Source organism: Nocardioides sp. (assembly GCF_030019515.1).
Classification (GTDB): domain Bacteria; phylum Actinomycetota; class Actinomycetes; order Propionibacteriales; family Nocardioidaceae; genus Nocardioides.
Window position 1 is genome coordinate 56,495 of sequence record NZ_JASEEQ010000004.1, and the last position, 226,439, is coordinate 282,933.

Below are 226,439 nucleotides of genomic sequence, written 5' to 3' on the forward strand. Positions count from 1 at the left end.
CGGCCCCGCCCATGCCGACCCGGAACCCGGTCACGACCTCGTCGAAGACCAGCAGAGCGCCGAACTCGTCGCACAGCTCTCGGACCCGGGCGTTGTAGTCGCGCGGTGCCGGCCGGGTCCCGGACTCGGGTCCCAGCGGCTCCACGATCACCGCGGCCGTGCCGCCTCGGGCACGGTTCTCGATCAGCTTGCGGCGCAGCTGGCCGACGTCGTGCGGGAAGCTCTCCCGGGTGCCCGCGGTGGCTCCGAACGGGATGCCCTTCGCGTTCATCCGGAAGGTCCCGGGGACGCGCAGCCCGTAGACCATGGAGTCGGACCAGCCGTGGTAGGCGCCCCCGACCTTGATCACCATGTGCTTGCCGGTCCGCACGCGCGCGGCGCGTACGGCGGCCATCACGGCCTCGGTGCCCGACCCGAGCGAGCGGTACATCTCGACGTGGGGGAGGTACCGGTTGATCGACTCGGCGAGCTTGAGCTCGTACTCGTGGAAGAGGCCCGTGACCGGTCCGGACTCGCGGATCACCTCCGACACCTTCTCGTTCACCGGGCCGTAGTTGCTGCCCAGGATCGTCGGACCGCCGGCTTGGAGGAAGTCGACGTAGACGTTGCCGTCCCGGTCGGTGAGGTGCGCGCCCTCGGCGCGGTCGATGGCGAGGGGGAAGGGGTAGTTGAACGCGAGGTTGTGCTGCACCCCGCCCGGGATCCGGGTCTTCGCCCGGTCGGTGAGCTCCTTGCTCGCCGCGCACTTGGCGTCGAACCAGGCGAGCACGTCGAGCAGGGCGTCGTGCCTGAGGCCGCGGACCGGCTGGCTCGTCAGCGCCTTGATCCGTCGCATCACGGCGTCGACGTCGGGGTAGTCGCTGATCGCGTAGCCCAGGCTCGCCGCGTCCGCTCCTGCCGCGGCGGTCGCACGGTCGGGGGGTACGGCGACCGGGGCGGTCCGGACCCGCGCGGCGACCGCGTCGGCACTGGGTGCCGGCTCCTCGACCAGGTCCCGGTCGACCGGCACGAACTGCTCGACCTGCGCGGCGATCCGCCTCTGGTCGCTCTTGAGCTTGGTGAGCGCGATCTCGCGGATCGCGGTGGGGATCGTGTACACCTTCCCGGTCTCGGTCGTGAGTGCGAGGAGGTAGGCGAGGCAGACCTTCTCCAGCAGGGCCATGTTGAAGATCGCGCGGTCCGGGTCGGTCCCGACGGCCAGGATGCCGTGGTTGGCGATGATGAACGCGTTGGCCGAGGAGCCGAGCCGCTTCTCGACGTTCTTGGCCAGGAACGAGGTCCCGGCCGGGGCGTAGTCGATGATGGCCACCTCGCGCCCGAGGAAGCGCACCTGCTCGTCGGTCAGCGCCGGGATCGGCCGCCGCAGGAAGGCCAGGGCCGAGGCGTACGGCTGGTGGGTGTGGACGACGGCGTGCACGTCGGGCCGCTCGCGGTAGACCGCGGCGTGCAGCCCGGACTCGACGGTGGGGGGGAGCCCGGACCCGGCTGCCTCCGCCACGACCTTCCCCCCGAAGTCGAGGATGCAGATGTCCTCGGGGCGCATCCGGGCGTAGTCGTAGTTGCTGGGGGTCACGGCGAACCGGTCGTGGCCGGGCACGCGCACCGAGATGTTGCCCTCGGTGGCCTTGAGGTAGCCGCGCTCCAGGAGGGTCCGGCACATGTCGACGACGTGTCGCCTCGAGGGTTCGTGCAGCACAGCGGCCTCCAGGTAGGACGAGAGTCCAGGTCGGAAAGGTGACTGAGGCCAGGATGGCCCGATCGTGGGAGCGGGGCGAGGTGTCGCCGGTAGCGATCCGGAGCCCGCGACTTGTCACGCGGTGACAAAGCAGGTGCCATCATCGGTCCATGTCGCGGCCGACCGTGCACCCCACGCCCTGGCAGGACCTGGGCGCCGACGTCGCCGCTGCGCTCGAGCTCCGGTTGACGACCATGGTCGACGAGCTGACCCGCGGCGTCACCGTGTCCGTGCCGGGCTTCGCGGGCATCGACCAGCCCCGCTTCCACCGCGACGCCCGCGAGACCGTCCGGGTGGCGCTGCGCCGCTTCGTGACGCTCGCCGGCACCGGCGAGCCGGCGCTGACCCCCGAGGTCCGCGAGGTGTACGTCGCCCTGGGCGCCGCCGAGGCTCGCGAGGACCGGGGGCCGGAGGCGCTGATCTCGGCGCTCCGGGCGGCCGCGCGGCTGCTGCTGCGCGAGGCCAGCGACGCGGTGCTCGCGGCCGGTCCGCTGAGCGTCGACCAGGTCCTGCGGATCGCGGACGCGACGAACGCGTTCGTCGACGAGCTGGTCGCCGCGTGCACCGACGGGTACGCGCAGCAGGTGCGCGAGCTCGCCGGCGAGCGCGACCGGCGCCGCCACCGCCTGGCCGAGCTGCTCCTCGAGGGCGGTGCGTCCCCGCACGTGGTGCAGCAGGCCGCGGCCGCGGTCGGGTGGGATCCGCTGGAGCGGGTCACCCCCGTCCTGCTGCCACGCGTGGAAGCCCGCGAGGCCCGGTTCCGCTACGGCTCCGAGGGCCTGGTCAGCGAGCGCGGCGACGAGGTCGTCGTGATCATCCGGCACGGCACCCGCTTCGACCGGGATCTCCTCGGCCCGCGCCTGCGCGGGCGGGGGGCGGTGATCGGGCCGACCGCGCCCTGGACCGACCTGCCCGAGGCCGTCCGCCTGACCGAGCTGACCGCACGGCTGACCGGCGGTCGCGAGGTCGAGGTCATGGTCGACGACCACCTGGTGGAGCTGGCCCTGCAGGGACATCCGAGCGCCGTGGCCCTGCTCGTGCGCAGCCGGTTGGCGGCCTTCGACGGGCTGCCGGAGGCCCAGCGTCGTCCGCTTCTGGTCACCCTGGAGTCGTGGCTCCGGCACTGGGGGGCCCGGGCGCCGGTGGCCGAGGAGCTCTTCGTCCACCCGCAGACGGTCAGCTACCGGATGCGACGGGTGCGGCAGCTCCTCGGGGTCCGGCTCGACGATCCGGCGTACCGCTTCGAGGCGCTGCTGGCCCTGGCCGACGTGCTGGGTCGTGATGTCGCCCACACGGCCGCCGCTGACCCGGGCCCCGGGGTCGACCCACAGGGCGAGACTCGGTCTCAGCACCCGGGCGGAGCCTCGTAGGCTCGGCGCATGGTCGCCACTGCAACCCATGGCCACGACATCTCCACGCTGCACCCCGAGCTGCGCCCGATGTACGAGAAGGTCGTGAGCCGTAACCCCGGCGAGCGCGAGTTCCACCAGGCCGTCTTCGAGGTGATGCAGAGCGTCGGCCCGATCGCGGAGGAGCGCTCGGACTACGCCCAGGGGTCGATCCTGCAGCGGATCTGCGAGCCGGAGCGCCAGATCATCTTCCGGGTGCCGTGGGTCGCCGACGACGGCAGGGTCGAGATCAACCGCGGCTTCCGGGTCGAGTTCAACTCCGCGCTCGGCCCGTTCAAGGGCGGCCTGCGCTTCCACCCGAGCGTCAACCTGTCGATCATCAAGTTCCTCGGCTTCGAGCAGGTCTTCAAGAACGCCCTCACCGGCATGCCCATCGGCGGCGGCAAGGGCGGCGCGGACTTCGACCCGAAGGGCCGCTCGGACGGCGAGGTGATGCGGTTCTGCCAGTCGTTCATGACCGAGCTCTACCGGCACGTCGGCGAGTACACCGACGTGCCTGCGGGCGACATCGGTGTCGGCGGCCGCGAGATCGGCTACCTGTTCGGTCAGTACAAGCGGATCACCAACCGCTACGAGTCCGGCGTCATCACCGGCAAGGGCCTCAGCTGGGGCGGGTCGCAGGTCCGCACCGAGGCGACCGGCTACGGCACGGTCTTCTTCGCCGAGCAGATGCTGCACGCTCGCGGTGACCACCTCGAGGGCAAGCGGGTCGTGGTCTCCGGCGCGGGCAACGTGGCGATCTACGCGGTCGAGAAGGCCCAGGCGCTCGGCGCGTTCGTGGTCGCGGTCTCCGACTCGGGTGGGTACGTCGTCGACGAGGCCGGCATCGACCTCGAGCTCCTCAAGGAGATCAAGGAGGTCCACCGCGGACGGCTGACGGAGTACGCCGAGCGACGTGCCGGGGCCAGCCACGTCGCGGACGGCTGCATCTGGGACGTCCCCTGCGACATCGCGCTCCCGTGCGCCACCCAGAACGAGCTCGACGAGTCGGCCGCGAAGACGCTGACCGCCAACGGGGTGACGCTGGTGGCCGAGGGCGCCAACATGCCCTGCACGCCGGCCGCCGTGCAGCTCTTCCAGTCGGCCGGGGTGCTGTTCGCCCCGGGCAAGGCGTCCAACGCCGGCGGCGTCGCGACCAGTGCGCTGGAGATGCAGCAGAACGCCTCGCGGGACTCCTGGCACTTCGACGAGACCGAGGCGCGGCTGCAGGAGATCATGACCGAGATCCACGACACCTGCCTGGCCACGAGCGACCACTACGGCGCATCGGGCAACTACGTGGTCGGCGCCAACCTCGCCGGCTACGTCAAGGTGGCCGACGCCATGGTGGCGCTCGGCGTCATCTAGCAGGCCCCGGCCCGATCCCGGGGCAGTTGGCCCGGTCGCGCCGGGGCGTGCGCGCGCGGGTACGACGGCGCCGGAGGAACTGCCCCGCGAAGGGTCCTGTGGAGAACCGCGGGCGCCGCGGCCGGCTCGGCCGCCACGCCGTCCGTCGCCAGCACCGCCTCGAGGTCCAGGCCGTACCGGGCCGGGGTGCCGGGCTCGCAGGACTCCCCGTGCAGGAGGTCGCCGTAGTCGGGGCCCGACATGCCGGTGTCGATGGCGCGCACGGTGCCGAGCCGGAGCACGCTCGGGTCGTCGGTCTCGGCGAGGAGGTGGATCTGGCGCGCGGTGTCCAGCCGGCTCAGCCGGTGGCGCCAGAGCGCCCACTCGTGACGGGAGTGCTGCTTGGCGATCGTGGTCGCCTGGCGCAGCACCGCGTCGGCCGCGTCGAAGGCGCGGGTGAGCGCGGCGTGCGCCGGTCGGCGTGCCACCAGCGGCGCCCCGAGGGGCACCCGGGCGAGCCGGGTCTCGGCCCGGGCGACCGCGGCGAGGGCATCGGTGACCTGGCGCTGCAGGTCGAGCGGGACGACGGGGCGGGGGGTGCGGAACATGGCTCTCCTTGATTTTAACAATCTTTTCGTGTTTATAACACCGCACGACACCTGTGTCGAGGCCGGTGGTGCTGGTGGCCGCGCGTGTCGAGACGGCGGTCAGCCGCGCCGAGCGCGAGCCGGTCCGGGGCCCGGGCCGTGGGCGGCTCCGGCGAGCGCCGCGAGCGCAGTGCGGTCGGTCAGGGCGGTCCATCGTCGCCCGGTCTCGATCAGCCCGGCCCGGCGCCACTTGCTCAGGGTGCGGCTGACCGACTCCGTCGTCGTCCCGGTCATCGACGCGAGGTCCTCGCGGGTCAGCGGCAGCTGCAGGAGGACGCCGTCGCCGCGCGGCTCGCCGAGCTTGTCGGCCAGCACCAGGAGCGAGGCGGCGATCCGCTGCTCGACGGTGCCCCCGGACAGCCGTCGGACGCTCTGCTGAGCCTCCTCGAGCCGGTGCGAGACCTCGTCGAGGACCGCCATGGCGACCGCCGGGTGCCGCGCCATGACGTGGCGGAGGTCCGCAGCGGAGATGCGGAGCACGCAGCTGACGGTCAACGCGAACGCGGTGTCGGGGTAGGTCGAGTGACCGAGCGCCGCCACCGAGCCGAACGTCGCCCCGGGGGTGATCACCTCGACCAGCACGTCGGAGTCGTCGAGGGCGGGCCGGAGCACCTTGACCCGGCCGGAGGCCAGCAGGAACAGGTGCTCCGCGGCGCTGCCGGCGTGGTAGATGGCCTCGCCCTCGGCGTAGCCGCGGACCTTGGCCCGCTCGTCGATCGCGACGATCTCGTCATTGCTCAGTCCGGCGAAGTACGGCGCGTGGGCCAGGACGTCCAGGCGCAGCGGACGCGGGCAGCTGTGCGGTGCCGCGCAGCTGCCGGCGAGCGGGGTGCTGCGGCGCTCACGGGCCACGACGCCCACCTCCCTCCCGGGCTATGGTCCACGCATCAGCTACAACGTGCTGGGGACGAGGGTCTGTTCCCGCACCGACATGCAGCCCGATCGTCCCGCGGATCGACCGAGGAAAGGCGCCATCGTGCAGAAGATCACCTTGCTTGCGCTCGCCCGCCACCAGCTGGAGATCGCGCTCGGTGCCCCGAGCGGGCGCAGCGCGCACACCGTGTACGGCGGCCACGAGCACGTGCTGCGCCAGACCCTGGTGGCCCTGCGTGCCGGATCGGTGCTGCAGGAGCACGAGAACCCGGGCGAGGCGACCCTCCACGTGCTGCAGGGTCGGGTGACGCTGGCCGCCGCGGAGGCCGTGTGGACCGGCCTCGCCGGCGACCTGATCATCGTCCCGGACTCCCGGCACTCGGTGGAGGCCGTCGAGGACTCCGTCGTGCTGCTGACGGTGGCCGTGCAACGCTGAGCCGTTCGGGTCGCTCGAGCGGCCCGAGCGGCCCGAGCCGCCCGAGCGGCCCGGGCAGCCGGTCACGATCACGCCGCCTGCGGGACGGGGCGGTCCGCCGACGGCACCTGCGCCGCCGGAGGAGCCGGTGCCTCGGTCCGGTATCCGCGGGCTCGCAGCAGCCGCATCGCGTTGACGATCACGATGAGGACCGAGATCTCGTGGACGAGCATCCCGATCGCCATGGTGACGCCGCCGAGGAGCACGCCCAGGAGCAGGAACGCGACCGTGACGACGGCGATGGTGATGTTCTGCCGCATGTTCGCGACTGTGCGTCGGGCCAGCGTGATCGCCTCGGGCAGCCGCATCAGGTTGTCGCCCATCAGCGCGATGTCCGCGGTCTCGACGGCGACGGCGGAGCCGGCCGCTCCCATGGCCACCCCGATGTCGGCGGTCGCCAGCGCGGGGGCGTCGTTGACGCCGTCGCCGACCATCGCGACCGTGTGTCCCTCGCGCTGCAGCTCGAGGACGGCCTCCAGCTTGTCCTCCGGCAGCAGACCGGCCCGGACCTCGTCGACGCCGGTCGCGGCGCCGACGGCCTCGGCCACGAGGCGGGCGTCACCGGTGAGCATGACGACCTTCCGGACGCCGGCCGCGTGGAGCTCGGCGACCATCCGGGCGGCGTCTCGGCGTACCTCGTCGGCCACGGCGACGACGCCGACGACTCGGTCGTCGACCGCGACGATCATCGGGGTGCGCCCGGCCTGGGCGAGCTCCTGGGCGGTCCGCGCGGCGGCCGCGGTGTCGACGATCCCGAACTGCTCGAGCAGGGCGAGGTTGCCGATCAGGATCCGGTGGCCCTCGGCGGTGGCCGTGATGCCCTTGCCCGGGAAGGGCTCGGTGTGGTCGGGCAGACCCTGCACTCCGAGGCCCTCCGCGGTGGCCGCGTCGAGGATGGTGCGCGCGAGCGGGTGCTCGGAGCCGGCCTCGCCGCGGGCCGCCCAGGTGAGCACCTGCGCCCTGTCGAGGCCGGGGTCGAGCACGATGACGTCGGTGAGCTGCGGTCGGCCGCGGGTCAGGGTGCCGGTCTTGTCGACCGCGACCGCGCTGATGCGCGCCGAGGTCTCGAGGTACTCGCCGCCCTTGATCAGGATCCCGTCCTTGGCGGCCCGCCCGATGCCGGCCACGATCGAGACCGGGATCGAGATGACCAGGGCGCCGGGGCAGCCGATGACCAGCAGGGTCAGGCCGAGCACGATGTCCCCGGTGACCAGGCCGGCCACCAGGGCCAGGACCATGATCGCGGGGGTGTACCAGGCCGAGAAGCGGTCCATGAACAGCTGCGTCTCCGCCTTCGCGTCCTGGGCCTCCTCGACGCGGTGGATGATCCGCGCCAGCGTGGTGTCGGAGCCGACCCCGGTCGCCCGGACCCGCAGGAACCCGCCGCGCGAGACCGTGCCGGCGAAGACCTGGTCGCCGGCGCTCTTCTCGACCGGGATGGACTCCCCGGTGATCGACGCCTCGTCCAGGGCGCCGGTGCCGCCGGTGACGATGCCGTCGACCGGGACCTTGGCGCCGTTCTTGACCAGCACCGTCTCGCCGGTCCCGACCTGCGCGGCCGGGACCTCGACCTGGACGCCGTCGCGCAGGACCACGGCGACGTCCGGTGCGACGGCCACCAGTGCGGCGAGCGCGGACCGGGTCTTGTTCAGGGTCGCGGCCTCCAGGGCGTGGCCGACCGCGAACAGGAAGGTGACGGCTGCCGCCTCCCAGAACTGGCCGATGGCGATCGCGCCGATGGAGGCGACGGCGACCAGCAGGTCGATGCCGACGACCTTGGCCAGGAGCGCGTTGACGGCCTTGACCAGGATCGGGGTCCCGGCGACCACGGCGGCGGCGACCATCGCCACGTCACCCGGGAGCGACGAGAGGAGCAACTGGTCCGCCAGCAGTGCCAGGACGATCAGGACGCCGGACACGGTCGGGACGGTCCACCGTCCCGACCGCAGGCCCGAGAGATGTCCGGACACGTGTTTCAGGTGGGTCGACAGGTGGGTCGACAGACGGTTCGGCATCAGAACGTCACCGGAGCCGAGGCGTAGCCGGCCTTGGCGACCGCGGCGACCAGGTCGCCGACGGCGACCGACGGGTCGTGGTCGACCTCGATGCGGGCCGAGGCGAAGTGGACCTTCACCCGCTCGACCCCGTCGATCCGGCCGACGCGCTTCTCGATCTTGGCGACGCAGGACGGGCAGGAGAAGCCCTCGGCGCGGAGGACGGTGTGGGTGACGGCGCTTGTCGTGCTCATGGTTCTCATCCCTTTCATCAGGTGTTTCGAGTGATGTCAGGGACGGTATTTCGCCTGCGCGGACGCCACCATGACGCGCGTCAATGAACCGCAGATCGGCCGCCGTCCCGGCCAGGGGGCGCTCGGCGTGGCGTCTCCGGGCGAGGGTCAGGCGCCGAAGCCGTCGAGGAACGCCGCCGCCACCAGCTCGCCGGCGTCGCCGGGATCGACCAGGCCCGCGGCAGCCGCTCGGACGGTGGTCATCAGCAGTCCCGCGAGGACCAGGCCGAGCCAGGGCGTGCTCGCCGTCGGGGAGATCTCGCCGGTCGCCTGGCCGCGCTCGAGCAGCGCCAGCAGTGGCGCCAGCGTCCGGTTGCGGGCGGCGAGGAACTCCGGGTCGGTGTCGGAGCCCTCGGTGAGCAGGATCCGGAACCGCATGCCGAGCGGCACCAGGGCGGCGCCGGCGCGCCGGAGGCCTTCGCGGGTGTCGCAGTCCGGCAGGCCCGCACCGGCCAGCGCGGCCGAGGCCCGCTCGAGCGCCTCGGCCTGGATCGCGTCCAGCAGCGCGTCGCGGCTCTCGAAGTGCCGGTACAGCGTGGCGCGGGCCAGGCCGGCCCGGTTGGCCACCTCGGCCAGGGATGCCTCCGGGGTGGTGGCCAGCACGTCCGCGGCCGCGTCGAGCAGCGCCGCTCGGTTGCGGACCGCGTCGGCGCGGAGGTGCTCGTCCGGGGCGGTCACAGCACGCAGGCTACCGACTCGGGTGGCCTGGGAGAGCGACCTACGGTCCGGTCTTCCAGGACGTCGTACGCGGCTTGCGTGGGCGCAGGCGCAGAGGCGCTGCTGTGGGCGGCACGATCACCCGGGCCGGAGGATCGTGGTCGACCTCTCCGCCTGAGCGGATGCGCACCCGCTGCCTCGCGACAGCTGCCTCGGCAGGCCGAGCACCATCCCCGGTCGGCATGGGCCCGTCGCGCAGGGGGCTGGTGCAGCGCGTGCCGTGCGACAGCCATCCTGTCGGCAGAAGGCCGGGCGGCCAAAGGTCCCGAAGCTCCGGCCCAACGCCTCAGGCACTCCAGGCGCGCTGAAGCTACCGTCCAGTACGTGACCGCACTGCTGATGACCGGGTTCCCGGGATTCCTCGGATCGGCCCTGCTCGGGCGGCTGCTCTCCCGACGCGACGGCGTCCGGGCGATCTGCGTGGTCCAGCCCCAGCACCTCTCGGAGGCGCGCACGCGGCTCGCCAGGATCGAGGCCGACCAGCCGCACGTCGCCGGGCGTGTCGAGCTCGTCGAGGGCGACATCACCGCAGCCGGTCTCGGCGTCGCGCCCGCCGCGCAGGCGGGCCTGGCCGACGTCACCGAGGTGTGGCACCTGGCCGCCGTCTACGACCTCTCGGTGCCGGAGGCGGTGGCCCGACGGGTCAACGTCGGGGGCACCGAGCGGGTCCTCGAGTTCTGTCGCACGCGCGAGCGCTTCGACCGGCTGCAGTACGTCAGCACCTGCTACGTCAGCGGCCGTCACGCCGGCCGCTTCTCCGAGGACGACCTCGACACCGGGCAGGAGTTCCGCAACCACTACGAGTCCACGAAGTTCGAGGCCGAGGCGCTGGTCCGTCGGGCGATGGCCGAGGGACTGCCGGCGACGGTCTACCGGCCCGGGATCGTCGTCGGCGACTCGCGCACCGGGGAGACCCAGAAGTACGACGGTCCGTACTACCTGGCCACGTTCCTGCGGCGGCAGCCGCGGTGGGGCGCGGTGGTGCCCGCCGTCGGTGACGCCGACAGCGTCCGGTTCTGCCTGGTGCCGCGGGACTTCGTCGTCGACGCGATGGACGCGCTGTCCGTGCTCGACCGTTCCGTGGGCTGCACCTACGCGCTCACCGACCCGCACCCGCCGACGGTCCGCGAGCTGGTGACCACGTTCGGCCGGCACCTGGGCCGCCGGATCGTGTGGCTGCCGCTGCCGCTCGGCCCGACCCGCGCCCTGGTGGCGCTGCCCGGCGTCGAGCGGCTGCTCGGCATCCCCGCCGAGTCGCTGGACTACTTCGCCTCACCGACAACGTACGACACCGCGCAGACCTCCTCCGACCTCGAGGGCACCGGGGTCCGGTGCCCGTCCTTCGACTCCTACGCGGGCCGGCTCCTCGACTACATGGTCGAGCACCCGGAGATCGACGCCGCGGCGATGGTCTGAGGGTCGAGCACCATGCCGAGGACCGAGCTCCCGCTCGTCGTGAACGTCAGCCTCGCCGGCCGCGAGCGGGACTACGACGAGACCGTCACCTTCCTGCACCACCGGTTCCGGATCCGGCGGATCGGCACGGACGGCGACCTGGCGGCCGCCGAGGAGCTCGTGCGGGCGATGGCGCCACACGCCGCGGCGATCGCGGTCAGCGGCCTGCGCGAGGCCAAGGCCAGCGGCCTGTACGACGGCGAGCTGGCCGCGATCGAGCGGGTGGTCCGGGCCACGGACGCGGTGCCGGTCACGGATGGTCATGCCCTGCTCGGCGTGCTCCAGGAGTGGGCCGTGCGGCGCGTGCAGACCGAGATGCCCGGCTACTTCGACAACGCCCGCACCGTCGTTCTCGGCGGCCAGAACCACGAGCGCACCACCCGGATCCTGCGCGAGTACACGGCGAACCTCGAGTTCGCCGACCCGCTGCTGCGCATCGACCTGCCCGCCCGGCTCGACGCCAACCCGCTGCTTGCGGTCGCGGCAGACCTCGGCAGGTCGTCGCTGGGGCTGCTGCCGGGCGTCGTGCAGGCGCAGCTCCAGGCTCCCGGACACGTGGTCAGCCACGCCCTGGCCCGGCGTGCGGCCCGGGACTGCGACGTCGTGGTCGCGACGTACGAGGAGCTCGCCGGGTTCGGGCTCGAGGACCTCGCGGGCAAGACCCTGATCAGCAGGTCCATCTCGGAGGAGCGGCTCGCCGACCTGGGCGACCGCGGGGTGGACCTGGTCGTCGACGTGACGCCGCAGCCGTTCGGGGTCACCGTGGGCGCGGCGGTGCTCGAGGCGCTGATGCTGGCGTCCGTGCACGCGTCCGGCCGGCTCACCAACGACGACCTCCTGGAGATGATCGTCGCCGCCGGCTTCGAGCCCCGGGTGCTCCACCCGAACGGGTTCAAGCGCAAGAGCCGGTTCGCGTTCGTCATCCACCCCCTGTCCCAGCAGTACTTCACCCACGTCGAGCCGCTCCGCACCCTCTCCAAGGTCGCGCCGGGCGTGGTCATGGATGCCGTGGAGAAGGCGGTCGCCTACGCGCCGCCGTTCACCTACAGCCACGTCACCGGCATCGTCTCCCCGACCGGCGCGGAGGCGGAGGGCTGGTTGATCTCCGTCGGCGGGACTCCCAAGGAGCTGATGGCGCACAGCCCCGAGTTCACCTACGGGCGACTGCTCGCCGCGGCGGAGACGGCGCGCCGGCTGGGCGCCCAGATCATGGGTCTCGGCGCGTTCACGAAGGTGGTCGGCGATGCCGGGGTCACCGTCGCGAAGAAGGCGCCGCTCCCGATCACGACCGGCAACAGCTACAGCGCCGCCGGTGCCCTGTGGGCCGCGCACGAGGCGCTGCTCCAGCTCGGCCTGGCGCCGGTCGACGACCAGGGTCGCCTCAAGGGCAAGGCGATGGTGGTCGGCGCCACCGGGGCGATCGGCTCCGTGTGCGCGCGCCTGCTCGCGCTCGCGAGCGCGGAGCTGTGGCTGGTCTCGCCGGAGTCCGCGAAGCTGCTCGCCCTCAAGCAGGAGATCCAGCGGGAGAACCCCCGGGCGAAGGTCCACGTCGCGGCCACCCCGGACGACCACCTGGCGGCGATGGACCTGATCGTCACCGCCACCTCCGGCGCCGGCAAGCGGGTGCTCGACATCATGGCGGTCAAGCCGGGATGCGTGATCACCGACGTCGCGCGCCCGCTGGACCTCTCGGCCGCGGACGTGGCCCGTCGCCCGGACGTGCTCGTGGTGGAGTCCGGTGAGATCGAGCTGCCCGGCGACGTACGGATGAAGAGCATCGGGCTGCCCAAGAACGTGGCCTACGCGTGCCTGGCCGAGACCGTCGTGCTCGCGCTCGAGGGTCGCTACGAGACCTTCACCGTCGGGCGCAACATCGAGTGGCCCAAGGTCAAGGAGATCTACAAGCTCGGGCTCAAGCACGGGATGCGCCTGGCGACGATCTCGGGGGTGAACGGCGTCTACAGCGCCGAGGACATCGCGGGCATCCGGGAGCGCGCGCTCGCCGCCCGGGCCGCCGTGGGGGCGGGCCGCAGCGGCTCGTGACGCTCGGCGCGCGCACTGGTGACGTTCGTCCCTGCCCGCCGGCCGCGGACGGCGTGACGATGGGCGCTACCAGCGGGTAGCGAGGGCGAGGCGGTCATGGGTGGACGACAGCGGCTGAGCGGCCAGGACGCGCTCTGGTTGGCGATGGACAAGCCCGGCAACCTGATGGTCGTCGACAGCCTCTTCTGGACCGCCGAGCCGATCGACTGGGACCGCTTCCGCGAGGTGATGAGGGAGCGCTTCTGGGACCGGTACGACGTGGTCCGCAGCCTCATCGTGCGCGACGACGACGGCGTCCTGTGCTGGGAGGAGGTGCCCGGCGCCGAGCTCGACGACCGCTTCGAGCGGGTGGTGCTCCCGGCCCCCGGCGGCGACGCGGAGCTGCAGGACCTGATCGCCGCGCAGCGGATGCTCCCGCTCGACCGCGGCGAGCCGCTGTGGCGCGCGCTGCTCGTGGACGGCTTCCACGGCGGCAGCGCCGTGCTGTTCCGCAGCCACCACTCGATCGCCGACGGGATCCGGATGGTCCAGCTCGTGCTGCGCGTCTTCGACTGCAGCCCCGACGGCGACGAGCCCGGCGTGGCGAGGAAGGTGGGCCGGAAGAGCTCGCCGAGGACGGCCACCGAGACCCGGGCGCCGGCGCCGGACCGCGTCGACGGCTCCCTGACCGGCCGTGCGGTCGCCGCCGCGGCGGCGTCGCTCCAGGTCGCCCGGAGCGCGATCACCAACCCCGTGGGAGCCGCGCACAGCGCGCTCACCCGCTCCGAGGACCTGCTCGGCCGGCTCGGCGCGCTGCCGGTGGTGTCGGCGCTGCCCGGCGACGTCGACACCGCTCGCAAGCTGGTGCTCGGGACCCGCAACGACACCACCGCGTGGAGCGGGACGGTGGGGGACCGCAAGGCGATCGCCTGGACCGCGCCGTTGTCGCTCGCTGAGGTCAAGGCGGTCGCCCACGCCCACGGCGCGACCGCGAACGACGTGCTGGTCAGCTGCGTCGCCCAGTCGCTGCGGGCCTATCTCGAAGCCCACGACGCGGTGTGCCACAGCGTCACCTGGGACGTGCCCGTGAACCTCAAGCCGTTCGACCCCGACCTGCCCGTCGAGCTCGGCAACGGGTTCGCGCTGGTGCAGCTCGAGCTGCCGACGAACATCGCCGACCCGGTCCGTGCCCTCGACGTCGTACGGCGCCGGATGAGCCGGATCAAGAACGGACACGAGGCGGTCGTCGACTACGGCATCCAGGCCGCCATCGGCCGGATGAGCACGGCCCTCTACCGGGCCACGATCGACCTCCTGGCCAACCGGGCGGTCGGGGTGCTCACCAATGTGCCGGGTCCGCAGGTCCCGCTCTACATCGCCGGTCGGAAGGTCGAGGCGATGATGGGCTGGGCGCCGCTCACGGCCGACCAGGCGATGAGCCTGACGATCTACAGCTACGACGGCAAGGTGTTCGTCGGCCTCGCCGCCGACGCCGGCCTGGTGCCGGACCACCAGCAGGTGGTCGACGGCTTCGCCGAGGCGTTCGCACGGCTGGCCGAGCACACCGAGGCCGTCCGGCTGCCGCAGCTGGTGGGGCGCTAGGCCGGCCCGTCGACCTGACCGGCCGCCAGGACTGGGTCACCCGGCGCGCTGCAGTGTCCGGGTCAGCATCTCGACGGCGCGGGCGACCTCGGCCTCGAGCCGGTCGCCCACCCGGTCCGGGGCCCCCCGGCCCTCGGCCGCGTGCCGCTCGACGGCCCTGGCCAGGCTGCCGGCCGCGCGCGCGCCGATGTTGTCGGCGGACCCCGCGAGCTGGTGGGCCTGGGCGCGCACCGTGGGCCAGTCGCTCCGGTCCGCGGCCTCGGCGATCGTGCGGGCGAGGGCCGGCGCTGATGCGGCGAAGGCGTCGACCAGCGCGGGCAGGAGGCCCCCGCTGCCCGGGTTCCCCAGGCCGCGCAACAACGAGACCCGCTCCAGGTCGAGGGCCGGGCCGAGGTCGTCGGTCGGGTACTCGTCGGCCGGTTCGGTCTCCTCGTCGGACGGTACGCTCTGGTCGACCGGCTCGGCCGGAGCCCACTGGCTGAGCACCTGGTCCAAGGTGGCCGCGTCGACCGGCTTGGCCACGAACCCGTCCATCCCGGCGGCGAGCGCGCGCCGCTTGTCGTCCTCGGTGACGGACGCGGTCATCGCGATGATCGGCAGGCGGGTCCCGACCTCACGACTGCGGATCTCCGCGGTCGCCTGGTAGCCGTCCATGATCGGCATCTGGCCGTCCATCAGCACCGCGGTGTAGGAGTGGCGCGCGACGGCCGCGACCGCCTCCGTGCCGTCGCCGGCGAGGTCCACCTCGAACCCGAGCCTGGTGAGCAGGCCCTCGGCGACCAGCTGGTTGATCGAGTTGTCCTCGGCGACCAGCACCCGCCCCCGGCGCGGCGTGGGCCGGCGCGGTGCGGCAGGGGCGTCAGCGCCGGGAGCAGGCGGCGTGCCCGGCGCCAGCAGCTCGGTCAGCCGGCTGCGGAGCTCGCTCAGCCGGACCGGCTTGGTCACGACCGTGCTCACGCCGGCGCGGAGCACGGCGTCGTGGTCGAGCTCGGCCGTCGCGGACAGCAGGACGGGGCGGCTGTCCCGCAACGCGGGGTCGGCCCCGATCGCAGCCAGCACCTCGAGGCCGTCGACGCCCGGCAGCCGGGAGTCGACCAGGACGACGGCGTACGGATCCGCGGCCGCCGCGGCGGTCCGCATCAGCGTCAGCACCGCCTCCGGGCGCCCGGTCACATCGGCCCGGAACCCGGCCTCGGTGAGCTGGGCACCGAGTACGCGACGCTGCGCCGCGTTGTCGTCGACGAGCAGCGCCCGCGCACCCGCGAGGGGGGCCGGGCCCGGGGCCGCCGCGGTGTCCGCCACCGTGAGTGGCACGACGAACCAGAAGGTGCTGCCCTGGCCCTCCTGGCTCTCGAAGCCGATGGACCCACCCATCAGCTCGACCAGGCGCTGCGAGATGGCCAGGCCGAGTCCGGTGCCGCCGTACCTGCGGGTGGTGGAGGGGTCCGCCTGCGCGAACGACTGGAACAGGCTCGCCTGTGCGTGCTGCGGGATGCCGATGCCGGTGTCGACGACCTCGAAGCGGACCGACGACGCGCCCGCGTCCGGGCCCGCGGTCGACCGGTCGGGCCCGGCCAGCAGAGCCCGGACGACCACCTCGCCGGTGGCCGTGAACTTCACGGCGTTCGAGGTGAGGTTGAGCAGGACCTGGCGCAGGCGGGCCTCGTCGCCGACGAGCCGTGCCGGGAGGTCGGGAGCGGCCTCGACGACGAGCTCGACCTGCTTGCGGCAGACGCTGTCGGCGACCAGGCCGGCGACGGTGTCCACGGTCCGCCGCGGGTCGAACGGTGCCCGCTCGAGGTCCAGCATCCCGGCCTCGATCTTGGAGAAGTCGAGGATGTCGTCGATCAGCGTCAGCAGCGTGGTCCCGGCCTCGCTCAGGCCCTTGGCGTAGCGCCGCTGGGTCTCGTCGAGCTCGGTGTCGAGCAGCAGCCGGGTCAGGCCGATGACGCCGTTCATCGGGGTCCGGATCTCGTGGCTCATCGTGGCCAGGAACGCCGACTTGGCGGCGGTGGCGGCCTCCGCCTCCTTGCGGGCGTGCACCGCCTCCCGGCGCGTGATCTCGAGGTCGTGGGTGCGCGCCTCGATCCGCTTCTCCAGGTCGGTCCGGTTGGCGCTGAGCTCCTCGGCGAGCATGTTGATGCCGAAGATCACCGCGTCCAGGTCCTCGTCACCGCGGATCCGGGGGCCGCGCGCGTCGAGGTCGCCGGTCGCGAGCCGGGTGAGCAGGTCGATGACCGGCTGGATCCGCTCCTCGCTGGTCATGGCTGAGCCTGGAGCCAGGCGATCGCCTCGGCCTCGGAGCCGAACATCCGGACCGGGATCTCCCCGCGCTTGAGGCCTAGGAAGAAGTTCGCGAGCATCCGGGCAGGGGCGTTCCGGGCGACCAGCGCGACCGCGCGGTAGTGCGGGTTCTGGTCGATGAAGTACTCGCGGGCGTCACGGTCGATCTGCACGCCGTCGCGCAGGTCCACCAGCGAGAGCACCCGGCCGTGGCCCAGGGCCTGGATGTCGGCGTCGATCGCCCGCGCCAGGGCCAGGTCGCAGCGCGCGCCCGGCAGCCAGTCCGTCCGGGCTATGCCGGCACGCTCGTCCCACGAGACCTGATAGCGATCGTCTCCCACCCCCACGCCGGTGCCTCCTTCGCCACGGCAAGCCTAAGTCATGCGCCCCCCCGGCACTGATGAAGATCGGCAGGCTCGAGACCGGCCTGAGGGCGCGGAGGAGGCCATCTGATCGGGACGCCGATCGTCCCGATCCGGCGGTGGTGGGCGATCAGCGGAAGGCGCAGCTCCCGCTGAAGCCGAACCGGCGCAGGATCATCGCCGCCGGGCAGAAGCCGGTGAAGCTCGACTGGAGCAGGTTGAGGCCGACGAACGCGGTCAGCAGCAACCACCAGGACGAGACCAGGGCGACGAGCAGGACGCTGATCAGGGTGATGGTGCCGGCGAGGGTGAGCACGGCGCGGTCGAGGCTCATGGGTACGGCGGTTCCTTCGGCTCGGGACTGCGGGCAGGCGGGGTCGGGACGAGCGGGGCACAAAGACCCGGTCGTCGGGTCTCTCGACCCTCGTCGGCACTATACCCCGGGGGGTATATCTGGTGTCACATCGGGTATACACAGAGAGGCTCGACAGATGCGCAAGAAGGTCCTGGTGCTCGGCGCCAACTTCGGAGGGTTGACGGCGGCCCTCGCCGTGCGGCACGAGCTGGACGGCGACGTGGACGTGACCGTGGTCGCCGCGAGCGACCACTTCCTGTTCAACCCCAGCCTGATCTGGCTGCCCTTCGGCAAGCGCGACCGGTCCGACATCACCTTCCCGGTCGCCCCGACGCTGGAGTCCCACGGCATCGAGTTCGTGCACGCCGCCGCCACGGGGGTCGACCCGGTGGCTAAGCAGGTCACGACCGACGACGGCCGCGAGCTCGACTACGACTACCTGGTGATCGCCACCGGCTACCGCAACGTGGACGACGTGGTCCCCGGCTTCACCGAGAACGCCAACACGATCACCACGCTGCCGGAGGCCGAGCGCGCCGGGGCCGCCTGGCGCCGCTACCTCGACGACTCCCGCGGCTCCGGCGGGCCGCGCGACGTCGTGATCGCCGCGACGCAGGGGGCGGGCTGCTTCGGGGCGGCGTACGAGTTCCTCTTCAACACCTCCTACCAGCTGAAGAAGGCGGGCCTGCGCAAGCAGGTGCGGCTCACCTACGTGACCGCCGAGCCGTTCCTCGGCCACTTCGGCATCGGCGGCCTGCCGCACGGCGAGCAGCTGCTCGGGATGTTCTTGAGGAAGGAGGGCATCGAGGCGCGGATCAGCGTCGGCATCGACCACGTCGACGAGGGCTCGCTGGTGCTCGCCGACGGGGAGCGGCTGCCGTTCGGCTTCGGCATGGTGGTGCCGCCGTTCGCCGGGCAGGACTTCCTCACCCGGTCCGACGGCCTGGCCGACGAGAAGGGCTACGTGCAGGTGCGCCCGACCTACCAGAGCGAGAAGTACGACGACGTCTACGCCGTCGGCGTGGCGGCGGCCGTGGACGTGCCGTGGCAGACCCCGACGCCGGTCGGGATCCCCAAGACCGGGTTCCCGACCGAGGTGATGGCGCACACCGCCGCCGCGAACATCGCCGCGCAGATCCGGGGCGAGGTCCCGGCCCGGACGAAGTCGTTCGGCGACATCAAGGCGGTGTGCGTGATGGACGCCGGCAACAACGGCGTGATCATCCTTGCCGACAAGATGCTGCCGCCGCGCAAGCACGGGGTGCTGATCCCGGGCCCGCAAGCGCACCTGATGAAGCTCGGCTTCGAGAAGTACTTCCTCTGGAAGATGCGCAACGGGCACGTCCAGCTGCCCTGACCGCTCCGACCCCGGTCGTCCTGACTCCGGCGACCGGTGAGGGGGACGGCCGTGGCGGTCGCTCAGGCGGCCGCCACGGCCGACGCCGCGGCCGCGAGGAGGACCACGAAGCCCGCGAGCTCGACCATGCCGATGGTGCCGGGCCGCATGCCGGACCAGTCGCGGCGCAGCGCGCGGCCCGCGAGGACCGCGAACGCGGGCACGAAGAGCCAGCCCGCGGGCAGGTGCCAGGCGAGGGCGAGCAGCGGACTGGCCAGCAGGCAGGCCACGGCGAACGCGCGGGACGCCCGGGCGTACCGCGGATCGCGGCGCTCGCGCAGCAGCGACTTCACGTGCAGCGTCGACCCGAGCAGGACGAGGGCGCACGCCACGGCGAGCAGCCAGGCCTGGCTCGGCACGGCCGAGAGCAGTGCTGCCGGCATCGCCGCGTCGGGATCGTCGCCGACCAGCCCCGTCACCACGACGATGCCCGAGCACTGGGCCACGAACACCGCATCGTTGACGAGGTCGCGCTCCCGGTTGCGCCGGGCGTAGGCGAGGTTGACCGCGAACGACGCTAGGTAGAGGACGCCGACCCACAGCAGCCAGGGCCGCAGCACGACCGCCGCGAGGCCCGCCGGGGCGAACAGCGCGACCCAGACGAGCAGGGGCCGGCGGAACCGCTCGGGCCTGCGGGCCCGCACGTAGCTGAGCACGAAGTACGACGCGGGGTAGGCGGCGATCCACGCCCAGGCCAGCGGCAGCCAGGCCCAGGTGGGGTCCCCGACCAGGAACCCGAGCGCGAGCGGGAGCCCCAGGAACGCCCATGCGCCGTGCTGCGGCGGGAACAGCGAGGTGCGCTGGGCCGTGCGGCTCCGGGGCGCGTGGTCGTCCGCGGTCACGAGACGAGCCTAGGATCCCGGGACTCGATCCGTGGGGGTACCGCGTGTGCGCCGGAGCACAGGGAATGCGGACCTCGCGGCGATTGCTGTGTACGATGGTCTCGCACCCGGTCGCACGTCGTGGACCGGTGTGCCCCACGCCGAGTCCCGGCCATCTCGCCCGGCACTCATCGGTCTCGCAGGTCTGTGCCATCGATCCTGCGGACCCGTGGAACCGGTACGTCGCCGAGCGCACCACCCGGGCGCCTCGGTCGTCGTACCTCAGAACGAGCACACTCCGGAGGAGGGGTTCTTGGCTCGACAGGGCCAGCGCCAGTCGGCAGGTCGCCGTGCACCCGCACGCAACCAGCGTCGTGGCGGCCGCGCGCTCGACAACGAAGGCATCATCCCGGTGCTCGCCCGCGCGGTGCGTGAGGTGGAGACCGCCGTCCAGCGCGGGGCGGTGTCCCCGTCGACCCGCACCAGGTTCCAGGTGATCGCCCTGCTGGTCCGCGAGGAGCGGTCCCGGGTCAAGGCCGACGCCGAGAGCACGGAGGCGCAGCGCGGCGAGCAGCTCAAGCGCCTGGACGGGATCGCGACGATCCTCGCGAAGACAGCCGCCCGCGACACCTCGCTGCTGGCTCTCCTCGCCGAGCAGGCGGTGGTCTCCGACGCCGCCCACGAGCTGCGCCGCCGGATGATCGAGGCCGCCGGTCTCGAGGTGGTCGAGGAGGAGCCCGCGGAGCCGGAGCCGCTGGCCGTGGTCACGGCGCCGACGCGTCGCGTGGTGCCGCAGTCGGTGGTCCAGCACCAGCTCTCCAACCCGTTCCTGGTGCCCGACTTCGCCAACGCCCAGCAGGGCAGCGGCCGGGCCCGCCGGCTCGCCGGCTGGGAGCTGCTCGGCCCGCTCTTCCGCTCCTTCGAGTACGCGCTGCCGAAGATCGGGCAGACCGGCGCCGCCTCGTGCATGGCGCTGCCCGAGCCGATCTCCGCGGTCCGGCTGCCGGCCGGCCGCGAGCTCATGCACCACCAGGCCCAGCTGGTGGCGGCCGCCGGCAGCGGCCACCGGACCTTCCTGCTCGCCGACGAGCCCGGTCTCGGCAAGACCGCCCAGGCCCTGCTCGCCGCCCAGGCTGCCGACGCCTACCCGCTGCTGGTCGTGGTCCCCAACGTCGTGAAGACGAACTGGGCCCGCGAGGTGGGCCTGTGGACCCCGGGCCGCACGGTCACGGTGATCCACGGCGACGGCAACGACGTCGACGGCTTCGCCGACATCGTGGTGATCAACTACGAGGTCCTCGACCGGCACGTCGGCTGGCTGGGCCAGCACGGCTTCCGCGGGATGGTCGTCGACGAGGCGCACTTCATCAAGAACAAGTCCTCGCAGCGCTCCCAGCACGTCCTCCAGCTCGCCGACCGGATCCGCGGCCGCTTCGCCCGGCCGCTGCTGATGGCGCTGACCGGAACCCCGCTCATCAACGACATCGAGGACTTCCAGGCGATCTGGGAGTTCCTCGGCTGGATCGACGAGAAGGTCCCGCTCGGGGCCCTGATGGACGCCCTCGAGGACACCGGCCTGACCCCCGCCGACCCGGCCTTCTACCCGAACGCCCGGCGTGCGGTCGTCGACATGGGCATCGTCCGGCGACGCAAGATCGACGTCGCCGCGGACATCCCGGCCCGCCGGATCGCCGACCTGCCGGTGGAGCTCGACGACGAGGCCGGGCGCTCGATCCGGGCCGCCGAGCGCGAGCTCGCCCGCCGGCTCGTGGAGCGCTACGAGATGGCGCTGGCCACCCGCAAGGAGGGCCGGGTCGTCGACGGCATCGACCACGAGCTCGTGCGACGGGTGGCGACCTGGGAGCGCGAGGACATGGACACCTCGAGCGGCGAGAACGTCTTCAGCATGATGCGGCGCATCGGCAAGGCGAAGGCCGGCCTCGCGGCCGACTACGCCGCCCAGCTCGCCCGCAACGTCGGCAAGGTCGTGTTCTTCGCCAAGCACATCGAGGTGATGGACGAAGCGGAGCAGACCTTCGCCGCTCGCGGGCTGCGCTACTCCTCGATCCGCGGCGACCAGACGACGGCCGTACGCCAGCGCAACATCGATGCGTTCGTGAACGACCCCGAGGTCGCGGTCATCGTCTGCTCGCTGACCGCGGCGGGCGTGGGCGTCAACCTCCAGGTCGCCTCGAACGTGGTCCTGGCCGAGCTGTCCTGGACCGACGCGGAGCAGACCCAGGCGATCGACCGGGTCCACCGGATCGGGCAGGAGGAGCCGGTGACCGCGTGGCGGATCATCGCCTCGCAGACCATCGACACCCGGGTCGCCGAGCTGATCGACAGCAAGGCCGGTCTCGCCGCCGTCGCCCTGGACGGCTCCGACGAGGAGATCTCGTCCTCGGTCGACATCCAGCTCGAGGCTCTCGTCGCCCTGCTCACCCAGGCGCTGACCGAGGCACAGGAGCGCGCGGCCGCCTCCTGAGACCCGCATCTCGGCAGCCCGCCTGGTCCACACTGAACCCGACAGCCGGTTCCTGCGTGTGACGGGTGGGAGGTGTGATGGCCGCCGAGAGTCAGGGAAGCCCTGAGGCGCTGATGCAGCAGCTGCACGACGAGCACGCCGCTGCGCTCTGGGGCTACTGCCTGCGCCTGACGGGGCAGGACCGGGCCCGCGCCGAGGACGTGGTGCAGGAGACGCTGCTGCGTGCCTGGCGGAACTTCCCCGCCCTCGACGAGGCGCACGGGTCGGTGCGCGCCTGGCTGTTCCGCGTCGCCCGCAACATCGTCATCGACGAGTGGCGCACCAAGCGGTCGCAGAGCGAGATCGCCGTCGCCGACGTACCCGACGGGGCCGGCGAGCCGGACCGCACGGACCAGCTCCTGCTCTCGTGGGTGGTCGCCGACGCGCTCACCAGGCTCTCGACCGAGCACCGGGCGGTGCTGCTGGAGTGCTACTACCGCGGCCAGTCCGTCGCGGAGGCCTCGCGGCGGCTCGGCGTGCCGGAGGGCACCGTGAAGTCGCGCACGCACTACGCGCTGCGGGCGCTGCGCCTGGTCCTCGAGGAGAGCGGGGTGGTCGCATGAGCAGCGCACCCCACCCGGCCGACGGCTGCGAGCTGGCCCACCTCGACGGTGCCTACGTGCTGGGCGCGCTGGCGCCGGAGGAGCGGTTGGAGTTCGAGCGGCACCTGCGCGGCTGCAAGGACTGCGCGCGGTCGGTGCAGCAGCTGGCGGGCCTGCCCGGCCTGCTCTCCCAGGTCTCGGCCGAGGTCCTCGAGTCCGCGCCCGTCGACGAGCCGGTGCCCGACACCCTGCTGCCGGCGCTGGTGCGGGAGGTGCGCACGGGTCGCCGTCGTCGGCGCTGGCTCGCCGGCCTGGCCGCGGCCGCGGCGGTCGTGGTCGTCGGCGCCGCGTCGGTCGCGGTCGCCACGATGAACGACGGTGACGGCGCCCCGGTCGCGGTGCCCACGGCGTCCGCCTCGGCGCTCGAGATGACCCCGGTGGGCGCCGACGGCGTCACCGGGTGGCTCTCGATGACGTCGGTGGCGTGGGGGACCCGTCTCGAGCTGACCTGCAGCTACCAGGCGCCGTACGGCGAGGGGTACCACGCCGGGCCGCCGACGTACGAGCTGGTCGTGCGCACCCGCGACGGCCGGGTCGAGCCCGTCGCCAGCTGGCGGGGCCTGCCGGGCCGCACCTTGACGATCACCGGCGCGACCGCCGCGCTGCGCGAGGACATCGTGTCCGTGCAGGTCCGGGCGGCCGACGGCCACCCGGTGCTGCGGATCAGCGGCTGAAGGTCTCCAGGAAGCGGTCCCGGAAGGCGTCCATCCGCCAGACGGTGGCGTCGGGTGCGGGGTGGAGGCCCGGCTGCCAGCCCCAGCCGCCGATCCGGTCGACGACGCGCGGATCGCGGGCGATCACCGAGACCGGTACGTCGTGGCCGGGGTCCGGTCCGGTGACGTAGGAGTGCGGCTGGTGGTCGCCGAGCACGACCAGGACCAGGTCCGGGTCGGGGTAGGTCTCGAGGAACGACACCAGCGTGTCCATCGTGTACTCGATCGACTGGCCGTAGAGCCGGCGTACGTCGGAGGAGCCGGGCTGCGTGGGGGTCTCGTCGAACACCGACCCGTCGCCGACCCGGTCCCAGGGGACCAGGTCCGGGGACGGGGCCCACGGGTGGTGGCTGGAGACCAGGTCGATCTCGGCCATCACCGGCCGCCGGTGCGGCTGCTCGAGCTCGAGCCGGCGGAACGTGGCCAGCGTGTACTGGTCCGGCATCGGCGCGTAGCCGAACTCGGGCCCGCGGTAGCCGACGTTGCGTGAGTCGTAGAGCTGGTCGAAGCCGTAGAAGGCCGCCCCCTCGGGCCAGTCGCGGGTGTTCGCGGGTACGTCGAAGACCGTGCGCCAGCCCGCGCCCTCGAACGCCGAGGCCAGGGTCAGCCGGTCGTCCCCCACCAGCTGGTCGTAGCGCTGCTGGCTGTCGACCCACAGCCCGGACTGGAGGGTGGAGTGGGCCAGCCAGCTGGCGGCACCGAACGTCGGCGAGGTCAGGAACGCGCTGCGTGCCGACCAGCCCGCTGCGCGCAGCCGCCGGCTGCCGGCGTCGAGCACCGCGTCGACGCCCGGCGCGATGTCGGGCGCGAACGAGGTGCCCTGCACGGCCACTCGGCCGTAGGACTCCACGAACACGACCAGCACGTCCTTGCCGCGCAGGTCGGTCAGCAGGCTGTCCGGGCGGGCGTCCGCGTAGCGGTCGGCCTGGATCTCCTGCTCGAAGGCGCGCCGGTCGGCGAGGTCGGCGCGCACCTGCTGGACCTCGTCGAAGGCCAGGCCGGCCGCGCCGCTCGTGGCCACCGGCAGCCCGATGACCGCCCCGAGCAGCCAGGCGAGCGCAAGCGCTCCCGCAGCCCGGGCCGAGACGAGCCGGTGGCTCACGACCAGCCGGCTGACCCGGACGGTGGCGAGTGGCAGCGCGACGAGGACCAGGACCGCCGCGAGACCCGCGGCGACCGCGGTCGCGACCGCCGCCGGCCGGCCCACCGAGTCGCCCAGCACCCCGACCCCCGGCCCCAGGTAGACCCAGTCGGTGACCGGGTCGACGGGGCGGTCCAGGATCGCGCGGAACCCCGCGTCCGCGAGGCCGAGCACCACCAGCACGCCGAGTGCCAGGCCGACCAGCAGTGCGGCGAACAGCCGCGCCCGCGCGCCCAGCACCAGCGCAAGCACCATCAGCAGCGCCGCGGCGACGGGCACCCGCACCAGCCCGGCCGGTCCGTCGGGCAGGACCAGGGCGACCCACACCACGGCGAGGGCGGTCAGGGTCAGGCCGCCACCGCGGGGGTACGCCGCCTGGTCGTGCGGCGGGCGCCGGGTCCGCCAGAGCCACCACACGTCCCGGCCGAACGACTCCGCCAGCAGGGCGAGGGCCACCAGCAGCGCGACCTCGGCGAGGGTGCCGGGGACCAGGCCCGCGGCGACCACGGCGAGCGTCAGTCCCTGGACCGCGGCCACGACCTTGCGCCAGTGCCGCGTCGGCACCGGCCGGCGCAGCCACGACCACAGCCGCTCGGCGAGCCACAGCAGGTAGCGGGCCGCGCCGATCGCCAGGACCCACCAGCCGTGCGCGGAGGCGACGTACACGCTGAGCACCGCGATCAGGAACGCGTCGGTCTCCATGTCGAAGCGGGCTCCGAACGCCGACGCGGTGCCGGTACGCCGAGCCACCTGGCCGTCCACCCAGTCGAGCGAGAGCGCGATCGCCACGAGCACCAGGCCCGGACCGGTCGGCCCGATGACGGCGACCACGACGGCCAGCGCCGCCCGGACCAGCGTGACGGCGTCCGCTGGTCGTCGGAGCCGGTGGTGAACCGTCGGCACGGCACCTCCGTGTGTGTGGGTGTGACCAGTCCTACGGACGCCGCGCCGGCCGGGTTCACCCCGACCCGCTCGGCCCGTGCCTTCTGGGTCGGCGGGCCCGGGCACGGGGAGCTGCGTCCGGTCGAGCCGCGACCGCCGGGCGCCGGCGAGGTGCTGGTGCGCACGCTGCACTCCGGGGTGAGCCGCGGGACCGAGGCGCTGGTGTTCCTCGGCCGGGTCCCGGCCGACCAGCGGGCGGTCATGCGCGCGCCGCACCAGGAGGGCGACCTCCCCGGGCCGGTGAAGTACGGCTACCTGAGCGTGGGCCGGGTCGAGGCGGGGCGCTCGGACCTCGTCGGCCGGACCGTCTTCTGCCTCTACCCCCACCAGACCGAGTACGTCGTGCCCGCCACGGCGGTCGTCCCGGTGCCGGACGGGGTGCCGGCCCGGCGCGCGGTGCTGGCCGGCACGGTCGAGACCGCGCTCAACGCCCTGTGGGACCTCGCGCCGCTGGTCGGGGACCGGATCGCGGTCGTGGGCGGCGGGATGGTCGGGTGCTGCGTGGCCCGGCTGCTCGCCCGGATCCCCGCCACCGAGGTCACGCTGGTCGACGTCGACCCGGCGCGGGCCCGGGTCGCGGCCGCGCTGGGCGTCGGCTTCGCCGTACCCGACGAGGCGCCGGCGGCGCGCGACGCCGTCGTGCACTGCAGCGCAGCCGCCGCGGGGCTGCAGCTCTCCCTCGACCTGCTCGCACCGGAGGGCACCGTGCTCGACCTGAGCTGGTACGGCGACCGGCCGGTGCAGCTCTCGCTCGGCGGGGCGTTCCACTCCGGGCGGCTCGGCATCCGCGCCAGCCAGGTCGGCGCCGTGGCCGCTGCCCGCCGGGCGACCCGGACGCACAGCGACCGGCTGGCGCTCGCGCTGGAGCTGCTCCGGGACCCGGCTTTCGACGTGCTGCTGACCGGGGAGTCGGACTTCGCGGACCTGCCCGACGTGATGGCGCGGCTGGCCGACGGCCGGCTCGAGGCGCTGTGCCACACCATCCGCTACCCGGACCCGGAGGGGGGACGCGCCGTGTACACCGTGACGGTCCGCGACCACATGATGATCGCGCACAGCTTCACCGGCGAGGTCTTCGGACCGGCGCAGCGCCTGCACGGTGCGACGTACGTCGTCGACGCGGCGTTCTCCGGGCCCGAGCTCGGGCCGGACGGGATCCTCCTCGACATCGGTCGCGCCGCGGACCTGCTGCGCGAGGTGCTCGGCGCGCTCACCTACCGCAACCTCGACGACGAGGCGGACTTCGCGGGCGTCAACACCTCGACCGAGCTGCTCGCGCGGACGGTCGCCGACCGGCTCGCGGAGCGGACGCCGGAGCTCGGGCCCGTGACGGGCCTCGTGGTCACCCTGCACGAGTCGCACATCGCCTCGGCCGGCTATGCGAGGTCGGTGTGACCGTCCACCTGGTGCTGCCCGCAGGCGTCGACGACCCGGCCCGGCCGAGCGGCGGGAACGTCTACGATCGTCGGGTCGCCGACGGGCTGGGCGCCGTCGAGCACACCTCGACGGCCACCGTCCCGGACGGGGCGCTGGCCCTGGTCGACGGCCTGCTGACCACGCCGGACCTCGTGGCGGAGGCGGGCCGGCTGCGGCTGGTGGTCCTGGTGCACCTGCCGCTCGGGCCGGACGCGCCGTGGGAGCGCGACGTCCTGCGCGCCGCGGCCGGCGTGATCGCCACGAGCCGCTGGACCCGGACCTGGCTGGTGGAGGGCTACGGGCTGGCGCCGGACCGGGTGCTCGTCGCCGAGCCGGGCGTCGACCCGGCCCCGGTCGCACCCGGGACGCCGGACGGATCGGCCCTGCTGGCCGTGGGCGCCGTGACGCCGCTGAAGGGGTACGACGTGCTGGCGGCCGCGCTCGCCCGGCTCGGCGACCTCGACTGGACCTGCCGCGGGGTCGGGTCGCTGGACGTCGAGCCGGCCTTCGCGGCCGCGCTGGGCGACGCGGTACGGCTCACCGGCCCGCTGACCCGCTCGGCCCTGGAGGCGACGTACGCCGAGGCGGACCTGCTGGTGCTCGCGTCCCGCGCGGAGACCTACGGCATGGTCGTCACCGAGGCGTTGGCCCGCGGCATCCCGGTGGTCGCCACCGACGTGGGCGGCGTGCGGGAGACGCTGGGCGACGGGGGAGTGCTGGTGCCGCCCGAGGACCCGGCGGCGCTCGCGGACGCCCTGCGGACCTGGCTCACCCACGCCGGGCGCCGGGCCGACCTGAGGGCGGCCGCGCTGCGGCGGCGGGAGACGCTGACCGGCTGGGACCGCACGACCGGCCTGGTCGCCGACGCACTGGAGGCCCTGCGGTGAGCCCGGTGATGAGCCCGGTGATGAGCCCGGCGATGAGCCTGGCGATGAAGTGGGGGCGGGTCGCGGCCGGCGCGGCGGTGCTCGCCGTGGTCGTCGAACGGGTCGGGACCGGGCCGTTCCTCGACGCGGTCCGCGCCACCTCGCCGGCCGCCCTGCTCGCCGCGCTCGCGATCACCGCGCTCACGACCCTGTGCTGCGCCTGGCGCTGGCGTGTGGTCGCGGCGCGGCTCGGGGTCGACGTACCGCTCCGGCCGGCGGTCGGCGCGTACTACCGCTCGCAGTTCCTCAACGCCACGCTGCCGGGTGGCGTCCTCGGCGACGTCCACCGTGCGGTGCGGCACGGACCGATGCCGGTGGCGCTCGAGCGCGTCGTCGGCCAGGTGGTGCAGGTGGTCGCGACCGGCGGGGTGCTGCTGGCGGTCTCACCCTGGCCCGCGGCCGCGGTGGCCGTCGGCGCCGGGCTCGCGGTCGCGCTGGTGCGGTGGCCGCAGGTCGTGGCCGCGTCGGTCCTGGCGGCGGCCGGCCACGTCGTGGTGTTCCTGGTCGCCGCCCGCGCAGCGGGCACCGACGCGACGCTGGCGGAGCTGCTGCCACTCGCGCTCGTCGTGCTCCTCGCGGCCGCGATCCCGCTCAACGTCGCCGGCTGGGGGCCCCGCGAGGGCGCGGCCGCCTGGGCCTTCGCGAGCGCCGGCCTCGGCGCCGCCGAGGGTGCCACGGTCGCGGTGGTCTACGGCGTACTCGCCCTCGTCGCCACCCTCCCCGGCGCCGTGCTGCTCGCCACGGGCGTGCTCGCCAGAGGCCGGCTCACCGAGCGACAGCGACAGCTCGCCCAGGGGGTGCCTGCCCGTGCCTGACCGGCCCTACACCCTGTTGAGCTGTGGCATGTCGCTGGACGGCTACCTCGACAGCGCCTCGGACCAGCGGCTGATCCTGTCCAACGACGCCGACCTCGACCGGGTGGACGCCATCCGCGCCGAGTCGGACGCGATCATGGTCGGCGCCGCGACGGTCCGCAACGACAACCCGCGGCTGCTCGTGCGCGACCAGGAGCGCCGCGACGAGCGGGTGTCCCGCGGGTTGAAGCCCTCCCCGCTCAAGGTCACCGTGACCTGCCAGGGCCGCCTCGACCCGCGCGGCCGGTTCTTCACCACCGGCGAGTCCGAGAAGCTCGTGTACTGCAGCAGTGGCGGTGCGCCCGAGGCACGGTCGCGGCTCGGCGCGGTCGCGACGGTGGTCGACGGCGGGCCGCGGGTCACCATGCGCCGGATGAGCGAGGACCTGCACGAGCGGGGGGTGCGCCGGCTGATGGTCGAGGGGGGCGGCACCATCCACACCCAGTTCCTCACCGAGAACCTCGCCGACGAGCTGCACCTGGTCGTGGCGCCGTTCTTCGTCGGCGACTCCCGCGCCCGGAGGTTCGTCGACGACGGCCCGTTCCCGTTCCAGCCCGGCCGGCCGGCGCGGCTGGTCGACGTCCGCCGGATCGGCGAGGTCGTGCTGCTGCGCTACGCGCTCTCCTCCCGGTTCGAGGGGGCGTCGTGACGGCCGTGGTCCGCACCGAGCTGATGGTGCCGCTGCGCCTGGCGGACGGCTGGTCGACGCTGGCGCGGCTCTACACGTTCGACGGCCTGACCGACCCCGGCGAGCACCTCGCCCTGCGGCTCGGCTCGCCCGGCGACGTACCGCTGGTGCGCGTGCACAGCGAGTGCCTCACCGGCGACGTCTTCGGCAGCCAGCGCTGCGACTGCGGGCCGCAGCTCCATGAGGCGTTCCGGCGCGTCGACGCTGTCGGCGGGTACGTCCTGTACCTGCGGCAGGAGGGGCGCGGCATCGGGCTGTACCCCAAGCTGGACGCCTACGCGCTCCAGGACGCCGGGCTGGACACCTACGAGGCGAACGTCGCGCTCGGATACGGCGAGGACGAGCGGGACTACTCCGTCGCGGCCCAGATGCTGGCCGCGCTCGGCGTCTCCCGGGTCGCGCTGCTCAGCAACAACCCGGACAAGGCCGAGCAGCTGACCCTCGGCGGGATCACGGTCGCCGCCCGCGTCCCCACCGCGGTGCACCGCTCCGAGGCGAACGCCCGCTACCTCGCGGCGAAGGCCCGGCACGCCGACCACACGCTCGACCTGGGCGCGTAGACGCGCCGCGATTGCTCGCCGGGCCTGCGAGCGCTCTCCCGGGCATGGAGCACCGGGTGGTGTCTGGGCCGGCGGTGGGCCGGCAATCGGGTCGGGGCCCGGTTCCGTTGGTGCTGCGCCGCGGGCCCGGGATGGGCCCGGGATGGGCCCGGGATGGGCCCGGGATGGGCCCGGGATGGGCCCGGGATGGGCTCCGTGGTCTCAGCGGGTCCGACCACTGCGATGGCTACCCCAGCTGTGCGCGCGTGCACCCCAGCCGGTGGAGTCGCGAGACGAGATCGGACGCGGCCTCCGGGGTCACGGACGGCAGGTCGGCGTAGGGGAGCGTGGCGCCGACCTCGGCTGCCTTGGCCACGCCCCACGAGTGGTAGGGGAACACGTCGACGCCGTCGAGCTCCGGATGCCGGGCGGCGATCGCCGCGACGTGCTGCAGGTGCTCGTGGGTGTCGTTCACGCCCGGGAGCAGCGGCACCCGGAGCCGCACCCGCTCGCCGAGGACGAGGAGCCGCTCGAGGTTGGCGAGGATTCGTCCGGGGCCGACGCCGGTGAGACTCCGGTGGTCCTGCTCGCCGGTCGCCTTCACGTCGTAGAGCCACAGGTCGACCAGCCCGACCATGCGCAGGACGGTCTGCTCCGAGGCGAAGCCGCTGGTGTCCAGGCAGGTGTTGACGCCGGCCTCGCCGGCGAGCCGGAGCAGCGACTCGGTGAACGCCGGCTGGGTGAGCGGCTCGCCCCCGGAGAGCGTGAGCCCTCCCCCCGAGGCGGCGTAGTAGTCGCGGTCGCGCAGGACCTCCTCGATGACGGCTCCGGCGGTCGTCACCCGGCCGATGACGCGGAGCGCCGGGCAGCGCGACCGGTGCGGCAGCCGCGCCGTCGCCCCGGGCGTCGCGTCCCGGCACTCCTCGCACCCGGGGCAGAGACCGGTGCGTACGGCGAGCTGGGGCCGGCGGTGCCAGGACTCGGCGTTGTGGCACCACCCGCAGCGCAACGGGCAGCCCTTGAGGAAGACCGTGGTCCTGATGCCCGGACCGTCGTGGACGGCGAACCGCTGCACGTCGAAGACGGTGCCCTCCACCAGGGCCGGCGGCGGGACCTCAGTAGAGGGTGCGCTCGACGATCTCACGCTGCACGTCCTCGGGCAGGTCGACGAACCGGGCGCTGAAGCCACCGACACGGACGAACACGTGCCGGTACTCGTCGGGGTGGGCGAGCGCTGCCTCCAGCTCGCCGCGCCCGGTGACCGTCACCATCAGCTGGCTGCCGCCGCGTGCGAAGTAGACGGAGAGGAGCGCCTCGACCACGTCCCGGCGGTCGCGGAAGAGCTCGCGCGAGAGCGACAGGTTCTGCACCGCGCCGGCGTGGATCGCGGGCGAGGGCCGGACGACGGAGTTCATCCGCGCCGTCAGCCCGCAGGTGTCGGCCCCGCCCGTCGGGGCGTTCCCGTTCGCCATCGGCGTCCCGTCGTGCCGGCCGTCGGCGGAGGCGCCGGTGTGGGCGCCCATCAGGGTGTTGGCGCTGTTGTTGATCACCACGACGAGGTAGCTGGCCAGGCCGACCCGGGCCGCCTGTGCCCGGGCCTGCTCGCACACGTGCTCGTGCACCCGCACCAGCATCTCGTCGGCCTCGTCGTCGTCGTTGCCGTACTTGGGCTGGGCCAGCAGCAGGCCGCGCAGCGGCTCGGCGCCGGCGAAGTCGGTGCGCAGGGCGGCGAGCAGGTCCTCGGCCGGCACCTCCGCGCGTTCGAAGACGAGGCGGCGGATCGCGAGCAGGCTGTCCGCGGTGTTGGTGTTGCCGTAGGTCTCGAGGGTCCCCGCCAGGAGCTCGAGGCCCCCGTCGTGGAACGCCCTGCCCCGCTCGAGGCAGCCGTCGTAGAGCAGGCTGAGGTAGAGCGCGCTGAACTCCCGGGCGCAGACGTCGTACTCCAGGCGCTCCTGCTCGGCCAGCCGGCGGACGAGGTGGTCGACCTGTCCGGCGTACGCCGTCCAGAGCTCGTCGAAGGTCCGGTAGGTCTCCAGGCCGCCGAGGTCGGGGCCGAGGCGGCGGCCGGTCCGCTGGCACTCGCCGTGGAAGAGCGCCGCCTCGAGCGCCTTGAGGAGGTTGATGACGCCGCTGGGCGTGGCGAAGCTCCGCCCCTCCAGGACCAGCTCACCGCAGCCGTAGGGGACGTACTGCTCGGCCTCCTCGAGACCGACCCCCATGGCCGCCGCCGCGGCCGGGACGTTGACGTCGTCGTTGTAGAGGATCGGGAAGGTGCGACCCGCGCCGATGGCGTCGAGACCGCGCTCGAGCAGGAGCGGGTCCTGACCGGCGTGGAGGCGCAGGGAGAGCTGCGGCTCGGCCTCGAGCACCGTGCGAGACGCCTCGATCGCGAGCAGCGCGAACCGGTCCGCCGCCGCCGGGTCGGGGCGCCCGACGCCTCCCACGACGACCCGGTTGTGCACCCGTGTCAGCCGTGCGGCCATCAGCCGCCACAGCGACTGGGTGAGCCGGAGGGCCTCGTCGTCGGAGAGCACGCCGGCGTCGAGGTCGTGCGCCAGCAGGGGGCCGAGCGTGACGTCGAGCCGGCCGTAGTTACGGATGTCCCCGCACAGCTGGTAGAGCCAGAAGAGCTGCACCGCCTCGCGGTAGCTCTCCGGCGCGCGCTCGCACACCAGGCCGAGGGTCTCCGCCATCGCCTCGAGCTCGGTACGTCGGGCAGGTCCCGCGGACGCGGCCAGCCTGAGTGCCTGGTCCTGGTAGCGCCGCGCCGCCTCCTCGAGCAGGTCGAGCGCCTGGTCGAAGCCGGCCAGCAGGTCGAGGTCCACCCCACCACGGGCGCGGCGGGCTGCGACCTCGTCGCGCAGGCCGGGCAGGCCGAGTCCGACCAGCCGGGCGTTGTGGACGGTGCCGCCGCACAGCCGGTAGAGCGGGAACGCGATCCCGGGTTCGCCCATCCAGGCGTCAGAGGGCAGGTCCTCGGCGAGAGCTGGTGGGTAGGCCGCTCGCACCAGCGCGGCGGTCCGCTCCCGGCGCCAGTACGCGAGCATCTCCTCGACCTCGGCGCGGCGTTCGGCGCTCACCGCACCGGTGGTGAGCGCCTCGTCGACCAGGCGCGGCAGGACGTGGTAGCCGAGCGAGATGTCGGCGCCCCACTCGTCAGGGGTGAAGCCGCACAACCGGGGGGCGAGGCGGCCGGCGACGAGGTCACCGTCCTCGATCGGCGCGAGGGTCTCGGGCAGCTGGACCGCGAGGCAGGCCGCCTCGCGGAGCGCCGGGTGGGCGTCTCGGTGGGCCCGGTGGGCGGAGGTGAAGCGGAGCTCGGCGGCGAAGGGGTCCAGCGTGCTGGTCGCCGGCACGAGCATGTCCGGGGCAGGTGGGACGGCCTTGGTCGAGGCCCGCCCCGGTGCTGTCGCAGTCGTCTCCATCTCAGGTCCTCCAGCCAAGGGCAGCGCCCGCGGGTGCCACCGATTCCAGTCTAGGCAGCGCGGGGCGCGCCGGCATGAAGCGCTCGAGCCACGCGATCATCCGCGCGCACTGATCGACGAGGGCGAGGGGCGCCTGGACGCCGTGCGCCTCCTCGGGATCTCGTCCGGGGCGTGCTCCATGACCAGCACGATGGCAGATTCCGGCCCAGTCCACTAGCAATTCCCAAATCGATTGGCTAGCGTGCCGCTGAGATTGCTCCGTCGGGAGCACGGAGAGGAACGTCATGGAGACCACCCGCACCCGCCAGGTCCTGATCGTCCGGGGTGGTTGGGACGGCCACAGTCCGGTCGAGGCTACGGAGCGGTTCATCCCGTTCCTCAAGGAGCACGGCTTCGCGGTCGAGGTCCACGACGGTCCCGAGGTGTACGCCGACGCCGAGAAGCTCGCCGCGACCGACCTGGTCATCCAGTGCTACACGATGGGCGCGGCGACCGACGAGCAGGTGCTCGGCCTGTCGGCCGCCGTCGCCGCCGGCACCGGTATGGCCGGGTGGCACGGTGGCGTGTGCGACTCCTTCCGCAACTCGCCGGACTACCTGCACATGATCGGCGGCCAGTGGGCGGCACACCCGGGCGGGTTCGTCGACTACGAGGTCGAGGTCGTGTCGGAGAGGTCCGACCACGAGATCGTCCGGGGCCTGGATCGGTGGCAGCTGCACACCGAGCAGTACTGGGTGCTCACCGACGCCCTCGACGACGTTCTCGCCACAACGACGTTCACCGTCCGGGACGACACGCCGTGGCGGGAGCCGTTCGCGTGCCCCGCGGTCTGGACCCGCCAGTGGGGCCTCGGCAAGGTGTTCGTCTCCACGATGGGCCACAAGCTCGAGGACCTCGACCACCCCGACGTGCGCACGCTGACCGAGCGGGGTCTGCTGTGGGCGAGCCGCTGAGCGCGCCGACTCGCATCATCCTCGACACCGACCTGGCGATGGGGGCGCCGGGCTCGGACATCGACGACGGCTTCGCGCTGGCGCTCGCCCTGGCCGACCCGGCCCTCGAGGTCGATCTCGTGACGACGGTCGGCGGCAACAGCGACGTCGTCACGTCGACCCTGCTCACCCGCGAGCTGCTCGCGGTCCTCGGGTGCCCCGGCGTGCCTCTCGTCCAGGGTGCACCCGCCGGCGACGAGGCTGCCGCCGAGATCGTGCGCCGGGTACGGGCCGAACCCGGGGAGCTGACTCTCGTCGCGATCGGTCCCCTCACCAACGTGGCCCGGGCCCTGGCGCTCGACCCCGAGGTGGCGAGAGATGTCCACGAGGTGGTGGTGATGGGAGGGGTCTACCTCGAGCAGACCAACGTCGCGGCCATGCCCGGCGAGTACAACTTCTGGTGCGACCCGGACGCCGCGCAGGCCGTCCTCCAGAGCGGCGCTCCGCTGCGCCTGGTCGGTCTGGACGTCACCCGGAAGGTACGGCTCACCCGCACCGACGCCGACGCCCTCGCCGCCGGTGGCGAGTTCGGGCGCATCGCCGCAGCAGCGACCCACGGGTGGATCGACTTCCAGGAACGGGTCAAGCCCCACGAGGAGATCGAGCAGGGCAGCTGCGCACTGCACGACCCGTTGGCGGTGGCAGCGGTGGCCTACCCTGAGCTCGTGACCTGGCGGGACGCGCACGTCGAGGTGGAGACCGTCGGCCGGGTGACCCGGGGCGTCGCGATCGCCGACCTGCTGATGTGGGAGGACCCGCCGGAGCCCAACTGCCGGATCGCCACCGACGTCGACGTGGACGCCTTCCGCGCTCTGTTCCTGCGGCGGATGGCGGCGCTGTCGTGACGAGGGTCGACGTGGTCGTCGTCGGCTCGGTCAACCGCGACTACGTCTGCCGCGTCCCGGTGCTGCCGGCACCCGGCGAGACCGTGCTGGGCGGCGAGGCGTCGGTCGGATCGGGCGGCAAGGGCGGGAACCAGGCCGTGGCGGCCAGCCTCCTGGGGGCGCGCACCGCCCTCGTGGCGCGGGTCGGGCGCGACGACGATGGGCGGGCCCTCGCCGCCGACCTCGCCAAGGCCTGGATCGACACCACGGAGATGGTGGCGACGCAGGCCCGGACCGGGATGGCCTTCGTGATGGTCGACGCGGCCGGCGAGAACTCGATCGTGGTCGCGCCTGGCGCCAACGAGCTGCTCGAGGCGAGGACCACCGGGCGCGCCGTGCGGGCGCTGATCGCGCCGCCGGGCGTGCTGGTCACCCAGGCGGAGATCCCGGTGGCGGCCTTCGACGCCGCCATCCGCGCGGCGGGCGAGGTCGGCTGCCGCGCGGTGGTCAACCTGGCGCCGTACCGCCCCGTCGACGCGGAGGTGCTGGCGCTGTGCGACCCGCTGGTCGTGAACGAGACGGAGGCGAGCGGGCTCCTGGGCCGTGAGGTCCGAGGCGTGGACCAGGCGCGGGCGGCGGCCCTGGAGCTCGCCACGAGGTGCCGGTCCGCGGTCGTCACCGTCGGTGCAGCCGGCGCGGTCCTCGGGTGCGGCGCGGTGGTCGAGCATGTGTCCGCCGACCCGGTCGAGGTCGTGGACACCACCGGTGCGGGGGACGCGTTCACCGGCGCGCTCGCCGCCGTGCTGAGCGCGGGGTACGGCTTGGCCGAAGCGGTCCGGATCGGCGTGCGCGCCGGCACCTACGCCGTCGGGAGGCCGGGCGCCCAGGCCTCCTTCGCCGACGCGACGACACTCGGGCTCGGCCCGCTGCACGAACGCGGCTGAAGGCATTGACCGGCTCCGGGCGAGGGCCTAGCGTTCATCATCAGTAAAACGATTTGCATGGAATCTGACAGCAGGACGAGGAAAGGGCGCGGATGAGCGTGCACGAGACGGGTGCGGTTCGGCCCCCGCTGGGCGTGGCCATGATCGGCTACGCGTTCATGGGGGCGGCGCACTCGCAGGCCTGGCGCAACGCCCACCGGTTCTTCGACCTGCCGGTCCGGCCGGCGATGAACGTCGTGTGCGGCCGCACCGAGTCCGCGACCCGCGAGGCGGCGGAGCGGCTCGGCTGGGCGGGCTGGAGCACCGACTGGCGCGACGTCCTCGCGCGCGACGACGTCCAGGTCGTCGACATCTGCACCCCGGGCGACACCCACGCCGAGATCGCGCTGGCCGCCCTCGAGGCGGGCAAGCACGTGCTCTGCGAGAAGCCGCTGGCCAACACCGTCGCGGAGGCCGAGCAGATGGCCGCTGCCGCCGCGGCGGCAGCGGCGCGCGGCGTGCTCTCCTCGGTGGGCTTCAGCTACCGGCGCACCCCGGCCCTCGCCTACGCCCGGGAGCTGGTGGCCGACGGTGCCGTGGGCACGGTGCGGCACATCCGAGCCCAGTACCTCCAGGACTGGATCGTCGACCCCGACTTCCCGCTGGTGTGGCGCCTGCAGAAGGACAAGGCGGGCTCGGGGGCGCTGGGTGACATCGGTGCGCACATCGTCGACCTCTCGCAGTTCCTCACCGGGCAGCGGCTCACCGAGGTCGCCGGCCACCTCACCCGGTTCGTCGAGCGCCGCCCGCTGACGGAGTCCTCCTCCGGGCTCAGTGCCAGCGGCGGGTCCCGGACCGGCGAGGTCACGGTCGACGACGCCGCAGTCTTCTTCGGCCGCACCGACGGCGGCGCGTTGGCGACCTACGAGGCCACGCGCTTCGCCACCGGGCGCAAGAACGCCATGCGCATCGAGGTCAACGGCTGCGCCGGCAGCCTCGCCTTCGACTTCGAGTCGATGAACGAGCTGCAGGTGTACGACGCGACCGTGCCCGCGCGAGACGCCGGGTTCCGCCGGATCCTGGTCACCGAGCCCGACCACCCCTACACGGGCTCCTGGTGGCCGCCGGGGCACGGCCTGGGCTACGAGCACACCTTCGTGCACGAGGTCGCCGACTTCGTCCGCGACGTGTGCTCCGGCACCGCACCCACTCCGTCCTTCGCCGACGGGCTCCAGGTGCAGCGCGTGCTCGACGCCGTCGAGCGATCCTCGGCCGACGGTGCCGGCTGGACCGCGATCTGACCCCCAACCACCCATCTCACAAGAACGAGAGGCCCTCACGTGAGCAAGCTGCGCGTCGGGATCATCGGCCTGGGCGAGGTCGCCCAGGTCATCCACCTGCCCATCATCGAGTCCCTGCCCGACCAGTACGAGCTCGCCGCGGTCTGCGACATCTCCCCGGGCCTGCTCAAGCGGGTGGCGGATCGCTATCGGGTCGAGCGGCGCTACACCGACGCAACCGAGCTCATCGCCGCCGGCGACCTCGACTGCGTGCTGGTCCTCAACAGCGACGAGGCCCACGCCGAGTGCACCATCGCCGCGCTCGACGCCGGGATGCACGTGCTGGTCGAGAAGCCCATGTGCCTGAGCCCGCGCGAGGCGGAGGAGATCATCGCGGCCCGTGACCGCTCCGGGAAGACCGTCATGGTGGCCTACATGCGCCGGTTCGCACCGGCGTTCACGCAGGCGGTGGAGAAGCTCCCCGAGCTGGGGGAGATCCGCTACGTGCGGGTCCACGACGTGATCGGCGAGAACCGGCTGATCGTCGACCAGACGGCGTACGTCGACCGCCCCGACGACATCCCCCAGGAGGCCATCGACGCGAAGTGGGCACGCCGGTCGGCGCTGGTCCGGGAGGCGCTCGGCGACGTCCCGCAGGAGCTGGAGTGGACCTATGGCCTGCTCTGCGGTCTCGGGAGCCACGATCTGTCCGCGATGCGCGAGCTGATCGGCCGGCCCCAGAAGGTGGCGGCCGCGCGGATGTGGCGCAGCGGCGGGTACGTCGTCGCGCTGCTCGACTACGGCGACTTCGTGGTCACCTACGAGACCGGCGTGGACGACCAGCTCCGCTTCGACGCCCACATCGAGGTCTTCGGCGCCTCCGGCTCGATGCGCGTGCAGTACGACACGCCGTACGTGCGGCACTTCCCGACCACGCTGCACCTCGAGCGCACCGTCGGGGACGCCTACGAGCGCTCCGTGGTCCGGCCCCACCTCAAGGACCCCTACACCCACGAGCTCGAGTACTTCCACGAGGTCGTGACGACCGGGGGTGTCCCGAAGACGAGCCCGGAGGACTACGTCCAGGACATGGAGCTCTTCGTCGACATCATCCGTGCGCTGGAACAGCACTGATCCCGCCCGTGCAACGTCCTCCGGCTCCGGCTCCGGAAGATAAGTCGAGCCGTCCGGAGGATAGGCGTCGTGACGCCGATCACGGCGACGTAGCGTCGGAGCCGCCCCTCCCCGGGGCCCAGAACTCGAAAGGCCCACTGCGATGACCCAGACCCTGACGGACGCCGACGTTGCGTTCTTCCGCCAGAAGGGCTACCTGCTCCCCGGCCGCCAGCTCCTCTCCGAGGAACGGCTCTCCCGGCTCGAGCAGATCTTCAACGAGCACCTCGCCGACAAGGGCGACAAGCTCTCCGACGAGCTCGACACCCCGCACTACCGCGACGAGCGGCTGCTCGACTTCCTGCTGTCCGACGAGGTGCTCGACTGGATCGAGCCCCTGGTCGGGCCCGACATCGCGCTCTGGTCGAGCCACTTCATCTCCAAGGACCCGTTCACCGGCCGGGCGACGCCGTGGCACGAGGACAGCGCGTTCTGGGAGGGCCGGTTCGACAGCTACGACAGCATCGTCACGATCTGGCTCGCGCTCGAGGACGGCAGCTTCCGGGAGAACGGCTGCATGCGGGTGATCCCGGGCACGCACCTCAACGGCGGGTTCTCCGACAACTACCAGCCGACCGACATCACCGAGCAGACCTTCCACGCCGAACTCGCCGGCGTCGACGAGGACCAGGCCGTCTACTTCGAGCTGAAGCGCGGCGAGTTCTCCATGCATGACGGTCGGATCGTCCACGGTGCCCGGGCCAACACCAGCCCGGTACGACGCACGGGCTACACGATGCGGTACTTCCCCTCCTCGGTGAAGATGCAGGACGTGCCGCAGAACGAGGGCTGGAAGATCTGGCTGGCCCGCGGGAGGGACCTCGCGGGCAACGACTACGCCAACGTGCCGGCGAGCGCATGAGACTCGGCCTCCTGACCGCCTGCCTGCCCGGCGAGACCCTCGACCGCATCGCCGGGTGGGCAGGCACCCACGGCTACGCCGCGCTCGAGGTCGCGTGCTGGCCCGACCGGCCGGGTCGTGACTGGGAGGCGACCCACCTCGACGTGGAGTCGTTCGGTCCGGCCGACGCCGAGCGGGCGCGCGCGCTGCTCGCGGAGCACCATCTGGAGGTCTCGGCGCTCGCCTACTACGAGAACAACCTCCACGAGGACCCCGACGTGCGGGAGGCGACCCACGACCACCTGCGCCGATGCATCGACGCCGCCCAGCTGCTCGGAGTGGGGCTGGTCGGCACGTTCGTGGGCCGCGACATCTCGCTGAGCGTCGCCGAGAACCTGCGGCTGGCCGAGAAGGTGCTCCCGCCCCTCGTCGAGTACGCCGCCGCCCGAGACGTGCGGCTGGTGATAGAGAACTGCCCGATGGAGGGTTGGCACCCCGACGGCTACCCGGCCAACCTCGCGTACTCGCCCGAGCTGTGGGGTTGGCTGGCCGAGCTCGGCCTGTGGCTGAACTACGACCCCTCCCATCTGGTGTGGCTCGGGATCGACCCGGTCGCGGCGCTCGAGGCGCACGCCGACCGCGTGCTGCACGTCCAGGCGAAGGACGTCGAGGTGAAGGCCGCCGCGCGCAACCGCTACGGCGTCTTCGGACAGGTGCTCGACAAGGAGCCCTGGGTCAGCGGCTGGTGGCGCTACCGGATCCCCGGCCTGGGGGAGGTCGACTGGCGACGGATCGTCGACACCCTCTTCCAGGCCGGGTACGACGGCGTCGTCTCGGTCGAGCACGAGGACCCCGTCTGGAGCGGCGACCCCGAGCGGGTCTACCGCGGCCTCGACATCGCCCGGCGCACGCTCTCACCACACATCGACGTCTGACTCCCGATTCCGACCAGGAAGGTCCGCCCATGCACCGCGGTGTCTACTTCGACGCCTGGTTCCCGCGCCAGCACTGCTACCACCCGAGCCTGCCCCCGCGTCGCCTGCGGATGGTCGATGACCTCGTCGACTTCCGGGCAACGGTGCTCGTGTGGGCCTCGATGGGCGGTGGCTCGCTCGCGCTGCCGTACCTCGAGCAGGAGGCGTTCGGTCCGGTCGACGCACGCTCGCGCTTCTACGGTTTCGTCAACGACAGCGAGTTCATCGCGGCCTGCCACGAGCGTGGCATCAAGGTGCTCGGCATCGTGTTCGAGGCGCAGGGCTGGGAGTTCCCGGTCGAGCTCAGCGAGGCCGAGGACGAGGTGCTCGCGATCAACGAGCTGCGCGGGGCCGGCAAGCGTGCCTGGATGGGCCTGCGCGAGTTCTCCGCGAACCGCTACCCCAAGCTGTGGAAGCCGGTCGAGCACTACTTCCCGGACGGACTGGTCAACTCCGACGGCGAGCCGGTGACCGACCTCATCGAGGAGTGCGTGGTCCGGGACATCCACCAACAGCCGTGCCACGCGCGTTGGGTGGAGTGCCCCGACCGGGAGCACCAGTGCTACTACATGGACCGCAACAACCCCGTGTGGCGCGAGTACCTCAAGGCCGTCATCCGGATCCAGCTCGACGCCGGTGTCGACGGCATCCAGCTCGACGAGGCCGAGCTGCCGATGGGGGCGTTCCAGTACGGCGCATGCTTCTGCAAGGACTGCATGAAGGGGTTCCGGGAGTACCTCGAGGCGCTCCAGCCCTCCCGGGTGGACATCGCCCTCGACGGCGTCGACCTGGCCACGTTCCACTACGGCGAGTGGCTGCTGGAGCAGGGCTACGACTTCAAGGAGCACCGGGAGTCGACGCCGCTGTTCGGCGACTACTACGCCTTCCAGTGTCTCGCGATCAAGCGGTACTTCGGTGAGCTCGCCGACTACGCCCGCGAGTACGGTCGGTCGTTGGGCCGCGAGATCATCGTGTCGGGCAACTTCTTCAACCTCGAGCCGATGTACCTCGCGCTCGCCGACGACGTCGACCTCGTCATCACCGAGATGCGCAACACGACGTACCGCCAGCCCGAGTGGTACCGGTACGTCGCTGCCTTCGCCGGCGACAAGGACGTCGTGGTCGTGGAGAACCCCTACGGCGGCGTGGTGCCCGAGCTGATCGGCCTCCTGGCCGAGGGCAAGGGCCATGACCTCTTCCGGCTCTCGCTGTACGAGGCTGCGGCCCTGGGCGCCAACATGTCGGTGCCGTACGGCTCGTGGATGGGCAGCGTGATCGAGGACTCGTTCTACGCTCCGCACGGTCTCGCCACCGAGGTGCAGGCCTTCCTCGCCGACCACGAGCGGCTCATCGCCCGGCAGACGGTCAACGAGGTCGCGGTCGTGTTCAGCGTGGAGAGCACCCGGGAGCTGATCGGGAAGGCCGACGCGAGCGACAACATCACCAACCGGCGCGACGAGTCGGTGGTCGTGCCCTACCGCGTCGTCACGCAGACGCTGGCCGGCGCCGCCGTACCCTTCGACGTCGTGATCTGGTCCGACGGCATCACCGCCCCGGACCGCGCCGGCGCCGAGGCGCTCGCTCGCTACTCCACGGTCGTCCTGCCGGACGTGTTCGCGCTGACCGACGCGCAGGCCGAGGCGCTGCGGGGATATCTCGCGGGCGGCGGGACGGTCGTGACCACCGATCGGGTCGCCGACAACCTGCCCCCGCACGAGAACGTGCGAACGGCCCACCGTGCGGTGCTCGACGAGCTGCTGCCCCACGGGCGCCAGGTGGACACCACCGCCGCGGTCGCCGCGAACCTCCAACAGCTGCCGGACGGCTCGGTCGCCCTGCACCTGGTCAACTACGACTACGACCGCGATGCTGATGCCGTGCGGGTGCTGACCGACGTCCCGCTCCGGGTCCGGCTGCCGAAGGACCGCGAGCACGCCACCGTGATCTCGAGTGACGGCGTCCGGACGCCGCTCGGGCTGGGCAGGGAGGGCGACGCCCACGTGGTGCGTCTCGACCGGCTCGGCGTGTACTCCGTCGTGGTGTTCCATGACGGGGAGCTGTCGTGAGGATCGCCGCGCTGCGCGGGCCCGAGGCCTTCGAGATCGAGAGCGCACCCGTGCCGGCGATCCGTTCCGACGAGGTGCTGGTGCGCGTCGCCGTCTCCGGGGTCTGCGCCTCCGAGCTCGAGCCCTGGGTGGACGGGCCACCGCCGGGCGAGGTGCGCTACCCCGGACACGAGGTCAGTGGGGTGGTCGCCGAGCTGGGCACCGAGGTCACCGAGCTCGAGGTCGGTGACCGGGTGGGCGTGTGGGTCACCGAGCGCGGCTTCGCGGAGTACGTCGCGGTCCGTGCGGCGTACTGCTTCCCCGCCGGCGACGGGCCGCTCGACGAGGCCCTGGCCGAGCCCCTCGCGTGCGCTGCCAACGCGGTGGAGGCCGCCGACGTCCGGTTGAGCGACGACGTGGTCGTCATCGGGGCGGGCTTCATGGGCAACCTGGTGCAGAACCTGGTGGCGCTGCGCGGGGTGCGGAACCTGGTCGTCGCGGACGCCCGTCCGGACGCCCTGGCGAGGGCCGCGGCCCTCGGGGCCACCCGGGTCGTGGACGTGACGCAGGAGCATCTTCCCGACGTCGTCCGGGCCCTCACCGGTGGCCGCGGGGCGGACATCACCTTCGAGTGCACCGGCACCCAGGGGGCCTTGGTCGCCTGCGGCGAGACGACCCGGATGAGCGGGAAGATCGCGATCGTCGGCTACCACCAGGGTCCCGCCCGGGAGGTGCCGCTGGCGTACTGGAACTGGATGGCCTTCACGATCGTCAACGCGCACTTCCGCGACCTCGCCACGATCCTGCGGGGAATGTCGATCGGCATGCGGCTGCTCACTGCGCGAGTGCTCTCGATGGACGGTCTGGTCACGCACCGGTTCCCGCTGGAGCGGATCAACGACGCGTTCGCCACCTTGCGGGACAAGCCGGAGGGCTTCGCCAAGGCGGTGATCACGTTCCCTCATGAGTGACCACGACCGGCACCGTCGGGAGCGCGCTGCGCGGGCCCGGGAGCACGGCGCGGCACAGGACCTCCGGCGGCGGCGCGAGTCGGAGCGGGCCCAGGTCCTCGTCGACCGCTTCGTGGCGGACGCGGTCCGAGCCGGCCTCCCGACCGAGGAGCTCACGGCCCGGCCATGGAGCGGGCGCGGCCGGTACCGCACGGGTCTCGTGGGCTGGCACCTCCGCACGGACCGCTCGGTCGGAGTGAGCACGGACGGCGGCTACCACGTCCTCGTCGTGGCGCCCCGACGCTTCGGGCGCTGGCGTCGGGTGCGGCTCGACCCCGTGCCCCCGCCGCTGCAGGTCGGGGAGGGGGCACGCGACGGCGAGTCGGTTGCGCTCGAGGCGCTGCTGCTGTGGCGGCTGGAGCGGTGAGCTCGGCGCCGAGCCGCCGGATCAGGCCTCGGCGCGTGCGGGATCGCGGGTCAGGCGCTGTTGCGCACCACGAGCGGGCAGGGGAGCACGACGGTGCGGCCGGCGCCGGAGTACCGGCCCGACATCCGGCTCAGCAGGAGGTCCCCGGCGGTGCTCCCCGCCTCGTAGGCCGGGTTGCGGACCGTGGTCAGGTTGGGCGCGACGATCGTGGCGGCGTCGACGTCGTCGAAGCCCACGATCGCCAGGTCGTCGGGCACCCGCAGACCCAGCTCGTTGGCGACGTCGAGGGCACCGATCGCCATCAGGTCGTTGGCGCAGAAGACGGCGTCGGGCGGTGTGGGGAGCGCCATCAGGGTCTTCATCGCCTGGTAGCCGCCGCGGCGGGTCCAGTCACCGCGAACAAGCATCGGGGCGGCGACCTTGCGCTTGGCCGCGTGCATGGCGGCGCGGAAGCCGGCGGTGCGTGGGGTGCCGTAGCGCGCCGGTCCCTGGATCATCGCGATCCGCTGGTAGCCCCGCTCGGCCAGGAATGCCGCGGCCTCGCGCGATCCCGCCTCGTCGTCGGGGATCACCGTGTCGCCGGTCGGGTGGTCGAGGTGGTCGCCGATGCACACGATCGGGGTGCCGAGCTCGGCCGGCCCGAAGGAGATCTCGGCGACGGTCTCACCCGACGCGAACACGATGCCGTCGACCCCGCGGTCCATCACGTCGTGGAAGAACTTGCGCTCCCGGTCGTGCTGACCATCGGTGTTGCAGACGTAACTGCCGTAGCCCAGCGCGTCGACGGCGTCCGCGAGGCCTCGGCTGAGCACGGCGTAGAACGGGTTGGTGATGTCGGGGACCATCACGGCGATCATGTGGGACTGCCGGGTGCGCAGGTTGCGCGCCACGTGGTTGGGCCGGTAGCCCAGTTCGCGGATGGCGTCCAGCACGGTGGTCCGGGTCGCGGCCCCGACCACTCGCTTGCCCGAGAGCACGTGCGAGACCGTCGTCGGGCTGACGCCGGCGCGACGCGCGACGTGCGCGATGGTGACGCGAGCAGGGACGGCCTGCTCGTCGAGCTGGTCGTGCGACGTCATGGCGTTTACTGTAGCGGACTATTGCCAAAACGATTTGACGATCCAGGTGGTGCGATGACCGAGCCGATCGAGCGCTTCAGCACGGACTCCTTGCTTCTGCCGGACCTGGGCGCCCGGGTCATGCGGCCCCGGCTGCGAACCAGGGGGGCACTGGCACGACTACTACGAGCTGAGCCTCGTGCTCGCCGGCGAGGGTCAGCACGTGGTGAACGGTGTCACGGGTCGGATCGGTCCGGGCAGTGCCTTCCTGCTCTCCCCGGCCGACTTCCACTCGCTCCGGTCCACCGGAGGGGAGCCGCTGAGCTGCTACAACACCGTGATCGATCCGGCGGTGATGGAGCGGCACCTTTCGGCTCTCGGAGGGCCGGTGATCGATGGGTTCCCGTGGCAGACCGTGGGGTTCCTCGACGCCGAGCCGGACTTCCGGCGGCTGCAGGCGGAGCTCGAGGAGCCCCGCCTCGGGTCGGCGCGGGTCTCCGACGCGATCGTGGCGTGCCTGGTCGTCGAGCTCGCGCGGAGGTGTGGGCTCGACGACCCCCAACGGCCGCCGCAGCCGGCCGCTGAGGAGGGCCTGCGCGCGGCGGTCCACTACGTCGACCGCCACTTCCGCGAGCCGCTCACGCTCGCGGACGCCGCCGCGCGTGCTCACCTGTCCCCGAACTACTTCAGCGAGCGGTTCCGCGTCTACACGGGCGCCTCTTTCCAGCTGTACCTGCAGGAGCGCCGACTTCGCTTCGCCCGGTCGTTGCTCGCCTCCACGGGGCTGACGGTCTCGGAGGTCTGCCACGCGGCCGGGTTCAACAGCCTGTCGCACTTCGGTCGGGCCTTCCGCCGACGGTACGGCGAGCCGCCCTCGCGGCTGCGCCGAGATGGCTCGCGGGGCGCCCCGGGCACGTCGCGGGAAGGTCACGATGTGACGGTACCCACGCGAATCCATTGACAAATTGCGTGCCGCCCACGATGCTTCCGGCCAAGGAGCCAAACGATTTGCATCGATTGTGTCTTGGATCGTGTCGAGGACTCCTACTGTGCTGCTGGAGCAAGCAAAGGAGCTGGTTCGGTGAGGTTCAATCTGTCCCGGAAGGCGGCCACAGCGGCCGCCCTCGCCACGATCGCATCCATGAGTCTCGCCGCGTGTGGCGGTGACTCCGAGGGGCCGCAGGAGAACACGCAACAGGGCCAGGGGCAAGGGGCGGTGGAGGATCCGACCGAGCCCACGACGGTCACGTTCTTCTCCTGGATCGGCAACCAGCCCGGCATGAAGAAGATGGCTGCCGAGTTCCACGCCGAGCACCCGAACATCACGATCAAGTTCGAGAACGTGCCGGCCGAGCAGGCCGCCCAGGTGCTGACCACTCGGATCGCGGGCAACAACGCCCCTGACGTCGCCTTCATCAACGCCAGCGACACCGCCGACTACGCGACCCGGTCCGCCGTGGTCGACCTGACCGACTACATCTCGCGCAGCGAGGTGGTGAATCCCGACGACTACACCGACGCGTTCAAGACGTTCGTCACCTACGACGGGAAGATGTGGGGCCTCCCGATCGACGGTGAGACCACGGGGCTCTTCTACCGCACCGACCTCTTCGAGCAGGCCGGCATCGACAGCCCTCCGGCGACCTGGGACGAGTTCGAGGCCGACGCAGCGGCACTGACCGACGAGTCGAAGGGGCAGTACGGCTTCGAGATGTTCGCCCCGGAGTCCGCGTACTACTTCTACCCGTGGCTCTACCAGGCCGGCGGTGACCTGCTGAGCGAGGACGGTGACATCCTGTTCACCAGCGACGAGGCGAAGCAGGCGGCCGACTTCTACATCGGGCTCACCAAGTACGCCCCGCCGGACTACCTCAACTCCAACTCCTGGGACGGCCGGGTGGCCTTCGCCGAAGGGCAGGTCGGCATGTACATGGCCGGCGCCTGGTTCGCCGGCACCCTCAGCGACGAGTTCCCCGACATCGACGGCAAGTGGGCCACGGCGGCGCTGCCGTCCGGTCCCGCGGGCTGCAAGACCACCATCGCGGGCGACTCGCTGGTGATGCTCAGCCAGACCAAGGCGTCCGACGCCGCGTGGCTGTGGATGGAGTTCCTCTCGAAGCCCGAGAACATCGCGCGTGCGACGTACAAGACCGAGGGCACCCTGCTGCCCCCGTTGACCTCGATGCTCGAGAGCGACGAGATCGTCCAGGAGAAGCCGATCCTCAAGGGGTTCATCGACCTCATGAAGTGCGGAGTCGCGAGCGCCGTGGCCAACCCGAAGATGCCGCGGATCGAGACGGCCCTCAACGAGGAGCTCGGGAAGGCGATGTACGGCGACCAGACCGCCGAGGAGGCGCTCGACAACGCCGCTCAGCAGGCAGAAGCCATCTTGTCGCGCGGCTGAGCCGACGATAGATGCAGGATCGTCACGGGTCCGGCCGGGGCATGACCCGGCCGGACCCGCGGCACCGAGAGCAGAGGAGCAGGGATGGCGACGGTGTCGGCGCCGGTCCGGAGGGACATCCGCGAGACCCGGGTCAGGCGGTTCTTCTGGCGCATGTGGCGCGAGAGGTCCGCGTACCTCTTCATCGCACCGGGTGTCATCGTCTTCTCGGTCTTCACCCTGGCCGCGCTGGTCTTCGCGTTCTACCTGACGTTCCACCGTTGGAGCATCATCGAGCCGGAGAAGCCGTACGTCGGGCTCACGAACTACGACGACATGCTCCACGACGAGCGGTTCGTCCAGTCGGTGCTCAACACCGTGTACTTCACCGGCGCCTCGGTTCCCCTCACGATGATCATCGGGCTCGGCCTCGCGCTGCTGCTCAACCAGCCGATCCGCGGCCGGGCGATCTTCCGCACCGCGTACTACCTGCCGGTGGTCACGCCGTTCGTGGTCTCCGCACTGCTGTGGAAGTGGCTCTACAACGGCCAGTACGGCCTGTTCAACTACTACCTTCTCCAGGGCCACATCATCGACGAGCCGTTGCTCTGGCTCTCGGACAAGAACCTTGCGATGCCCTCGGTCGTGCTGATGAGCGTGTGGAGCGGGGTCGGGTTCTCGATGGTCGTGTACCTCGCCGGCCTGCAGGCGATCCCGGCCGAGCTCTACGAGTCTGCGACGCTCGACGGCGCCGGCACCCTGCGGCGGATCCGCTACGTGACGATCCCGCTGCTGCGGCCGACGACGCTCTTCCTCCTGGTCATCGGCATCATCAGCTCGCTCCAGGTCTTCACCCAGATCTTCGTGATGACCAGCGGAGGACCGGTCAACAAGACGACCACGATGGTCTATTACATGTACCTCTGGGCGTTCAAGTACTACGACATGGGCTACGCCAGCACGCTCGCCTTCGCCCTGTTCGCGATGCTGCTCGTCTTCACCGCGCTCCAGCTACGCCTGTTCCGCGGCAGCGAGGACGTCTGAGATGACCGGCCTCACCGAGGAGCCGACCGTCCTGAAGCTCGCCGCGGAAGCCGAGCTGCCAGGGCCGCGCGGGCCGGGCGGGCCGTTCGGGCGCCGCAGCGCGCCCGAGGGGCCGCCACCCGAGCGCGAGCGGGTCACCCTGCGCGCGAAGCTGCTGACCTACCTGGTGCTGGCACCAGTCGCGATCTTGTTCGTCGCACCGTTCGTCTGGCTGATCAGCGCCTCGTTGCAGCCGATCGGGACCATCTTCCAGAACCCGCCCACCTGGATCCCCGATGACCCGACACTGTCGGGCTACAAGGGCTTCCTGGACGTCGGTCACCTGACCGGGGCGCAGGAGGCGCAGGGGCACGGCGACTGGCGGTGGTTCGTCAACAGCGCCTTCGTCTCGGTGACGATCACCGTCCTGCAGACGTTCTTCAACGCGCTGTGCGCCTACACCTTCGCCAAGCGCAAGTTCCCGGGCCGCAACGTGATCTTCGTGCTGTTCCTCGGCACGATGATGGTGCCCGGCCAGGTCACGCTGATCCCGAACTACATCATCATCCAGCACATCCCGTTCTTCGGCGGCAACGACTGGATGGGGACCGGCGGTCATGGCTGGCTCGACTCCTACTGGGGCCTGATCATGCCGGGCGTGGTCAGCGCCTTCGGCATCTTCCTGCTCCGCCAGTACATGGTCAGCATCCCCGACGAGCTGCTCGACGCCGCTCGCATCGACGGCGCCAGCGAGTTCCGGATCTTCTGGAGCGTGATCCTGCCGCTGTGCACGCCGGCGCTGGCCGCGAACGCGATCTTCACCTTCCAGGGTGCCTGGGAGGACTTCTTCTGGCCGCTGATCATCCTGTCCAGCCCGGACAAGATCACCGCTCCAGTGGGCCTGGCGCTCTTCGTGGTGCAGAACAAGACGTCCTGGAACCTCCTGTTCGCGGGATCCGTCATCGCGACGCTGCCGATGATCGTGGTGTTCATGATCTTCCAGCGCCACTTCATCAAGGGCATCGCCATGACGGGCATCAAGGGCTGAGGCGGCGTGGACACCGCGTCGACCCGCGCGACCCTCGACCGGCTGCTCGCCGCCGGCGACGGCGTCCTGCGCTGCGACCCGGCCTGGGTCGCCCGTGACTTCCTCCCGCCCGGTCGCCGGCTCGGCCTGCGCGAGGAGGAGTACGACGTAGGTGAGCGTGGGTTCATCTGCGAGCGGTGGTTGGCCTCCTCGACCAAGGCCGACAACCGCGTCGGGCCCGACGACGAAGGGCTCAGCCACGTGGTCGGCGACCACGGCGAGCGGATTCTGCTTCGCGACGCCGTGGCCGCCGATCCCGCGGCGATCCTGGGGACGGCGTACGCCGCGACCCATCCGGGAGGGCTCGGTCGGCTGGCGAAGATCTTCGACTACGGCTACCGCCTGCCCTACCACATCCATCCGCCGCAGGAGTACGCCGCGCTCGTAGGGTGCAACGCCAAGGACGAGTCGTACCACTTCCCGGCGGGAGTCGAGCTCGGGGCGCACCCGGAGACGTTCTTCGGGGTCCACCCGTGGATCGCCGAGCAGGGTGCGCACGAGATCCTGCTGCCGTACCTCGTGGACTGGGACAGCGACCTCATCCTGCGCCACGCCCGCGCCGAGCTGCAGGTGCCGGGGGAGGGCTTCCACGTGCCGTCCGGCGTGCTGCATGCCCCGGGCACGGCGCTGACGATCGAGCTGCAGGAGGACTCCGACGTCCTCGCGATGTTCCAGGCGCTCAACGCGGGCCGGATCATCTCCAAGGACCTGTTGTTCAAGGACGTGCGGCTCCAGGACCGGGAGGCGGAGGGCGAGCGGTTCCCGCTGCGCTTCGTCGACTGGGAGACCAACGGTGACCCGTGGTTCTACGAGAACCGGCACCTGAGCCCGCAGCCGGTCGCAGGAGCGACCGGCGACGGGGCCGAGACGTGGGTGTTCTACAACACCGACAAGTACGCCGGGAAGCGCCTCGTGGTGCCGGCCGGGGGGACGCACCAGGTGCAGGAGCCGGGCGTCTACAGCGTGTTCGTCTGGTCCGGTGAGGGACGCTACGCCGGTTTCGAGGTGCGCGGCGGCGCGCCGGGGCTGGACGAGCTGGTGGTCACCCACGACGCAGCCACGCGCGAGCACGAGGTCGTCAACGCCGGTCGCGACGACCTGGTGGCCTTCATGTTCTTCGGTCCCGACCTGCACACGCAGACACCGACGATCCCCCGCCACGGTCGATGAGGGGCGAGCTCACCGTCGGCCTGCTGGGGGCCGGCATGATCGCCGCCGTGCACGCCTGCGCCTACCGGGAGTCGCCAGGCGTCCGGCTGCTCGCGGTGGCGGACCCGGTGCCAGGCAAGGCCAAGCGGCTCGCCGACCAGTACGGCGCCAAGGTCGTGCCCGACCTCGACGAGCTGCTGGAGCTCGGTGTCGACGTCGTGGACGTCTGCACACCCCCGACCACGCACGCCGCCGCGACGATCGCAGCCCTCGAGGCCGGTCGCCACGTGCTGTGTGAGAAGCCGATCACCCGGACCCTCGACGAGGCGCGCCGCGTGGTGGCGGCCGCGCGGACCGCGCCGGGGCTGCTCTCGATCGGCCAGGTCGCCCGCTACGCCCCCGACCACCGGCTCGCCTACGACCTCGCGGTGTCGGGCGAGATCGGGGAGGTGCGGCTCCTCAGCCACTCGACGACGACGTCGCTGCCCGGGTGGAGCGAGGCCGGCTGGCTCGCCGACCCCGTGGCGTCGGGCGGGCCGCTCCTCGACCAGGCCGTGCACAGCTTCGACTACGCGCGTCGGGTGATCGGCAGCCCTGCCGTGCGGGTGCACTGCATGGCCGCCGACAGCGGCGCGGGGCCGGCGACGTACACGCTCACGACCGTGCGCTACGAGAACGGCGCGATCGCGCACGTCGAGTGCAGCTGGGCGCACCCGGCCTCGCGTGGCTTCAAGCTGCGCGCGGAGGTCGTCGGCACCCAGGGCCGGCTGTCCTGGGACTACGACCACCTGACGGGCGGGGTGCTGCACCCACACGAGGGCGACGTCGAGTGGTGGGACGTGCTGGGCGACCGGGAGTTCACCGAGGAGCTCCGCGCGTTCTTCGACGCCGTCCGGGCGGGCGGTCCGCCACCCGTCCCGGCGGAGGAGGGGCTGGCGTCCCTGCGGACGGCGCTGGCGGCCCTGGAGTCCGCGCGTACCGGCCGGACGATCGACCTGACCTCCTGGGAGGCCTCGTGATCCCCGCCGAGGCGCAGCGCCCGGTCGGCGTCGCGATCCTGGGCGCGGCCCACCTGGGCCACGCCTGGGCCTACGCGCGGGCGCTCACCGAGTCGCCCCACGCGGTCGTCGTCGGGCTGCACGATCCCGAGCCCGAGCACACGCGCTGGATCCACCAGGACCTCGGCGTGCCGCTCGCCGAGGACCCCGAGGCGCTGCTCTCCTCGCCGGACGTCGACGCCGTCCTGGTGTGCAGCGCCACCGCCGAGCACCGGGCCCACGTCGAGCTCGCGGCAGCGCACGGCAAGCACGTCCTGTGCGAGAAGCCGATCGCGACCACGGTCGAGGACGCGCGCGCGATGATCGCGGCGTGCGAGGCTGCCGGCGTCCAGCTGCACGTCGCCTTCGTGTCGCGGTTCCTGCCGCTGGTCGCCCGCGCTCGCTCCGCGGTCCGCGACGGCCGGCTCGGTGAGCTGATCGGGCTGGTCGGCGGCAACCGTGGTCGGCCGCCGCTGCCACCGGCGTACCCGGGCTGGATCACCGACCCGGTCGCGGCCGGGGGAGGGGCGCTGATCGACCACTCGGTGCACGTCACCGACGTGATGCGGCACGTCAGCGGGCTGGAGGTGGCGCAGGTGTCCGCCGAGTGCGGGTCGCTCCTGTGGGACTGCGGCGTCGAGGACGTGGCGATCCTCTCGCTGCGCTTCGACAACGGCGCGGTCGGCAGCGTGGACCCGAGCTGGTCGGTCCCGGCGGACAACCCCTGGGACTACGACTTCTTCCTGCGCCTGGTCGGCACCGAGGGCGCCCTGGAGATCAGCGACGGGGCCGAGGCGCTGCGGGTGGTCAGCACGCGTGAGGGCGGACCGGTCGGTCTGCGTGACGCCTCGTTCGCCGAGGATGCCGACCGCGCGATGGTCGAGGCGTTCCTGGCCTCCGTGCGTGCCGGTGCGATCCAGGCCCCGTGCGCGACGGCTGTCGACGGCCTGCGCGCGCTCGAGGTGGCGCTGGCCGGCTACCGGTCCTCGGCCGCGGGATCCGTCGCTGAGGTGGGGTAGCTGCACCAGCGCCTCGACGCCGCGTGGGCCCGTCGGTCGCGGCATGGGGGACGCCGCCGCCGGGACGTCAGGCCAGCGGCCCTTCTCGAGCCGCCAGAGGCGCTTGCGCTCCGGCGCGTGCCGGAAGGCGTGGCTGATCGCGTCGTACGCCGGCTTGAGGTGTAGTGGTCGGTGAGGCCGAACGCGACCACGACCTTGACGGCCTTCACGTCGAGCGTCACGTCGAGGTAGCGGCGGTACACGTCTGCCACCGACCGGTCACGCTCGGCGAAGCCCTTCGGAGGCTCTCGTCGAGCACGTCGAGCACGTCGAGCACGTCGAGCACGTCGAGCTCGGGGACGTATCTGCCGGCAAGGGCAAGACCCCGCGGGGACCTCCCTGCAGGAGCCTCAGACCACGCCCTTGGCCAGGAGGAAGCAGCCGTACGGGCGCGCCTCGGCGGTCGCGACCACCAGGTAGGCCTCGGCTGCCCGCCGGTAGAACTCGAACCGGTCGACGGCCGCCGAGGCGACCGCGCGTCCCTCCGCCGCGTCCACCTCCGCCTGGAGGTCGGCGTGCACCGGCTGCACCCGGTCCTCGTCACCGACGGCACCCATGCGCAGCACGGCGGGCTCGACGAACGCGTCCACCGGGAAGACGGTGAGGATGGCGCGTGCCGCCGCGGGCACGTCCACGCCGGACAGCGTGACCAGGCGCTCGGCGGTCGACGCCGCGGGGAAGTTCCGGTCGACGATTGCGAGGACGTCGCCGTGCCCCATCGCGGCGAGGTGGCCCAACAGGTCGGCGTTGAGCAGGGGATCGATGTTCTTCAGCATCAGGTGTCCTCTCGGGAGTGGGGCGGGGCGTCCGGCTTGGTCCAGGTGATGAGGTAGCGCCACATCGGCAGACGGGTCCACGAGCAGCCAGGGAGGCACCGCCGCGCGGTCATCAGGGCCTGGGACCACGTCTCGACCGGGTCGACCTTCGTGGTGGGTGGCTCCCACGCCTGCTTGCCGCGCGCGTGCAGGCGGTGCGCGACGGCGTCGCGGAGCTCCCAGGGCAGGCCGGGCGGTCCGCCGTACCTGCCGATGCCCAGTACGAGCAGGATGCCGCCACGTCGCAGGACCCGGACCGCCTCCGCGAGGGCGGTCTCGGCATCGACGTGGTGCAGCACCATCGTCATCGCGACCGCGTCGAACGTCGCGTCCGCGAATCCGAGCGCCTCCGCGGAGGACAGGACATAGTGCGCCGGGTCGCCCGGCCGCATCAGCCGCCGGTCGACGTCGACCCCGACGACGCTCCGGGTAGGGGTGTCGCCGAGGAAGCGGCAGAACGTGCCGTCGCCGCAGCCGATGTCGAGCACCCGGTGCGCGGTTTCGGGGATCGCTGCGCGGAGCAGTGGGTAGTAGTGCGTGTTGTGGTTCCACTGCGCGGCGAAGGCGTGCGGAGCTCGCGGCGTCACGTGTGCAGCACGATCTCGCCGACCACCTCGACCACCTCGACCATCCGGCACCCGCCCCGGCGTACGTCGTGCACCGAGCCGATCCGGTGCTCCATGCGCTTCTCCTGCCTCTCGGGCACCTGTCCAGCCCCGATCGCCGGGTCCAAACGATCAAACTAGGCATGACTCTGGCGGCTGAGGGGCCGTCCCCGCAACGGTTGTCCGTCAAGCGCCCGCGGGAGGAGGTGCCGTGGATCCGGCGGCTCCGCAGCGAGCACGTCGCCGACCACGTCCGCTTCATCACCCAGCTGCTGTCGACCCGAGGCTGCGACACCAGCTGCGCGTGCTGTGCGCGGGCCCGCGCCGCTGAGCCGAGGTCGGGCGCTGTCGGTGGTCACGGCCCGGCCTCGGGCGAGGGGGACTTCTGCTGAGGCAGATCAGGTGCAGAACCCGAACGTCTGGGGCTGGCCGGCCTTGATCAGCTCGTTCCAGCTCAGCCCGTGCAGCACCCAGGTCCCGGTCAGCGCGGTGAAGGAGACGCTGGTGGCGTTCCAGAAGTTCGTCGGCTGGGTGACCAGCCAGTACGTCGGCGCGGTCAGCCCGGGGGTGGTGTGGTCGATGGTCGCGCGCCAGCGCACGAACTCGGTCGAGCTCGTCGACACCGTCACGTTCGCGCAGTAGGTCCCGCCACCCGAGCTGGTGATCGTGGCCGACACCGTCGCGTCAACGAGGTCGGCGTCGGGGTTGGTCGGCGCGCAGTAGCCCCAGGTGACCGGCTCGCCGAGCCGGATCAGCTCGTTGCTCGCCGTGCCCTTGAGCACCCAGGTGCCCGAGCCGAACGAGATGCTCGTCGCGTTCCAGAAGTTGGTCGGCTCGGCGCCGAGCCAGTACACGCCGTTGGTCAGTCCCGGGGTCGTGTGGTCGACGGTCGCGCGCCACTTCACGTACGTCGGGGACAGCGTGGAGACCGTGACGTCGGCGCAGTACTGCCCGCCGCCCGAGCTGGTCACGGTCGCGCTGACCGTCGCGTCGACGAGGGGGGCGGCCGCCGACATCGGCGCGCAGTAGCTCCAGCTGGCCGGGCTGGTGGCCCGCACGTACTCGTTGCTGCCCGAGCCGCGCACCACCCAGGTGCCGGTGCCGCCGTCGAACGAGATCGTCGTGGCGTTGCTGGCGTTGGTGGGCTCTGCGGCGAGCCAGTAGTTGTTGTCGGTGAGGCCGACGGTCGCGTGGTCGATGCTCACCCGCCACCGGATCCAGTCCGTCGAGAGCGTCGTCACGGCCACGGTCGCGCAGTACTGGCCACCGCCCGAGCTGGTGACGGTCGCGACCGCGGTCGCCTCGGCGAGGTCGGGCGGCGTGCGGGTGCCGCAGTAGCCCCACACGTAGGACCCACCTGCGGCGAGCACGGCGTTGAACTCGACGCCCTTGACCCGCCACAGGTTCGGCTGGAAGGACACCGTGGTCACGTTGTACGACGACGACACGGCGGTGGCGTTGTAGGGCTGCTGGGAGATGTTGAGCGTGATCTCCCACTCGACCGCCTGGTCGGAGTGGTTGGTGACCGTCACGGTCGCGCAGTACTCCAGCGCGGTCTCGCTGGTCAGGACCTGTTCGTAGGAGACCGGGTTGGCTGCCAACGCACTCGGCACCTCGAACGAGGACAGGTCGGCTGACACGAGGGTCCCGATCGGGGCGGCGTGGGCCCCGGTCGCGGTCAGCGCGGCGGCCAGCGCCGCACCCCCGGCTGTGACCCGCAGCGCGACCTTGCTGCGCGGCGCGGCTCGGCGGTGACGCCGGGGGGGGGGACCGGCGCCACCGCCCGGGGGTGGGGGACCCCCGCGCCGGCCCGCCCACCCGAACACCGAGGCGCCGGCGAGCAGGCCGGAGATCATCGCGAGCAGCAGTGGGGACCCGAACCAGCGGAGCAGGATCCCGCCGCGCGGCACGCGCAGCACCACCCGACCCTTGACGTCCGCGTCCGTCGGACGCCACGGGTCGACGTGGTCGTTGTGGTCACCCCGGGTCACCTGGGTGCCGTCGGGGCGCACTTCGATGACCCGGTGGACGACGTTCAGGCCCGCGCCTGGACCGTCGGGGATCCGGTACACGATCGGCGTCCCCACCGGGTACGCCCCGGAGCGCCAGGTCAGGACCAGGTCGCCGGGGTCGTACGTCGGCAGCATCGACGGTCCGGAGACGACCGTGACCCCCAGCCGGGCCGGGCCGAAGGGGCCCGGCACGCTGAGTGCGAGGACGGCGAGCAGGAACCCCCACCGGAGCAGGCTGAAGAGGCGGCGCGGCCAGGACCTGCGCCGTCTCGGTCGGGTATCGAGCTCGACCACCGGCTGCCGGACAGCGGGCTACGGCGTCGTCGTTCCGCTGATCACGACGGCGACCTCGGTGACGTCGGCAGCGGGAGCGTTGACGGTGAAGTCCGCCGTCTGGTCGTCGAGGAGCCCCGTGTAGACCGGGACCGCGACGTCGGCCTCGGCCAAGGAGCTGGTCCCGTCGCTGAGAGCGATCTTGACCCGCTGACCGATGCAGGCAGCGGCGACATGGTCGAGCGTCACGGACGAGACGTCGTACTCGCCCGTCGTGGCGTTGTAGGCCGTCGTGTAGCTGACGTCGATGCTGCTGTCGCAGGATGCGACCACCGTGGTGCCGGCACCGAGATCGGTCGAGTCGACCGTGCCGATGGATGCCGCCGAGGCGACCACCGCCGCCGCGGCCGCACCCCCCGCGCCGAGCGCGAGGATGAGCTGCTTGGACATCTGTGAACTCCCTAGTCTGCCCCTCCCAGGGCGCTACAGGAGAACGCGCGTGCACACACCAGCAGACCGCCACCCCAGCGCGGCATGCGAGCGCATGCTGCGACTCTCTCCCTCCGGATCGCCGCGCCGAGTCACGACAGTGTGATACAGGTCACGGTCTACCACCGGTCTAGGCTGCTGGACCAGACCCCTGGCTCGAATCTTTACCTTTCGCTGGCCCAGAGGCGGAACAGCAGGTATGCCGCCAGCGCGTCGAGCAGGTGCCAGCCGGCGTGCCCCTGGACCAGGGAGTCCGGGTCGCACCACAGCGCCTTGCTGAGGTTCCAGATCGCGAAGGCGACCAGGATGGCGGCCAGCGCCGCCGCGCCCCAGCGCAGGTCGGTGCGCGGCTGGCCGCGAGCCGGAGCGCGGCGCCACAGCACGACCTCGACGACGATCGCGGTCAGCAGGAGCGCGACGAAGGCCAGGTTGCCGGCGTACCGCACCACCGGCACCCGGTGCGACCACAGACCGACCAGCTCGCAGCCCGCGACCGACAGGCTGAACACCTGGGCGAGGAAGAGCGGACCCTGGCCGACCAGCCGCATCAGCGCGTACGCCGCGGCGAAGGACGCGACGAGGTACATGCTCAGCAGGTCGAGCTGGCCGCCGGCCGCGGACTGGGTCGCGTGCATCGCCGCGCTGGCCGGGCCGAGCGTCACCACGACGCAGGCGTACGGCGTCGCCAGCCCGCGGAGACGGACCCGGCCGGCGTGCCAGGCGACCGCCAGGCCGGCGCCGACGAAACCCAGGTTGGAGAAGGTGTTCGCGGGCTGCTTGACCCAGCCGTCCCGGGCCGCCTCGCAGAAGTCGTCGCCGCGACCGACGTCCGGGCCCAGCCAGCCGGCCCCGACCGCGACGACCAGCAGGCCGGTCGTCACGGCCGCGACCGCGGCCGTGAGCGCGAGCGGGCGCAGGCTCCGGGAGCGCGGGGACCGGGGGTGCACCGCCCCAGTGTGTCGCCCTGGACCTGCCGGTCGGCCCGGACGCGCGCGGCGCGGGCCGGCGTCGCGGTCGAGCCGCTCTCGGCGTACGCCGTCGGGCCGGAGGTGCCGCCCGGCCCGGTGCTCGGCTACGGCGCAGCGGCCACCGCCACGATCACACCGGGCCGGGAGCGGCGCGCCCGGCTCGTCGCGTCCACGCCATCCAGGCGACCGCGGCCAGGCCGACCACGAGCTGCGGCACCAGGTAGCGGCCGGTGAGTCCGAGCAGCACCAGCGTCGAGGCGAACGCCACGCCGGCCCCACGACGCACCCAGCTGCGCGGCGGCAGCAGCCGGATCGCCGCGGCCGTGCCGACCACGTAGACCAGGCTGAAGGCACCGGTGACCAGCAGCATGGTCCGCTCGACGGGGACGCCCGTCACCGCGATGACGCCCAGGGTGCCCAGCGCGCCGGTGGTGACCACGACCAGCGACCGGCGCGGCACCTGACCGGCCGTCGAGCCGCGCGCGAACCACGCCGGCAGCGACCCGTCGCGCCCGAGGGCGGCGCCCAGCCGCGCGCTGCCGGCGAAGTAGGCGTTCATGGCGCCCAGTGAGAGCAGCACCGCCACGACGCTGGTCACCCCGCGGGCCGGCTCGCCGAAGCCGCGCACCAGCAGGTCCGAGAGCGGCGCCTTGCTGGTGTGCTCGCCGAGCACGGCGACGGTCGCGAAGGCCACACCGAGGTACAGCACGCCCATCACCACCAGCGCGATCGTGGTCGCGCGGCCGATGTCGCGCGCCGGGTGCCGGTAGTCCGAGGAGAGCGACGTGACGACCTCCCAGCCGGCGAACGCCCAGATCAACAGCGCCGCCGCGGAGCCGACCGCCGCCCAGCCGTGCGGCGCGAACGGCGTGAGGTTGGCCGTGCTGGCGTGGGGGAGCGAGACCAGCGTCGCGACCATCAACAGCACCGCCAACGTCGCCGCGATCCCGAGCTGGACCCGGCCGGAGACCCGGATCCCGAACCAGTTCATCACCGCGACCGCGCCGATCAGCAGCCCGGCGGTCGCCAGCTGCGTCTGCCGGCCGCCGCCCGCGCTGTCCGCGACGTACGCCCCGGCGAAGCCGGCCGCCGCGGGGACGCCGAGCGGGATCGCGAAGTAGAAGCACCAGCCGACCAGGGTCGCGACCCGGGCGCCGAAGGCTCGCCGGGCGTACGTCGCCACGCCGCCGCCGTCCGGGTAGCGCGCTCCGAGCGCGGCGAACGTGCTCGCGAGCGGGACCGAGATCAGCACCAGCGCCAGCCACGCGACCAGCGACGCCGGACCCGCCTCGTGCGCGGCCAGGGCCGGCAGCGAGATCACCCCGGTGCCCAGGACCGCCCCGAGGGTGAGTGCCGCACCCTGCGGCACCCCGAGGCCGCCCTCCGCCAGCGGATCGTGGGCAGGCAGCGGGTCGGGCGTCAGGGACTGCGTCCGACCGGGGGCCTGGGTCACGGCGTCAATCTAGGGGGTCCCGATCGTCCTTCCGCAGCGCCGGTCCGAGTCGGTCCGTACCGACCGATCCGCTGCGGGTCCCACGGGTCGGTCGGCCGGGTCGGTCAGCCGTTCCGGCGGAGCACGGTCCGCACCGTGAACCTCGCCCCGTCGTCGCGGGCGCGCCCCTGGCACGACCAGGTGGTCCGGTGCCAGCAGGAGAACCGGGTGGAGGCGTTGACCAGCGCCACCGTGACCGACCGGACGTTGCGGCTGTCCAAGCCGACCGCGGTCCGCGCGCGGCCGTCGGGGTCGAGCCGGACCGCCCGACGCACGACGCCGTGCTCGGTCCGGATCACCAGGGCGGCGCGCGGGTCGGTCCGGTCGCCGGGACCGTCGATCACGACCCGGAGCCGCCAGCGCCCGTCCTTCAGGCCGGGGTCCGGGCGCACCACGACGTTGCGCGAGGCCAGGTGGTTGATCCGGAGGTCGGCCCGGTGTCGCGGCTCGGCCTTCGAGAGCCGCCAGGTCTGCGTGGCCGGCGCGCCCGACCAGGCGTCGCCCTCCTCGTAGGTCCGGGCCGGGAACACGTTGGCCGCCACGAAGGAGCGGTAGACGCTCGCGAAGCCGCCGTACTTCCTCAGCACGCCCTTGACCGCGGTCGTCGAGTACTGGTGCCCTGAGCCCGGGTAGGCACCGGCGCGGGTCCAGATCGAGCGGACCACGCCGTTGCCGAAGCGGTGGCCGAGGTACTCGAAGAACACCCAGTTGCCGTACTGGTTGAAGCCCTGCGCGTCGAAGCGATCGAGCGGTCGGCCCGGCGAGCCGAGCTGGCCGTAGGGCAGGTACTGCCGGTTGTCGTTGACGTCGTCCGCGACCCGCTCCTCCATCCAGGTCGCCGTCGCCTCCATCAGCCACGGGTCCTCGCCGTAGTCGTAGGCGAACTGGACGGCGTGGAAGAACTCGTGCGCGGCGGTCACCCGCAGGCTCTGTCGCGGCGGCGCACCGTACTGGGCCTGGGCGAAGTCGTTGTCGAGCACGCAGTAGCCCGACGCGAGCCACTTCTCGCCGGGCGCGCGCTCCTCGGGCACGCAGTACCCGTAGAGACCGCGCGACCCGAGCTCCTTGAGGTAGACGTCGAGCGCGTCGCTGCCGCCGCGGCCTCGGTCGCTGACGGGCGCGCGGTAGCCGAGCCTCCTGACCTCGGTGCGCCAGACCTTGTTCATCAAGTCCAGGTTGGTGTCCACCCAGGCCCGGCTCGGCGGCGCGTCGGCGGTGCTGGTCACCCAGTGCATGCAGATGTGGTTGCGGCAGGTCCGCTTCGCCGGGACGAGGTAGCCGTCGCCCTGCGGGTCGCCGGCGCCCTCGGTCGGCCGGGCCAGGAGGCGCTGTGCGGCGCGGCGGTCGTCGGCGCCCAGGTCGGGCAGCGCGCGGAAGAGGTCGCGCAGGGCGAGGGTCGCGTCGGGGCGCGGGGCGGCCGTACGACGGGGTCGCGGCAGCTCGCCGGCCGCGAGGCCGGCGCCGGGGCCGGCGTCGGCACCTGGGCCCAGGCCGAGTGCGCTCCGGGCGGCGTCGAGCACCTCGCCGGCGGCGTGGTCCGGCGTCGTCCCATCGGCGCTGCCGACCGTGCCTGCTACCGGCCGGCCCGCCGCGCGGGCCGGGACGAGGTCCGTGGCGAGCACGGAGACGCCCAGGGCGAGGGCCAGGACCACGGTCAGGCCGGCGGCGGCCACCGTGGCCAGGATCGAGCGACGCATCTTCCTCCTCGAGAACGAAAGGTGACGGCGCTGCGCTGCGCCCGGCCGCGGGACCTGCCCCCGTCCGGTGCCCCAGCCTAGGCGCTGCCCGGCCTCGAGCCGTGGAGGTCAGCTGCCGCCGGAGATCTTCTCGATCAGCGCCGTGGTCGAGATCGCCGGCGTGCGGGACAGGTAGACGACCTCGCAGATGTCCTCGAACTCGTCGAACTTCCCGGCCCAGTCGTCGCCCATCACGAGCACGTCGGCGGCGTACTTCTGGATGTACTCGCGCTTGAGCTCGAGGCTCTCCTCGACGAACACCTCGTCGACGGGCTTGAGGGCGGCGATGATCGCGAGCCGCTCGGCCTGGCTGAAGACCGGCTCGCGGCCCTTCTTGCGCAGGTTCAGCTCGTCGGCCGAGACGCCGACGACCAGGCGGTCGCCCAACGCCGCGGCGCGCTCGATCACCCGGAGGTGCCCGACGTGGAAGACGTCGAACGTGCCGAAGGTGATGACCGTGCGAGGCATGCGGCGCATTCTGGCACGTGGACCCGTGGGGGAGGATGTCGGGCGATGACCACCATCTCGATGATCACACCGAACCCGGCCGCCGACGAGCAGCGCCGACGCGGGCTGCGCCGGATGCGCACGCTCGCGGTCTCGCTGCTGGTCTTCGCCGCCGTCGTGTACGTCGCGACCCTCGAGCAGGACGGGTTCCTCGGGTTCGTCAACGCCGGTGCCGAGGCGTCGATGGTCGGCGCGATCGCCGACTGGTTCGCGGTGACCGCCCTGTTCAAGCACCCGTTGGGGCTCCCGATCCCACACACGGCCCTGATCCCGCGACGCAAGGACGAGCTCGGCCGCGGCCTGGAGGAGTTCGTGGGGGAGAACTTCCTCCAGGAGGGGATCATCCGGGACCGGGTGGCCGCCGCGACGATCTCGCTGCGGGTCGGCCGGTGGCTCTCTCGCCCCGAGCACGCCCGGCGGGCGGTCGACGAGGTCGCCGACGTGGCCGTCATCGTCCTGAACCGGGTGCGCGACGAGCACATCGAGGGGCTGATCCGCGACGCGCTCGTGCCGCGCTTCCGCGACGAGCCGATCTCGCCGCTGCTCGGTGGCCTGCTGGAGGAGACGGTCCGCGACGACCTCCACCACGGTCTGGTCGACCTCGGGCTCACCGAGATGCACCGCTGGCTGGTGGAGAATCCCGAGACGGTGGCCGAGGTCCTGGGCGAGCGGGCGCCGTGGTGGTCGCCGACCCGGCTCAACGAGGCGGTGACCACGCGGGTGCACCGCGAGCTGGTGCGCTGGGTCGAGGACATCCGCGACGACCCGCGGCACCACGCGCGCCAGGCCTTCGACTCGATGCTCGAGCAGCTGGCCCAGGACCTGCTGCACGACCCGGACACCCAGGAGCGCACCGAGCGGCTCAAGCAGCGGCTGCTCGACCACCCGCAGGTGATCAGCTCGAGCGTCTCGCTGTGGAACGCGCTGCGGCGCAGCCTCCAGGCCTCACTCACCGACCCCGAGGGCGCGGTGCGCCAGCGGCTGCTCCAGGAGGTGTCCCGGTTCGCCGACCGGCTGCTCGTCGACGAGGTGCTCCGCGAGCGGTTGGACGGGCTGGCCGCCGACGCCGCGGTCTTCGGCGTCGAGCGGTACGGCGCGGAGGTGACCACCGTGATCACGCACACGATCGAGCGCTGGGACGGCAAGGAGGCCGCCCGCCGGATCGAGCTGCACGTGGGCCGCGACCTGCAGTTCATCCGGATCAACGGCACCATCGTCGGCGGGCTGGTGGGCGTGCTCATCCACGCCGCGAGCGTGCTGGTTCACTGATCCCATGGCCGAGCCCACGCCCTTCGACGTACCGATCCGTGACGAGTCGATCCGGCTCGGTCAGTTCCTGAAGCTGGCGAACCTGGTGGAGTCCGGTGCGGAGGCCAAGCCGGTGCTCGCCGACGGGCTGGTCCGGGTCAACGGCGAGGTCGAGACGCGCCGCGGCCGCCAGCTCGTGGTGGGCGACGTGGTCACCCTGGGGCCCGCGGCCGCCCGCGTGGACGACGAGGCCGTGGGCGACGACCTCCCCTGGTGAGACGTCCTGCGAGGCGGCGGGAGCGTCTCAGCGGTTGCGGGGTCCGGCTGCTGACAGCCGAACCCCGCAAGCCTCAGCTCACAGCCAGCAGGTCCACGACGAAGATGAGCGTCTCGCCCGGCTTGATGGCCCCGCCGGCGCCGCGGTCGCCGTACCCGAGGTGCGGCGGGATCACGAGCTGACGGCGGCCGCCGACCTTCATGCCCTGCACGCCCTGGTCCCAGCCGGAGATGACCTGGCCGACGCCCAGCCGGAAGCGCAGCGGCTCGCCGCGGTTGTACGACGCGTCGAACTCCTCGCCGGTCGAGTGCGCGACGCCCACGTAGTGCACGGAGACGGTCGCGCCGGCCGTGGCCTCGGGGCCGTCGCCCTCGGTGATCTCGGTGACCACCAGGTCGGCGGGCGGTTCGAAGTCGGGGAAGTCGATCTCGGGCTTGTCCATGTGGACCAGCCTAGGTCCTGAGAGGATCGGGCCGTGACCTCGATCTCGCAGCGCTGGCGGCGCCTCGACCAGGGGTTGGCCCTCGGCACTGCGGTGCTGGTCGTCCTGGTCGTCGTCGCGCTGAGCACGGACGTGCAGCTGATCGCGGTCTTCGCCGCCGGCCCGATCGTGTCGAGCCTGCTCACCTCGCCGCGGCGGACCGCCCTGGTGGGGGTCGCCGCGGTCGGCTTCGCGCTGCTGGCCGGCCAGTGGGGCCACAACGTCGGGACCCTCGACTGGTCGGTGCGGGTCGTGCTCTGCCTGCTGCTCTCGCTGCTCGCCGTCCAGGGCGCCGCGCTGCGAGAGCACCGGGAGGGCCGCCTGCAGCGGATGACCGTGATCGCGGAGACCGCCCAGCGAGCCGTGCTCCGGGCGATGCCGACCGCGATCGGCTCGGTCGGGCTCGCCGCGCGCTACGTCTCGGCGACTGCCGAGGCCCTGGTCGGCGGCGACCTGTACGAGGTGGCCGCGACGCCGTTCGGCGTACGCGTGATCGTCGGCGACGTCCGCGGCAAGGGCCTGGAGGCCGTGCAGACGGCGGCCGCGGTGCTCGGTGCCTTCCGGGCGGCCGCGTTCACCGCGCCCGACGTCGCCGACCTGGCCCGCAGCATCGACGAGACGTTGGCGCGGATGATGGGCGAGGAGGAGTTCGTGACCGCCATCGTGGGGGAGTTCCACGGCGACCGGGTCACCCTGGCCAACTGCGGTCACCACCCACCGCTCCTGGTGGTCGACGCCGACGTGACGACCGCGGACACCGGTGAGCCGACGCTGCCGCTCGGGCTGGGAGCGGTGCCGGTCCTCACCGAGCACCCGTGGCCGGTCGGCGCCCGGATGCTCTTCTACACCGACGGGCTGGTCGAGGCCCGCGACCGGCAGGGGCGGTTCTTCCCTCTCGACGACCACGCCGCCGAGCTCAGCGAGGGCACGGTCGAGGAGGCGCTGGACCGGTTGGTGGCGCAGCTGCTCGCCTGGGGCGGTCAGCGGATGGCCGACGACCTGGCGCTGGTGCTCGCCGAGAGCGAGGGTCGCTGACCCGCGTCCCGCACTCTCCCCGAGGCGGATCCCCGGCGCTGCTCAGGTCTGGTGGACGTAGCTGTCGAGCTGGTCGCGCTCGAACTCCAGCTGGTCGATGCGGTGCTTGACCACGTCGCCGATGCTGATGATGCCGACCAGCCGGTCCCCCTCGACCACCGGGACGTGGCGCACCCGGCGGTCGGTCATCGTCTTCATCAGCTCGTCGACCTGGGTCTCCCGGTCGCACGTCTGGACGACGGCGGTCATGATCGCCTGCACGGTGTTGTTGATGACCGTCCCGTCGCTGTGCAGGTGGCGGACCACGTCGCGTTCACTGACGATCCCGTCGACGCTGGTGCCGTCGGAGCTGACGATCAGCGCCCCCACGTTGTGCTCGGCCAGCTTCGCGATCAGCTCGCGCACCCCGGCATCCGGGCCGATGGTGATGACCTCGTGACTGGCCTTGGCCTTGAGTACGTCGCCGATCCGCATCGCTGCACCTCCGTAGGGTCCTGGCCGACCTATGCGCAGACCGTACTGGTCGTCCGGCCACCCGTACACCCCACGTCCAGCCTGCGGCCGGCGCGTCAGTCCCGGGGGCGGTGCAGCCGCAGGTCGGAGACCGAGCCGGGGCCGGTGCGCCGCGAGTCGGGATCGTCCTCGTCGTCCGGGAGCGAGCCGAGGAAGGAGAGCGCCGCCTCGTGGAGATGTCCGTTGGAGGCGAGCGCGTTGCCGCCGAACGGACCGTCGGTGCCGTCCAGGGACGTGAAGCGGCCGCCCGCCTCGCTGACGATCACCGCCAGCGCGGCCATGTCGTAGACCGCGAGCTCCGGCTCGGCCGCGATGTCGACCGCGCCCTCCGCGAGCAGCATGTAGGACCAGAAGTCGCCGTACGCCCGGGTGCGCCAGCAGCGGCGCATCAGGGACAGGAAGTCGTCGAGGCGGTCGCGCTCGTCCCAGCCGTGCAGCGAGGCGTAGGCGAGCGAGGCGTCCTCGAGGCGGCGCACGTCGGAGACCTGGCACCGGGTCGCCTTGAGCAGCGACCGGCCGGTCCAGGCGCCGTTGCCCACCGACGCCCACCAGCGCCGCTGGAGCAGGGGGGCGGACACGACGCCGACCACCACCTGGTCGTCGACCACCAGGGAGATCAACGTGGCCCACACCGGGACGCCGCGGACGAAGTTCTTGGTGCCGTCGATCGGGTCGATGATCCAGCGCCGCTGGCTGTGGCCGGTGGAGCCCTGCTCCTCTCCGGTGACGGCGTCGCGGGAGCGCACCCGGGACAGGGTGCGCCGGATGCTCTCCTCGACCGCCTGGTCGGCGTCGGTGACCGGCGTCAGGTCGGGCTTGTTCATCACGTGGAGGTCGAGGGCCTTGTAGCGGGCCTCGGTGAGGGAGTCGGCGTCGTCGGCGAGGACGTGGGCGAGCCGCAGGTCGTCCGTGTAGTCGGTGGAGATCGGCACATCGCCACCCTAGTGACTGAACGATCCGGCGTGGTGGTCCGTGTACAAGTGCATGGAGATCAATGGGCTCCCGCTGCACCCCCTGGTCGTGCACGCCGCGGTCGTGTTCGGTGCGCTCGCCGCGGTCGCGGCCCTCGCGTACGTCGCGCTGCCCCGGTGGCGGAGGGCCCTGCGCTGGCCGATGCTGCTCGTCGCCCTGATCGGCGTCGGGTCGATCGTCGCGGCGTACTACAGCGGCAACAGCTTCTTCAGCTCCCGACCTCCCGAGATCCAGGCCAACCCCCAGGTGCTCCGCCACCAGCACCTGGCCCGGCAGCTGTTCTGGATCAGCCTCGGGTTCGGGGTCGTCGCGCTGGCCGCCGGCTGGCTCTCGCGCCGCACCGGCGTGACCCGGGTCGTCCTGGACCTGCTGCTCGCGGCCGCCGCGGTCGTGGTCCTGGTCTGGGTGGTCCGCACCGGCGACGCCGGCGCCCGCGCCGTCTGGGGCTGATGCCCCACTGATCTGCTGAGGCACGGTTGCTGCGAAGGTCCCTCGGGGCCCACGCGTCTCCGCTCAGTACGCCGACTCGCTCCGGGCGGCCAGCAGCCGGCGGAACGACGCCACCCGCTCCGGGTCGGCCGTACCGTCGGCCACCGCCTCGTCCAGGCCGCACTCGGGCTCGTCGGTGCCGTGCGTGCAGCCCCGCGGGCAGTCCTCGGTCATCTCGTCGAGGTCGGGGAAGGCCTCGATCAGCTGCTCGGGCTCGACGTGGGCCAGCCCGAAGGAGCGGATGCCGGGGGTGTCGATGATCCAGCCACCCGGCCCGTCGCCGCGCTCCGGCAGCGCGAGCATGAAGGCTGACGTCGACGTGTGCCGGCCACGCCCGGTGACGGCGTTGACGACGCCGACGTCACGCCGCGCGTGCGGGACCAGGGCGTTGACGAGCGTGGACTTGCCGACGCCGCTCGAGCCGAGCAGCACGCTGGTCCGCCCGCGCAGCCGGTCGCGGAGCTCGCCGAGGTCCCCGCCCCGCTGGGTCACGACCCACGGGACCCCCAGCGACCGGTAGGTGTGCAGCAGCGTCTCCGGGTCCCGCAGGTCGGCCTTGGTGAGGCAGAGCAGCGGCTGCATGCGGGCGTCGTACGCCGCGACCAGGGCGCGGTCGATCAGCCGCGGTTGCGGGTCGGGGTCGGCGAGCGCGATGACGACCACGAGCTGGTCGGCGTTCGCGACGATCACCCGCTCGATCGGGTCGTCGTCGTCCGCGGTGCGCCGCAGCGTCGTGGCCCGCTCGCGCACCTCGACGATCCGGGCGAGCGAGCCGTCGTCGCCCGAGGTGTCGCCGACGACCCGCACCCGGTCCCCGACGACGACGCCCTTGCGGCCCAGCGGGCGGGCCTTCATCGCCAGCACGGTGCGGTCCTCGACCAGCAGCGTGAACCGTCCGCGGTCGACCGTCACGACGACGCCGTCGACGGCGTCGTCGTAGGTCGGGCGCTCCTTGGTGCGCGGGCGGGTGTGGCGGCGCGGGCGGTCGTAGTGCTCGACGTCGTGCTCGGAGTACCGGCCGGTCGACTTGGGGCTCATCGCGTGCTCGCGCCGCGACTCACGCGGGGACCAGCCCCGACCAGAAGCCGGCGAAGTCCGGGAAGGTCTTGCCCGTGGTCGCGACGTCCTCGACGAGCACGTCCTCCACGGCGGCGCCGAGGATCACCCCGGCGTGCGCCATCCGGTGGTCGGCGTAGGTGTGGAACACGCCCCCGTGCAGCGGAGCGGGGCGGATGCTCAACCCGTCCTCGAGCTCGGTGACGTCGGCGCCGAGTGCGGAGAGCTCGGTGGCGAGCGCGGCGAGCCGGTCGGTCTCGTGGCCGCGGATGTGGGCGACTCCGCGCAGGTGCGACGGCGCCTCGGCCAACGCGCAGAGGGCCGCGACCGCAGGCGTGAGCTCGCCGACGTCGTGGAGGTCGACGTCGATGCCGAGCAGCGTGCCGCTGCCGGTGACCCGCAGCCCCTCCTCGACGAAGCCCACCTCGCAGCCCATGGCCGTGAGGATGTCGCGCAGCGCGTCGCCGGCCTGCGTGGTCGCCCGCGGCCAGTCGCGGACCACCATGGTCCCGCCCGACACGGCCGCGAGTGCCAGGAACGGGGCGGCGTTGGAGAGGTCCGGCTCGATGAGGTGGTCGGCGGCCCGCACCGGCCCGGGGGCGACCCGCCAGCGGTTCGCGTCCCCGCCCGACAACGGATCGTCGACCTCGACGCCGTGCGCGCGCAGCATCGCCACCGTCATGTCGATGTGGGGCAGTGACGGAACGGGCTTGCCGTCGTGGCGTACGTCGACGCCGTGGTCGTAGCGCGCGCCCGCGAGCAACAGCGCGGAGATGAACTGCGATGACGCCGACGCGTCGACCACCACGGTCCCGCCCGGGACGCCGCCGCGCCCGCGCACGGCGAACGGCAGCGCGTCGCCCTCGACCGCCACGCCGAGGGCACGCAACGCGCCGAGGATCTCGCCGATCGGCCGCTTCCGCATGTGCGGGTCGCCGTCGAAGGCGACCGCCCCCGTCGACAGCCCGGCCACCGGAGGCACGAAGCGCATCACGGTTCCGGCCAGCCCGCAGTCCACGCTCGCGTCCCGGTCGAACGCCCCGGGGGTCACCGTCCAGTCCTCGCCGTCGGGATCGACGGCGGAGCCGAGGGACGTGAGTGCGGCCGCCATCAGCGTGGTGTCCCGCGAGCGCAGCGCCCGCCGGACGACCGAGGGTCCGTCGGCGATCGCGGCCAGCACGAGCGCCCGGTTGGTCAGCGACTTGCTCCCGGGCAGGGTGACCACCGCGTCGACGGGGCGGCGCGCGCGCGGCGCGGGCCAGGGGTCCGGCCAGGGATCGGGGCGCCTCGTCACCGGGGCAGCCTATCGGCGGGCGGGATCAGGCGACCTTGGCCTTCGCGAGCCGGGCCTCCTGGCGCGCGGCGCCGGCGAGGTGCTTGGCCTGGCGCCGGGCGTCCTTCGCGGCGTGGCGGGCCCGCCAGGCGACGCCCGGCTTGCCGTCGGTGTCGCCCGCCGCGATCAGCAGGCCGCCGAGCACCGAGACGTTCTTGAAGAAGTGCAGCCGCTGCTGGGTCCGCTGCGCGGGGTCCTGGGCCTCCCAGAAGCGGTGACCGGCGGCGGTGGTCGGCACCAGGGTGGCCGCCAGCACCGCGGAGGAGAGCCGCGGCGCGCGCCCGGTGGCGAGGGCCAGGCCGGCGCCGAGCTGGACGCCGGCGTTGAGCCTGACCAGGGTCTCGGGGTCCTCCGGCAGCGGGATGCCGGCCCGCTTGGCGAGCGGGACCAGGCGGGAGGTGACGGGTTCGGCCCGCGCTGCCGGGCCGGCGGTGCTCTTGAGGGCGTTGACCGCACCGACGACGAAGATCGACGCGAGCATGGGACGGGCGATGAGTCTGCTGACGGTCATGGCTCCTTCTTACCCGGGCCGGGCGGTTCTTACCCGGGGCGGCCCGGCGCCCGGCTCAGGGTGCGGTCCGGGCGACCGGGACCCCGACCGAGATCGTCGGCAGCGGGACGCCCGCCACCCCGCCGGTGACCTGCGCGGATGCGCCGTCGGGTCCGGCCGAGGCCTCGACCCCGAGCTGGACCAGCGGCGACTGGGGCGGTGCCGAGGGCGGCGCCGACGGCGGCGCGGAAGGCTCGTCGCTCGGCCCGCCGGTCGGCCCGCCGGTCGGCCCGCCGGTGGGTCCGGCGGTCGGTCCGGCGGTCGGTCCGGTGGTCGGTCCGGCGGTCGGTCCCATGGTCGGCGCCGCCCGGTGGGAGGCGGTGGCGGCGTCCGCCGGGCTCGTGGCGCCCGACGAGCCGCGGTCGCCCGCAGGGCGTCGGCCCAGCGGGACGCCGGGGCCGGCGGTGAGGGACGGCGCCAGGCTCGCCAGCGGGGTGTCCTCGGCAGCCGGCTGCCCGTCCTGCTCGTGCTGCAGGGCCACGACCAGCCCGGCCACGACCAGGGACGCGGCGGCGCCGGCGACCGCGGCGGTCGGGGCGTGGGTGAGTACCGCGTCGCGGGCACGGCCGAGCAGCACGGTCACGCCGCCCGCGGCCGCGGAGAGCCCGCCGGTGGTGGCGCCGACGTACGCCGTCGCCGCGGTGCCGAGCAGCAGTGGGGCGAGCAGGGCTCCGAGGCCCGAGTTGACCTCGGTGAGCTCGAGGTAGATCGCGGTGCAGCCCCGGCACTCCTCGAGGTGGTGCTCGACGCGGGCGCTGTCGCGGCGGGAGAGCCCGCCGCGGACATAGGCCCCGAGCTGCGCGCGGGTGCGCGCGCAGGCGTCGTCCTCGACGTCCTGGGTGTGCATGGACAGGTAGGCCTGGCGCAGGCCCTCGCGGGCCCGGTAGGCCAGCGCCGAGACCGAGTTGGGGGTCATGCCGAGCAGCAGCGCGACCTCCGCCGGCTTCTGCTCCTCGACCTCGGTGTGCCACAGCACCAGCTGCCAGCGCTCGGGCAGCGAGGCGAACGCGCGGGCGGCGGTGGCGCTCTCGAAGCCCTCGACCGCGGTGTCGCGGAACGGCACGCCGGGGTCGAACGGCGTGAGGTCACCGGTGGTCTGCAGCCGGGCCGTGGCCCGGATCCGGTCGACCTGCAGGCGGCGTACCGCCGTGAGCAGGTAGGCCCGGAACGCGAGATCGGGCCCGCCCCCGCGCTGCAGCACGACCAGCAGCTTGGCGAAGGCCTCGGAGACGAGGTCGTCGACCTCGCCGGCGGACACGAGCTGCCGCGCCAGGCGCCGGGCGGCCTCGACATGGCGTGCGAAGAGCTCACCGTAGGCATCGGTGTCACCGCCCCGGACGGCGGAGATCAGCTCTCCGTCGCTGGGGCCCTCGAGAGTGGAGACGTGGCCGGCCACATCGGACCAACGCGCGAACCGGGAAAAGATCACGGCGCCGGGCCGGCGAAAAAAGGTGACGAAGTTCGCGAGAACCGCGTCATGGACCTGCGCCCGGGCCGTTCCATCACCGCAGACCAACCGAGGGGGAGCCACCGTGGGAAGGTTCACGACGCGCAGGCGACGTGCGACCACGGGCGACCCCGAGACGAGGGTGGAGCTGTCCTTGCAGCTGTGTGCGGCCCTGCCGCCACGCTTCGAGGCAGTCGGGGAGGCCCTTGTCTCGGGGTCGGGCACGGTCCCGGCCTGCGAGGTCGCCGGCGCGCTGCTTGCCGCCGACGGACTGTCCCTCGAGGAGTCCCTCGAAGGCCTCGCCGTGACCAGCCGCCTGGTGCACGGCACCGACCCCGGCTTCGCCGAGACCCGGGCGCTGACGGTCGCGTGGAGCGACGCGGTCCTCGGCTACCTGCACGGGCTCTCCTGCGACGACCCGCTCACGGGCCTCGCGAGCCTCGCACATCTGCGCAGCCGCGTCTCGGACGTCTACCGCGGCGAGGGTCGCACCGGGGCCTCGGTCTCGGAGTCGCACGCCCTGGTCGTCGTGGCCGCCCCGCCGTGGCCCGACGCGGCGACGGGCCGCAGCGACGTGCTCACCCGCGCGATGCGGACCGCGCAGCTCGGCGACACCGCCCGGGCCGTGTTCGCCGGGTCGGAGACCATCGGCCATGTCGCCCCCGGCCGGGTCGTGGTGCTCGCCGGTCGCGACGAGCGGATCGGGCGGCGGGTCGGCCTCCTGCGCCGGATGCTCGACGGGTCCGCCGTCCCGCACGCGCGGGTGTGGATCGAGGGCCTGCCCGACTCCGACGACGCCGCCGGTCGCCTGCTCGACGAGCTCACCCGGGTGTAGCCCCAGGGTGTACGCCCCCCGCGACCGAGACCGCTGTCGGGCTGGGTCTCGACGCGGCATTGCGACCCCGCACGCTCGGTCGCAGCCTTGCTCAACCTCCCGCGGCCTTTCCCGACCACCTCTCCACCCAGGCGGCGTCGACGGCGGGTGCTCCGCCTGGGGCCCGCGCATCCGTGGTCGGGCGACGGATCCCGGGTACCACTAGCCTGGCAGCATGTGCGGTCGCTACGCCTCGAGCCGTCGGCCCGAGGACCTGGTCGAGGAGTTCGACATCGCCGACGTGCGGATCCCCGCGCCGCTCGAGGCCGACTACAACGTGGCCCCGACCAAGGAGGTCTACGCCGTCGTCGAGCGGCCTCCCCAGGGCTCGGCGGAGTCGACGGCGGCCGAGGAGCCGCCGGAGCGCCAGCTGCGGGTGCTGACCTGGGGCCTGGTGCCGTCCTGGGCGAAGGACCCCTCGATCGGCAACCGGATGATCAACGCGCGGATGGAGACCGTCGCGGAGAAGCCGGCGTACAAGCGGGCGTTCGCGAAGCGGCGCTGCCTGCTGCCCGCCGACGGCTACTACGAGTGGTACCCGACCCAGGAGCGCACCTCGGCCGGCAGGCCGCGCAAGCAGCCGTTCTTCATCCGCCCGAAGGACCACGGGGTCCTGGCGATGGCGGGTCTCTACGAGATCTGGCGCGACCCCGGGAAGGATGACGAGGCTCCCGACCGGTTCCGCTGGACCTGCACCGTGATCACCACCGAGGCGGAGGACACCCTCGGACACATCCACGACCGGATGCCGCTGATGGTCGAGCGCGAGCGCTGGGGCGCCTGGCTGGATCCCACCGCGCCCCAGGACCACCTGCTCGAGCTCCTGGTGCCGGCGGCGCCGGGGACGCTCGAGGCTTACCCCGTCGCCACCCTCGTCAGCAACGTGCGCAACAACGGTCCGGAGCTGGTCGAGCCGCTGCCGCTCGAGCCCGACGGTGGAGTCGCGCCGTGACCCGCGCGGAGCGCCGCATCGACACGCCGTACGGCGAGGCGCGGCTGGTGGTCGACCAGGCGCGCGCACCGGTGGCGACCGTCCTGCTCTCGCACGGCGCCGGCGCCGGCATCGACACGGCCGATCTGGAGGCCCTGGCCCGGCACCTGCCGCGCAACGGGGTCACGGTGGTCCGCCTCGAGCAGCCCTGGAAGGTCGCCGGCGGCAAGGTCGCCACCCCCCCGGCCACGCTGGACGCCGCCCTGGTCGCGGCGGCCAACCGGCTGCGCACCCGCACCCCACTGGTCCTGGGTGGCCGGTCCGCCGGCGCTCGCTCGGCCGTCCGCTGCGCCCGGCAGCTCGCGGCCAGCGGCTGCCTGGCGCTCTCGTTCCCGCTGCACCCGCCCGGGCGCCCGGAGAAGACGCGGCTCGACGAGCTCCGTGGCGCCGGCGTACCGACCCTGGTGATCCAGGGCGAGCGCGACCCGATGGGCCGGCCCGAGGAGTTCCCCGACGACGTCGACCTGTGCGTGGTGCCCGGCGCGGACCACAGCCTGAAGGTGCCGGCGCGGGGCGAGATCGGGCAGTCCGACGCCCTCGAGATCGTCGTCGAGTCGGCGCTGGAGTGGATCGTGCGCGAGATCGCCGGCGGCGGCCGGGGGAATGGCGGACCGGCCTGAGGTGTTCACCTCGCATGCTGGCTGTGCTCGAACCACCCGCCCCGGGGCTATTCTGGGGGGCGATGACTGACCCCGACGTACCCACCCCCGAGAGCGTTCCCGACCCTGCCGCCGTGGACCTCGACACCGAGACCGAGGCGGACCGGTCCGCGCGCTTCGAGCGCGACGCCCTGCCGTTCCTCGACCAGCTCTACTCGGCCGCGATGCGGATGACGCGCAACCCGGCCGACGCCGAGGACCTGGTGCAGGAGACGTTCGCCAAGGCGTACTCCTCCTTCCACCAGTTCCGGCCCGGCACGAACCTCAAGGCCTGGCTGTACCGGATCCTCACCAACACCTTCATCAACACCTACCGCAAGAAGCAGCGCCAGCCGCAGCAGTCGATGTCCGAGGACGTCGAGGACTGGCAGCTGCACCGCGCCGAGTCCCACTCCTCGACGGGGCTGCGCTCGGCTGAGATGGAGGCGCTCGAGCACCTGCCCGACTCCCAGGTCAAGGACGCCCTGCAGCGCCTGCCCGAGGAGTTCCGGCTCGCGGTCTACCTCGCCGACGTCGAGGGCTTCGCCTACAAGGAGATCGCCGAGATCATGGAGACCCCGATCGGCACCGTGATGTCCCGGTTGCACCGGGGCCGGCGCCAGCTGCGCGACATGCTCTCCGACTACGTCCGCGACAACGACCTGCTCACGGTCGGGCGGGACGGCGGCGCGTCATGAGCGACCACCACCACCGCCCCGAGCCCACCTCCGAGGACTGTGCGGACTTCCTCGAGCGGATCGTGTACTTCCTGGACAACGAGCTCGACGAGGTCGACTGCTCGGCGGTCCGCCTGCACCTGGACAGCTGCAACCCCTGCCTCGAGCGCTACGACCTCCAGCGCACCGTGAAGGCCGTGGTCGCCCGCTCCTGCGCGGAGTCGGCACCCGACGAGCTGCGCAAGCGGGTGCTGCTGCGGATCCGCGAGGTGCAGGTCCAGATCCGCGAGAGCTGAGCGGGAACCCCCCACGACGCAGCGAACCCCCGAGCCGGCGGCTCGGGGGTTCGTGTCATTCGCGCTCAGGCGTTGGGGCGCTTGCCGTGGTTCGCGGCCTTCTTCTTGCGAGCGCGGCGCTTGCGGCCGGTCTTGCCCATGGGATTCCTCCTGATCGGACGGTACTGGCCCGTTCAGGGGCCGTCGGACAGTCTCTCACCTCCCGTCGAGACACCCAAAATGGCCGTGCTCCACGGGCCGGAGGAGCCACCTGGGGGTCTCGCCGGCCGAGGACCAGTCAGACGCGGCTCAGGAACCGCTCCGCGTCGACGACGACGCGGGTGATCTCGCCGGTGCCGACGACCTTGCCGCCCAGGTTCCTCGCCAGCACCGAGAAGCGGTGCAGGCGGCCGTCGACGTACGCCGCCGTGGCGGTGACCTCCACCCCCTGCCCGACCGCGGAGGCGGCGACGTGCTCGAGCTCGACCCGGGTGCCGACGCTCGTCGAGCCGGCCGGGAGCGTCGGGTCGATCGCGGCGCAGGTGGCGGCCTCGCACCAGGCCAGCAGCCGCGGGGTGCCGAGGACCGGCAGGCTGCCCGAGCCGACCGCCGCCGCGGTGTCGTCGGCGGTCACGGTGAAGTGCAGCGTCGCCTCCATCACAGCTCCGCCACGAACGCGATCAGGTCCACGCCCGGGGCCGGCGACCAGTCCCGCTCGGGCGCGCGGCGGAAGCCGTGCCGCTCGTAGACCCGGTGCGCGGAGGTCATCTGGGCGAGGCTGGACAGCACGATCCCGCGGAAGCCGAGCTCGCGGAACCGGTCCATCGCCAGCCTGGTCAGCGCCTCGCCGACGCCGCGGCGCCGGGCCGTGGGGGAGACCGCGAGCATCCGGAACTCGCCCTCCTCGTCGGTGCCGATCTCGCGCCAGGGCGAGCCGGGGAGTGTGATCGTGACGGTGCCGAGGACCTCGCCGCCCCGCTCGGCGACCCACAGCTCGGCCTCCCGGTCGCGCCGCGCGGTGTCGCGCAGCAGCGCGACGTAGTGGTCGTCGGGGCCCTCGGTGAACTCGGCGTACGCCGCGACGGTGACCTCGCCCGCGGCCGCGAGGTCCTCGGGTCGGGCGCGCCGGACCACCACCCCGGGCGCGAGGGGCTCAGACACCGAAGCTGTTCCTGGGGTACGTCGCGGCCACGTCGGTGATCACGTTGACCAGGTACGGCACCCCGGACGCGAACGCGCGGTCGATCGCGGGACCGACCTGCCGCGGGTCGGTGACCGTCTCCCCGGCACCACCGAGCGCGCGGACGACCTGGTCGTACGCCGTGCGGGGCGCGAGGTCCGCGATCACGTCGTACCCGTAGAGCATCTGCATCGGGCCCTTCTCCAGGCCCCACGCGGAGTTGTTGCCCATCACCATGACCACCGGCAGGTTGTGGCGCACCAGGGTGTCGACGTCCATCAGCGAGAAGCCCGCCGCGCCGTCGCCCAGCAGCAGCACGACCTGTGCCGAGGGCCGCGCCAGCCGGGCGGCGATGGCCGCCCCCAGGCCCGCGCCGAGGCAGCCGTAGGGGCCCGGGTCGAGCCAGCCCCCGGGACGCTTCGGCTCGACGAACTTGCCGGCGAAGCTGACGAAGTCGCCGCCGTCGCCGATCACGACCGCGTCCTCGGCGAGCCGGGGGACCAGCTCGCCGTAGATCCGGGCCGGGTGGATCGGGTCGGCCTCGGCACCCAGCAGGGCCGCGTCGCGCTCCACCGCCGCGCCGACCGCGGCCTGCAGGTCGGCGACCCAGTCGGACCAGTCCGGCCGACGCACGACCTGCTCCATGCCGGCGAGCAGCCCGTCGAAGACGGTGCTCAGGTCGCCGGAGACCGACGCGGCGAGCGCGGCGTGCCCGGAGAGCTGGCCGGGGGAGTCCGCCACGTGCACGACCTGGGCCGGCGTGGCGCCGTCCGCGCCGCCGAAGACGCCGTACCCGAGCCGGAAGTCCAGCGGGGTGCCGACGACCACGACCAGGTCGCTGCCGCTGAGGGCCCGGCTGCGGGCCTTGGTGACCAGCAGCGGGTGGCCGCCGGGGACCACGCCACGGCCCATGCCGTTGGTGATCGTCGGGATGCCGACCGCCTCGACGAAGCGCAGTGCGGCCTCCTCGGCGCGGTCCGCCCATACGTCGGTGCCCAGGATCAGCACCGGGCGAGCAGCCGTGGCCAGGAGCTCGGCCACCTCGGTGACCGCGGCGGGGTCCGGCTCCGCGCCGCGGGCCGCGGTGACCTCGGGGAGCACGCCGCCGGCGCTGTTGAACAGCTCGTCCATGGGCACGTCGACGAACACCGGGCCACGGTGCGGCGACCCGGCGGTCACGAACGCGTGGTGCATGCCGTCCAGCACCTCACCGGCGGTCGGGATGGTGCGCGCCAGCTTCGAGACCGGCGCGAGGATCGGCGGCTGGTCGAGCTCCTGCAGGGCGCCGGTGCCCCAGCGCCCCTGCGGCGCGCGGCCGCCGACGACCACCATCGGCGACCCGGCGAACTGCGCCTGTGCGACCGCGCTGAGCCCGTTGGTGACGCCGGGGCCGGCGGTCAGCACCGCGAGGCCCGGGACCCGGGTCAGCTTGCCGGTCGCCTCGGCGGCGAACGCGGCGGTCTGCTCGTGGCGTACGTCGAGCAGCCGCAGCGGCGTCGCCGACTTCACGGCGCCGTCGTACAGCGGGAAGACGTGCGCTCCGGACAGCGTGAACATCGTCTCGACCCCGTGGGCCTGTGCGACCGCGACCGCGAGCTCGCCGGCGTGGCCGTTCACTTCCGTGGACATGCTGCGAAGGTTACTCACCCGTAGGTGCGAGGTACGCGGCGTTGGTCGACTTCAGCGCGTCGAGCACCACGAGGAGCAGGTCGGAGCGCACCTGCGGGGGCCGCGAGCCGAGGGAGAGCTGCAGGTAGAGCGCCCGAAGGAACGCCTCGGCGTTCCCGCCGACGAGGTACGGGTCGCGGTCGTCGTAGGACGAGCGGGTGCCGGCCGCGGCGGCGAGCCGGGCGATCCAGGGCTCGAGCACGCGCAGCGGGACGACGTTGCGGCGCAGCACGTTCATGGTCGCGAACGCCAGCCGGTCCGGCTCGCCGGTGGTGAACAGCCCGTCGACCGGCAGCAGCACCCGGTCGGCGATCACGTCGAGCAGCACGGTCAGCTCGGGGGTGGCCAGGTGCGGCGAGCCCGCCAGGATCGCGAGCGTGTCGGCGCCGTGCGCCACCGCGTGCGCCCAGCCCTTGCCCGGCACGTAGCCGCGCAGGTCCTGTTCGCGCAGCAGCCAGGTGGCGAGCCGGTCGCCCCACTCGAGGATCTTCCCGCCGGGCAGCAGCGGGCGCCGGTTGTCGCGGGCGACACATTCGCCCAGGACCAGCGCCGAGAAGCTGCGGCGGAACACGGTGTCGGTGCCCTGCTCGCCGACGCCGACCCCGAGACCGACGGCCATGCCGTCGCCGAGCCCGCCCAGGAGGTCGTCGTACACGCCGCGGTCGATCCACGTCGTGAGCGTCGGGTAGGCGGTGCCGTCGCGCAGCGCCGGGTCGGGATCGCCGAGCATGCGCGTGAGCTCGGCGGTCAGGTCGTCGAGCGGCCGGTCGGACGGGACCGCGAGTCCCTCTGCGTGCACCTGTCGCCAGTATGACCCGGACATGGGGGCCATCCTGCCAAAGATCGGGCCCGGGTCCACCGGCGGTCCACCCCCGCCTACTCTTGCGAGCGTGCCGACCCTCTCCGAGCTGGTCCGCAGCCACACCGACCTGGACGACCAGGACGTCGCGTGGCTCCAGCTGCTGCAGGCCGACTGGCAGATCATCGCGGATCTGTCCTTCGCCGATCTGGTGCTGTGGCTGCCCGACCAGGAGGGCAAGGGGTTCTGGGCGGCCGGGCAGATGCGGCCCACGACCGGTCCCACGGCGTACGTCGACGACGTGATCGGCACGTTCGTGCCGGTAGGCCGGCGGCCGCTGATCGACGCGGCGTACGCGCAGGGCCGGCTGGTGCGCGAGGGCGACCCCGAGTGGCGCGACGACGTCCCGGTGCGGGTGGAGACGATCCCGGTCCGGCGAGCCGGGCGGGTGATCGCCGTGGTGGCCCGGAACACGAACCTGCTCGGCGTCCGCACGCCGAGCCGCCTGGAGCTGTCCTACCTGCAGACGGCCGCGGACCTGACCCAGATGATCGCCAACGGCTACTTCCCCGCCACCGGCCAGCGCAGCGACCATGCCGACTCGCCGCGGGTGGGCGACGGGTTCCTCCGCGTCAGCGCCGCAGGGATGGTCGAGTACGCGAGCCCGAACGCGCTCTCGGTCTACCGTCGGTTGGGGCTCTCGGGCGACCTGGCGGGCGTCTCGCTGGCCGACCTGACCCGGGACCTGGTGCCGCCGCGTCGCCGCCCGGACGAGGAGACGCTCAGCGCCGTCCTCGGCGGCCGGGCGTACCGCGACACCGAGATCGGCACCGACACGGTGTCCCTGATCGTGCGGGCGATCCCGCTGCGCCCGCACGGCGAGCACATCGGCGCCCTGATCCTGGTCCGGGACGTCACCGACCTGCGGCGCCGGGATCGCGAGCTGATCACCAAGGACGCCACGATCCGCGAGATCCACCACCGGGTGAAGAACAACCTCCAGACCGTCGCCGCGCTGCTGCGGCTGCAGGCCCGCCGGATGGACTCGGAGTCCGCGCGGCTGGCGCTCGAGGAGGCGGTGCGCCGGGTCGGGTCGATCGCGATCGTGCACGAGACGCTGAGCCAGGCGGTGGAGGAGCGGGTCGACTTCGACGACATCCTGGACCCGCTCGGCCGGATGGTGACCGACGTCAGTGCGCTCGGCAGCCGGGTGCGGGTGGTGCGCAACGGCTCGTTCGGCGTGCTGCCCTCCGAGACGGCCACGGCGCTGGCGATGGTGGTGACCGAGGTGCTGCAGAACGCGGTCGAGCACGGGTACGACGGCACCGACCCGGACGCCAGGGGCGAGATCCGGATCACCGTGCGTCGGCTGGTCGGCCGCCTGCACGTGAGCATCGACGACGACGGCCGCGGGCTGCCGGCAGGGTTCGACCTGGACGCCTCGACGAACCTGGGTCTCTCGATCGTCCGGACCCTCGTGGAGTCCGAGCTCGGCGGCCAGCTCCAGCTGGGCGACGGTCCCGCGGGCCGGGGCACCCGGGCCGCCCTGGACATCCCGCTGGACTAGCGTCCGGCCGCTGGCGCGTCTCCGTCAGTCTCGGCACGGCGGTCGCGACCTCGCAGGCTCGGTCGCGCGCCTTGCTCGACCACCGTCAGCGGAGCCGCTGGCGCGTCTCCGCTAGGCGGTGCGGACCCGGGCCCGGGCGTTGCGACGCTTCAGGGCGCGCCGCTCGTCCTCGCTGAGCCCGCCCCAGACGCCGTGGTCCTGCCCCGCCTCGAGCGCCCACGCCAGACACTGCTCGCGGACCTCACATCGACGACACACCTGCTTGGCCTCCTCGATCTGGAGGATGGCCGGACCGGTGTTGCCGATCGGGAAGAACAGCTCAGGGTCCTCGTCGAGGCAGGCCGAACGGTGGCGCCAATCCATGGCTGGGAGATCCCTCTTTCCTACAAGTCATCGTGCAGGTCAGGGGCAGACAAGACCTGCGGTGCCGTCGTGGGGCACAGCGAAGTGAACGCATTCACGAGCGCCCACCAAGGGTGGCAACCTTTGGACCGTTAAACAAGCCCTGTCGACGGTCGGTTTCATCACAGCAGTCACGCGCGTGCCGGGCTGATCCTCGGTCCCACGGGCCCTCTTCTAGGCTCCCTGCGTGACTCTACGCCGCCCGGCCAAACCCGCACCCCTGGTCGTCGCCGCCTCGCTGGTGGCGATCGAGGCCCTGTTCCTGCTCGGCTACGCCGTCCTGGAGCTGTCCAGCATCTCCTCCGACCGGGTCGCCCTCGCCGTGACGACGAGCGTGTTCTTCGCGGCGTACGGCGCGCTGCTGCTGTTCTGCGCCCGCGAGGTCGCCCGGGGCCGGTCCTGGGCCCGCAGCCCGATCGTGCTCGCCCAGCTGATCCAGCTCGGAGTGGCGTGGAGCTTCCGCGGCGGCGACACCACCCCGGTGGCCATCGCCCTGGCCGTGGTCGCCGTCGTCGTGCTCGCGGGCCTGTTCGCGCCGGCGAGCGTCGACGCCCTGGCCGACCCCGAGGACTGAGCGCCGCTCGCTCGACCCCCGTCGAGCGGCCCGCTGGCGCGGTCTGTTCAGAGCGTCTCCTCGAGCGAGGTCCGCAGCTGCTCGAGGGTCCGGTTCAGCAGCCGCGACACGTGCATCTGCGAGACGCCGATCTCCTCCGCGATCTGCGACTGGGTCATGTTCTTGAAGTACCGCAGCAGCAGGATCTTCTTCTCCCGCGGCTCCAGCCGGTCCAGCAGCGGCTTGAGCGACTCCCGGATCTCGACGTGCTCGAGACCCTCGTCGTCCACCCCGATCGCATCGAGCATGCTCGCGCTGCTGTCGTCACCGGCGTCGGAGGCGTCCAGGGACAGCGTGGAGTAGGCGTTGCTCGACTCGATGCCCTCCACGATCTCCTCGACGGTGCAGCCGATGGCGCCGGCGAGCTCGCGCGGCGTGGGGGAGCGGCCCAGCGACTGGGTCAGCTCGGCCGAGGCCGCGGTGATCTGCATGCGCAGCTCCTGCAGGCGGCGCGGCACCCGGATCGCCCAGCCCTTGTCACGGAAGTAGCGCTTGATCTCCCCGATGATCGTCGGGGTGGCGTAGGTCGAGAACTCCACGCCGCGGTCGGAGTCGAAGCGGTCGACGGACTTGATCAGCCCGATCGTGCCCACCTGGACGAGGTCCTCCAGGGGCTCGCCGCGGTTGCGGAAGCGGCGTGCGCAGTGCTCGACGAGCGGGAGGTGCAGGTGCACCAGGGCCTCGCGGGCCGCATCGCGGCCGGCTGCCGGCGCCTCGTCGTCGCGGAGCACCGAGAACAGCTCGGCACTGCGCAGGCGCGTGAGCTCGACGCCGGTCGGCGCGTCCGGGTCCGCGTCGCCGTCCCCCGTGACAGCGAACATCTCAGATCCCGCCTCCCGGCAGCCCCGAGTCCATGCTCACCGAGATCGAGAAGACACCCGCCGCGCAGTCGGTGGACGCGTCGGTCGCCAGGGTGGTGAGGACCTGCCAGGCGAAGCTGTCCTGGTCAGGCGTGACCTCGTGGTCGACCTCGACGCTGATCCGCACGGTGAGCTCACCGGGCCGCAGGTAGAACCGACAGGTGAGGTCGGAGTCCGGACGGGCCTCGGGGAGCACCATCGCGCTCGCCTCGCCGACCGCGATCCGCAGGTCCTCGATGTCGTCGATGGGGAAGTCCAGGCGGGCGGCCAGCCCGGCGGTCGTGGTCCGCAGCACCGACGCGTAGGCGTTGTCCGCGGGCAGTCGCAGCTCGACATCGGCTCGTCCACCGTCGTGACTCCGGGCGGAGCCGATCTGTGCGCCGATCGAAGACATCTGGTCGTCCTTCGCGATGGGGAGACGGGGCGGGGCCGATGACCCGGACCGGACGGGCCCGGGGCTCGCCTCGAAGACTAGTGGGGACCGGCCTCCGGGTGTCGTACCCGGAGGCCGGTCCCCACTAAACGAAGGCACCGCTTCGGCGTCGTCCGTGGTCGCTGCGGACGGTCGCGACCTCGCTCCGCTCTGTCGCGCTCACGACGTCGAAGGCCCGACGGGGCGGCCTCCGGTCGCCGCGTCAGGCCTTCTTGGTCTCCCAGAAGATCTCGGCGATCTCGTCGATCTTCGCGAGCAGCTCGTCGGCCTTGCCGGCGTCGAGCTCGCCCTTGGTGCCGGACGCGCCGGCCAGCTTGGTGGCCTCGTTCACGAGGGTGTGCAGCTGGGGGTACTTCTCGAAGTGCGGGGGCTTGAAGTAGTCGGTCCACAGCACCCACAGGTGGTGCTTGACCAGCTCGGAGCGCTGCTCCTTGATGATGATGGCGCGGGTGCGGAAGTCCGGGTCGTCGTTGTCGGCGACCTTGGCGATGATCGCCTTGATCGACTCCGCCTCGATGCGTGCCTGGGCGGGGTCGTACACGCCGCAGGGGAGGTCGCAGTGGGCGGAGACCTCGAGGGTGGGAGCGAACATTCCTGCAAACATGCGGATCCTCTCGTCTTCTGTTGACTTGTCAGTGGTCTGGGGTTCGACTGCGACACTACTCCGCGTGCGAGGAGCAGGACGAGGAGCGACGCCCGCCGTGGAACCCGGCCCGCGCTGGGGATTCGCCGTCGTCAGCGGCCGGTCGATGAGGCCGCTGCTGGCACCGGGCGACCGGCTCCTGGTCTCCTACCGACGCCCGGTCCGACCCGGTGCCGTGGTGGTCGCCCGGCTGGCCGACGGCACGGTCGCGGTCAAGCGCGCGGCACAACGTCGTACGACGCGCACCGGTGCCCCGGGATGGTGGCTGCTCAGCGACAACCCGGACGAGGGCGTCGACTCGCGGCACCGCGGCGTGGTCCCCGACACCGAGGTGCTGGCGGTCGCGGTCGTCCGGATCTGGCCGCGGCCACGGCGGCTGCGAGCCCCTGTGCCAGACTGACACCCGGGAGAACCCCGGAGGGCGAGGTTCCGCGCACCACCCCTGCGCGTCGAGCCGGACCTCCCCCCACACGCCGCCCCACGGGAGAGTCAGAATCAGGTCATGGCCGAAGCAGAGTCCGCGAGCCCCCATCCGTACGCCGGCGACCCGGTCTTCGAGCTCCACGTAGGCGGCAAGATGGCGATCAGCTCCACGGTCGCGCTGGACGGCCGCGACGACCTGTCGATGGCCTACACGCCGGGCGTCGCCCGGGTGTGCGAGGCGATCGCGGAGGACCCGTCGCTGACCCAGTTCTACACGTGGGTCCCGAACACGGTGGCCGTCGTCACCGACGGGACCGCGGTGCTGGGCCTCGGTGACATCGGACCCGCCGCGGCGATGCCCGTCATGGAGGGCAAGGCCGTCCTGTTCAAGCAGTTCGGCGGCGTCGACGCCGTTCCGATCTGCCTGGACACCACCGACGCCGAGGAGATCATCGAGACCGTCGCCCGGCTCGCGCCGAGCTTCGGAGGGATCAACCTCGAGGACATCTCGGCGCCGCGCTGCTTCGAGATCGAGGACCGGCTCAAGGAGATGCTCGACATCCCGGTCTTCCACGACGACCAGCACGGCACCGCCGTCGTCACGCTCGCCGCGCTGACCAACGCCCTGAAGCTGACCGGGCGCAACCCCGAGTCGACCCGCGTGGTCATCTCGGGGGCCGGCGCCGCGGGCGTCGCCGTCGCCAAGATCCTGCTCGAGGCCGGCATCAAGGACCTCGCGGTCACCGACCGCAAGGGCGTCCTCAACTCCGAGCGCGGCGACCTCACACCGGTCAAGCGCTCGCTGGCGGCGCTGACCGCCGACCGCACCGGGCGCACCGGCACCCTCGCCGACGTGCTGGACGGCGCGGACGTCTACATCGGGGTGTCGGGCGGCACCGTGCCCGAGGAGTGGGTCGCCACGATGGCAGCCGACGCGATCATCTTCGGGCTCGCGAACCCCACCCCCGAGGTGCACCCCGAGGTGGCCCGACGGCACGCGCGGGTGGTGGCCACCGGGCGCTCGGACTTCCCGAACCAGATCAACAACGTGCTCGCCTTCCCCGGCATCTTCCGGGGCGCGTTCGACGTCCACGCGACCGCGATCACGGAGGGCATGAAGGTCGCCGCGGCCCAGGCACTGGCCGACCTGGTCGGCGATGCGCTGGCCGAGGACATGGTCATCCCCTCGCCGTTCGACCCGCGGGTCGGGCCGGCGGTGGCCGCGGCAGTGGCGGACGCCGCACGCCGCGACGGCGTCGCGCGGCGCTGACGGCGGGTACGTTCGGACCATGTTCGCCGTCTACGCCGACCGGTTCTCCAAGGACGACCCGCTCTCCGCGCTGCAGGTGGGGGAGCGCCCGGACCCCGCTGACGGGGGTGTCCCCGACGGGTGGACCACGGTCACCGTGAAGGCCGCCTCCCTCAACCACCACGACCTGTTCTCCTTGCGGGGGGTCGGGCTGCGCGCGGAGGCGCTGCCGATGATCCTCGGCTGCGACGCCGCGGGGTACGACGAGGACGGCAACGAGGTCGTCGTCCACGCGGTGATCAGCGATCCGGCCTGGGTCGGTGACGAGACGCTCGACCCCAAGCGGTCGCTGCTGTCCGAGCGCTACCAGGGCACGTTCGCCGAGCGGGTCGCCGTACCCCGTCGCAACGTCGTCCCCAAGCCCGCCTCGCTCTCGTTCGAGGAGGCCGCGTGCCTGCCGACCGCCTGGCTCACCGCGTACCGGATGCTGTTCACCCGCGGTGAGCTGCGGGCCGGCGAGACCGTGCTCGTGCAGGGCGCCGGCGGCGGCGTCGCGACGGCCGTGATCACCCTGGCGCGGGCCGCCGGCCTCCGGGTGCTCGCGACCAGCCGCGACGAGTCCAAGCGGGCCCGGGCACTCGAGCTCGGCGCGCACGAGGTCTTCGAGTCCGGGGCGCGGCTGCCGGTCAAGGTCGACGCGGTGATGGAGACCGTCGGCAAGGCCACCTGGTCGCACTCCATCCGGTCGCTGCGGCCGGGTGGTCGGATCGTCACCTCCGGCACCACCTCCGGCCCCGACGTCGACGACGCCGAGCTCACCCGGATCTTCTTCCTGCAGCTCAGCGTGGTCGGCTCCACGATGGGCACCCGCGCCGAGCTCGCCTCGCTGGTCTCCCTGCTCGACGCCTCCGGTGCCCGGCCGCTGATCGACCGGACACTGCCGATGACCGAGGCTCGTGCCGGGTTCAGCGCGATGCTCGAGGGCGAGCAGTTCGGGAAGATCGTCTTCACCCGATGATCCACCTGCTCACCGGAGCCGGGTCGGGCATCGGCGCGGCGGTGGCCCGGCGGCTGCACGAGCGCGGCGACGAGCTGGTGCTGCTGGCGCGCTCGCCGGAGCGCGCGGTCGAGCTCCGCACGGCGTACGACGGCTCGACGGTGCTCGTCGCGGACCTGGCCCGGCCGGAGTCGGTGGAGTCGCTCGCGCTGCCCGATGGCCTCGACTCGGTGGTCCACGCGGCCGGCGTGGTCGAGCTGGGCACCGTGGCCGAGCTGTCGGTCGAGGACTGGTCCTCGCAGCTGTGGGTCAACCTGGTCGCGCCCGCCGCGCTCACCCGGGTGGCCCTGCCGGCGCTGCGCGCCCACCGCGGCACCGTGGTCTTCGTCAACTCCAGCGCCGGCCTCACGGCCCACCGGTCGTGGTCGGCCTACGCCGCCTCCAAGCACGGGCTGCGTGCGCTCGCGGACTCGCTGCGCGCCGAGGAGGCCCAGCACGGCGTCCGGGTGAGCACCGTCTTCCCGGGACGCACGGCCACCCCGATGCAGGAGAAGGTGCACCGGCAGGAGGCGAGGACGTACGACGCCGCCCGGTGGATCCGGCCCGACACCGTGGCCGACGCCATCCTGCACGTGCTGGACCTCCCGGCCGACGCGACGATCCCCGACGTCACGGTGCGCCCGAACCGGTAGCGGCCCTCGGGGCGGTCCTAGGTCCGCGAGCGCCAGTTGAGGGCGCCGACCAGCACGATGCGGAGCTGGGTGCGCGCCTGCTCGACGAGCTCCTGCTCGGCGGCGCGGTCGTCGGCGGCGAGGATCGCCTCGGCGGTCGCCACCATGGCGGTCACGATCAGGTCGGAGACGATCCGCAGGTCGCGCGCGGACCACACGTCGGTGCCCGGCAGCTGCGCCAGGTCGCTGGCCAGCTCGTGCTCGAACAACGCGATCTGGTCGCGGATCGCGCGCCGGACCGCCGGCGGCCCGGCGGCCCGCTCGCGGGCGATGAACGAGAAGTGTGCGCGCTGCTGGTGGACGTGGTCGACCAGGATGCCGATCGAGCGGTCGACGATGTCGGCCAGCGCCGGGTCCCCGCGGCGGATGTCCCTCAGCATCGTGCGCAGCGAGGCGAACGACTCGTCGACGAGGGCGACGCCGAGCGCCTCGACGGAGTCGAAGTGACGGTAGAACGCGGTCGGCACGATGCCGACCTCCTTGGCCACCTGACGCAGCGAGAGGGCGGCCATCGTGGTCTCCGAGGCGAGCTCCAGTGCAGCGTCGAGGATCGCCCGGCGGGTGCGCTCCTTGCGGGCCACGCGCGACATCGGCACGCTCGCCGCCGCACCTCCTACCGTCACCTCAGGCATGCCGTCAGGCTAGTGGTTGCCGCCGGAAGTTCCCCGGGTGCGGGACGCCCGACGAACTTCCGGTGGTGACCACGAGTGGTGCCGCCTGCCGGGTGAGTGGCCGACCCTTCCGGACCGGCCCCGCGCGGGTGACACTGGTGCCATGCGCGACCGCCTGAGCACGTCAGAGATCCGCAAGGACGCCGTCCAGGGCACGGTCGAGGCGGCCGCGTCGGCCGCGGGCCAGGTCGCCACGATCATCACCGGCGCGGTCCGCGACGTGGCGTCGGCCGTCGGCGGCTTCGCCACCGAGGTCTTCGAGATCCGCGACTCCGCACGCAAGGCGGCCGCCGAGCACGTCCGTCCCGACCGGGCGGACGAGGACTGAGCTCCGGACGGGGCCGAGACACCGGCGAAAGTCCACCCGATCGGGTGAGTTCGAGTGCGGACCGGGTGGGGCACCTGGTGAGGGCACGCGGCAAGGCCCCCGACAGCACCCTCACGCAGCGGCCGCTCACGGGGCCGTGCCGCGTGCGATCCGTCGGATCAGTCCGGTCCGCCGGCCGCGTCCAGCTGCCGCACCAGCCGCTGCGGAGCGCAGCACCGGTAGCTCTCGGTGACCAGCTCGGCGACCTCGTCCCAGTCGGTGCCCTCGTCGAGGACCAGGCCGACGACCGTGGGCGACCACGGCGGCCGGTAGAACGGCAGCCCGGCGTGGGTGAGCGCGAGCAGCTCGTCGCCGGCGGCGTGGAAGGTCAGCACGGTGCGCGGCTCCGGGTCGCCGGTGATGTCGCGGTACGCCGACTCGTAGCCCTCCTGGGCGACCATGACGTGCGCGAACGTCTTCTTCCGCACCCGCCAGCGCACGCCGGTCCAGGCGTCCTCCTCGTAGGAGTCGGGCAGTGGGCCGGTGATCGCGGCGAGCCGGCGTACGACGTCCGGCGCCGGCTCCAGGCGGCGCGTCACCGGGCTCAGCCGAAGGACATCCGGAAGTCGGCCTGCCGGAAGGAGGCGAGCTGGCGGGCGCCGCGCAGCCAGCCCAGCGGTCCGTCGGCCGCGAAGTCCCAGCGGCCGCGGCACGGCAGCGCCTTGGACGAGCCCTGGAGGGTCGCCGTCCGCTCCTCGCCGCCGGTGTCGTCGATGCCGGGCTGCCAGGTGCCGCCCTTGAAGGGCAGGCGCACCATCGCCTTGGACACGTCGGTGAACGTCGCGCTGACGATCGGGCGCCGGCCCAGGCCCGCCGACCAGTCGGTCGTCGTGAGCGGACCCCGGCGCACGCTCTCGAGCTCGAAGTCGCACAGGCCCTTCGGGATCGCCCAGAGCTCGCGGCCGCCGGCCACCGATGCGGGGGAGTCGACCCAGATGTCTGTGATGCTCACCCGGCGCCCGTGCGCGTCGGTGCTGATCGGTCGGGCGACCAGCAGCTCGGAGTAGGTCAACGGGCTCCCGGGCTCGTAGCTCACCCAGGCCACGCCGTAGACCCCGGCCGGCCGGAGCTCGTCGATCGGCTCGCGGACCCGGAACAGGGAGAGCCAGAGCTGGCCGACCATCCGCCAGGGCGCGGGCGGGTAGGACGGCGTGGGGGACGGGATCCGGTCGGACGTCTGCTCGGCCATGCCCGGCATCCTGCCGTACGGCTCGACACTGACAGAAGTGTCAGTCGAGTGACAGAATCCCTCGGGTGCCGAGCCAACGCCTGACCTCTCGCGTCGCCACCTCCGAGCCGCGGTTCATCGAGTACCCCCGGGCGGCGGCGGGCGCCCCGAACGTGCTGATGGTCGTCGTGGACGACGTCGGCTTCGCACAGCTCGGCTGCTTCGGCGCCGGCTTCGCGACCCCGAACATCGACCGGGTCGCGGCCGCCGGCCTGCGCTACCAGCGCTTCCACGTCACCTCGGTCTGCTCCGCGACCCGGGCCGCGCTGCTGACCGGGCGCAACCACCACGCGGTCGGGATGGGCGTGACCCAGGAGGCCGCGCTCGGCTTCCCCGGCTACCACGGGCGGATCCCGCGCTCGGCCGCCGCGCTGCCCCGGGTGCTGCGCGACCACGGCTACAACACGATGGCCGTCGGCAAGTGGCACCTGACGCCGAAGACGGAGTACTCCGCCGCCGGGCCGTTCGAGCGGTGGCCGCTGGGGTTGGGCTTCGAGCGCTTCTACGGCTTCCTCGGCGCGGAGACCAACCACTGGGCGCCCGAGCTGGTCCGCGACAACACCCACATCGAGCCGCCGCGCACGCCCGAGGAGGGCTACCACCTCACCGAGGACCTGGTCGACCAGGCGATCCGGATGATCCAGGACCAGCAGCAGGCCGAGGCCCGCAAGCCCTTCCTCTGCTACGTCGCCACCGGGGCCGCGCACGCGCCGCACCAGGTGGCCGAGGAGTGGGTGGCGCCGTACCGGGGTGCCTTCGACGACGGCTGGGAGGCGTGGCGCGAGCGCGCGTTCCGGCGCCAGCTCGCCGAGGGCATCGTGCCCCCCGGCACGGAGCTCACCGAGCGGCCGCCGTGGGTCCCGGCCTGGGACTCGCTGCCGGCCGACCAGCGGCGGCTCTTCGCGCGCTACATGGAGGTGTTCGCGGGCTTCATGACCCACACCGACCACCACCTCGGCCGGCTCTTCGACAGCCTCGACGAGCTGGGCATCGCCGACGACACCCTGGTCATGGTCCTCTCCGACAACGGTGCGAGTGCCGAGGGCGGGCCGACCGGCACCCTCAACGAGGCCGCGGGCTGGCTCGGCTTCACCGAGGACGTCGGCACCGCGATCGAGCGCATCGACGACATCGGCGGCCCCGAGGCCAACAACCACTATCCGTTCGGCTGGGCCTGGGCCGGCAACGCCCCGTTCCGGCTCTGGAAGCGCTACGCCTGGCTCGGCGGGGTGCGCACGCCGCTCGTGGTGCGCTGGGGTGACCGGTTGGCCGACCCGGGCGGCGTCCGGCCCCAGTTCTGCCACGTGGTCGACCTGTACGCGACGGTGCTCGACGCAGCGGGGGTCACCCCGCCCGACTCGGTGGACGGCGTCACCCAGCAACCGGTCGACGGTGTCTCGATGCTCGCCGGCTTCGGGGACCCGGAGGCCGCCGAGCACCGGGCGCTGCAGTACTTCGAGATGATGGGCTCGCGCGGGATCTATCACGACGGGTGGAAGGCCGTGACCGACCACGTGGCGAACCAGTTCGACGAACGGGCGAACCTGGTCGGCAGCTTCGACTTCGCCACCGACCGGTGGTCGCTGTTCCATCTCGCGGAGGACTTCTCGGAGGCGCACGACCTGGCCGACGCCCACCCCGACCGCGTCCGGCGGCTCGAGGAGCTGTGGTGGGCGGAGGCCGGCCGCAACCAGGTGCTGCCGCTGTTCGAGTTCCCGGACTCGATGGCCCACATGCACCCCGGCGAGTTCCCGCCGCCGGCGAGCGCGGTCTACCGACCGGGCGGCGGCCCGGTCCAGGAGAGCCAGCTGCCGGTCGCGTTGGGCGGCTTCGACCTGAGGGCGTACGTCGAGGTCCCCGACGCGGGTGCGGCCGGCGTGCTGGCCGCGCTCGGTGACCGCCACGGCGGCTGGGCGCTGTACCTGCTCGACGGCCGCCCGGCCGCGACGTTCGCCCTCCTCGCCGGGCCGGTCCGTGTCGCCGCGGCCGACCCGGTCCCGGCCGGGGAGCACGTGGTCGGGCTGCGCTACGAGCCCGGCCGGACGGCCCGCGTCGTGCTGGCCGTCGACGGGCGGGACGTCGCCGAGCAGCCGTTGCCGGGTCTGATGTTCTTCCCGAACCTCTCGACCGCCGGAGCCGGCCTGCTGATCGGGCGCGACCGCGGGCTCGCGGTCAGTGCCGACTACCGCCCGCCGTTCGCGTTCACCGGCCGGCTGGACCGCGTCGAGCTCCGCAGCGGCCGCCCGACCGCGGCTCCCGACGACGAGACCCGGCTGCGGGCGGCCGTCTCCGGTGACTGACCCGGTCCCCGCAGGGCGCCGGGAGCAGCACAAGGCCGACACCCGCCGGGCGCTGGAGGACGCGGCCCTGCGCCGCTTCGCGACCGACGGGTACGACGCCACCTCCGTGCAGTCGATCGCGGCAGACGTCGGGGTGTCGGCGCGCACCTTCTTCCGCTACTTCGCCACCAAGGACGAGGTGCTCGACATGGGTCGCGGTGCCCGTCAGGCACAGGTTCGCGACGCGGTCCGCAGCAGCGAGGCACGGGGGCTCGAGCTCGTCCGCGTGGCGGTGCTCGCGCTGGCCGACGGCCTCGCGGACGACCGGGCGCGGGTCGCGCTGCGCCAGCGCGCCGCCGCGTCCTCGCCGGTGCTGCGCGGCCGGGTCCTGGACACGATCGGGTCCTGGGAGCGCACCCTCGCGGCCGCACTGGCCGACCGGGGCGAGCCCGGTGCGGACCCGCTCGCCGCGGTCGGAGTGGCGGTCTTCCGCTCCGCGATCACCGCCTGGGTGCGCGACGGCGGCGACCTCACCACGCACGTCGACGGCGGCTTCCGAGCGCTGGCTGCCCCGCGACGCTGACTGGGTCTCGACCCGGCGGTCGCGACCTCCCTCGTCGGTCGCGGGTCATGCTCGACCGCCCCGAGCCCACGCACCGAGCTCGTCCCTCGCTCGGTGCTGCTCGGGGACACTAGTCCTCCGGGTCGTCCAGGCGGGCCAGCCAGGTGGCGAACCGCTCCACCGCCGTCTCGAACTCCGGGTGGGTGTCGGTGAACTCCTGGAGCCGGTCGGCGAGCCACGCCAGGGTGACCTCCTCGTCGCCCCGGCGCTTCTCGAGCTCCTCGATGCCGCGATCGGTGAAGTACAACGTCCTACTCCTCGCTCAAGCGAACGCCCGCGCGACCAGGTCCTTCTGCTCCTCGGTGTGCCGCTTGACGGTGCCGACGGCGGGGGAGGAGGACTCGGGGCGCGAGACGAGCTCGACCCGGGCGTCGACGTGCGGCCACACGGCGAGCTGGTAGTGCGGCCACGCCCCCATGTTCGCCGGCTCGTCCTGCACCCAGCGGACCGCCTTGAGCTTGGGGTAGCGGGCGATCTCCTCGCGGATCTCGGCCTCGGGGCGGGGGTAGAGCTGCTCGATCCGGGCGATCGCGAAGCGCCCGCCGTCCTCGCGCTTGCCGCGCTCGACCATCAGGTCCCACGTGACCCGGCCCGAGCACACGAGCAGCGTGTCGACCTGGTCGGGGTCCGCCTGCGCGTCGGTGATGATCGGCCGGAAGGTGCCCGAGGTGAAGTCGTCGGGGTGCGAGGCCGCCTCCTTGCGCTTGAGCATCGACTTCGGGGTGAAGACGATCAGCGGCCGGTGCTCCTCGCCGAGCGAGTGCTGGCGCAGCAGGTGGAAGTACGACGCGGGCGTCGACGGCTGGGCGACCACGAACGCCTCGTCGGCCGCCATCGTCAAGAACCGCTCGATCCGCGCGGAGGAGTGGTCGGCGCCCTGGCCCTCGTAGCCGTGCGGCAGCAGCAGCACGACACCGGACTGCTGGCCCCACTTGCTCTCGCCGGAGGTGATGAACTCGTCGATCACGGTCTGCGCGCCGTTGACGAAGTCGCCGAACTGCGCCTCCCACAGCACCAGCGCCTCGGGCCGGGCCACGGAGTAGCCGTACTCGAAGCCGAGGGCGGCGTACTCCGAGAGCAGCGAGTCGTAGATGTAGAACTTCGCCTGGTCCTCGGTCAGGGAGGTGAGCGGGGTCCACTCGTCGGCGTTGACCCGGTCGATGATCGTGCCGAACCGCGACACGAAGGTGCCGCGACGCGAGTCCTGACCGGCCAGCCGCACCGGCCGGCCCTCCATCAACAGCGAGCCCAACGCCAGCACCTCTCCGGTGCCCCAGTCGATGGGACCGTCGGCGATGGCCGCCGCCCGACGCTGCAGCTGCGGCATCACCTTGGGGTGCACCGTGAAGCCGTCGGGCGGGGTCACGTACGCGTCCGCGATCCGCTTGAGGACGTCCGCCCCGACCGCGGTCCGGGCCTCGCCGACCGGCTTCTCGGGGTAGTCCGGGACCGTCGTCCACTCCGATGGCTGCGAGCTGGCCTCACGAACCTCGGTGAAGACCCGCTCCAGCTGCTGCTGGTAGTCGCGGAGCACCTGCTCGGCCTCCTCGATCGTGATGTCGCCACGACCGATGAGGGACTCGGTGTAGAGCTTGCGGACCGAGCGCTTCTGCTCGATCAGGTCGTACATCAGCGGCTGGGTGTACGACGGGTCGTCACCCTCGTTGTGGCCGCGCCGGCGGTAGCAGACCAGGTCGATGACGACGTCCTTGTTGAACGCCTGCCGGTACTCGAAGGCCAGCCGCGCGACGCGGATGCACGCCTCGGGGTCGTCGCCGTTGACGTGGAAGATCGGCGCCTGGACCATCCGCGCCACGTCGGTGCAGTAGAGCGAGGAGCGCGACGAGCCGGGCGAGGTGGTGAACCCGACCTGGTTGTTGACGACCACGTGGATGGTGCCGCCGGTGCGGTAGCCGCGCAGCTGGGAGAGGTTGAGCGTCTCCGCGACCACGCCCTGGCCCGCGAACGCCGCGTCGCCGTGCACGAGCAGCGGGAGGACGGGGTACGCCGCGCCACGGTTGAGCACGTCCTGCTTGGCGCGTGCGATGCCCTCCAGTACCGGGTCCACCGCCTCGAGGTGGGAGGGGTTCGCGGCGACCGAGACCTTGATCCGGTCCTTGGAGCCGGCCTCGAACTCACCCTCGGCGCCGAGGTGGTACTTCACGTCGCCGGAACCCTGGACGGTGCGCGGGTCGATGTTGCCCTCGAACTCGCGGAAGATCTGGGAGTACTTCTTGCCGACGATGTTCGCGAGCACGTTGAGCCGGCCGCGGTGCGCCATGCCCATCGCGACCTCGTCGAGGCCGGCCTCGGCGGCCGCCTCGCAGATCTCGTCGATCACCGGGATGGTGGTCTCGCCGCCCTCGAGGGAGAAGCGCTTCTGGCCGACGAACTTCGTCTGCAGGAACGTCTCGAACGCCTCGGCCTGGTTGAGCTTGAGCAGGATCCGCAGCTGCTCCTCGCGGGGCGGCTTGGTGTGCGGCACCTCGATGCGCTCCTGGAGCCACCGGCGCTGCTCGGGATCCATGATGTGCATGTACTCGATGCCGATGGTGCGGCAGTAGGAGTCGCGCAGGATGCCGAGGATCTGGCGCAGCTTCATGAACCGCCGGCCCTCGCCACCGAACGACCCGGTGGCGAACTCGCGGTCGAGGTCCCACAGGGTCAGCGCGTGCGACTCCACCTCGAGGTCGGGATGGCTGCGCTGGCGGTACTCGAGCGGGTCGGTGTCGGCCATCATGTGGCCGCGCACCCGGTAGGCATGGATCAGCTCCAGGATCCGGGCCTGCTTGCTGATCTCGTCGTCGTGGTTGGTCGAGATGTCACTGGCCCAGCGGATCGGCTCGTAGGGGATCCGCAGGGACCGGAAGATCTCGTCGTAGAAGCCTTCCTGGCCGAGCAGCAGCTGGTGCACGCGCTTGAGGAACTCGCCGGACTGCGCGCCCTGGATGACCCGGTGGTCGTACGTCGAGGTCAGGGTCATCACCTTGCTGATCGCGTTGCGCGCGATCGCGTCCTCGGAGGCGCCCTGCCACTCGGGCGGGTACTCCATCGCGCCGACGCCGATGATCGCGCCCTGGCCCTTCATCAGCCTCGGGACCGAGTGGCTGGTGCCGATGCCGCCGGGGTTGGTCAGGCTGATCGTGGTGCCCTGGAAGTCCGCGACCGTGAGCTTGTTGTCGCGCGCCTTGCGCACGATCTCCTCGTAGGCGGTCCAGAAGCCGGCGAAGTCCATCGTCTCGGCCGCCTTGATGCTCGGCACGAGCAGCTGGCGGGTGCCGTCGGACTTCTGCACGTCGATCGCGAGGCCGAGGTTGATGTGGGCGGGGGTGATCAGGTTCGGCTTGCCGTCGACCGTGTCGAACCCGACGTTCATCTCCGGCATCGTGCGGACCGCCTTGATCAGCGCGTAGCCGATCAGGTGGGTGAAGGACACCTTGCCGCCTCGCGCCCGGGCGAGGTGGTTGTTGATGACCGTGCGGTTGTCCCAGAGCAGCTTCACCGGGACCGAGCGCACCGAGGTCGCCGTCGGCACGGTCAGGGAGGCGTCCATGTTCTGCGCGGTCCGGGCCGGCGCGCCGCGCAGCACGGTGTAGGTCGGCTGGTCGTCGGTCGGCGCCGCCGTGGCCGGGCGGGACTCCTTGGGCACCGGGTTGGTGGTGTCCTTCGCCGGCTCCGCTGCCTTCGCGGTGTGCCGCGGCTTGGCGACCGGCGCGGGGGCCGGCTTCGCGACAGCCTCCTCGGCGGGCTGCTGAGCGGGCTGCGCGGCGGCTTGCTGAGCGGGCTTCGCGGCGGCTTGCTGAGCGGGCTTCGCGGCGGCTTGCTGAGCGGGCTTCGCGGCGGCCGGCGGGGCCGGCGCGGTGGCGCTCGCGGCGGGTTGCGACGTACCGTTGGTGCCCGCGCCGGTGCCCTGGGCCCGGAAGTACTCGGCCCAGGTGGCGTCCACGCTGTCCGGATCCTGCTGGAACTGGTCGAACATCTCCTCGACCAGCCACTCGTTGGTGCCGAAGTCGGCCCCCTCGAACTGGGCGGGGACGTCGGACTTGCTGCCTGGGGACTGCGGCACGGGTTGATTCGCCTCTTCCGGTACGTGCGCGGGGGAGTAGTTCAATCGGCAAGGCTAGTCCAGCGCACCAGCAAATGCAGACTGCCGGGGTGGCCGGGCGGCGTGGTGTGGTTCGGGCCACGTCGGCATCGCGGACACTGCCGTCCACCAGCACTCCGGAGACCACCCCGGGGGCCGCCCCGGAGAGCACCTGAGAGAGGGAGTCCCGCAGCCATGACCAGACACCGGCGGCGCTCGTACGCCGCGACCGGGGCGGCGCTCGCGCTGGCCCTCGTCCTGGCGCTGGTCGTCGGCGCCTGCAGCGGCGGGGACGACGAGCCCGCCGAGCGGCCGCAGTCGCAGCCGGCCGGCCCGGACACCGTCTCGAAGGTCGAGACCGTCGTCACCGTCGGACGTATCACCGGCTCGCTCCCGCGCGACGCACGGCACCGGCTCGCCGACCAGGTCGGAGCCGTGGTGGACGGCTGGACGAAGGCGGCCTACCTCGGCGGCGACTATCCGCGGCGCGACTTCTCCACGTCCTGGCCCGGCTTCACCACCGGGGCACGGCAGGAGGCGCACCGGGACCGGGCGCTGATGAGCAACGAGGACATCGGCGAGCGCATCGACGGGGTGGAGGCCCGGCGCAGCCGGGTCCGGATCGACGTCCTCGCCGTCCGGAAGCGGGCGGTCGGCGTGACCGCCCGGGTGCTGCTCGGCTTCCGGACCACCGGGAGGCTCGAGCGGGACATCCGGGTGCAGGGGCGGCTGTACCTGACCCGCACCGACCGCGGCTGGCGGATCTTCGGCTACGACATGACGAAGGGAGCCCGGTGATGAGCCCAGTGAAGAGCCCGGTGATGAGCCCGGTGATGAGGACCCGCTTCCACAAGGTCGTGCGGCTGGGGACGATCGGGCTGGTCCTGGCGATCGCGGCGTTCGTCGTCCCCGACTCGGCGGTGAAGAGCACCGAGGTCGCGCTGGTGAAGGTGAACCGCGCCGACGGTGTGGATCTGACCCCCGACGTGGTCTGGATCCTGGCGGTCGGCTCCGACGCCCGGCCCGGCGAGGACATGACCCGGACGCGCGGCGACGCCCTCCAGCTGATCGGGATGAACACCCGCACCGGCGCCGCCTCGGCGATCGGCGTGCCCCGCGACTCGTGGGTCTCGATCCCCGGCCACGGGTACGAGAAGATCAACGCCGCCCTCTACTTCGGCGGCCCGCAGCTGCTCGGGCAGACGGTCGGCAACCTGGTCGGGATCCAGCCCGACTACGTGTTCGTGAGCCGGTTCAAGTTCTTCCAGGCGATGGTCAAGGACATCGGCGGCATCACCGTCCAGAACCCGGTGGCCTTCGACGACACCTACCTCAAGCCGCAGGGCTTCCGGAAGGGCAGGATCCACCTCGGTGGGTACGACGCGATGGCGTTCTCGCGGATCCGGCACAACCTGATCCGCGGCGACTTCGACCGGTCGGCCAACCAGCAGCGGGTGCTGCGCGGGATCCAGGCGAGGGTCCGGGCCCGCGCCCACGTCCCCGGCTTCATCGAGCGGGGCGTGCTGTCGGTGATGCAGCACCTCTACACCGACCTCTCGCCGGTCGAGCTGTTCCGGCTGGCCCAGGTGGTCGCGCACGTCGACCCGCGCCGGATCACCACCTGCGTCGTGCAGGGCGGGATCGGCAGCATCGGCGGCGCGAGCGTGGTGCTGCCGAACGTCGACCTGGCGCGCCGGCTCGGCAACGAGGCCCGCAACGACGCGACGATCGGGCACTGCTGACCCGGAGGACCAGCAGTGCCCGACCGTCGGGGGTGGAGCGCGTCGACCCGGCGCGGGTCAGTTCGGGATGATGTGGCCGCCGGCCCAGCCGAGCTCGAGGATCGCGCCGCCCGGGATCAGGCCCGGCAGGGTCAGGCGCAGGGCCTTGACCTCGGCGCCGGTCCAGTTCTGCTTGACCACGCGGTACTCGAGGATGTTGCCGTCGCCGAGGTCGAGCGCCTCGCCCGGCTTCGGCAGCTCGATCTCCTCGCCGTTGAGCAGGATCCGGGCCAGGCCGGTCGAGATGACGCGCTCGACCTTGGTCGTGTCCTGCGGCTTGCGCATCGTGACCTTCGAGGTGATCCCGTCGACGACCAGGCCGATGCTGGGGATGTCGAGCGAGCCGATCCTGCTGGCGACGAAGCCGCTGGCCGAGCCGTTGCGGCTCTGGTCGCCCATCAGCCGGTACTCGATGCCGGTCAGGTTGACCAGGCCGCCGAGCACCCGGGCGTCGGCGATCTTGTGGGTCCTCACCTTGCCGTTGCTACCCGAGCAGTCCAGCGACTGCTCCTGCAGGCCGCCGAGGCGGAGCAGGTCGTTGCCGCCGAACATCTCCAGGCCCATCGCCCGCGAGTGGAAGACGCCCGCCGGCACCGGTTCGGAGATCGCGGTGCGTGCCCGGCCGAGCGTGACGACCGTGTCGTGCCCGGTCGCGTCGACGAGGAGCCGCAGCGCGTAGGTCTGCGACGCCGCGGAGTGCGGCCCGGCGTGGCCGGACTTCACCCCCGCCAGGCCGATGCTGCCCAGGCCCGGGATCTCGATGGTGTTGCCGGTGACCGAGGTGAGCAGGTCGAGCACCTGGTCGACCAGGTCGCCGGTGGTCGAGCCCAGGATGTCGAGCAGGTCCTGGAGCTCCTGGGGGATCTGCTCGGGCAGGTTCTCGATCCGCAGGCCCTCGAACGTGAACGACTCCTGGTGGCCGAACGTGCCGTCCGCCTTGCGGGACGAGTCCGCGACGGACGTCAGGCCCTTCAGCGAGACGGTGGGGGTCTGCACGCCCTGGAACTCGCCGCCCAGGGCGAGGTCGGCGATGGTGCTGACGCCGCGGACGCCCTTCAGGCCGTCCTGGGCGTAGGTCTCGGTGTGGCTGGTCGCCGCGGACACCTTGATCAGCTCGTTGTCGGGGAGCGAGAGAGTGGAGTTCTTGAGCACGTCACGGCCGGCGAAGCGGGTGCAGCGCTGCTGGGCGAACGCCTCCTTGGCGTTGCGGAGCTCGACGCCGTCGATGATCACCTTGGTGCCGTAGACGACGGCCTTGTAGCCGAGGTTCGTCCTCACCAGACGATCCCCGTCCGAGCCCTTGCTCGCGTCGGCGGGGGTGGTGGTCACGAGGGCACCGGCGAGACCGGCCGCGCAGACCGTGAGGGTGGCGATCGCCCTCTTGAGGGACATGTTCACTGCGTGTCCTGCTTTCGTTGCCGGAGCCGCTGCGTCCCTCCCCGTCGGCCGCGGCTTGTCTGATCCCATGTCGGTGCTCCCACCGAGAGGCTTCTGGCGACGATTGTGCGGGTCCACTACTGCATTCGGGGAAGGGCAAGAACGATAAAGACGCCGCCGGTCAAGACCAATCCGGCCCTATTCGTACTCGCGCGTAACCTTCGCGCGGAATGGCCGTTTTCATCACCCGTCGCAGGCGAATTTCGCCAGTTCGCCTGCCGATCGACGCGCCACGTCAGCGGATCGGCACCGGCGGACGCACGGAGCATCGACCCGGCGTCGCCGTCCGTCAAGCCCGGGTGGGGGCCGCGCGGGAAGTGCGGCGCTGGGGATGAACCAGGTCGATCCCAGCCACCACACTCTCGGCACACTCTCGGCCGCACTCTCGGTCGGCCGTCGGCCGGTGCCCGAGGAGCCGACCGGAGGACGGGGTCGGAACACATCCGACCCGCGAAGAGATGAAGCGCCCCCGGCAGGATTCGAACCTGCGGCACCTGGTACCGGAAACCAGTGCTCTATCCCCTGAGCTACGGAGGCAGCACCCCGCGCTGCGAGGCTGCGCCGTCACCCTACAACCGACCCGGGACCGACGCGCAATCGCATCGGCCGCGTCCACGGCCGATATCGATGCGAGGCGCGAGGCAGGGCGCCGATACCCTGGACCGGTGACTCCCGAGCAGCTCTCCACCGCGATCGTCGACGTCCTGACGACGCTGTCCGACGAGGGTGCCATCACCCTGCCCGGCGGCGTCCCTGCGAACGTGACGGTGGAGCGTCCGCGATCCAAGGAGCACGGGGACTACGCCACCAACGTCGCGCTCAAGCTCGGCAAGTCGGCCGGGATGAACCCGCGCGACCTCGCGACCCTGGTCCAGCAGCGCCTGGAGCGGACCGAGGGCATCGCGGGTGTCGACATCGCCGGCCCGGGGTTCCTCAACATCACGGTGTCCGCCGGTGCCCAGGGCATCGTCGCGGCACAGATCGTCGACGCCGGATCGGGGTACGGACACACCGAGGTGTTGAAGGGGGAGCGGGTGAACGTCGAGTTCATCTCGGCCAACCCGACCGGCCCGCTCCACCTCGGCCACACCCGCTGGGCCGTCGTCGGCGACGCGATCGCACGGGTCCTGGCCGCCGCCGGCGCGAGCGTGGCCCGCGAGTTCTACATCAACGACCGCGGCAACCAGATGAACCTGTTCGGCGCCTCGATCGAGGCCGCCGCGCTGGGCCGGCCCATCCCCGAGGACGGCTACCACGGCGGCTACATCGCCGACCTCGCGAAGCAGATCGTCGCCGAGGACCCGAGCATCGTCGACCTGCCCGACGACGAGCGGCTCGTGGCGTTCCGCGAGAAGGGCTACGCGCTGCAGCTGGCCGACCAGCAGCAGCAGCTGGCCCGGTTCAACACGGTCTTCGACGTGTGGTTCTCCGAGCGCAGCCTGCACGACAGCGGCGACGTCACCACCGGCCTCGAGAAGCTGCGCGACCAGGGCCACCTCTTCGAGGAGGAGGGTGCACTGTGGATGCGCACCACGGACTTCGGCGACGACCGTGACCGGGTGCTCATCCGCGGCAACGGCGAGCTCACCTACTTCGCCAGCGACACCGCCTACTACGTCAACAAGCGCGAGCGCGGCTTCGACCGCTGCATCTACCTGCTCGGGGCGGACCACCACGGCTACGTCGGCCGGCTCAAGGCGATGGCGGCCTGCGCCGGCGACGACCCCGAGCGCAACATCGAGGTGCTCATCGGCCAGCTGGTCAAGATCGTCCGGGAGGGCGAGGAGGTGCGGCTCTCGAAGCGGGCCGGCGAGATCGTCTCCCTCGAGGAGCTGGTCGACGAGATCGGCACCGACGCGCTGCGCTACTCGCTCGCCCGCTACCCGGCCGACTCGCCGCTCACGCTGGACATCGCCGAGATCACCAAGCAGTCCAGCGAGAACCCGGTCTTCTACGTGCAGTACGCCCACGCCCGGATCGCCTCGATCCTCCGCAACGCCGACGAGCTCGGCATCGGGTGGTCCACCGGCGACTTCGACCCGGCACTGCTGTCGCACCCCAAGGAGGGTGAGCTGCTGCGGGCGCTGGCGGAGTTCCCGCGGGTGGTCGCCAGCGCGGCCGAGCTACGCGAGCCGCACCGGGTGGCGCGCTACCTCGAGGAGATGGCCGGGATCTACCACCGCTTCTACGACAACTGCCGGGTGCTGCCGATGGGCGACGAGGAGGCCGGGGACCTGCACCGGGCCCGCCTCGTGCTCGTCGCGGCCACCCGCTCCGTCCTGGCCAACGGCCTCGACCTGCTCGGGGTCTCCGCGCCCGAGCGCATGTGAGCGTGTCTCGATGAGCACGACCCACGAGGCCGGCTGGGCGCACGCGCCCGGCGCCCTCCGCGGCCCGGCCTGGCTGCAGGCACCGGGCGACCCGGACGCGCTGGTCCCGCACCTGTGGCCGTCGACCGCGCACAAGGTCGACGGCGTGCTGCACGTCGGCGGCCTCTCGGTGCCCGACGTGGTGGCCAACGTCAACACCCCGGCGTACGTCCTCGACGAGGCCGACTTCCGGATGCGTGCCCGGGCGTTCCGCGACGCGTTCGCGGCGTACGACGTCTTCTACGCCGGCAAGGCGTTCCTCTGCACGACGGTCGCGCGCTGGGTGCAGGAGGAGGGGCTGTGCCTCGACGTGTGCTCGAACGGCGAGCTCACGGTCGCACTGCGCGCCGGCTTCGACCCGGCCCGGATCGGCTACCACGGCAACAACAAGACGGTGACCGAGCTGCGCCGCGCCCTCGCCGCCGGCGTCGGGCGGATCATCGTCGACTCGTTCGACGAGCTCGCGCGCCTGGAGATGATCACCGCCGACAGCGGGATGCGCGCCCGGGTGATGATCCGGGTGACGGCGGGCGTCGAGGCGCACACCCACGAGTACATCGCCACCGCGCACGAGGACCAGAAGTTCGGCCTGTCGATCACCTCCGGCGACGCGTTCGAGGCGGTCCGCCGTGCCGAGGCCGCGCCGGGCATCGACCTGCTCGGCCTGCACTCCCACATCGGGAGCCAGATCTTCGACTCCTCCGGGTTCGAGGTCGCGGCCCGCAGGGTGCTGGCCCTGCAGGCGCGGATCTCCCTGGAGCTGGGGGTCACCCTGCCCGAGATGGACCTCGGCGGCGGGTTCGGCATCGCCTACACGACCCAGGACGACCCGGCCGACCCCGCCCGGCTCGCGACCGAGATGACCGAGATCGTCGAGCGCGAGTGCCGGGCGCTGGGCATCCCCGCGCCGCGCCTGTCCATCGAGCCGGGCCGGGCGATCGTCGGGCCCGCGATGTGCACCGTCTACACGGTCGGGACCGTGAAGCCGGTCCAGCTCGACGGCGGTGCCGTGCGCACCTATGTCTCGGTCGACGGCGGGATGAGCGACAACATCCGCACCGCCCTGTACGACGCCGACTACTCCTGCACGCTCGCCTCCCGGCCGTCGGCCGGCGGATCGGTGCTCGCGCGGGTCGTCGGCAAGCACTGCGAGGCCGGCGACATCGTCGTGAAGGACGAGTTCCTCCCCGCCGACCTGCGGCCCGGCGACCTGGTGGCCGTCCCCGGCACCGGCGCCTACTGTCGCTCGATGGCCTCCAACTACAACCACGCGCTGCGGCCGCCGGTGGTCGCGGTGCGGGACGGGGTCGCGCGCGTCGTGGTTCGCCGGGAGACTGAGGACGACCTGTTGGCAACGGACATGGGTGATCAGTAATGGAGAGCGACAAGCTCGCCCGAGGCGACGTGCTGAAGGTGGCCGTGCTCGGCTGCGGCTCGGTGGGCTCGCAGGTGGTCCGGCTCCTCGAGGAGCAGGCGCACGACCTCGCGGCCCGGGTCGGTGCGCCGGTCCAGCTGGCCGGCGTCGCCGTACGCCGTCCGGAGGCGCCTCGCGAGGTCGACGTCCCCGCCGAGCTGATCACGACCGACGCGACCGCGCTGGTCACCCGCGACGACGTCGACCTCGTGGTCGAGGTGATCGGCGGCATCGAGCCGGCCCGCTCGCTGATCCTCGCGGCGCTCGAGAGCGGCAAGTCCGTGGTGACCGCGAACAAGGCACTGCTGGCCGAGGACGGACCGACGCTCTTCGAGGCGGCCGAGAAGGCCGGACGCGACCTCTACTACGAGGCCGCGGTCGCCGGGGCCATCCCGATCCTGCGTCCGTTGCGCGAGTCGCTGGCGGGGGACCGGGTCACCCGGGTGCTGGGCATCGTCAACGGCACCACGAACTTCATCCTCGACCGGATGGACAGCTCGGGGGCCGGGTTCGCCGAGGCGCTCGAGGAGGCGCAGGAGCTCGGGTACGCCGAGGCCGACCCGACCGCCGACGTCGAGGGCTTCGACGCCGCGGCCAAGGCCGCGATCCTGGCCTCCCTCGCCTTCCACTCGCGGGTCACCGCCTCGGACGTGCACCGCGAGGGCATCTCCGAGGTCACGGCCGCCGACGTGCAGTCGGCGCGCGAGATGGGCTGCGTCGTGAAGCTGCTCGCGATCTGCGAGCTCCGCGGGACCGAGGAGGGGCAGAGCGCGGTCGCGGTCCGCGTGCACCCGGCGATGATCCCCCGGGACCACCCGCTGGCCTCGGTGCGCGAGGCGTTCAACGCGGTGTTCGTCGAGTCCGAGGCCGCCGGCCAGCTGATGTTCTACGGCCCCGGCGCGGGCGGCGCGCCGACCGCGTCCGCGGTGCTCGGGGACCTGGTCACCGTGGCCCGCAACCGGCTCGCGGGAACGCGCGGCGCCGGGGAGTCGGCGTACGCCGACCGTGCCGTGCTGCCGATGGGCGAGACGCTGACCCGCTACCACGTGGCGATCGACGTCGACGACCGCGCGGGCGTGCTCGCCTCGGTCGCGACCGCGTTCGCCGAGAACGGCGTGTCGATCCAGACCGTCCGGCAGGAGGGTCGTGGGGCCGACGCGCAGCTGGTCGTCGTGTCCCACGAGTCGACCGACGCGGCGCTGAGCGCCACCGTCGAGCACCTGCGCGGGATGGACATCGTGCGCGAGGTGACGTCCGTGATGCGTGTCGAGGGAGCGTCCGAGTGAATCCGACCGGCTTCGCGCCGACCCACCAGTGGCGGGGCGTGATCGAGGAGTACCGACAGCTGCTGCAGATCCCCGAGGACACGGTGGCGGTGACGCTGCGCGAGGGCGGCACGCCGCTGGTCCTCTCGGGGTGGCTCTCCGGCCTGACCGGCGCGGAGGTCTGGCTCAAGGTCGAGGGCGGCAATCCGACCGGGTCCTTCAAGGACCGCGGGATGACCGCGGCCATCTCGGTCGCCAAGCACGAGGGTGCCGAGGCCGTCGTGTGCGCCTCGACCGGCAACACCTCCGCGTCGATGGCGGCGTACGCCGCGAAGGCCGGGCTGAAGCCGCTCGTGCTGGTGCCCGAGGGCAAGATCGCGGCCGGGAAGATGGCCCAGGCGATCCTGCACGGCGCCCAGGTGATCATGGTGCGCGGCAACTTCGACGACTGCCTCGGCCTGGCCAAGGGTCTGGCCTGGGACTACCCGGTCGCCCTGGTCAACTCGGTCAACCCGGTGCGGCTCGAGGGCCAGAAGACCGCGGCGTTCGAGATCGTCGACTTCCTCGGCGACGCCCCCGACTTCCACCTGCTGCCAGTCGGCAATGCCGGCAACATCTCGGCGTACTGGCTCGGCTACACCCAGTACGCCGACTGGGGCCTGGCGACCCGCAGGCCCGTGATGCGCGGCTTCCAGGCCGAGGGCGCGTCGCCGCTGGTCACCGGCGAGCCGTTCCCCGACCCCGAGACCCGCGCCACTGCCATCCGGATCGGCAACCCGGCATCGTGGAAGCTCGCCGCGGCTGCTCGCGACGAGTCCGGCGGTCGGTTCGCCGCGGTGAGCGACGCTCAGATCCTGGCCGCCCAGCGCGAGCTGGCCAGCCGGGACGGGGTCTTCGTCGAGCCGGCCTCGGCCGCCGGGATCGCCGGGTTGCTCCAAGAGCTCGCGGGCGGGGAGGACTACCGCGGCAGCACGGTCGTCGTCACGGTGACCGGGCACGGCCTCAAGGACACCGCGACCGCGCTCGAGGGCTTCACCGAGAGCGGGCACAGCATCGTCGACACCGTGATCGACGCCGAGGTGACCGCTGCGGCGCAGGCCGCCGGTCTCGTCTAGCGGGCCGCGGGTGGTCACCTTCGTCGACGGACCGGTCCGGGTGTCGGTGCCGGCCACCTCCGCGAACCTCGGACCGGGCTTCGACTCGCTCGGCCTGGCCCTGTCGATGCGCGACGAGCTCGAGGCCGAGGTCATCGGCGCGGGCCTCGAGGTCGAGGTGACGGGCTCCGGCGCCGGGGTGGTCCCTCGCGACGAGACGCACCTGGTCGTGCGGTCCATGCACGCGGCCTTCGACCTGCTCGGGCTGCGTCCGCCGGGCCTGCGGCTGGCCTGCCGCAACGTGATCCCGCACGCGCGTGGGCTCGGGTCGTCCTCGGCGGCGATCGTGGGCGGCGTGGTGCTGGCCCGGGCCCTGGTCGCCGGAGGAGCGCTGCTGGTCGACGACGCAGCCCTGTTCCGGATGGCCGCGCGGATCGAGGGCCACCCCGACAACGTCGCGCCCGCCTTCCACGGCGGCTTCGTGATCTCCGGGCGGGACGGGGGTGTCGCCGAGGCCGGCACGGGGGACTTCTACGCGGTCTCGTCCCCGGTCGACCCGCGGATCGAGACCGTCGTCTTCGTGCCGCCGACCTCGGTGGCCACCGAGGTCGCCCGCGGCCTGCTTCCCCCCGAGGTGCCGCACGCGGACGCGGCTGCCGACGCCGGGTGCGCGGCGCTGCTGGTCGCGGCGCTGGCCGGCCAGCCCGAGCACCTGTGGCTGGCCACGCGCGACTACCTCCACCAGGACTACCGCCGCCCCGCGATGCCCGAGTCGCTGGCCCTGGTCGACGCCCTGCGCGCGGACGGCGTGGCCGCGACCGTGTCCGGCGCCGGCCCGACGGTGCTCGCCTTCACCGACGCCTCCGGGGCCGGAGCGCTGGCCGCCCGCTGCCCGGCCGGCTGGGTGGCCCATCACCTCACCGTGGATCGCGAGGGCGCCCGTCCCGCCTGAGCCCGGCCCGGTTTCGCTCGGGGTGCCCGATGTCACACCGTCCCGGACCGGTGGTATGTTGGCCCCGCTCCGGAGCTCTCCGGCGCAGCATCCGCCGCTGACCTCTCAGGGCATCGGCATCGTGCACCCCCTTCCTCGAACCTCGTGCCGACTGCGGTCGCACACGCCTGCTCGGACGCCCCTGCGTGGGTGTCGGCGGACGAGGAAGCAATGACCAGACGCCACCGGCCCGCGTGCCGGCTCGGCACTGATACGTGGGAAGGACCTCACGTGACGGAGACCATCGACCCCGGCACCGAAGCGACCGGGGGCACCCCGGCGAAGAAGCGCGGTGGCGGGCTCAGCTCGATGCTGTTGGCCGACCTCAAGGCGATGGCCGGCGGCATGGGCATCTCGGGCGCCGGCTCGATGAAGAAGGCCCAGCTCGTCGACGCCATCAAGGCTCACCAGGGCGGCGGCGCCCGGTCCGCCCAGGAGCGGCCCGCCCAGCAGGAGCGGCCCCAGCAGGAGCAGCCCCAGCGGGAGCAGCCCCAGCAGGAGCGGCCCCGGCAGGAGCGCTCCGAGGAGCGGCCGCGTCGGGACCGGCGGTCCGACGACGCGCAGCGCGAGGCCGGGCGGGAGGCGGACCGCCGCCCGGAGCACGACCAGGACCAGCCGGACCAGCAGCGCGACCAGCAGCGCGAGCGCAGTCGGGGTCAGGGCCGCGGCAACCAGGACCAGGCCAGGCAGGACCAGGCCAAGCAGGACCAGAACAAGCAGGACCAGGCCAAGCGGCAGGACCAGAACAAGCAGGACCAGCCGAAGCGGCAGGACCAGAACAAGCAGGACCAGAAGCAGGACCAGAAGCAGGACCAGGGCAAGCACGACCACGGCAAGCCGGACCAGGGCAGCCACCAGGACCAGGGCAAGCACGACCACGGCAAGCCGGACCAGGGCAGCCACCAGGACCAGGGCCACCAGGACCAGGGCCGGGCTGCGGAGGGCGACCAGGAGGGCAGCCGGCGCAACCGGCGACGCCGGGGTCGCGACCGGGACCGCACGGTTCGCGGGGTCGTGGGTGGGGGCGGGGGCGGCCAGCGCAACGAGCCGGACACCACGATCCTCGAGGACGACGTCCTGGTCCCGGCGGCGGGCATCCTCGACGTGCTCGACAACTACGCGTTCGTGCGGACCAGCGGGTACCTCCCCGGTCCCGACGACGTCTACGTGTCGCTCTCCATGGTGCGAAAGTTCGGCCTGCGCCGCGGCGACGCACTCGTCGGGCAGGTGCGCCAGCCCCGCGAGGGCGAGCGCAAGGAGAAGTTCAACCCGATGGTCCGGATCGACAGCGTCAACGGCGCGGATCCGGAGATCGCGAAGGGCCGGGTCGACTTCGCCAAGCTGACCCCGCTCTACCCGTCCGAGCGGCTGCGCATGGAGACCGAGCCCACCAACCTGATCGGCCGGGTCATCGACATCGCGGCCCCGATCGGCAAGGGCCAGCGCGGCCTGATCGTGTCCCCGGCGAAGGCCGGCAAGACGATGATCATGCAGTCGATCGCGAACTCGATCACCACGAACAACCCCGAGTGCCACCTGATGGTGGTGCTGGTGGACGAGCGCCCCGAGGAGGTCACCGACTTCGAGCGCTCGGTCAAGGGCGAGGTCATCTCCTCGACCTTCGACCGCCCCGCCGGCGACCACACGATGGTCGCCGAGCTCGCGATCGAGCGGGCCAAGCGACTGGTCGAGCTCGGCCACGACGTGGTCGTGCTGCTCGACGGCATCACCCGGCTCGGACGTGCCTACAACCTCGCGACGCCCGCGAGCGGCCGGATCCTGTCCGGTGGTGTCGACTCGGCCGCGCTGTACCCGCCGAAGAGGTTCTTCGGTGCGGCCCGCAACATCGAGAACGGCGGCTCGCTGACGATCCTGGCGACCGCGCTCATCGAGAGCGGCTCGAAGATGGACGAGGTGATCTTCGAGGAGTTCAAGGGCACGGGGAACATGGAGATCCGGCTGCGCCGGGACTTCGCCGACAAGCGGCTGTTCCCGGCGATCGACGCGGTGCAGTCCGGCACCCGTCGTGAGGAGCTCCTGATGAGCAAGGAGGAGCTGGCGATCGTCTGGAAGCTGCGCCGGGTGCTCTCCGGCCTCGACGGCCAGCAGGCGCTCGAGCTGCTGCTGGAGCGCCTGAAGAAGTCCCAGACCAACATCGAGTTCCTGCTGCAGGTCCAGAAGACGACGCCGACCGCGAACGGCGGCCGCGAGGACTGACGAACGCCGTACCCGCCTCCGAACGCCGACTTACCCTCTCAACAGGGGCGATGGCGGATAGGCTGCCCACGCACATGCCCGAAGGGAAGGGGAACCTGAGTGGCTCGGATCCTGGTCGCGGACGACGACGTCGACATCCGTGAGCTCGTGGAGTTCAAGCTGTCGACCCTCGGCCACGACGTGGTCGCAGTCTCGGACGGCGCCGCCGCGATCGACGCCTGTCAGGCGCAGCGCCCCGATCTGGCCGTCCTCGACGTGATGATGCCCGGTGTCTCCGGACTCGACGCGATCCGGGCGATCCGCGCCGATCCGGCGCTCGCGGACCTGCCGGTGATCCTGCTGACCGCTCGGGCCCAGGAGTCCGACGTCGAGACCGGCTTCGACTCGGGTGCCGACGACTACATCACCAAGCCGTTCAGCCCCCGTGAGCTCGCCTCGCGGGTGCAGGCGCTGCTCACCCGCTCGGTCTGAGCGAATCGCGCCGCAGGGGCACCCTGCGGCGTTACGCTCCTCGGAAGGGGTGCGGGGGCACTGTGGGAGTCGGCGCGTCCGTGGGGGACGTGCGAGGGGTGTGGTCGAGCCATGAGCTCAGGACGTCCGGTCGCGCGACTGGTCCAGCCGGTCATCGTGCGCGTCACCGCGATGGCCGCGCTGATGGCCGTGATCGCGGTACTCGGCGTCGTGCTGTCGACGGCGGCGGTCAACCACCTCACCGATGACCTCCAGCCGGCCGCAGCCGCCAACCAGGACGTCTTCCAGGACCTCACCGACATGTCGGCGGCCGTGGAGTCGTGGTCGGCCTCCGGCCAGCAGACCGCGTCGGACCGGTTCGCCCAGGCGCTGGTGCGCTTCCCCGCCGACGAGCAGAAGGTACGTCGGTTCGCGGCCGGCGACGACGAGCTGGAGATGCTGGTCACCCGCCAGGAGCGCGTCGCGCAGGCTTGGATCGAGCGGTTCGCCCGGCCCCGGATGGACGCCGACGGCGGGACCCGTCCTGCGGCTGCGCAGGTGCGGTCCGGCGCCGCCGCGTTCGAGGCGGTCCGCAGCGCCCACCAGGAGACCACGCAGGCGTTCGACAGCCGGGTGCGGCAGGCCCGCACCGATGCGTCGTTCCTGCTCAAGGGGACGGTGCTCGCGGTGCTGCTCCTCGCCGGCGCGGCGTGGTACGTCATCTCCCGGTCCCGGCGCCGGCTGATGACCGAGCTGTCCGAGCCGCTGCTCGCCCTCGAGCAGGTCGTGCAGCGGATGGCCAGGCAGGACCACGACGTACGAGCCCAGGAGCGAGGACCCAAGGAGGTGCGCGCGGTCGCGTCGGCGCTGAACACCTTCGCCGACGCCCAGGGCCGCGCGCGAGCCGTCGAGGGCCGGATCCAGAGCGAGCTGCGCAGCCTCGACACCGCGCGCGACGACTTCGTCTCGAACGTCTCCCACGAGCTCCGCACGCCGCTGACCACGATCAGCGGCTACCTCGAGCTGGTCGCCGAGGAGTTCGAGGGCCGGATGGATCCGCCGCACGAGCGGATGCTGGAGGCGACCCGGCGCAACGTGGCCCGGCTCAAGGCGCTGATCGACGACCTGCTCGCGCTCTCGCGCGCCGAGGGTCGGCGCAGCGACCTGGAGCCGGTCGACCTCGCGCTGTTGGTCCGCGAGGCGGTCACCGACGTACGCATCACCGCGGCCCGTCGCCGGATCCGCCTCGACGTCGTCACCACCGACGACGTCGTGCCGGTGCTCGCCGACCGCGCCATGCTGCACCGCGCGCTGCTCAACGTGCTCAGCAACGCCGTGAAGTTCAGCCACGACGACGGCACGATCGACGTGGTGCTCCGCGTCGCGGGCGGCCAGGTCGAGGTGTGGGTCACCGACCACGGCATCGGCATCCCGGCGGCGGAGATCGACCGGCTCGGCACCCGGTTCTTCCGCGCCTCGAACGCGGTGACGAACGAGATCGCCGGCACCGGACTCGGCCTGCGGATCACCCAGACCATCATCGACCGGCACTCCGGCGAGGTGGTCATCGAGTCCGAGGAGGGCGGGGGCACCAGCGTCGTCGTCCGGCTCCGGCTGCACGGCGACGGCCTTCCTCCGCTGCTGCCGCACGAGATCGTGGCCGAGGAGGAGGCGCGGGCGGCCGCCCGGCGCGGCGCCGGTGCCGGAGGTGCGGGCGTGGACGTGGTCGGCGCCGCCGACCCGCTCGACGACGAGGGCCGGACGGATCCCGCGCCGCCCCGGATCGTGCCGGCGTTCCCCCGCAGGAGCTGAGCGGCAGGGAACTCGCTTCCGGTCGTGATCCTTCGGGTCTCGGGAGCGAGCTTCACCGCCCGGGCGGAGAATCTCGCGCCGGGAACAACGGCGATTACCGCGGCGTTCTGACCCGTGACACAATCGTGTGCTGGCTCCGGTTCACGCCTGCTCGCAGGGAGCGGCGACCCGGCGGCCGATGAGAGGACACCATGAAGAAGGACATCCACCCCGCGTACGTCGAGACGCAGGTGACGTGCACCTGTGGCGCGACGTTCACCACCCGCAGCACCGCGACCTCCGGCAGCATCCACGCCGACGTCTGCTCGCAGTGCCACCCGTTCTACACCGGCAAGCAGAAGATCCTCGACACCGGCGGTCGCGTCGCCCGCTTCGAGGCCCGCTACGCCAAGAAGGCTGCTGACGCCAAGAAGTAGCTGCTCCCAGGCGCCGGTCGCTCCGCAGACGTGCGGAGGGCCGGCGCCTGTGTCTTGTCCCGTGTCCTGCCCCGGAGCCGGCGCGGCTCCATCACCGAGAGGTTGCCGATGTTCGAGGCCGTCGAGGGCATGCTCGCCGAGCACGCCGAGCTCGAGCAGCGGCTCGGTGCGCCCGAGACGCACGCCGACGCCCGGCTCGCCAAGCGGCTCAACCAGCGCTACGCCGCCCTGTCCTCCATCATCGGCGCCTACCGAGACCTACGGCAGCTCGAGGACGACGTCGAGGCGGCTCGCGAGCTCGCCCAGGAGGACCCGGCGTTCGCCGACGAGGCAGCGGCCCTCACCGGCCGCCGGCACGCGGCCGAGGAGCGGCTGCGCCGGCTCCTGGTCCCGCGCGACCCGACCGACGACAAGGACGCGATCCTCGAGGTGAAGTCGGGGGAGGGGGGCGAGGAGTCGGCGCTGTTCGCGGGCGACCTGCTCCGGATGTACACCCGCTACGCCGAGGCCCGGGGGTGGAAGGTCGAGGTCCTCGACGCCGCCGAGTCCGACCTCGGTGGCTACAAGTCGGTGACCGTGGCGGTCAAGGCCAAGGGGACGCCCGAGCCGGGGGAGGCGCCGTACGCGCTGCTGAAGTTCGAGGGCGGCGTGCACCGGGTGCAGCGGGTGCCCGTCACCGAGTCGCAGGGCCGGGTGCACACCAGCGCCGCCGGCGTCCTCGTGCTGCCGGAGGCCGAGCAGGTCGACGTGCAGATCGACGACAACGACCTGCGCATCGACGTCTTCCGCAGCAGCGGGCCCGGCGGCCAGAGCGTGAACACGACCGACTCCGCGGTCCGGATCACCCACCTGCCGACCGGCATCGTGGTGAGCTGCCAGAACGAGAAGAGCCAGCTGCAGAACCGCGAGCAGGCGATGCGCATCCTGCGCTCCCGGCTGCTGGCCGCCGCCCAGGAGAAGGCCGACGCCGAGGCGGGGGAGGCCCGCCGCAGCCAGGTCCGCACCGTCGACCGCTCCGAGCGGATCCGCACCTACAACTTCCCGGAGAACCGGATCTCCGACCACCGCACCGGCTACAAGTCCTACAACCTCGACCAGGTGCTCGACGGCGATCTCCAGCCGGTCCTCGACTCCTGTGTCGAGACCGATCTCGCCGCGCGCCTCGAGGCGCTGGAGCAATGAGCCAGCGCCGGGCCGTCCTCGCCGCCGCCGCCGAGCGGCTCCGTCAGGCCGGCGTCCCGAGTCCCCAGCACGACGCCGAGGCGCTGCTCGCGCACGTCCTCGGCACCACGCGGGCCGACCTGGTGGTGGTCGAGGACATCGCCCCCTCGGCGCTGGAGGAGTACGACGGCCTGGTGGCCAGGCGCGCGGCCCGCGAGCCTCTCCAGCACCTCACCGGCACGGTCGGCTTCCGCCACGTCGAGCTGTCGGTGGGCCCCGGCGTGTTCGTCCCCCGTCCCGAGACCGAGCTGCTCGCCGGCTGGGCCGTCGAGCAGGCGGCGGTGATCGCGGCGTCGACCCGGACCCCGGTGGTGGTGGACCTGTGCACGGGCTCCGGCGCGATCGCCAAGGCGATCGCCACCGAGGTGCCCGCGGCCGAGGTCCACGCCGTCGAGCTCGACGAGGGCGCGCACCGCTGGGCCGGGCGCAACCTCCTCGACACCTCGGTCGACCTGAGGCACGGCGACATGGCGACCGCGTTCGACGACCTGCTGGGCCGGGTCGACGTCGTGACCTGCAACCCGCCCTACATCCCCCTCGACGCGTGGGAGTCGGTCGCACCCGAGGCTCGGGACCACGACCCGCACCTGGCGCTGTTCTCCGGGGCCGACGGCCTCGCCGCGATCCGGGTGCTCGAACGCCGAGCCGCCGAGCTGCTGCGGACCGGGGGCGTGGTCGGCTTCGAGCACGCGGACGTCCAGGGCGAGTCCGCCCCCGCGGTGTTCACCGCGACCGGCCGGTGGGTCGACGTGCGCGACCACGCCGACCTGGCGGGGCGCGCGCGCTTCACGACCGCGCGGCTGGCACGATGAGGCTGTGAGGTCCGAGCAGTGAGCCAGCGCTACGCGACCGGCACCGACGAGGAGCGCGAGGCCGCGGTCGAGGCCGCCAGCCTGGCCGTTCAGCGCGGTGAGCTGATCGTGCTGCCGACCGACACCGTGTACGGCGTCGGCGCGGACGCCTTCGACCCGGCCGCGGTCCGCGGCCTGCTCGCGGCGAAGGGGCGCGGCCGGGAGATGCCGCCGCCGGTGCTGGTCAGCGCCGCGACGACGCTCGACGCGCTCGCCGTGCGGGTGCCCGGCTACGCCCGCGCCCTGGTCGAGGCGTTCTGGCCCGGCCCGCTCACGCTGGTCTGCCACCAGCAGTCCTCGCTGCAGTGGGACCTCGGCGACACCCGCGGCACGGTCGCGGTCCGGATGCCGGACCACGACGTGGCCCGCGAGATCCTCGAGCGCACCGGCCCGCTGGCCGTCAGCTCCGCCAACCGGACCGGGATGCCGGCCGCCACCGACGCCGACCAGGCCGAGGACATGCTCGGGGACGACGTCGCCGTGGTCGTGGACGGCGGGCCGGCGCCGGGCGGCGAGGCGTCCACGATCGTCGACGTGACCGGCGCCCAGGGCCGGGTGCTGCGCCGCGGAGCGCTGTCGCTGGAGCGCCTCAACGAGGTGCTCGAGCCCCTCGGCGCCACGCTCACCGACGAGGGCTGAGGGCGCCGGTGCGGGAGTACCTCCTCGTCTTCCTCGTCGCCGCGGTGACGACGTACCTCCTCGCGGTCATCGCCCGCGAGATCGCGCTCCGCACGGGCGCGGTGGCGAGGGTCCGGGACCGGGACGTGCACGCGGTCCCGATCCCGTACCTCGGCGGTCTCGCCATGCTGGGCGGCCTGGTCGCGGCGTACCTCGTCGCCCGGCAGCTGCCGTTCCTCTCGCAGAGCGGGCCGTTCGTGTTCCGCGACGCCGGGATCGTGCTCATCGCGGGCGCGCTCATCTGCGCCGTCGGGGTGCTCGACGACCTCTTCGAGCTCGACGCGCTCACCAAGCTCGGCGGGCAGGTGCTCGCTGCCGGCTTCCTCATCGCGTTCGGGATCCAGTACATCTTCTTCCCGGGCGGTGACGGGGTGCAGGTCACCATCGATCCCGCCCAGGGCGCCCTGCTGACCGGCTTCATCGTCGTCGCGACCGTCAACGCCGTGAACTTCGTCGACGGCCTCGACGGCCTGGCGACCGGCGTCGTCGGCATGGGCGCGCTCGCGTTCTTCGTCTACTGCTACCAGCTCGCCAACATCAACAACGTGACGCTGGCGACGACGGGCGCCCTGCTCAGCGCCGCCCTCGCCGGCGTCTGCGCCGGGTTCCTGCCGCACAACTTCCACCCGGCCCGGCTGTTCATGGGCGACAGCGGCTCGATGCTGCTCGGCCTGGTGCTCTCGGCGAGCGCGGTCACCCTCACCGGGCAGTTCGACCCCGAGCAGATCAGCGCCGGCGCGGCCGGGTCGCGGGCGAGCTTCGTGCCCACGCTGCTCCCGCTCGCCCTTCCGATCTCGATCCTGGTCGTGCCGATGCTCGACCTGGTGCTCGCCGTCGTACGCCGCACCCGCGCGGGGCGCTCGCCGTTCGCGCCGGACAAGCAGCACCTCCACCACCGCCTCCTCGAGATCGGCCACTCCCACCGCCGCGCCGTGCTGATCATGTGGATGTGGGCCGCGCTGGTCGCCTTCGGCACCGTGCTGATCAGCCTCTACAGCGCCGACGCGTGGATGTGGTCGTCGGTCTCGGCGATGGCGGCCCTCACCCTGGGGGTGACCTTCGTGCTGCCCAAGGTGCGCCGGTCCCGCCCGCTCGCCGACGCGGAGCCCACCGACGGCGTCGGCTGACCCGCGCCCGCCCGCGAGGAGGACACTTTGGATCGTTCCGTTTTCGACTAACCGGGACCTTGTGTTAACTTTCACAAGCGTCGCCGACCCCGGTCGCGACGGCCCCGAAATTCGCCTCCCAGGACGGCCGCCAGCATGACGACCGAGACGAACCAGGTCACCCGCAGCAGCGGGACCCGTGTGCTCCTGGGAGCCACGGGCGGCTCGCTGCTCGCCGGCCTGGTGCTGACGGTCCTCGGCGCGCTCGTGGCCGGTTCTCCCGCCGCACTCGGGGCCCTCGTCGGGACCGCCCTGGTGGTCCTCGTCTTCGCGGGCGGGTCCTTCGCGGTCAGCGAGGTGGCCCGGCTGATGCCCGCCGCCGCGCTGCTGGTCGCGCTGCTGACCTACACCCTCCAGGTGGTCGCCATGGCCCTGGTGTTCGTGGCCCTCTCGGGCTCCGGTCTGCTCGACGAGACCCTGGCCCGGGGCTGGCTCGCGGGTGCCGTCATCGCCGGTACGGCGGGCTGGCTGGTGCTCCAGGTCACGCTGGCCACCCGGCAGCGGATCCCGGCGTACGACCTGCGTCCGGCGGGTGCCGGTCGCACCACGGCACGGGCGGGTGAGCGATGACCGCCGGCGGCTGCTATCGTCCGGGTCGCAATGAGTCGACAGGATCCGCCGCCTGTGACTCAGGGACCGTCCGGGGATCCCTGGCACGCCTTCGGGTACATCGTGTCTGGGGTCGCGCTGTACGGCCTCCTGGGCTGGCTGGCCGACCGATGGCTCGGCACGCAGTTCCTGGTCGCAGTGGGAATCCTGCTCGGCGCGGGACTCGGCATCTACCTGACCTTCGCCCGGTTCAACCGCGCGCAGCCACACGAGCACGACACGTAGAGGAGAACCGGTGACCTTCGCAGCCTCCGTGGTGCGCACCGCAGAAGGAGACGGCTTCACGCCTCCCGGCCCCCACGACTTCGACCTCCCGGCGATCGGCGGTGGCCACGACACCTTCGAGATGTTCGGCCAGTCGTTCGTGCTGGGCGTGACGAAGCCGATGCTCCAGCTCGTCCTCGCGGCGATCCTGCTCTTCGCCTTCTTCTACGCCGCGGCCCGCAAGCGCGCGATGGTGCCGAGCCGGCTGCAGTTCGTCGGCGAGGGGTTCTACGGCTTCGTGCGCAACTCGCTGGGCCGCGACATCATCGGCCACGACTTCGCGAAGTTCGTGCCCTACCTGTTCACGCTGTTCTTCTTCATCCTGCTCAACAACTTCTTCGGGAGCCTCCCGTTCGTCGAGTTCCCGACGTTCTCGCGCTCGGGCATGGTCTACGGCCTCGCGCTCCTCAGCTGGGTGATCTACAACGCCGCCGGCATCAGCAAGCACGGCTTCGTCGGGTACATCAAGCTCCAGACGGTGCCCGGCGGCATCAAGGGCCCGATCCTGGCACTGCTGATCCCGCTGGAGTTCATGTCGAACATCCTGGTCCGCCCGGTCACGCTGGCCCTGCGTCTGTTCGCCAACATGTTCGCCGGTCACCTGCTGCTGATCCTGTTCGCCCTCGGCGGCGAGTACATCCTCACCGAGATGTCGATCCAGTACGCGCCGGTCGGCATCCTCGCCTGGCTGATGTTCATCGCGGTCGCCTTCCTGGAGATGCTGATCCAGTTCCTGCAGGCCTACGTCTTCGTCCTCCTCAACGCCATGTACATCTCCGGCGCGGTCGCGGACGAGCACTGAGCTCCATCCCCAGAGTCCCGCCCCAGAGTCCCGCCCCAGATCTCCACCTCACCTCGAAGTAGCAAGTAACCCGAAAGGAAACTAGCCGTGATCCCTATGGCTATCGAAGGCTCCGCCAACATGATCGGCTACGGCCTGGCCGCCATCGGCCCCGGTGTCGGCATCGGTCTGATCTTCGCCGCCTACATCAGCGGCGTCGCGCGCCAGCCGGAGGCCCAGAGCCGCCTGCAGGCGATCGCCATCCTGGGCTTCGCGCTCGCCGAGGCGCTCGCCATCATCGGTATCGCGCTCGCGTTCGTTCTCTGACCGGTCCGACGACCGACGTAGGACCCGGAAGGACCTGCCATGCAAGCACTGCTCGCCGCACCGTTGGCGAAGGCGGAGGAGCTCAACCCGCTCCTCCCGCACGCGATCGAGATCGTCCTCTCGCTCGTGGTGTTCGGCCTGCTCCTCCTCGCCGTCTGGAAGTTCGTGACGCCGAGGTTCGAGCAGATCTACACCGAGCGCACCCAGGCGATCGAGGGCGGCCTGGCCGCGGCCGAGACCAAGCAGGCCGAGGCTGACGCCAAGCTGGCCGACCTCGAGCAGCAGCTGTCCGAGGCGCGGCACGAGGCGGCTCGGATCCGCGAGGAGGCTCGCGAGCAGGGCGCGCAGATCATCGCCGAGATGCGGGAGCAGGCCCAGGCCGACGCCGCCCGGATCCTCGAGCACGGCAAGACGCAGATCGAGGCTGAGCGCCAGCAGGCGGTCACGTCGCTGCGGGCCGAGGTCGGCACGCTGGCGACCAGCCTCGCCGGTCGGATCGTCGGTGAGAGCCTCGAGGACGACGACCGCTCCGCCCGGGTCGTCGAGCGGTTCCTCGCCGACCTCGAGACCATCGAGGCCTCTCAGGCCGCGGGTGGCGGGGAGAACTGATGGTCCAGCAGCTCAGCTCGCTGCGCGGCTCCTCCGCCGAGGCGCTCCAGGCGCTCGGTGAGCAGGTCGACGGCGACCGGTACACCCTCGAGGAGTTCGCGGCGCTCGCCGACGACCTCTTCCGGGCGGCCGCGCTGCTGCGCTCCGAGGCCGCCCTGCGACGGGCGGTGACCGATGCGTCGACGCCCGCCCAGGCGAAGGCCTCGCTCGTCCACGGGCTGCTCGACGACAAGCTCGGCGCGCCCGCCGTGGACCTGCTCGCCCAGGCCGCCGGCCTGCGCTGGGTCGCTGCCCGGGACCTCGCCGACGCGGTCGAGCACCTCGGTGTGGTCGCGGCGGTGCGCTCGGCGGGACGTCGGGAGTCCGTGCGGCTCTCCGACGAGCTGTTCGTCGTCGCGCAGGTCGTCGAGGAGAACGCCGACCTGCGCATCGCGCTCTCGGACCCGGTGCGCTCGACCGACGACAAGCGCGAGCTGCTGCGCGGGCTGCTGGCCCAGCGGGCGCTGCCCGCCACCGTCGCGCTCGTCGAGCAGGCCCTCGCCGGGTCGTTCCGCTCGTTCCACGCGGCGATCACCGAGTACCAGAAGGTCGCCGCGGCGACCCAGGGCGAGGGGGTCGCGCTCGTGCGCGTCGCCCGTGAGCTCACCGAGGCGGAGCGGACCCGCCTGGCGCAGGCACTGAGCACTCAGTACGGCCGCCCGGTGCACCTCAACATCGAGGTGGACCCGAGCCTGCTGGGCGGCATGCGGGTCGAGGTCGGCGACGACGTCATCGACGGCACCGTCGTGTCCCGCCTGGACGACGCACGACGGAGACTGGCCGGCTGAGCCGGTCAGCACCCAGACCACATCACGAGAGCCCAGGAGAGTAGGGACAGACAAATGACGGAGCTTTCGATCCGGCCCGACGAGATCCGCGACGCGCTGCAGCGGTTCGTCTCGGAGTACCAGCCCGACGCCGCCAGCAAGGAGGAGGTCGGCACCGTCGCCCAGGCCGGTGACGGCATCGCGCGGGTGGCCGGTCTCCCGTCGGCCATGGCCAACGAGCTGCTGGAGTTCGAGGACGGCACCATGGGCCTCGCGCTCAACCTCGACACCCGCGAGATCGGTGTCGTCATCCTCGGTGACTTCGCGGGCATCGAGGAGGGCCAGACCGTCCGGCGTACCGGCGAGATCCTCTCGGTCCCCGTCGGCGACAAATTCCTCGGCCGCGTGGTCGACCCGCTGGGCAAGCCGATCGACGGCCTCGGCGAGATCGAGGCGGAGGCCCGGCGCGCGCTCGAGCTCCAGGCGCCGTCCGTGATGCACCGCAAGTCGGTGCACGAGCCGATGGCGACCGGGATCAAGGCCATCGACGCGTTGACCCCGATCGGCCGCGGCCAGCGCCAGCTGATCATCGGCGACCGCGCGACCGGCAAGACCACGATCGCGATCGACACGATCATCAACCAGAAGCAGAACTGGGAGTCGGGCGACCCGGCGAAGCAGGTGCGCTGCATCTACGTCGCGATCGGCCAGAAGGGCTCGACGATCGCCTCGGTGCGTGGCGCCCTCGAGGAGGCCGGCGCGCTGGAGTACACCACGATCGTGGCCTCGCCGGCCTCGGACAGCGCGGGCTTCAAGTACCTCGCGCCGTACACCGGCTCGGCCATCGGCCAGCACTGGATGTACGACGGCAAGCACGTGCTGATCATCTTCGACGACCTGACCAAGCAGGCCGAGGCCTACCGCGCCGTGTCGCTGCTGCTGCGCCGCCCGCCGGGCCGTGAGGCCTACCCGGGTGACGTCTTCTACCTGCACAGCCGGCTGCTGGAGCGGTGCGCGAAGCTCTCCGACGACCTGGGCGCGGGTTCGATGACCGGCCTGCCGATCATCGAGACCAAGGCCAACGACGTGTCGGCCTACATCCCGACCAACGTCATCTCGATCACCGACGGCCAGATCTTCCTGCAGTCCGACCTGTTCGCGGCCAACCAGCGCCCGGCGATCGACGTCGGCGTGTCGGTCTCCCGCGTGGGCGGCTCGGCGATGACGAAGGCGATGAAGGCGGTCACCGGCTCGCTCAAGGTCGACCTGGCGCAGTTCCGCGCGATGGAGGCGTTCGCGATGTTCGCCTCCGATCTCGACGCGGCCTCCCGCCAGCAGCTGGACCGCGGTCAGCGCCTGATGGCGCTGCTCAAGCAGCCCGCGTACTCGCCGTACCCGGTCGAGGAGATGACGGTCTCGCTGTGGCTGGGCACCAGCGGCCGGCTCGACAAGGTCCCGACCGAGGACGTGCTGCGGTTCGAGCGCGAGTTCCTCGACTTCCTGCGCCGCTCGCACGACGGGATCCTCTCGACGATCCGGGAGACGCTGAAGTTCGAGGACGACACCGCGTCGTCGCTCGCGGACGCCTACGACTCCTTCCTCGACCAGTTCGAGACCTCCGAGGGTGGCTCGATCAAGGTGGGTCACGAGCCCGAGGCCGAGGCGCTGGCGGACGAGGACGTCGAGCAGGAGCAGATCGTCCGGCAGAAGCGTGGGTGACGACTGATGGCCGTATCGCTGCGCGAGTACCGCGCGCGGATCAAGTCGACGGAGTCGATGAAGAAGATCACGCGTGCCATGGAGCTCATCGCCGCGTCTCGCATCATCAAGGCGCAGCAGCGGGCCCAGTCGGCCGCGCCCTACGCTCGCGAGCTGACCCGAGCCGTGTCGGCGGTGGCGACGTACTCCAACGTCGACCACCCGCTCACCCGTGAGCCGGAGAACTCCCAGCGGGTCGCGATGCTCATCGTGACCAGTGACCGGGGTCTGGCCGGTGCGTACTCCTCGAGCGTGCTCAAGGAGGCCGAGCGGCTCGCCGAGAAGCTGCGCGGCGAGGGCAAGACCATCGACGTCTACCTGTGCGGCCGCAAGGGCGAGGCGTACCACCGGTTCCGCAACCGGCCGGTCGTCCGCTCGTGGACCGGGTTCTCGGACCAGCCGTCCTACGACGCCGCACTCGAGGTCGGCACCACCCTGATCGACGCGTTCCTCGACGAGGAGGGGGAGCACGCCGTGGACGAGGTCCACGTCGTGTACACCCGGTTCCGCTCGATGCTGCTGCAGGAGCCCACGGCCGTGCGGCTGCTGCCCCTGGAGGTCGTCGAGGGAGAGGAGCGGCCGTCGAGCGACGACGTGCTGCCGCTCTACGAGTTCGAGCCGTCCCCCGAGGCGGTGCTGGACAGCCTGCTGCCGCAGTACGTCCAGAGCCGCATCTTCTTCGCCTTCCTGCAGGCAGCGGCCTCCGAGCTCGCCGCCCGCCAGAAGGCCATGAAGTCGGCGACCGACAACGCGGACGAGCTGATCAAGAAGTACACACGGATCGCCAACCAGGCCCGACAGGCCGGTATTACCCAGGAAATCAGCGAGATCGTCGGTGGCGTCAACGCGCTCGCCGACGCACAAGCCGGGAGTGAGTGAAGACATGACTGCAACGATCGAAGAGACCCAGGAGACCGGCTCCGCTGGCGTCGGTCGCATCGCCCGGGTCATCGGCCCGGTCGTCGACGTCGAGTTCCCGGTGGACTCGATGCCGGAGATCTACAACAAGCTCGAGTGCGAGCTCACGCTGAGCGGCGAGACGAAGACGCTCTCGCTCGAGGTCGCCCAGCACATCGGCGACGGCATGGTCCGCGCGATCTCGCTGCAGCCGACCGACGGCCTGGTCCGCGGCGCCCAGGTCACCGACACCGGTGGTCCGATCACGGTGCCGGTCGGCGACGCGACCCTCGGCAAGGTGTTCAACACCCTCGGCGAGGTGCTCAACCTCAAGGAGGGTGAGACCTTCGAGCCCACCGAGCGGTGGGGCATCCACCGCAAGGCGCCCGCGTTCGACCAGCTGGAGTCCAAGACCCAGATGTTCGAGACCGGCATCAAGGTCATCGACCTGCTCACGCCGTACGTGCAGGGCGGCAAGATCGGCCTGTTCGGCGGCGCCGGGGTCGGCAAGACCGTGCTGATCCAGGAGATGATCGCCCGGGTCGCCAAGGACCACGGCGGAGTGTCGGTGTTCGCCGGCGTCGGCGAGCGCACCCGTGAGGGCAACGACTTGATCGTCGAGATGGAGGAGGCCGGGGTCATCGGCCAGACCGCCCTCGTGTTCGGTCAGATGGACGAGCCGCCGGGCACCCGCCTCCGGGTCGCGCTCTCCGCGCTGACGATGGCGGAGTACTTCCGCGACGTGCAGGGCCAGGACGTGCTCCTGTTCATCGACAACATCTTCCGGTTCACCCAGGCGGGCTCGGAGGTGTCGACACTGCTCGGCCGGATGCCCTCCGCGGTGGGCTACCAGCCGAACCTCGCCGACGAGATGGGCACGCTCCAGGAGCGGATCACCTCGACCCGTGGTCACTCGATCACCTCGATGCAGGCGATCTACGTGCCGGCCGACGACTACACCGACCCGGCGCCGGCCACGACGTTCGCCCACCTGGACGCGACCACCGAGCTCTCGCGTGAGATCGCCTCGCTCGGCATCTACCCGGCCGTGGACCCGCTGACCTCGACGTCGCGGATCCTCGACCCGCAATACATCGGCCAGGCGCACTACGACTGCGCGATCCGGATCAAGCAGATCCTGCAGCGCAACAAGGAGCTCCAGGACATCATCGCGATCCTCGGTGTCGACGAGCTCTCCGAAGAGGACAAGATCATCGTGTCCCGGGCCCGCCGGATCCAGCGCTTCCTGTCCCAGAACACCTACGTCGCCAAGCAGTTCACCGGCATCGAGGGCTCGACGGTCTCGGTGTCGGAGACGATCGAGGGGTTCAACAAGATCGCCGACGGCGAGTACGACCACGTGGCCGAGCAGGCCTTCTTCATGTGCGGCGGTCTGGACGACGTCGAGCAGAAGTGGGCCGCGATCCAGAAGAGCCTCTGACATGGCCGAATCCGGGGAGCACCTCCACGTCGAGCTCGTCGCCGCCGACCGGACCGTGTGGTCCGGCGAGGCGGAGATGGTGATCGCGCGGACGACCGAGGGTGACGTCGGTGTGCTGCGCGGTCACGCGCCGCTGCTGTCGGTGCTGACCGACGCGGTCGTCGAGATCTCGTCGGCCGAAGGCGGCGTCGTGGTCGCGGCGGTCGACGGCGGCTTCCTCTCCGTGGCGAACGACCGGGTGTCGGTGCTCTCCCAGCGGGCCCTGCTGCCCGAGGAGATCGACGTCGACGAGGCCCGGGTCGAGCTGGAGGAGGCACGGGGCCTGATCGGCGCCAACGACGAGGCGGAGCGCCGGCTGCGCCGCGCCGAGGCACGGATCCGGGCGGTCGAACGCGCGTCGTGAGCGACCCCGGGTCGGTCGCGTCGCACCTCCCGCTAGGGTGAGCACCCCTGGGGTGCACGTGGTCTGATGAAGGGGGATGGATGCCGGTATGGCAGTGGCTGCTGGACGCAGCCGGTGTGCTGCTCGGCTTCGTCCTGCTCTACGGCCTCGGCCTGGTCCTCCGCCGCCGCCTGCTGTCTCGGCACGGCGGTACGTTCGAGCTCAGCTACCGCGTCCGGTCCACGAGGGCCGGGCGCGGTTGGCTTCTCGGGCTGGGCCGCTACTCCGGTGAGTCGCTGGAGTGGTTCCGCTACTTCTCGCTGTGGCCGCGTCCCAAGCGGGTGTTGCTGCGCTCCCGGCTGGCGTTCACCGGCCGGCGCGCCCCCGAGGGCGCCGAGCAGATGTCGCTCTACCCCGACCACGTGGTGATCTCCTGCACCACCCCCGACGGGCTGGTCGAGCTCGCGATGTCGCCCGCCTCGCTGATGGGCTTCCAGTCCTGGCTGGAGGCCGGCCCGCCCGGCACCGACTGGACCCGCGGCCGCAACTGACCCGCCGAGTCGGCGCAACATGCCCGCGAGAACGGGCCGAGTCGGCGCGTCTTGCCCGGGTTGTCCCCCGGGAGCGGGCAAGATGCGCCGACTCGGCGGGCTGGGGCGGGCAAGATGCGCCGACTCGGCGGGCTGGGGCGGGCAAGATGCGCCGACTCGGCGTGGCAGGTACCGCTGGTCGCGGCCTGGATCCGCGAGCAGCGAGCGGCGTACGACTACCGACCGCGCCCGCCGGCCGTGCTCCCTGGACCGGTCAAGTCCCCGGTTTGGAGCGCCGCCGCCCGATCCGGTTGGCTGGTCCCGTGCCCGCCGTCCTCCCCGCCCGCAACGCCGTCGCGGTCGTCTTCATCCTCAACGGGTTCTGCTTCGCCTCCTTCGTCTCGAGGGTCCCCGACATCCGCAGCACCCTGGACCTCAGCAACGGCCGGCTCGGGCTGCTGCTCCTGGCGATCTCGGCCGGCTCGGTCCTGGCGTTGCCCTCCGCCGGGCGCCTCATCCAGCGGGTCGGCCCGGCCGGCGCCGTCCGGCTGGGCGCCGCGTCGTGCGCGGTCGGGCTCACGCTGGCCACGGTCGCCATCGGTGTCTGGGAGACGATGCCGGCCGCCGCGGTCGGCCTCTTCCTCTACGGCGTCGGCACCGGCGTCTGGGACGTCGCGATGAACGTCGACGGCGCGGCCGTCGAGCGGCACCTCGGACGCACCGTGATGCCCCGCTTCCACGCCGGGTTCAGCTTCGGCACCATCGCCGGCTCCGCCCTGGGCGTGCCGATGGCCGCCGGGCACGTGCCGCTGGAGGTTCACGTCACCGCCGTCGTGCTGCTCTCCTTCGGCGCCGTGCTGGTCGCCGCCCGGTACTTCCTGCCACCCCCGCCCGAGGAGGTGGTCGCGGCGCCGGCGCGCTCGGCCTGGCTGGAGCCGCGCACGCTCGCGATCGGCGTGATGGTGCTCGCGTTCGCGCTGACCGAGGGCAGCGCGAACGACTGGCTCGCGCTCGCGCTGGTCGACGGGTACGACACCGAGCACTGGGTCGGCGTCGCCGGCTTCTCGCTGTTCGTCACCGCGATGACCGCCGGGCGGCTGGTCGGCTCGACCGCGCTGGACCGGTTCGGCCGCGCCCCGGTGCTCTGGGCGAGCTCTGCGACCGCGCTGACCGGCGTGCTGCTCGTGGTCTACGGCCACTGGGCCCCGCTGGTCGTCGTCGGGATCCTGCTGTGGGGCCTGGGCGCCTCGCTGGGCTTCCCGGTCGGCATGAGCGTGGCCGCCGACGACCCGGTGCGTGCCGCTGCCCGGGTCAGTGTGGTCTCGACGATCGGCTACGCCGCGTTCCTCACCGGTCCACCGTTCCTGGGCTGGCTCGGCGACCACGTCGGCACCCTGCACTCGCTGCTCACGATCGCGGTGCTGATGGGCCCGGCGGCGGTCGCCGTGCTCGCCACCCGGCAGCCGGCCCGCCGCGAGCAGCCGGCCTGACCCCTCGAGCAGGGCGCGGGGCGGCCGCGCTCAGTCGCGCTCGCCGCCCGGCACCCAGAGCACGTCGCCGTTCGCCCGGTTGGCGTGCCGGGCGAGGATGAACAGCAGGTCCGAGAGCCGGTTCAGGTAGGTGATCGCCAGCACGTTCATCGTCTCGCCGTGCACCTCGTACGCCGCCCAGGCCGAGCGCTCCGCACGCCGCACGACGGTGCGGGCCACATGCAGCAGCGCGGCACCGGAGGTGCCCCCGTTGAGGATGAAGGACCGCAGTTTGGAGAGGTACTCGTTGTAGTGGTCGCACCACGCCTCGAGCCGGTCGACGTACGCCTGCTCGATGCGCAGCGGCGGGAACTCGGGATCCTCGACGACCGGGGTGCAGAAGTCGGCGCCCACGTCGAACAGGTCGTTCTGCACCCGGGTCAGCACCGCCGCGACGTCGTCGTCCAGCGCGCCCTGCGCCAGCGCGAGGCCGATCTGGGCGTTCGCCTCGTCGACGTCGGCGTACGCCGCCAGCCGCAGGTCGGTCTTCGTCGTGCTGCTCATGTCGCCGAGTCGGGTGCGCCCGCCGTCGCCGGTGCGGGTGTAGATCCGGGTGAGGTTGACCATCCTCCGATCCTAGGGCGGCGCCCGGGGGGTGCGGGTGCATGACCCCGATCACACCGGGGTACACCTCCGTCGAGGGAGCGGACGCGACACGGCGGAAACTATCCGGGCCGCGGACGCAACCTCGACGCCGTCACGGGCGTCATAGTGAGTGACAAGCACACCATCGAGGCCAGGACTGATGGAGCGACCCGGGGTTTCTCTGGATCCCGGAGGACGGGGCACACGGCATGGACATCACCACCGACGGTCCGATACTTCTGCTCAGCGGTGACTTCGACGTGCGCAGCACGTGGGAGGCCCGCAACGCGCTCTACGAGCTCATCGAGGGCCGCGACGAGGACATCGTCGTCGACCTCACCGACGTGACCACCATCGACATGACCGCCCTGAAGGTGCTCGCCGTCGCGACCCGCCAGGCCGGCCGCGAGGGCCACCACCTCACCCTGCGCGGGTGCGGCCCCGCCGTACGCCGGATGCTCCACCTGTCCCGCCTGATCCGCGTGCTGGAGGTCGAGCGGGTCGCGGTCTCGGCCTGAGCGTGTCGGATAACCCACACGCGCGGGCGGTTACCAAGCGGTAGACCGCGTCCTACCCTCGGACCCATGACTGAGACGGACGGCACCGCGACGGATCGGGCTCCGCAGGACGCTGCCCCGACGGACCGGCCTGCGAAGGACCGGCCCTGGGTGATGCGGACCTACGCCGGGCACTCCACCGCAGCCGCCTCCAACGCGCTCTACCGCACCAACCTCGCGAAGGGCCAGACCGGGCTCTCGGTCGCCTTCGACCTGCCGACGCAGACCGGCTACGACCCGGACTCGCCGCTCGCGCGCGGCGAGGTCGGGAAGGTCGGCGTCCCGGTGCCGCACCTCGGCGAGATGCGCCGGCTGTTCGAGGACATCCCGCTCACCCGGATGAACACCTCGATGACGATCAACGCCACCGCGATGTGGCTGCTCGCGATGTATCAGGTGGTCGCGGAGGAGCAGAACCCCGACCTCGCGCCGGAGGAGGTCGCCGCCGAGCTCGCCGGCACCACCCAGAACGACATCATCAAGGAGTACCTCTCGCGCGGGACCTACGCGTTCCCGCCCGAGCACTCCATGCGCCTGATCGCCGACGTCATCTCCTACACGGTCCACCAGATCCCGAAGTGGAACCCGATCAACATCTGCAGCTACCACCTGCAGGAGGCCGGCGCGACCCCCACGCAGGAGCTGGCCTACGCGCTGTGCACCGCGATCGCCGTCCTGGACGCGGTCAAGAACGCCGGCCAGGTCGACGAGGCGGACTTCGGCCGGGTGGTCGGCCGGATCTCGTTCTTCGTCAACGCCGGGGTCCGGTTCGTCGAGGAGACCTGCAAGATGCGGGCCTTCGGCCGGCTCTGGGACGAGATCACCCGGGAGCGGTACGGCGTCGAGGACCCGAAGATGCGGCGGTTCCGGTACGGCGTGCAGGTCAACTCGCTCGGCCTCACCGAGGCCCAACCCGAGAACAACGTCCAGCGGATCGTGCTCGAGATGCTCGGCGTGACGCTGTCCAAGGACGCCCGCGCCCGCGCGGTCCAGCTGCCGGCATGGAACGAGGCGCTCGGCCTCCCGCGTCCCTGGGACCAGCAGTGGTCGCTCAGGCTCCAGCAGGTGCTCGCGTTCGAGTCCGACCTGCTCGAGTACGACGACATCTTCGACGGCTCGCACGTCATCGAGGCCAAGGTCGCCGAGCTGGTCGAGGGTGCCCGCGCCGAGATCGACAAGGTCCAGGCGATGGGCGGCGCGATCGCCGCGGTCGAGTACATGAAGCAGGAGCTGGTCTCCTCGCACGCCGCGCGCCGCGCGCGGATCGAGTCCGGCGAGGAGGTCATCGTCGGCGTCAACAAGTTCGAGACGACCGAGCCCTCGCCGCTGACCGCCGACCTCGACACCGCCATCATGACGGCGGACCCCGACGCCGAGAGGGCCGCGATCGCCAGCGTCGACGACTGGAAGGCGCAGCGCGACGAGGACGAGGTCGCCGCGGCGCTCGCCCGGCTGGCGGAGGCGGCCAAGACCGGCACCAACCTGATGGGTCCAACCCTGGTGGCCGCCCGGGCGGGCGCGACCACGGGGGAGTGGTCCGCCACGCTGCGGGAGGTCTTCGGCGAGTACCGCGGGCCGACGGGCGTCAGCGGCGCGGTCGGCATCGTGTCCGATGTGGGCTCGGCGGGCGCGGAGCTCGCCGCCGTGCGGGACCGGGTGCGCGCGACCGGCGAGGAGCTGGGCGGACGACTGCGGCTGCTGGTCGGCAAGCCCGGCCTCGACGGCCACTCCAACGGGGCCGAGCAGATCGCCGTGCGCGCTCGCGATGCGGGCTTCGAGGTCGTCTACCAGGGCATCCGGCTGACCCCCGAGCAGATCGTCGCGGCGGCCGTGGCCGAGGACGTCCACTGCGTCGGCCTGTCGATCCTCTCCGGATCGCACATGGAGCTGGTCCCGACCGTGCTCGACGGGCTGCGCGAGGCCGGGATGGGCGACGTGCCGGTCGTCGTCGGTGGCATCATCCCCGAGTCGGACGGCCGTCGCCTGCGCGAGCTCGGCGTCGCCGCGGTCTTCACGCCCAAGGACTTCGGCCTGACCGGGATCATGGGCGGGATCGTCGACGTGATCCGCGCCGCGAACGACCTGGATGAAGGCTAGCTACCCTCAGCTCGACGTTCCGATCGGCACCGAGCCGGCCCGCGCACCACCGGGACCTCGCCTGCGCGGTCCACGAGGACGCGCTGACGATGCCGCGGTGGCGGCGTTCTTCCACGCCCGGGCCGTCGACGCGCCGGTCAACGCCTTCGCCTCCGAGCAGTTCCTGCAGTCGTTCATCGAGGAGCAGGTCGAGCGACTTGCTCGCGGTCACCACCCGCAACCGTGACGACATCGAGGACATCGAGGAGTACGTCGCCCGCGAGCAGCGCGGGGCCGAGGTCGGCTCGACCACGCCCCGCCGGGCCGGGCCGGAGCAGAGGAGCACCGGCCACCACTCGGGCCGGTGGTGGCCGGTGGGGACGCGGTCACGACCGGCCTTCGGTACGCTGCGTGGTGCTCGCGGTCCCCGAGTCAGTGCAGGCGGATCGTCGGTCCGCGTTCGAGCGAGTCGTGAAGGCAGGTGGGTGCGGTGGCCGCCGCAGAGGTCTCCGGACGCGACGCGCTGCGATTGACGGCGTGGATGTGGGCGCTCACGATCATGTTCGCGTCCGTGGCCGTCCTCCGGTCCGAGCACCTCGGGATTCCGTTCCGGGACCCCGGCGGTGCGATGTTCCGCGGCCGGCTCGGCACGGCGCTCATGCTGCTGGCCGTGTTCGCCCTCGCCGACGCGCTGCTGAGGGGCCTGCGAACGGGTCCGGTGCGGTGGTCGTGGCGGGCCGCCGGTCGTCACCTGCGCCGCCGTTGGACGCCGCAGCGGCTGCTGCTGGCGTTGTCGGGACTGCTGGCCTACCACGTCGTCTACATCTCCTACCGCAACCTGAAGAGTTGGGACGCGCTCAACACCCCCCTCGACTCGGACCTCCTCGCGGTGGAGCGCTGGTTCCTTCTCGGCCACAGTCCCGCGGTGCTCCTCCACGGCCTGCTCGGAGAGGGCCAGGCCGCCGTGATCCTCGCGGTCGTCTACCGGTCGTTCACCTACCTGGTGCCCCTGTCGGTCGTCGGCACCCTCGCGGTGCTGCCCCGGGTCCGCGAGGCCTACGTGATGCTGTGCTCCGCCCTGTGGGTGTGGATCCTCGGTGTCGCGTCCTACTACCTCGTCCCGTCCCTCGGCCCGTTCGCGTCGGCGCCCGAGGAGTTCGCCGGCCTGCGGGCGACCGCGATCACGGCGACCCAGGTCAAGTACCTCGCTGAACGCGCCCACTTCCTCGCCGATCCGCACGCGGGCGACGCGTTCGTGAGCATCTCGGCGTTCGCGAGCCTCCACGTCGCGTTCACCTGCACGGTGCTGCTCGTCACCCGCTACTACGGGTGGCGGCGCATCGCGCACGCACTGACCGTCTACCTCGCAGCGACGATGGTCGCCACGGTGTACTTCGGCTGGCACTTCGTCGTCGATGACATCGCCGGTGTGCTGCTCGCCCTCACCGCGTTCACGCTCGGCCGGCTGATGGTCGACCCGGTCGGGCGTGGAGAGCGCTCGGCCGCGGACATCGCGGACAGCTCCGATGCTGGCCAGGACGCCGTGGCGTCGACATGAGCACGGTCACCCGCTCCGTCACGGTCGAGGCCGCAGCCATCGGCGAGGTCGCCAGCGGCTGGCGCCCGTCGATGCCGCCGCAGGTGCGGTGCTCCCTGCGCTCGCCCGTGACGGTGGCGATGCTCCTGTCCGCGACGCTGCAGGTCCTCTGGTGGCGGATCGTCGCGACCGGCGGCGGTGACCTCGCCGCCCAGGACGCCTGGGCGGAGTTCGCGCGGCTGTACCCCGGCAGCGCCTACAACCTGTCGTGGTACGGCGGCATGCACCCGGTGTCCTACAGCGTCATCTCGCCGTACCTGATGGCCGCGGTCGGCGTCCGGCCCACGCTCGTGGTGGCCGGGACGCTGTCGGCCGGGCTGCTGGCGTGGATACTCGTCGGCCGCCACGGTCGCACCGACGCCCGAGCGATGCTCGTGGCCGGGTACGCCGCGCTGGCGCTCGTCGGGAACGCCATCTCCGGCCGGGTGACCTTCGCGCTCGGCACCCTCTTCGCGCTGGCGGCGATCTCCCTGTTGCTCGGCTGGCCCAGCCGGAGGTCCCAGGCGGCCGCGGAGGAGCTGGCCCTCGGACCGGCACGAGGCGCCGCGGTCGCCCTCGCGGCCGGGCTGGCGACCGCTGCGAGCCCGGTCGCCGGGCTGTTCCTCGGCCTCGTCGCGGCGACCCTCTGGCTCCGCCGGCACCGCCCCGCGGCGTACGCCCTCGGGGTGACGCCGGTCGTCGTCGTGCTGCTGTCGGCGCTCCTGTTCCCGTTCTCCGGGACCCAGCCGATGCCGTGGTACTCCACGATCCTGCCCGTGCTGATCGGCGGCGCGGTGGCGCTCACGGTGCCCGAGCGGTGGCCGACCGTGCGCCTGGCCGCCGCGATCTACGCCCCGGCTGTCCTGCTCGTGTGGCTCGTCCCGTCGCCGATCGGCACGAACATCTCCCGGCTCGGGCTGCTGTTCGGTGGCGTGGTGCTGGTCAGCGCCGCGGCCGGCGGTGGGTGGCGGAGCTCGACGATCGCTCGGCGCCACGGCCTGCGGGTGGCCCGGGGGTTCCTCATCCTGGCCGTCCTGACGTCCTCGGTGTGGCAGGTCGCGACCGCGGCCCGCGACGTGGTCAGCGCCAGTGGGCAGACATCCTGGGGCCCGGAGGTGGCCCCGATCCTGACCGAGCTCCAGCAGCGCCACGCCGACCGGGGCCGGGTCGAGGTCGTCCCGACCCGCAGCCACCGCGAGGCCGCGGTGTTCGCGCCGCACGTCCCCCTGGCCCGCGGATGGAACCGCCAGGCCGACGCGGAGCGCAACCCGATCTTCTACCGCGACCGGCCGCTGACCGCGGACGCGTACCGGCGTTGGCTGCACCGGTGGGCGGTGCAGTACGTCGTGCTCTCCGCCGCGGAGCCCGACGACGCAGCCGTCGCCGAGACCGAGCTGATCACGGGTGGGCTGTCCTACCTCGAACCGGTGTGGTCGGACGAGCAATGGACGCTCTACGCCGTCCGCCGGGCCACGCCGCTGGTCGACCCGCCGGCGAGGATCCTCTCCTTCGACGCGGCGCACCTGACGCTGTACACCCCGCACGCGGGCGACGTCGTGGTCCGGATCGCCGACTCGCCGTGGTTGAGCCTGGTCGACGTCGACCCGACGCCACCCGCCGCCGGGTCCTCGGTCGCCCAGTGGTTCGCGGCCGACGCATGCCTGTCCGGCCTGGACTCCGTCGACCCCGCGGCCGATGCGCACCCGCACCGGCCCAACTGGCTGGTGCTGCACGCGCCGCGGGCCGGCACCTATCGGATCTCCGCGCCGTACAAGCTGCCTCGTGGCACCTCCTGCCCGTAGCCCTGGGTGCCGCCCCGTCAGCCGGGCGGGCGGGAGGTGGCGGTGGAGTTCGGGCAGAACGCCTCGCGCGGCGAGCCGGTGTGCAGCTCCTCGGGCAGTGTGATGCTGACGTTGTCAGTGGGCAGGCCGGTGAGCATGCCGGCGCGCTCGACCCGAAGCACCACCTCGGTGACGAAGGCCCCGGCCCGCGCCGAGAGGGTCTCGCAGCCGCCCATCAGCAGCGACAGCGTCACGGCGACGGACTCGCCGGGGGACAGGCGCAGCGTGGAGCGGCCGGCGTCGTCGGTCAGCCCGGAGTAGGTGAACAGCCGGCTCGGCGGCTGCTCGTCGGCCAGGCCGTGGACCGTGACCGGGATCCGGTCGTCGTTGGTCAGCTCGAAGGTGTAGCGCAGCGTGCCGCCGTCGTCGTACCGGACCCGCCGCACGGTGCGACCGGCGATCGCGAACACGCCGGTGGCCTCGGTGCCGGTGACCGAGGTCGGGCCACCCGCGGTCAGCGACGGGCCGGAGCGGGCCAGGGCGATCCCGCCCGCCGCCAGCAGGCCGAGGAGTACGGCGAGGACCAGGCCGATCCGCCGCCCGGACCTACGTGTCACGCGACCACCGGCGCCGCAGGCCCAGCAACAGCGCCAGGGCGCCGGCCGTCATCGCGATCGGGGCCACCAGCACCGTGCCGGAGGCCGGCTCGCCCGGGGCGGACACGGCGCCCGCGGCCGCCGCGGATCCTGGCTCGGTCGGGCTGTCGAACCACTCGCACGCCGGCGGGTGCTTCCAGGTCGGGTCGCTGCGGTCGTACTGGCTGCAGCTGAGGAAGCCGGCGTCCTTCACCGTCGCGCCCGGCAGGAAGACCGAGCCGCCGTCGGCACACGCGGGCGGATCCACGGTGAAGTTGTCGGTCTTCCCGGCCGAGCCGTAGTGGTTGTCCTCCCAGCAGTTGCCCACGCCCTGGTCGTCCCACCAGTGGTCCATCCCGTTCGGCCGCTCGTGCCCGGCGGGGTCGATGCCCATCTGGTTCTCGAACGTGTGGTTGTGGTTGGAGGTGTCGTAGAGGTGCGACGGGTCGTAGTCGTCGCGCAGCGGCGCCGGCACCCAGAACTGCATGGTGCCGTAGCGCCAGTTGTCGTAGATCCAGTTGTGGTCGGTCGAGTCGTAGTTGCCGCCCGCGATCAGCACGCCGGTCCCGACCGGTGTCGGCACCACCGGGCAGACCGTGCCGTCCATGTAGCCGCGCTGCTCCATCGGCTTGTCGCAGACGCCGGTGTCGACGAACTCGGTGTACCAGTTGGAGTTGTTGGAGTAGATCCGGTTGCGGTTCCAGCGCGCGTGGTCCTGCGGCAGCCCGGGGTGCCCGGGGAACAGCGAGTCGGTCGCGATCCCGGTCGCGTTGTCGTGGAAGTCGTTGTCGTGGGCCCAGATCGAGTTGCCGGCCGTTCCGGAGTAGCCCAGCGTGTTGTCGTGGCTGTCGTTGCCGCGGATCTCGATGGCGTAGCGGGTCGCCTCGAAGTCGGTGTTGTCGGCGTTGAGGTCGGAGCCGGAGCCGGGGTAGATGCCCGAGTCCCCGTTGTAGTAGGCCTCGGAGTCCTCGATCAGGCCGTGGTCGCTGGCGAACGCGAGGATGCCGTACTCGTCGTTGCCGCGCGCGACCACCCGGTCGATGACGAAGCCGTCGGTCTCCAGGACGTAGATCGCGTTGAACTCGGCCTGCTGGAAGGTCATGTTGCTCAGGTAGAAGCCGCCGGCCCGGTCCGCCCGGATCGCGTTGAGCTTCGCGAACCGGTTGTCCACCACGACGTCCGCGGGCGACCGGCCGGTGCCGACCAGCTGCAGCCCGCAGAGCCGGCTGTCGCAGCGGATGCTGTCGTTGCCGGGGGTCCGGTCGCCGAGGACCGCGATCAGGTTGAGGTTGTGCGCGCAGCGGCGCTGGTCGGCGTACGACAGCGCGATCGGGTTGGACTCGCCCGAGTCCTCGGCCGCCTGCTCGGCCCCCGGGTCGGGCGAGGAGAGGCTGCCGATGTACTCCGAGAACGGCAGCGGGGAGGTCGACGAGGTCTGCAGGTGCGAGCAGTAGTCGCTGCGCTCGGCGTTCGCGTACTTGGCCTCGTGGTAGGTCCCCGGCAGCACATAGACGGAGGTACGGCGCTGGCGGACCGAGTCGATCGCGTCCTGGATCGACCGGTACCGGCAGGAGTCGAGCAGCCGCTCGTTGCGGTCCTTGACCGCGCCGTCGGGCAGGGCGGCGACCAGCCGGGCGCTGTCGGCCTGGCAGACCACCCGCTGGCGGGGGTTGTCGAAGCCGAGGAACGCCGGCCGGTGGCCGGTGCCGTCCGGGAACTGCGCGGGTCGCTCCTCGTGGGCGCTCGCGGGCGCCGCTCCGACGAGCATCGTCAGCGCGGTCGCCGCGGCGACCAGGAGGACGGCCACGAGGGCCGGGAGTGGGGCAGGGGCTCGGCGCGTCATCGCAGGACCTTTCCGTCGGATCCCCCAACGACCCCGCGCGCGCCCGGGTTACGCGCCGCTCCGGCGCCCGAGCGCTCCGGTGCTCAGCCGGTCAGCCGGCTGGCCGTCCGGTCAGGAGCGCAGCCAGCGCAGCACGGTGGCCCGCACCTTCTCGGCCGAGCGCTCCAGCGGCAGTGCGCTGCCGGCGCCGGCGAAGGTGCGGGTGGTGACCCGCGTCGGGTACGCCGCGGCCTGCTGCTCGCGCGCGGCGGCCCGGTTCAGCGCGTCGTCGGCGCCGAAGAGCAGGAGCACCGGGGCGTCCACCTGGCCGGCGACCAGGTTCGAGGTCGCCAGCATCGGGCTCAGGCTGCGCACGTCGCCGCACGGGTCGTCGACCCGGAGGCGCGCCGCGGCGCGCTGGACCGCCGGCGGGGCGCTGGCGAACATCAACGCGCGGTAGCCGGCGCCGGTCCGGCTCAACGGGGCGTAGTCGGGCCCGCTCAGGCAGGCCGCGCTCTGCCGGGCAGCGGTCCGGGTCGCCAGGGACGTGGCGCCGCGGTCGGTCCAGGACATCAGCACCAGGCCGTCGACGTCGTCGAAGGTCCCCGCCTCGACCTGGGCGATCGCCGCGCCGACGGCGTGGCCGTGGGTGACGACGTGTGCGGCCGCGGGCGGGATGTCTCCGTGGGGCTCGGCGAAGGTGTAGTGCCCCGAGCGCACGTGCTGGACCACCTGGTGGAGCATGTCCGCCTGGGCGCCGAGGCAGGTCGCGTCGCCGTCCGCGAGCGGGCTGGCGCCGTAGCCGAGGCGGTCGAGCACGAGCGACGTCTCGCCCTGGCGGGCGAGCTGGCGGGCGTAGTCGTAGGCGGGGTGACCGGGGAGGCTCCAGAACCACGAGCCGGCGGCGAGGTCGTGGACCAGCACGTTGACGCGGAGCGGGCCGCTGTGACCGGCGACGGCCGGGCGCGGGCCGACCAGCCGGCCGCGGACCTCGTAGCCCTGGTTGTCGGGCACGCAGAGCACGGACGTGGCGTTGGTGTTCTCCAGCTCGAAGACCACCTCGCGCGAGACGACGGTGGCGCGGGCCGTGGCGGCCGGCGCCGGGGGAGCGGCCAGCAGCGCGCCGAGTAGGGCGGTCAGGACTCCGAGCAGCGTCAGTCTCACGCTGTTGAACATACGTCAATAGCGGGTGATGCGGAAATGTGACGTTGTTCGCCCGGGACCCTCGACGAGCGGCGTCCGCGCGGTTCCTCGCGGGCTCGCACCGGTTCGGCCAGACTGCAGCCATGACGGACCGGGTGATCGTGGTCGGCGCGGGCGTGATCGGCCTGACCTGCGCGGTCCGCCTGCTGCAGGCCGGGCACCGCGTCGACGTGGTCGCCCGCGACCTCCCGCTGGAGACGACCTCGGCGGTCGCCGGGGCATTCTGGTATCCCTACCGCGCGCTCCCGCGGGACCGGGTCGCGGCCTGGGCCGCGACGTCGTACGCCGTCTTCGACGCCCTCGCCGACACCGACCCGGAGTCCGGGGTGCGGATGGTGGCGGGCACCGAGGTGTTCATGGCACCCGAGCCGGACCCCTGGTGGGGTACGGCGGTGCCCGGCCTGACCCGCACCCGGGACGTCCCGCCCGGGTGGGTCGAGGGCTGGACGTTCACCACGCCGGTGGTCGACACCGGGGTGTACCTGACCTGGCTGGCCGGTCGGGTGGAGCAGCTGGGCGGCACGATCACCCGGCTCAACCTGGCCGCGCTGCCCACCGGTCGCGGCCTGGTGGTCAACTGCGCCGGCCTGGGCGCCCGGCTGCTCGGCGCGGACCGCACCGTGGTCCCGGTGCGCGGGCAGGTGGTCGTGGTCGAGCAGGCCGGCATCGACCGCTGGTGGCTGGACCGCTCGGGGCCGACGTACGTCGTCCCGCGCGAGCACGACGTCGTCGTCGGCGGCACCGACGTGGAGGGCGAGTGGAGCCGGACGCCGTCGCCGGCCACCGCCGAGGCGATCCTCGAGCGCGCCAGCAGGCTGGTGCCCCGACTGCGCGGCGCGCGGGTGCTGCGGCACCGGGTCGGCCTGCGACCGGTGCGCCCGGCCGTGCGGCTGGACCGGGTCGAGGACGTCATCCACTGCTACGGGCACGGCGGGGCCGGGGTCACCCTGAGCTGGGGCGTGGCCGACGAGGTGGTCGGGCTGGCCTCGGTCAGCGCGGGGGCAGGGGCGTGACGGCGACGACCGCCGCCGCCGGGATCGCGCCGTACACGTGGGGGAACAGCTCCGTGGCTCCCGGCGTGGGCGGCTCCTCGACGACGGGTACGCCGAGCAGGTCGGTGTCGATCTCGAGCAGCACCAGCGGCTCGTCGACGTCGGCGTAGAACGCGGCGCGCACCTGCTTCCACTGGTCCGCGCGGCTGGCGTGGATGAAGCCCTCCGCCTCGAGGCTCACCCCACGGGTCGAGGTCGTGTAGGAGCCGGCCCTCCGGGCCTCGGCCCAGTCGGCCAGCGTCGCGATGTGGAAGATCCGCACCTCGTCATCGTGGCTCATCGTGGCAGCCGGCCGACCTGGTCGGCGTACCAGCGGATGCCGGTGAGGTGCTCGGCGATCTCGCGCAGCGTCCAGCTCTCGCCGCGGGGCGCGTCCCACTCGGCCGGGCCGGCAGCGGCGAGCCGCAGCGCGAAGGTGCGGCCGAGCCGGCGCAGCCGCTGCCGGGCCTCGTCGAGGTCGAGCTCGGTGAAGCGGGCCCAGTCGGCGTCGACGGTCACCAGGCTGGCGTGCCAGTGGTCCGGCTCGCTCGGGACGCCGGCGAGCTGCGCCTCCACCTCGGCGAGGTGGTCGACGAGGTGGTCGGCGATCCGCCGGACCGCCTTGTGCGGCGTGTACACGCGATCGCCGTCCTCGCTCACCGCGGGACGGCCGTCCCACGACAGCCAGGTCGCGGCGACCTCCAGGCAGTGGTCGACGGCGGACTCGACGTGGGCACCGGGGTTCTCCATGCGCGGCACGCTAGGGCGCCGATGCTTCGACGCCGGGCGAAGCGTGCGCGTCGTACGCTCGCCGGGTGAGCGACACCGACCTCGCCGCCGTCGGCGCCCTCCTGGGCGACCCGAGCCGCGCCCGGATGCTCGACAGCCTGATGTCCGGCCGGGCGCTGGCCGCCGGCGAGCTCGCCCGCGTCGCCGGGGTCGCACCGTCCACCGCCAGCGAGCACCTCGCGCGGCTGCTCTCGGGCGGCCTGGTCGAGGTGGTGGCGCAGGGGCGGCACCGCTACTACCGGATCGCGGGCCCGGCGGTGGGCGCGGCTCTCGAGGCGCTGGCGCGCGTCGCTCCCGCGCTCCCGGTCCGGACGCTGCGCGAGTCGGGGCACGCGCGGGCGCTCGGGTTCGCCCGAACCTGCTACGACCATCTCGCGGGCCGATGCGGGGTGGCCCTGCACGACGCGCTGCTGGAGCAGCGGTGGCTCTCGGAGGCGTACGACGTGACCCCTGCGGGGGCGGTGGCGCTGGCGGGCTGGGGCGTCGACGTGGCGGCCGCCCGGGGAGGGCGGAGGTCGTTCGCCCGGCCCTGCCTGGACTGGACCGAGCGCCGGCCGCACCTGGCCGGCGCGCTCGCTGCCGGGATCGAGACCGCGCTGCTGGAGCGTGGCTGGTTCGTGCGCCGCTCGGGCTCCTCGCGGGCGCTGCGCCTCACCGAGGTCGGACGGGCCGGGCTGGCCGAGCTGGGCTGTGAGCTCACGCCGGCCTGACCCAGACCGAGACGTGCTTGGTGCTCGCCGAGGTGAACGGGCTTCGGTCCCAGTCGGCCCAGCGCTCGCTCAGCCCCAGGCCGGCGATGCGGGCCATCAGGTCGAGCTCGGCGGGCCAGGCGTAGCGGAACGGCACGCTTGAGCGCGTGTACGTCGCCGAGTCGGTCGAGCTGTAGTGGTGCGACCACATCAGCTGGGTGGCGGTGTCGTACTCGTCGATCCCGACGTGGTCGTCCGTGTGGTGGAACACCGCGAAGCGCGCCTCGCCCGGCAGCCGCCGCAGGATCGGGACGCCCGTCTCCACGACGAAGCATCCTCCGGGCTCGAGGTGGGCAGCCGCGGTCTGGAAGCAGCGCACCTGGTCGTCCTGGGTCGTGACGTTGCCGATCGTGTTGTAGACCAGGTAGACGAGGCCGAAGCGGCTCTCGACCCGGGCCTCGGTCATGTCCCCGATCGTGACGTTGACGCCCGCTCCTCCCGGCTTCGACCTCAGCACGGCCGCCATCGCCTCGGAGAGCTCGATGCCGTGCACCTCGACGCCCCGCCCGGCCAACGGGATGGCGACCCGGCCGGTGCCCACCGCGAGCTCCAGCGCCGGCCTGCCGCGGGCCAGGTCGGCCAGGAGGTCGACGGTCGGGCCGAGCACCTCCGGGGAGAACATCGGGTCCTCGGGATCGTCGTACCGCTCGGCGACCTCGGTGTCGAAGTGGTTCTCGCGCATGGTGGCCATCGTGCGGACGTGACCGCCGGGCTTCCACCGAGTTGCGGCGTGCGGCGCGGGCGGGCACGAGTGCGTGACCTGACGCGGCCCGGGCCGTTGACCGGGCATGCGCGTCACTACCCCAGCCCTTCCCTCGCCGCGGCCGCGCGTCGCGGTCGAGCGGGTCGTGGGTGCCTCACCGCGCGAGCGCCGTGGATCGGGTCGCCAGGGACACCGCGAGCCGATCGTGGTGCACGTCCCGGTGCCGCTCGGCCCGGGTGGCGCCTCCTGCGCGGTCCGCGACGCCTACCGGCTCGAGAGCGACCGGCGCGCCGTCGACGTCTACCTCTGAGCGCCCGGCGCGCTGAGCTGCTGGGTCGAAGGCAGCTCAGTCTCGATACGCCCGTCGCGACCTCCTGCGTCGGTCGCGGGGCTACTCGACCTGGCTGCTGGGTCTTTGACTCCCGAGCAAGCTCCGGAGTCGAAGGCAGTTCAGAACAGGCGGTGGCTCGGGTCGTCGAGGCCGCGCAGCGCGTCGTAGTCGACCACGGCGCAGGCGATGCCGCGGTCGGTGGCCAGGACCCGCGCCTGCGGCTTGATCTCCTGGGCGGCGAAGATGCCGCGCACCGGCGCGAGCAGCGGGTCCCGGTTCAGCAGCTCGAGGTAGCGGGTGAGCTGCTCGACGCCGTCGATCTCACCGCGGCGCTTGATCTCCACGGCCACGTTGCGGCCCTCGGCGTCCTTGCACATCAGGTCGACCGGCCCGATCGCGGTGGGGTACTCCCGCCGGACCAGGGTGAGGCCGGGGGAGAGCGTCGCCGGGTGCTCGGCCAGCATCTCCTGGAGGTGCTTCTCCACCCCGTCCTTCTGCAGGCCCGGGTCGACGCCGAGCTCGTGGAGCGACTCGTGGAGGACCTCCTCGATGAGGATCCGCAGGGTGTCGTCGTTCTTCGACGTCACCGTCCACTCGACCTGGCCCTCGTCGGTGGTGCCCTCGCGCAGCGTGCACGGCGGGGACATCCAGTTCAGCGGCTTGTAGGAGCCGCCGTCGGAGTGCACGAGGACGGATCCGTCCGCCTTGATCATCAGGACCCGGGTCGCCATCGGCAGGTGGGCGGTCAGCCGCCCGGCGTAGTCGACCTGGCAGCGGGCAACGACCAATCTCACGAGCACACCTCAGCACACGACGGATTCCGACCGGAGCAGCGTAAGGGACCGGCTGCTCAGGCGCGGCAGGCCCGGCGGGCGATCTCCTCGGCCTCGGTCATGGCCGCGACCTCCACCATCTGGAACCCGTGCCCGCTCTGGCCCTCCTGCCAGCCCTTGTTCGCCAGGTCGGCGACCGCGCTGCGGGGCACCACCGTGACGAACGCCTTCATGGTGGTCCGCTCCAGGAGCGGCACGAACTCCCCGCCGATCCAGTGGTTCATCTCGGCCGAGTACGCACCGACCGCCTCGCGGGAGTCGACGATCACGGTGCGCAGCGAGTGCTTCTGGATCAGCTCGAGCTGCTTGCCGAGGGCGGGCTTCACGGCCTGGTCCTGGTAGCGCAGCCAGCGCACGATCACGGCCTGCAGCTGGGGGGCGTGGGTGACCGAGACGACGCCCTGCACCTCCAGGGCCACCCCGCCTCTCGTCCCGGTGTCGTGGACGACCACCTCGGGCTCGGGCAGCCGGAACCGGTCGGTGACCGCGCCGAGGTCCGAGGAGAGGCTGGAGAGCTCGCCGGCCGCGCGCCGGGTGTGGGCGAGCTGCTCCATCGCGTGAGCGGTCGACGTGGCGACGCTCCCGACGGTCTCCGCGATCTGCTGCGACCCGTCTGCCGCCTCCAGCAGGCGCCGGCTCATCTCGGCGGTCGTGGCGGCCTGCTCCTCGATCGCGCTCGAGATCGTGGCCTGGTAGTCCGCGAACCGCCCGATCACCTCCTGGGTGCGCTCGAGCGAGCTCACGGCCGCCCGGCTGCCGCTCTGCAGGGCGTCGACCTGCTCGGTGATGTCCTCGGTCGCGTGCGCGGTCTCCTGGGCCAGGCTCTTGACCTCGTCGGCGACGACCGCGAAGCCCTTGCCGGCCTCGCCGGCGCGGGCGGCCTCGATGGTCGCGTTGAGCGCGAGCAGGTTCGTCTGCCCGGCGATGGCGGTGATCAGCCGCACCACGTTGCCGATCCGCTCGCTCGCGCTGTCGAGCTCGGCCATGACCGCGGCCGCCTCGGCCGCCATCGAGACGGCCTCCTGGGCGACCGCGACCGCCTCGGTGACGTTCCGCGCGATCTCGGTGACCGAGTCGCTCATCTCGCGGGCACCGGTGGAGACCGCCGCGACGTTGCTCGAGACGACCCCGGCGGCACTGCTGACCTCGGCCGCCCGGGTCGAGGTCTCCGCGAACGTCTGGCCCATCGCCTCGGTGGTGGCGGCCACCGACTCGGCGGTGCCGTTGAGCGAGCCCACGGAGTCGGCGACGTCGCGCATCGCGGTCCGGGTGCGCTCGCCGACCGCGGCCAGCGCGCCGGTGAGGGGTGCGCCGGTCCCGGAGCCGATGCCGCCGGTGGGACTGCCGGTCAGGTCGCCGGCGGCGAGCGCGTCGACGTACGCCGCGGCCCGCCCCAGGGGAGCGAGCACCCGGCGGTGCAGCACGGTGGCGGCGGCGGCGGTGAGGAGCGTGGTGAGCAGCAGCAGGACCAACGCCGCCCGATCGCCGCGGACGACCACGGCGGCGACCGCCTGGAGTCCCACGACGGCGCCCAGGAGGATCCGGACCGGAGGAGCGTGCGACGCATCGCGCTGCATGGGGGACCCCTTCGTTCGGCAAGGTCGGAGGGCATGCACCGACGGCCCCTTCTTCGGCAGGACGGGCGCCGAGTTGAGGAGAAGGCGCGCACTCGTGGCGTGGGTAAGTTACCGGCGGGTGAACTAAGTCACGGTGACCGGCCCGAACCCCTCGTGACACGATGCCCCGCATGACGAGCACCTCCACCGAGACCGCCGCTCCCGGAGCCGGGCGCGAGTTCCGCACGATCGGCGTCATCGGCCTGGGCACCATGGGTGCCGGCATCGCCGAGGTCTTCGCCCGCGCCGGCCACCCCGTGGTCGGCGTCGAGAAGGACGAGGAGTCCCTGGCCCGGGGCCGCCAGTACCTCGAGCACTCGACCTCCCGCGCGGTCAAGCGCGAGAAGATGACCGAGGCCGAGCAGGCCGAGCTGCTGGACCGGATCACGTTCACCACCGCGCTCAAGGACCTCGCCGACACCGACTTCGTCGTCGAGGCCGTGGTGGAGTCCGTCGAGACCAAGAAGGCGATCTTCCGCGACCTCGACGAGATCGTGCGCCCCGAGACGATCCTGGCCACGAACACGTCCTCGCTCTCGGTCACCGAGATCTCGACCGCGAACGGCAGCCCCGGCCGCGTGGTCGGCGTGCACTTCTTCAACCCGGCGCCGGTCCAGTCCCTGGTGGAGATCGTGCAGACGGTCGTGACCGAGCAGAGCGTCCTCGACGACGCGACGGCCCTGGTCACCAGCCTCGGGAAGGCGCCGGTCGTCTGCGGCGACAAGGCGGGCTTCATCGCCAACACGCTGCTCTTCGGCTACCTCAACCACGCGGTCGCCATGTACGAGGGCCGCTACGCCTCCCGCGAGGACATCGACGCCGCGATGCGCTTCGGGTGCGGCTACCCGATGGGCCCGCTCGCGCTGCTCGACCTGATCGGCCTGGACACGGCGTACGAGATCCTCGAGACCATGTACCGCCAGGGCCGCGACCGGCTGCACGCGCCGCGCCCGATCCTCAAGCAGATGGTCACCGCGGGCCGGCTCGGGCGCAAGACCGGGCGCGGGTTCTACTCCTACGAGGCCGCGGACAGCCCGGCGGTCGTCGCCGACGAGCTGACCCCGTCGGCCGACCAGAAGCCCCAGCTCCGCCACGACATCAAGCTGGTCGGGGTGGTCGGCACCGGCACGATGGCGACCGGCATCGTCGAGGTCTTCGCCAAGAGCGGGTACGACGTCCTCTACGTCGGCCGCTCCGCCGACAAGGTCGCGGGCGTCCGCGCCGCGATCGAGAAGTCCCTCGACAAGGCCATCCAGCGCGGCAAGCTCGAGGAGTCCGCCAAGGCGGAGGTGCTCGGCCGGCTGACCGGCAGCACGTCGCTGGACGACCTCGCGCCGGTCGACATCGTGGTCGAGGCGATCGCCGAGGACCTCGCGATCAAGACCACGCTGTTCGCGAACCTCGACGAGATCTGCCGGCAGGGGAACGGCGGGGCGGGCGCGATCCTGGCCACGACGACCTCGTCGCTCCCGGTCATCGAGTGCGCCCAGGCCACCTCGCGGCCGCAGGACGTCGTCGGCATGCACTTCTTCAACCCGGCGCCGGTGATGCGACTGGTCGAGGTGGTCTCGACGGTCGTCACCTCCGACGACGTCACCGAGACCACGCGGGCGCTGTGCGACCGGGTCGGCAAGGTCGCGGTCTCGTGCGGCGACCGGGCCGGCTTCATCGTGAACGCGCTGCTGTTCCCCTACCTCAACGACGCGGTGAAGATGCTCGAGGCGCACTACGCCACCGCCGACGACATCGACCTCGCGATGAAGCAGGGCTGCGCGCTGCCGATGGGCCCGTTCGAGCTGCTCGACGTGGTCGGCAACGACGTCTCGCTGGCGATCCAGCGCGAGCTGTACCTGGAGTTCCGCGAGCCCGGGTTCGCCCCCGCGCCGCTGCTCGAGCACCTGGTCACCGCCGGCTACCTGGGCCGCAAGACCAAGCGCGGGTTCCGGGACTACTCGGCCCGCTGAGGGCCAGCGGGTGTCGGTTTCCCCGGGTACCCGGGGAAACCAGCACTGTTCGGCCGAAACTTCGGCCCAGAAGCGCAGGCTTCAGCCGAACGGCGTGACTGGTGTGACGACGCCTCGGCGGGTCGTGGGGAGTGTCGGCTGCCACGGCTGGGTACGGCGTGCGTCATGGCAGTCGAAACCGGTCGGATCACCACCGACATCCCCGCCCGCCTGGACCGGCTCCCGTGGGCCCGTTGGCACTGGCTCGTCGTCGTCGGCCTCGGGACCGTCTGGATCCTGGACGGGCTCGAGGTCACCATCGTCGGCTCGATGTCCGACGCGCTCAAGCCGGACGGCACCGGCCTGGGCATGAACAACTTCGACATCGGCCTCGCGGGCTCGATGTACGTCGCGGGCGCCTGCATCGGCGCGCTGTTCTTCGGCCAGCTGACCGACCGGCTCGGCCGCAAGAAGCTCTTCCTCATCACGCTCGCCGTCTACACCGTGGCGACGGTGCTGACGGCGTTCTCGATGAACCCGATGTGGTACTTCGCGTGCCGCTTCCTGACCGGCTGCGGCATCGGTGGCGAGTACGCCGCGATCAACTCCGCCATCGACGAGCTGATCCCGGCGAAGTACCGCGGCCGGGTCGACATCGCCATCAACGGCTCGTTCTGGGTCGGCGCGGCCGGTGGCGCGCTGCTGACCATCCCGCTGCTCGACCCGACGATGATCGACCAGTCCTGGGGCTGGCGGCTCGCGTTCGGCCTGGGCGCGATCCTCGCCGTCGGGATCCTGGTCGTCCGGCGCAACGTCCCGGAGAGCCCGCGGTGGCTGTTCATCCACGGTCGTGAGGACGAGGCGGAGGAGATCGTCCGCGACATCGAGCGCACGATCTCGCAGGAGTCGGGCCGGGAGCTGCGTCAGGTCAGCGACACGATCACGGTGCGACAGCGCAAGTCGATCGGCATCGCCCTGATCGCGAGGACGGTGTTCACGCTCTACCCCAAGCGGACCGTGCTGTGCTTCTCGCTCTTCGTCGGGCAGGCGTTCCTCTACAACGCGTTCTTCTTCACGTACGGCGACACCCTGACGACGTTCCTCGGTGTCGAGCAGACCGGTTACTACATCGCGGTGTTCGCGGCCAGCAACTTCGCCGGGGCGCTGCTGCTGAGCCCGCTGTTCGACACCCTCGGACGGGTCAAGATGATCACCGCGACGTACATCGGGTCCGGGGTGCTGCTCGCCGTGACCGGCTTCTACTTGGGCAGCTTCGACGCCAAGACCCTCACGCTGATGGGCGCGATCATCTTCTTCATGGCCTCCGCCGGCGCCAGCGCGGCGTACCTCACCGCCAGCGAGGTCTTCCCGATGGAGACCCGGGCGCTGTGCATCGCGTTCTTCTACGCGATCGGCACCGCCGCCGGCGGCATCTCCGGGCCGCTGTTCTTCGGCTGGCTGATCGAGCAGGCCTCGGTGGACAAGGACATCACCCAGATCGCGATCGGCTACTTCGTCGGCGCCGCGCTGATGATCATCGGCGGCGTCGTCGAGGCCTTCCTGGGCGTCAAGGCGGAGGGCAGGTCGCTCGAGAGCATCGCCCAGCCGCTCACCGCCGAGGACACCGGCACCACCGGCTCCACGCAGCCCCAGCACGCCTGACCCACCGCCGGGCCGACCCGGAGAGAGCAGAGGAGACACCCGATGCCGATGCCACCGCCGAAGCCGTCGACCGAGGGCAAGCGCGATCGTCAGGTCTTCCACGAGATGGGCCAGATCGTGCGCGCCCTGGAGGCCGAGGGGCCCCAGCCGCCCGACGTGCTCGCGCGGATCGTGGGCGCGACGTACTGGGAGCGGGACCGCTTCGATCGTGCGCTCGCGCTCGCCGTCGCGGACGGGCTGGTCTACCGGACCGCTGAGGGCGAGCTGGCTGCCGGCTGACCCGGCTGACCCGGCCGATCCGGCCACGCGCAGGTTGTCCGCTCTCCGTAGGCTGAGTCCATGGAAGGCGTGGTGATCCTCCTCCTGCTGGCCGCCGTCGTCGTGGCGGTCGTGCTCGCCCGGCGCAGCAGCCGGGCCCGCGAGCTCGAGCGCCGGCGCGCCGAGCTGGAGCCGGTCAAGAAGCTCGCGTTCGAGGACATCACGGCTCTGGGGGAGCAGCTGCAGGCACTCGACCTCGAGCTCGCGGGGCACCCGCTCGGAGCGGGGGAGAACGCCGACTACCAGCGCGCCCTCGACGCCTACGAGTCGGCGAAGACCGCCGGCGACGCGATGACGCGTCCCGACGACGTCCGGCACGTCACGCAGATCCTCGAGGACGGGCGCTACGCGATCGCGTGCGTCCGCGCGCGGGTGGCGGGCGATCCGCTGCCGACCCGCCGCCCGCCGTGCTTCTTCGACCCGCGGCACGGCCTGTCCGTGACCGACGTGCCGTGGACCCCGCCCGGTGGCGCGACCCGCGACGTTCCCGCCTGTGCCCTCGACGCCGAGCGGGTCGCCGCCGGCGCCGACCCCGACGCCCGGATGGTGATGGTCGGCGCGCAGCGGGTGCCCTACTGGCAGGGCGGCCGCGCCTACCAGCCCTACGCCTCGGGCTACTTCGGTGCGTTCACGCCGATGGACTGGATGTTCGCCGGGCTGCTGTTCGGCGGCTTCGGCGGCTTCGACGCGCTCGGTGAGGGGATCGGCGCCCTCGGCGAGGGCATCGGTGACGGGATCGGCTCGATCGGCGACGGCATCGGCGACCTGTTCGACGGGTTCGACTTCTAGCGTCGGCTGCTCCGCAGTTGGGCCACGTGCAGGGTGACGAACCGGCCGAGCAGCGAGTCGCTGTCGACGGTGTCGGGGTCGGAGGCCGCGTAGTCGCCGGTGACCTCGAACGTGTACGTCCCCGCCGTCGCGCCCCGGGGCAGCCGGACCGTCGCCAGCGCCGTGCCCGAGCCCGCGACCGGGTCCGAGGTGGTCGTGGCGATCACCTTCCCGCTCGGGTCCAGGACCTGCACGGTGTAGCTGAACAGGCTCGCGCCGACGGTGCCGCCGGAGGGGAACGCCAGGCTCACCGCGAGCCGGCGGGTGCGGGCCGGGACCGGCACGTCGTACGACGCGCTGTCGCTGCCGCCCGCGGTCGCCGGGGGCGCCTCGTGGACGAAGAAGTCGGACCGGACCACCGTGGTGCGGTCCGCGGCGAGCACCCGGCGGTCCGCCCGGTGGGCAGCGGCACGCAGCCGGTCCTGCCAGCCGTCGGAGCGCACCAGCCGCACCGCGCGGTCGAGGTTGGCGTAGCCGTACCCGACCTCCCAGAACGGCAGCGCGGCCGTGCCGCCCGTCGCCCGCACCGGTGTCGCGGTGGCCTGGAGGGCGAGCCGCACCTGAGCGGGCGTGAGCCGGGGCTGGGCCTGCAGCAGCACCGCGGCCGCGCCGGCGATGTGGGGCGAGGCCATCGAGGTGCCCGAGGCCGACGCGTTCTCGTCCGGGCCGCACGGCCCGATCAGGGTGCCGGCGCTGTCGCAGCTCGAGCTGATGTCGACGCCGGGGGCGGTGATGTCCGGGTGCACCAGCCCGATCCGGTCGCCGGCGAAGGTCGTGTGGCCCTCGGCGCCGATCGCCGTGGGCAGCGAGTTGTCGTGCACCAGCCCGTTGGACGAGAAGTCGCCGCGGAACCGGTCCAGGGTGCCGGCCGCCACCGAGATCACCCATGGGGACTGGGAGAACGGGTTCAGGCTCATCGGCACGTCGCCGCTGCCGGAGTTGCCGGCGGCGAAGACCACGGTCACGCCGCGGTCGGCCACGGCCCTGGTGGCGACGGCGACCGGGTCGGCGGGGTCGAACTGGCGGTAGCTGTTGCCCCAGGAGTTGTTGACGACGTCGATGCCGAGCAGGTCCGGCTGGTCGAGCATGTAGTCGTACGCGGTGACGACCGCGGTCGTGAACAGCACCGCGCCGATCGCGAAGCAGGCGAGGTCGGCGTCCGGGGCGACGCCGTACCGGCTGCCGTCCTCGACCGAGGAGGAGTCGGCGGCGATGATGCCGGCGACGTGCGTCCCGTGGCCGCTGCCGAGGTCGGTGTTGCTCACCGGCCCTTGGTCGACCGGGACCACGATGGCCGGGTCGGTCCCGGCGTTGGCGTACTCGGGGCTGAGCAGGCTCACGTTGTGCACGACGTGGTCCGCGAGATCGGAGTGGGTCGCGTCGCAGCCGGAGTCGACGACGCCGACGGTCACGCCCTTGCCGGTCAGGCCGCGGGTGCGCAGGCTCTGCGCGGCCGCCGGGCTGGAGGACATCGCGTCCGTCGACGGGGTGTCGAGGAGCTGGAGCCGCTCGTCGGGGTAGACGTCGAGGGCGATGCCGGCGGTGACCGCCTGGACCATCGCGGGCACCGGGCCCTCGACCAGGGCGAGCGGCAGGTGGGACATCGGCTGCACGACCAGCCCCAGCGCGCGCAGCGCGCCGACCTGGGCGTCGGTCGGCACGGCGTCGAAGGTGACGATCGCCCGGTGGTTCGGCGTGCCGTCGGCGAGCAGGCGGTCGAGGCCGCGGTGTGCGCCCGGCGCGAGCCCCTGGAGGGTGGATCCGGCCGCCAGGACCGGGGGTGTCGCCGGGGGTGTCGCCGGGGGTGTCGCCGCGGCCGCGACGCCGGTGAGGGACAGGACGGCCGCGAGGGCGCAGGTGAGCGCGAGCAGCCGGGTGCGCGAGGATGGCATGGATGATCCGATCTCGTGAGGTGCCCGGACAACGCCGCAGCCGTACGGCGGGTTACGTCGTCGCGCTGCTCCTCGGGGCGCTGGTCGCCGTGATCCCGGCCACCGCCGACGCCGACCCGCCGGTGGCGCCGCTGCCCACCGGGACCGACGTCGACTACCAGCTGGGTGGCCCCGCGGAGGTGCCCGAGCACGTCGGGATCGTGGTGCGCGACCGGACCGACGACCCCGCGGACGGGCGGTACGGCGTCTGCTACGTCAACGGCTTCCAGACCCAGCCCGACCAGCGACGCTTCTGGAAGCGGCACTGGCGCCTGGTGCTGAAGGACGGCGGCGAGCCGGTCGGGGACGAGGCGTGGGGCGAGTGGCTGCTCGACGTCCGCACGAGGGCGAAGCGGGCGGACCTGGCCCGGATCGTGGGGCGCTGGGTCCGTGGCTGCGCCGCCGACGGCTTCGATGCCGTCGAGTACGACAACCTGGACTCGTTCACCCGCAGCCACCGGCTGATCGCGCGCCGGCAGGCGCTGGCCTACGCGCGGCTGCTGGTGCGGGCGGGGCACCGGGCCGGCCTGGCGGTCGGGCAGAAGAACCTCGCGGGGTACGACGGCACCGCCATCGGGTACGACTTCGCCGTCGCCGAGGAGTGCGGCCGCTACCGCGAGTGCGCGTCGTACGTGCGGCACTACGGTGACCGGGTGCTGGCGATCGAGTACCGGCGGGCCGACTTCCGGTGGACCTGCGCCCACGTCGGCGACCGGCTGGCGGTCGTGCTCCGCGACCGCGACCTCACCCCGACGGGAGTGCACGAGTGGTGTTGAACGAGACCGACCCGGACCCGGGGCTGCACGTGACGACGCTGGGGGAGCGCGGCCCGCTGGTCGCCTTCTGCCACGGGCTGTTCGGCCAGGGCAAGAACTGGACCACGGTCGCGAAGGCGGTCGCGGAGGACCACCGCGTGCTGCTCGTCGACATGCCGCACCACGGCCGCTCGGAGTGGGTCGACCACTTCGACTACGTCGACGTCGCCGACCGGGTGGCCCGCCTCTTCGACGCGGAGGACCCGGTCGCGCTGGTCGGTCACTCGATGGGTGGCAAGGCGGCGATGGTGCTCGCGCTGCGCCATCCCGAGCTGGTCGAGCGGCTCTGCGTGGTGGACGTCTCGCCGGTCGACTACGAGGAGCGCGGCGAGTTCGCCGGCTACATCGACGCGATGCTCGCGCTCGACCTGGCCACGCTCGAGCACCGCCGGGACGCGGACGCGGCGCTGGCCGACGCGGTGCCGAGCCGCACCGTGCGCAGCTTCCTGCTGCAGAACCTGCACCAGCACGCGGGGCGGTGGACCTGGCGCCCGAACCTGGCCGTCCTCGGCCGCGACCTGGAGGTGCTCGGCGGCTGGCCCGCGGACGCGCTCGCCGACCGGCCGCCGTACCAGCGCCCGACGCTCTGGCTCGCCGGGCAGCGCTCCGGCTACGTCCGCGACGAGTACGCCGCCGCCATGGACCGCTGGTTCCCCCGCAACCGGCGGGTGGTGATCAAGGACGCCGGCCACTGGGTGCACTCCGAGCAGCCGGCGATCTTCATCGAGGTGCTGCGCCGCTTCCTCGCCCAGCGGTGACCTCCGCCTGGCGGGCCCGGTAGGCGGCGACGGCGTTGCGGTTGCCGCAGGTGGTGGAGCAGAACCGCTTCGAGCGGTTCCGGGAGAGGTCGAGGACCACGCCGTCGCAGGACTCGTCGGCGCACACCCCCAGTCGCGACATCTCGTCCGCACGGATCACGTCGATCATCGCCATCGCGGTCTCGACCAGGATCCGGGTCGGCAGGTCGCTCTCGGGTGCGACCGCGTGCACGTGCCAGTCCCAGACGTCGTGGCGCACCAGCCGGGGGACCGCGGCCGCCTCGGCGAGCATCTCGTTCACGATCCCCACCGCCTGGTCGCGGTCGGCGGTGAGCAGCTCGTAGAGCGCCGGCCGGATCGCCCGGACCGCGTCCAGCTCCGCGCGGTCGCGGTCGTGGCGCCCGGTGTACTCGAACTCGGCGTAGAACGCGTCCAGGTCCGCGACCCGGGTGAGGGTGTCCGGATCCAGCCCGGAGTTCGCCAGGATCACGGCGGCCTGTAGGGAGACCTCGGTGTCATGAGTGAATGGCACGTTGACAGGTTACACGGCGCGCCGCTAATGTCACGTGTCATGGCGACGTTGGCCCATGACGAGGCTCCCGATCGGCTGGTGCCCGTCGCGGGCGGCTCCCGGCTGCTGAGCGGCTTGGGCTTCGCCGTGCTCTCGGCCGCCTCGTTCGGGATGTCCGGCGCTCTGGCCCGGGAGCTGCTCGACACCGGGTGGAGCGCCGGCGCGATCGTGCTGGTGCGGGTCGGCCTCGCCGCGCTCGTCGTGGTCCCGTTCGGCCTGGTCGCGCTGCGCGGCCGGTGGGTCCTGCTGCGCCGCAACGCCGGCGTGGTCGCGGTCTACGGCGCCCTCGCCGTCGCCGGGGCGCAGTTCTGCTACTTCTCCGCGGTGGCCCACATGCAGGTCGGGCCGGCGCTGCTGATCGAGTACACCGCACCGGCCGCGGTCGTGGTCTGGTTCTGGCTCCGGCACGGGCAGCGCCCCGGCGCCGTCACGCTCGTGGGCGCCGCGCTCGCCGCCGGTGGCCTGGTGCTGGTGCTCGACCTGCTCTCGGGAGCCGACCTGAGCGTCCCCGGGGTGCTCTGGGCGCTCGCGGCGATGGTGGGCGCGGCGACGTACTTCGTGATCTCCGCCGACGAGGGGTACGGGCTGCCGCCGATGGTGCTGGCGGCCGCCGGCCTGGTGCTCGGTGCCGCCGTGCTCGCCGTGCTCGGCGTGGTCGGGCTGCTGCCGATGCGGGCGTCGACCGACGCGGTCTCCTACGCCGGCCGCACGGTGGAGTGGTGGGTGCCGCTGCTCGTGCTGGGCGTGGTGACCGCCGCCATCGCCTACACCAGCGGCATCGCCGCAAGCCGCCGACTGGGCTCGCGGCTCGCGTCCTTCGTCGCCCTGCTCGAGGTCCTCGCCGGTGTCGGGTTCGCCTGGCTGCTCCTCGACGAGCTGCCGCGGACCGTGCAGCTGGTCGGCGGCCTGCTGATCCTGGCCGGGGTCGTCGCCGTCAAGCTCGGAGAGCGTTCGACGGCGGCCGTCCCGGTCCCCTGAAACGGCCCTCGGCCGGCGTGACGACGCGGCCGCCGGCCCCGGGAGCTATGCGGTTTGGTCACCAACGGCACAGCGGGAACGCTCCCACGCCGCGGTTGGTGACCAAACGACAGCGACCCGCGCCCGCCGGCGGACCGGTCAGCGGGCGTCCTGGCGGCGCACCACGATCTCGCGGGTGAGCATCAGGATCGCGGCGGCGGTGGGGATGGCGAGCAGGGCACCGACCACGCCGAGCAGCGCCGCGCCGACCAGCGCGGCGATCACCGTGACGGCGCCCGGGACGTCCACGGAGCGCGCCATCACCCGCGGGTAGATCAGGTAGTTCTCGAGCTGCTGGTAGACGACGTAGAAGACGATGCAGGCGATGCCGATCCGCGGGTCCTCGGCGAAGCCGATCGCGGTCACGACCACGGCGCCGATGGTGGCGCCGATCATCGGGATCACGTCGAGCAGCGCGACCACGAACGCCAGCGCGACGGCGTACTGCCCGAGCCCGACGATGAACAGGAAGATCAGCGAGGAGATGCCCGCGCACATCGCGACGATGAACGCGCCGGACACGTAGCCGCCGACCCCGCGCAGCACCCGGTCGCCCAGCAGGGTGACCCGCTCGCGCCGCGACGCCGGGGCGAGCTGGTAGAGCGCCTTCTTGGTCTTGTCGAGGGAGGCGAGGAAGTACAGCGTCAGCACGATCACGATGAACGCGTTGGCCAGCGCGGACAGCACCGCGAGGCCGAGGCCGAGCACGCCGCCGAACAGGGTGCTGGCGTAGTTGCCGTCGCTGACGTACTGCTTGATCTTGTCGATCACGTCGTACTCCGCGTCGAGCTCCTGCACCCGCTTGTTCTGCTGCAGGCTGTCGAGCCAGTCCGGCGCGTTGTCGGTGATCGACTGCACCTGGTCGCTGATCACCGGGACGATCGCGACGACGAACAGCCCGAGCGCTGCCAGCGCCGCGACGATGACGGTGAGTACGGCGTAGGAGCGGCGCAGGCCGTGGCGCTCGAAGAACTCCACCGCCGGGTTGAGGCCCGCGGCCAGGAACAGCGCGACGACGACCAGGATCAGGGTGGGGCCGATCGAGGTGACCAGCCCGCCGAGCCACCAGGCGACGAACAGGCCCAGGCCACCGAAGAAGCCCCACACGAACGGCGAGTGCCGCGAGAGTGGCGCACCCAGCTCGCCGAGGTACTCGCCGCCGTCCCCGCCCGCCGGGTCCGCCTCGAGCGCGGCGTCCGCCGCGTCCTCGGTCTCGGGGGCCAGGTCTCCCGCCGGGGTCTCCCGGGGGGAGTCGTTCACTCGTCGTCCTTGGTGAAGCCGGTGATCACCTCGTGCAGCGACGCGAGCTGGGCCGTGATGGCATCGCGGCGCTTGGCGAGCCGCTCCACCTCGGCGCGGACCGCGGCCAGCTCGCGCTCGGCCTCGGCGTGGCCGGTGGACGTGATGGCCTCCGACTGGGTCCGCGCCGACGTCACGATCTGCTCGGCCTCGCGGCGGGCCCGGCTCAGCAGGGCCTCGGCCTCGGTCGCTGCCTGGTTGCGGTGCTCGGTCGCCTGGGCCATCGCGTCGTGGGCGCGCTGCTCCGCGGCGCCGGCCCGCTCCTCGGCCTCCTCGACCAGACGTCGGGTCTCGGCGGTCGCACTGGCGTGGTGGTCGGTGGCCTCGCGCGCCAGCCGCTCCTTCTCGACCGCCAGCGACCGGCGGGCCTCCTGCACCTCACGGTCGGCGGCGGCACGCAGCTGCTCGGCCTCGCGCTTGGCCGAGGTGCGCAGCTCGTTGGCCTCCTGCGCGGCGGCCAGCCGGAGCTGGGCGGCCTGCCGGTTGGCCGACTCGACCAGGTCCTGGGCCTCGCTCCGGGCCAGCGCCCGCTCCTGCTCGGCGTCGGTCATCAGCCGGGAGCGGTTCTCGTCGAGCTCCTTGAGCTGGACGAGCCGCATGTCCTCGGTCTCCCGGGCGGCGTCGGCGCGCATCGCCTTGGCGTCGCGGGCGGCCTGCTCACGGATCTCGGCAGCGTCACGCTGCGCGGTCTCGCGGACCTCGGCGGCCTCCTCCTCGGCGAGCCGCAGCATCGCGCTCGCCCGGCCCCCGAGCCCGGCGTACGACGGCGCCTCGTTCTCGGCGAGCTCCTCGCGCATCCGCCCGACCTGCTCCTCCAGCTCGAGGACCCGACGCTCGGACTCGGTGAGGCTGGCGCTGAGCCCGGCCTTCTCGCCGGTCAGCTGACGGACCCGGGCGTCGACCGCGTCGCGGTCGTAGCCGCCCCGGCGGACGACCGGGAACCCCGCGGGAGCCGAGGGCGCCCCACCCGCGGCCGGCTGACCGGCGGGCCGAGGCGGTGCGGCGGCGGGCGGGACCACCGGGCCCCGCTGGGCCTGGTGGGTCCGCTGGGTCTGCGCGGCCGGCGCCTGCGCGGCCGGCGGCTTCTCGGCCTCGGCCGGCCGGGGCTTCTTCGGCGGGACGGTCGGCAGCACCTGCGTCGCGTCCTCGTCGGTGGACGTCGAGGCGTGCTCCTCGGGCTCGTTGTCGTCGAAGATGGACAGTCCCTGGTCGCTCATGAAACGTGCTTCCTCTTCCCGGAGTCGTTCGTGGCCTCGTCGTGGACAGTGTTGCCGATCGGGCCCGCGCAACACACCCCGACCTGCGACCAATTGTCGGAGGCCGGGGTGGTGGACGCCTCTTGCCGAGTGCCCCTCAGAGGTCGCGGAAGCGGTTGATCTCGTCGAGGTGGCGGGCGCGCATCTCGTGGTCGCGGATCCCGAGACCCTCCTCGGGGGCCAGGCAGAGCACGCCGACCTTGCCCTGGTGGAGGTTCTGGTGGACGTCGAGCGCGGCGGTGCCGACGTCGTCGAGGGAGTAGGTCTTGGACAGGGTGGGGTGGATCCGGCCCTTCGCGATGAGCCGGTTGGCCTCCCAGGACTCGCGGTAGTTGGCGAAGTGGGAGGAGATGATCCGCTTGAGGCTCATCCACAGGTAGCGGTTGTCGTACTCGTGCATGTAGCCCGACGTCGAGGCGCACGTCGTGATCGTGCCGCCCTTGCGGGTCACGTAGACCGAGGCGCCGAAGGTCTCGCGGCCGGGGTGCTCGAAGACGATGTCGATGTCCTCACCGCCGGTGAGCTCGCGGATCTTGGAGCCGAAGCGCTTCCACTCCCGCGGGTTCTGGGTGTGCTCGTCGGACCAGAACTGGTAGTCCTCCTCGCTGCGGTTGATGATCAGCTCCGCGCCCATCCGGCGGCAGATCTCGGCCTTCTCCTCGCTCGAGACCACGCACACGGGGGTGGCGCCGCCGTTGAGGGCGTACTGCGTCGCGAAGCCGCCCAGGCCGCCCGAGGCGCCCCAGATCAGCACGTTGTCGCCCTGCTTCATGTCGCCGCCGTTCTTGGAGACCAGCTGGCGGTACGCCGTGCAGTTGACCAGTCCGGGAGAGGCGGCCTCCTCCCAGGTCAGGTGGGCGGGCTTGGGCATCAGCTGGTTGGCCTTGACCAGCGCGACCTGGGCCAGTCCGCCGAAGTTGGTCTCGAAGCCCCAGATCCGCTGCTCGGGGTCGAGCATCGTGTCGTTGTGGCCGTCGGGGTGCTCGAGCTCGACCGAGAGGCAGTGCGCCACGACCTCGGTGCCCGGCTTCCACAGGTGCACGCCCGGCCCGGTGGCCAGCACCACCCCGGCCAGGTCGGAGCCGACCACGTGGTAGGGCAGGTCGTGTCGCTTGGCCAGCGGCGAGAGCCGCCCGTAGCGCTCCAAGAACCCGAACGTGGAGACCGGCTCGAAGATCGAGGTCCACACCGTGTTGTAGTTGATCGCCGAGGCCATCACCGCGACGTAGGCCTCGCCCGGCCCCAGCTCGGGCAGCGGCACGTCCTCGACGTGCAGCGACCTGCGCGGGTCCTTCTCCTTGGTCGGGACGCCCTCGAACATGTCGATCTCGTCCTTGTGCACCGTGACGGCCCGGTAGGACTCGGGCAGGTCGAGGCCGGCGAAGTCGGCCTCGGTGACGCCGCCTGGATCTTCAGAGGCGGCCATGATCGCGTCGAGGATGTGCTGCACGTCGGCTCCTGGTGGGGTGGGGTCGCGTTCGGGGATGGCCGGACCTTACCCACGGGTAACCGGGGGGTAACACCCCCTGTGACGTGTTCCTCAGTGTGCGGGTGGGGGCGGGGACGCGGCGTGCGCTCCCGCCGTGGGGTCAGTGCGCGGGGTCGGTGGCCGGCTCGACAAGCTCGACCAGGATGCCACCGGCGTCCTTGGGGTGGATGAAGTTGACTCGCGATTCGGACGTGCCGCGCCGCGGCTCGTCGTACAGCAGCCGGAGCCCGCGCTCGCGCAGGATCGCGGCGACGGCCTCGATGTCGGTGACCCGGTAGGCCATCTGCTGGATGCCCGGACCGGAGCGGTCCAGGAACTTCGCGATCGTCGAGTGCTCGTCGAGCGGGGCCAGCAGCTGGATGTGCGACCCGGAGTCGCCGACGGCCATCATCGCCTCGCGGACGCCCTGCTCCTCGTTGGTCTCCTGGTGCGCCAGGCGCATCCCGTAGACCTCCTCGTAGAACGTGATCGCGGCGTCCAGGTCGGGGACGGCCACGCCCACGTGGTCGATCGCGGTGAACAGGTGTGCCGGTACGTCAAGGCTCATGGGTCCATGGTCGTACGTCGGTCGCGGAGGCCGACAGGTCATGTGACATGTGTCCCACGGGACCAAAGTCTCCACCCCTCGCCCGCGCCATGACCCGTGGGTAAGGTCGGCCGGAGATACCCCTGTCGTACTTCCTGGAGGCTCCCCATGTCCGGTTCTGTCATCGTCGCGGGGGCACGGACCCCCATCGGACGCCTGCTCGGCGGCCTCAAGGGGCTCTCCGCGGCCGACCTCGGCGGCGTCGCCATCAAGGCCGCGCTCGAGAAGGCCGGCGTCACCGGCGACCAGGTCGAGTACGTGATCATGGGTCACGTGATCCAGGCCGGGGCCGGCCAGATCACCGCCCGCCAGGCCTCCGTCAAGGGCGGCATCCCGATGAACGTTCCCGCCATCACGATCAACAAGGTGTGCCTGTCGGGCATGAACGCGATCGCGCTCGCCGACCAGCTGATCCGGGCCGGCGAGCACGAGATCGTCGTCGCGGGCGGCATGGAGTCCATGACGCAGGCGCCGCACCTGCTCCCCAAGTCCCGTGAGGGCTTCAAGTACGGCGACACCGCCCTGGTCGACTCGATGGCCTACGACGCCCTCTACGACCAGTTCACCGACCAGCCGATGGGCACGCTGACCGAGGCCTGCAACACGGGGGCCCGCGAGCTGACCCGCGAGGAGCAGGACGCGTTCTCGGCGCGCTCCCACCAGCTCGCCGCTGCCGCGTGGAAGAACGGCGTCTTCGACGACGAGGTGGTCCCGGTCGAGATCCCGCAGCGCAAGGGCGATCCGGTCGTGATCGCGAACGACGAGGGGATCCGCGGCGACACCACGGCGGAGTCGCTCGGCAAGCTGCGCCCGGCGTTCAGCAAGGACGGCACGATCACCGCCGGCTCCTCCTCGCAGATCTCCGACGGCGCCTGCGCCGTGGTCGTGATGAGCAAGGCCAAGGCCGAGGAGCTGGGCCTCACCTGGCTCGCCGAGATCGGCGCCTCCGGTCAGGTCGCGGGCCCGGACTCCAGCCTGCAGAGCCAGCCGGCCAACGCGATCAAGAAGGCCGTCGCCAAGGAGGGCATCTCCGTGGCGGACCTGGACCTGGTCGAGCTGAACGAGGCCTTCGCGGCCGTCGGGATCGTGTCCGCCCGCGAGCTCGGGATCCCCGAGGAGCAGGTCAACGTGAACGGTGGGGCGATCGCGCTGGGTCACCCGGTGGGCATGTCGGGCGCCCGGATCGTGCTGCACCTCGCGCTCGAGCTCAAGCGCCGCGGTGGCGGGGTCGGCGCGGCCGCCCTGTGCGGCGGCGGCGGGCAGGGCGACGCCCTGATCGTGCGTGTCCCGAAGAGCTGACGACGCCGGCGCCGTCCCGGGCCTCGTCGAGCGCGCCCGCGCCGGCGAGGCCCGGGCGGTCGCCCGGCTGATCTCGCTCGTCGAGGACGAGTCTCCGCTGCTGCGCGAGGTGATGGCGGCGCTCGCGCCCCACGCCGGGCACGCGCAGGTCATCGGCATCACCGGCTCCCCGGGCGTCGGCAAGTCGACCTCGACCAGCGCGCTGGTCACCGAGCTGCGCCGCGCCGACAAGCGGGTCGGCGTACTGGCGGTGGACCCGTCCTCGCCGTTCTCCGGCGGCGCGCTCCTCGGCGACCGGGTCCGGATGCAGGACCACGCGCTGGACCGTGACGTCTACATCCGGTCGATGGCCTCGCGCGGGCACCTCGGCGGCCTCGCCTGGAGCACCCCGCAGGCGCTGCGGGTGCTCGACGCGGCCGGCTGCGACGTGGTGCTGGTCGAGACCGTCGGGGTCGGCCAGAGCGAGGTCGAGATCGCCGGCCTGGCCGACACCACCATGGTGCTGCTCGCGCCGGGGATGGGCGACGGCATCCAGGCCGCGAAGGCCGGCATCCTCGAGATCGGCGACCTGTACGTCGTCAACAAGGCCGACCGCGACGGAGCCGACCAGGTGCGCCGCGACCTGCGCTCGATGCTGGCGCTCGGCGACCGGCCGGAGGGGTCCTGGAGGCCGCCGATCGTCAAGACCGTCGCCCACCGCGGCGAGGGGCTCGACGAGGTGGCCGCCGAGATCGACCGGCACCGGGAGTGGCTCGAGTCCAGCGGCGAGCTGGAGCGGCGCCGCCGGCGCCGGGCCCGCGACGAGATCGAGGCGATCGCGGTGACGGCGCTGCGCCACCGCTGGGGCGACGTGCACGGGCGCTCCGAGCTCGACGACCTGGCCGCCGCGGTCGTGGCCGGCGAGACCGACCCCTACGCCGCGGCCGACGAGCTGCTGGACGCGTTCACCGACTGACCGGCCGGCCGTCGGCGGCCGGATCGGTCTAGACCGGCGCGCCTGCGTGCATCTCCTGCCGGGTCTCGGTAGACACGGTCCGGTCCACGCCATGACTCCGGGTGTCACTGAGATGGAGCGCTTCCCCATGAGAAAAGCCGTCCTCGTCCTGCTCGCCGTCTTCGGCGTCTTCTGGATGGTCACCGACCCGCACGGCCTCGCGCAGTCCGCGCAGACCGCCGGCGGCCACGGCGCGGCGCTCACGGGCGACTTCTTCACCGCGGTGATCACGTTCGTGCGGGACCTGGAGTAGCGGGAGTGGCGCGGTGGGTGGACCCCGACATCGCCCAGCACCTGCTGCGCGATGAGGGCGAGGTCATCGTCGACGAGGTCCGCCACCATTGGTGTGCGTTCGTCCGGCCGATGCTCGAGGTGGCGGTCGCGGTGTGGCTGCTCGCGGTCGTGGGCGTGGTCCCGCTGTCGGTGGCGTGGGTCCCCGAGCTGCTCTCGTTCGGGCTGTTCGGGCACGCGGCGTGGCTGGCGATGCGCGAGCACCGGGACCGGTTCGTGATCACGAACATGCGGGTGTTCCGCGTGCACGGCGTACTCAGCCAGAGCCTGGCCACGATGCCGCTGAGCCGGATCCTCGACATCACCGTGCGGCGACCGATGCTCGGCCGGCTGCTCGGCTACGGGCACTTCTGCTTCGAGTCCGCCGCCCAGAAGCAGGGCATCCGCGACATCCGCTACGTGTCCCGCCCCTACGCCCGCGACCTCGCCATCCAGCGCGTCGTGCAGCGCGCCGGCCTGCGGGGCGGGCGGGTCAACTGATCCCGAGCCGGGCCAGTCGCTCGGCGTCGGCGAGGATGTTGATCTCGACGATCCGGCCGTCGCGGACGACCGGGCTGAACAGCGAGACCGGCCGGCCCGCGCGGTAGTTGAGCAGGCCGAGGGAGCCGTTGACCAGGACGTAGTGCTGGTCGCCGGCCGTTCGCCGGAACGCCGCCGCACGCGTCGCGATCTCCGCGGCGCCGCGCACCGACACCGCGGTCGTCGCGTCGCCGGTGTCGGCACGCAGGGTCACGTCCGGGTCGAGGACCTCCAGGAGTGCCTCGAAGTCGCCGGCCCGGGCGGCGCTCGTGAACGCGTCGAGCACCCGGCGCTGGGTGGCCCGGTCGGCGGCCGGAGGCGGGGCCGCGCGGACCCGGCGCCGGGCCCGGCTGGCCAGCTGGGTCGCCGTACCCGGCGAGGCACCGACGATCGCGCCCACCTGGTCGAACGGGACCCCGAACAGGTCGTGCAGCACGAACGCGGTCCGCTCGCGCGGGTTCAGCGCGTCGAGCACCACGAGCAGCGCGAGGGTGACCTCGTCCGCCTGCTCCGCGGCGGCCTCCGGGTCGGCGTCGAGGCGGGTCACGATCGGGTCGGGCAGGTGCACGTCGATCGGATCCTCGCGCCGGGACGCGCGGGAGCGCAGCAGGTCGAGGCAGATCCGGCTGACCACGGTGGTCAGCCAGCCGCGCAGGTTGTGCACCGCGCTGGTGTCCGACCGGGCCATCCGCAGCCAGGTCTCCTGCACGGCGTCGTCCGCCTCGGCCGTCGAGCCCAGCATCCGGTACGCGACCCCGCGCAGGTGTGCGCGGTGGTCCTCGAACTGGTCGGCCAGCTGCTCCTGCGTCCGCACGGTCAGGCTCCTCCTCGGGTGTCCGTCAACCAGCTGACGAGTCGGGCGCCGCCGATGTGACAGTCCCGGCCGAGACAGTCGCGATCCTGCACCCGACGGCCCGCCGGGGCAACGGCTGCGACCCGCCGCCGGGGCCGCCGCCGGGGCCCGCCGCCGGGGCCCGCCAGGTGGCCGCGCCTGGAGACCGTCGCCCGGGTCCGACTAGGGTCCGGTCGTGGCCCTTCCCTTCGACCCGATCGACGAGGCTGCCCGGCAGTGGGGCACGCACTGGGACCGGGTGCCGGCCATGCACGCGGTCACCTCGCTGATGCGGGTCCAGCAGCTGGTCATCGGGCGGCTCGACGCGATCCTGCGGCCCCACGGGCTGACCTTCGCCCGTTACGAGGCGCTGGTGCTGCTGGTCTTCTCCTCCCGGGGGTCGCTGCCGCTGGGCAGGATGGGGGAGCGGCTGCAGGTGCACCCGACCTCCGTGACCTCGATCGTGCGGCGGCTCGAGGCCGCAGGGCTCGTCGTACGCCGCGCGCACCCGGAGGACGGCCGCGCCGTGCTCGCCGAGATCACGCCCGAGGGGCGCGCTCTCGTCGAGGTCGCGACCGCGGACCTGCTCGGCGCCGACTTCGCGCTCGGTGCGCTGTCCGATGCCGAGCTCCAGCGGCTCTCGGAGCTGCTGCGGCCGGTGCGCCGGGAGGCGGGGGACTTCTGAGGCCTCCCGGCCTCCCGGCCTCCCGGACGCCGTGTCGGTGGGGCGTGCCAGCATCACGGCATGGTGACGGCGGACGACGTGCGGGAGGTGGGGCTGGCGCTGCCGCGCAGCCACGAGTTCCACACCGGCGGACGCTACAAGCTGAAGGTCCGCCAGATCGTGTACGTCGGCTTCTCCCGCGACGAGGCCCGGATGGGGTTCGGCTACCCCCGCGAGGCGCGGGACGGTCTGATCGAGTCGGACCCGCAGACGTTCTTCCTGCCACCGGCGCGCGACCTGCGCTACCAGTGGGTCTGCGCGCACCTCGATCGGCTCACGGCGGCGGAGATGCGCGAGCTGGTCGTCGACGCGTGGCGGATGTGCACGCCGCGGATGCTGCACGACCTGCCCGAGATGGCGCCCCCGGCCGCGGCCGCCTGGAGCGCGATGGACGTCGGCGCCTGGGACGACCTGCGCCCGCTGCTGCACCCCCACCTCCACTTCGCCGACGGCGCCGTGAGCCTGCGCGGCCGCAACCAGGTGCTCGCCCACCTGCGCTCGCACCCCACGCCCCGGCCCCCCACCGCCGTCGACGTCCGCGACGGGCAGGTCTTCCGCTGGGTGCGGTGAGCCCGGTCGGTTTCCCCGGGTACCCGGGGAAACCAGTACTGTTCGGCCGAAGTTTCGGCCGATAAGCGACAACTTCCCCGGGTACCCGGGGAAACCTGCGGGCGCATCGCTTGGCTCATTTACTAGGACGTCCTACTATTTCGGCATGACCGAGAGCGCACGATCCCGCTGGCAGGCCAGGTACGACGCGGCGCGCACCCGCGACGCCGACTTCACGACGTTGAGCGGGCTGGAGCTGGCGCCGGCGTACGGCACCGAGGACTCGGAGTGGCCCGGCGAGTTCCCGTACACCCGCGGGCTCTACCCGACCGGCTACCGCGGGCGCACCTGGACGATCCGCCAGTTCGCCGGGTTCGGCAACGCGCGCCAGACCAACGAGCGCTACCGGATGATCCTGGGCCGCGGCGGCGGCGGGCTCAGCGTGGCCTTCGACATGCCGACCCTGATGGGCCGCGACTCCGACGACCCGCGCTCGCTCGGCGAGGTCGGCCACTGCGGCGTGGCGGTCGACTCGGCCGCCGACATGGAGATCCTCTTCGACGGCATCGACCTGGGCGACGTCACGACCTCGATGACGATCAGCGGCCCGGCCGTGCCGGTGTTCTGCATGATGCTGGTCGCCGCGGAGCGGGCCGGCGTCGACACCAGCGTCCTCAATGGCACCCTGCAGACCGACATCTTCAAGGAGTACATCGCCCAGAAGGAGTGGATCTTCGGGCCCGAGCCGCACCTGAAGCTGATCGGCGACCTGATGGAGTACTGCGCGGAGAACATCCCGGCGTACAAGCCGCTCTCGGTGTCGGGCTACCACATCCGCGAGGCCGGCTCGACGGCCGCACAGGAGCTGGCGTTCACGCTCGCCGACGGGTTCGGGTACGTCGAGCTGGGCCTGTCCCGCGGGCTCGACGTGGACGTGTTCGCGCCGGGGCTGTCGTTCTTCTTCGACGCGCACGTGGACTTCTTCGAGGAGATCGCGAAGTTCCGCGCCGCGCGCCGGATCTGGGCGCGCTGGATGCGCGACGTCTACGGCGCGACCACCGAGAAGGCGCAGTGGCTGCGGTTCCACACCCAGACCGCCGGGGTGTCGCTGACGGCGCAGCAGCCGTACAACAACGTCGTCCGCACCGGCATCGAGGCGCTCTCCGCCGTGCTCGGCGGCACCAACTCGCTGCACACCAACGCGCTCGACGAGACGCTGGCGCTGCCCAGCGAGCAGGCCGCCGAGATCGCACTGCGCACCCAGCAGGTGATCATGGAGGAGACCGGCGTCGTCAACGTCGCCGACCCGCTCGGCGGCTCCTGGTACGTCGAGGCGCTGACCGACCGGCTCGAGGAGGAGGCGGTCGCGATCTTCGACAGGATCCTCGCGATGGGCGGCTCCACGCTCACCTCCGACCGGCCGGAGGCGCTCGCCGACGCGGTGCGCCGCGGCGAGAACCCGGTCACCCGAGGCCTGCTCCGCGGCATCGAGGACGGGTGGTTCATGTCCGAGATCGCGGAGGCCGCCTTCCAGTACCAGACCGCCCTGGAGAAGGGCGACAAGCGGATCGTCGGGGTGAACTGCCACCCGGAGTCGGTGACCCACGACCTGGAGATCCTGCGCGTCTCGCACGAGGTCGAGGTCGAGCAGGTCCGCGAGCTGGACGCCCGTCGCCAGGCCCGCGACGACGCCGCCGTGCACGCCGCGCTGGCGCGGATGGTCGAGGCCGCCCGCGCGGACGAGAACCTGATCGAGCCGATGCTCCACGCGGTGCGCGCCGAGGCCACGCTGGGTGAGATCTGCGACGCACTGCGCGCCGAGTGGGGGGAGTACCGCGAGCCTGCGCGGTTCTGAGGTACCGGCCCAGGACAGGTCCCGAGACCGTGGGCCCGGGGCTGCGGGACTTCCGGCCCGGGCGGGGCGGGTGCGCGCTCTGGTGGAATCGAGAACGTGGACCTCGCCCGCGCACTCGCGTCCCTGCCCGCCGATCCCCGCGTCGTCATCGCCGGCAACCACGCCACGCCCTGGCACACGCTGAAGCTCGTCGACGACGCGCTGGACGAGTACCGCCTCTGGGCGCTCAACGGCCAGGCCGGCCTGCCCGACCGGGAGGGCGTGGTCCTCGAGACCTCCTTCGTCGGACCGGCCCAGCGGCGCAACCCGCGGCTGAGCTACGTGCCCTCGCGGCTGTCGATGGTGCCGTCGCTGTTCGGCAAGCAGCTGCCCCCCGACGCCGTGGTCCTGCACACCACCCGGCCGCACGACGGCAAGGTGTCCCTCGGCGTCGAGGTGAACGTGCTCCCCGCCGCGATCGAGGCGGTCCGCCGCAACGGCGGCGTGGTCATCGCCCAGGTCAACGACAACATGCCGTGGACGTTCGGCGACGCGCTGGTCGACCTCGACCTGATCGACGTGCTGGTCGACGGCGACGAGCCGATGCCGCACGCGCCGGTCTCCTCGATCGACGAGACCTCGGCCACGATCGGCGACCTGGTCGCCGCCCGGGTCTCCGACGGCTCGACCCTCCAGGCCGGCATCGGGGCGGTCCCGGACGCGACCATGCACGGGCTCACGAACCGCTCCGGGCTGCGGGTCTGGACCGAGATGTTCTCCGACAGCGTCCTGGCCCTGGAGAAGATCGGCGCCCTGGACCGCAACATCCCGATCTCCGCGTCCTTCCTGTTCGGCTCGCCCGAGCTCCTGGAGTGGGTCGACGGCAACGAGCGGGTCGAGATGGTCCGCACCGAGGTCACCAACAGCCCGGCCCGGATCGCGCGCAACCCGAAGATGGTCAGCGTGAACACCGCGCTCCAGGTCGACCTGTTCGGCCAGGCCAACGCCTCGCGGATCAACGCGCGGATCCACTCGGGCTTCGGCGGCCAGACCGACTTCATCGTCGGCGCGATGCACAGCGCCGGCGGGCAGGCGTTCATCGCGCTGCGCTCCTGGCACCCGAAGGCGAACTGCTCGACGGTGGTGCCGATGGTCGACGAGCCGATCACCTCGTTCCAGATGAGCGCGATCGTCACCGAGCAGGGCCTCGCCCAGGTCTTCGGCAGCGACCAGCGCGAGCAGGCCCGCCAGATCATCGAGCACGCCGCCCACCCCAGCGTCCGCGAGGAGCTGCGCGAGGAGGCCGTCGCCCTGGGCCTGGCCTGACCGGTCCACCGGTGACCGGCCGGCCCCGAGCCGGCGGTGAGCCGGTGCCCGGCTCCTCCCTAGGATGGAGCCCATGACGCAGCAGCCCTTCTCGCGCCCTGGGGCGTTCGACCTCTCCGGCCTCACCGGCCCGGCGACGCCCGCACCCGGAGCACCCGGAGCACCCGCTGGCGCGGCCGGCGCGCCGGCCGGTGGTTCGTCGTACGCCGTCCAGGTGACCGAGCAGAACTTCCAGTCGACCATCGAGGCGTCCACGACGGCCCCGGTACTGCTGGTGTTCTACTCGCCCGGCCGGATGCCGGAGAGCGCCCAGCTGGCCACGGACCTCGCGACCCTGTCCAGCGAGTTCGAGGGCCGGTTCCTGGCCGGCCTGGTCGACATCGACGCCGTGCCGGCCATCGCCCAGGCGATGCAGATCCCGTCGGTGCCGCTCGTGGTCGCCGTGCTGGACGGCCGCCCGGCGCCGCTCTTCCAGGACGTGCTGCCGCTCGAGGAGCTGCGCGCGGCGCTGACCCAGGTGATGCAGCAGCTGACCGTCAACGGCGTCGCGGGCCGGCACCAGCCGCGACACGCGGCTCCCACCGACGGCGACGAGGGTGACGAGCCGGCCGTCGACCCCCGCTACGCGGCGGCCCAGGACGCGCTCGGCGCGGGTGACATCGACGCAGCCGTCGCGGAGTACCAGCGCCTCGTCGACGCCAACCCCGCCGACGCGGAGGCGGTCGCCGGGCTGGCGATGGCCACCGTCCTGCAGCGCACCCAGGGCGTCGACCTGAACGCGGCCCGCGCCGCGGCGGCCGCCGCCCCCGACGACGTGGACGCCCAGACCATGGTCGCCGACCTCGACCTGCTCGGCGGGCACGTCGAGGACGCGTTCAACCGACTCGTCGACCTGGTCCGGCGCACCGCCGGCGACGAGCGCGACCGGGCTCGCGAGCACCTGATCGGCCTGTTCGGCGCGGTCGGCAACGGCGACCCGCGGGTGCTCAAGGCCCGCCAGAACCTGGCTTCTGCCCTCTTCTGAGCTGGCCTCGCCCCCGAGCTGGCCTCGCCCCCGAGCGGGCCTCGGGGGCGAGGATCCGGCAGCCAGGTCGAGTGGGCGCACGGTTGCGGAACGAGGCCGCCACCGCCCTGTCGAGGCCGCTCGCTGGCGCGTTCGCTACCCGACCGACGGCCGGCGGAGGGATGCTCATTGTCGGCCTGCTGGTGGCGATGCGGCGGTCGGGTGGCCGTTCGGGCGACCGTCAGGCGGCCGGGCCCTTGGCGCGGACGTCGGCGACGGTGTCCATGGCCTGGCGCAGCTCCGCGAGCCAGTCGCCCTCGTGCTGGCCGACGAGCCGGACGCACCAGGCCAGCGCGTCGGACCGTGACCGGGCCACGCCGGCGTCGACCAGGGTGTCGAGCACGAGCCGCTGGGGCTGGCGCAGCCGGGTCATGACGGGCGCCGCCACGTGCGTCCAGAGCTCGCGGTGCTCGCCCAGCGCGACGCCCCACGACACCTTGCGCTCGAAGCGGTGCTGGGCCTCGCGCGCGATCTCCATCCGCTGCTCACGGGTGTCCTCGCGGAACCCCGACGCCCGGCCGGCCCGTGCCTCGGCCAGGGCCGCCTCGGTCGGGCTGTCGAGCTCGACGTCGGGGATGCTCAGCAGCACCGTGATCTCCTCGCGGTCGACGGTGACCTCCGCCGCCGCGCTCTGCCACTCCGCCGGGAGCCGACCGGCGAACCAGCCGCGCACCCGCTCTGCCTGCTCGGTTGTAATCATGTAATCAGTGTTGCACCACGGATCAAGGCCCGAGCCTCCGGACCTCTGCCGTTTGGTCACCAACGGCGGAGGTCGAGCCCGCCGGGTCGTCGTTGGTGACCAAACGACCACAGGGCGACAACGTCCTCGGCCAGCCGGATCAGCCGAGAACACGAGGACGAGGAGCGGTCAGCCGCCGGACTCGGTGTACGCGGGGCCGGGGCCGGCGAGGTTGGCGAGGGCGGAGCCGACCCGCCGGGCGGTGAAGTCCGCGCAGCGCTCGCGCACCTGGTCCGGGGTGCAGAACTCGGCGGACCGGATCTCGCGGGTCTGCCGGACGATCCTCTCGGTGATGACGGCGTCGTGGGACCCGCCGTCGAAGACCAGGCACAGCGCGTCGTCCCAGCCGCTCCACGGCGGCAGCCAGTCGGTGAGCAGCAGCCGCCCGGCCTCGATGTGCAGCCCGAGCTCCTCCTCGACCTCCCGGGCGACCGCCAGCTGGGGTGACTCGCCGACCTCGACGACGCCGCCGGGCAGGTCCCAGTCCGGCTTGTAGGTCAGCTGGCACAGCAGCACCCGCTCGTCGCGGTCGCGGATCAACATCTGGCTGATCGCGCGCTTGCGGGGGAGGAAGGAGTTGAGGAGGGCGCGGAAGCCCTCGGGCTCGTGCACGGGCGCGTCGGTCGCGAGCCGGGCGTACACGATCCGGTCGACGGTCCGGCCGTCGACCGTCACCCCGCGCATCACGCCCTCGCGGCGCAGCCCCGACCAGGTCGCGACCCGCTGGGCCGCCGGGTCGTCGGGGTCGATCAGCGCCTCGACCCGCGGGTGCTCGACGAGCGCGGCGGCGACCTGGCGCCGGACGACGTCGACGGGCTGGTCGGGCGCCCAGGTGATCCGGGCGATCCCCTCCGCGACGGTCGTCACGGCTGTGGTCGGCTCGGTCACGCTGGAACTCTACCGAGCGACCGCGGGCCCCGGACGCGCCTCGGGAGCCGCTCAACCACCGGTCGTCGGGGGCACCCGCCGCCGGAACCACACGGTCGCGAGCGGGGGCACCACGATGGTGGCGTGGGCGGGCTGTCCGGACCAGTCGCCGTCGACGGCGGTGATCGAGCCGAGGTTGCCGACACCGGAGCCGCCGTAGGTCTCGGCGTCGGTGTTGAGCACCTCCTCCCACTCCCCGGCGGCGGGCAGCCCCAGCCGGTAGTCGTCGTGGGGCACCGCCGCGAAGTTGGCCACGCACACCAGGTCCGCGTCGTCACCGCGCCGGACGAACGAGAAGACGTTGCGGCCCGCATCGTTGGCGTCGACCCAGGTGAAGCCGTCGGGCTCGTGGTCGCGGGCCCACAGCGCGGGGGAGTCGACGTACGTCGTGTTCAGGTCGCGCACCAGGGACTGCACGCCGCGGTGCTCGGGGTGGTCCAGCAGCCACCAGTCCAGCTCGCGCGACTCCGCCCACTCCGACTCCTGGCCGAGCTCGGCGCCCATGAACAGCAGCTGCTTGCCGGGGTGGGCCCACATGAAGCCCAGGTAGGCGCGCAGGTTGGCGAGCTGCTGCCAGCGGTCGCCCGGCATCTTGCGCAGCAGCGAGCCCTTGCCGTGGACGACCTCGTCGTGGCTGATCGGCAGCACGTAGTTCTCCGACCATGCGTAGACGAGCGAGAACGTCATCTCCCCGTGGTGGTAGGCGCGGTGCACGGGCTCGTGGGCCAGGTAGTCGAGCGTGTCGTGCATCCAGCCCATGTTCCACTTGAAGCCGAAGCCGAGCCCGTCGGCGGACGTCGGCCGGGTGACGCCGGGCCAGGACGTCGACTCCTCGGCGATCGTGGTGATGCCGGGCACCCGCTTGTAGACGGTGGCGTTCATCTCCTGGAGGAACTGCACCGCCTCGAGGTTCTCGCGGCCGCCGTGGACGTTGGGCGTCCACTCGCCGGCCGGGCGCGCGTAGTCCAGGTAGAGCATGGAGGCCACGCCGTCGACCCGCAGGCCGTCGGCGTGGAACTCCTCGAGCCAGTAGAGCGCGTTCGCGTAGAGGAAGTTGCGGACCTCACGCCGCCCGAAGTTGAAGATGTGGGAGCCCCACTCCTTGTGCCAGCCGCGCTGCGGGTTGGGGTCCTCGTAGAGCGGGGTGCCGTCGAAGCGGGCCAGCGCCCACTCGTCGGTCGCGAAGTGGCCGGGCACCCAGTCCAGGATCACGCCGACGCCGGCCTGGTGCAGCCGGTCGACGAGCAGCCGGAAGCCGTCGGGGTCGCCGAACCGCGCGTCCGGGGCGAAGTACGACGTCACGTGGTAGCCCCACGAGCCGCCGAAGGGGTGCTGCATCACCGGCATCAGCTCGACGTGCGTGAAGCCCAGCCCGGCGACGTACTCCGGCAGGTCCTCGGCCAGCTCGGCCCACGACCAGTACCGGCCGTCGGGGTGCTTCTTCCAGGACCCGAGGTGCAGCTCGTAGATGCTCATCGGGGAGGCGACCGGCTCCCGGTCCGCGCGCGCCTCGAGCCAGGCGTCGTCGTTCCAGGTGTAGCTGGACTCGAAGACCTTGGACGCCGTGTCGGCGGGCTTCTCGGCCCAGCCGGCCATCGGGTCGGCCTTCTCGCGCCACTGCCCGTCGGGCCCCAGGATCGTGTACTTGTACGACGTCCCGGCGCCGACGTCGGGCACGAACAGCTCCCACACCCCGGAGGCGCCGAGCTGGCGCATCGGGTGCTCCCGGCCGTCCCAGCTGTTGAAGTCGGCCTTGATCCGGATCGCCCGGGCGGAGGGCGCCCAGACCGCGAACGACGTGCCGGTCACCGGCCCGAGCGCGCCCGGGTAGTGGTGCACCCGGGCCCCGAGAACCGTCCAGAGCAGCTCGTGACGGCCCTCGTTGATCAGGTGCAGGTCCATCTCGCCGAGGGTCGGCAGGAACCGGTACGGGTCGTCGGTCACGTGCTCGTCGGGGCCGTAGCTGACCGCCACGCGGTAGTCGGGCACGTCGGCCAGCGGGATCACGCCCGCCCAGATGCCCTCGTGCTCGTGGGCCAGCTCGGCCTCCCCTGCGGTGCCGGACCCGTCGCTCCACCGCACCACGACCCGCGACGCCAGCGGCCGGAGGACCCGGACGGTGACGCCACCGTCGTGGGGGTGCGGACCGAGCACGCCGTGCGGGTTGCCGTGCTCGCCGTGCGCGACCTGGTGCAGCTCGGCGGTCGACACCGGGTGCAGGGCCGGCGCGGCCGGCGCGGCCGGCGTGCCCGGCGTGCCCGGTGTGGCGGCCCGAGGGCTCTTGTCGTCGCTCATGCCGCTCCGATCCTCGCCACGGCCTCGAGCGGGATGGCCACCCAGGTCGGACGGTTGCGTGTCTCGTACACGGTCTCGTACACCGCCTTGTCGGCGACGTAGGCGTCGAGCAGCGCGTGCTGCTCCTCGGTGAGCTCGCCGTCGGCGTACGCGGTCAGGAAGTGGTTGCGGTTGCGGTTCGCCCACTCGTCGGCGCGGTAGGCGCGCTGGTTGGCGCCCTCGGGCTGGTCCTCGGCGAGCTGGCGCTCGACCACCCGCGGCACGTAGTCGAAGGAGCGCAGCATCCCCGCGACGTCGCGCCACACCGAGTCGGGCAGCAGCCGCTCGGCGAGCGGCTTGGCCGGCTCGCCCTCGAAGTCGACGATCTTCCAGCCCAGGCTGGTGCGCAGGGTCTGGCCCAGGTGCAGGTCGCCATGGATCTGCTGGACGTCGAGCCCGCCGAGGCCGCGGAGGCGGTCGTACGCCGCTCGCAGCGGCTCGGCGTGGGCCGCGAGCTCGGGCACCACCTCGAGCGCGGCGTCGAGCCGGGCGCCCATGGCGTCGGCCAGCTCGGTGAGCGCCTCGGGCCCGCGGTGGTCGACCGGGAAGTGCTCGGCGAGGTCGTCGTGGACCTCCCGCAGCGCCTCGCCGAGCCGGGCCGACTCGGCGGCGAAGTCGCCGCCGGCCTCGTGGGCGTGCAGGTCGGCCTCCGCGAACAGGTCGCGGGCGCTGGTCAGTGCCAGGTCCCAGCCGTCGCTCGCGGTGCGCAGGAACTGCTGGAGCATCGCCAGCTGCATCGTCGTGCCGCCGCGCTCCTCGGCCTCGGCGTCGGCCTCCCAGTCGACCCAGTCCAGCCAGCCGTAGAGCGCCGCGATGTGGTCGGAGCCGGCGTTGGTGAGCACCTGGTGGACGCTGATGTCCGGGTTCACCCCGGGCGTGATCTTGCGGAACACCTTCATCAGGCAGTCCTCGCCGAACGCGACCGAGGAGTTCGACTGCTCACCGGAGAACAGCGTCGAGTGCGCGGTGCGGTCGAGGTCGTGCCCGGGGAGCCGGTGGAAGCGCAGCCCGCTGTCGTCGTCGCTGAGGTTGCCGCCCGGCTCCTGCGCCGCCAAGTCGAAGGCGCGCAGCCACCCGTCCATGGCGTCGCGGTCGTGGAGGGCGTCGTACGCGTGCACCCAGCCGTAGCCGGGCTCGTCCCACCACCCGATGAAGGCATGGTCGAGCCGGCTCTCGGGCTCGGTGTAGAACGACATCGGCACCTGGTAGACCTCGGTGCCCCCGGTCCGGTCGCTGTAGGCGACCTCGACCAGCTCGATCACGACCCGGGGGCCGGCGTCCTCCCCGTCGTGGGGCACCTCGCCGATCCGGCGTACCGCGGCGACCTCGAACGGGCGGCCCTTGCCGCCGAACCACCGGGTGCGCTCCAAGTAGCGCACGAACACGTCCGGCTCGATGTGGGTCACTCGTCCGTCGGGGGTCACAGCAGCAGCCCCTCCTCGCTGGTCTCGGGAGCGGTCAGGCGGAACCAGTAGAAGCCGTAGCCCGCCAGGGTGAGGAGGTAGGGCAGCTCGCCGATCTCCGGGAACGGGACGCCGCCGATCAGCTCGACCGGGCGCCGGCCCTCGAAGCGGCGAAGGTCCAGCTCCACCGGCTGGGGGAACCGCGACAGGTTGTTGACGCACAGGATGATGTCCTCGGTGCCGTCCTCGGCGGTGTACTCCCGCACGTAGGACAGCACGGTGGAGTTCGACCCGCCCAGGTCGTGGAAGGTCCCGAGCCCGAACGCGGGGTGGTTGCGGCGGGCGTGGATCATCCGCCGCATCCAGTGCAGCAGGGACGAGGTGTTCTCGAGCTGGGCCTCCACATTGACCGACTGGTACCCGAACACGGGGTCCTGGATGAGCGGCAGGTCCAGCTTGCCGGGGTTGGCCGAGGAGAACCCGGCGTTGCGGTCCGACGTCCACTGCATCGGGGTGCGCACGCCGTCGCGATCGCCGAGCCAGATGTTGTCGCCCATGCCGATCTCGTCGCCGTAGTAGAGGACCGGCGAGCCCGGCAGCGAGAACAGCAGCGCGTTGAACAGCTCCATCTGGTTGGTGTCGTTGTCGAGCAGCGGCGCGAGCCGGCGGCGGATGCCGATGTTGGCCTTCATCCGCGGGTCCTTGGCGTACTCGCCCCACATGTAGTCGCGGTCCTCGTCGTTGACCATCTCGAGGGTGAGCTCGTCGTGGTTGCGCAGGAAGATGCCCCACTGGCAGCTCTGCGGGATCGGCGGGGTCTGCTCGAGGATCTCCGAGATCGGGAACCGCGACTCGCGGCGCACCGCCATGAAGATGCGCGGCATCACCGGGAAGTGGAAGCACATGTGGCACTCGTCGCCGCCGGCCTCGAAGTCACCGAAGTAGTCGACGACGTCCGCGGGCCACTGGTTCGCCTCGGCGAGCAGCACCCGGCCGGGGTAGTGCTCGTCGACGAAGGCCCGCACCTTGCGGAGGAACGCGTGCGTCTCGGGGAGGTTCTCGCCGTTGCTGCCCGGCCGCTCGTACAGGTAGGGCACCGCGTCGAGCCGGAAGCCGTCCAGGCCCATGTCCAGCCAGAACGACAGCGCCTCGAACATCGCGTCGTGGACCTTCGGGTTGTCGAAGTTGAGGTCGGGCTGGTGGGAGAAGAACCGGTGCCAGAAGTACTGCTGGCGGACCGGGTCCCAGGTCCAGTTCGACGGCTCGGTGTCGACGAAGATGATCCGCGCGTCCTGGTAGAGCTCGTCGGTGTCCGACCACACGTAGAAGTCGCCGTAGGGCCCGTCCGGGTCCGAGCGCGAGGCCTGGAACCACGGGTGCGCGTCACTGGTGTGGTTCATGACGAAGTCGATGATGACCTTCAGGCCGCGCTCGTGCGCCTGGTCGAGGAAGTAGCGGAAGTCGTCGACGGTGCCGATCTCGGGGAGCACGCCGGTGTAGTCGGCCACGTCGTACCCCCCGTCCCGCAGCGGGCTCGGGAAGAACGGCGGGATCCACAGGCAGTCCACGCCGATCCACCGGAGGTAGTCCAGCTGCTCCACCAGCCCGCGGAAGTCGCCGGTGCCGTCGGCGTTGGAGTCGCGGAAGGACCGGACGAGGACCTCGTAGAAGACCGCGGTCTTGAACCAGTCCGGCGTGTTCTCAGGGGGGTCCGGGGGGAGTCCCTGGGTCACCGGGGCCTCCTCACGCTGAGGATGTGCGCCGGTTCGAGGTAGGGGTCGAGCCGCACGTAGTTGTGCTCGCCCCAGCTCCAGTCGGCGCCGGTGATCTCGTCGTGCACCACGAAGGAGTCGGTCGAGGACAGTCCCAGCGCGCCCAGGTCGAGGTGCACGGTGGTCTCGCGCGCGGCGTGCGGGTCGACGTTGACGACCACGATCACCACATCGTCGTGGCCGCCGGGGACGGCCCGCCGCTTGCTGAACACCAGGATGTTCTCGTCGTCGCTCCAGTGGATCGACACGTTGCGCAGCAGCTGGAGTGCCGGGTGCTGGCGGCGGATCTCGTTGAGCCGGGTCAGGTACGGCGCGAGGGTGCGGTGCTCCCGCTCGGCCCCGTCCCAGTCGCGGACCCGGATCTGGTACTTCTCCGAGTCGAGGTACTCCTCGCTGCCGGGCCGGACCGCCACGTGCTCGTACAGCTCGTAGCCGGCGTAGACGCCCCAGCTGGGCGACCCGGTGGCGGCGATCGCGGCCCGGATCTTGAACGCCGCCGGCCCGCCGTACTGCAGGTAGGCGTGCAGGATGTCCGGGGTGTTCACGAAGAAGTTCGGCCGCATCAGGTGGTCGGTCTCGTGGGACAGCTCGCGGAGGTACTCCTCGATCTCCCACTTCGCATTGCGCCACGTGAAGTACGTGTAGGACTGGTGGAAGCCGACCGCGCCGAGGCCGCGCATCATCGCCGGCCGGGTGAACGCCTCGGCCAGGAAGATCACGTCGGGGTCGGTGCGCCGGATCTCCTTGAGCAGCCACTCCCAGAACGCCACCGGCTTGGTGTGCGGGTTGTCGACCCGGAAGATCCGCACGCCGTGCGACATCCACAGCCGGACGATCCGCAGCACCTCCTGGGAGATGCCGGTCGGGTCGTTGTCGAAGTTGATCGGGTAGATGTCCTGGTACTTCTTGGGCGGGTTCTCGGCGTACGCGATGGTGCCGTCGGCGCGGGTCGTGAACCACTCGGGGTGGGAGGTCACCCAGGGGTGGTCGGGCGCGGCCTGGAGCGCCAGGTCGAGCGCGACCTCGAGGCCGAGGGAGCCGGCCTTCGCGACGAACGCGTCGAAGTCCTCGAAGCTGCCCAGGTTGGGGTGGATCGCGTCGTGGCCACCGTCCTTGGAGCCGATCGCCCACGGTGACCCGGTGTCGTCGGGCCCCGGGTCGAGGGTGTTGTTCGGCCCCTTGCGGTTGACCTCGCCGATCGGGTGGATCGGCGGCAGGTAGATGACGTCGAAGCCCATCGCCGCCACGGCGTCGAGGCGCTTCGCGGCGGTCGTGAACGTGCCGCTGGTGACCTTGCCGGTCTTGACGTCCTTGGTGGCGCCCTCGGAGCGCGGGAAGAACTCGTACCAGTTGCTGGTCAGCGCCTCCGGCCGGTCGGCGTACGCCGGGTAGGGACCCTCGACCGTGACCAGCTCGCGGATCGGGTGGGTCGCGAGCACGCCGGTGACGTCGGGGGCCTCGAGCACGGCCAGCCGGGCGGCGGGCGGCCGGTTGCCGTCGGTGGCGGCGTCCAGTGCGCCCTGCAGCACCTGGGCGGCGTCGGCCGCGGCCGGGTCGCGCGGGTCGAGCGAGGCGATCACCCTCTCGACCAGGATCCGCGCCTCGGTGAACATCAGGTCGACGTCGACCCCGGCGGGGATCTTGAGCGCCGCGTTGTGCTGCCAGGTCGCCAGCGGGTCGGACCAGGCCATCACCTCGAAGCTCCAGGCGCCACCGGCGTCCGGCGTCACCCAGGCCTGGTAGTGGTCCGGGACGGTCGCGTGCTTGGTCATCCGGACCGGTGCCCGGCGCCGGCCGTCGGGCCCGGTGAGCACCACCTCGGCGCCCAGCTTGTCGTGGCCCTCGCGGAAGATCGTCGCGGTCACCGGGAACGGCTCTCCGACGGTGGCCTTCGCCGGTTGCCGACCGAGGTCGACGAGCGGCGTGACGTTCATGACGGGGATGCGTCCGACCATGATCTCCAACCTAGCGAGGGTCCGGGCAGGTCCGGCAGGGGGCAGCTGCCGTCCCGGACGCCGTACCCGTGCTGGCCGGGAGGAAACGCCGACCCGGCGCATCTTGCCCGCCAGGAGGCCGCGAGTCGGCGCATCTTGCCCGGGTTGTCCCCAGCTGGCTGCGGCCTGCTGTGGACGGGGCGGGCAAGATGCGCCGACTCGGCCTCGGATCAGTACACCTGGAGCTCGGCCGCGTGCACGATCGTGCCGCGGTCGGACGCCGTCTTGCAGTCGGTGTCGTTGACCGGGTCGTTGTCCTGCTCGCCGGCGTACCCGGCGTAGCCGGTGCACTGGTTCTCCAGCACCACGAACCGGATCGCGGCCGCGCGGGTCGCCGGGACCTTGAAGGCACGCAGCGTCAGGTTCGGGGCGACCGGTCGGGGCCGCACCGCCGGGAAGGCGTTGCCGGGGGAGACGTAGAACCGCTCCCAGACCGCCTTCGCCGCGTCGCAGTCGCTCACGCAGGCCTCGAGCGCGAACCGGCGCAGCGCCGTGAACCGGGAGCCCGAGTCGGGGTCCGGGTCCTTGGCGAGCGGGATCTCGTTCGGGTCCGGCGGGGCCGGGTTGAGCATCGCGCTGACCTGCACCCGGCGCACGGTGTGGACGCCCCCGGCGAGGTCGACCGCGACGAACGGGTGCGACTCGTCGACGTTGGCGGCGGTGACCCCGCCCCACGCCGTCCTCTCCGTGCCGTCGAGGAGGGCGACCGCGTTCAGCGAGCCGGCCGTGGCGTCGAGCACCCTGGCGCCGTTCTTCTCCGCGGCGAGGTTCGTCGGCGCGTGCACGCGGACGGTCTGGGCGCCGGGCCGCACGGTCAGGTGGAACCGCTTGAAGCCGCCGGCCTGCGAGACGTAGAGCATCCGGTAGCGGCCGGGCACGAGCCGGGCGGTGGTCTTCACCTTGCCCTTGTCCGAGGTGTCGGCGATCGGTGTCGCCCGGGCCTCGTAGTGACCGACGAAGAACCTGCCGGAGCGGTTGCTGCGGAAGGTGACGGTGCCGTTCCGCTGGCGCGGCGAGGCGAAGCTCGGCGTGGTGTCACCGGAGTCGGCGTTGGGGATCGACGCACCCTGGCCCATGCCGCGGCGCGCGAAGGCCCGCCACATCACGTCCAGGTCCTTGCCGCGGAACCGCATCCGGTCGGCGGCGAGCATCGCGTCCCGGGCGTCGAGCATCGACGTGGCGCCCTGCTGGAGCAGGAAGGAGTCGAAGACCAGCTGGACCCAGCGCCGGTTGCCCGGGCACTGGCCGGCCGGCAGCGGGCTCCTGGTCGCCGTGGCCTGGGCGCAGCGCAGCTGCAGCGCGTTGTCGGTGTAGGGGAACTGCCGGTTCCACTTCTTCACCAGGGCCTGCCGGACCTCCCACTGGGTGCCGTTCCAGATCTCGCCGTCGGCGTGCACCTCGTTGCCGGTGCTGTCGAAGCCGTAGTCGGAGTAGTTCAGCGGGTTGTCGTTGATCGCGTAGTCGCGGATCGCGACCGACTTGTTGCCGGTGGCGTAGACGCCGACCGCCCACGGGTTGCCGCCGTTGGCGTAGCCGTGGCTGAACATGTACTCGCCGGCCACCAGGTCGCTCCAGGACTCGCCCATCGCACCGCCCTGCTCGGAGGTCAGGCCCTCGTCGGGGCCACCGACCATCCGGTTGCTGATCGCGTGGGTGTACTCGTGGCCGACGATGCCCATGTCCAAGCCGCCGTCGACGCACGGGGAGTAGAACGCGCCGGCGATCGGCTGGAAGAGGTACTGGTTGGTGATGCCCGGTACACCGTCCTGCAGCGTGATCTGGTTGGCGTTGTCGCGACCGAGGTACGACGGCTGTCCGCCGGTCAGCGCACCCGCCTGCGCGTTGCCGACCTCCTGGTCGCCGTCGACCCCGCCGCGGCCGAAGTTGCTGGCCTGCAGGTTGTAGTTCTCCTCGGTGAAACCGAGGTAGTAGGCGTAGTCGTGCATCCGGTTGTGCGCGACGAAGAGGTTCGTCACGGTGGCGTCGATGTCGTTGCCGCCCGGGTGCAGCTGGGCCGGGTCGCAGCCGGAGTTGTTCCAGGCGTCGGTGAACGGCGTCGTGTAGTCACGGGTCGGCGAGACCGGGGCCTGCTCCGTGCCGCCCGGGGTCAGCGGGCTGGCCCAGGCCTCGTGGGTGTTGGCGTTGTTGCCGATCGTGGTCATCGTGCCCACGCCGCTGCCGCCCACGGTGTCCCAGGGGCCGGGCGCCGCGACGTTGCGGAACGGGCCGGTCGGCGTGGTGCAGCCTGAGCCGGGGAACCAGCACCCGATGACGGAGTTCTTCGGGGTGGTGTCGGCCGAGTAGTCCAGGGCCGGGTTCGCGGTGAAGTAGCGCCACCGGGGGTCGAAGCCGGCGTCGCCCGCCGAGGGGCCGGCGGTGTCGCTCGTGGTCACCCCGGCGACGTAGTTGCCCGGCGGCAGGAACGGCGCGGTCGGGTCCGGGAAGGGACAGACCTGGACCGTGTAGATGCCGGCCGGGATGGAGTCGGCTGAGTACGTGGCCGTCTCGGGACTGGTGCCGAGATCGCCGCTCACGAGGAGCTGCCCGGCAGGATCGAAGATCTTCACGACGATGTCGTTGGCGACGTTGACGGCCGACGCGGCGGCGACGATCTCCTTCGTGTTGCCGTCGGTGAGCTCGAACTCGTGCTGGGGACCGCAGTCGGTCGCGGTGATCTCCCCTTGGAACTGGAACGCGTCGCTGCTGTTCTCGGCCTGGTTCTGCCGGTGCAGCACGGCGCCGGTGACGCCGTCGACCATCAGCGTGTAGGCGAACGCCGAGCCCTTCTGCACGTCGAGCACGTTGGTCTCGAAGACCGGGCGCACGGTGCCGTCGGCGAGCGCGAGGGCGCGCAGACGGACCAGCTGCTCCTGCGGGTAGCCGGGCACGCTCAGCCGGGTCCAGCCGTCGGCGACGTGGGAGGTGACCTGGTCGAGGGCGTCGGCGTCGAGCGTGCGGCCGAGGTTCGCAGCGGCCTTGGTCCAGGCCTGGACCGGGCTGAGCGTCGCCGCGGGCGGCGTCCCGGTCGTCTTGGTGATCGAGGAGGAGGCGTAGGCGATCTCGCCGTTCGCGACGCCGACGGTGACCATGCTCGCCAGCGCGGGGGTCAGCTCGCCGAACCGCTGGCGGAACAGCACGGCGTGGGCGGCGCTCTGGGCCAGACGCTGGTCACCGACCAGCTCCAGGCCGGCGACGGCGTCGCGGCTCAGGCCGAACACCGCGGCGTGGTCGCTCAGCCAGGCCCGCGCGGCGACGACGGGGTTGCTCGAGGAGGCGCGGGCGAGCACCCCGTCGGCAGGCAGGATCGAGGACGGCGTACCGAACTGGTTCCAGCGCAGGTCGACCGCGCCGAGGCGGGCGGCGGCGCTGCGCTGGGCCGCGGACGGGAGCGCGGTGCCGCGGGCGTCGAGGTCGGTGAGCCCGGCGACCGGGTCGCCGAGGCCGCCGAGCGGGTGCTCGGCGTCGGCGGCGGTCGGGGTGGCGAGAGCCGCGGTGGGGCTCGTGGCGAAGGCGGGGAGCTGAGCGAGGCCCGGGACCAGGGTGGCGGTCAACAGGGCCAGAGCGGCGGTCCGGTGGCCGCCACGGCGCGAGGGGGAGCGGGTCATGATCCGGTCAACGCCGGACGACGGGGTTCGTTATGTGACCCCTCCGCGGCCGGCGACGTGACGCGGGCCGCACCGGAGGTCGGCTCCATTCTTTGATCGTTCCAACATCCACGATGTACGGTCGCCGGGTGCGTGCGATCCGTCGATTCACCGTCCGTCCCGTCCTGCCCTCGACGCTCGCCGGCCTGGGCCGTCTCGCCGGCAACCTGCGGTGGTCCTGGGACCCCGAGTCGCAGGACGTCTTCGAGTCCGTCGACCCCGTGCTGTGGGAGTCCACGGGACGCGATCCGGTCAAGCTCCTGGGCGCCGTCGGCCGGCGACGTCTCGAGGAGCTGGCCGCCGACGAGGGCTTCCTGGCTCGACTCGGTGTGGCCGTCGACCACCTGGACCAGTACCTGACCGGCGACCGGTGGTACCAGCGCCGGCTCGCGGCCGGTGACGAGGGGCCGCGGGCGATCGGCTACTTCTCCCCGGAGTTCGGGATCACCGCCGTGCTGCCGCAGTACTCCGGCGGCCTCGGCATCCTCGCCGGCGACCACCTCAAGGCGGCCAGCGATCTCGGCGTGCCGATCGTCGGCGTCGGCCTGCTCTACCGCCACGGCTACTTCAAGCAGGCCCTCTCCCGCGAGGGCTGGCAGCAGGAGACCTACCCGGTCCTCGATCCCGACGGCCTGCCGATCTCGCTGCTGCGCGAGGAGAACGGCGCCCGCGCGATGATCAGCGTCGCCCTTCCCGACGGTCCCGAGCTGCTGGCCCGGATCTGGGTCGCCAGCGTCGGCCGGGTGCCGCTGCTGATGCTCGACACCGACGTCGAGGGCAACCCCGACCACTACCGCGACGTGACCGACCGCCTGTACGGCGGCAACAGCGAGCACCGGCTGCGCCAGGAGCTGCTGCTCGGCGTCGGGGGCGTGCGCGCTCTGCGCGCCTACTCCCGGATCACCGGCCACCCCGCGCCCGAGGTGTTCCACACCAACGAGGGCCACGCCGGCTTCCTCGGGCTCGAGCGGATCCGGGAGCTCACCGTGGCCGAGGGCGGCCCGCAGCTCGACTTCGACACCGCGCTCGAGGTCAGTCGCGCCTCCACGGTGTTCACCACCCACACCCCGGTGCCCGCCGGCATCGACCGGTTCCCGCTGACCCTGGTCGAGCAGTACTTCAGCGAGGCCGGCCCGACGCCCGGCGTACCCGTCGAGCGGGTGCTCGCGCTGGGCAGCGAGGACTACGAGGGCGGCGACCCGGCGGTCTTCAACATGGCCGTCATGGGCTTCCGCCTCGCGCAGCGCGCGAACGGCGTCTCCCAGCTGCACGGCCACGTCAGCCGCGAGATGTTCAACGGCCTGTGGCCCGCCTTCGACGAGGCCGAGGTGCCGATCGGGTCGATCACGAACGGCGTGCACGCCCCGACCTGGGTCGCCCGCGAGGTGATCGAGCTGGCCACCGCCCAGGGCGCCGACCCGGAGTCCGACGACACCAGCGGGTTCTGGGCGGCGGCGGACAAGGTGCCTGGCCCCGAGATCTGGGCCGTCAAGCGGGTGCTGCGCGAGCGGCTCGTGGTCGACGCCCGCCGGCGGCTGCGCCGGTCCTGGCAGAAGCGTGGTGCGGCCAAGGCCGAGCTGAGCTGGATCGACAACGCGCTGGACCCCGACGTGCTGACGATCGGCTTCGCGCGGCGCGCGGCGTCGTACAAGCGGCTCACGCTGATGATGCGCGAGCCCGAGCGGCTCAAGTCGCTGCTGCTGCACCCCGAGCGGCCGATCCAGCTGGTCATCGCCGGCAAGGCGCACCCGGCGGACGACGGCGGCAAGAAGCTGATCCAGGACATCGTCAGGCTCTCCGACGACCCGGAGATCCGGCACCGCATCGTGTTCCTGCCCAACTACGACATCGCGATGGCCAAGCCGCTCTACCCGGGCTGCGACGTGTGGCTGAACAACCCGCTGCGCCCCTACGAGGCCTGTGGCACCTCGGGCATGAAGGCCGCGCTCAACGGCGGCCTGAACCTCTCGGTGCTCGACGGTTGGTGGGACGAGTGGTACGACGGCGACAACGGCTGGGCGATCCCGACCGCCGACGGCGTCGAGGACCCCGACCACCGCGACGACCTCGAGGCCGCCGCGCTCTACGACCTGATCGAGAACGACGTCGCCCCGCGGTTCTACGACGTGGACGGCGAGGGCGTGCCGACGCGCTGGCTCGAGATGACCCGGCACACGCTGAAGTCGCTCGGCCCGAAGGTGCTCGCCACCCGGATGGTCCGCGACTACGTGCGCCAGCTCTACACACCGGCGTGCGTCACCGCGCACCGGCTGAACTCCGACTACCACGGCGCCGCCGAGCTGGCCGCCTGGAAGAAGAAGGTCCGGACCGGCTGGTCGAACGTCCGGGTCGAGCACGTCGAGAGCAGCGGGGTCGGCGACGCCCCCGAGGTCGGCGACCAGATGAGCGTGCGGGCCTTCGTCACCCTCGGCCCGCTCGCCCCCGAGGACGTCGAGGTGCAGCTGCTGCACGGCAAGACCAACGGCGAGGACGAGCTGGTCGAGACGCTCGTGGACCGGCTGCGCGTGGTCGAGTCCTACGAGGGCGGCCGGCACCGCTTCGACGGCGACGTCGTCCTGGACCACTCCGGGTCGTTCGGCTACACCGTGCGGATCGTGCCGCGCAACGACGTGCTCGCCTCACCCGCCGAGCTCGGCCTGGTGGCGCTGGCCTAGCGGGGACGCGCAAGCGGACCCGCTGATGGTGGTCGAGCAAGGCGCGCGACTGAGGAACGAAGTCGCGACCGCCGTGTCGAGACCCATCGTGCTCGTGGAGCACTGCTCCGGTGGAGGCTGCTGGTCGGCTCACCGGGTCGCGACACACTCCGTCGCGACCGCCTTCGTCGGTCGCGCTCGCTGCTCGACCACCGACGATCAGTCCGCTTCGCGTCCCTGATCAGCTCTCGCGGAAGACGACGACGGTGCGCCGTCCGATGTGCAGCTCGTCGCCGGCCTTGATCGAGGTGCCGACCGGGAGCCGGTAGTCGGTGGAGAGGACCACCTCGCCCGCGTGCACCCAGTCGTTCTCGGGCAGGGCGACCCGCAGCGGCAGCCAGTCGGAGTTGAACCACAGCACGAAGGACTTGTCGACCTGCTGCTCGCCGCGCGGGCCGGGCGCACGGAGCGGCGCGCCGGAGACGAACATGCCGACCGCGCGCAGGGTCGGGTCGTGCCAGTCGTCGCCGGTCATCTCCCGGCCGGAGGGGTGCAGCCAGGCCAGGTCCTTCGGGCCGCCGAGCATCGTCGGCCGGCCCTCGAACCAGTGCCGCTGCCGCAGCGCCGGGTGCTCGCGGCGCAGCCGGAGCGCCGTCTTGGTGATCTCGTAGACGTCGAGCCACGCGTCGTCGGGGCGCCAGTCGATCCAGGACGTCTCGTTGTCCTGGGCGTAGGCGTTGTTGTTCCCGCCCTGGGTGCGGCCCCGCTCGTCGCCGGCGGTGATCATCGGCACGCCGTTGGACAGGCACAGCGTCGCCATCATGTTCGCGACCTGGCGGCGACGGATGGCCACGAGCGCCGGGTCGTGGCTCTCGCCCTCGACGCCGTGGTTCCAGGAGCGGTTGTTGTCCGTGCCGTCCCGGTTGCCCTCGCCGTTCGCCTCGTTGCGCTTGTGCTCGTAGGTGACCAGGTCGCGCATCGTGAAGCCGTCGTGGGCGGCGACGAAGTTGATCGAGGCGTACGGCGACCGCCCGTCGTCGAGGTACAGGTCCGAGGACCCGGCCAGCCGGGTGGCGACCCCGCGGATGCCCGAGGTGTGGTTGCGCCAGAAGTCGCGGATCTCGTCGCGGTACTGGTCGTTCCACTCCACCCACGGCGGCGGGAACTCACCGACCCGGTAGCCGTCCATCGACGCGTCCCACGGCTCGGCGATCAGCTTGACGTGCCGCAGGATCGGGTCCTGGCCGATCGCGGTGAGCAGGTGGCTGCGCATGTCGATCCGCCGGTGCACCCGGGTCAGCGCGGACATCAGGTCGAACCGGAAGCCGTCGACGTGCATCTCGGTGACCCAGTAGCGCAGCGAGTCGAGGATCAGTCGCAGCGCGAACGGGTTCGAGGCGTCGACGGTGTTGCCGCACCCGGTGACGTCCCAGTAGGCGTCCTCGAACGGCTCGGCGTGCCCGTCCCCGCCGGTCCGGTAGTAGAAGCCCCGGTCGTCGAGACCGCGGAAGGACAGCGTGGGACCGGTGGTGCCGGCCTCGGCGGTGTGGTTGTAGACGACGTCGAGGATCACCTCGATGCCGGCCGCGTGGAGCGCCTTGACCATGGCCTTGAACTCGGTGACCTGCTGGCCGCGGTCGCCGGCGGACGAGTAGGCGTTGTGGGGGGCGAAGAACCCGATCGAGTTGTAGCCCCAGTAGTTGACCAGTCCGCGCTCCAGCAGCGAGGTCTCCGAGACGAACTGGTGGATCGGCAGCAGCTCGACCGCGGTGATCCCGAGGTCCTTGAGGTAGTCGACGACGGCCGGCGTCGCGAGCCCGGCGTAGGTGCCCCGCAGCTCCTCGGGCACCCGGTCGTGCAGCATGGTCATGCCCTTGACGTGCATCTCGTAGATCGCCGAGTCCTGCCACGGGTGCCGCGGAGGCGCGTCGTCGCCCCAGTCGAAGCGGTCGTCGCCGAGGACCACGCTCGTCGGCACGTACGGCGCGGAGTCGGTCTCGCTGCGCCGGTCCGGCTCGCCCGCGACGTACCCGAAGATGGCCGGGTCGAGCGTCAGGTCGCCGGAGATCGCCCGGGCGAACGGGTCGAGCAGCAGCTTGTCCGGGTTGAAGCGCAGCCCCTGGGTGGGGTCCCACGGCCCCTCGACGCGGTAGCCGTAGCGGGTGCCGGGGGTGATGCCCGGGATCGCGCCGTGCCAGATGCCGAGCTCCTGCTCGGTGAGCGGGTGTCGCTGCTCACCGCCCTCCTCGTCGATGACGCAGACCCACGCGGCGGTCGCCCGCGGTGCGTGCACCGCGAAGTTCGTCGCCTCCGCGGACCAGGTCGAGCCCAGCGGCCAGCTGCGCCCCGGCCAGACCGGGGTGCGCTCGCCGCGGTCGCGCCAGAGTCCGGGGGTCACCCGCGCCATTGTTCCCGATGACGGCACAATGCCGGAGATCGACTACCGAGAACGACGACCAGGACAGAGAGAGGCGGATCACGGCATGGGTGAGTTCGTACGACTGGAGGTGGCCGACGGGGTCGGCACGATCCGGCTGGACCGGCCGAAGATGAACGCCCTGAACGTGCAGGTGCAGGAGGAGATCCGCGCGGCGGCGGTCGAGGCCACCGAGCGCGACGACGTCAAGGCGGTGGTCCTGTACGGCGGGGAGCGGGTCTTCGCGGCCGGCGCGGACATCAAGGAGATGGCCGACATGTCCTACACCGACATGGTCAAGCGGTCCGGCCCGCTGCAGTCCTCCCTCGGCGCGGTGGCCCGCATCCCGAAGCCGGTGGTCGCCGCGATCACCGGGTACGCGCTGGGCGGCGGCTGTGAGCTGGCGCTGTGCGCGGACGTCCGGTTCGCCGCCGAGGACGCGGTCCTCGGCCAGCCCGAGGTGCTGCTCGGCATCATCCCGGGGGCCGGCGGTACCCAGCGGCTGACCCGGCTGGTCGGCCCGAGCAAGGCGAAGGACATCATCTTCACCGGGCGCTTCGTCAAGGCCGACGAGGCGCTGGCGATCGGACTGGTCGACCGGCTGTTCCCGGCCGCCTCGGTCTACGACGAGGCGCTCGCCTGGGCCCGCCGGTTCGCCGGCGCCGCGTCGTACGCCCTGCGCGCCGCGAAGGAGAGCATCGACCGCGGCCTCGAGGTGGACCTGGAGACCGGGCTGGAGATAGAGCGGCAGCAGTTCGCGGCGCTGTTCGCGACCGAGGACCGTTCGACCGGTATGCGATCCTTCGTCGAGAACGGACCGGGCAAGGCGCAGTTCGAGGGCAGGTGAGCGGTACGTGGTGGATCGCAAGGCGTTGACGGCGCGACGGGGCTCCCGGGTGCGCGCCCGTGCGGCCCAGGTGGTGTGGCTCCTCGCGGTGCTGTGCGCGCTGGTCCTCGCCGTCGGGGCGCTGTGCATCGCGCTCGACGCCAACCGGGACAACGCGCTGGTCAAGCTCGTGCTGGACGTCGCCGACGTCGTGGACCTCGAGGTCTTCTCCCGCGACAACGGCATCTTCAAGTTCGAGGGGGGCGACGCGGAGACCAAGAACGCGCTGGCCAACTGGGGGCTGGGCGCCATCGCGTACCTGGTCGTCGGGCGGCTGCTGGAGCGGGTCGTCCGTCCCTGAGCCGGGCCTGATCCGGGCCGGCTCCGGGTCGGACGCTGACAGTGCCGCTGTGACAAAGCCAACCCCACCGCGAGTTTCGACCACCGGGGCGCGACGGTAGCCTCACGACCAACCGAGTGCACAGGAGGGGCCGAACCGGCCACACACCATGAACATTGTCGTCTGTGTGAAGTACGTGCCCGACGCCACTGCCGATCGGCAGTTCGAGTCGGACAACACCGTGGACCGCGTCGGCGTCGACGGGCTCCTCTCCGAGCTCGACGAGTACGCCGTCGAGCAGGCCCTCCAGCTGAAGGAGAAGGCCGGCGGCGAGGACACCACCGTCACCGCGCTGTGCGTGGGACCCGAGAAGGCCGTCGACGCGGTGCGCAAGGCGCTGCAGATGGGCGCCGACCAGGGCATCCACGTCGTCGACGACGCCGTCGCGGGCTCCGACGCCGCCGCCACCTCGCTGGTGCTGGCCAAGGCCGTCGAGAAGGCAGGTGCGGAGAAGAAGGTCGACCTCGTCGTGTGCGGCATGGCCTCGACCGACGCCGACATGGGCGTGGTGCCGGCGATGCTCGCCGAGCGCCTGAGCCTGCCCCAGGTCACCCTCGCCTCGGTCATCGAGACCCAGGGCGACCAGGTGCGCGTCAAGCGCGACGGCGACACCGCGACCGAGGTCATCGGCGCCGCGATGCCGCTGGTCCTCTCGGTCACCGACCAGTCGGGCGAGGCCCGCTACCCGTCCTTCAAGGGCATCATGGCTGCGAAGAAGAAGCCGCTCGAGACCTGGTCGCTCGCGGACCTGGGCGTCGACGCGGGCCAGGTCGGCCTGTCGGTGGCGTGGACCGAGGTCGCCGAGACCACGGCCCGGCCGCCGCGCACCGCCGGCGAGATCGTCAAGGACGAGGACGGCTCGGGCGCTACGGCGCTGGCCGACTTCCTCGCCGCCAAGAAGTTCATCTGAGCGTCTGAGGAGCTGACCAAGTGTCTGAAGTTCTCGTTCTCATCGACCACGTCGACGGCGCGGTGCGCAAGCCGACGTACGAGCTCCTGACCATCGCCAAGCGGCTCGGCGAGCCGTCGGCGGTCTTCATCGGTGGCTCGGCTCAGGGCGCTGACGTGGCCGAGAAGGTGAAGAAGTACGGCGCCGAGAAGGTCTACGTCGTCGACGACGCGCAGATCAAGGGCTACCTCGTGGCGCCCAAGGCCGAGGCCCTCCAGCAGCTGGCGGAGAAGACCTCGCCGGCGGCGATCCTGATCCCCTCCACCATGGAGGGCAAGGAGATCGCCGGTCGCCTCGCGATCAAGATCGAGTCGGGCCTGATCACCGACGCGGTCGACGTGGAGGCCGACGGCACCACGACCCAGTCCGTGTTCGCGGGCAACTACACCGTCAAGGCCAAGGTCACGACGGGCACCCCGATCATCACCGTCAAGCCGAACTCCGCCGCGCCGGAGGAGGCCGCCGGTGCCGGCACGGTCGAGGAGTTCGCAGCGACGGTGTCCGACGCCGCGAAGGGCGCGCAGATCGTGGCGTCGCAGCCGCGGAAGGCCACCGGGCGTCCCGAGCTGACCGAGGCCGCGATCGTGGTCGCCGGCGGTCGTGGCACGGGCGGCAACTTCGAGTCCGTCGAGGGCCTTGCCGACGCCCTGGGCGGCGCGGTCGGCGCCTCGCGCGCCGCGGTCGACTCCGGCTGGATCCCGCACACCTTCCAGATCGGCCAGACCGGCAAGACCGTCTCGCCGCAGCTCTACGTGGCCACCGGCATCTCCGGCGCCATCCAGCACCGGGCCGGCATGCAGACCTCCAAGACGATCGTCGCGGTCAACAAGGACGAGGAGGCGCCGATCTTCGAGCTGGTCGACTTCGGCGTCGTGGGCGACCTGCACACGGTCCTCCCCGCGCTGACCGAGGAAGTCACCAAGCGCAAGGGCTGAGCGAGACTCCCGTGGACTTCGCCTCGCTCCAGCCGCTCGAGGGCGGCTGGTCCGGGGAGACGTTCGTGGCCGAGGCCGGCGGCGACCGCACCGTGGTGCGGATCTTCGCCGGCCTTCGTCACGCTCCCGAGGCGGCGCAGGTCCAGTCCGCGGTGCTCGGACTGGTGCGCGGGCTGCTGCCCGTGCCGGACGTCCTGGAGGTACGCCGGGCCGACCCGGCAGCCGGGATCCCGGCGCTGCTGGTGACCTCGTTCCTCGGCGGCGTGCGGGGCGACCTCTTGCTCCCCACGCTCGACGCCGCGGGGGTCGCCGCCGCCGGCGCCTCCTGCGGCCGGGTCGTCGCGACCCTCGGCGGGATGCCGATGCTGCGCCGCGGTGCGTTCGTCGACGGCGACCTGCGGATCGAGCCGTTCGAGCCGGACCTGCCGGCGTACGCCGAGTCCCTCGGCGTGGACCTGCCCGGGCTGGCCGAGGTGGCCGAGGCGGCGCAGGCGCTCCTCGACGAGGAGCCGCGGACCTGCCTGGCACACAGCGACCTCAACCCCAAGAACCTGCTGCTCGACCCGGGGACGCTCGAGGTCACCGGCGTGCTCGACTGGGAGTACGCCCACGCCGGCCACCCGTTCACCGACCTGGGCAACCTGCTCCGGTTCGACCGCGACCCGGCGTACGTCGCCGCGGTCCTCGAGGCCTACGCCGGCCTCCGCGGCACCACGCCGGCCCGCGCGCTCGACCTGGCCCGCGCCGCCGACCTGATCGCGCTGGTGGAGCTGGCCTCGCGCTCCGGTGCGAACCCGGTCGCCACGCGCGCCGAGCAGCGGCTGCGCGCGATCGCCCGCACGGGCGACCTGCACGCGACCGACTGACGCCCGCTCAGCCGCGAGAAAAGGCTCAGCCGAGCAGCGCCGCCATCCTCTTCGCGACCAGCTCGGTGGCCCGGCGCGGGGCGAGCCGGCTCAGCCGGTCCAGCACCCGCGCGTCGCGACCGATCACAACCCGATAGCTGCCCTTCTCGACGCCCGCGACGATCTGGCGGGCTGCGTCCTCGGGGCTGGTGAGCCGCGCCGCGAGGTCGCCCGCGTCCTGGCCGGGGAGGTCGGCACCGGAGTTGGCCGCGATGTCGGTGCCGACCCCGCCCGGGAAGACAGCGGTGACTGCGACCGGGCTGTCGAGGAGCTCGGCGTACAGGCCCTCGGTGAAGAGCTTGACCGCGGCCTTGCTCGCGCCGTAGATCGTCTGTCCCGGGACCGGGGCCAGCCCGCCCATGCTCGACACGTTCACGACGCACGCCTCGGGGCGGGCGAGCAGGTGGGGGAGGAACGCCTTGGTGGTGTTCAGGACGCCCCACAGGTTGACCGCGAGCACCCGCTCCATCTCCTCGAAGGACAGGTCGGCGAACGGCACGAAGTGCTGGATGACGCCGGCGACGTTCAGGAGGCCGTCGACCTGACCATGATGGGCCTCGACCTCGCCGGGAAGCGCCGCGACCCGTGCCCGGTCGGTGATGTCGGCCGTGTGGCGGCTGAGCCGCTCGCCGGCGCGGGCCAGCCGCTCGGTCTCGGCGAGCCCGTCGGGCCGCAGGTCGACCGCCGCGACTCGCGCGCCCCGGCTGAGCAGGGCCAGCACGACCTCGCGGCCGATCCCGTTGCCGCCACCCGTGACGACGAGGACCCTGTCCCTCAACTCCATGACGACCACCCCTCTCGGCCGTCACGCTAGCGGCGCGCTCCCGTCCGCACCCGGGTCGGAGGTCCCGTCAGCTCGAGTCGGGACGTTCGCTCGAGTCCGGGCCTCTGCTCGTCCTCGGCGTTCAACCCCGGCCGCCGTACCCCTCCTCCTCGATGATGCCGACCTGGGGGACCCGCACGGTTCGGTGGCCGAGCCTGCCGCCGAGCACGATCCGGCGCAGCGCCACGTTGTTGTCGGTGGCGGCCTCGACCAGGTTCTGCTCGGGGTTGGCGACCACCGCGATGTAGTAGGTGCCGTTGGGGAGGCCGCGGATGTCGAAGGACTGCCCGGCGCGGTACTGGGTGTAGGTGTCGCCCCAGCCGGCGGCGAGCACCTCTCGGATCGAGAGCGAGGAGTAGTCGCCGCACGACGTCGACAGGTCGGTGTTCTCCGGCCTCCAGTCGGCGCTCGGGACGGTGAGGTCGACGGCGTCGGTGTTGGCGAGGCAGAACGCCTCCTTCTTCGAGCGCGCGGTCTCCTGCTGGTCTGCGTCGAGCAGGGAGTAGCGCGCGAAGTCCTCGAAGTGCCAGTGCTGGTGCGAGGGCTTGGGGTCCCAGTGCAGGTGGCCGACCGGCTGGAAGCCGGTCTGCTCGCCGGCGGCGTCGAAGAAGTACTGGTAGGCATCCATCTCGTCCTCGCCGTCACGGCGGAAGCCGTCGACGACCAGGGGGCTGTCGCCGGCGTTCCAGACGGTGGCCGAGAACCGCAGGTGGTTCGTGTTCTTCGACAGCCCGATGCCCCACGCCGGCAGGGAGCGCAGGTCCGGCTGCGGGCCGGCCTCCGGCGCGCGACCCTGTGGCCCGGTCGGCCGGTGGGCGGCCGGCCGGGCGACGGACGCGGCGCGCGGCGAGGACGTGCCCTCGCCGCCGACGTCCTCGGCCGTGACGGTGAGCTGCACGGTGCGGGTCGCGTCCGCGGCGCTGAGGCCGAAGACGGCGGCGTAGCTGGAGGCGATCCTGGCGGTCACGGTGTAGGTGCCGGGCGCGAGCCGGAACGGGCGACCCTGGCTGAGGATCGGCGTCGCCCAGCCGTCCTGGATGCCCTGCACCGACCCGAGGCTGAACGGGTTGTACCAGCAGCCGGCCGGGTAGCCCGATCGCGCGGGCGCGTCCGGGCGGACCCGCTCCGACCAGCCGTTGAGGCAGGCCTTCCGGACCAGGTGCATCGGCTCACCGCCCGCCTGCGGCGTGATGGAGATCGTCAGGAACCCGTCCAGGCCGGAGAACGTGCTCATCGAGCCGGCCGGCAGCGGCACGTCACCGTCGGCGGTGTGCCAGGCGGTCCGGATCGCCTCGTCGTACGACGGGCGGTGCGACCAGAGCTCGAACGGCGCGCCCTGGGCGATCAGGCGCAGGCCGAGGTCGGTCCAGGTGCGCTTCCGGTAGGCGGTGGCGGTGACCGCGTGCGGCGCCCACAGCGTGATCGGCGCGACGGTGTCGGCCGCCCGGTCCGAGGTGCGCTCGACCGTGGGGTCGCCGGTGGGGTCGCCGGTGGGATCAGACGTGGCGGTGGCGGGCGATGTGGACAGCAGCGCGGCCGGCACCGCCAGCGCGAGCGAGGCGAGGAGCGCGAGGGCGCGTGAGGTCGAGCGGATCAACGTGGGGTCCTTCCGGACGGCAGCGATCGCTGCGATGAGCTGACGCAGCGTACGACGCGGCCGGGTCGGATTCGGTTGCCGAGCGACAAGACGGGGCACGCGTCCAGACCGGCGCGAACTACCCTCGGAGCCATGAGCACGCAGCACGACGTGGTCGGCGTGGCCGGCACGGCCGACCAGGTGGTGGCGGTCGCCGAGCGGGCCCGCGCCGCCAGCCACGGCCTGGCCCTGGCCACGCGGGCCGAGAAGGACGCCGCCCTCGAGGCGATGGCCGAGGCCCTGCTGGCGCACGAGCCCGACGTCCTCGCTGCCAACGGTGAGGACGTGGCGCGCGCCGAGTCGAACGGCACGCCGCCGAACATCGTCGACCGGCTCCGGCTGACCCCGGAGCGGGTCGCCGGCATGGCGCAGGGACTGCGCGACGTCGCGGGGCTGCCGGACCCCGTCGGGGAGGTCGTGCGCGGCGGCACCCTGGCCAACGGCCTCGAGCTGCGCCAGGTGCGGGTGCCCTTCGGCGTGGTCGGGATGATCTACGAGGCCCGGCCCAACGTCACCGCCGACGCCGCCGGCATCTGCCTGAAGTCCGGCAACGCCGTGCTGCTGCGCGGCAGCTCCAGCGCCCGCGCCAGCAACGCCGCGATCGTCGCGGTGCTGCGCGACGCGATCGCCGGCGCCGGCCTCGACCCCGATGTGGTGCAGTCGGTCCCGGGTGACTCCCACGACAGCGTGAAGGCGCTGATGCGCGCCCGCGGGCACGTCGACGTGCTCATCCCGCGCGGCGGGGCGGGGCTGATCCGCTCGGTCGTGGAGGAGGCATCCGTCCCGGTCATCGAGACCGGGGTCGGCAACTGCCATGTCTACGTCGACCGGGCGGCCGATCTCGACAAGGCGCTCGCGATCGTGCTGAACGCCAAGACCCACCGGACCAGCGTCTGCAACGCCGCCGAGTCGCTGCTGGTGCACGCCGACCTGGCCGACACGTTCGTCCCGCGCGTCGTCGCGGCCCTGCAGGAGGCCGGCGTGACCGTGCACGGCGACGACCGGTTCCAGGCCGAGGACGGGGTGCTGCCGGCCACCGACGAGGACTACGCGCAGGAGTACCTCTCCCTGGACATCTCCGCCGCCGTCGTACCCGACCTGGACGGCGCCATCGCCCACATCCGGCGCTGGTCGAGCCAGCACACCGACGCGATCGTGACCGAGGACCTGGCCGCGGCCCGGCGGTTCACCGCCGCGGTCGACTCCGCCGCGGTCCTGGTCAACGCCTCGACCCGGTTCACCGACGGTGGGGAGTTCGGTTTCGGTGCCGAGATCGGCATCAGCACCCAGAAGCTGCACGCCCGCGGACCGATGGGGCTGCTCGAGATGACGTCGACCAAGTACGTCGTCACCGGGGACGGTCACGTCCGTTGACGCGCCGCCGGGTAGGGTGTCGGCCATGCTGAACGCGTTCGCCATCGCCCTCGCCGCCGAGGAGCACGTCAACGAGAGTGTGCCCAACCACTGGCTGGTGGGCGGCATCGTGCTGGTCTTCCTGCTCGTGCTGCTGGCTGGCCTGCTGGCCTTCGGCGCGGGACGCGAGCACAGCTGACCACCGACGGCGGGACCGCCGCCAGGCGGGTCGGGGTCATGGGTGGCACCTTCGACCCGATCCACCACGGGCACCTCGTGGCCGCGTCCGAGGTGCAGGCCTGGTTCGACCTCGACGAGGTCCTGTTCGTGCCGACCGGCGACCCCTGGCAGAAGTCGGACCGGGACGTGTCGCCGGCGGAGCACCGCTACCTGATGACCGTGATCGCGACGGCCGCCAACCCGCGGTTCAGCGTCTCCCGCGTCGACATCGACCGGACCGGCCCGACGTACACGATCGACACGCTGCGCGACCTGCGCTCGCAGCTCCCCGACGCGGACCTCTACTTCATCACCGGGGTCGACGCGCTAGCCGAGATCTTCACCTGGCGCGACGCCGAGGAGCTGTTCGCGCTCGCACGATTCGTGGGATGCACGCGACCTGGGTACACGATGGACGACGCGGCGCTCGCCACGATCCCGTCCGACCGGGTGACGATCGTGGAGATCCCCGCGCTGGCGATCTCGTCGACCGACTGCCGCCGACGATCGCGTCGCGGCGAACCGGTGTGGTACCTCGTGCCCGACGGCGTCGTCCAGTACATCGCCAAGTACGACCTCTATCCGCGAGACACCCCCCAGGAAGACCCCGAGGACACGCAGTGACCGCCACCGACCGTGCCGTCGAGCTCGTCCACGCCGCCGCCCGGGCCGCCTCCGACAAGCTCGCCCAGCAGATCATCGCCTTCGACGTCAGCGAGCAGCTGGCGATCACCGACGCGTTCCTGATCGCCTCGGCCAGCAACGACCGGCAGGTCAAGGCCATCGTCGACGAGGTCGAGGACAAGCTGCGCGAGATCGGCGCCAAGCCGATCCGCCGCGAGGGCGAGCGCGACGGACGCTGGGTGCTCATCGACTACGGGGAGATCGTCGTGCACGTCCAGCACGAGGAGGAGCGGCAGTTCTACGCCCTCGAGCGGCTGTGGCGCGACTGCCCGGCGATCCCGCTGCCCGCGGACGTCACGGCGGCCGAGCCGGGCCGGTGAGCGCGCCGCGCCGCCTGCTCCTCCTCCGGCACGGGCAGACCGCCTGGAACGCCGTACGCCGCGTCCAGGGCCAGCTCGAGTCCGAGCTCGACGACACCGGTCACCGGCAGGCGGCCGCGCTCGCGCCGGTGCTCGCCGCGATGGGTCCGGCGGCGCTGTGGTGCTCCGACAGCGCCCGCGCCCGCCAGACGGCGGCGTACCTCGCGAAGGAGACCGGGCTGGACCCCACCTTCGACCCCCGGTTGCGCGAGTACCTCCTCGGCGAGCGCCAGGGACTGACCCACGAGGAGTACGCCGCCGCCGCGCCCGAGGAGTTCGCGGTCTTCCGGACCGGGGACTTCGACGTCGTCCCGGGCGGCGAGACGGCCGCGCAGGTGTCCGCGCGGATGACCGCCGCGCTGCACGAGCTGCTCGCCTCGATCGGCCCGGGCGAGCTCGCCGTGGCGGTCTCCCACGGCGCCGCGATCCGCGACTCCGTGCCGGTCCTGCTCGGCTGGCCGGTCACCGAGCGAGCGGCGCTGCACGGCATGGCGAACTGCGGTTGGGCACTGCTCGACCAGCCGGCCGCGGGCGAGCCGCTGCGGCTGGTGGCCTACAACCGGGTGCTGCCGTCCTCGGACCCGGCCTGACGGACCCCGATTTCGCATCGGCCGGGCCGTTGGCTAGTATTCCGCGAGTTGTCACCCCGCTGGTCGGGGGAAGCAATGGGGCTGTGGCGCAGCTGGTAGCGCATCTGCATGGCATGCAGAGGGTCAGGGGTTCGAGTCCCCTCAGCTCCACCGAGACCGAGACCGAGAACAAGACCGAGAGCCCGGCGCCGAGCGCCGGGCTTCGTCGATCTCGGCGGTCCCCGGGACGTCAGGCGGGGGGTGTCACCCGTCCCACGTGCCGCAGGACGTCCCGACGCGGCGCGGCGAGGATGCGACCCGATGGCTCGGTCGCACGGCCCGGGTGCGAGGGTGGCCCGGACGCGAACCGCACCGATCCCGAGGAGTCATCATGAGCGACCACACCGTGCGACAGGTCGTCCTGTCCACCGACGACCTGGACGAGTCGATCACGTTCTACGAGGCCCTCGGCTTCACGCTGAAGTTCCGCGACGGCACGCACTACGCGGCGCTGGACGGCGGCTCGGTCACCATCGCCCTGGCCACCGCCATCGACCACCCGCTGCCCGGCAAGGTCGTCATCGGCATCAGGACCGACGACGTCGACGGTGCGGCGGCGGCGATCGAGGCGAGCGGTGGCGCGATCGTGCGGGCGCCGTACGACGACGCCCACGAGCGGCGTGCCGTGGTCTACGACAACCAGGGCAACGGCCTGGTGTTCTACAAGGCCCACTGATCGCGGGCGGTCGCGCCTCGCCAGCCGCCGAGGTGCCGGCTCAGGCGCCCGGGTGCGCCGTCGGGTGCGCTCCCGAGCTGAGCCAGCTCTGGAAGCCCGCGATGTCTCGGGCCTCCAGCTCGTCCAGGTAGGCCTGCCGGACGTTGACGATCTCGAGCTGCTCGGCCGGGGTCCGCGCCCGCCGCAGCGCCAGGCAGCTCTCGGACCAGGCGGCCCAGAGCCGCGCGTCGTCGGCGGCGCGCAGGTCGACGGCGGGGAGTCGGTCGCGACGGTGCGCGCGGACCAGTGGCCCGACGACAGCGGGCGACGTGGCGAGCGCGAACGCGCCGACTCCCAACGCCGCGGGCCCGAGCCACCCCAGCATCGCGACCCCGGCGACCGCCGCGAGGCCGGTCCCGACGCACTGCGCCGCCGTGGAGCGGGCGATCACCGCACGGCTCCCGGCGATCAGGACCGCCGCGCAGAGGAGCGCGGCCGGCGGCGCCACGAGCAGCCCGAAGAAGACCGGCACGGACCCGACCGCCACCCAGGCCGAAGCCCAGACCCGTCGGTAGATGCCCACGCCCGTCGGTACCCACCGGCCGCTCCGACCACGCCCGGCCGGGCGGCGGCGGTGCTCAGACAGCGACGGACGGGGGCGGCCGGCGATGCCGACCGCCCCCGTCGCGGGTGGTGTGTGCCTCGGTCAGACGCTCTTGATCGCGGAGACCTCGAACTCGAGGACGATCTTCTCGCCCACGAGCACGCCGCCGGTCTCGAGCGCGGCGTTCCAGGTGATCCCGAAGTCCTTGCGGTTGATCGTGACCGAGCCCTCGAAGCCGGCGCGCAGGTTGCCGAACGGGTCGGTGGCCGCGCCCTCGAACTCGAACGGGATCGTGACCGACTGGGTGACGCCCTTGATGGTCAGGTCGCCGACCAGGTCGAAGGAGGTCGCGCCGGTGCTGCGGACGCCGGTGGAGACGAACGTGATGGTCGGGTACTCGTCCATCGCGAGGAAGTCGTTGCTGCGCAGGTGGCCGTCGCGCTGCTCGTTGCGGGTGTCGATGCTGGCGGCCTGGATGGTGACGGTGACCGTGGAGGCGGCCAGGTCGGTGCCGTCGACGACGGCGGTGCCCTCGAACTCGTTGAAGGCGCCGCGGACCTTGGTCACCATCGCGTGCCGGGCGACGAAGCCGACCCGGGTGTGCGAGGCGTCCAGCGTCCAGGTGCCGGTGAGGTCGGAGACGGTGGTGGGGGTGGCGGGGGTGGTGGTCATCTGAAGCTCCTCGTGGTGATGCGTGGCTAGTGGTTGATCGATCAACTACTTTGCCACCAACCTGGATGACGTGTCAACTATTCCCGGGTATGCTCGCCCCATGAGCCCGGATGTCGAGTGGTTGACCACCGAGCAGGAGCAGGTCTGGCGCCGGTGGCTGGCCCTGAACGCGCTGCTGCCTGCTGCGTTGCACCACGCGCTGCAGGCCGACGCCGGACTCTCGCTGCCCGACTTCGACGTCCTGGTGCACCTGACCGACAGCGCGGCGGGCCGGGTGCGGGTCACCGACCTCGCGCAGGCACTGCAGTGGGAGAAGAGCCGAGTCTCCCACCACGTCACCCGGATGGAGCGCCGGGGGCTGGTCCGTCGCGAGGAGTGCCCGGACGACGCCCGCGGTGCGTTCGTCGTCGTCACCCCGGCCGGGCGAGCGGCGATCGAGCAGGCCGCGCCGGGCCACGTGGGGGCGGTGCGCGACCTGGTCTTCGACCAGCTGACCGGCGCCGAGCTCGCGAGCCTCGACGTGATCACCCGCAAGTTGCTCGCCCGCCTGGAGCCGGCCGCCCGCACCGGCGACTGACCGTCACGACCCCGCAGGTAGCGTGGGCCGCCGGTCGACGGGAGGAGCGGGTGTGGGTGAGCCGGTCGAGATCGACACCGGGCAGGCGGACCAGCGCGCCGTCTACGACGCGCTGCGCGCCCGCTGCCCGGTCGCCCACGAGGACGGCGCCTGGGTGGTGCTGCGCCACGCTGAGGTCGTCGCCGCGGCCACCGACCCGGTCGCCTTCTCCAGCAACGTCACCGGCCGGCGCGCGATCCCGAACAGCCTGGACGGGCCGGAGCACGCGGCGTACCGAGCGGTCGTCGACCGCTACCTGACCGCCGAGCGCGTGGCCCGGCAGGAGCCGGTCTGCCGCCAGCACGCGGTCGCCATCGTCGACGCGCTGCCACGCGACGTCACCGTGAAGACCATCGGTGGGATCGGTGTGCCGTACGCCGTGCGCTCCCAGTCCTCCTGGCTGGGCTGGCCGGCCGAGCTCGAGGGGGAGCTGGTCGCCTGGATGCAGGACAACCACGCCGCCACCCGGTCCGCGGACCGCGCGCGGACCGCGGAGGTAGCCGAGCGCTTCGACCACTTCATCCGCACCCTGCTGGACGAGCGGCGGGACCGCCCGGTGGTCGACGTCACCGGCGAGCTGCTGCAGGAGACCGTCGAGGGCCGGCCACTGACCGTCGAGGAGGTCGTGTCGATCCTGCGCAACTGGACCGCCGGCGATCTCGGGTCGCTGGCCACCTCGGTCGGCGTGATCGTGCACTTCCTCGCGGCCAACCCGGCACCGCAGCGCGAGGTGCGCGCGCTGGTCGAGGCCGGGGACCGGGCCGGGGTGGAGGCGGCCGTCGAGGAGATCCTGCGCATCGACGACCCGTTCGTGGCCAACCGCAGGGTGGCGACCAGGACCCTGGGGCTCGGCGGCGAGACGATCTCCGAGGGTGATCGGCTGCTGCTCAACTGGACCGCCGCCAACCGCGATCCGCTCGTCTTCGGGGACCCCGACGAGTTCGACCCCGCCGGTCACGCCGCGGCCAACCTGGTCTTCGGGATCGGTCCGCACGTCTGCCCGGGCCGCGAGCTCACCCTGATGGAGCTGCGCGTGGTCGTCGAGGAGCTGCTGGTGCGCACCACCTGGCTCGAGCCCGCGCGCGACCGGCCGGCCGTGCGCGAGACCCCGCCGGTCGGGGGCTGGGCCCGGGTCCCCGTCGTGCTGCGCTGATCCTCGGCAGGCCCGGGCCGACTCCGGGCCGTCAGGCGTGCGTGCGGTCCTTGCCGGCGACCGACTCCGCGACGCCGATCAGGAGCACGGCCGCGACGACGGCCAGCACGAAGCCGAGCACGTTGAGCTCCCAGATGCTGCCGGTGCCGAACGCCTGGGCGATCAGGCCGCCGATCAGCGAACCGACCAGGCCCAGGCCCAGGGTCGCGAGGATGCCGAGGTTCTGCCGGCCGGGCTTGATGAGGCGGGCCAGGGCGCCGATGATGAGCCCGGCCACGAGGAAACCGATCATGCTCCTCAACGTATCCGCTGGCCCCCCGGCCGAAACCGACGCGAGCGTCCGGAGCCGGGCCGGGGCCCTTCGGCCCTTTTTTCCCAGGACCGCGATCCGCATGCTGGAGGCATGGAGCTGCCCGAACTGCGTCGTCAGGCGCGCGACATCGTCGACGACCCCACCTTGACCTTCCGCCAGCGGATGCACCGGCTCGCGACGCTCGCCGAGAACTCCCTGGAGCCGCCCGAGGTCTCCGCGGCATGCGCGGAGGCGCTCGACAAGCGGATCATCTGCGACATGTACGAGGGCAACGCGCCGCACCGGCCGCGCTACCTGCTGCCCGACTACGCGACGCTGCTGCGCCACGGCTCGGCGTTCCTCGAGCTCGGTCCGGCGACGGACCTGGACGAGGCGCTCACCACGCTGCTCATCGGCTACAGCCAGGTGCCGTCCATCACCGGCTACCCGGTGTGGCTCGGCGACCTCGACGCGCTCCTGGAGCCGTACGTCGAGGGCGTCTCCGACGAGGAGCTGCACCGCAGGCTGCGGCTGTTCTGGATCTCGCTGGACCGGATGTTCCCCGACGCGTTCACCCACGCGAACCTCGGGCCCGACGACAGCCGGGTCGGCCGGATGGCCCTGCGCCTGGAGCGCGAGCTGCTGCAGGTGGTGCCGAACCTCTCGCTCAAGGTCGACCCCGAGCGCACCCCGGACGACTACGTCCGCGACGCGGTCGAGACCGTGTTCGCCTGCGGCAAGCCGCACTTCGTCAACCACCCGATGATGGTCGGCGACCTGGGTCCGGCGTACGGCGTGGTGTCCTGCTACAACTCGCTGGTCGCCGGCGGCGGCTCGCACACCCTGACCCGGCTGAACCTGCGCGAGGTCGCGCTGCGCCACGAGGGCGAGCGCACCTCGTTCCTCGACGAGCTGCTGCCGCGCTACGTCGAGCTGACCGCGGAGCTGATGGAGGCGCGGATCCGGCACCTGGTCGAGGAGGCCCGGTTCTTCGAGCACTCCTGGCTGGTCACCGATGGTCTGCTGCACCTGGACCGCTACGCCGCGATGTTCGGCGTCTACGGCCTCGCGGAGGCGGTGTCGATCGTGCTCGAGCACGAGGGCGTCGACGCCCGCTACGGCCACGACGACGTCGCTGACGAGCTCGCGCTCCAGATCCTCACCCGCGTGCACGAGCTGGTCGCGGCCCGGCCGATGCCCTACTGCGAGGGGAACGGCGGGCGGGCGTTCCTGCACAGCCAGTCCGGCATCGACTCCGACGTCGGCGTGACCGCCGGCTGCCGGATCCCGGTCGGCGACGAGCCGGACCTGCTGCGGCACCTGCGCACGATCACCCCGAACCACGCGCTGTTCCCGGCGGGCATCAGCGACGTGCTCGCCTTCGACGACACCGCGCGCCGCAACCCGGACGCCGTGGTCGACGTGATCCGCGGCGCCTTCCGGACCGGGATGCGGGACGTGACGTTCAACCTGGACAGCAACGACTTCATCCGGATCACCGGCTACCTGGTGCGCAAGTCCGACCTGGCCAGGATCGAGCAGGGCGCGCGGCACGACAGCACGTTCCTCGGTGCGGGGTCGGTCGCCCAGTCGCACGTCGACCGGAGAGCGCCGAAGCGGATCGTCGCCCATGAGATCGACGCCGGTCCGGCTCGCTGACGTCATCCCGTTCTCCTGGGTGGACGGCCCGGGGAACCGGTTCGTCGTCTTCGTCCAGGGCTGCTCGTTCGACTGCCTGGCCTGCCACAACCCCGAGACGATCGCACCGTCCGGGCCGGCCGCCCGGGTCAGCTCGACGGGGGAGCTGCTCGAGCAGATCCGGGTGGCCGAGCCCTACCTGTCCGGGGTCACGGTCTCGGGCGGCGAGGCGACCGGGCAGTGGCGGTTCGTGCGCGACCTGTTCGCCGAGGTGCGCGCGGACCCGCAGCTGGCCCGCCTGACGACGTACGTCGACTCGAACGGGCACGCGCTCCCGCGGGTCTGGGACGCGCTGCTGCCGGTGACCGACGGGTTCATGATCGACCTCAAGGCGCTCGACCCCGAGGTGCACCGCCGGCTCACCGGGCGGGGCAACGAGCTGGTGCTCGACTCGATCCGCTACCTGCACGGTCAGGGTCGGCTGCACGAGGTGCGGCTGCTCCTGGTTCCGGGGTACAACGACAGCCCGGACCAGCTCGCCCGGACGGCCGCGTGGCTCGCCGCCCTCGACCCGCGCCTGCGGGTGGTGGTCATCGGCTTCCGCCGGCACGGCGTGCGCCCGGAGCACCAGCACCTCCCCGAGGCCACGCCGGAGCTGATCGAGGACGCCCGGCGAGCGCTCGCCGCGGCCGGCCTCGGTGCGGTCGTCACCGTCTGACGGGCCGGCGCGAGGTCCGCTCTCAGCCGAAGGCGTGGTCGGGGGCCTCGCTCGGCAGCTCGCTCAGGCGGACGGTCGACTCCGGCCAGGCGATCTCGGCCGCCTCGGCGCCGACGATCACGGTGTGCCGATGCAGGCGGCGTACGACGGTCCGCACCAGCCACGGGCCCTGGTCGCCGCGCCGGTCGTAGCCCAGCAGCGACCCCGGACGGCCGTGCCCGACCATCAGCGAGCAGAGCACCAGCGAGCCGTCGTCACCGGGCTCGAACCGGGCGTCCATGACCCGACCGACCCGCTCGCCGTCGGGGCCGCGGACCGCCATCCCGGTCAGCCGCCCCAGGCGGTGGCCCTCGTGGTCGCGGCGCAGCACCCCGTCGCGTCGCACCGAGAGGTGCAGCGCGCTGTCGAGGCGGTCCACGTCCTCCATGTCGATGCGCCACGGGCGGGTTCGGTGCGGCTCGGCGGGCTTGAGCTGGGCCCACTTCTCCACGAGCGCGCTGCCGGTCCGTCCGCCGATCCGGGCGAGGAGCGCAGCGGGCCCGGTCAGCACCGCGGTGATCGCCAGGTGCGTGCCGACCTGGGTGAGCTCGACGTCGTCGACCTTGCCGAGCAGGGCGCCCTCGGAGTCGACGAGCTGACGGTCGAGCAGGTGCAGGGCACCGTCGATCCGTCCCTCGAGCCGGTTCTCCCGGCGCTCGTCGCCGCTCACTGGCCCATCCTCGTCCAGATCATCAGCGGCAGCGCCGCCACCGAGGCCACCCCGATCACCACCAGGTAGATGCTGCCGAGACCGTTGGCCAGGCGTCCGTTGACGTGCTCGCCCATGTAGTCGGGGTCGTTGGCCACGACGAGGATCGGGAAGTAGGTCAGCGGCAGCGCGACCGCCGAGAACACCACGGACACCTCCGTGACCAGGATCGGGTCGACGGCGGTCATCAGGAATGCCGTGGCGGCGAGCGTGGCCAGCACCACCACCGCGTGGAAGGAGACCGCCTGGCTCGGGCGGACGTACTTGCCCCACTGGGTGCCGAAGTACTGCCCGATGCTGTAGCCCACGCTGAGGCCCGTCTCGCAGGCCGCACCGAACGTCGCCGCGACGAAGCCGAGGATCGCGAAGGCGAGCCCGACCTTGCCCAGGGCGGCGGCGACCGGGAGCCCGACCTGGCCGAGGCTGTCCACACTGATCTCCGACGGGCCGAGCACCAGCCAGGCGCTCCCTGCGATCGCCAGCGAGAGCAGGCCACCGAGCGGGAACCCGACGAAGACGTTGGCTCGCATGGTCGGGATGTCCTCCGGGGTCCAGCGCTCCTCGACGCCGCCGGAGGAGAAGAAGAAGACCTCGTACGGCGTCATCGCGGCGCCGAACAGCGCGACGGAGTAGTAGGCGAAGGTGCGCCAGTGCTCGTCGGACGGCTTCTCGGCGGCCGCGGCCTGCTGGGCGAGCGCGGCCCAGTCCGGGCCGAGCTGCCACAGTCCGACCGCGAACACGATCAGCGCGAGCCCGAGCAGGCCCAGCACGTTCTCGATCGCGCTGAACTTCGCCTTCCACAGCACGAACCAGACCAGCAGCCCGATCAGCGGCACGATCAGCAGCAGGTGCACGGAGGCGACCAGCTGGAGCGCGAGGGCGACGCCGCCGATCTCGGCGACGAACGTGAGGAACGTGATCAGCAGCGAGGCGAGCAGGTTCAGCAGCCCGAGCCGCGGCCCCAGCCGCTCGCGCACCAGGTCGAAGGTGGCCCGCCCGCTGACCGCGGCGACGCGGCCGGACATCTCGGCGAAGACGCAGATGCCGAGGACGCCGACGACGACCACCCAGGCCAGGGAGAGACCGAAGCGCGCGCCGACCTGGGCGTTCGTGACGAGGTCCCCGATGTCGACGAAGCCGCCGATCGCGGTGAGGATGCCGAGGGCGACCGCGAGGTACTTCTTCACCGCAGGCCGTCCGCGGCGTCGGTCAGGTCACGGTCCAGTCCCTCGAGCTGGTCGAGCAGCCTCGGGTACCGGTCGCTGTCGCGGCGCACGATCGCGATCCGGACCTCGCTGAGCAGGTCGGAGGCGTCGGACATCAAGCTGGTGACGCGCTTGTACGTCGCGTCGTCGCGGGGCTCGGGCTGCTCCCCGCCGAACTTGGCCATGGTCGCGCCCACCGCGGACTCGCTGTCCTGCGCGACGACCTGCTGGTACTTGCCCGGCACCTTGTTCTCGCGCTCGAGCCGCAGCAGCAGGGCGACGGTGGCCACCTGGCTGGCCGTGTCCTCCAGGGCCTGGCGGGCCTGGTCGGTCCACGAGGTGTGGTCGGGCGACTGGGGTGCGCAGCCGCCGCCCAGGAGCACCACCAGCGCGGTGCCCAGGGCCGCGAGCGCACGCGCGGTCGATCTCACGCCGGCTCCGTACCCAGAGGGTCGGAGGGTCAATCGGTCGCCGATCGACGCACGAGGCTGCGCAGCAGCCCGCGGGTGCGCCGGCCCTCGGGGATCGCCCGGGTCATCCAGACGTGGAACATCGACGGCACCTCGATCACGTCCAGGGCGGCGCCGGCACCCTCGGCGCGCGCTGCGAGCGCGTCGACGGCCGGCCGCAGGATGTCCCGGTCGCCGATGAGCACGTGCAGGGGTGGGAGGCCGGAGAGGTCGCCGTGGACCGGGCTCACGGTCGGGTCGGCGGGGCCGCGCTCCGCGGCCCACCACCGTCCGGCCGCGCGCAGCCCGGACTCTGCGAGCATCGGGTCGCTGGCCTCGAGGTCGGCGACCTCGTGCTCGTCGAGGGTGGCATCGGCCCAGGGGCACAGCGCCACCACCGCGGCCGGCTGCGGGCCGCCAGCGTCGCGGAGCTGCTGCGCGAGCACGATGACGAGCGCGCCGCCCGCGGAGTCACCCATCAGCACCGTCGGGAGGTCGTCCGCACCGGTGCTCGCCGCCGCGAGCCGGGTGAGCTGGGGGAGCACCTGCGCGACGGTCGCGTCCGGCGCGAGGGGGTACGCCGGCACCGCCACCTCGGCCGGGGTGCGAGCCAGTGCGCGCACGAGCCGCCAGTAGTCGGCGGTCAGGGGGTGCACGTAGCCGCCGCCGTGGATGTAGAGCACCCGGGCGACCGGTCGCGGGCGCCGGGGCCTCGCGGTCCACACTCGCAGGTCGCCGACGGTGGTCGTCGCGACCCGGCAGGCCAGGCGGGTCAGCAGGGTGGGTGGCCGGTCGCCCTTGCGCTGCCGGTCCAGGGCGGTCCGGCGGGTGCGCTCGGCTCCCTCGAACGCCTGCTTGTCTCGCGCCAGGCGCATGAGGACGACGTACCCGCGAGCCCGCAGGCTCGCCGGTCGGTCGTCGACGTGCCAGGTGACCATGCCGCCCATCCTGACGGACCGGCGGTGAGCCGGGCCGGCTCCTGGGGCGACGCACCGAGGGCCGAGGAGCCTCGTGCGGGAGGATCCAGGGGTGAGCTCGATCGACGACTTCTCGAGCCTGGTCGCGCAGCTGCCGGGCGTGACGCGCACCGACCGGGCCCGGTGGTCGCAGTTCGACGTCCTCGGCCAGCGCTTCGCCTATCTGTGGGAGCGCACCGTGACCGTCGGGCTGAAGCAGACCATCGCCGAGCAGCTCGGGCTGGTGGGGGAGCGACCGGACGTGTTCGAGGTGCAGTTCACGGCGCACGGCTTCGGCTGGGTCGTCGTGCACCTGGAGAAGGTCGAGCGCGACGAGCTCGCCGAGCTGGTCTTCGAGGCGTGGCGGCTCTCGGCGCCCGCCGAGCTGGTGGCCGAGCGCGCGGACCGGCTCCCGGTGTGACCGCGCGGTAGCATCGCCCGGACCAACCTGTCGACGGTCCTCGCCACGGTCGCCCGCGCGGTACCCGACCAGGAGGTGCTGGTCTGGCGCGACCGGAGGCTGACCTACGCGGGGCTGGACGCCCGGGTCGACGGTCTCGCGCACGCGTGGGTCGAGCACGGCCTGGGCTGCCACGCGGAGCGCGACCGGCTGGCGGTGGTCCGGGTCGACGTCGTCGAGCGCTCCCCGTCGGGCAAGGCCGGCTACCGCTGGGCCCGGACCCGGGCGACCTCCGTGGGCGCCGCCCGAGCATGAAGGCCGGGTGACCGGGCACCGACGCGCATGGCCTCCTTCGACACCGTGGTCCTCGACATCGACGGCACGCTGCTCGACTCCAACTACCACCACGCCCTGGCCTGGTCGCGCGCCTTCGACAGGGTCCTGGACCGGCACGTCCCGGTCTCCGCGATCCATCGCCACATCGGGATGGGCGGGGACCGCCTGGTCGCGGCCGTCGCCGGCGACGACGTCGAGGACCGGCACGGCGACGAGGTGCGCGAGCGCTGGGAGAAGGAGTACGACGAGGTCATCGACCGGACCCGGCTCTTCGAGTCGGCGCGCGACCTGCTCATCGCGATCGGCGAGGCGGGCGCGAAGGTCGTGCTGGCCAGCTCGAGCATCCCGAAGCACGCCCAGCGCCCCCTGGAGCTGCTGCGCGCGGGCGAGCACTCCGACGCGTGGACCACCAGCGAGGACGCCGAGGAGTCCAAGCCCGACCCCGAGCTGCTCGAGGCCGCCCTCGAGAAGGTCGCCGGCGGCCGCGCGGTGATGATCGGCGACTCGGTGTGGGACGTGGCGGCCGCCGACGCGCAGGGGATCCCGACCATCGGGCTGCTCTGTGGCGGCTACGGGCGCCAGGAGCTCCTGCACGCCGGCGCCGTCGCCGTGTACGACGACCCGGCCGACCTGCTCGCCCACCTGGACGCGGCGTTCGCCACGGCCGCGACGGGCACGCCGGGCACGCCGGGCTAGTGCCGGCGGGCCCCCGTCCCGCCGGCACTCGTCACCTGGTCGCCGCCTGGTGCCGGCCGGTCGCTGGCTAGTCGCTCGCCGCGATCGTCCAGTAGCTGTCGGCCGGGGCACCCGCGCTGTCGAAGCAGCGCACGTTCACGCTGCTGGACCCCCAGGAGCCGACCGTGCACCAGGTCGGGGTGCCGCCGTACCCCGAGACGACCACGTTGCCGCCGTTGAGGTTCAGGCCGGCGAAGGTGATGGTGTAGCTGCCGGTGCCGTTGTGCACCACGTCGACCGAGCCGCCGGAGCGGTTGTAGGTGTAGCCGTTGCTGGTCAGGTCCGCGTTCGCGCTCGGGGAGCTGTTCCACGCGTAGGCGCGCACGACGCCCAGGTCTCCGGTGCCGAACACGCTCGCCCGGTCGACCGCGCCGGCAGCCAGGTCGGTGCCGGTGACGCCGCCGTTCTTGAGGTCGACGCTCTTCACCGAGTTGTTGACGATCTGACGCGACCCGACGGAGTTGGCAGGCACCATGCTCGCCGCGACCGCGGCGCCGCCGCCGCCGATCGCGATGACCAGGGCCATGGTGCTGGCGACGTTCGCGTAGGTCATCCGTGCCTTGAGCCTGCTGAACATGAGCTGGTCCACCGTTCTGGAGGGGATGGGTGCTCGTCAGCAAAGAGCAGATCCCCAGCGCCCACCTGACGCGGACGGGCGTCCGCGACCGGCCCGGTGTGGCTATTGCGACCGGCCGACCTCCTCGAGCTCGCTCCAGTCGACGGTCGCGGTGCGTCGCTTGTACTCGGTGACCAGGCCGGGCCAGTTGGTGGTGATCCGGCTGCCGTCGACGTACCAGCTGTCGCAGCCCGCCCACACGCTCTCGCCCAGTCGCCCCTGCATCTCGCGGTCGTAGGCCTCCCAGACCTCACGGCGCACGGCGACCCGGTGCGCGGCGCCGTCGGCGATCCGCCGGGCGACCTGGGCGATCCAGCCGGCCTGGGCCTCCATCATCCCGATGATCGAGCTGCCGCCGAGGTTGGTGTTGGGCCCGTAGACGCAGAACAGGTTGGGGAAGCCGGGCACGCTCAGCCCGAGGTGGGCGCGGGCGCCGTCGGCCCACACCTCCTTCAGGGATACGCCGCCGGCGCCGCGCACGTCGATGCCGGCCAGGAACTCGGTCGCGGCGAAGCCGGTGCCCCAGATCAGCACGTCGGCCTCGTGCAGCGCGCCGTCGGCGGTCCGTACGCCGGCCGGCTCGATGTGGGTGATCCGGTCGGTGACCACGTCGACGTGGTCGCGGTCCAGCGCGGGGTACCAGTCGTTGGAGAACAGCAGGCGCTTGCAGCCGATCGGGTAGTCGGGCAGCAGCCTGCGGCGCAGCGCGGGATCGCGCACCTGGCGGCGCAGCTGGAGCCGCCACGCGGCTCGCAGCGCGCCGATCATCGGCCGGGTGATCGGCGACTCGCCCGCCAGCGCTCCGTTGAGCCGCTCGGTGAGCCAGTAGACCGCCCGCCGCTCCGCGGCCGGGATCGCCGGCCACCGGTGGAACAGCCGGTGGTGGCGCGGTCGGTAGGCCTGGTCCGGCTTGGGGACGACGTACGGCGCGGACCGCTGGAAGACCGCGAGCGCGCCGACCCGGTCCACGATCCCGGGGACGAACTGGATCGCGCTCGCGCCGGTGCCGACGACGGCGACCCGCTTGCCGGTCAGGTCGACCTCGTGGCGCCACTGCGCCGAGTGGAAGGCGGGGCCGGCGAACGTCGAGGCGCCCGGGATGGTCGGCACGATCGGGTTCGAGAGCTGCCCGACGGCGGAGATCACCAGGTCGGCCGTCACCGTGCCCGTGCTGGTGATGACCCGCCAGGTCGACGTGGCGTCGTCGTACTCCACTGCGGTGACCTCGACCCCGGTGCGGACCAGGTCGAGCAGCCCGTCCGCCGCGGCGGTGCGCCGGATGTAGTCGAGGATCTCCGGCTGCGGGGAGTAGCGCCGGCCCCACTCCGGGTTGGTCGCCCACGACCAGGAGTAGAGCGGCGACGGGACGTCGCACGCGGCGCCCGGGTAGGTGTTGTCCCGCCAGACCCCGCCGATCTCCTCGGCCCTCTCGAGGATCGTCACGTCCGTGACGCCCGCCTGCCTGAGGGCGTGGGCCATGCCCAGCCCGCCGAACCCGGCGCCGATGACGACCACGTGCATGGTGCCGACCGTAGCGGTCCGGGTCGTCGGCCGTCGTTCACGTCCGGGTCACGTTCCTTCCGCCGAGACGGCACCTGCGGTCCCTAGGTTCCGGTCCATGACGACTGCCCCCGCACCCCACGACCGCCCGCTGCTGCCCGTGCACCCGGTCGGCTCCGGCAACCGGCACGGCTCCCGGAGCCACCTGACCTGCTACTTCCGCTGCGGCAACGCCTGCGACCGGCCCGAGCCCAACCGCAGCGACAACGGGCACATCCAGGACGAGATCGCGAAGGCCGTCCAGCGCCGCTCCGTGCTCAAGGGCGCCGCCGTCGGATCGGGCGCGCTGGTGCTCGGCGGGATGGTCGGCTCGCAGGCTCCGGCCGCGGCTTCGGTGCCGCCCGGTACCCCAGCAACCGGTGAGCGGGCTGCGGCCGGCGACCTCGCCCGGACGGCGTTCCGGCCGGTGGCGCCCAACAAGCGGGACGCGGTGACCACGGCGGAGGGCTTCGACCACGACGTCGTGATCCGCTGGGGCGACCCGGTGGTCCCGGGAGCGCCGGGGTTCGACGTCCGCCACCAGACGCCGGAGGCCGCGAGGCAGCAGTTCGGCTACAACTGTGACTACGTCGGCGTGCTGCCGCTGGCCCGGGACAAGAAGCGGGCGCTGCTCGTGGTCAACCACGAGTACACCGACGAGGACCTGATGTTCCCGACCGGTGCGTACTCGGCCGAGGACATCGCGAGGATCGCGATGGCCAACCACGGCATGTCGGTGGTCACGATCAAGCGCGGGCTGGTGCCCGGGTCGTGGCTCCGCGAGCGGACGGCCGCCAAGGCGCGCCGCAACCGGCGCATCCACACCGAGACCGCCTTCACGATCGTCGGCCCGGCGGCCGGCGACGAGCGGCTCCGGACGACGGCCGACCCGACCGGCAAGCGCGTCCTGGGCACCCTCAACAACTGCGCCGGCGGAACGACGCCGTGGGGAACCGTCCTCTCCGGCGAGGAGAACTTCAACCAGTACTTCGACAAGTCCGGGGAGCTCGACCCCCGCTACGCGGCTGAGTACGCCCGATACGGCATCACCGGTACCGGGAGCAGGGGCTGGTCGGCCGTCGACCCGCGCTTCGACCTGACGACCGAGCCGCACGAGCCGCACCGCTTCGGGTGGATCGTCGAGATCGATCCGGACGACCCGACGTCGACGCCTCGCAAGCTGACGATGCTCGGCCGGTTCAAGCACGAGGGCGCCAACATCGCCATCGCCAGGAACGGTCGCGTCGTCGCCTACATGGGTGACGACGAGCGGGGCGACTACATGTACAAGTACGTGTCGGCCGGGAAGCTCGACAGGAGCGGTACGGCGAAGGCCCGACGGCACAACATGACGCTGTTGTCGAAGGGCACGCTCCACGTCGCCGCCTTCGCCGGCGACGGTACGGACGACGGCGTCTTCGACGGCACCGGGCGGTGGATCCCGCTCTGCTCCGACACAGAGTCGTTCGTCGACGGCATGTCGGTCGCCGACGTCTTGATCTTCACCCGCCTGGCCGCCGACAGGGTCGCGGCCACGAGGATGGACCGTCCCGAGGACGTCGAGCCGAACCCCGTCAACGGCAAGGTGTACGCCGCGCTGACCAACAACTCCAACCGCGGCAAGGCCGGCATGGAGGCCGACGAGGCCAACCCGATCACCTCCTCGATGGTCCGGTCGGCGCTGGGGGAGCCGCTCACCTCGGCCTCGGGCAACCGCAACGGCTACGTGCTGGAGCTGACCCCGGCCGCCACCGACCACGCTGCCACCACGTTCACCTGGGACCTGATGCTGGTCTGTGGCGACCCGGCCGCCGCAGAGACCTACTTCGGCGGCTACGACAAGGCCGGCGTGAGCCCGATCAGCTGCCCGGACAACGTCGCGTTCGACACGACCGGCAACCTCTGGATCTCCACCGACGGGAACGCGCTCGGCTCCAACGACGGCATCTTCCGGGTGCCGACCAAGGGCCCCGAGCGCGGCCGGGTCCAGCAGTTCGTCACGATGCCGCGCGGTGCCGAGGCCTGCGGCCCGCTGATCGCCGACCAGAACCGGTCGCTGTTCTTCGCGGTCCAGCACCCCGGCGAGGTCGACGGGGCGACGTTCGAGGACCAGGCGAGCACCTGGCCGCACACCGACGACTTCCCGCGCCCCTCGGTCTGCGTCGCGTTCCGCCAGGCCTGACCGCGTCTGGCGTGTCGGCTTCGCCGCCACGCCGGCCGCGGATCGCTCTTGGGTCAGTCGCGAGACGGTGTGGTTGCGGTCGGTGCGTCGGCTGCGGGCCTCGGGACGTCATACGAACCGTACGTTCTCTGATCGTGGCGGTGTGTGACGTCCCGGGGTTAGCACGCACACTCAACAAGAGAGCCCGACTCGGCCCCGTCGGGCGACTGTGGCCCTCCGGCGCGGGAGGGGTACCCTGGCTGCATGTGGAGGACCCTGCTCCTTACCTAGCCGCGTCGATCGCACCACCTCGACGCGGCTGCCCCTCGTGCCCGAGGGGCTTTTTTGTGCCCGGAGCAGCCCCACGACACCAGAGCTGAGAGAGACGAGATGAGCGAGCAGGAGACCCAGCAGGCCCCGCAGGCGACGGAGACCGCGACGTACGACGCGCGCGCGATCCAGGACAAGTGGCTGCCCGTGTGGGAGCGGCTGCAGCCCTTCCGCGCGGACGACGCGTCGCCGCGGGAGCGGAAGTACGCGCTCACGATGTTCCCCTACCCCAGCGGCGACCTGCACATGGGCCACGCGGAGGTCACCGCCCTGCACGACGTGATCGCGCGCTACTGGTGGCAGCGCGGCTACGAGGTGCTGAACCCGATGGGCTGGGACTCCTTCGGCCTGCCCGCCGAGAACGCCGCGATCCGCAACGACGAGCACCCGGCGACCTACACCTACGCGAACATCGAGACGCAGTACGAGTCCTTCAAGCGGTACGCCGTCTCCTTCGACTGGTCGCGCCGGCTGCACACCTCCGACCCGGAGTACTACCGCTGGACCCAGTGGCTGTTCCTGAAGTTCCGCGAGCGCGGGCTGGCCTACCGCAAGTCCTCACCGGTCAACTGGTGTCCCAACGACCAGACGGTGCTGGCCAACGAGCAGGTCGTCGACGGCCGCTGCGAGCGCTGCGGCGCCGAGGTCACCAAGCGCGAGCTGACTCAGTGGTACTTCAAGATCACCGACTACGCCCAGGAGCTGCTGGACCGCCTGGACGACCTGGAGCCGACCTGGCCGGCGCGGGTCGTCACCGCACAGCGCAACTGGATCGGGCGCTCCGAGGGCGCGCACGTCGACTTCGTGGTCGAGGGGCGTGACGAGCCGGTGACGGTCTACACGACCCGGCCGGACACCCTGTACGGCGCGACGTTCATGGTCGTGGCCGCGGACGCCAGGCTGGCCGCGCAGATCGTGTCCGACGAGCAGCGGCCGGCGCTGGAGACCTACCTGGAGAGCGTGCGCCGGGAGTCCGAGATCGACCGGCTGGCGACCGACCGTCCCAAGACCGGCGTGTTCCTGGGCGTGCACGCGGTCAACCCGGTCAGCGGCGAGCGGATCCCGGTCTGGGCGGCCGACTACGTGCTGGCCGACTACGGCACCGGCGCGATCATGGCCGTCCCTGCGCACGACCAGCGCGACCTGGACTTCGCCAAGGAGTTCGGCCTGCCCGTCCGGCGCGTCGTGGACACCGGCGAGGAGAACCCGGAGGAGACGTACGTCGCCACCACCGGTGACGGCGTCTACGTGAACTCCGGCCCGCTGGACGGCATCACCGACAAGGCGACCGGCGTCCGCACCACCATCGAGATGTTGGAGGCCGCCGGCACCGGCACCGGCGCGGTCAACTTCCGGCTGCGCGACTGGCTGCTGAGCCGGCAGCGCTACTGGGGCGTCCCGATCCCGATCATCCACTGCGACGCGTGCGGCGAGGTCGCCGTGCCGTACGACCAGCTGCCGCTGGAGCTGCCCGAGCTGCGGGGTGCCGACCTGAAGCCCAGGGGCGTGTCGCCGCTGGCGGCCGCCGAGGACTGGGTCAACGTCACCTGCCCCGAGTGCGGCGGCGCCGCCAAGCGGGACAGCGACACGATGGACACGTTCGTCGACTCCTCCTGGTACTTCCTGCGCTACTGCTCGCCGGACTACACCGACGGCCCGTTCGACGTGGAGAAGGCGAAGGCGTGGATGCCCGCCGACATCTACGTGGGCGGCGTCGAGCACGCGGTCCTGCACCTGCTGTACGCGCGCTTCTTCACCAAGGTGCTGCGCGACATGGGGATGCTGGAGGTGGACGAGCCGTTCGCCGCCCAGCTGAACCAGGGCATCGTCATCAACCAGGGCAAGAAGATGAGCAAGTCGCTGGGCAACGGCGTCAGTCTGGGGGACCAACTAGCGGAGTTCGGGGTGGACGCGGTCCGTGTGACGCTGGTCTTCGCCGGCCCGCCGGAGGACGACATCGACTGGGCGGACGTGTCGCCGGCCGGCGCCCTGCGGTTCCTGCAGCGCGCCTGGCGGCTGTCGGGTGACGTCACCTCCGCGGCCGGTACGCCGGCCGCCGGCGGCGACGTCGCGCTGCGCCGGGTCACCGCGCGGACCGTGCACGACGCGGCCGAGCTGGTCGAGTCCTACCGGTTCAACGTGATGGTGGCCCGGGTGATGGAGCTGGTGAACGCCACCCGCAAGGCGATCGACGGCGGCCCCGGCCCGGCCGACCCCGCGGTGCGCGAGGCGACCGAGACGGTGGCGATCCTGCTGTCGCTGGTCGCGCCGTACGTCGCCGAGGAGATGTGGGAGCGGCTGGGGCACGAGCCCACGGTCGCCCGCGTCGGCTGGCCCGAGGTGGACCCGGCGCTGCTGGTCGAGGAGCAGGTGACCGCGGTGGTCCAGATCCAGGGCAAGGTGCGCGCCCGGCTGGAGGTCGCGCCGGACATCAGCGAGGCCGACCTGGAGCAGCTGGCGATGGCGGATCCCGCCGTGGTCCGCGCGATCGACGGCCGCCCGGTGCGCAAGGTGATCGTCCGGGCGCCGAAGCTGGTCAACGTCGTCGTGTGACGGCTCGGTGGTCGGGCTTGCCGAGACCACTACCCTCGCCCTCATGCCGGTCGTCATCGTCACCGACTCGACCGCCAGCCTCCCGCCGGAGGTGGCGGCCGAGCGCGGCGTACTGGTGGTGCCGCTGCAGGTGGTGATCGGTGCGACCGTGTACGACGAGGGCGCCGACGGGGCGACGCCGGAGCTGGTGGCGGCCGCGCTCAAGGAGTGGAAGCCGGTCAGCACGTCCCGGCCCGGGCCGGCCGCGCTCCTGGAGGTCTACGAGCAGGCCGCCCGGGACGGCGCCACCGAGATCGTCTCGATCCACCTGTCCGGTCAGATGAGCGGCACCTTCGAGTCCGCCCAGCTGGCCGCCCGCGACGCCTCGATCCGGGTGCTCCCGGTCGACACCCGGCAGGTCGGCGTGGCGACCGGGTACGCCGTGCTCGCTGCCGCCGACGTCCTCGACGCCGGGGGAGACGCGGCCGCGGCCGCGGCGGCGGCCCGGGCGCGGGCCGCCGCGTCGGCCTCCCTGTTCTACGTCGACACGCTGGAGTACCTGCGCCGCGGCGGCCGGATCGGCAAGGCCGCCGCCCTGCTGGGCGGCGCGCTGTCGGTGAAGCCGCTGCTCCAGATCGAGGACGGCGTGGTCGCCTCGCTCGAGCGGGTCCGCACCTCGGCACGGGCGCTCGCGCGCCTCGAGGAGCTCGCCGTGCAAGCGGCCGGGGAGGCGGCGGTGGACGCCTGCGTCGCGCACCTGGCCAACCCCGAGCGCGCCGGCCAGCTCGCCGAGCGGCTCGCGCGCCGCCTCGAGGGCAACCTCGACGGCCGCGAGGTCTGGTGCGGCGAGCTGGGCGCCGTCCTCGGCGCCCACGTCGGTCCGGGCATGATCGCCGTCTGCGTCGCTCCGCGACTCTGAGTCGGGACCCGGAGCCCGGACTCCGGAGCCTCGGGCCGCGCGGCGCTGACCCGGACGTTCGGCCCGGGCGGCGTCCACAGGCGGTGCTGCGGCGCCGCCGTCCACATCCGTGGTCGCAGGCGCGGGCCGGGGTCCGTGCCGCTGCCTAGCGTCGCGGCATGTCCACCCCTCGCTCCGCCCGTCCCCGCCCCGAGCGCGAGGAGGTCGTCGCCCGCCGCCTCGCGCTGCTGCACGCCGAGCTGGCGGGCGCCCGGCCGGCGGCTCCGCTCCCCGCTGCCCTCCCCGGTGCGCTCCCAGGTCCGCCGCCCGAGCCGCCAGGGGTCCCGCCGCCCGAGCCGCCAGGGGGCGCGCCGCGCCCGGGCACGCCACCCGCGGTGCCGGTTCCCGGGCGGCACGCGTCGCGACGGCCCGGCGGGCCGACCGCGGTGCTGCCGGCCACCTTGCGCGGCCGGGTGTCCCTCGGGCCGGCGCAGCTCACGGTCGTCGCGCTGGTCGTCGCCCTTGGGCTGGCCGTGACCTGCTGGTGGGTGGTGCGTGGCGACGCCGACCGGCTCGAGGCGCCCGTGCTCGAGCCGACCGGTGCAGCCCTGACGACGGAGGGACCGCTCTCGGACGCGTCCCCGGTCGCGGCGCAGGCGTCCGCGGCCGCGACGGTCACCGTGGACGTGACCGGCAAGGTCCGCCGGCCCGGGATCGTCGTGCTCGACACCGGCGCCCGCGTCGTGGACGCGCTCGAGGCGGCCGGCGGCGCCCGCCGGGGCGTCGACCTGTCCGGGCTGAACCTCGCCCGGGTGCTCGTCGACGGCGAGCAGGTCGTGGTGGGCGAGCCGCCGCCGACGACCCTCGGGGCCGCCGCGGTGCCGAGTCCCGGAGCCTCCGGCGGGCCGTTGGTGAACCTCAACACCGCCACCCAGGCCGAGCTCGAGGCGCTGCCGGAGGTCGGGCCGGTGACGGCGCAGGCGATCCTCTCGTGGCGTGCCGAGCACGGCGGCTTCACCGCGGTCGACGAGCTGCTGGAGGTCGACGGCATCGGCGACGCGACGCTCGGTCAGCTCGCGCCCTTCGTGACGGTCTGACGACGTGGCCGAGGCTCTACCCCGCCGGCCGCCCGACCTGCGGATGCTGCTGCTCGGCGGTGCGGCGTGGGGCGGCGCCCTGGCCGCCCGGGCGATCGGCTGGTGGGTGCTCCCGGCGGCCCTGGGAGTCGGGCTGCTGGCCTGGCCGTCGGCCCGGGGCCGTGGTCGAGCAGCGGTGCGCACGACCGCCGGGCTGGTCCTGGTCGTCGCCGCGGTGGGTGCGGTCGCGACCCTCCGGCTCGAGCAGGTCGCCCACAGCCCGGTCGCGGACCTCGCCCGGGAGGGTGCGGCGGTGCGTCTGGTCGGCACGGTGCGGTCGGACCCGCGGCGCGCCGAGGGCCGCTTCGGCGACATCGTGACCGTGCGCCTCGACGTCCGCGAAGTGACCGGGCGCGGAGCGACGTACGCCCTGGCCGCGCCGGTCCTGGTGCTGGCCGACGAGGACTGGGCGGACGTCCCGCTGGGTGCGACCGTGACGGCCGCCGGCCGGCTCTCGCCGGCCGACGGCGGCGACCTCGCCGCGGTCCTCGGCGCCCGGGGCCCCCCGGAGGTGGTCGACGACCCGGACCGGTGGTGGGACGCAGCGGCGGCGGTGCGCGCCTCGGTCCGCGCGGCCGTCGCGCGCCGGCCGGACGCCCAGCGGTCGCTGGTCCCCGCGCTGGTCGACGGTGACGACGCCGCAGTCGACGACACGCTGGCCGCGGACTTCCGGACCACCGGGCTCACCCACCTGCTCGCCGTCTCGGGCACCAACCTGACCCTGGTGGTCGGGTTCCTGCTCGTGCTCGCCCGCTGGTGCGGAGTCCGAGGTCGCTGGCTGTACGCCGTGGGCGCGCTGGGCATCGCCGGCTTCGTGCTCCTGGCCCGCACCGAGCCGAGCGTGCTGCGGGCCGCGGTGATGGGGACGGTCGCGCTGTTCGCGATGGGCACGGAGGGGCGTGAGCGGGGCTCCCGGGCGCTGGGCGTGGCGGTGCTCGCGCTGCTGCTGGTGCGACCGGACCTCGCCGCCTCGGCGGGCTTCACGCTCTCGGTGCTCGCGACCGCCGGCATCCTGCTGCTCGCGCCGGGATGGCGCGACGCCCTCGCCCGGTGGCTGCCGCGGTGGGTGGCCGAGGCGATTGCGGTCCCGGCCGCGGCCCAGCTGGCCTGCACCCCGGTCGTGGCCGCGATCTCCGGCCAGGTCAGCCTGGTCGCGGTCGCCGCCAACCTGGCCGCCGCGCCGGTGGTCGGCCCGGCGACGGTGCTCGGGCTCGGGGGCGGGCTCGTGGGGCTCGTCTGGGAGTCCGGCGGCCGGTTGCTCGGCACCCTCGCCGGCTGGTGCGTCGGCTGGCTCGTGGTGGTCGCCACCCGCGGCGCGGCCCTGCCGTCCGCGGCGCTCGGGTGGGGGACCGGGGCCGTCGCGCTGGCCCTGCTGACGCTGGTGGTCGCGACGATCGCGCTCGTGGGTCCGCTGCTCCTGCGGCGCAGGTCCACCGGCCTGGGGTGCTGCGCGCTGCTGGTCGCGACCGTGCTGGTGCGCCTGCCGACGCCGGGCTGGCCTCCCGACGGGTGGGTGCTGGTCGCGTGCGACGTCGGCCAGGGCGACGCCCTGGTGCTCAACGCCGGGCCGCACGCCGCCGTGGTCGTCGACGCCGGGCCGGAGCCGGCGCTGGTGGACGCCTGCCTGGACCGGCTCGAGATCGAGACGGTGCCGCTGGTGGTGCTGACCCACTTCCACGCCGACCACGTCGACGGCCTGCCCGGGGTGCTCGACGGGCGCACCGTCGGCGCCGTGGAGACCACCCGGCTGCTGGACCCGCCCGAGGGCGTGGCCGCCGTGTCCGACGCGCTCGACGCGCTCGACGGCGCTGCCCTCGCGGCGGTCCCCGCGCCGTACGGCGCCACGCGCCGCGTGGGCCAGGTGTCCTTCCAGGTGCTGTGGCCGCCGGCGGACTCCCCGACGGTCGGACCCGGTGACGGGAGCACCGCGAACGAGGCCAGCGTGGTGCTGCTGGTGGAGGTGCGCGGCCTGCGGATGCTGCTCACCGGTGACGTCGAGCCCGAGGGCCAGGCCGCGCTCGCGCGGGCGCTGCCAGGCCTGCGGGTGGACGTGCTCAAGGTGCCTCACCACGGCAGCCGCTACCAGGACGAGGATTGGCTGCTGAGCCTGGGCGCGCGAGCGGCGCTCGTCTCGGTCGGTGCCGACAACGACTACGGGCACCCGGCGCCGGAGACCCTCGCCCCCCTCGAGGCCGCCGGCGTACGCGTGCTGCGCACCGACCTCGACGGGGACCTCGCGGTCATCGTCGACGGTGCGGGGGACGGCACCGGTGAGGGCGGTGGGCTGTCGGTGGCCACGCGTTAGGGTGTGCGCACCATGGCAGGTCCCTCCCAGCCGCGCGCGGCAGACGTCCTCGGTCGGGTCATCCTGGTGACCGGCAAGGAGGAGTTCCTCAACGAGCGGACGGTCGCCGCGGTGCGCGCCGCGGTCCGCGGCCACGACGCCGAGGCGGAGCTGTCCGAGACGGTGGCCGGTGACCTCTCGCTGGCCACGCTGGGCGAGCTGGCCGCGCCCTCGCTGTTCTCGAGCATCCGGTGCGTCGTCGTGCGGGCACTGGAGAACCTGCCCGACGAGTCGGTCGAGGGACTGGTCGCCTACGCCACGGCGCCCGCGGAGGACGTGGCGCTCGTGCTGGTGCACGGCGGCGGGCCCAAGGGAAGCGGCACGCTCACCAAGCTGCGCAAGCTGGAGGCGGTCACCGAGTCCAAGTCGGGGGAGCTGCGTCCTGCGGAGTTCCCGTCGTTCGTGGCCGCCGAGGTGCGCAGCCACGGGTCGTCCATCGACCAGGAGGCGGCCGACTTCCTCGTGCAGGCCGTCGGCCAGGACCTGCGCTCGCTCTCGGCGGCCGCCGACCAGCTGACCAACGACTTCCCGGGCCAGCCGTTGAGCGTCGAGAAGGTCAAGCAGTACTTCGGCGGCCGGGCCGAGGCGAAGTCCTTCGCCGTCGCCGACGCCGCGTTCTGGGGCCGGCGCACCGCCGCGCTCGAGGAGCTGCGCTGGGCCCTGGACGGCGGCACCGCACCGGTCCTGGTGACCTCGGCGTTCGCCGGCGGCGCCCGGGGGGTGGCGCGCTACAAGGCGGCCCCGCGGGGGATGCGCGACGCCGACCTGGCCCGCGAGGTCGGGGTGCCGCCGTGGAAGCTGCGCACCATCCGCGACCAGTCCCGCGGCTGGTCCGACGGCGGCATCGCCCGCGCGATCCGCGCGATCGCCCGGGCCGACGCCGACATCAAGGGCGCGGCCAGCGACCCGTCGTACACCCTCGAGCGCCTGGTCCTGACGATCACCGGCCTCCGCGAGCCCCGCTGACGCCGCCCCGGTCCTCCCCGCCCCGGCGGCCTGTCGACGGTTTCCCCGGCTAGCCGGGGATGTTGCCACTTGTGGGCCGAAACTTCGCCCGACAAGTGCCGGTTTCCCCGGCCGGCCGGGGAAACCTGCGGGCCAGCGCCGCGGACCATCCGTTGCTCCTGCTAGGCGGGCCGGCGGCAGCCCGAAATGCAGATCGACCCGCCAGACCTGGTCTGACGGGTCGACGGTGGCGGCGGCTCAGAGAGTCGCGGCCTTCTTGGCGATCGCGGACTTGCGGTTCGCGGCCTGGTTCTTGTGGATGATGCCCTTGGAGGCGGCCTTGTCCAGCTTGCGTGCGGCGTCGCGGCCGAGCGCCACGGCGCTGTCCTTGTCGCCGGTCTCGGCGGCCTCGCGGAACTTGCGCACGGCGGTCTTCAGGCCCGTCTTGACGGCCTTGTTGCGCTCGTGGCGCCGCTCGTTCTGCTTGTTCCGCTTGATCTGGGACTTGATGTTCGCCACTGGAGCAGCCTTCTGGTCGATGTGGACACGGGTCTTGATGTCTGGGTGCGTATCGGCGTGCGGGCAGCCGGACACGCGACGGACAACGTTAGCAGCGCAGCGCGCAGCGGCCCAAATCGCTCCTCACGTCCACCCGCGCCGCTCGCAGAGCCACTCCCAGCACACCTCGCCCTGCCAGCGCTGGGCGTCGCGCATGTACGGCGAGGTCGGCGGCACCGGCAGGGCCGCGGAGCGGAGGAAGTAGCCGGTGACCAGGGCGAGCGCGACGTCGACGGCCTCGGGGTCGAGGTCGCGGGTCAGCGGCGAGCCCGCGAGCACGGCGTCCACGTCCAGCCCGTCGCCGCGCGGCCCGATGAGCAGGAACAGGGTGTCCAGCCAGGCCGCGCCGACCACCGGCCAGTTCCAGTCGCACAGCAGGACCCGGCCGTCGTCGGCGAGCATCAGGTTGTCGTCGCGGACGTCGGTGTGGACCAGCGTGGACCCGGCGGTCACCTCACGGAACCGCGCGGCCAGGTCGGCGGCCCGGTCGGCGTGGTCGCGGCGTACGTCGGCCCAGAGGGCCGGCCAGCCGTCGAACTCGGTGGCGAAGTCGTCGACAGCCAGTCCCGCCGGCGGCGGGGTCAGCGTGAGCGCCAGCTGCTCGGTCATCCGCACGCAGGCCGCCAGGTCCTCCACGCGCCAGGGACGCTCCGGCTGGCGGGAGGCGACGTGCTCGATGCCGAGCACCACCCAGTCGTCGGGGTCGCCCGTGTCGTGGACCCAGAGCAGCCGCGGTGCCGGCGCCTCGTCGGGCAGCGCAGCCAGCTTGCGCGCCTCCTCCCGGTAGGCCTCGGCGAACATCCGCTGCGCCCGGGCCGAGGCCGCCTTCACGAAGTGCCGGGAGCCGTCCGCGCAGGTCAGCACGGACGCGAAGCCCGGGGTGAACCCGGCGCCCTGGGAGGCGGCCTCGACCACCGGCGACCCGCACCGCTGCTCGACCAGGGCGCGGATCCGCGGTGGCAGGTGCGGCCACTCCAGCCGCCGTGCGGTGCGGCCGTGCGGGATGGTCGTCGGACGGCGTGCGGCGCTCACCGAGCCATCCTCGCGGATCCGGCCCCGCCGATCGCGCGGGGTGTGCGCCGGGCGCGTGCCGGGCTGGTGCGGAGTGAGGGTTTCGGCCCGCGCAATGGAACAATGGGCGCCGTCCCCGCCCGCTCGACGAGAGTCACCTGTGCCCACGAACCCCGCGCCGCTCCCCGGCCACACCGATCCCGCGATCATCAGGAACTTCTGCATCATCGCGCACATCGACCACGGCAAGTCGACGCTGGCCGACCGGATGCTGCAGCTGACCGGGGTCGTCGACGAGCGCAGCGCCCGGGCGCAGTACCTCGACCGGATGGACATCGAGCGCGAGCGCGGCATCACGATCAAGAGCCAGGCGGTGCGGATGCCGTGGACGGTGCCGGCCGGGAACGCCGCGGGCGCCGAGCCGGGCACCTACGTGCTGAACATGATCGACACCCCGGGCCACGTCGACTTCACCTACGAGGTCTCGCGCTCGCTGGAGGCGTGCGAGGCCGCGATCCTGCTGGTCGACGCCGCGCAGGGCATCGAGGCCCAGACGCTCGCGAACCTCTACCTCGCGATGGGTGCGGACCTGCACATCATCCCGGTGCTCAACAAGATCGACCTGCCCGGCGCGAACCCGGAGAAGTACGCCGCCGAGCTCGCCGGCCTGGTCGGCTGCGAGCCCGGGGACGTGCTGCGGGTCAGCGCGAAGACCGGCGACGGCGTCGCGGAGCTCCTCAACCTGATCGTCCACGAGACGCCGGCCCCCGTGGGGGCGGCCGACAAGCCGGCCCGGGCGCTGATCTTCGACTCCGTCTACGACACCTACCGCGGCGTGATCACCTACGTCCGGGTGATCGACGGCGCGCTCACCCACCGCGACCGGATCAAGATGATGTCGACGGGCGCGACCCACGAGCTGCTCGAGCTCGGCGTGATCAGCCCCGAGCAGGTCAAGTCGAACGAGATCGGGGTCGGCGAGGTCGGGTACCTGATCACGGGTGTGAAGGACGTCCGCCAGTCGCGGGTCGGCGACACCGTGACCACCCAGCACGGCGGCGCGACCGAGGCGCTCGGCGGCTACAAGCACCCCAACCCGATGGTCTACGCCGGGCTCTACCCGATCGACGGGGACCAGTTCGGCGACCTGCGCGAGGCGCTGGAGAAGCTCCAGCTCAACGACGCCGCACTCACCTACGAGCCGGAGACCTCCGGCGCCCTCGGCTTCGGGTTCCGCTGCGGCTTCCTCGGCCTGCTGCACATGGAGATCACCCGCGACCGGCTGGAGCGGGAGTTCGACCTCGACCTGATCTCGACCGCGCCCAACGTCGTCTACCACGTGACGATGGAGGACGGCACCGAGCACGAGGTGACCAACCCGAGCGAGTTCCCTGAGGGCAAGATCGCCGAGATCCGCGAGCCCGTCGTCCGTGCCACGATCCTGAGCCCGGGCGACTACATCGGCACGATCATGGAGCTCTGTCAGACCAAGCGCGGCACCCTCCAGGGCATGGACTACCTCTCCGAGGACCGCGTCGAGATGCGCTACACGCTCCCGATGGGCGAGATCGTCTTCGACTTCTTCGACCAGCTCAAGTCGCGCACCAAGGGCTACGCCTCGCTCGACTACGAGCGCTCCGGCGAGCAGGCCGCGGACCTGGTCAAGGTCGACGTCCTTCTCCAGGGTGAGCCGGTGGACGCCTTCTCGGCGATCGTGCACCGCGAGGCGGCGTACTCCTACGGCGTGATGATGGCCGGCAAGCTCAAGGAGCTGATCCCGCGGCAGCAGTTCGAAGTGCCGATCCAGGCGGCCATCGGCGCCCGGGTGATCGCACGGGAGAACATCCGCGCGATCCGCAAGGACGTGCTCGCCAAGTGCTACGGCGGCGACATCAGCCGCAAGCGCAAGCTGCTGGAGAAGCAGAAGGCCGGCAAGAAGCGGATGAAGAACATCGGCACCGTCGAGGTGCCGCCGGAGGCGTTCATCGCCGCGCTCTCCAACGCCCCCACCTCGGAGAAGTCCAAGAAGTAGTGCTGCCGTCCGGGTTCTCGGCGTACGCCGCGCGCGGGCCGGAGTGGGTCGCGTTCCTCGACCGGCTCCCGGGGCTGGTGCGTGGCCTGCTCGAGGACTGGCAGCTCATCGTCGACGGGCCCGCCACGCACGGCTTCTGTGCCCTGGTACTGCCGGTGCGGACGGCCGGTGGGCGGCCCGCGGTGCTCAAGGTGAGCTGGCCGCACTGGGAGGCCGAGCTCGAGCACGTCGCGCTCCAGCGCTGGCACGGTGACGGCGCCGTCGAGCTGCTGCGCGCCGACCCGCACCGCTACGCGCTGCTGCTCGAGCGGCTGCACCCCGAGGACCTGGGCGACCTGTGGGACGTCGAGGCCTGTGCCGTCGTGGGCGGGCTGTATGAGCGGCTGCACGTGCCGGCCCCGCCGCAGCTGGTGACCCTGTCCTCCTGCGTGGCCCGGTGGGGCACCGAGCTCGCCGCCCTCCCGCGCGACGCCCCGCTGCCGCGCCGGCTGGTCGAGCAGGCGGCCGCGCTCGGCCGGAGCCTCGCGGTCGACGAGGCCACCGACGGGCGGCTGGTGCACACCGACCTGCACTACGCGAACGTGCTGGCGGCCGACCGCGAGCCGTGGCTGGCGATCGACCCGAAGCCGCTCAGCGGCGACCCGCACTACGAGGTCGCGCCGATGCTCTGGAACCGGTGGGACGACCTGGTCTCGGCCACCCGGAGCGTGCGGGACGGGATCCGGCTGCGCTTCCACATCCTGGTCGACGTGGCCGGGCTCGACGAGCGCCGGGCCCGGGACTGGGTCGTGGTCCGGATGCTGTGCAACGCGCTGTGGCGGCTGCAGGACCCGCCCGAGGCGCACCGGCTGACCCCGACCGACGAGTACCTCACGCGCTGCGTCACCGTGGCGAAGTCGGTGCAGGACTGACGCAGGCGCGCCGGCGGATCCGTCGATGGTGGTCGAGCGAGCCGCGCGAGCGGGCTCGCGGCCGGCGTGTTCGGGAGACCGGCGCCCGCGTGGCCGCACCTGGGAGGATGGCGCCGTGGCCATCCTGCACTCCGTCAACGTCGGTCTCGACCGCGAAGCGCCGTACGCGAACCTCGGGCACTCCGGCATGGACAAGCGGCCGGTCACCGGCCGGGTCGCGGTCCGCACGCTCGGCCTGGACGGCGACCAGATCGGTGACACCGTCCACCACGGCGGCGTCGACCAGGCGGTGTACGCCTTCGCCCGGGAGGACCTGGACCGGTGGGCGGTCGAGCTCGGCCAGGAGATCCGGGACGGGGGATTCGCGGAGAACCTCACGACCCGCGGCATCGACGTCAACGAGGCCGAGGTCGGCGAGCGCTGGCGGATCGGCTCGGCCGAGCTCGAGGTCGCCAGCGTGCGGATCCCGTGCAACGACTTCAAGGGCTGGATGGGCGTCGGCGGCTACGACAACCGGGCCTGGGTGAGGCGGTTCACCGCCACCGGCCGTCCCGGGCCCTACCTGCGAGTGCTCGTCGAGGGCGAGATCGGCGCCGGCGACGAGATCGCGGTGGTGCACCGGCCCGGGCACGGCGTCACCGTGTCGACGATGTTCCGGGCGCTGACGACCGAGACCGGCCTGCTGCCGGAGCTCCTGCGCGTCGACGGCCTGGTCGACCAGGCGCGCGCGACGGCCGAGAAGTACGTCGCGGCGCGCGGTTGAGGGGGGTTTGCTACCCGCGAGTCGCTTAGGTGATCTAGGTTACTGCGCAACCCGTCCTTCTCGGCAGCACTGCAGGAGTGTCCATGACCGCCCAGGCCAGCAGCGCCCCCCACTACGACGCCGGCTTCGTCGACAACCTGACCCAGAACTTCGCCCTCCAGTTCCTCGACCGGGTCGCCGCGTCGGCCGAGCGGGAGGCGTTCCGGTACCCGCGAGGGGAGGCGTGGGAGTCGGTCACCTGGAAGCAGGCCGGTGAGCTCGTGGAGAAGCTCGCGGCGGGTCTGCTCGCCCTGGGGCTCCAGTCCGAGCAGCGGGTGGGCATCGCGGCCGGCACCCGGTACGAGTGGATCCTGGCCGACCTGGCGATCATGTGCGCGGGCGCGGCGACGACCACCGTCTACCCGTCGACCAACGCCGAGGACACGGCGTACATCCTGAGCGACTCCGAGTGCCGGGTGGTCTTCGCCGAGGACGACGAGCAGATCGCGAAGCTCAAGGGGCACCGCAACGAGCTGCCGCACCTCGACAAGATCGTCACCTTCGACGGGACCGCCGACGGCGACTGGGTGATCGGGCTCGACGACCTGTCGACGCTGGGTGAGGCCTACCTCGCCGAGCACCCGGGCGTCATCGAGGAGACCGTCCGCGCGATCGCCCCCGAGCAGCTCGCGACGCTCATCTACACCTCCGGGACCACCGGCCGGCCCAAGGGCGTGCGGCTGCTGCACCGGTCCTGGGTCTACGAGGGCACCGCCATCCAGGTGCAGGACATCCTGCACGAGGACGACCTGCAGTTCCTGTGGCTGCCGATGGCGCACTCGTTCGGCAAGGTGCTGCTCTCGGCGCAGCTGGCCTGTGGCTTCGCCACCGCCATCGACGGCCGGGTCGACAAGATCGTCGACAACCTGGGGGTCGTCAAGCCGACGTTCATGGGCGCCGCGCCGCGCATCTTCGAGAAGGCGCACGGCCGGATCGTCACCATGCAGGCCGCCGAGGGCGGTGCCAAGGAGAAGATCTTCAAGAAGGCCTTCCAGGTCGGCATCAAGGTCGACCAGCTCAAGCGCGAGGGCCGCTCGGTGCCGCTGCTGCTGGGCGTCCAGCACGGGCTGTTCGACAAGCTCGTCTTCAGCAAGGTCCGCGAGCGCTTCGGTGGCCGGGTGCGCTTCTTCATCTCCGGATCCGCCGCCCTGAACGCGGAGATCGCCGAGTGGTTCCACGCCGCCGGCATCCTCATCCTCGAGGGCTACGGCATGACCGAGAACGCCGCGGGCGCGACGGTCAACCACCCGGCCGACTACAAGATCGGCACCGTCGGCCCGGCGCTCCCGGGCAGCGAGGTCAAGATCGGCGAGAACGACGAGGTGCTGCTGCGCGGCCCGCACGTGATGGCCGGCTACCACAACCTTCCCGAGGAGACCGCGGCGACGCTCACCGACGACGGGTGGCTGCACACCGGCGACAAGGGCAGCCTCGACGCGGACGGCTTCTTGACCATCACCGGCCGGATCAAGGACCTCTTCAAGACCTCCGGCGGCAAGTACGTCGCACCCTCGGCGATCGAGTCGAAGTTCAAGGCGGTCTGCCCCTACGCCAGCCAGTTCCTGGTCTTCGGCAACGAGCGCAACTACGTGGTCGCGCTGATCACCCTCGACCCCGACGCGATGGCGGGCTGGGCGGAGGAGAACGGCATGGCCGGCTCGTCGTACACCGAGGTCGTCAACTCCGACCAGGTCCAGAAGATGGTGGGGGAGTACGTCGACGAGCTGAACTCCCGCCTGAACCGCTGGGAGACCATCAAGAAGTGGCGGGTCCTCGACCACGACCTGACCATCGAGTCCGGCGAGCTCACCCCCTCGATGAAGGTCAAGCGCAACATCGTGGAGAAGAACAACCAGGAGCTGATCGACTCGCTGTACGGGGGCTGAGCGGGTCGGTCGAGAAACGTCGGCCGGCCGACGAAAATCGATGGACCGGCCCCCGATTGACTCACTCGAACACATGTTCGATGATGGGGTGTGGGCACCTCGACCGGCACCGGCAGCACCGCCGAGACCATCGCGCAGCTGCGCAACCGGATGGCGCGCATGCACGACGGGGTCCCGCGGCTGGCGCTGGAGACCCACCCGGCGCTCGCCGGGCTGGTCCAGCTGCGGGCCGGGGGCAGCTACGCCGTCGACAGCGCGAGCCTGGCGCTCGCGCTGATGGCCGGGCCCTCGCGGGCCGGGGGCTGGTGCGCGGTCGTGGGCGTGGGCGACTTCGGGGCGGAGGCGGCGTACGCGCTCGGGGTCGACCTGGGCCGCACCGTGCTGGTCCCCGACCCCGGTGACCAGTGGCTGGAGGTCACCGCCGCGCTCGTGGACGTCGCCACGGTCGTGGTGGTCAGCCCGCCCGGCCGGGTCACCGAGCAGGTCGCCGACCGGCTGGCCGCCCGGCTCCGCAAGCGCTCGGCCGTCCTGGTCGCCCAGGAGCGGACGCCGGGGGACTGGCCGCGCTGCGAGGTGCGGCTGACCAGCCGCGAGCCGGCCTGGTCCGGCGCCGGCGCGGGACACGGGCACCTGCGGGCCCGGAGGCTGGTCGTCGAGGCGCAGCGCGGTACGGCGCCGCCGCGCCGCGGCGCGCTGTGGTTCCCCGCTGAGGACCAGACCTGTCGCCGGCTGGAGGGCGTCGCCCCGGTCGCCGGGGTCGAGGTGGCGAGCTAGCGATGCGCGTGATGGTCGTGTGGTGCCCGGACTGGCCGGTGGTCGCCGCGCTGGCCGACGAGGGCTTGCCCACCCGGCTGCCGGCGGCGGTCTTCCGCGCGAACATCGTGCAGGCGTGCAACGCCGCGGCCCGGGCCGTCGGCGTACGCCGCGGCATGCGCCGGCGCGACGCGCAGGGACGGTGCCCGGAGCTGAGGGTGTACGCCGCGGTCCCCGACCGCGACGCCCGGGCGTTCGAGCCGGTGCTGGCCGCGGTCGAGGAGCTGCGGCCCGGCGTGGCGCCGCTGCGGCCGGGCCTGGTGGCACTGCGTGCGCCGGGCCGGTTCTACGGCGGCGAGCCGGCCGCGGCGGCGCTGCTCGCCGAGCGGCTGGTGCGGCTCGGCGTCTGGGACTGCCGGGTCGGGATCGCCGACGAGCTGTTCACCGCCGAGCAGGCCGCGCGGCGGGCTGCGCCGCAGGACTGCTTCGTGGTCGAGCCGGGGCAGTCGGTGCCGTTCCTGCGCGAGCTGCCGGTCGAGGTGATCGAGGACCTCCCCGACGGACGCGACGCGGTCAGCCTGCTCAAGCGGCTCGGCCTGCGCACCCTCGGTCAGCTCGGTGATCTGGCGGCGGCCGACGTGCGCGACCGGTTCGGCTCGCAGGTGGCGTGGGTGCACCGGGTGGTCGGTGGCGGCGGCGCCGAGCTGCTCGCGACCCGGACCCCGCCGCCGGAGCTGACCTGCCACGTCGACTTCGAGCCGCCACTGGACTCCGCCGAGACGATCAGCTTCAGCGTGCGGCGGACCGCGGACCGGTTCGTCGCCGGGCTGGCCGGCCAGCACCTCGTCTGCACCGAGGTGCGGATCGAGGCCCGGTGCGAAGGTGAGTCGGAGCCGTCCTGCTCACGGGTCTGGCTGCACCCCCGCTGGTTCGGCGCCGCCGACCTGGTGGACCGGCTGCACTGGCAGCTCCAGGCGGTCACGACCGTCCGGAGGTCCGGACCGGTGCGGGCGCCGGTCGACCGGGTGGTCTTCGAGCCGGTGAGCGTGGTCCCCGACGCCGTGCACGCCGACGGGCTGTGGGGCGGCACCGAGGAGCGGGTCGAGCGCGGCATCGCCCGGGTGCAGGGGATGCTCGGCCACGAGGCCGTCGTACGTCCGGTGCTCCAGGGCGGCCGGAGTCCCGCCGCCCGGCAGGCGTTCGTGGCATGGGGGGAGCGGCCCAGCGGATTGCGGCCCCGAGATGGCCAGGGCGCCCCGCCGTGGCCGGGCAGCATCCCCCCGCCCGCGCCGTCCCGGGTGCTGGCGACCCCGTGGTCGGCCGACGTCACCGGGGCGGCCGGTCGCCCGGTCGACGTCGACGAGCGCGGTTCGGTCACCTGCGCACCGGAGCGGTTCCGCCCCGACCCGTCCGGCGGCTGGCAGCCGGTCGCCGCCTGGGCCGGGCCGTGGCCGGTCGAGGAGCTGTGGTGGGAGGGCGACCCACGAAGGGTCGCGCGCTTCCAGGTGGTCGGCGTCGACGGCCGGGCCTGGTTGATGACCTGGGAGTCGACGGGGGACGCGGGCGTGTGGTGGACCGAGGCGGCCTACGACTGATGGGGACCTGATGGGCTGGAGCAACCCTCCGATCTCCTGGGGCGAGCTGGAGAAGCGGCTCTCCGGGCGGGTCGGCACGCCCCAGGACCCCGAGGCGCCGATCTCGACCCGCAAGCGCAGGCGCACCCGGGTCGACGTGGCGCGGCCCGACGGCCCGGTGACGCCGTACGCCGAGCTGCACTGCCACTCCAGCTTCAGCTTCCTCGACGGCGCCAGCGGCCCCGACCACCTGGTGCTCGAAGCGATCCGGCTCGGGCTGCACGGGCTCGCGATCACCGATCACGACGGGTTCTACGGGGCGCCGCTGTTCGCCGAGACGGCGAAGATGTACGGCGACCTGAGGACGGCCTACGGGGCCGAGCTCTCCCTCGGCCTGACCAGGCCGCAGAACGGCGTCGCCGACCCCGAGGGCGGCCACCTGCTGGTGCTGGCCCGGGGCGTCGAGGGCTACCACCGGCTGGCCGCCGCGATCACCGACGCCCAGCTGCGCGGCGACGAGAAGGGCCGGCCCGTCTACGACCTGGGCGAGCTCGCCGAGCGGGCCGGCGGCCGCCGCGACGGGCACTGGCTGGTGCTGACCGGCTGCCGCAAGGGCGCCGTACGCCGAGCCCTCCTCGAGCACGGGTCCGCGGCCGCGGCCGCCGAGCTGGACCGGCTCACCGCGCTCTTCGGCCACGGCAACGTCGTGGTGGAGCTGATCGACCACGGCTACCCCGCCGACTCCACCCACAACGACCTGCTCGCGGCGCTGGCGGCCGACCACGGGTTGCCGGTGGTGGCCACCAACAACGTCCACCACGCCCGGCCCGAGCAGCACCGGATCGCCGACGCGATGGCGGCGGTCCGGGCCCGACGCAGCCTCGCCGAGATGGACGGCTGGCTGCCGGCGTCCGGGATGGCCTGCCTGCGGTCGGGGGAGGAGATGGCGCGCCGGTTCGCCCGCTACCCCGGGGCGGTGGCACGCAGCGTCGAGCTCGCCGGCGAGGTGGCCTTCGACC

214 protein-coding genes, 2 tRNA genes and 1 pseudogene (2 of these 217 running past the window's edge) are annotated in these 226,439 nt (G+C 72.5%); 136 read left to right on the forward strand and 81 right to left on the reverse strand.

The window, feature by feature from the left end; all coding sequences use genetic code 11:
• Positions 1–1,696, reverse strand: partial view of an aminotransferase class III-fold pyridoxal phosphate-dependent enzyme gene (locus QMC84_RS06960; protein WP_300373218.1) — the 5' portion only. The gene continues 569 nt to the left of window position 1, outside the view; the window shows 1,696 of its 2,265 coding nt (coding positions 1–1,696); the start codon lies at positions 1,694–1,696; its stop codon lies beyond the left edge, outside the window.
• Between the two features lie 149 nt (positions 1,697–1,845).
• Here QMC84_RS06960 and QMC84_RS06965 point away from each other — a divergent pair, with 149 nt between their 5' ends.
• Both QMC84_RS06965 and gdhA read left to right on the forward strand, forming a co-directional pair.
• Positions 1,846–3,105, forward strand: coding sequence for a PucR family transcriptional regulator (locus QMC84_RS06965; protein ID WP_300373220.1), 1,260 nt, complete (start codon positions 1,846–1,848; stop codon positions 3,103–3,105).
• 69 nt (positions 3,106–3,174) lie between these two features.
• Positions 3,175–4,491 carry an NADP-specific glutamate dehydrogenase gene (gdhA, locus tag QMC84_RS06970; protein ID WP_300373807.1) on the forward strand — a complete coding sequence of 439 codons (1,317 nt, stop codon included), beginning with the start codon at positions 3,175–3,177 and terminating at the stop codon, positions 4,489–4,491.
• On the opposite strand, the gene QMC84_RS06975 is transcribed toward gdhA, so the two are convergent.
• A complete protein-coding gene (locus QMC84_RS06975; RefSeq protein WP_300373222.1) occupies positions 4,488–5,078 on the reverse strand; it encodes a hypothetical protein in 591 nt (196 codons plus the stop codon). The genes gdhA and QMC84_RS06975 overlap by 4 nt on opposite strands.
• Positions 5,079–5,177: 99 nt before the next feature.
• Positions 5,178–5,969 (reverse strand): Crp/Fnr family transcriptional regulator, encoded by a 792-nt coding sequence (locus QMC84_RS06980; protein WP_300373224.1) that lies wholly within the window; start codon positions 5,967–5,969, stop codon positions 5,178–5,180.
• A 124-nt stretch (positions 5,970–6,093) separates the two neighbouring features.
• Between QMC84_RS06980 and QMC84_RS06985 the strand changes: the two genes are divergently transcribed.
• Entirely contained in the window at positions 6,094–6,426 is a 333-nt protein-coding gene (locus tag QMC84_RS06985; protein ID WP_300373226.1) for a cupin domain-containing protein, read from the forward strand.
• Positions 6,427–6,494: 68 nt separating this feature from the next.
• Here QMC84_RS06985 and QMC84_RS06990 read toward each other — a convergent pair whose 3' ends face one another.
• The 3 genes from QMC84_RS06990 to QMC84_RS07000 all read right to left on the reverse strand — a co-directional run bounded on the left by QMC84_RS06990 (position 6,495) and on the right by QMC84_RS07000 (position 9,430).
• On the reverse strand, positions 6,495–8,384 hold the full coding sequence (locus QMC84_RS06990) for a cation-translocating P-type ATPase (RefSeq protein ID WP_300373228.1): 1,890 nt from the start codon (positions 8,382–8,384) through the stop codon (positions 6,495–6,497).
• A 95-nt stretch (positions 8,385–8,479) separates the two neighbouring features.
• Positions 8,480–8,713 (reverse strand): heavy metal-associated domain-containing protein, encoded by a 234-nt coding sequence (locus QMC84_RS06995; RefSeq protein WP_300373230.1) that lies wholly within the window; start codon positions 8,711–8,713, stop codon positions 8,480–8,482.
• 147 nt (positions 8,714–8,860) lie between these two features.
• Positions 8,861–9,430, reverse strand: a complete 570-nt coding sequence (locus tag QMC84_RS07000; protein ID WP_300373232.1) for a TetR/AcrR family transcriptional regulator — start codon at positions 9,428–9,430, stop codon at positions 8,861–8,863.
• Between the two features lie 363 nt (positions 9,431–9,793).
• Here QMC84_RS07000 and QMC84_RS07005 point away from each other — a divergent pair, with 363 nt between their 5' ends.
• From QMC84_RS07005 to QMC84_RS07015, 3 genes are all read left to right on the forward strand, one after another.
• Positions 9,794–10,885: an SDR family oxidoreductase gene (locus tag QMC84_RS07005; protein WP_300373234.1), complete on the forward strand. Its 1,092-nt coding sequence runs from the start codon at positions 9,794–9,796 to the stop codon at positions 10,883–10,885.
• 12 nt (positions 10,886–10,897) lie between these two features.
• A complete protein-coding gene (locus QMC84_RS07010) occupies positions 10,898–12,967 on the forward strand; it encodes a dehydrogenase (RefSeq protein WP_300373236.1) in 2,070 nt (689 codons plus the stop codon).
• A 96-nt stretch (positions 12,968–13,063) separates the two neighbouring features.
• A complete protein-coding gene (locus QMC84_RS07015) occupies positions 13,064–14,548 on the forward strand; it encodes a WS/DGAT domain-containing protein (protein ID WP_300373238.1) in 1,485 nt (494 codons plus the stop codon).
• 36 nt (positions 14,549–14,584) lie between these two features.
• Here the strand turns inward: QMC84_RS07015 and QMC84_RS07020 are convergent, their stop codons facing one another.
• The 3 genes from QMC84_RS07020 to QMC84_RS07030 form a co-directional block, all read right to left on the reverse strand.
• Positions 14,585–16,813 carry a hybrid sensor histidine kinase/response regulator gene (locus tag QMC84_RS07020; RefSeq protein ID WP_300373241.1) on the reverse strand — a complete coding sequence of 743 codons (2,229 nt, stop codon included), beginning with the start codon at positions 16,811–16,813 and terminating at the stop codon, positions 14,585–14,587.
• Positions 16,810–17,178: an STAS/SEC14 domain-containing protein gene (locus QMC84_RS07025; protein ID WP_300373243.1), complete on the reverse strand. Its 369-nt coding sequence runs from the start codon at positions 17,176–17,178 to the stop codon at positions 16,810–16,812. Before QMC84_RS07025 ends, QMC84_RS07020 begins: the two co-directional genes overlap by 4 nt.
• A gap of 145 nt (positions 17,179–17,323) precedes the next feature.
• Positions 17,324–17,527, reverse strand: a complete 204-nt coding sequence (locus tag QMC84_RS07030) for a DUF2892 domain-containing protein (RefSeq protein ID WP_300373245.1) — start codon at positions 17,525–17,527, stop codon at positions 17,324–17,326.
• Positions 17,528–17,684: 157 nt separating this feature from the next.
• On the opposite strand from QMC84_RS07030, the gene QMC84_RS07035 reads away from it, so the two are divergent.
• Positions 17,685–18,905: an FAD-dependent oxidoreductase gene (locus QMC84_RS07035; protein WP_300373247.1), complete on the forward strand. Its 1,221-nt coding sequence runs from the start codon at positions 17,685–17,687 to the stop codon at positions 18,903–18,905.
• 62 nt (positions 18,906–18,967) lie between these two features.
• On the opposite strand, the gene QMC84_RS07040 is transcribed toward QMC84_RS07035, so the two are convergent.
• Positions 18,968–19,786, reverse strand: a complete 819-nt coding sequence (locus tag QMC84_RS07040) for a YwiC-like family protein (protein WP_300373249.1) — start codon at positions 19,784–19,786, stop codon at positions 18,968–18,970.
• Between the two features lie 292 nt (positions 19,787–20,078).
• On the opposite strand from QMC84_RS07040, the gene QMC84_RS07045 reads away from it, so the two are divergent.
• The 3 genes from QMC84_RS07045 (at position 20,079) to QMC84_RS07055 (ending at position 23,565) form a co-directional block, all read left to right on the forward strand.
• Complete coding sequence (locus tag QMC84_RS07045; protein WP_300373251.1) at positions 20,079–22,250, forward strand: DEAD/DEAH box helicase; 2,172 nt, start codon at positions 20,079–20,081, stop codon at positions 22,248–22,250.
• 77 nt (positions 22,251–22,327) lie between these two features.
• Positions 22,328–22,852, forward strand: coding sequence for a sigma-70 family RNA polymerase sigma factor (locus tag QMC84_RS07050; protein WP_300373253.1), 525 nt, complete (start codon positions 22,328–22,330; stop codon positions 22,850–22,852).
• Positions 22,849–23,565 (forward strand): zf-HC2 domain-containing protein, encoded by a 717-nt coding sequence (locus QMC84_RS07055; protein WP_300373255.1) that lies wholly within the window; start codon positions 22,849–22,851, stop codon positions 23,563–23,565. Before QMC84_RS07050 ends, QMC84_RS07055 begins: the two co-directional genes overlap by 4 nt.
• Here QMC84_RS07055 and QMC84_RS07060 read toward each other — a convergent pair.
• Positions 23,555–25,648 carry a CDP-alcohol phosphatidyltransferase family protein gene (locus QMC84_RS07060; protein WP_300373257.1) on the reverse strand — a complete coding sequence of 698 codons (2,094 nt, stop codon included), beginning with the start codon at positions 25,646–25,648 and terminating at the stop codon, positions 23,555–23,557. The genes QMC84_RS07055 and QMC84_RS07060 overlap by 11 nt on opposite strands.
• Before the next feature lie 21 nt (positions 25,649–25,669).
• Here QMC84_RS07060 and QMC84_RS07065 point away from each other — a divergent pair, with 21 nt between their 5' ends.
• The 5 genes from QMC84_RS07065 to ribA are packed head-to-tail and all read left to right on the forward strand — an operon-like array spanning position 25,670 to position 30,131.
• On the forward strand, positions 25,670–27,082 hold the full coding sequence (locus tag QMC84_RS07065) for a 6-carboxytetrahydropterin synthase (RefSeq protein WP_300373259.1): 1,413 nt from the start codon (positions 25,670–25,672) through the stop codon (positions 27,080–27,082).
• Positions 27,079–27,990 (forward strand): glycosyltransferase family 4 protein, encoded by a 912-nt coding sequence (locus tag QMC84_RS07070; protein ID WP_300373261.1) that lies wholly within the window; start codon positions 27,079–27,081, stop codon positions 27,988–27,990. The genes QMC84_RS07065 and QMC84_RS07070 overlap by 4 nt, the downstream gene beginning before the upstream one ends.
• Positions 27,987–28,844, forward strand: coding sequence for a lysylphosphatidylglycerol synthase domain-containing protein (locus QMC84_RS07075; protein ID WP_300373264.1), 858 nt, complete (start codon positions 27,987–27,989; stop codon positions 28,842–28,844). The genes QMC84_RS07070 and QMC84_RS07075 overlap by 4 nt, the downstream gene beginning before the upstream one ends.
• Positions 28,837–29,532 (forward strand): dihydrofolate reductase family protein, encoded by a 696-nt coding sequence (locus tag QMC84_RS07080; protein ID WP_300373266.1) that lies wholly within the window; start codon positions 28,837–28,839, stop codon positions 29,530–29,532. The genes QMC84_RS07075 and QMC84_RS07080 overlap by 8 nt, the downstream gene beginning before the upstream one ends.
• Positions 29,529–30,131, forward strand: a complete 603-nt coding sequence (gene ribA / locus QMC84_RS07085) for a GTP cyclohydrolase II (protein ID WP_300373268.1) — start codon at positions 29,529–29,531, stop codon at positions 30,129–30,131. Before QMC84_RS07080 ends, ribA begins: the two co-directional genes overlap by 4 nt.
• A gap of 226 nt (positions 30,132–30,357) precedes the next feature.
• Here ribA and QMC84_RS07090 read toward each other — a convergent pair whose 3' ends face one another.
• Together QMC84_RS07090 and QMC84_RS07095 are read right to left on the reverse strand one after the other, a co-directional pair.
• Positions 30,358–31,254 (reverse strand): 4Fe-4S cluster-binding domain-containing protein, encoded by an 897-nt coding sequence (locus QMC84_RS07090; RefSeq protein WP_300373270.1) that lies wholly within the window; start codon positions 31,252–31,254, stop codon positions 30,358–30,360.
• Positions 31,226–33,535, reverse strand: coding sequence for a pyruvate formate lyase family protein (locus QMC84_RS07095; RefSeq protein WP_300373272.1), 2,310 nt, complete (start codon positions 33,533–33,535; stop codon positions 31,226–31,228). Before QMC84_RS07095 ends, QMC84_RS07090 begins: the two co-directional genes overlap by 29 nt.
• A 284-nt stretch (positions 33,536–33,819) precedes the next feature.
• Between QMC84_RS07095 and QMC84_RS07100 the strand changes: the two genes are divergently transcribed.
• The 10 genes from QMC84_RS07100 (at position 33,820) to QMC84_RS07145 (ending at position 43,964) form a co-directional block, all read left to right on the forward strand.
• Positions 33,820–34,488, forward strand: a complete 669-nt coding sequence (locus QMC84_RS07100) for a ThuA domain-containing protein (protein WP_300373274.1) — start codon at positions 33,820–33,822, stop codon at positions 34,486–34,488.
• Complete coding sequence (locus QMC84_RS07105) at positions 34,473–35,372, forward strand: nucleoside hydrolase (RefSeq protein ID WP_300373276.1); 900 nt, start codon at positions 34,473–34,475, stop codon at positions 35,370–35,372. Before QMC84_RS07100 ends, QMC84_RS07105 begins: the two co-directional genes overlap by 16 nt.
• The gene (locus QMC84_RS07110) at positions 35,369–36,295 is read left to right on the forward strand and encodes a ribokinase (RefSeq protein ID WP_300373278.1); all 927 of its coding nucleotides are present in this window, start codon (positions 35,369–35,371) and stop codon (positions 36,293–36,295) included. Before QMC84_RS07105 ends, QMC84_RS07110 begins: the two co-directional genes overlap by 4 nt.
• Before the next feature lie 92 nt (positions 36,296–36,387).
• Positions 36,388–37,575, forward strand: coding sequence for a Gfo/Idh/MocA family oxidoreductase (locus QMC84_RS07115; RefSeq protein ID WP_300373280.1), 1,188 nt, complete (start codon positions 36,388–36,390; stop codon positions 37,573–37,575).
• 39 nt (positions 37,576–37,614) lie between these two features.
• Positions 37,615–38,688 carry a Gfo/Idh/MocA family oxidoreductase gene (locus tag QMC84_RS07120; protein WP_300373282.1) on the forward strand — a complete coding sequence of 358 codons (1,074 nt, stop codon included), beginning with the start codon at positions 37,615–37,617 and terminating at the stop codon, positions 38,686–38,688.
• A gap of 142 nt (positions 38,689–38,830) precedes the next feature.
• Positions 38,831–39,589: a phytanoyl-CoA dioxygenase family protein gene (locus QMC84_RS07125; RefSeq protein WP_300373284.1), complete on the forward strand. Its 759-nt coding sequence runs from the start codon at positions 38,831–38,833 to the stop codon at positions 39,587–39,589.
• A complete protein-coding gene (locus tag QMC84_RS07130) occupies positions 39,586–40,503 on the forward strand; it encodes a sugar phosphate isomerase/epimerase (RefSeq protein WP_300373286.1) in 918 nt (305 codons plus the stop codon). The genes QMC84_RS07125 and QMC84_RS07130 overlap by 4 nt, the downstream gene beginning before the upstream one ends.
• 29 nt (positions 40,504–40,532) lie before the next feature.
• Positions 40,533–42,608 (forward strand): hypothetical protein, encoded by a 2,076-nt coding sequence (locus QMC84_RS07135; protein ID WP_300373288.1) that lies wholly within the window; start codon positions 40,533–40,535, stop codon positions 42,606–42,608.
• Positions 42,605–43,558: a zinc-binding dehydrogenase gene (locus tag QMC84_RS07140; protein WP_300373290.1), complete on the forward strand. Its 954-nt coding sequence runs from the start codon at positions 42,605–42,607 to the stop codon at positions 43,556–43,558. Before QMC84_RS07135 ends, QMC84_RS07140 begins: the two co-directional genes overlap by 4 nt.
• Complete coding sequence (locus QMC84_RS07145) at positions 43,551–43,964, forward strand: hypothetical protein (RefSeq protein ID WP_300373292.1); 414 nt, start codon at positions 43,551–43,553, stop codon at positions 43,962–43,964. Before QMC84_RS07140 ends, QMC84_RS07145 begins: the two co-directional genes overlap by 8 nt.
• Positions 43,965–44,014: 50 nt before the next feature.
• On the opposite strand, the gene QMC84_RS07150 is transcribed toward QMC84_RS07145, so the two are convergent.
• Positions 44,015–45,043 carry a LacI family DNA-binding transcriptional regulator gene (locus QMC84_RS07150; RefSeq protein ID WP_300373294.1) on the reverse strand — a complete coding sequence of 343 codons (1,029 nt, stop codon included), beginning with the start codon at positions 45,041–45,043 and terminating at the stop codon, positions 44,015–44,017.
• Positions 45,044–45,182: 139 nt separating this feature from the next.
• On the opposite strand from QMC84_RS07150, the pseudogene QMC84_RS07155 reads away from it, so the two are divergent.
• The 8 genes and pseudogenes from QMC84_RS07155 to QMC84_RS07190 form a co-directional block, all read left to right on the forward strand.
• A pseudogene (locus QMC84_RS07155) lies at positions 45,183–45,392 on the forward strand (AraC family ligand binding domain-containing protein); the annotation flags it as partial.
• Positions 45,378–45,983, forward strand: coding sequence for an AraC family transcriptional regulator (locus tag QMC84_RS07160; RefSeq protein WP_300373809.1), 606 nt, complete (start codon positions 45,378–45,380; stop codon positions 45,981–45,983). The pseudogene QMC84_RS07155 and the gene QMC84_RS07160, both read left to right, overlap by 15 nt.
• Positions 45,984–46,163: 180 nt before the next feature.
• The gene (locus QMC84_RS07165; RefSeq protein WP_300373296.1) at positions 46,164–47,426 is read left to right on the forward strand and encodes a sugar ABC transporter substrate-binding protein; all 1,263 of its coding nucleotides are present in this window, start codon (positions 46,164–46,166) and stop codon (positions 47,424–47,426) included.
• A gap of 84 nt (positions 47,427–47,510) precedes the next feature.
• Positions 47,511–48,449 carry a sugar ABC transporter permease gene (locus QMC84_RS07170; protein ID WP_300373298.1) on the forward strand — a complete coding sequence of 313 codons (939 nt, stop codon included), beginning with the start codon at positions 47,511–47,513 and terminating at the stop codon, positions 48,447–48,449.
• Between the two features lies 1 nt (position 48,450).
• Positions 48,451–49,476, forward strand: a complete 1,026-nt coding sequence (locus QMC84_RS07175; protein ID WP_300373300.1) for a carbohydrate ABC transporter permease — start codon at positions 48,451–48,453, stop codon at positions 49,474–49,476.
• A gap of 6 nt (positions 49,477–49,482) precedes the next feature.
• Positions 49,483–50,685 (forward strand): hypothetical protein, encoded by a 1,203-nt coding sequence (locus tag QMC84_RS07180; protein WP_300373302.1) that lies wholly within the window; start codon positions 49,483–49,485, stop codon positions 50,683–50,685.
• Positions 50,682–51,683: a Gfo/Idh/MocA family oxidoreductase gene (locus QMC84_RS07185; RefSeq protein WP_300373304.1), complete on the forward strand. Its 1,002-nt coding sequence runs from the start codon at positions 50,682–50,684 to the stop codon at positions 51,681–51,683. The genes QMC84_RS07180 and QMC84_RS07185 overlap by 4 nt, the downstream gene beginning before the upstream one ends.
• The gene (locus QMC84_RS07190; RefSeq protein WP_300373306.1) at positions 51,680–52,720 is read left to right on the forward strand and encodes a Gfo/Idh/MocA family oxidoreductase; all 1,041 of its coding nucleotides are present in this window, start codon (positions 51,680–51,682) and stop codon (positions 52,718–52,720) included. The genes QMC84_RS07185 and QMC84_RS07190 overlap by 4 nt, the downstream gene beginning before the upstream one ends.
• A 389-nt stretch (positions 52,721–53,109) precedes the next feature.
• On the opposite strand, the gene QMC84_RS07195 is transcribed toward QMC84_RS07190, so the two are convergent.
• A complete protein-coding gene (locus QMC84_RS07195) occupies positions 53,110–53,535 on the reverse strand; it encodes an RbsD/FucU domain-containing protein (protein ID WP_300373308.1) in 426 nt (141 codons plus the stop codon).
• Positions 53,535–54,161 (reverse strand): class I SAM-dependent methyltransferase, encoded by a 627-nt coding sequence (locus tag QMC84_RS07200; RefSeq protein ID WP_300373310.1) that lies wholly within the window; start codon positions 54,159–54,161, stop codon positions 53,535–53,537. Before QMC84_RS07200 ends, QMC84_RS07195 begins: the two co-directional genes overlap by 1 nt.
• A gap of 161 nt (positions 54,162–54,322) precedes the next feature.
• On the opposite strand from QMC84_RS07200, the gene QMC84_RS07205 reads away from it, so the two are divergent.
• Positions 54,323–54,571: a hypothetical protein gene (locus QMC84_RS07205; protein ID WP_300373312.1), complete on the forward strand. Its 249-nt coding sequence runs from the start codon at positions 54,323–54,325 to the stop codon at positions 54,569–54,571.
• Positions 54,572–54,577: 6 nt separating this feature from the next.
• Here QMC84_RS07205 and QMC84_RS07210 read toward each other — a convergent pair whose 3' ends face one another.
• The 6 genes from QMC84_RS07210 to QMC84_RS07235 form a co-directional block, all read right to left on the reverse strand.
• Positions 54,578–56,485: a hypothetical protein gene (locus QMC84_RS07210; protein ID WP_300373315.1), complete on the reverse strand. Its 1,908-nt coding sequence runs from the start codon at positions 56,483–56,485 to the stop codon at positions 54,578–54,580.
• 18 nt (positions 56,486–56,503) lie between these two features.
• On the reverse strand, positions 56,504–56,914 hold the full coding sequence (locus QMC84_RS07215) for a hypothetical protein (RefSeq protein ID WP_011755146.1): 411 nt from the start codon (positions 56,912–56,914) through the stop codon (positions 56,504–56,506).
• Between the two features lie 203 nt (positions 56,915–57,117).
• A complete protein-coding gene (locus QMC84_RS07220) occupies positions 57,118–57,900 on the reverse strand; it encodes a ceramidase domain-containing protein (protein ID WP_300373320.1) in 783 nt (260 codons plus the stop codon).
• A 151-nt stretch (positions 57,901–58,051) separates the two neighbouring features.
• The gene (locus QMC84_RS07225; RefSeq protein WP_300373322.1) at positions 58,052–59,374 is read right to left on the reverse strand and encodes an amino acid permease; all 1,323 of its coding nucleotides are present in this window, start codon (positions 59,372–59,374) and stop codon (positions 58,052–58,054) included.
• A gap of 104 nt (positions 59,375–59,478) precedes the next feature.
• Positions 59,479–61,110: an MXAN_6640 family putative metalloprotease gene (locus QMC84_RS07230; RefSeq protein WP_300373324.1), complete on the reverse strand. Its 1,632-nt coding sequence runs from the start codon at positions 61,108–61,110 to the stop codon at positions 59,479–59,481.
• Between the two features lie 108 nt (positions 61,111–61,218).
• Entirely contained in the window at positions 61,219–61,617 is a 399-nt protein-coding gene (locus QMC84_RS07235; protein WP_300373326.1) for an adenylyltransferase/cytidyltransferase family protein, read from the reverse strand.
• Between the two features lie 45 nt (positions 61,618–61,662).
• Between QMC84_RS07235 and QMC84_RS07240 the strand changes: the two genes are divergently transcribed.
• The gene (locus QMC84_RS07240; protein ID WP_300373328.1) at positions 61,663–62,925 is read left to right on the forward strand and encodes a DUF445 domain-containing protein; all 1,263 of its coding nucleotides are present in this window, start codon (positions 61,663–61,665) and stop codon (positions 62,923–62,925) included.
• A gap of 4 nt (positions 62,926–62,929) precedes the next feature.
• On the forward strand, positions 62,930–63,181 hold the full coding sequence (locus QMC84_RS07245; protein WP_300373330.1) for an RNA-binding S4 domain-containing protein: 252 nt from the start codon (positions 62,930–62,932) through the stop codon (positions 63,179–63,181).
• A gap of 73 nt (positions 63,182–63,254) precedes the next feature.
• Here the strand turns inward: QMC84_RS07245 and QMC84_RS07250 are convergent, their stop codons facing one another.
• A complete protein-coding gene (locus tag QMC84_RS07250) occupies positions 63,255–63,623 on the reverse strand; it encodes an FKBP-type peptidyl-prolyl cis-trans isomerase (protein WP_300373332.1) in 369 nt (122 codons plus the stop codon).
• A gap of 33 nt (positions 63,624–63,656) precedes the next feature.
• Between QMC84_RS07250 and QMC84_RS07255 the strand changes: the two genes are divergently transcribed.
• Entirely contained in the window at positions 63,657–64,697 is a 1,041-nt protein-coding gene (locus QMC84_RS07255; RefSeq protein WP_300373334.1) for a PP2C family protein-serine/threonine phosphatase, read from the forward strand.
• 42 nt (positions 64,698–64,739) lie between these two features.
• Here the strand turns inward: QMC84_RS07255 and QMC84_RS07260 are convergent, their stop codons facing one another.
• Positions 64,740–65,171 (reverse strand): CBS domain-containing protein, encoded by a 432-nt coding sequence (locus QMC84_RS07260; protein WP_300373336.1) that lies wholly within the window; start codon positions 65,169–65,171, stop codon positions 64,740–64,742.
• A 95-nt stretch (positions 65,172–65,266) separates the two neighbouring features.
• A complete protein-coding gene (locus QMC84_RS07265; protein WP_300373338.1) occupies positions 65,267–66,142 on the reverse strand; it encodes an inositol monophosphatase family protein in 876 nt (291 codons plus the stop codon).
• Between the two features lie 52 nt (positions 66,143–66,194).
• Here QMC84_RS07265 and QMC84_RS07270 point away from each other — a divergent pair, with 52 nt between their 5' ends.
• The gene (locus tag QMC84_RS07270) at positions 66,195–66,632 is read left to right on the forward strand and encodes a DUF2231 domain-containing protein (protein WP_300373339.1); all 438 of its coding nucleotides are present in this window, start codon (positions 66,195–66,197) and stop codon (positions 66,630–66,632) included.
• A gap of 63 nt (positions 66,633–66,695) precedes the next feature.
• Here QMC84_RS07270 and rsgA read toward each other — a convergent pair whose 3' ends face one another.
• From rsgA to QMC84_RS07290, 4 genes are read right to left on the reverse strand one after another with little or no spacing between them, the layout of a single operon-like run.
• Complete coding sequence (gene rsgA / locus QMC84_RS07275; protein WP_300373341.1) at positions 66,696–67,709, reverse strand: ribosome small subunit-dependent GTPase A; 1,014 nt, start codon at positions 67,707–67,709, stop codon at positions 66,696–66,698.
• A gap of 19 nt (positions 67,710–67,728) precedes the next feature.
• A complete protein-coding gene (gene aroA, locus QMC84_RS07280; RefSeq protein WP_300373343.1) occupies positions 67,729–69,021 on the reverse strand; it encodes a 3-phosphoshikimate 1-carboxyvinyltransferase in 1,293 nt (430 codons plus the stop codon).
• Between the two features lie 25 nt (positions 69,022–69,046).
• The gene (locus tag QMC84_RS07285; protein WP_300373345.1) at positions 69,047–69,571 is read right to left on the reverse strand and encodes a DoxX family protein; all 525 of its coding nucleotides are present in this window, start codon (positions 69,569–69,571) and stop codon (positions 69,047–69,049) included.
• 55 nt (positions 69,572–69,626) lie between these two features.
• Positions 69,627–71,006, reverse strand: coding sequence for a sigma-70 family RNA polymerase sigma factor (locus QMC84_RS07290; protein ID WP_300373347.1), 1,380 nt, complete (start codon positions 71,004–71,006; stop codon positions 69,627–69,629).
• Positions 71,007–71,142: 136 nt separating this feature from the next.
• Here QMC84_RS07290 and QMC84_RS07295 point away from each other — a divergent pair, with 136 nt between their 5' ends.
• The 5 genes from QMC84_RS07295 (at position 71,143) to rsrA (ending at position 74,533) form a co-directional block, all read left to right on the forward strand.
• On the forward strand, positions 71,143–71,892 hold the full coding sequence (locus tag QMC84_RS07295; RefSeq protein ID WP_300373349.1) for a hypothetical protein: 750 nt from the start codon (positions 71,143–71,145) through the stop codon (positions 71,890–71,892).
• A gap of 214 nt (positions 71,893–72,106) precedes the next feature.
• Positions 72,107–72,883 (forward strand): SOS response-associated peptidase, encoded by a 777-nt coding sequence (locus QMC84_RS07300; protein WP_300373351.1) that lies wholly within the window; start codon positions 72,107–72,109, stop codon positions 72,881–72,883.
• The gene (locus QMC84_RS07305) at positions 72,880–73,542 is read left to right on the forward strand and encodes an alpha/beta family hydrolase (RefSeq protein WP_300373353.1); all 663 of its coding nucleotides are present in this window, start codon (positions 72,880–72,882) and stop codon (positions 73,540–73,542) included. Before QMC84_RS07300 ends, QMC84_RS07305 begins: the two co-directional genes overlap by 4 nt.
• A gap of 62 nt (positions 73,543–73,604) precedes the next feature.
• Positions 73,605–74,258: a sigma-70 family RNA polymerase sigma factor gene (locus tag QMC84_RS07310; protein WP_300373355.1), complete on the forward strand. Its 654-nt coding sequence runs from the start codon at positions 73,605–73,607 to the stop codon at positions 74,256–74,258.
• Complete coding sequence (rsrA, locus tag QMC84_RS07315; RefSeq protein ID WP_300373357.1) at positions 74,255–74,533, forward strand: mycothiol system anti-sigma-R factor; 279 nt, start codon at positions 74,255–74,257, stop codon at positions 74,531–74,533. The genes QMC84_RS07310 and rsrA overlap by 4 nt, the downstream gene beginning before the upstream one ends.
• A 277-nt stretch (positions 74,534–74,810) precedes the next feature.
• Here the strand turns inward: rsrA and QMC84_RS07320 are convergent, their stop codons facing one another.
• Genes QMC84_RS07320 through QMC84_RS07335 form a run of 4 tightly spaced genes read right to left on the reverse strand, consistent with a single transcriptional unit; the run spans position 74,811 to position 78,183 of the window.
• Positions 74,811–75,170: a thioesterase gene (locus QMC84_RS07320; protein ID WP_300373362.1), complete on the reverse strand. Its 360-nt coding sequence runs from the start codon at positions 75,168–75,170 to the stop codon at positions 74,811–74,813.
• Positions 75,170–75,673 carry a GNAT family N-acetyltransferase gene (locus QMC84_RS07325; protein WP_300373363.1) on the reverse strand — a complete coding sequence of 168 codons (504 nt, stop codon included), beginning with the start codon at positions 75,671–75,673 and terminating at the stop codon, positions 75,170–75,172. The genes QMC84_RS07320 and QMC84_RS07325 overlap by 1 nt, the downstream gene beginning before the upstream one ends.
• Entirely contained in the window at positions 75,666–77,321 is a 1,656-nt protein-coding gene (locus tag QMC84_RS07330; RefSeq protein ID WP_300373364.1) for an acetolactate synthase, read from the reverse strand. Before QMC84_RS07330 ends, QMC84_RS07325 begins: the two co-directional genes overlap by 8 nt.
• 10 nt (positions 77,322–77,331) lie before the next feature.
• Positions 77,332–78,183: a DUF2785 domain-containing protein gene (locus tag QMC84_RS07335; protein WP_300373366.1), complete on the reverse strand. Its 852-nt coding sequence runs from the start codon at positions 78,181–78,183 to the stop codon at positions 77,332–77,334.
• 67 nt (positions 78,184–78,250) lie between these two features.
• Here QMC84_RS07335 and QMC84_RS07340 point away from each other — a divergent pair, with 67 nt between their 5' ends.
• The gene (locus tag QMC84_RS07340) at positions 78,251–79,726 is read left to right on the forward strand and encodes a PAS domain-containing sensor histidine kinase (protein WP_300373368.1); all 1,476 of its coding nucleotides are present in this window, start codon (positions 78,251–78,253) and stop codon (positions 79,724–79,726) included.
• Between the two features lie 111 nt (positions 79,727–79,837).
• Here the strand turns inward: QMC84_RS07340 and QMC84_RS07345 are convergent, their stop codons facing one another.
• Positions 79,838–80,089 (reverse strand): WhiB family transcriptional regulator, encoded by a 252-nt coding sequence (locus QMC84_RS07345; RefSeq protein WP_011755173.1) that lies wholly within the window; start codon positions 80,087–80,089, stop codon positions 79,838–79,840.
• A 226-nt stretch (positions 80,090–80,315) separates the two neighbouring features.
• Here QMC84_RS07345 and QMC84_RS07350 point away from each other — a divergent pair, with 226 nt between their 5' ends.
• Positions 80,316–80,702, forward strand: coding sequence for a hypothetical protein (locus tag QMC84_RS07350; protein WP_300373372.1), 387 nt, complete (start codon positions 80,316–80,318; stop codon positions 80,700–80,702).
• Between the two features lie 47 nt (positions 80,703–80,749).
• Here QMC84_RS07350 and QMC84_RS07355 read toward each other — a convergent pair whose 3' ends face one another.
• From QMC84_RS07355 to sodN, 3 genes are all read right to left on the reverse strand, one after another.
• Positions 80,750–81,562 (reverse strand): RNA polymerase sigma factor SigF, encoded by an 813-nt coding sequence (locus QMC84_RS07355; RefSeq protein WP_300373374.1) that lies wholly within the window; start codon positions 81,560–81,562, stop codon positions 80,750–80,752.
• A gap of 1 nt (position 81,563) precedes the next feature.
• Positions 81,564–81,995 carry an anti-sigma factor gene (locus QMC84_RS07360; protein ID WP_300373376.1) on the reverse strand — a complete coding sequence of 144 codons (432 nt, stop codon included), beginning with the start codon at positions 81,993–81,995 and terminating at the stop codon, positions 81,564–81,566.
• Between the two features lie 241 nt (positions 81,996–82,236).
• Entirely contained in the window at positions 82,237–82,638 is a 402-nt protein-coding gene (gene sodN, locus QMC84_RS07365; protein WP_300373378.1) for a superoxide dismutase, Ni, read from the reverse strand.
• 97 nt (positions 82,639–82,735) lie between these two features.
• Between sodN and QMC84_RS07370 the strand changes: the two genes are divergently transcribed.
• From QMC84_RS07370 to QMC84_RS07385, 4 genes are all read left to right on the forward strand, one after another.
• Positions 82,736–83,077: a S24 family peptidase gene (locus tag QMC84_RS07370; RefSeq protein WP_300373380.1), complete on the forward strand. Its 342-nt coding sequence runs from the start codon at positions 82,736–82,738 to the stop codon at positions 83,075–83,077.
• Positions 83,078–83,179: 102 nt separating this feature from the next.
• Entirely contained in the window at positions 83,180–84,370 is a 1,191-nt protein-coding gene (locus QMC84_RS07375; RefSeq protein ID WP_300373382.1) for an NADP-dependent malic enzyme, read from the forward strand.
• A gap of 19 nt (positions 84,371–84,389) precedes the next feature.
• Positions 84,390–85,367 carry a zinc-binding dehydrogenase gene (locus QMC84_RS07380; protein ID WP_300373384.1) on the forward strand — a complete coding sequence of 326 codons (978 nt, stop codon included), beginning with the start codon at positions 84,390–84,392 and terminating at the stop codon, positions 85,365–85,367.
• A complete protein-coding gene (locus QMC84_RS07385) occupies positions 85,364–86,038 on the forward strand; it encodes an SDR family oxidoreductase (protein WP_300373386.1) in 675 nt (224 codons plus the stop codon). The genes QMC84_RS07380 and QMC84_RS07385 overlap by 4 nt, the downstream gene beginning before the upstream one ends.
• 17 nt (positions 86,039–86,055) lie before the next feature.
• Here QMC84_RS07385 and QMC84_RS07390 read toward each other — a convergent pair whose 3' ends face one another.
• Complete coding sequence (locus tag QMC84_RS07390; RefSeq protein ID WP_300373388.1) at positions 86,056–86,709, reverse strand: TetR family transcriptional regulator; 654 nt, start codon at positions 86,707–86,709, stop codon at positions 86,056–86,058.
• A gap of 142 nt (positions 86,710–86,851) precedes the next feature.
• Here QMC84_RS07390 and QMC84_RS07395 point away from each other — a divergent pair, with 142 nt between their 5' ends.
• Entirely contained in the window at positions 86,852–87,076 is a 225-nt protein-coding gene (locus QMC84_RS07395) for a hypothetical protein (protein ID WP_300373390.1), read from the forward strand.
• A gap of 158 nt (positions 87,077–87,234) precedes the next feature.
• Here the strand turns inward: QMC84_RS07395 and QMC84_RS07400 are convergent, their stop codons facing one another.
• Both QMC84_RS07400 and QMC84_RS07405 read right to left on the reverse strand, forming a co-directional pair.
• On the reverse strand, positions 87,235–87,654 hold the full coding sequence (locus QMC84_RS07400) for an MmcQ/YjbR family DNA-binding protein (RefSeq protein WP_300373392.1): 420 nt from the start codon (positions 87,652–87,654) through the stop codon (positions 87,235–87,237).
• 5 nt (positions 87,655–87,659) lie between these two features.
• Complete coding sequence (locus QMC84_RS07405) at positions 87,660–88,304, reverse strand: acetoacetate decarboxylase family protein (RefSeq protein WP_300373393.1); 645 nt, start codon at positions 88,302–88,304, stop codon at positions 87,660–87,662.
• Between the two features lie 65 nt (positions 88,305–88,369).
• Between QMC84_RS07405 and QMC84_RS07410 the strand changes: the two genes are divergently transcribed.
• Entirely contained in the window at positions 88,370–90,643 is a 2,274-nt protein-coding gene (locus QMC84_RS07410) for an arylsulfatase (RefSeq protein WP_300373395.1), read from the forward strand.
• Complete coding sequence (locus QMC84_RS07415) at positions 90,636–91,205, forward strand: TetR family transcriptional regulator (protein WP_300373397.1); 570 nt, start codon at positions 90,636–90,638, stop codon at positions 91,203–91,205. The genes QMC84_RS07410 and QMC84_RS07415 overlap by 8 nt, the downstream gene beginning before the upstream one ends.
• Positions 91,206–91,314: 109 nt before the next feature.
• Here QMC84_RS07415 and QMC84_RS07420 read toward each other — a convergent pair whose 3' ends face one another.
• Together QMC84_RS07420 and QMC84_RS07425 are read right to left on the reverse strand one after the other, a co-directional pair.
• On the reverse strand, positions 91,315–91,491 hold the full coding sequence (locus QMC84_RS07420) for a DUF6104 family protein (protein ID WP_011755196.1): 177 nt from the start codon (positions 91,489–91,491) through the stop codon (positions 91,315–91,317).
• 15 nt (positions 91,492–91,506) lie between these two features.
• A complete protein-coding gene (locus tag QMC84_RS07425) occupies positions 91,507–95,310 on the reverse strand; it encodes a multifunctional oxoglutarate decarboxylase/oxoglutarate dehydrogenase thiamine pyrophosphate-binding subunit/dihydrolipoyllysine-residue succinyltransferase subunit (protein WP_300373400.1) in 3,804 nt (1,267 codons plus the stop codon).
• Between the two features lie 213 nt (positions 95,311–95,523).
• Here QMC84_RS07425 and QMC84_RS07430 point away from each other — a divergent pair, with 213 nt between their 5' ends.
• Both QMC84_RS07430 and QMC84_RS07435 read left to right on the forward strand, forming a co-directional pair.
• Complete coding sequence (locus QMC84_RS07430; RefSeq protein ID WP_300373402.1) at positions 95,524–96,126, forward strand: hypothetical protein; 603 nt, start codon at positions 95,524–95,526, stop codon at positions 96,124–96,126.
• Positions 96,126–97,070 carry an LCP family protein gene (locus QMC84_RS07435; RefSeq protein ID WP_300373404.1) on the forward strand — a complete coding sequence of 315 codons (945 nt, stop codon included), beginning with the start codon at positions 96,126–96,128 and terminating at the stop codon, positions 97,068–97,070. The genes QMC84_RS07430 and QMC84_RS07435 overlap by 1 nt, the downstream gene beginning before the upstream one ends.
• 57 nt (positions 97,071–97,127) lie before the next feature.
• On the opposite strand, the gene QMC84_RS07440 is transcribed toward QMC84_RS07435, so the two are convergent.
• Both QMC84_RS07440 and QMC84_RS07445 read right to left on the reverse strand, forming a co-directional pair.
• Complete coding sequence (locus QMC84_RS07440; protein ID WP_300373406.1) at positions 97,128–98,501, reverse strand: hypothetical protein; 1,374 nt, start codon at positions 98,499–98,501, stop codon at positions 97,128–97,130.
• Positions 98,502–99,010: 509 nt separating this feature from the next.
• A tRNA-Arg gene (locus QMC84_RS07445) sits at positions 99,011–99,083 on the reverse strand.
• A 128-nt stretch (positions 99,084–99,211) separates the two neighbouring features.
• Between QMC84_RS07445 and argS the strand changes: the two genes are divergently transcribed.
• The 25 genes from argS (at position 99,212) to QMC84_RS07570 (ending at position 124,384) form a co-directional block, all read left to right on the forward strand.
• Positions 99,212–100,876 carry an arginine--tRNA ligase gene (gene argS / locus QMC84_RS07450; protein ID WP_300373408.1) on the forward strand — a complete coding sequence of 555 codons (1,665 nt, stop codon included), beginning with the start codon at positions 99,212–99,214 and terminating at the stop codon, positions 100,874–100,876.
• Between the two features lie 10 nt (positions 100,877–100,886).
• Positions 100,887–102,290, forward strand: coding sequence for a diaminopimelate decarboxylase (lysA, locus tag QMC84_RS07455; protein WP_300373410.1), 1,404 nt, complete (start codon positions 100,887–100,889; stop codon positions 102,288–102,290).
• Positions 102,290–103,615, forward strand: a complete 1,326-nt coding sequence (locus tag QMC84_RS07460; protein WP_300373413.1) for a homoserine dehydrogenase — start codon at positions 102,290–102,292, stop codon at positions 103,613–103,615. Before lysA ends, QMC84_RS07460 begins: the two co-directional genes overlap by 1 nt.
• A complete protein-coding gene (thrC, locus tag QMC84_RS07465; protein ID WP_300373415.1) occupies positions 103,612–104,709 on the forward strand; it encodes a threonine synthase in 1,098 nt (365 codons plus the stop codon). The genes QMC84_RS07460 and thrC overlap by 4 nt, the downstream gene beginning before the upstream one ends.
• 10 nt (positions 104,710–104,719) lie before the next feature.
• Complete coding sequence (gene thrB, locus QMC84_RS07470; protein ID WP_300373417.1) at positions 104,720–105,640, forward strand: homoserine kinase; 921 nt, start codon at positions 104,720–104,722, stop codon at positions 105,638–105,640.
• Between the two features lie 348 nt (positions 105,641–105,988).
• Positions 105,989–107,896, forward strand: coding sequence for a transcription termination factor Rho (gene rho, locus QMC84_RS07475; RefSeq protein WP_300373811.1), 1,908 nt, complete (start codon positions 105,989–105,991; stop codon positions 107,894–107,896).
• Positions 107,897–107,995: 99 nt separating this feature from the next.
• Positions 107,996–108,367 carry a response regulator gene (locus QMC84_RS07480; RefSeq protein ID WP_300373419.1) on the forward strand — a complete coding sequence of 124 codons (372 nt, stop codon included), beginning with the start codon at positions 107,996–107,998 and terminating at the stop codon, positions 108,365–108,367.
• A 111-nt stretch (positions 108,368–108,478) separates the two neighbouring features.
• Entirely contained in the window at positions 108,479–110,158 is a 1,680-nt protein-coding gene (locus QMC84_RS07485; RefSeq protein ID WP_300373421.1) for a HAMP domain-containing sensor histidine kinase, read from the forward strand.
• 191 nt (positions 110,159–110,349) lie between these two features.
• Complete coding sequence (rpmE, locus tag QMC84_RS07490; protein WP_300373424.1) at positions 110,350–110,574, forward strand: 50S ribosomal protein L31; 225 nt, start codon at positions 110,350–110,352, stop codon at positions 110,572–110,574.
• Positions 110,575–110,682: 108 nt separating this feature from the next.
• On the forward strand, positions 110,683–111,756 hold the full coding sequence (gene prfA / locus QMC84_RS07495; protein WP_300373426.1) for a peptide chain release factor 1: 1,074 nt from the start codon (positions 110,683–110,685) through the stop codon (positions 111,754–111,756).
• Positions 111,753–112,607 (forward strand): peptide chain release factor N(5)-glutamine methyltransferase, encoded by an 855-nt coding sequence (gene prmC, locus QMC84_RS07500; RefSeq protein ID WP_300373428.1) that lies wholly within the window; start codon positions 111,753–111,755, stop codon positions 112,605–112,607. The genes prfA and prmC overlap by 4 nt, the downstream gene beginning before the upstream one ends.
• 18 nt (positions 112,608–112,625) lie before the next feature.
• Positions 112,626–113,285 (forward strand): L-threonylcarbamoyladenylate synthase, encoded by a 660-nt coding sequence (locus QMC84_RS07505; protein ID WP_300373430.1) that lies wholly within the window; start codon positions 112,626–112,628, stop codon positions 113,283–113,285.
• 8 nt (positions 113,286–113,293) lie between these two features.
• Positions 113,294–114,451: an MraY family glycosyltransferase gene (locus QMC84_RS07510; RefSeq protein ID WP_300373432.1), complete on the forward strand. Its 1,158-nt coding sequence runs from the start codon at positions 113,294–113,296 to the stop codon at positions 114,449–114,451.
• Between the two features lie 135 nt (positions 114,452–114,586).
• Positions 114,587–115,060: a hypothetical protein gene (locus tag QMC84_RS07515; RefSeq protein WP_300373434.1), complete on the forward strand. Its 474-nt coding sequence runs from the start codon at positions 114,587–114,589 to the stop codon at positions 115,058–115,060.
• A 54-nt stretch (positions 115,061–115,114) separates the two neighbouring features.
• Positions 115,115–115,324 carry a hypothetical protein gene (locus tag QMC84_RS07520; protein WP_300373436.1) on the forward strand — a complete coding sequence of 70 codons (210 nt, stop codon included), beginning with the start codon at positions 115,115–115,117 and terminating at the stop codon, positions 115,322–115,324.
• A 10-nt stretch (positions 115,325–115,334) separates the two neighbouring features.
• Entirely contained in the window at positions 115,335–116,165 is an 831-nt protein-coding gene (gene atpB, locus QMC84_RS07525) for a F0F1 ATP synthase subunit A (protein WP_300373438.1), read from the forward strand.
• A gap of 96 nt (positions 116,166–116,261) precedes the next feature.
• Positions 116,262–116,471: an ATP synthase F0 subunit C gene (gene atpE / locus QMC84_RS07530; RefSeq protein ID WP_011755218.1), complete on the forward strand. Its 210-nt coding sequence runs from the start codon at positions 116,262–116,264 to the stop codon at positions 116,469–116,471.
• Between the two features lie 39 nt (positions 116,472–116,510).
• Positions 116,511–117,080, forward strand: coding sequence for a F0F1 ATP synthase subunit B (locus QMC84_RS07535; protein ID WP_300373443.1), 570 nt, complete (start codon positions 116,511–116,513; stop codon positions 117,078–117,080).
• Complete coding sequence (locus tag QMC84_RS07540) at positions 117,080–117,907, forward strand: F0F1 ATP synthase subunit delta (protein WP_300373445.1); 828 nt, start codon at positions 117,080–117,082, stop codon at positions 117,905–117,907. Before QMC84_RS07535 ends, QMC84_RS07540 begins: the two co-directional genes overlap by 1 nt.
• A 54-nt stretch (positions 117,908–117,961) precedes the next feature.
• Positions 117,962–119,605 carry a F0F1 ATP synthase subunit alpha gene (gene atpA / locus QMC84_RS07545; protein ID WP_300373447.1) on the forward strand — a complete coding sequence of 548 codons (1,644 nt, stop codon included), beginning with the start codon at positions 117,962–117,964 and terminating at the stop codon, positions 119,603–119,605.
• A gap of 6 nt (positions 119,606–119,611) precedes the next feature.
• Positions 119,612–120,523 carry a F0F1 ATP synthase subunit gamma gene (locus tag QMC84_RS07550; RefSeq protein ID WP_300373449.1) on the forward strand — a complete coding sequence of 304 codons (912 nt, stop codon included), beginning with the start codon at positions 119,612–119,614 and terminating at the stop codon, positions 120,521–120,523.
• A 4-nt stretch (positions 120,524–120,527) separates the two neighbouring features.
• Positions 120,528–121,982 (forward strand): F0F1 ATP synthase subunit beta, encoded by a 1,455-nt coding sequence (atpD, locus tag QMC84_RS07555; RefSeq protein ID WP_300373451.1) that lies wholly within the window; start codon positions 120,528–120,530, stop codon positions 121,980–121,982.
• Position 121,983: 1 nt separating this feature from the next.
• Positions 121,984–122,385, forward strand: a complete 402-nt coding sequence (locus QMC84_RS07560; RefSeq protein ID WP_300373453.1) for a F0F1 ATP synthase subunit epsilon — start codon at positions 121,984–121,986, stop codon at positions 122,383–122,385.
• A gap of 80 nt (positions 122,386–122,465) precedes the next feature.
• Positions 122,466–122,915, forward strand: a complete 450-nt coding sequence (locus QMC84_RS07565) for a DUF2550 domain-containing protein (protein ID WP_300373455.1) — start codon at positions 122,466–122,468, stop codon at positions 122,913–122,915.
• 302 nt (positions 122,916–123,217) lie between these two features.
• Positions 123,218–124,384: an MFS transporter gene (locus QMC84_RS07570; RefSeq protein ID WP_300373457.1), complete on the forward strand. Its 1,167-nt coding sequence runs from the start codon at positions 123,218–123,220 to the stop codon at positions 124,382–124,384.
• Positions 124,385–124,414: 30 nt separating this feature from the next.
• Here QMC84_RS07570 and QMC84_RS07575 read toward each other — a convergent pair whose 3' ends face one another.
• On the reverse strand, positions 124,415–124,990 hold the full coding sequence (locus tag QMC84_RS07575; RefSeq protein ID WP_300373459.1) for a cob(I)yrinic acid a,c-diamide adenosyltransferase: 576 nt from the start codon (positions 124,988–124,990) through the stop codon (positions 124,415–124,417).
• A 227-nt stretch (positions 124,991–125,217) separates the two neighbouring features.
• Between QMC84_RS07575 and QMC84_RS07580 the strand changes: the two genes are divergently transcribed.
• The 5 genes from QMC84_RS07580 (at position 125,218) to QMC84_RS07600 (ending at position 131,019) form a co-directional block, all read left to right on the forward strand.
• Positions 125,218–125,526, forward strand: a complete 309-nt coding sequence (locus QMC84_RS07580; protein WP_300373461.1) for an STAS domain-containing protein — start codon at positions 125,218–125,220, stop codon at positions 125,524–125,526.
• Between the two features lie 66 nt (positions 125,527–125,592).
• Positions 125,593–127,662 carry a protein meaA gene (locus QMC84_RS07585; protein WP_300373463.1) on the forward strand — a complete coding sequence of 690 codons (2,070 nt, stop codon included), beginning with the start codon at positions 125,593–125,595 and terminating at the stop codon, positions 127,660–127,662.
• A gap of 97 nt (positions 127,663–127,759) precedes the next feature.
• Entirely contained in the window at positions 127,760–127,888 is a 129-nt protein-coding gene (locus QMC84_RS07590; RefSeq protein ID WP_300373465.1) for a hypothetical protein, read from the forward strand.
• Positions 127,889–128,131: 243 nt separating this feature from the next.
• Positions 128,132–129,199: a phosphatase PAP2 family protein gene (locus QMC84_RS07595; RefSeq protein ID WP_300373467.1), complete on the forward strand. Its 1,068-nt coding sequence runs from the start codon at positions 128,132–128,134 to the stop codon at positions 129,197–129,199.
• Positions 129,196–131,019, forward strand: coding sequence for an MFS transporter (locus QMC84_RS07600; RefSeq protein WP_300373469.1), 1,824 nt, complete (start codon positions 129,196–129,198; stop codon positions 131,017–131,019). Before QMC84_RS07595 ends, QMC84_RS07600 begins: the two co-directional genes overlap by 4 nt.
• 17 nt (positions 131,020–131,036) lie before the next feature.
• On the opposite strand, the gene QMC84_RS07605 is transcribed toward QMC84_RS07600, so the two are convergent.
• The 3 genes from QMC84_RS07605 to QMC84_RS07615 form a co-directional block, all read right to left on the reverse strand.
• Positions 131,037–131,615 (reverse strand): hypothetical protein, encoded by a 579-nt coding sequence (locus QMC84_RS07605; protein WP_300373471.1) that lies wholly within the window; start codon positions 131,613–131,615, stop codon positions 131,037–131,039.
• Positions 131,605–133,476: a right-handed parallel beta-helix repeat-containing protein gene (locus QMC84_RS07610; protein ID WP_300373473.1), complete on the reverse strand. Its 1,872-nt coding sequence runs from the start codon at positions 133,474–133,476 to the stop codon at positions 131,605–131,607. The genes QMC84_RS07605 and QMC84_RS07610 overlap by 11 nt, the downstream gene beginning before the upstream one ends.
• A gap of 111 nt (positions 133,477–133,587) precedes the next feature.
• Positions 133,588–134,619 (reverse strand): hypothetical protein, encoded by a 1,032-nt coding sequence (locus tag QMC84_RS07615; protein WP_300373475.1) that lies wholly within the window; start codon positions 134,617–134,619, stop codon positions 133,588–133,590.
• 122 nt (positions 134,620–134,741) lie between these two features.
• Between QMC84_RS07615 and QMC84_RS07620 the strand changes: the two genes are divergently transcribed.
• Positions 134,742–135,671 (forward strand): FAD-dependent oxidoreductase, encoded by a 930-nt coding sequence (locus QMC84_RS07620; RefSeq protein WP_300373477.1) that lies wholly within the window; start codon positions 134,742–134,744, stop codon positions 135,669–135,671.
• Here the strand turns inward: QMC84_RS07620 and QMC84_RS07625 are convergent.
• Positions 135,649–135,990: a DUF952 domain-containing protein gene (locus QMC84_RS07625; RefSeq protein WP_300373479.1), complete on the reverse strand. Its 342-nt coding sequence runs from the start codon at positions 135,988–135,990 to the stop codon at positions 135,649–135,651. The genes QMC84_RS07620 and QMC84_RS07625 overlap by 23 nt on opposite strands.
• A complete protein-coding gene (locus QMC84_RS07630; RefSeq protein WP_300373481.1) occupies positions 135,987–136,439 on the reverse strand; it encodes a hypothetical protein in 453 nt (150 codons plus the stop codon). Before QMC84_RS07630 ends, QMC84_RS07625 begins: the two co-directional genes overlap by 4 nt.
• Positions 136,440–136,504: 65 nt before the next feature.
• On the opposite strand from QMC84_RS07630, the gene QMC84_RS07635 reads away from it, so the two are divergent.
• On the forward strand, positions 136,505–137,188 hold the full coding sequence (locus QMC84_RS07635; RefSeq protein WP_300373483.1) for a winged helix-turn-helix domain-containing protein: 684 nt from the start codon (positions 136,505–136,507) through the stop codon (positions 137,186–137,188).
• Here QMC84_RS07635 and QMC84_RS07640 read toward each other — a convergent pair.
• Positions 137,175–137,909, reverse strand: coding sequence for a class I SAM-dependent methyltransferase (locus QMC84_RS07640; RefSeq protein ID WP_300373485.1), 735 nt, complete (start codon positions 137,907–137,909; stop codon positions 137,175–137,177). The genes QMC84_RS07635 and QMC84_RS07640 overlap by 14 nt on opposite strands.
• Positions 137,910–138,075: 166 nt before the next feature.
• On the opposite strand from QMC84_RS07640, the gene QMC84_RS07645 reads away from it, so the two are divergent.
• Complete coding sequence (locus QMC84_RS07645; protein WP_300373487.1) at positions 138,076–138,240, forward strand: hypothetical protein; 165 nt, start codon at positions 138,076–138,078, stop codon at positions 138,238–138,240.
• Between the two features lie 140 nt (positions 138,241–138,380).
• Here the strand turns inward: QMC84_RS07645 and nucS are convergent, their stop codons facing one another.
• Together nucS and QMC84_RS07655 are read right to left on the reverse strand one after the other, a co-directional pair.
• Entirely contained in the window at positions 138,381–139,055 is a 675-nt protein-coding gene (gene nucS, locus QMC84_RS07650; protein WP_300373489.1) for an endonuclease NucS, read from the reverse strand.
• A gap of 56 nt (positions 139,056–139,111) precedes the next feature.
• Positions 139,112–140,671, reverse strand: a complete 1,560-nt coding sequence (locus tag QMC84_RS07655; RefSeq protein WP_300373491.1) for a methyl-accepting chemotaxis protein — start codon at positions 140,669–140,671, stop codon at positions 139,112–139,114.
• Positions 140,672–140,841: 170 nt separating this feature from the next.
• Here QMC84_RS07655 and QMC84_RS07660 point away from each other — a divergent pair, with 170 nt between their 5' ends.
• The 4 genes from QMC84_RS07660 to QMC84_RS07675 all read left to right on the forward strand — a co-directional run bounded on the left by QMC84_RS07660 (position 140,842) and on the right by QMC84_RS07675 (position 145,422).
• On the forward strand, positions 140,842–142,674 hold the full coding sequence (locus QMC84_RS07660) for a 3-hydroxybutyryl-CoA dehydrogenase (RefSeq protein ID WP_300373493.1): 1,833 nt from the start codon (positions 140,842–140,844) through the stop codon (positions 142,672–142,674).
• Positions 142,675–142,839: 165 nt separating this feature from the next.
• A complete protein-coding gene (locus tag QMC84_RS07665) occupies positions 142,840–144,315 on the forward strand; it encodes an MFS transporter (protein WP_300373494.1) in 1,476 nt (491 codons plus the stop codon).
• 42 nt (positions 144,316–144,357) lie between these two features.
• Positions 144,358–144,594, forward strand: a complete 237-nt coding sequence (locus QMC84_RS07670) for a hypothetical protein (protein ID WP_300373496.1) — start codon at positions 144,358–144,360, stop codon at positions 144,592–144,594.
• Between the two features lie 60 nt (positions 144,595–144,654).
• A complete protein-coding gene (locus QMC84_RS07675; protein WP_300373498.1) occupies positions 144,655–145,422 on the forward strand; it encodes a hypothetical protein in 768 nt (255 codons plus the stop codon).
• Here QMC84_RS07675 and QMC84_RS07680 read toward each other — a convergent pair.
• On the reverse strand, positions 145,419–147,353 hold the full coding sequence (locus QMC84_RS07680) for a S8 family serine peptidase (protein ID WP_300373500.1): 1,935 nt from the start codon (positions 147,351–147,353) through the stop codon (positions 145,419–145,421). The two genes, QMC84_RS07675 and QMC84_RS07680, sit on opposite strands and share 4 nt — an antisense overlap.
• 2 nt (positions 147,354–147,355) lie before the next feature.
• Between QMC84_RS07680 and QMC84_RS07685 the strand changes: the two genes are divergently transcribed.
• Both QMC84_RS07685 and QMC84_RS07690 read left to right on the forward strand, forming a co-directional pair.
• A complete protein-coding gene (locus tag QMC84_RS07685) occupies positions 147,356–148,168 on the forward strand; it encodes an endo alpha-1,4 polygalactosaminidase (RefSeq protein ID WP_300373502.1) in 813 nt (270 codons plus the stop codon).
• On the forward strand, positions 148,162–148,965 hold the full coding sequence (locus tag QMC84_RS07690) for an alpha/beta fold hydrolase (RefSeq protein WP_366145742.1): 804 nt from the start codon (positions 148,162–148,164) through the stop codon (positions 148,963–148,965). The genes QMC84_RS07685 and QMC84_RS07690 overlap by 7 nt, the downstream gene beginning before the upstream one ends.
• Here QMC84_RS07690 and QMC84_RS07695 read toward each other — a convergent pair.
• Positions 148,928–149,497, reverse strand: a complete 570-nt coding sequence (locus QMC84_RS07695; protein ID WP_300373506.1) for a CGNR zinc finger domain-containing protein — start codon at positions 149,495–149,497, stop codon at positions 148,928–148,930. The genes QMC84_RS07690 and QMC84_RS07695 overlap by 38 nt on opposite strands.
• A gap of 39 nt (positions 149,498–149,536) precedes the next feature.
• Between QMC84_RS07695 and QMC84_RS07700 the strand changes: the two genes are divergently transcribed.
• Entirely contained in the window at positions 149,537–150,514 is a 978-nt protein-coding gene (locus tag QMC84_RS07700; protein ID WP_300373508.1) for an EamA family transporter, read from the forward strand.
• Between the two features lie 138 nt (positions 150,515–150,652).
• Here the strand turns inward: QMC84_RS07700 and QMC84_RS07705 are convergent, their stop codons facing one another.
• From QMC84_RS07705 to mce, 4 genes are all read right to left on the reverse strand, one after another.
• Positions 150,653–151,813: an AI-2E family transporter gene (locus QMC84_RS07705; RefSeq protein WP_300373510.1), complete on the reverse strand. Its 1,161-nt coding sequence runs from the start codon at positions 151,811–151,813 to the stop codon at positions 150,653–150,655.
• Entirely contained in the window at positions 151,810–153,069 is a 1,260-nt protein-coding gene (locus QMC84_RS07710; RefSeq protein ID WP_300373512.1) for a hypothetical protein, read from the reverse strand. The genes QMC84_RS07705 and QMC84_RS07710 overlap by 4 nt, the downstream gene beginning before the upstream one ends.
• Positions 153,070–153,205: 136 nt before the next feature.
• Positions 153,206–154,558, reverse strand: coding sequence for a crotonyl-CoA carboxylase/reductase (gene ccrA / locus QMC84_RS07715; RefSeq protein WP_300373514.1), 1,353 nt, complete (start codon positions 154,556–154,558; stop codon positions 153,206–153,208).
• Positions 154,559–154,697: 139 nt separating this feature from the next.
• Positions 154,698–155,144, reverse strand: a complete 447-nt coding sequence (gene mce, locus QMC84_RS07720) for a methylmalonyl-CoA epimerase (RefSeq protein ID WP_300373516.1) — start codon at positions 155,142–155,144, stop codon at positions 154,698–154,700.
• A gap of 147 nt (positions 155,145–155,291) precedes the next feature.
• Here mce and QMC84_RS07725 point away from each other — a divergent pair, with 147 nt between their 5' ends.
• The 4 genes from QMC84_RS07725 to QMC84_RS07740 all read left to right on the forward strand — a co-directional run bounded on the left by QMC84_RS07725 (position 155,292) and on the right by QMC84_RS07740 (position 158,247).
• Positions 155,292–156,482: an acetyl-CoA C-acetyltransferase gene (locus QMC84_RS07725; protein ID WP_011755256.1), complete on the forward strand. Its 1,191-nt coding sequence runs from the start codon at positions 155,292–155,294 to the stop codon at positions 156,480–156,482.
• Positions 156,466–157,437 carry a methylmalonyl Co-A mutase-associated GTPase MeaB gene (gene meaB, locus QMC84_RS07730; protein ID WP_300373521.1) on the forward strand — a complete coding sequence of 324 codons (972 nt, stop codon included), beginning with the start codon at positions 156,466–156,468 and terminating at the stop codon, positions 157,435–157,437. Before QMC84_RS07725 ends, meaB begins: the two co-directional genes overlap by 17 nt.
• 127 nt (positions 157,438–157,564) lie before the next feature.
• Entirely contained in the window at positions 157,565–157,729 is a 165-nt protein-coding gene (locus QMC84_RS07735; protein ID WP_300373523.1) for a hypothetical protein, read from the forward strand.
• 5 nt (positions 157,730–157,734) lie between these two features.
• The gene (locus QMC84_RS07740) at positions 157,735–158,247 is read left to right on the forward strand and encodes a PH domain-containing protein (RefSeq protein WP_300373525.1); all 513 of its coding nucleotides are present in this window, start codon (positions 157,735–157,737) and stop codon (positions 158,245–158,247) included.
• On the opposite strand, the gene QMC84_RS07745 is transcribed toward QMC84_RS07740, so the two are convergent.
• On the reverse strand, positions 158,240–159,100 hold the full coding sequence (locus QMC84_RS07745; protein ID WP_300373527.1) for a sigma-70 family RNA polymerase sigma factor: 861 nt from the start codon (positions 159,098–159,100) through the stop codon (positions 158,240–158,242). The two genes, QMC84_RS07740 and QMC84_RS07745, sit on opposite strands and share 8 nt — an antisense overlap.
• 214 nt (positions 159,101–159,314) lie before the next feature.
• Between QMC84_RS07745 and QMC84_RS07750 the strand changes: the two genes are divergently transcribed.
• The 5 genes from QMC84_RS07750 to QMC84_RS07770 all read left to right on the forward strand — a co-directional run bounded on the left by QMC84_RS07750 (position 159,315) and on the right by QMC84_RS07770 (position 164,575).
• Complete coding sequence (locus QMC84_RS07750; RefSeq protein WP_300373529.1) at positions 159,315–159,803, forward strand: MarR family transcriptional regulator; 489 nt, start codon at positions 159,315–159,317, stop codon at positions 159,801–159,803.
• A gap of 60 nt (positions 159,804–159,863) precedes the next feature.
• A complete protein-coding gene (locus tag QMC84_RS07755) occupies positions 159,864–160,412 on the forward strand; it encodes an MmcQ/YjbR family DNA-binding protein (protein WP_300373531.1) in 549 nt (182 codons plus the stop codon).
• Between the two features lie 145 nt (positions 160,413–160,557).
• Positions 160,558–162,246, forward strand: a complete 1,689-nt coding sequence (locus QMC84_RS07760) for a methylmalonyl-CoA mutase family protein (protein ID WP_300373533.1) — start codon at positions 160,558–160,560, stop codon at positions 162,244–162,246.
• Positions 162,247–162,342: 96 nt separating this feature from the next.
• A complete protein-coding gene (locus tag QMC84_RS07765; protein ID WP_300373535.1) occupies positions 162,343–163,551 on the forward strand; it encodes an acetyl-CoA hydrolase/transferase C-terminal domain-containing protein in 1,209 nt (402 codons plus the stop codon).
• 73 nt (positions 163,552–163,624) lie between these two features.
• Positions 163,625–164,575 (forward strand): tetratricopeptide repeat protein, encoded by a 951-nt coding sequence (locus QMC84_RS07770; protein ID WP_300373537.1) that lies wholly within the window; start codon positions 163,625–163,627, stop codon positions 164,573–164,575.
• A gap of 220 nt (positions 164,576–164,795) precedes the next feature.
• Here QMC84_RS07770 and QMC84_RS07775 read toward each other — a convergent pair whose 3' ends face one another.
• The 7 genes from QMC84_RS07775 to QMC84_RS07805 form a co-directional block, all read right to left on the reverse strand.
• Positions 164,796–165,314: a hypothetical protein gene (locus QMC84_RS07775; RefSeq protein WP_300373539.1), complete on the reverse strand. Its 519-nt coding sequence runs from the start codon at positions 165,312–165,314 to the stop codon at positions 164,796–164,798.
• Between the two features lie 168 nt (positions 165,315–165,482).
• Positions 165,483–166,241, reverse strand: coding sequence for an NUDIX hydrolase (locus QMC84_RS07780; RefSeq protein ID WP_300373541.1), 759 nt, complete (start codon positions 166,239–166,241; stop codon positions 165,483–165,485).
• A 51-nt stretch (positions 166,242–166,292) separates the two neighbouring features.
• Positions 166,293–168,575, reverse strand: coding sequence for a 1,4-alpha-glucan branching protein GlgB (gene glgB / locus QMC84_RS07785; RefSeq protein WP_300373543.1), 2,283 nt, complete (start codon positions 168,573–168,575; stop codon positions 166,293–166,295).
• Positions 168,572–170,038, reverse strand: coding sequence for a hypothetical protein (locus QMC84_RS07790; protein WP_300373544.1), 1,467 nt, complete (start codon positions 170,036–170,038; stop codon positions 168,572–168,574). The genes glgB and QMC84_RS07790 overlap by 4 nt, the downstream gene beginning before the upstream one ends.
• Positions 170,035–171,750 carry a maltose alpha-D-glucosyltransferase gene (gene treS, locus QMC84_RS07795; protein ID WP_300373546.1) on the reverse strand — a complete coding sequence of 572 codons (1,716 nt, stop codon included), beginning with the start codon at positions 171,748–171,750 and terminating at the stop codon, positions 170,035–170,037. The genes QMC84_RS07790 and treS overlap by 4 nt, the downstream gene beginning before the upstream one ends.
• Positions 171,747–173,744: an alpha-1,4-glucan--maltose-1-phosphate maltosyltransferase gene (locus QMC84_RS07800; protein WP_300373549.1), complete on the reverse strand. Its 1,998-nt coding sequence runs from the start codon at positions 173,742–173,744 to the stop codon at positions 171,747–171,749. Before QMC84_RS07800 ends, treS begins: the two co-directional genes overlap by 4 nt.
• 209 nt (positions 173,745–173,953) lie before the next feature.
• Positions 173,954–177,388: a M36 family metallopeptidase gene (locus QMC84_RS07805; protein ID WP_300373551.1), complete on the reverse strand. Its 3,435-nt coding sequence runs from the start codon at positions 177,386–177,388 to the stop codon at positions 173,954–173,956.
• 128 nt (positions 177,389–177,516) lie between these two features.
• On the opposite strand from QMC84_RS07805, the gene glgP reads away from it, so the two are divergent.
• On the forward strand, positions 177,517–180,102 hold the full coding sequence (glgP, locus tag QMC84_RS07810) for an alpha-glucan family phosphorylase (protein ID WP_300373553.1): 2,586 nt from the start codon (positions 177,517–177,519) through the stop codon (positions 180,100–180,102).
• A gap of 220 nt (positions 180,103–180,322) precedes the next feature.
• Here the strand turns inward: glgP and glgX are convergent, their stop codons facing one another.
• The gene (glgX, locus tag QMC84_RS07815; protein ID WP_300373555.1) at positions 180,323–182,479 is read right to left on the reverse strand and encodes a glycogen debranching protein GlgX; all 2,157 of its coding nucleotides are present in this window, start codon (positions 182,477–182,479) and stop codon (positions 180,323–180,325) included.
• 85 nt (positions 182,480–182,564) lie between these two features.
• Between glgX and QMC84_RS07820 the strand changes: the two genes are divergently transcribed.
• From QMC84_RS07820 to QMC84_RS07840, 5 genes are all read left to right on the forward strand, one after another.
• Positions 182,565–183,344, forward strand: coding sequence for an enoyl-CoA hydratase-related protein (locus tag QMC84_RS07820; protein WP_300373557.1), 780 nt, complete (start codon positions 182,565–182,567; stop codon positions 183,342–183,344).
• A gap of 7 nt (positions 183,345–183,351) precedes the next feature.
• Positions 183,352–183,684: a hypothetical protein gene (locus tag QMC84_RS07825; protein WP_300373559.1), complete on the forward strand. Its 333-nt coding sequence runs from the start codon at positions 183,352–183,354 to the stop codon at positions 183,682–183,684.
• A 148-nt stretch (positions 183,685–183,832) separates the two neighbouring features.
• Positions 183,833–184,633, forward strand: a complete 801-nt coding sequence (locus tag QMC84_RS07830) for an electron transfer flavoprotein subunit beta/FixA family protein (protein WP_300373561.1) — start codon at positions 183,833–183,835, stop codon at positions 184,631–184,633.
• A gap of 20 nt (positions 184,634–184,653) precedes the next feature.
• The gene (locus QMC84_RS07835; RefSeq protein WP_300373563.1) at positions 184,654–185,607 is read left to right on the forward strand and encodes an electron transfer flavoprotein subunit alpha/FixB family protein; all 954 of its coding nucleotides are present in this window, start codon (positions 184,654–184,656) and stop codon (positions 185,605–185,607) included.
• Between the two features lie 11 nt (positions 185,608–185,618).
• Complete coding sequence (locus QMC84_RS07840; RefSeq protein WP_300373565.1) at positions 185,619–186,473, forward strand: aminoglycoside phosphotransferase family protein; 855 nt, start codon at positions 185,619–185,621, stop codon at positions 186,471–186,473.
• A gap of 25 nt (positions 186,474–186,498) precedes the next feature.
• On the opposite strand, the gene QMC84_RS07845 is transcribed toward QMC84_RS07840, so the two are convergent.
• Positions 186,499–187,296: an SDR family oxidoreductase gene (locus QMC84_RS07845; protein ID WP_300373567.1), complete on the reverse strand. Its 798-nt coding sequence runs from the start codon at positions 187,294–187,296 to the stop codon at positions 186,499–186,501.
• 121 nt (positions 187,297–187,417) lie between these two features.
• Positions 187,418–188,932 (reverse strand): lysyl oxidase family protein, encoded by a 1,515-nt coding sequence (locus QMC84_RS07850; protein WP_300373569.1) that lies wholly within the window; start codon positions 188,930–188,932, stop codon positions 187,418–187,420.
• A 132-nt stretch (positions 188,933–189,064) separates the two neighbouring features.
• Here QMC84_RS07850 and QMC84_RS07855 point away from each other — a divergent pair, with 132 nt between their 5' ends.
• The 7 genes from QMC84_RS07855 (at position 189,065) to QMC84_RS07885 (ending at position 192,891) form a co-directional block, all read left to right on the forward strand.
• Positions 189,065–190,345: a glutamate-5-semialdehyde dehydrogenase gene (locus QMC84_RS07855; protein ID WP_300373571.1), complete on the forward strand. Its 1,281-nt coding sequence runs from the start codon at positions 189,065–189,067 to the stop codon at positions 190,343–190,345.
• 25 nt (positions 190,346–190,370) lie between these two features.
• Positions 190,371–190,523 carry a hypothetical protein gene (locus QMC84_RS07860; protein ID WP_300373573.1) on the forward strand — a complete coding sequence of 51 codons (153 nt, stop codon included), beginning with the start codon at positions 190,371–190,373 and terminating at the stop codon, positions 190,521–190,523.
• On the forward strand, positions 190,520–191,167 hold the full coding sequence (nadD, locus tag QMC84_RS07865; RefSeq protein WP_300373814.1) for a nicotinate-nucleotide adenylyltransferase: 648 nt from the start codon (positions 190,520–190,522) through the stop codon (positions 191,165–191,167). Before QMC84_RS07860 ends, nadD begins: the two co-directional genes overlap by 4 nt.
• The gene (rsfS, locus tag QMC84_RS07870; RefSeq protein ID WP_300373575.1) at positions 191,164–191,547 is read left to right on the forward strand and encodes a ribosome silencing factor; all 384 of its coding nucleotides are present in this window, start codon (positions 191,164–191,166) and stop codon (positions 191,545–191,547) included. The genes nadD and rsfS overlap by 4 nt, the downstream gene beginning before the upstream one ends.
• Positions 191,544–192,176 (forward strand): histidine phosphatase family protein, encoded by a 633-nt coding sequence (locus QMC84_RS07875; protein ID WP_300373577.1) that lies wholly within the window; start codon positions 191,544–191,546, stop codon positions 192,174–192,176. Before rsfS ends, QMC84_RS07875 begins: the two co-directional genes overlap by 4 nt.
• Before the next feature lie 77 nt (positions 192,177–192,253).
• Positions 192,254–192,326, forward strand: a tRNA-Ala gene (locus tag QMC84_RS07880).
• A gap of 220 nt (positions 192,327–192,546) precedes the next feature.
• The gene (locus tag QMC84_RS07885) at positions 192,547–192,891 is read left to right on the forward strand and encodes a VOC family protein (protein WP_300373579.1); all 345 of its coding nucleotides are present in this window, start codon (positions 192,547–192,549) and stop codon (positions 192,889–192,891) included.
• Positions 192,892–192,931: 40 nt separating this feature from the next.
• Here QMC84_RS07885 and QMC84_RS07890 read toward each other — a convergent pair whose 3' ends face one another.
• Positions 192,932–193,453 carry a hypothetical protein gene (locus QMC84_RS07890; protein WP_300373581.1) on the reverse strand — a complete coding sequence of 174 codons (522 nt, stop codon included), beginning with the start codon at positions 193,451–193,453 and terminating at the stop codon, positions 192,932–192,934.
• 123 nt (positions 193,454–193,576) lie between these two features.
• Entirely contained in the window at positions 193,577–194,146 is a 570-nt protein-coding gene (locus QMC84_RS07895) for a YceI family protein (protein ID WP_300373583.1), read from the reverse strand.
• 100 nt (positions 194,147–194,246) lie between these two features.
• On the opposite strand from QMC84_RS07895, the gene QMC84_RS07900 reads away from it, so the two are divergent.
• Positions 194,247–194,723, forward strand: coding sequence for a MarR family winged helix-turn-helix transcriptional regulator (locus QMC84_RS07900; protein ID WP_300373585.1), 477 nt, complete (start codon positions 194,247–194,249; stop codon positions 194,721–194,723).
• Positions 194,724–194,775: 52 nt separating this feature from the next.
• Positions 194,776–195,915 carry a cytochrome P450 gene (locus QMC84_RS07905; RefSeq protein WP_300373587.1) on the forward strand — a complete coding sequence of 380 codons (1,140 nt, stop codon included), beginning with the start codon at positions 194,776–194,778 and terminating at the stop codon, positions 195,913–195,915.
• Positions 195,916–195,946: 31 nt separating this feature from the next.
• Here QMC84_RS07905 and QMC84_RS07910 read toward each other — a convergent pair whose 3' ends face one another.
• Complete coding sequence (locus QMC84_RS07910; RefSeq protein WP_300373589.1) at positions 195,947–196,207, reverse strand: hypothetical protein; 261 nt, start codon at positions 196,205–196,207, stop codon at positions 195,947–195,949.
• Positions 196,208–196,318: 111 nt separating this feature from the next.
• Here QMC84_RS07910 and QMC84_RS07915 point away from each other — a divergent pair, with 111 nt between their 5' ends.
• Entirely contained in the window at positions 196,319–197,866 is a 1,548-nt protein-coding gene (locus QMC84_RS07915; protein WP_300373591.1) for a YjjI family glycine radical enzyme, read from the forward strand.
• Complete coding sequence (locus QMC84_RS07920) at positions 197,838–198,563, forward strand: radical SAM protein (protein WP_300373593.1); 726 nt, start codon at positions 197,838–197,840, stop codon at positions 198,561–198,563. The genes QMC84_RS07915 and QMC84_RS07920 overlap by 29 nt, the downstream gene beginning before the upstream one ends.
• A 22-nt stretch (positions 198,564–198,585) precedes the next feature.
• On the opposite strand, the gene QMC84_RS07925 is transcribed toward QMC84_RS07920, so the two are convergent.
• From QMC84_RS07925 to QMC84_RS07940, 4 genes are read right to left on the reverse strand one after another with little or no spacing between them, the layout of a single operon-like run.
• Positions 198,586–199,272, reverse strand: coding sequence for a hypothetical protein (locus tag QMC84_RS07925; protein WP_300373595.1), 687 nt, complete (start codon positions 199,270–199,272; stop codon positions 198,586–198,588).
• Positions 199,269–200,498 (reverse strand): divalent metal cation transporter, encoded by a 1,230-nt coding sequence (locus QMC84_RS07930; RefSeq protein WP_300373597.1) that lies wholly within the window; start codon positions 200,496–200,498, stop codon positions 199,269–199,271. The genes QMC84_RS07925 and QMC84_RS07930 overlap by 4 nt, the downstream gene beginning before the upstream one ends.
• Positions 200,495–200,947, reverse strand: a complete 453-nt coding sequence (locus QMC84_RS07935) for a hypothetical protein (protein ID WP_300373599.1) — start codon at positions 200,945–200,947, stop codon at positions 200,495–200,497. The genes QMC84_RS07930 and QMC84_RS07935 overlap by 4 nt, the downstream gene beginning before the upstream one ends.
• 29 nt (positions 200,948–200,976) lie before the next feature.
• Complete coding sequence (locus QMC84_RS07940) at positions 200,977–201,903, reverse strand: alpha/beta hydrolase fold domain-containing protein (RefSeq protein ID WP_300373601.1); 927 nt, start codon at positions 201,901–201,903, stop codon at positions 200,977–200,979.
• A gap of 91 nt (positions 201,904–201,994) precedes the next feature.
• On the opposite strand from QMC84_RS07940, the gene QMC84_RS07945 reads away from it, so the two are divergent.
• From QMC84_RS07945 to QMC84_RS07955, 3 genes are all read left to right on the forward strand, one after another.
• Positions 201,995–202,342, forward strand: a complete 348-nt coding sequence (locus tag QMC84_RS07945) for an MmcQ/YjbR family DNA-binding protein (protein WP_300373603.1) — start codon at positions 201,995–201,997, stop codon at positions 202,340–202,342.
• A gap of 75 nt (positions 202,343–202,417) precedes the next feature.
• Positions 202,418–202,636, forward strand: coding sequence for a hypothetical protein (locus QMC84_RS07950; protein ID WP_300373605.1), 219 nt, complete (start codon positions 202,418–202,420; stop codon positions 202,634–202,636).
• 27 nt (positions 202,637–202,663) lie between these two features.
• Complete coding sequence (locus QMC84_RS07955; RefSeq protein ID WP_300373607.1) at positions 202,664–203,353, forward strand: HAD family hydrolase; 690 nt, start codon at positions 202,664–202,666, stop codon at positions 203,351–203,353.
• Positions 203,354–203,420: 67 nt separating this feature from the next.
• Here QMC84_RS07955 and QMC84_RS07960 read toward each other — a convergent pair whose 3' ends face one another.
• Positions 203,421–203,981 carry a hypothetical protein gene (locus QMC84_RS07960; RefSeq protein WP_300373609.1) on the reverse strand — a complete coding sequence of 187 codons (561 nt, stop codon included), beginning with the start codon at positions 203,979–203,981 and terminating at the stop codon, positions 203,421–203,423.
• A gap of 90 nt (positions 203,982–204,071) precedes the next feature.
• The gene (locus QMC84_RS07965) at positions 204,072–205,529 is read right to left on the reverse strand and encodes an NAD(P)/FAD-dependent oxidoreductase (RefSeq protein WP_300373611.1); all 1,458 of its coding nucleotides are present in this window, start codon (positions 205,527–205,529) and stop codon (positions 204,072–204,074) included.
• 97 nt (positions 205,530–205,626) lie between these two features.
• On the opposite strand from QMC84_RS07965, the gene QMC84_RS07970 reads away from it, so the two are divergent.
• From QMC84_RS07970 to holA, 6 genes are all read left to right on the forward strand, one after another.
• The gene (locus QMC84_RS07970) at positions 205,627–207,729 is read left to right on the forward strand and encodes a PhoX family phosphatase (RefSeq protein ID WP_300373613.1); all 2,103 of its coding nucleotides are present in this window, start codon (positions 205,627–205,629) and stop codon (positions 207,727–207,729) included.
• 369 nt (positions 207,730–208,098) lie between these two features.
• Positions 208,099–210,591 carry a leucine--tRNA ligase gene (gene leuS / locus QMC84_RS07975; RefSeq protein ID WP_300373615.1) on the forward strand — a complete coding sequence of 831 codons (2,493 nt, stop codon included), beginning with the start codon at positions 208,099–208,101 and terminating at the stop codon, positions 210,589–210,591.
• 43 nt (positions 210,592–210,634) lie between these two features.
• The gene (locus QMC84_RS07980) at positions 210,635–211,489 is read left to right on the forward strand and encodes a DegV family protein (protein ID WP_300373617.1); all 855 of its coding nucleotides are present in this window, start codon (positions 210,635–210,637) and stop codon (positions 211,487–211,489) included.
• Positions 211,490–211,647: 158 nt separating this feature from the next.
• Positions 211,648–212,565, forward strand: a complete 918-nt coding sequence (locus QMC84_RS07985) for a helix-hairpin-helix domain-containing protein (RefSeq protein WP_300373619.1) — start codon at positions 211,648–211,650, stop codon at positions 212,563–212,565.
• Positions 212,566–212,569: 4 nt separating this feature from the next.
• Positions 212,570–214,909, forward strand: coding sequence for a ComEC/Rec2 family competence protein (locus tag QMC84_RS07990; protein ID WP_300373621.1), 2,340 nt, complete (start codon positions 212,570–212,572; stop codon positions 214,907–214,909).
• A 12-nt stretch (positions 214,910–214,921) separates the two neighbouring features.
• A complete protein-coding gene (gene holA, locus QMC84_RS07995; protein ID WP_300373623.1) occupies positions 214,922–215,914 on the forward strand; it encodes a DNA polymerase III subunit delta in 993 nt (330 codons plus the stop codon).
• Positions 215,915–216,151: 237 nt separating this feature from the next.
• Here the strand turns inward: holA and rpsT are convergent, their stop codons facing one another.
• Positions 216,152–216,412, reverse strand: coding sequence for a 30S ribosomal protein S20 (gene rpsT / locus QMC84_RS08000; RefSeq protein ID WP_300373625.1), 261 nt, complete (start codon positions 216,410–216,412; stop codon positions 216,152–216,154).
• 123 nt (positions 216,413–216,535) lie between these two features.
• Positions 216,536–217,483, reverse strand: coding sequence for a phosphotransferase (locus tag QMC84_RS08005; protein ID WP_300373627.1), 948 nt, complete (start codon positions 217,481–217,483; stop codon positions 216,536–216,538).
• Between the two features lie 94 nt (positions 217,484–217,577).
• Here QMC84_RS08005 and lepA point away from each other — a divergent pair, with 94 nt between their 5' ends.
• The 7 genes from lepA to QMC84_RS08040 all read left to right on the forward strand — a co-directional run.
• Positions 217,578–219,494 carry a translation elongation factor 4 gene (gene lepA, locus QMC84_RS08010; protein ID WP_300373629.1) on the forward strand — a complete coding sequence of 639 codons (1,917 nt, stop codon included), beginning with the start codon at positions 217,578–217,580 and terminating at the stop codon, positions 219,492–219,494.
• Entirely contained in the window at positions 219,494–220,405 is a 912-nt protein-coding gene (locus QMC84_RS08015; protein WP_300373631.1) for an aminoglycoside phosphotransferase family protein, read from the forward strand. Before lepA ends, QMC84_RS08015 begins: the two co-directional genes overlap by 1 nt.
• 115 nt (positions 220,406–220,520) lie before the next feature.
• On the forward strand, positions 220,521–221,168 hold the full coding sequence (locus tag QMC84_RS08020; RefSeq protein ID WP_300373633.1) for an MOSC domain-containing protein: 648 nt from the start codon (positions 220,521–220,523) through the stop codon (positions 221,166–221,168).
• Between the two features lie 83 nt (positions 221,169–221,251).
• Positions 221,252–223,093 carry an AMP-dependent synthetase/ligase gene (locus tag QMC84_RS08025; protein ID WP_300373635.1) on the forward strand — a complete coding sequence of 614 codons (1,842 nt, stop codon included), beginning with the start codon at positions 221,252–221,254 and terminating at the stop codon, positions 223,091–223,093.
• 90 nt (positions 223,094–223,183) lie between these two features.
• Entirely contained in the window at positions 223,184–223,867 is a 684-nt protein-coding gene (locus QMC84_RS08030) for a hypothetical protein (protein ID WP_300373637.1), read from the forward strand.
• Positions 223,868–223,869: 2 nt separating this feature from the next.
• The gene (locus tag QMC84_RS08035) at positions 223,870–225,441 is read left to right on the forward strand and encodes a DNA polymerase Y family protein (protein WP_300373639.1); all 1,572 of its coding nucleotides are present in this window, start codon (positions 223,870–223,872) and stop codon (positions 225,439–225,441) included.
• Positions 225,442–225,451: 10 nt separating this feature from the next.
• A protein-coding gene (locus QMC84_RS08040; RefSeq protein WP_300373641.1) for an error-prone DNA polymerase crosses the window boundary here: on the forward strand, positions 225,452–226,439 show its beginning. The gene runs 2,459 nt beyond the window's last position; only the first 988 of its 3,447 coding nucleotides appear in the window; the start codon lies at positions 225,452–225,454; the stop codon falls past the right edge of the window.

Bases quoted from the DNA above. Each gene is read 5' to 3' on its own strand.
- QMC84_RS07355 (WP_300373374.1), bottom strand. From the start codon at position 81,562: ATGTTCGCTGTCACGGGGGACGGCGACGCGGACCCGGACGCGCCGACC.
- QMC84_RS07535 (WP_300373443.1), top strand. From the start codon at position 116,511: ATGCAAGCACTGCTCGCCGCACCGTTGGCGAAGGCGGAGGAGCTCAAC.
- QMC84_RS07165 (WP_300373296.1), top strand. From the start codon at position 46,164: ATGAGTCTCGCCGCGTGTGGCGGTGACTCCGAGGGGCCGCAGGAGAAC.
- atpD (WP_300373451.1), top strand. From the start codon at position 120,528: ATGACTGCAACGATCGAAGAGACCCAGGAGACCGGCTCCGCTGGCGTC.
- QMC84_RS07600 (WP_300373469.1), top strand. From the start codon at position 129,196: ATGAGCACGGTCACCCGCTCCGTCACGGTCGAGGCCGCAGCCATCGGC.
- QMC84_RS07665 (WP_300373494.1), top strand. From the start codon at position 142,840: ATGGCAGTCGAAACCGGTCGGATCACCACCGACATCCCCGCCCGCCTG.
- QMC84_RS07330 (WP_300373364.1), bottom strand. From the start codon at position 77,321: ATGTCCACGGAAGTGAACGGCCACGCCGGCGAGCTCGCGGTCGCGGTC.
- QMC84_RS07760 (WP_300373533.1), top strand. From the start codon at position 160,558: ATGACCGAGAGCGCACGATCCCGCTGGCAGGCCAGGTACGACGCGGCG.
- QMC84_RS07405 (WP_300373393.1), bottom strand. From the start codon at position 88,304: ATGGCCGAGCAGACGTCCGACCGGATCCCGTCCCCCACGCCGTCCTAC.
- QMC84_RS07800 (WP_300373549.1), bottom strand. From the start codon at position 173,744: ATGGTCGGACGCATCCCCGTCATGAACGTCACGCCGCTCGTCGACCTC.
- QMC84_RS07160 (WP_300373809.1), top strand. From the start codon at position 45,378: ATGGAGCGGCACCTTTCGGCTCTCGGAGGGCCGGTGATCGATGGGTTC.
- QMC84_RS07335 (WP_300373366.1), bottom strand. From the start codon at position 78,183: ATGTCCGGGTCATACTGGCGACAGGTGCACGCAGAGGGACTCGCGGTC.
- QMC84_RS07030 (WP_300373245.1), bottom strand. From the start codon at position 17,527: ATGAGCCTCGACCGCGCCGTGCTCACCCTCGCCGGCACCATCACCCTG.
- QMC84_RS07345 (WP_011755173.1), bottom strand. From the start codon at position 80,089: ATGGATTGGCGCCACCGTTCGGCCTGCCTCGACGAGGACCCTGAGCTG.
- QMC84_RS07250 (WP_300373332.1), bottom strand. From the start codon at position 63,623: ATGGACAAGCCCGAGATCGACTTCCCCGACTTCGAACCGCCCGCCGAC.
- QMC84_RS07235 (WP_300373326.1), bottom strand. From the start codon at position 61,617: ATGCCTCGCACGGTCATCACCTTCGGCACGTTCGACGTCTTCCACGTC.
- QMC84_RS07575 (WP_300373459.1), bottom strand. From the start codon at position 124,990: ATGGTCAACCTCACCCGGATCTACACCCGCACCGGCGACGGCGGGCGC.
- QMC84_RS07980 (WP_300373617.1), top strand. From the start codon at position 210,635: ATGCCGGTCGTCATCGTCACCGACTCGACCGCCAGCCTCCCGCCGGAG.
- rsgA (WP_300373341.1), bottom strand. From the start codon at position 67,709: ATGAGCCCCAAGTCGACCGGCCGGTACTCCGAGCACGACGTCGAGCAC.
- atpA (WP_300373447.1), top strand. From the start codon at position 117,962: ATGACGGAGCTTTCGATCCGGCCCGACGAGATCCGCGACGCGCTGCAG.
- QMC84_RS07920 (WP_300373593.1), top strand. From the start codon at position 197,838: ATGAGATCGACGCCGGTCCGGCTCGCTGACGTCATCCCGTTCTCCTGG.
- QMC84_RS07985 (WP_300373619.1), top strand. From the start codon at position 211,648: ATGTCCACCCCTCGCTCCGCCCGTCCCCGCCCCGAGCGCGAGGAGGTC.
- lepA (WP_300373629.1), top strand. From the start codon at position 217,578: ATGGAACAATGGGCGCCGTCCCCGCCCGCTCGACGAGAGTCACCTGTG.
- QMC84_RS07130 (WP_300373286.1), top strand. From the start codon at position 39,586: ATGAGACTCGGCCTCCTGACCGCCTGCCTGCCCGGCGAGACCCTCGAC.
- QMC84_RS07550 (WP_300373449.1), top strand. From the start codon at position 119,612: ATGGCCGTATCGCTGCGCGAGTACCGCGCGCGGATCAAGTCGACGGAG.
- QMC84_RS07515 (WP_300373434.1), top strand. From the start codon at position 114,587: ATGACGACCGAGACGAACCAGGTCACCCGCAGCAGCGGGACCCGTGTG.
- QMC84_RS07860 (WP_300373573.1), top strand. From the start codon at position 190,371: ATGCTGAACGCGTTCGCCATCGCCCTCGCCGCCGAGGAGCACGTCAAC.
- holA (WP_300373623.1), top strand. From the start codon at position 214,922: ATGGCAGGTCCCTCCCAGCCGCGCGCGGCAGACGTCCTCGGTCGGGTC.
- QMC84_RS07395 (WP_300373390.1), top strand. From the start codon at position 86,852: ATGCGCGACCGCCTGAGCACGTCAGAGATCCGCAAGGACGCCGTCCAG.
- QMC84_RS07845 (WP_300373567.1), bottom strand. From the start codon at position 187,296: ATGGAGTTGAGGGACAGGGTCCTCGTCGTCACGGGTGGCGGCAACGGG.
- QMC84_RS07900 (WP_300373585.1), top strand. From the start codon at position 194,247: ATGAGCCCGGATGTCGAGTGGTTGACCACCGAGCAGGAGCAGGTCTGG.
- QMC84_RS07435 (WP_300373404.1), top strand. From the start codon at position 96,126: ATGAGCCCAGTGAAGAGCCCGGTGATGAGCCCGGTGATGAGGACCCGC.
- QMC84_RS07640 (WP_300373485.1), bottom strand. From the start codon at position 137,909: ATGCGCGAGAACCACTTCGACACCGAGGTCGCCGAGCGGTACGACGAT.
- sodN (WP_300373378.1), bottom strand. From the start codon at position 82,638: ATGTTTGCAGGAATGTTCGCTCCCACCCTCGAGGTCTCCGCCCACTGC.
- QMC84_RS07910 (WP_300373589.1), bottom strand. From the start codon at position 196,207: ATGATCGGTTTCCTCGTGGCCGGGCTCATCATCGGCGCCCTGGCCCGC.
- QMC84_RS07700 (WP_300373508.1), top strand. From the start codon at position 149,537: ATGGCGACGTTGGCCCATGACGAGGCTCCCGATCGGCTGGTGCCCGTC.
- QMC84_RS07955 (WP_300373607.1), top strand. From the start codon at position 202,664: ATGGCCTCCTTCGACACCGTGGTCCTCGACATCGACGGCACGCTGCTC.
- QMC84_RS07485 (WP_300373421.1), top strand. From the start codon at position 108,479: ATGAGCTCAGGACGTCCGGTCGCGCGACTGGTCCAGCCGGTCATCGTG.
- QMC84_RS07430 (WP_300373402.1), top strand. From the start codon at position 95,524: ATGACCAGACACCGGCGGCGCTCGTACGCCGCGACCGGGGCGGCGCTC.
- QMC84_RS07095 (WP_300373272.1), bottom strand. From the start codon at position 33,535: ATGGAGACGACTGCGACAGCACCGGGGCGGGCCTCGACCAAGGCCGTC.
- QMC84_RS07540 (WP_300373445.1), top strand. From the start codon at position 117,080: ATGGTCCAGCAGCTCAGCTCGCTGCGCGGCTCCTCCGCCGAGGCGCTC.
- QMC84_RS07300 (WP_300373351.1), top strand. From the start codon at position 72,107: ATGTGCGGTCGCTACGCCTCGAGCCGTCGGCCCGAGGACCTGGTCGAG.
- QMC84_RS08025 (WP_300373635.1), top strand. From the start codon at position 221,252: ATGACCGCCCAGGCCAGCAGCGCCCCCCACTACGACGCCGGCTTCGTC.
- QMC84_RS07215 (WP_011755146.1), bottom strand. From the start codon at position 56,914: ATGTCCAAGCAGCTCATCCTCGCGCTCGGCGCGGGGGGTGCGGCCGCG.
- QMC84_RS07150 (WP_300373294.1), bottom strand. From the start codon at position 45,043: ATGACGTCGCACGACCAGCTCGACGAGCAGGCCGTCCCTGCTCGCGTC.
- QMC84_RS07230 (WP_300373324.1), bottom strand. From the start codon at position 61,110: ATGCGTCGCTCGATCCTGGCCACGGTGGCCGCCGCCGGCCTGACCGTG.
- QMC84_RS07660 (WP_300373493.1), top strand. From the start codon at position 140,842: ATGACGAGCACCTCCACCGAGACCGCCGCTCCCGGAGCCGGGCGCGAG.
- QMC84_RS07830 (WP_300373561.1), top strand. From the start codon at position 183,833: ATGAACATTGTCGTCTGTGTGAAGTACGTGCCCGACGCCACTGCCGAT.
- QMC84_RS08035 (WP_300373639.1), top strand. From the start codon at position 223,870: ATGCGCGTGATGGTCGTGTGGTGCCCGGACTGGCCGGTGGTCGCCGCG.
- QMC84_RS07010 (WP_300373236.1), top strand. From the start codon at position 10,898: ATGCCGAGGACCGAGCTCCCGCTCGTCGTGAACGTCAGCCTCGCCGGC.
- QMC84_RS07115 (WP_300373280.1), top strand. From the start codon at position 36,388: ATGAGCGTGCACGAGACGGGTGCGGTTCGGCCCCCGCTGGGCGTGGCC.
- QMC84_RS07440 (WP_300373406.1), bottom strand. From the start codon at position 98,501: ATGTCCCTCAAGAGGGCGATCGCCACCCTCACGGTCTGCGCGGCCGGT.
- QMC84_RS07805 (WP_300373551.1), bottom strand. From the start codon at position 177,388: ATGACCCGCTCCCCCTCGCGCCGTGGCGGCCACCGGACCGCCGCTCTG.
- QMC84_RS07360 (WP_300373376.1), bottom strand. From the start codon at position 81,995: ATGTCTTCGATCGGCGCACAGATCGGCTCCGCCCGGAGTCACGACGGT.
- QMC84_RS07175 (WP_300373300.1), top strand. From the start codon at position 48,451: ATGACCGGCCTCACCGAGGAGCCGACCGTCCTGAAGCTCGCCGCGGAA.
- QMC84_RS07755 (WP_300373531.1), top strand. From the start codon at position 159,864: ATGGTGACGGCGGACGACGTGCGGGAGGTGGGGCTGGCGCTGCCGCGC.
- QMC84_RS07195 (WP_300373308.1), bottom strand. From the start codon at position 53,535: ATGCTGAAGAACATCGATCCCCTGCTCAACGCCGACCTGTTGGGCCAC.
- QMC84_RS07675 (WP_300373498.1), top strand. From the start codon at position 144,655: ATGGAAGGCGTGGTGATCCTCCTCCTGCTGGCCGCCGTCGTCGTGGCG.
- QMC84_RS07170 (WP_300373298.1), top strand. From the start codon at position 47,511: ATGGCGACGGTGTCGGCGCCGGTCCGGAGGGACATCCGCGAGACCCGG.
- QMC84_RS07565 (WP_300373455.1), top strand. From the start codon at position 122,466: ATGCCGGTATGGCAGTGGCTGCTGGACGCAGCCGGTGTGCTGCTCGGC.
- QMC84_RS07285 (WP_300373345.1), bottom strand. From the start codon at position 69,571: ATGACCGTCAGCAGACTCATCGCCCGTCCCATGCTCGCGTCGATCTTC.
- QMC84_RS07655 (WP_300373491.1), bottom strand. From the start codon at position 140,671: ATGCAGCGCGATGCGTCGCACGCTCCTCCGGTCCGGATCCTCCTGGGC.
- QMC84_RS07620 (WP_300373477.1), top strand. From the start codon at position 134,742: ATGACGGACCGGGTGATCGTGGTCGGCGCGGGCGTGATCGGCCTGACC.
- gdhA (WP_300373807.1), top strand. From the start codon at position 3,175: ATGTACGAGAAGGTCGTGAGCCGTAACCCCGGCGAGCGCGAGTTCCAC.
- rho (WP_300373811.1), top strand. From the start codon at position 105,989: ATGCTGTTGGCCGACCTCAAGGCGATGGCCGGCGGCATGGGCATCTCG.
- lysA (WP_300373410.1), top strand. From the start codon at position 100,887: ATGAGCACGACCCACGAGGCCGGCTGGGCGCACGCGCCCGGCGCCCTC.
- rsrA (WP_300373357.1), top strand. From the start codon at position 74,255: ATGAGCGACCACCACCACCGCCCCGAGCCCACCTCCGAGGACTGTGCG.
- QMC84_RS06975 (WP_300373222.1), bottom strand. From the start codon at position 5,078: ATGTTCCGCACCCCCCGCCCCGTCGTCCCGCTCGACCTGCAGCGCCAG.
- QMC84_RS07260 (WP_300373336.1), bottom strand. From the start codon at position 65,171: ATGCGGATCGGCGACGTACTCAAGGCCAAGGCCAGTCACGAGGTCATC.
- QMC84_RS07855 (WP_300373571.1), top strand. From the start codon at position 189,065: ATGAGCACGCAGCACGACGTGGTCGGCGTGGCCGGCACGGCCGACCAG.
- glgB (WP_300373543.1), bottom strand. From the start codon at position 168,575: ATGAGCGACGACAAGAGCCCTCGGGCCGCCACACCGGGCACGCCGGGC.
- QMC84_RS07580 (WP_300373461.1), top strand. From the start codon at position 125,218: ATGGACATCACCACCGACGGTCCGATACTTCTGCTCAGCGGTGACTTC.
- QMC84_RS07100 (WP_300373274.1), top strand. From the start codon at position 33,820: ATGGAGACCACCCGCACCCGCCAGGTCCTGATCGTCCGGGGTGGTTGG.
- QMC84_RS07625 (WP_300373479.1), bottom strand. From the start codon at position 135,990: ATGAGCCACGATGACGAGGTGCGGATCTTCCACATCGCGACGCTGGCC.
- QMC84_RS07135 (WP_300373288.1), top strand. From the start codon at position 40,533: ATGCACCGCGGTGTCTACTTCGACGCCTGGTTCCCGCGCCAGCACTGC.
- QMC84_RS07895 (WP_300373583.1), bottom strand. From the start codon at position 194,146: ATGACCACCACCCCCGCCACCCCCACCACCGTCTCCGACCTCACCGGC.
- QMC84_RS07055 (WP_300373255.1), top strand. From the start codon at position 22,849: ATGAGCAGCGCACCCCACCCGGCCGACGGCTGCGAGCTGGCCCACCTC.
- QMC84_RS07375 (WP_300373382.1), top strand. From the start codon at position 83,180: ATGGCCGAAGCAGAGTCCGCGAGCCCCCATCCGTACGCCGGCGACCCG.
- QMC84_RS07670 (WP_300373496.1), top strand. From the start codon at position 144,358: ATGCCGATGCCACCGCCGAAGCCGTCGACCGAGGGCAAGCGCGATCGT.
- QMC84_RS07310 (WP_300373355.1), top strand. From the start codon at position 73,605: ATGACTGACCCCGACGTACCCACCCCCGAGAGCGTTCCCGACCCTGCC.
- QMC84_RS07015 (WP_300373238.1), top strand. From the start codon at position 13,064: ATGGGTGGACGACAGCGGCTGAGCGGCCAGGACGCGCTCTGGTTGGCG.
- prfA (WP_300373426.1), top strand. From the start codon at position 110,683: ATGTTCGAGGCCGTCGAGGGCATGCTCGCCGAGCACGCCGAGCTCGAG.
- QMC84_RS07775 (WP_300373539.1), bottom strand. From the start codon at position 165,314: ATGATTACAACCGAGCAGGCAGAGCGGGTGCGCGGCTGGTTCGCCGGT.
- mce (WP_300373516.1), bottom strand. From the start codon at position 155,144: ATGAGCCTTGACGTACCGGCACACCTGTTCACCGCGATCGACCACGTG.
- rpmE (WP_300373424.1), top strand. From the start codon at position 110,350: ATGAAGAAGGACATCCACCCCGCGTACGTCGAGACGCAGGTGACGTGC.
- QMC84_RS07820 (WP_300373557.1), top strand. From the start codon at position 182,565: ATGGGTGAGTTCGTACGACTGGAGGTGGCCGACGGGGTCGGCACGATC.
- QMC84_RS07725 (WP_011755256.1), top strand. From the start codon at position 155,292: ATGTCCGGTTCTGTCATCGTCGCGGGGGCACGGACCCCCATCGGACGC.
- QMC84_RS07050 (WP_300373253.1), top strand. From the start codon at position 22,328: ATGGCCGCCGAGAGTCAGGGAAGCCCTGAGGCGCTGATGCAGCAGCTG.
- QMC84_RS07320 (WP_300373362.1), bottom strand. From the start codon at position 75,170: ATGGAGGCGACGCTGCACTTCACCGTGACCGCCGACGACACCGCGGCG.
- QMC84_RS07185 (WP_300373304.1), top strand. From the start codon at position 50,682: ATGAGGGGCGAGCTCACCGTCGGCCTGCTGGGGGCCGGCATGATCGCC.
- QMC84_RS07020 (WP_300373241.1), bottom strand. From the start codon at position 16,813: ATGACCAGCGAGGAGCGGATCCAGCCGGTCATCGACCTGCTCACCCGG.
- QMC84_RS07735 (WP_300373523.1), top strand. From the start codon at position 157,565: ATGAGAAAAGCCGTCCTCGTCCTGCTCGCCGTCTTCGGCGTCTTCTGG.
- QMC84_RS07270 (WP_300373339.1), top strand. From the start codon at position 66,195: ATGGAGATCAATGGGCTCCCGCTGCACCCCCTGGTCGTGCACGCCGCG.
- QMC84_RS07915 (WP_300373591.1), top strand. From the start codon at position 196,319: ATGGAGCTGCCCGAACTGCGTCGTCAGGCGCGCGACATCGTCGACGAC.
- QMC84_RS07460 (WP_300373413.1), top strand. From the start codon at position 102,290: ATGGAGAGCGACAAGCTCGCCCGAGGCGACGTGCTGAAGGTGGCCGTG.
- QMC84_RS06965 (WP_300373220.1), top strand. From the start codon at position 1,846: ATGTCGCGGCCGACCGTGCACCCCACGCCCTGGCAGGACCTGGGCGCC.
- QMC84_RS07035 (WP_300373247.1), top strand. From the start codon at position 17,685: ATGCGCAAGAAGGTCCTGGTGCTCGGCGCCAACTTCGGAGGGTTGACG.
- QMC84_RS06995 (WP_300373230.1), bottom strand. From the start codon at position 8,713: ATGAGCACGACAAGCGCCGTCACCCACACCGTCCTCCGCGCCGAGGGC.
- QMC84_RS07710 (WP_300373512.1), bottom strand. From the start codon at position 153,069: ATGAGCGACCAGGGACTGTCCATCTTCGACGACAACGAGCCCGAGGAG.
- QMC84_RS07680 (WP_300373500.1), bottom strand. From the start codon at position 147,353: ATGCCATCCTCGCGCACCCGGCTGCTCGCGCTCACCTGCGCCCTCGCG.
- QMC84_RS07610 (WP_300373473.1), bottom strand. From the start codon at position 133,476: ATGACGCGCCGAGCCCCTGCCCCACTCCCGGCCCTCGTGGCCGTCCTC.
- QMC84_RS07390 (WP_300373388.1), bottom strand. From the start codon at position 86,709: ATGCCTGAGGTGACGGTAGGAGGTGCGGCGGCGAGCGTGCCGATGTCG.
- QMC84_RS07585 (WP_300373463.1), top strand. From the start codon at position 125,593: ATGACTGAGACGGACGGCACCGCGACGGATCGGGCTCCGCAGGACGCT.
- QMC84_RS07885 (WP_300373579.1), top strand. From the start codon at position 192,547: ATGAGCGACCACACCGTGCGACAGGTCGTCCTGTCCACCGACGACCTG.
- QMC84_RS07970 (WP_300373613.1), top strand. From the start codon at position 205,627: ATGACGACTGCCCCCGCACCCCACGACCGCCCGCTGCTGCCCGTGCAC.
- QMC84_RS07380 (WP_300373384.1), top strand. From the start codon at position 84,390: ATGTTCGCCGTCTACGCCGACCGGTTCTCCAAGGACGACCCGCTCTCC.
- QMC84_RS07240 (WP_300373328.1), top strand. From the start codon at position 61,663: ATGACCACCATCTCGATGATCACACCGAACCCGGCCGCCGACGAGCAG.
- QMC84_RS07125 (WP_300373284.1), top strand. From the start codon at position 38,831: ATGACCCAGACCCTGACGGACGCCGACGTTGCGTTCTTCCGCCAGAAG.
- QMC84_RS07145 (WP_300373292.1), top strand. From the start codon at position 43,551: ATGAGTGACCACGACCGGCACCGTCGGGAGCGCGCTGCGCGGGCCCGG.
- QMC84_RS07770 (WP_300373537.1), top strand. From the start codon at position 163,625: ATGACGCAGCAGCCCTTCTCGCGCCCTGGGGCGTTCGACCTCTCCGGC.
- QMC84_RS07940 (WP_300373601.1), bottom strand. From the start codon at position 201,903: ATGGTCACCTGGCACGTCGACGACCGACCGGCGAGCCTGCGGGCTCGC.
- QMC84_RS07630 (WP_300373481.1), bottom strand. From the start codon at position 136,439: ATGGAGAACCCCGGTGCCCACGTCGAGTCCGCCGTCGACCACTGCCTG.
- QMC84_RS07385 (WP_300373386.1), top strand. From the start codon at position 85,364: ATGATCCACCTGCTCACCGGAGCCGGGTCGGGCATCGGCGCGGCGGTG.
- atpE (WP_011755218.1), top strand. From the start codon at position 116,262: ATGGCTATCGAAGGCTCCGCCAACATGATCGGCTACGGCCTGGCCGCC.
- QMC84_RS07560 (WP_300373453.1), top strand. From the start codon at position 121,984: ATGGCCGAATCCGGGGAGCACCTCCACGTCGAGCTCGTCGCCGCCGAC.
- QMC84_RS07205 (WP_300373312.1), top strand. From the start codon at position 54,323: ATGACTCTGGCGGCTGAGGGGCCGTCCCCGCAACGGTTGTCCGTCAAG.
- QMC84_RS07245 (WP_300373330.1), top strand. From the start codon at position 62,930: ATGGCCGAGCCCACGCCCTTCGACGTACCGATCCGTGACGAGTCGATC.
- prmC (WP_300373428.1), top strand. From the start codon at position 111,753: ATGAGCCAGCGCCGGGCCGTCCTCGCCGCCGCCGCCGAGCGGCTCCGT.
- leuS (WP_300373615.1), top strand. From the start codon at position 208,099: ATGAGCGAGCAGGAGACCCAGCAGGCCCCGCAGGCGACGGAGACCGCG.
- QMC84_RS07685 (WP_300373502.1), top strand. From the start codon at position 147,356: ATGATCCGATCTCGTGAGGTGCCCGGACAACGCCGCAGCCGTACGGCG.
- QMC84_RS07965 (WP_300373611.1), bottom strand. From the start codon at position 205,529: ATGCACGTGGTCGTCATCGGCGCCGGGTTCGGCGGGCTGGGCATGGCC.